The following is a 230,686-nucleotide window of genomic DNA, read 5'->3' as shown; positions in this document are numbered from 1 at the left end:
TATCAACGCGAAGAATCGCCTGCGGCAAAAGATGCGATTGCACAGATTTTGACTAACTCACGCATGTGTGCAGAAGGCAAACGACCTATTTGCCAAGATACTGGCATCGTTGTTGCTTTTGTTAAAGTGGGCATGGATGTGCAGTGGGAAAGTGATGTGGGAAATACGGCCTTAGATGTGGAGCAAATGGTCAATGAAGGGGTGCGGCGTGCCTACTTATTGCCAGAAAATAAACTCAGAGCTTCCATTGTGACAAATCCCGCTGGCAAGCGCACCAATACGGGTGACAATACGCCAGCTGTGGTGCATATTTCGCTCGTAACTGGCAATAAAATTGAAGTAAAAATTGCTGCTAAGGGCGGTGGTTCGGAAAATAAAGCAAAATTAACCATGTTGAATCCGAATGACAGTATTGAAGATTGGGTGATGCAGGTTGTGCCCCAAATGGGTGCTGGCTGGTGTCCGCCAGGTATGTTGGGTATTGGTATTGGCGGCAGTGCAGAAAAAGCTGTGCTAATGGCAAAAGAATCATTGATGGAGCCAATTGATATTCATCTCTTAAAAGAAAAAGGTGCTAGCAATCGCATTGAAGAGCTCAGGTTGGCTCTATATGAAAAAGTGAATAATTTAGGTATTGGCGCGCAAGGTTTGGGTGGTTTAACAACAGTATTAGACGTAAAGATATTAGATTATCCAACGCACGCAGCCAGTTTGCCAGTGGCAATTATTCCAAATTGTGCGGCAACAAGACATATCGAATTTGAGTTGGATGGAACTGGCGTTGCAGCATTGGTGCCGCCAGACATGGGTGCTTATCCTGACATCACATGGGCGCCAGATGCGCATGCTAAGCGGGTGGATTTGAATACAGTGACTAAGCAAGAAACCCAAACATGGGCGGCGGGACAAACACTATTGCTATCTGGAAAATTGCTGACAGGGCGCGATGCTGCTCATAAGCGCATTGCTGACATGATTGCCAAAGGTGAACAATTACCTGTCGATTTTAGTAATCGCTTTATCTATTACGTAGGGCCGGTAGATGCTGTTGGTGGTGAAGCGGTTGGTCCTGCAGGCCCCACAACGGCAACAAGAATGGACAGTTACAGTGATGTGATGTTGGATGCAGGGCTGTTAGGCTCAGTCGGCAAGGCGGAGCGAGGTGAAGCCGCATTAGCTTCTATCGCTCAGCACCAGTCTGTCTATTTAATGGCAGTTGGTGGCGCAGCTTATCTGGTGAGTAAAGCCATTAAGCATGCAAAAGTCATCGCATTTGCCGACTTAGGTATGGAGGCGATTTATGAATTTGATGTGGTTGATATGCCCGTCACCGTGGCAGTAAGTGCTAATGGCGAATCTGTGCATCAATCTGGGCCAGCGTTATGGAAACAAAAAATGGCTGCGCAGACAATCGCGATTAAGCCCATATAGGCATAATGTAATGTGCTGTAAGTCACCTTGCAAGCTGAGTAAATAGATTAATCTCGATCAAAATGGTAGTATGAATCGAGGTGAAAAAAATGACTAAATGGATATTGATGGCTGGTTTGTCGATGGGTGCATCATTAGGCTATGCAGTAGAAATCTTGGGTTATCTAACGGATGATAACGGCAAATATACCGGCCCTAGCGTAGAAGATAATATTGCAATAATGGATACCGATCATAATGGCTTTGCAGATGTGGCTGAAGTTCGTGCTTTTTTAGCGCTTAAACATGGTGCTGATTATCAAAAAGCATTGCTAGACAGGTGGGAAATTGCGGCCAATACAAAAAGTTGTGGCACATCATTTGCAAAAGAATTAGTCAAATAAAGAGACGTACATATTTTATCAAACGTTAATGTTAGGAAATGAAATAAAGCATATGATAGAAGCATACCAAATACACGTTAAAGAGCGTTCTGAAGCGCATTTACCACCACTACCATTAACGGCTGAGCAAGTCGCTGAGTTGGTTGTGTTATTAAAAAACCCACCAAAAGGTCAGGAAGATTTGTTGGTTGACTTGTTGGCCAACCGAACACCCGCTGGGGTTGATCAAGCAGCGTATGTAAAAGCTGCATTTTTGTCAGCGCTGGCCAAAGGCGAAACAAACTCACCCTTAGTCAGTGCAGAAAAGGCAGTTGAGTTGCTGGGTACCATGTTAGGCGGCTATAACGTACTGGCTTTGGTTGAATTGCTTGATACCGACTTAGCAGAGCAAGCGGTAAAGGCATTGGCTAAAACGATTTTAATGTATGACGCGTTTTATGATGTAGAAGCAAAAATGAAGGCGGGCAATCCATACGCTAAACAATTAATGGAATCTTGGGCAAATGCAGAGTGGTTTACAAACAAACCTGCTATGCCAGCAGAAATGAAAGTGGCTGTTTTTAAAGTTGATGGTGAAACCAATACCGATGATTTGAGCCCAGCACAAGAAGCATGGAGCCGCCCCGATATTCCATTGCATGCTAATGCCATGTTAATCAATAAAATGGCAGATGGTCTAGCAACAATTGCGACCTTAAAAAAGAAAGGCTACCAAGTTGCCTATGTCGGCGACGTCGTTGGTACGGGCTCTTCACGAAAATCAGCAATTAACTCTGTACAGTGGTGGACAGGACAAGATATTCCAAATATGCCTAATAAACGCACTGGTGGCGTAGTGATTGGCAATAAAATCGCTCCTATTTTCTTTAATACGGCAGAGGATTCAGGCGCATTTCCAATTGAATGTGATGTGTCAAAAATGAACACTGGTGATGTGATTACCATTAAGCCGTTTGAAGGAAAAATTTTCAATGAAGCCAATGAGATGATTGCTGAATTTAAGATGAATCCAGTGACGATTGCGGATGAAGTACGTGCTGGCGGCCGTATTCCACTGATTATTGGTCGCGGTTTAACTGCCAATGCCCGAAAAGCATTGCATTTGCCAGAAACAGATATTTTTATTCAAGCTGTGCCAGCAAAAGATACAGGTAAAGGGTTTACCTTGGCGCAAAAAATGGTGGGTCGTGCATGTGGCTTACCAGAGGGGCAAGGTGTACGAGCAGGTACGTATTGTGAGCCAAAAGCGACAACGGTTGGATCACAAGATACGACTGGCGGTATGACGCGTGATGAATTGAAAGAGCTGGCTTGTTTAGGCTTTAGCAGCGATTTAGTCATGCAAAGTTTCTGTCACACAGCCGCTTATCCTAAGCCCGTTGATATTAATCTACAACATACATTGCCAGAATTTATTTCTAGTCGTGGTGGTGTGACCTTGAAGCCCGGCGATGGCATTATTCACTCATGGTTAAACCGTATGATTTTGCCTGATACCGTTGGTACTGGTGGTGATTCTCATACCCGTTTCCCGATTGGCATTTCTTTTCCAGCAGGGTCGGGATTGGTGGCGTTTGCCGCTGCAACGGGTGCAATGCCTTTGGATATGCCAGAGTCGGTGCTGGTAAGATTTAAAGGTGAAATGCAACCTGGTATTACTTTGCGCGATTTGGTTAATGCGATTCCCTATGCGGCGATTCAAGAAGGCAGCTTAACTGTGGCAAAACAAGGTAAAAAGAACATTTTTAACGGTCGCGTATTAGAGATTCAAGGGTTGCCTGATTTAAAAGTCGAGCAAGCATTTGAGCTATCAGACGCATCAGCAGAACGTTCAGCCAATGGCTGTACTGTGCAGTTGGGTGAAGCGTCGGTGAAAGAGTTTTTAAATTCCAATATCGTCTTATTACAAAATATGATCGAAAACGGCTATCAAGATGCCCGTTCGATACAGCGCCGCATTGAAAGCATGCAAGCGTGGTTGGCAAACCCAAGTTTAATGACAGCAGATGATGATGCAGAATATGCGCATGTGATTGAAATCGATTTGGCAACGATCACAGAGCCATTGGTTGCTTGTCCAAATGATCCTGATGATGTGAAGCCATTATCAGCCGTACAGGGAGACAAAATTGATGAAGTCTTTATTGGCAGCTGCATGACCAATATTGGCCATTATCGCGCCGCGGCAAAAGTATTAGATGGTTTAGGCAATATTCCAACCCGTTTATGGATTGCACCACCCACTAGAATGGATGAGGCGCAATTACGTGATGAAGGGGTTTATTCGGTCTTTGGCAAGGCAGGCGCTCGAACAGAAGTGCCTGGTTGCTCCTTGTGCATGGGCAACCAAGCGCGCGTAGAAGATAAAGCGACTGTGTTCTCGACATCAACGCGTAACTTTGATAATCGTATGGGTAAAGATGCACGCGTTTATCTAGGCTCTGCTGAGCTTGCTGCTGTCTGTGCTAAGTTGGGTAGAATCCCAACGCATGCTGAGTATTTGCAAACAGTAGGCGACAAGCTGGCAGATGTTGATAATATCTATAAGTACCTCAACTTTAATCAGATGACAGCGTATAAAGCTGCATTAGATACCTTAAGTACTGGTAAAAAGGTGATTCCAATTACTGAGTCAGTCTCATAAAAATCCAGACTATTTTAGTAAAAGCCGCATTTGCGGCTTTTATTTTATGTAGAATAGGTTTCAATAGAATCGCTTAAAGGTAAGGCATGGAACCAGATTTCTGGCATCAAAAGTGGAAAGATAATGTGATTGGATTCCACAAAAATGTAGCCAATCCACTATTGGTTAATCATTTTGAATTATTTTCATTAGCAAAAGATAGCCGTGTATTTGTGCCTTTATGTGGAAAAACGTTGGATATTGCTTGGTTAATGGCGCATGGGTATCGTGTTGTTGGCGTCGAATTAAGCGAGATAGCGGTTAAACAATTATTTGATGAATTAGCATTAAAGCCGACAATTAGCCAACAACAATCTCTTATTCAATATCGTGCAGAAAATATTGATATTTTTGTCGGCGATATTTTTCAGTTAAGCAAAGCATTATTAGGTGAGGTTGATGCGGTTTATGATCGAGCTGCTTTAGTTGCTTTGCCACTGCCAATGCGACAACGTTATACGCAGCATATTATCGATATTACCCATGGTGCATCACAGTTGTTGATTACCTTTGAGTACGATCAAAGTCTGCAACCAGGACCGCCCTTTGCCATTAGCAATCAAGAAATCAATCAGCATTATCAAGCTCGCTATGAGATTAACTTGTTGGCAAGTGAAGTGTTGGTAGGTGGTTTAAAAGGGCAGTTTGATGCAGTTGAGCATGTTTGGTTATTAAAAAAATCACTCAATAAACGCGTATTTGATGAACAGTCTATCCATCTGCCGTCACACGGACGATGGAAAATAATGTTACCAATTTTTATTTTGCTCACCATGGGTTCCTTTTTTGCTTATCAATTCAATGTGGATGTGAAACTAGCTACCAGTGGCGTAGTATTAGCGGGGCTCTATACGGGTGTAGTCAGTTGGTTGCTCAGCATGATTGCCATGGTGCCAATTATTGGACCACTGCTGGTGAAAGTGCTGACCATGTCATTTATTTGGCTACTCAATGCGGTTGGCTATTTGGTGGCTTATATTGCCATCAAGCGTGGTTACTCCAAAGATGTGCTAACCTACCGAGGCATCACGATTGCATTAATAATTGGTCTAGTGATGGGTTATGTATTGGGCAGCTTGTAATAACAACCTAATAATTTTATTCATATTAAAGAAAGACGCCTAATGATGTTGTTATCCATAGCGATGATTGTGATTGGCTTGGCCGTGTTGGTGTGGAGTGCCGATCTGTTTGTAGATGGAGCAGCTGCTGTTGCGCTTAATCTTGGCATGTCAGCCTTGCTGGTGGGCATGGTGATTATCGGCTTTGGTACATCTGCACCAGAGATGACAGTATCTGTTTTGGCGGCGATGCAGGGTAATCCCGGACTGGCGTTGGGTAATGCGTATGGATCTAATATTACCAATATTGCACTCATTTTAGGTGTTACCGCTTTAATAAGCCCGGTGTTAATGCGCTCTCAACTCCTTAAAAGAGAATTACCCATTCTATTGGCGGTTACTTTGCTTGCTTTTTTTCATTTGCAAGATAGTCAAATTACTCGCTTGGAAGGTTTAATAGAACTGGCGGTTTTATTGCTGGTTTTTATTTGGATGGTGGTGCAAAGCCGACAAGAATCATCGCATAAAGACGAGCTAGAAGTTGAGCTAGAAGTTGAGCTTAAGCATATTAAAACCAATAAAGCTTGGACGATGCTCGTTGTGGGTTTGGTGTTGTTAGTGGTTAGCTCGCGCATGTTGGTATGGGGTGCAGTGAATATCGCACACGCGTTTGGCGTTAGCGATTTAATCATTGGCTTAACGGTTGTTGCCGTTGGTACCTCACTCCCTGAATTGGCGTCATCCATTGCTGCTGCGCGTAAAGGTGAACACGATTTGGCCGTTGGCAATATTATTGGCTCCAACTTATTTAACACGTTAGCAGTTGTTGGTTTAGCGAGCGCTATTCATCCTATGCAGATACCCACGGAGGTATTAACACGCGACTGGACCGTGATGCTGGGACTAACCATTTTGTTGTTTGCACTTGGCTATACGCGCAAAGAATCTGGTGAAAAAACCATCACCCGCTTAGGCGGTAGTCTATTAATGGCTATTTATATTGGCTATACCCTCTATCTTATTATTGGTGTGATGGCACCGTAAAATCAGCTAAAGCAGGTAGAAAAGGATATCGATCATTGCGCTAATCATCATTTTCTACCACCAAATTAGGAATATGATTAAAGGCAATGCGCATTGGTGCATCTTTGAGCGCTTCGTGTGCGCCGGTTCCTGCTTTAATACCAAACGCTTTTGCTGCATAGCTGGCAGCAATACAACATATTGTTTCCGCCATCATAGGTAATACACCAATGGGTTTGCCACGCAATTCGGGTTGCAACTGCTGTTCAACTACAGAGGCAAAGTAGGAATTGAAATCAACATATAGAGCATTTAATGACATGGCTTGTGTATGGTTTTTTTGAATCATTCAGCCAATTGATTGTCATGATTAACTGATGATATAGACTAGCGAATACGCTTTTTTTAAAGGTAAACCCAACATGAGTAACGAACAAATTGCAATTTTCGCAGGGGGCTGTTTTTGGTGTACAGAGCCTGTATTTAGCCAACTAAAAGGTGTGATTAAAGTCGAGTCTGGCTACATTGGCGGACATACCGAAAACCCAACCTATAAAACCATTTGTAACGGCGACACAGGTCATGCGGAAGGCATCAGAATGACATTTGATGCAAGTTTGGTCAGTTATGAAGCCTTGCTAGAAGTGTTCTTAGTCGCGCACGACCCAACCACGCTTAACCGGCAAGGCAACGATGTCGGCACACAATATCGTTCAGTGATTTTTTACTTAGATGAGTCCCAACGCCAAGCCGCCAATGCCATGATAAAAACATTTGAAGACAACCACGTCTATAGCGTCCCCATCGTCACAGAAGTCACTGCCGCCAGCACGTTTTACCCAGCAGAAGATTATCACCAATATTACTTCGCCAAAAACCCAAGCAATCCTTATTGCATGGCAGTTGCCGCGCCTAAAGCGGCCAAGATACGCGCAAAATATGCGCAGTTGATGAAGTAAACTCAACCTCGTCATTCCGTGCTTGACACGGAATCCAGCGACTTTCAGGATGTTAAGTCACTGGATACCGACCTTCGTCGGTATGACGATATAATGAGTTGGTCTTTAATCAGATGATTGTCGAGTAACGTTAATAATGCAACCCTGCGTCTACATCCTAGCAAGCGAACGTAACGGCACGCTCTACATTGGCGTTACCTCAGACTTAGTAAAACGCGTATGGGAGCATCAATCCGATTTTGTCGAAGGCTTTACCAAAAAATACAAAGTCCATCATTTAGTCTGGTATGAAATACATGACAATATGGAGGCTGCAATCAATCGTGAAAAGCAACTGAAAGAATGGAAACGTCAGTGGAAGATAACGCTGATTGAAAAAACCAACCCATATTGGAACGACTTATACGCCAGTATTGTTTAATTTTTTCGGTTAGATTGTCGCTTTCCTATCCTGTCTTACCGACGAAGGTCGGTAACCAGTGTCGTTGATTGATAGCTTAGTTCAAAGTCACTGGATTCCGACCTTCGTCGGAATGACGGCAAAGCCAGAATAAGAGCTTGCTTTGAAAACCATCAAAGATTAATCTACTTCAAGCTCGCTATATAAAGGCGTTGATAAATAACGCTCACCAAATGATGGAATAATCACCACAAGTAGCTTGCCTTTATTCTGTGGGCGTTTGGCTACTTCCATTGCCGCCCACACCGCCGCGCCAGATGAAATGCCAACCAGCAAACCATCTTCACTCGCCATAAGGCGTGCAATGGTCATGGCATCTTCATTTTTAACGCGCACCACTTCATCATAAATCTTGGTATTTAAAATCGGCGGAACAAATCCAGCACCAATGCCTTGAATAGCATGCGGACCTTTTTCGCCACCCGACAACACAGGGCTCGCGTCTGGCTCAACGGCAATGATTTGAATATCAGGGTTGTGGTCTTTTAATGCTTCACCCACGCCAGTAATCGTGCCACCAGTGCCAACGCCCGCTACCAATATATCCACGCGCCCATCGGTATCGCGCCAGATTTCCTGTGCCGTGGTTTTGCGGTGTATCTCAACATTGGCTAGGTTTTCAAATTGCTTCGCCATCACATAACGGGCATCGGATGCCGCCAATGCTGCCATTTTATTAATCGCGCCATTCATGCCTTCAGCGCCTGGCGTTAAGATTAAATCTGCCCCATAAGCTTTTAACAATAAACGACGCTCACGGCTCATGGTGTCTGGCATCACAACCGCACACTTGATGCCACGCGCCGCACACACCATCGCCAACCCAATCCCCGTGTTACCACTGGTTGCTTCAATTACAATCGTATCGTTTTTAATCTTGCCAGCCGCTTCTAACGCATCAATCATCGCCACCGCAATACGATCCTTCACGCTGCTTGCAGCATTAAAATACTCCAACTTGCAAGCAATCGTCGCATCAATGCCAGCCGCAACGCGGTTAAGTTTAACGAGAGGGGTATTGCCGACTAGTTCGGCGGTGTTGTTGGCGATTCTCATCATGGCTCCTTAGTGTAAATTTAAACGCTATTCATTTGTAGCATCTGAAGGATGAAAAATTAGACTGTAGTCGTACGCGGAATAGCATCTATGTGTTTTGCGTAATGCCCTGTATTTTAATCGGTAATCATGTTTGATTTTTTCAATTGTCTGATACAAGATTTAAATGCATGACTGCAATAATATAAATATCATCTTTACCAATCGAATAAAGTAAGTCGTATGGAAAGCGGCGAACTAAAATGCGATGATTGTTGGTTTTTACAGTTGCCCATACTTGCAGATATATAGTGATTCATTGGGACGCAGATTTGACTTCCTGGTTAAGTTGTTTATCCAAACCTCGTTGGTAATCTTCGTCATATAAAACCGCTTTCTATAACGCTAATGCAGCTTCTGGGTGGAAACAAAGCTTCATGCATCTGAGTGTTCATCAATTTTCTTCAAAACATCTTCTGCGGTGATGGTTTACATTTTCCCACAGCTAATTACAAATAAACGTTGTTGTGCAAACTGTTCAACATCAGCTTGCGCGGAGTTAAGCGTTTGCAACAGGCTGTCGGCAACCAATGCTCGCTCATCAGTCGGTCAGTTGGCTAGTTTTTGAATAACCTCAGATGTTTTCATCTATCAACCTATTAATGATAGTTCATCTATCATGTCACTTTCGATTACTTCTGCCAAGCATCCCGCAAAGTCACCGTCCGATTAAACACAGGCTTGCCCGCAACACTATCTTTCCTATCCGCCACAAAGTAACCATGCCTTTCAAACTGGAAAATGTCCTCTGGTTTAGCCTCTTGTAAACTGGCTTCTAATTGCGCGGTAATGGTTTGCACGGAGTCTGGATTAATATCATCCAAGAAGTCTTTATCGCCGTCACCTGGGTGAGCTTCTTTAAATAATCGGTCATATAGTCTGATTTCTGCCGCGTAAGCATGGTTGGCGCTAACCCAGTGGATATTGCCTTTGACTTTGACGCTATTGGCGCCATCGGTGCCTGATTTGGTGTCGGGTAGATAATTGCAATGCACAACGGTGACATTGCCATCTGCATCTTTTTCGCAGCTGGTGCATTCGACTACATAGCCATAACGCAGGCGCACCATATTGCCTGGAAATAATCGGAAATAGCCTTTGACGGGTTCTTCCATAAAGTCTTCGCGTTCTATCCACAGTTCTTTAGATAGTTGCACGGTGCGTTTGCCTAGCTCTTCTTTCAGTGGATGGTTTGGCGTAAAGCAGTCTTCGCTTTCGCCTTCTGGATAGTTATCAATCACCAGTTTAATCGGGTCTAACACGGCAATACGACGTTCTGCATCGAGGTTGAGCACTTCGCGCATGCAGTCTTCAAAAATCACATATTCAATCCATGAATCGGCTTTAGAAACGCCGATTCTATCGGTAAATAATTTAAACCCAGCTGGGGTGTAACCACGACGGCGTGCGCCTGCGAGTGTTGGTAAGCGTGGGTCATCCCAACCATTGACGTGTTTTTCTTCGACCAATTGAATGAGTTTGCGTTTGGATAGCACAACGTAAGTTAAATTCAGTCGCGCAAATTCATATTGTTTAGGCACAGGTTGCGCCAACATGCCGGTTTCAACCAGCTTTTTCATTAGCCAATCGTAGAAAGGGCGTTGGTCTTCAAACTCTAGCGTGCAAATTGAATGGGTAATGGTTTCTAATGCATCTTCAATCGGGTGCGCAAACGTGTACATGGGATAAATACACCATTTGTCGCCCGTATTGTGATGATGTGCGCGGCGGATGCGGTAAATGGCAGGGTCGCGCAGATTAAAGTTAGGCGATGCCATATTGATTTTGGCGCGTAACACATGGCTACCATCAGGGTGTTTGCCATCGCGCATTTCGCGGAATAAGGTTAAGTTTTCTTCTACTGTACGCGTGCGGAAGGGTGAGTCTTTACCAGGCTCGGTTAATGTACCGCGATTTTCGCGCATTTCATCGGCGGTTTGTGAATCAATATACGCATAATCATGTTGAATGAGTAACTCAGCCGCACGGTACATCTCGTCAAAATAATTTGAGGCAAAATAAAGATTGGACTCGTTATTATTGGCGCCATTATTCTCCCAGTCAAAACCTAGCCATTTGACCATTTCTGTGATGCTATCGACATATTCTTGGCTTTCTTTTTCTGGGTTGGTGTCATCAAAACGCAAATGGCAAATGCCGTTGTAATCTTGCGCCAAGCCAAAGTTTAAAAAGATACTTTTGGCATGACCAATATGCAAATAGCCGTTTGGCTCAGGTGGAAAACGGGTGCGGATTTTGGCAGTATCAACCTGACCAGTGCTTTGATGCGCGGCATCGCCAGGACTGCCAGCCCATTGTTTAGCTACGTATTTATTGGCTGCTAAATCGCGCTCGATAATGCCGCGAATAAAGTTGGAGCCTGGAGGAAGTGGTGTGTTTTCTTTTGCCATGTTGCTTTTCCGATTGAATTAAGTGTATTTTACACTAGCTGAGCATGGCTGGCGTTAGCCTATGCTAAACTTTGCATTGACGATGAATACACTGACTTTTCCTATCTTACATCAACTGGCCGACGGTCGATTTCACTCGGGCGAAGCGTTAGCCAAACAATTTGGTGTGACGCGCGCCACGATTTGGAATGCTGTGCAACATGCGCAAAGTATCGGCATTGCAGTATTTAGCGTGCGCGGAAAAGGCTATAAATTGCCGTATGCGATTGCTTTGCTCAATAAAGACAAAGTGTTGCAAGCGATAGGCATAGAGCGCGAATGGTTTCATTTAGAAGTGCTAGATGCGGTGGTTTCTACCAATACTTATTTGATGAAAGCGGCGGCAAATGGTGCGCCACATGTGACTTGTGTGGCCGCACATATTCAAACAGGAGGGCGCGGAAGGCGCGGTAGAACTTGGGTTTCGCATCTTGGGGCTAGTTTAACCTTTTCATTGTTGTGGCGCTTTGATTGTGGTGCGGCTGCGCTTTCTGGCTTAAGCTTGGCTGTTGGTGTAGCATTAATTCGCGCGTTGCATGCGCTTGATATTGATGCGGCTCAACTGAAATGGCCAAATGATGTATTGGTAGAAAATAAAAAGCTGGCGGGTATATTGATTGATTTACAAGGCGATATGGATGGGCCAAGTGCAGCGGTGATTGGTATTGGCATTAATGTTGATTTGCCTAAGCAAGTGCTAGAGCGAATTGATCAACCTGCCATTGATATTAAACGTGTTAATGTCGCTGCGATTGACCAAAGTTATTTATTAGGTATCGTATTAAAACATCTGGCGGCTGTATTACGCTATTTTGAGCAATATGGTTTTGTTGGATTGCGCGACGAATGGTTACGTTACCATGTCTATCATCAACAAACGGTACGGATGATATTGCCAGATGGACGGAACGTGCAGGGAAAAGTGACGGGCGTTGCCGAAGATGGTATTTTATTGGTTGAGACAGCATTTGGTTTACAGCGATTCTCAGCTGGCGAAATTTCGTTAAGAAGCACCCCTGAGGAACCATAGTAAAAGCAGTATCACAAAACACAAGGAACAATAAAAAATGTTGATGGTGATTGATATTGGAAATACCCGGACGAAGTGGGCCGAGGTTGCTGAGGATGGTAGCCTCTCTGCGTTTGATATGACGCCCAATATTACGATTGCAAAATCGGCATTAAAAAATCGACTCGTGCAAGCTGAAAAAGTGGTGATTGCCAATGTGGCTGGCGAAGCAATTGCACAGCAACTAATCGCATTAATGCCTGCGCATGTTACCCCTTGTTTTGCTAAGGCAACTGAAGAAGCTTGTGACGTGATTAATCGTTATCAACAACCTGATACGTTAGGGATAGATCGTTGGGCAGCTGCTATTGCGGCCTGGCATCAATACAAGCAGCCAACAATTGTAGTGTGTGCGGGCACAGCCATTACAATTGATAGTATTTCCATCAATACTTCATTAATGACAACGCTATTAAAGTCAGGTAACAACAAAAAAGGCTTGTATCTTGGCGGCAGTATTATGCCTGGATTACATTTAATACACGATGCTTTGGTTAATCACACGGCGAAACTGGCCGATGCTTCTGCTGGCACAATAACAACATTTCCAGACAATACGGTTGATGCAATGCAATCCGGCTGTATGCATGCCGTAATAGGTGCAATTTTATTAGCCTCAAAGCAATTAGAAAAGCACTGTGCTTTTTTACCTAAATTGATTATTACTGGTGGCGATGCGGTTAAAATTGCACATGCGTTAGCACCATATCAAAAAAGAGTTGGGGTGGAGGGTAACTTGGTGCTGAATGGTTTGGCTTTATTAGAGAAAGACGGTATATGAGATTATTGATTTGGTTAGTGTTATTGAATATTGCGCTGTTTGGCTACTTTAACATGGATAAAATGACCCCTAAAAAACAAGCGACTTATCAAGAATTAAATCCAGAAAAACTAAAACTGCTGATAGACACCGATTTGGCTAGCTTAGACAAAAAGACATTTGTGGCGACACCACTGACCAATTGTTATAAATGGGGCCGTTTTACAACGACCAATTTAAGTGAAGCGCAGGATGTGTTGAGTCGATTGGGGTTGACTGCTGAATTGATAGAAGAAACGCCAAAGCAAGACAAACGTTTTTGGATTTACTATCCACCATTAGCAACAGCTGAAAAAGCCAAAGAAAAAGCAGAAGAGATAAAAAAATTGGGTGTTGATGAACTGTTTATTGTGCAAGATTCCCAATGGCGTAACGCCATTTCTTTTGGACTGTTTAGCGACGAAACATTGGCTAATAATTTATTAAAAAATTTACAAGCCAAGGGTGTGCGATATGTGGTGAAATCAGTACGTAACCAAGGCAGTGCGACTAGTAGTTTGCTCGTGCGCGCCGTGAGTGCAGAAATTGCACTGGCGTTATATAAAATCCGCCCAGAGTTTGTGGGCACAGACGTTAACTCAGTTGCTTGTCAGTAACGATGCGATGCATTAAAAAAGCCAGCTTGATGCTGGCTTTTTTAATAAGTGAGTCGGACGATTTATCGCCTTTTCGGTGGCATCATATCGGTAATGGTGCCTTCTTTTAATTCTGCTGCAAAGCAAATGGTTTCTGAAAGCGTTGGGTGTGCATGAATTGTTAAGCCTAGGTCGTGTGCATCTGCCCCCATTTCAATGGCTAACACGGTTTCAGCTAGCAGTTCGCCTGCATTGGTGCCAACAATACCTGCACCAATTAAACGATGCGTTTCTTTATCGAAAATTAACTTAGTCGCACCTTCTGTGCGTGCAATCGAAATTGCACGACCACTGGCCGCCCAAGGGAAAGAGGCTTTATCAATCGCAATGCCTTTTTCTTTTGCTTCTGTTTCAGTCATGCCAACCCATCCAATTTCAGGGTCGGTATAAGCCACATTAGGAATGACGCTAGCAACAAATGCCACTTTATGGCCTGCAATCACTTCAGCGGCTACTTTCGCTTCGTGTGTTGCTTTGTGCGCTAGCATAGGTTGCCCAACAATATCGCCAATTGCAAAAATGTGCGGGACATTGGTACGCATTTGCTTATCTACAGCAATAAAACCACGTTCATCAACGGCAACACCTGCGTTTTCTGCACCAATACTTTTACCGTTTGGACGGCGGCCAATCGAAACTAAAACGCGATCATATACTTGTACGTCCTCTGGAGCATGTTCACCTTCAAAACTCACATGAATACCTTCTTTTTTGGCTTCAATTTTGGCGACTTTAGTCGATAGCATGATGCTTTCGAATCGTTTTTCCATCCGTTTGTGCAATGGACGCACAAGGTCGCGATCGCATCCCGTGATTAAGCCATCCATAAACTCAACTACACTGACTTTAGTGCCAAGCGCATCATAAACCGTACCCATTTCTAGACCAATAATGCCGCCACCAATCACCAACATACGCTTTGGAATATCGGCTAGTGCTAGCGCACCTGTGGAGTCCATGATACGGTCATCATCCGGAGCGCCTGGGAATTTGGTTGCTTGAGAGCCTGCTGCAATAATGGCATTTTCAAAGCCTATGGTTGTTACTTTACCTTCTGCATCCGTTACAGCGATTTGGTTGGCGCCTGTAAATTGACCAACACCATGCACCACAGTAACGCCACGACCTTTAGCCATTTGCGCTAAGCCACCAGTCAGTTTGCCAACCACATCGTTTGATTTCCAGTGACGCAATTTATCTAAATCAATATTGGGTTTGCCAAAACTTAAGCCGTGCGCTTCAGTTTCTTCTGCGTCAGTAATTACCTTAGCAGTATGGAGTAGCGCTTTTGATGGAATGCATCCAACATTAAGACAAACGCCACCCAAAGATGGATAGCGTTCGATTAAGACAACTTTTAAGCCTAAATCTGCTGCACGAAAAGCTGCAGTGTAACCGCCTGGCCCAGAACCTAGCACCACGAGTTGCGTGTCGATATCGTTGTTGCCAGTTGGCGTTACAGGTGACGGCGTTGCAACGGGTGTTGCAGTTTGTTCTTTTGCGGGTTCATCTACTGATGATTGGATGCTAGTTGGCTCAGCATCGTTTGCCGCCGCTTCTAGCATTAAAATTAAAGTGCCTTTAGCGACTTTATCACCCACTTTAACCTTAATTTCTTTGACTATACCGCTATGTGCTGATGGAATGTCCATCGATGCTTTGTCAGATTCAACCGTGATCAGCGAATCTTCTAATGCAATGTGATCGCCAACATTCACTAAGACTTCAATAATGTCGACCGAATCAAAATCACCAATATCTGGCACACGTACTTCAACTAACTGACTCATGCATATCCCAACTTATAAAAACAATCTGATTAGCTGAATTTTAGCATTAAAGTGGTCTATTGCATGCCATATAAACGTTGATACTGGTGCTTTTCAGATGAATTGAGTCTGAAGATACTCAACTTAAATTGTTGTTATTGTGGTTTTGTTGAGGTTTTTTTCGGCGCATTGTCTGGGTGTTGCATAATACATTGATCATTCCCAAAATTGCCACCATTTCCATCAGGTTCGTAATAAGTGTGTTTGAAAGACCATCGGTTTTTATCTAGCTTTCTAAAATCACCTACTCCTGTGCTTGAGTCGGTGTCACTTGCATTTAACAGTTTGAATGCAATAGAAAATTTGTTCCCTTTAGCTAAAATGTGGCCAGTGTAGGCTGCTTGGTTATTAAACTCTGCGCTAAATTTATAAATGCCGTACAAGTCATGACTTGTTGTTGTGTTTAATTTTAGGGTAACAAATACTTCATAGTTGCCAACGTTTAAGTTATTGCCTTTGCATAGGTATTTTCCACTATAGTCATTGCCGATAAAGGGCGGCATTGCATGCGCCAGGGAAGTTAAAGTCAACAGAAGGAAACCAGAGCAGACGACCTGTTTAAACATGATTTATTTCTAACTTAAAAAGTGATTGTATCGTGTAATTTATGCTATAAGTAGTAAAAAATTGTAACGTTAAAAGTTCGCTCTAGTAGCCTGTTTTAAAGTGATTCGTTACGTTTTTTTAGTGATGAAATCAATAATTTTACGTCTATCTCATCAACGTTCATGTTGACCTCGTTAATTGATCAGATTGATTAAATGACGATTAATAATATTTTTGGAGCAGTATGCAAATAAAAACAACAAGCTTTCTTTGGTCTTACAGCCTATTTTTTATGTTGTTATTAACTATGCTAGGTTGTTGGTTTTATCAAGAAAATCAAACAGTAGAAATGCATTCGCCTCAACATTTAGTCGACAATAAATTGCAATGCGTTTCTTATGCGCCTTATTACGGCAAAGGTCAGTCGCCTTTTATTGAAGGTATGTGGATAACGCCCGCGCAGATTGATCAAGATTTAGCATTATTGGCTCGTATTAGTCATTGCGTGAGAACTTATTCAGTTGGGCAAGGCATGGATTATGTGCCTGAGGCCGCAAGTAAATTGGGAATGAAAGTGTATCTTGGTGCTTGGGTTGGATGGACCGAAGCCGACAATATTAAAGAGATTAAATTAGCTAGCGCAAAAGCAAATGCCTATTCTGATACAGTAAAAGCATTGATTATTGGTAACGAAGTTTTTTTGCGTGGTGAACAAAATGAAAACGCAATGCGGCGCTACTTAAGATTGGCTAAATCGCTATCAAATACGCCAATTACTTATGCGGATGTATGGGAATTTTGGGTTAAACACAAAGATATTGCAAAGGATGTTGATTTTCATACGGTTCACATTTTGCCTTATTGGGAAAATAACCCTGTGGCAATCGAAGACGCAACGCAACATGCTGAAAATGTAATGCAAAATATGCAAATACACTTTACCAAACCGATATTAATCGGCGAAACAGGCTGGCCCTCAGTGGGGCGGCAACGTAATGAATCGAGACCCAGCTTGGTTAATCAGGCCCGTTATGTACGTGAGTTTTTACAAAAGGCTGAGGAGAAGCAATGGCAATACAATATTATCGAAGCGATTGATCAGCCTTGGAAGCGTGTGTTAGAGGGAACCGTGGGCGGCTATTGGGGTGTTATATCAGCAAATTTAGAACCAAAGTTTTCTTTAACGGAACCAGTAACTGAGCGAAAAGATGGGCGCGTACCTGTTTATATTGGTTTAGTTGGCGCACTGTTCTTTTTATCGATTGCGTTAACTTTGCGCGAACGACGAGTGAATGTCTTGCTTGGGTTAATAGCGCTTGGCAGTCTGACAGCACTAACTAGCTATCTAGAAGTTGAATACTTAATTGCGGCTTGCCGAGATTGGATAGAGTGGTTTTCATTGGGTGGTTTGGCACTGTTAGGGTTATTGGTTGTGCTGACACAGCCATGGTTGATTATTCAATCTAATCCTTGGGCCCTGAATGTTATGCGATTGCTGAAGTTAGTTTTTCTGTATGCAGCACTCATGACAGGTTATCTTATTTTTGTAGACGGCCGTTATCGTGACTTTCCCATAGTTATATTTGCTTTGCCAACACTCGTGCTTGCAATCAATTATTTTGCTGGCGTATATGTGAGCCATCAACGTTGGTTGAGTGTAGGCATCCCGTCAGCACTAACGGTAATCTTTGCAGCTTTGTGTGCTATTAGAGAGTTTAATAATAATACAGCGCTGATTTGGTTGGGCTTGGCGATGGTCATCGCGGTAGTGAATTGGCCCAGTCAATTAAACAAAAACAACGAAAATCAGGTTTAATTCAACTTTTATTATGCAGTTAATCAAACGTTTTTATTTCCCATTTTTATTTGCTATTGTTTTTGCTATTTTGCACTTTGGTGCATGGGCGATTGCCAATAGAGCGTTGCCGTTAATTAATGTTGCCCCCATTTTGCATGGTTTTGCATATAGCGGGTATCAAGCCAATCAAAGCCCATTAGATCGTACTTATCCGAATACGGCTGAATTAGCACACGATCTTAAGTTATTAAAAAAACTAACGAATCGTATTCGCTTATACACATCGATTGAAAATAGCGAAGTGGTTGCGCTGGCTGATAAAGAGGGGATTTCAGTTATTGGTGGTGCTTGGGTTAGCCAAGATACTGATGCTAATGAGCGTGAAATTGCTGCCTTAAAAGAAAAAATTAACCATTATGACAATATAGAAGCGGCCATTGTTGGTAATGAGGTGCTGTTAAGAAATGATTTATCAATAGAGGATTTAATCGTCTATTTAGATGATATGCGAGAAGCAACTGATCGGCCAATATCAACAGCTGAGCCATGGCATATTTGGTTGAAGAATCCTGAATTAGTTAAGCATGTTGACTACATTGCTGTGCATTTGTTGCCTTATCATTAAGGTGTGCCGATAGAGCAAGCGTCGTCCTATGCCGTTGAGCGTTATCAAGAGCTGATGAAAGCTTATCCTCGCAAAAGAATTGTGATTGCGGAAATCGGCTGGCCTAGTAGTGGACCAGCGATTGGGGCTGCGATTGCTAATGAAGTGAATCAAGCACGGTTTGTACGCGAGTTTTTAGCAAAAAATGAAGCAGAACATTATGAGTATTATTTAATGGAAGCGATTGACCAGCCTTGGAAGGTGAATATTGAAGGTTGGGCTGGTGCCTATTGGGGCATGTTTGATGCAAATCGGGTTGAAAAATACTCGTTGCAAGGTTCGGTAGCTAAAGACGGTCGTTGGGCAGAAAAGGCTATTTGGGCCACGCTGATTGCTCTGTTTCCGATCCTATTTATCGGCTGGAGATTTAGGAGTTGGGGCATTGGTGGTGTTATTTCAATGGCAATATTGCTACAAGCATGTATTACGACACTGGTCATTGCTTGGAAGTTGCCAGGAGATTATTACTATACATTACGTGATTTTATTATTCTGGGGGGGTTAATTCTGGCAATAGGGCTCACCTCGTTGGTGTTGATGACTTACGCCGTTGAATTCAGTGAAGTGATGTTTAAACGAAATTGGCGACGCATTTATCATCGCAAAACACCTTTGCCTGAAGATAGTGAATTTTTTGTATCCATTCATTTGGCCTGCTATAACGAACCAGCTGAAATGGTGATTGCAACCATAGATAGCTTAAAAAATTTGGATTACCAACATTATGAAGTGATTGTTGTTGATAATAATACGACTGATGAAGCCAAGTGGAAGCCAATAGAAAAATACATGGCTGATTTGCCAAATAATTTCCATTTTTATCACTTACCTAAATGGCCAGGATTTAAGGCTGGTGCACTTAATTTTGCCTTGAGCAAAACACATATAGATGCAGTAGCGATTGGGGTAATAGATGCGGATTATGTTGTAGCGCGTGATTGGTTAGCCACTTTGGTTCCGCATTTCGCAGAACCAAAAGTGGCCGTTGTGCAGGCGCCACAAGCGCATAGAGAGTGGGAGCATAATTTTTTCAAGCGCATGTGTAATTGGGAGTTTGAAGGTTTTTTCCGTATTGGTATGCATCATCGACATGAACGAAATGCATTAATTCAGCACGGCACGATGACGTTGATACGACATCAAGCATTGAGAGATTTAGACGGTTGGTCGGAGTGGTGTATTTGTGAAGATACCGAGTTAGGGTTACGTTTATTAGAGCAAAACTATGAGTTACGTTATGTTGATGATACTTTTGGACGAGGTCTTACGCCTGCTAGTTTTAGCGCACTAAAGTCTCAGCGCTATCGATGGGCATTTGGTGCAATGCAAATTTTAAAACGACATATACCTAGGTTACTCGGTAAATCCACATTAAGCTTTAGCCAGCGTTATCATTTCTTAACTGGCTGGTTTGGCTGGATGGGTGATGCATTGCAATTAATATTCACCATTGGTTCTATTGGATGGACATTATTAATGCTATTTTTCCCCAAAGCATTCAGCCTGCCAGTCTCCATTATGATTGTGCCGATTATTTGCTTTTTAGCAATTAAGGCTGCCTTAGGTCCTGTGCTATATCGGAAAACCATGCAATGTAAATGGATAGATATTTGGGGCGCTTCGCTGGCAAGTTTGGGATTGTCACATGCCATTGCACGAGGTGTGATGATGGGATTGGCAAAAAAAGCGGGCGTTTTTGTTGTAACGGCTAAAGGCAAAAGCACTTCTAGTAAATGGCATTTATTAAGTCCGATACGTGAAGAATTTTTGATATTGTTAGCTATGATTTTTGCTGGTTATGCAATGTTGCTAACCAGAGGCTTTGCTAACTTGGATGCCCAACTATGGGTTACATTGTTAGTATTACAATCTATGCCATATGCAAGTGCAGTTGCGTGTCAAGTCATTGCGCAAAAAGACTAGCGTTTGGTTGAGCACATTATTTTTCTCACGTTTAATTAAGTTACTGTGATGATGGCGCGCCTAGCCGATAATTTTTTGCAAAAGGTACCGTGAGCGCCGACTAGTTGATACTAGTCGCATTTATTGTCGTTCAGATCAGTCTTGGTTGTTAAACACACATTGCTTAAAAGCTACTCAGCTACATGGTTAAAAGCGATTTACTTTAGTGATGAATACGTTAAAAAAAGGCACCAAAGTGCCTTTTTTATTCGTTTATAGCAACAACCTTCTAACATCACTTAACATCATTCTTAAGTGGCTGGTGAAACGTGCGCCATCAGCTCCATCAATCACGCGGTGGTCGTATGAGAGAGACAGTGGCAAGATTAGGCGTGGCTCAAATCCTTTTGTTTCTTTGTTATAGACTGGCTGCATGCTAGATCTTGATACACCTAGAATGGCGACTTCTGGGCAATTGATGATGGGAGTAAACATAGTGCCACCAATCCCGCCTAGGCTAGAAATGGTAAAACAGCCGCCTTGCATTTCTTCTACTTTTAATTTTCGTTCACGTGCTTTAGCTGATAAATCCATTAAATCGGCAGCAATTTCGAGCACATCTTTACTTTGTACGTCTCTAACAACAGGCACCACTAAACCATCTGGCGTATCGCAGGCAAAACCTATGTTGTAATAACTTTTTAAGATTAGGTTATCGCCATCTGGAGAGAGCGATGCGTTAAAGTTTGGATAGGCTTTGAGTGCATTGACTGATGCTTTGATTAAAAACGCCAACATGGTGAGTTTTACGCCACGTTTTTCGGCATCCGCTTGCATGGATTTGCGGAAATCTTCTAAATCCGTAATGTCTGCTTCGTCAAATTGCGTCACATGTGGTGCCGTGACCCAGTTGCGATGTAAGTTAGCACCAGATAGTTTTTTGATGCGGGACAATGGTTGCGTGGTGATAGAACCAAACTTGCTAAAATCAATGACTGGCATGGCTAACGTACTTAATGCACTGCCACCAGATGCCATGCTGTCCGAACGCGGCTTTGCTAACTCGCCTTTTACATATTCTTGTACGTCATTATTTAAAATTCTATTTTTAGGGCCAGAGCCTTTGACTAATTTAAGATCTACACCTAACTCGCGTGCAAATTTACGGACAGATGGGCTAGCATGCGAGCTTACTTCTCTGTTGGTATCAACATGCGCGCCAACAGGCGCTGGTTTAGCAACTGGTTGTACTTGTTTTGGTGGTTCTGGGGCAGGGCGTGTTGGTTCTGGAATATCCGATTTTGGTATTTCCTTAACAGGTGCTGGTGCCTCTTCTTTAGCTGGAGCAACCTCTACTGTTTTTGTTTCAACTGCCGTATCACTCACCTCTAGCGTAATGATTAAGTGGCCTTCTGCAATTTTATCGCCTACTTTAACTTTAACCTCTTTTACTACGCCGGCCTCAGGTGATGGAATATCCATAGAAGCTTTATCAGATTCAACGGTGACTAAAGAATCATCGGCGGCGATTGTGTCGCCGGGTGAAACTAGCACTTCAATAATATCAACCGACTCAAAATCACCAATATCTGGCACTAAAATATCTTTTACACTCATTTATTTACTCCGAACCAACCACTTAAACAGTACTTGGGTTTGGTTTATTTGGATTAAGCTTGTATTTTTTCACTGCTTCAGCCACTTTCGCTGCAGGCAGTTTTCCTTCATCACTTAGCGCTTTTAAGGCTGCAATGACGATATAGTAGCGGTCAACTTCAAAAAAATCACGCAAGGCTTCACGACTGTCAGATCGGCCATACCCATCCGTGCCTAGTGCAACAAATCGATTAGGAACAAACCGTTGAATTTGCTCAGCAAAGCTCTTCATGTAATCCGTAGAAGCAATCACTGGGCCTTTTGCCTCTTTTAAACATTCAGCAACATAACTAACACGTTGTTTTTTGTCTGGGTTTAACATATTCCAACGATCGCAATCTAAACCTTCACGACGTAATTCGGTAAAGCTAGGCGCGCTCCACACGTCTGCGGCAACGCCCCAGTCTTTTTCTAATAAATCTGCAGCGGCAATCACTTCACGTAAAATCACACCGCTACCCATTAATTGTACTTTTTCACCTTTTGCTTTTGATTTGCTAAAGCTATACATGCCTTTAAGAATACCAGCCTCGCAGCCTTTTGGCATGGCAGGGTGGCTGTAGTTTTCATTCATCAGTGTGATGTAGTAATACACATCTTCTTGGTTTTGTACCATGCGACGCAAACCTTCTTGAATAATCACGGCTAATTCATACGAAAAGGTAGGGTCGTAAGAGATGCAATTCGGAATGGTTGCCGATAACAAATGGCTATGACCATCTTCATGTTGCAAACCTTCACCATTCAATGTGGTGCGACCCGCTGTCGCGCCAAGTAAGAAGCCTCGTGCGCGGCTATCACCTGCTGCCCATGCAAAGTCGCCGATGCGTTGGAAGCCAAACATTGAGTAGTAAATATAAAACGGAATCATCTGCGTCCCGCTTACGCTATAGGATGTTGCCGCTGCCAGCCAGCTCGAAAACGCACCAGCTTCGTTGATGCCTTCTTCAAGAATTTGTCCCGTTTTCAATTCCTTGTAATACATCACTTGGTCAGAGTCTTGTGGCTCATATAATTGACCAATGGAAGAGTAAATGCCCAGTTGACGGAACATTCCCTCCATACCAAAGGTGCGTGCTTCATCTGGCACGATAGGCACAACAAATTTGCCAATTTCTTTATCGCGTACCAAGGTTGATAGAATTCTTACAAACGCCATGGTCGTAGAGATTTCACGCTCACCAGTATCGCCGAGCATATTCTCAAATGCTGATAACTGCGGCACCGTTAATTCATTGCCTTTTTGACGACGTTTAGGAACGTGTCCGCCCATCGCAGCGTTGCGTTCAGCAATGTATTGTATCTCTGGGCTATCTGGCGCTGGTTTGTAATACGACAATTTTTCAACTTGCTCATCGGTGAGAGGTAAGTCAAAACGATCGCGGAATTTCTTCAACGACTCAATATCCATGCTCTTTTGTTGATGCGTGGTATTTTGACCTTCGCCCGCATCGCCCATGCCATAACCTTTAACGGTTTTAGCTAAAATAACAGTGGGCTGGCCTTTGTGATTGACTGCAGCATTATAGGCCGCATACACTTTGTGTGGGTCATGACCGCCGCGATTTAAACGCCAAATATCGCTGTCAGACATGGCCGCAACCATTTCTTTTAGCTCTGGGTATTTGCCAAAGAAATGTTCACGCGTATAGGCGCCACCTTTTTGTTTGAAGTTTTGATACTCACCATCCACACACTCTTCCATGCGTTTTTTGAGCAAACCATCCTTATCCATTGCCAATAATGGATCCCAATAGGAACCCCAAACAACTTTCAGTGCATTCCAGCCAGCGCCGCGGAAGTTTGATTCAAGCTCTTGAATAATTTTGCCATTGCCACGAACAGGCCCGTCAAGGCGCTGTAAGTTACAGTTAATAACGAAAATAAGATTGTCTAGATTTTCACGTGCAGCGAGTGAGATCGCACCTTGAGATTCAGGTTCGTCCATTTCACCATCACCACAGAACACCCACACTTTACGGTCGCTGGTGTCAGCAATGCCGCGATCGTGCAAATATTTTAAAAAGCGTGCTTGGTAAATACCTGCCAACGGACCAATACCCATTGATACCGTTGGAAACTGCCAGAAATCTGGCATTAGCCATGGGTGAGGATAGCTTGATAAACCATTGCCACCCGTTTCTTGGCGGAAATTGTCTAGCTGTTCTTCAGAAATTCGACCCTCTAAATAAGCACGTGCATATACGCCGGGAGAGGAGTGACCTTGGAAATAAATACAGTCACCGCCAAAATTTTCATTTGCGGCACGGAAAAAGTGATTAAAACCTACATCATATAAAGTCGCTGCAGATTGAAAGCTAGCAATATGTCCTCCAACGCCAGGTGATTTTTCGTTGGCACGAAGCACCGTCATAATTGCGTTCCAGCGAACCAGTGCGCGAATGCGGCGTTCCATTTCCGGATCGCCAGGCAGTTTTGCCTGTAAATGCGTTGGGATGGTATTCACATAAGCAGTAGTTGCGTTGTAAGGTAAGTTGCTACCTGAGCGGCGCGCTTGATCAATCATCGCTTCCAGTAGAAAGTGAGCGCGCTCTGTACCTTCGTTTTGAATGACGGATGATAAGGCATCCAACCACTCTTGCGTTTCTTGCGGGTCTGTTTCACTTAAGCGTGTTTGTGGATTCGTTGCCATGCTTTGAGATTTCTCCGTGTTGTTGTTGGTGCAATCATTTTTGAACGGTTGACGCAACGATAACGTGAATTGAGTTGTTCTTTATTAAAGCGATAGTTTCGCTTTAATACGCATTTTGGTCAAGTTAAAACAGCCGTTTGCCGGCGTGATTCGTGATGTTTTAAGGGCTGATTAGTGATAATTACTTTTTCACAATTGTCATTAAAATTGAGCTAAAAGCATCTAAATGTCAGTAAAATGCAGTAATAAGATAAAATTTTGTAATTTAATGCTGCTTTAAATGTGATCAATGAAGTCCATTTTTGTTCAAACTAAGCGTTTAAATACTAAGCTGGCTGCTGCTATAAGACACAATATTGCAAAGCTGCGCTGTGCAAAATGTTTGGGTATTTGATGGCTCACTTTTTCGCTAATGATTAACATGGTGAGTGTGGTGCTAAGGGCAAATGGTATCGCAGCAGACCATATAATGTTATTGCTATGAAGATGACTTGCAACACTACTAATAGCAATGATAGAAACGATACTGAGTGTGGTAGCAATCACCGTTTGATGACTGAAATTACTCACCTTGTGCAAGCTTGGCACAATGATAAACCCGCCTCCAACGCCCAATAGACCTGACATAAAACCTGTTATCGCCCCAGTTCCGATAAGACTTCTTGTGCAAGATGCCGTCCAAAATAATCGAGATGTCACTGGATTAAGCATACAGACAGGTGTTGGCCTAAGCGTGTGATCAGTTTCATGTTGCCTTGCTTGCCGCCACGATTGCATACCAATAAAAAAAAGTGCAGTCACTAATACAAGACTTAACAGCTGGTCAGAAGCATGCGCTGCTAATTTAACCCCAATAGGTGCTAATGCAATGCCGATAGATGCAATCAATAGGGCAGTTTTATAACGAACCGTTCCTTTTCTTAAGCCCTGAATAGCGCCAACACCTGAGGCCATCAAAACGGCTATTAATGCAATAGGCGCTGCTTGAAAAATAGAAATCGGTAAAAAGAATACCAATAAAGGAATAGCCAGCATTGTACCACCAGCGCCAGTGAGCGCTAGCATCAATCCAATCAATGAGCCTAATATTGCACTCATTATTTCTATTGAAAATACCATTATCTATTTGTTGGTATTGGCGATTTTTCGATATAGTTTGGTGAGTAAACACTTGTTTGCAAAAAAATCACTGACTTTTTGCGTAAGCCAATGTTGGCTCTCTGCATTTGGATTGTTTTTCTGCTCAGCAAATCTGTAAAGGCTAGCGGCGCGCATACCTGATTTACAAAACCCTAGCATTGGCTTGGGTGCATCAGAAACAAAACGCGCGCAGGCTTCAATAGCATCAGCTTGAATATTGTTTGGCACAACAGGAATATGTACATAGCTTAAACCAGCTTGCGCTGCTGCCTTTTGCATAATCTCACTGGAAGGCTGCGTATTGCCGCCTTCGTTATCAGGACGCGCATTGATAATAGACTTAAAGCCAAGTTTTGCAATCTCTGCCATATCTTCTGGATTGAGTTGGGGAGAGCTGCTAAATTGATCGGTGTGTTTTGTGACTGTTAAAGCCATGATATTCCTTTCATTATTGATGTAGTTTACAAATTTGCTCGGCTAGCACATCAATAATCGCGAGTGCTGGCTTGCTAGCAACGGTGTAAAAAATATTTTTTCCTTCTCGGCGTGTTTGCACCACTTGATTCTCACGTAGTACTGTCAATTGTTGTGAAAGCGTTGGTTGTTGTATCCCAGTTAATGTTTCCAGCTCACCTACTGACTTTTCGCCTTGTGAAAGCTGACATAACAACATTAGCCTATCTGGGTTCGCTAATACCTTCATTAAGCTAGTTGCGATATCCGCCGATTCTCGCAATACCGCTAAATAATCAGCTGTCATTTTTTGTGTCATCGTCGTTGCCATTCAATTTACTTATTTACATTATATATATAAATATATTATTATTCAATATAATTTTGAAATGGAGAAAGTAATGTTTAAACAACTATTTGATGAGGCGACTTCTACATTAACGTATTTAATTGCGGATGACGTAACAAAAAAGGCGGTGATTATCGACGCAGTGAGTGAGCATATTGATGACTATTTATTGTTAATTGAGCAACATGGACTCAAGCTTCAATATGCGTTAGAAACGCATGTACACGCCGACCACATTACGGCGGGTGGCGAGCTTAGACGTCGGTTAGGCGCACAAGTAGGTGTTGGTGAGCAATGTGGCGCAGTCTGCGCTGATATTCAATTAAACGATGGGGATGTGTTGTCTTTTGGGGAAGAGCAGATAACTGTTATTGCTACGCCAGGACACACTGCCGGAAGCGTTTCTTTTTTATGGAGAAATCAATTATTTACGGGTGATGCTTTATTAATCAATGGCTGTGGCCGTACTGATTTCCAGAACGGCGATGCCGGCATGCTGTTTGATAGCATAGTCAATGAGTTGTTTGTTTTGCCAAATGAAACTTTGGTTTATCCAGCACACGATTATCAAGGCCATCGCGTCAGTAATATTGCACAAGAGAAGTTAATCAATCCGCGCCTTGCAAACAAAACTAAAGCTGAGTTTATTGCAATTATGACCAAGTTAAACTTACCAAAACCTCGATTAATTGATATCGCAGTGCCTGCAAACCAATATTGCGGTCTGCCCGAAAGCTGCACTTTGCAAGGGTAATGTTATCTTTTTACATTTAGGGCTACAATCATAGCAATATCAATTGGAGTACTACATGCAAACTGCAATACAGAACTTGGACTGGCTGGCCGCTTTTCCCGACTTGGCACAGCTAGAACAACCCGCTAAAGATATTCTTCTAAGATACGCACGCATTGTAGAAGCGCCAGTTGGCACGATTGGTTATCGCGAGGGAGGCCCTTGTGGCGCCTATGTGATGCGTCTTGCAGGGCGCTCACGTGTATTTAAAGTGTCATCAAGTGGTCGCGAAATATTACTTTATCGTGTGCAAGCTGGCGAGACATGTGTGATTACAACTACTTGCCTATTGGGAAATAGTGATTATCCGGCTTCAACGATCGTGGAAGAGGCCATTAAAGATGTGATTGTGCCATCTGCAGCCTTTAATCAGCTGATGATTGATTCAAAAGTATTTCGTACATTTGTCATGACGAATTATGGCGCTTTAATTATTGATTTAATTGTGTTGTTGGATGAGGTGGCATTTCATCATTTAGATACACGTTTAGCAAAGCTATTACTAGAAGCGGGCACGGATCATGTGAAAAGAACGCATCAACAAATTGCAGATGAGTTAGGCACTGCACGTGAAGTCATTAGTCGACAGGTTAAGCGGTTTGAACAAAAACAATGGGTGGCGCTTGGCCGCGGTCAAGTAGAAATCCTCGACCGTACTGCCTTGACTAAATTGGCGCAAAGTTAATCATCCCGATTCATGCATGCGGCTGTGTTTCAGAGCTGACATATAGATATTGATAAATTGATTAACGCTGATTAGAACTAGCTTTAAGCGTCAGTATAGGCTTAACGGCATGCAATGCTGTTATGTTTCTCAAAAAGCAGATTAGGTACTTGTCAAGCCAAGCTAACTTGAGGATGAGGGCGTGCATCGATGGCGTATCTATCAATGTTTAGAATAAAATTTAAAGTATCCTGATGCTGCAATAGGTTTTTTATTATCCGTCAGATGGCATTCGGCTGCTTTATAATCCAATCACATTTAATTAGGCGAAAAAATTGCTAAGCACTATTTATCAACAACTCCGAGCACGTTTTAAAAAGCCCGAAATGAATGCCGCACAGGCTTGGCGATTATATGGTGGAGAAGCGGAACATCGATTTTGGCTATTTGCCACACCAGTGAATATGGTGTTAGGACGCGATAGCTATTTTCTAACTGACCCTGCCACCACCCCAGTCAGCCATGAGGAAAGTATGGCATTGATTGAAAGTTTAAATACACATTTTGATTGTTTAGGTGTTTGTTTTTATTTAGTTAATAACATTTGGTTTTTAGGTTTGGATAAAAATCCTGAAATCACCACAACAAATATTAATATAGTCAGCAATCAAGATATTGCACACCACTTTGCGCAGGGGAAGGGTGCGTTGGCTTGGCATCAATTACAAAATGAGATTCAAATGTTGTTATTTAGTCATCCTGTGAATCAAGTGCGTGAAGCACAAGGTTCGCCTGTTATCAATAGCTTGTGGTGTTATGGCTTGGGCGAGGTTGATTAATCACGTGCGCAAAACAATTATAAAAAGACAAATTAATGATGTGGCGTTCGCTAGGTTGGTTGAGTCAGGCATTTCGCCTTTGTTGGCCCGCCTTTATGCGGCGCGTGGTGTTAAAGAAGATGACACATTAAGTGCGTCGCTCAATCATATTATCCCACCGAATCAATTAACCAATAGTGTCGTGATGGCAAAACTATTGGCCGCTGCCATTGCCGATAAGAAAAAAATCTTAATTATTGGCGACTATGATGCTGATGGGGCAACTGCGACGGCCGTTGCTGTAAAAGGCTTGCTCAGCATGGGTGCGCAAGTTGATTTTTTAGTGCCTAATCGGTTTGAATATGGCTATGGCTTAACGCCAAAAATTGTGCAGCTTGCCGCCACAATGCAGCCCGACGTCATTGTGACAGTGGACAATGGGATTGCCAGTGTTGATGGCGTGTTAGCAGCAAATGAATTGGGTATTCAAGTCTTGATTACGGATCACCACTTGCCGGGCGATGAAACGCCACAAGCTGCCTGTATTGTAAACCCCAACCAACAAGGTTGTGATTTTCCCAGTAAACATCTGGCTGGCGTTGGGGTAATGTTTTATGTATTACTTGCTTTAAGAGCTGAATTGCGCGAGCGCGGTATGTTTATGAGCACGCCAGCGCCAAATTTAACAGAGTTATTAGATTTAGTGGCGTTAGGCACAGTAGCAGATTTGGTGAAATTAGATGCGAATAATCGTATTTTGGTGGAGCAAGGTTTACGCCGCATTCGTGCAGGTGCTTGTTGTCCAGGTATTAGTGCTTTGTTAAAAGTAGCAGGGCGTCAGCAGGCGCAAGTGACTGCGCAGGATTTGGGTTTTTATGTAGGACCGCGCTTAAATGCGGCAGGCCGCTTGGACGATATGCGTTTGGGTATTCAATGTTTATTGGCGGGTGAGGATGAGGCGTTAGTGCTTGCGCAGTCGTTACACGATTTAAATGCAGAGCGACGTAGTATTGAATCTAGTATGCAAGATGACGCGCTAGCAAGTTTGGATGCGATTAGCGTTGGCGATCAATATACCATTAGTCTGTATGAGCCAAGTTGGCATCAGGGCGTGGTCGGTATTTTAGCGTCGCGGATTAAAGAGCAATACCATCGCCCCGTGATTGCTTTTGCAGCAATCGACGATGGTTTGCTAAAAGGTTCGGGTCGCTCAATTCCAGGTTTGCATTTACGTGATGCTTTAGATATGGTCACTAAACGTCATCCTGGCCTTGTTGTGACTTTTGGTGGACATGCCATGGCTGCAGGGTTGAGTATTTACCAAGATCAGTTATTTAATTTTCAGCATGCTTTTGAAGCTGTAGTACGTGAATTGCTGATGCCGGCTGATTTGCAAGCGTTGATTGAAACTGATGGTGGTTTTGACACGTCAGAAATAACGCTAGAAAACGCACAATTATTAGCTAATCAAGTATGGGGGCAAGGTTTTGCCCCTCCGCTATTTAGTGATGTGTTTTCATTGATTAACCAGCGCATCGTTGGCGGTAAACACTTAAAAGTCTTGTTGGAAAAGCAAGGTAAGCGCTTTGACGCAATTTTTTTTGGACAAACAGAACTATTGCCCGCACAACTAGAAGTCGTTTATCAGTTGCAGGTGAACACTTATAACGGTGTTCAATCAGTACAGTTACAGTTATTGCATATAGTTTGATAGGTTGTTGAACCTTAAAATCTTAGCGCCAAAATAGCGCTTGCCTGCTATATAATGACGCTTGTATGAAAACAGCCATCAAAAAAAATGCTAAAAAATTTGTCATTGCCAACTGGAAGATGCATGGTAATCTTCAACAAAATGCAGCGTTATTAAGCAGTTATGTTCATTTGCTTAATGGTTTAAAAGAGACTCAAGTAGTGGTGTGCGTGCCTTACCCTTATTTAGCCCAGGCTCAAAGTCTTTTGCAAAATACCGATATTGCTTGGGGAGCACAAAACTTAGCCAAAAATGAAAATGGACCTTTTACAGGAGAGGTCAGTGCCAAAATGTTGCGAGATTTTGGATGTGACTATGTCATATTAGGCCATTCAGAGCGTGCGACAGCTTATTGCGAGTCTGATGAAAATATTGCACAAAAATTTATGATTGCTAAACAGCATGGCATTACGCCTGTATTGTGTGTAGGTGAAACGCTTATTGAGCGTGAAGCTGGCGTTATGGAATTGAAAGTCGGTAAGCAACTAGATGCAATTATTGATTTATACGGCGCGAATGCCTTCACTGGAGCAATTATTTCTTATGAGCCTATTTGGGCTATTGGTACAGGCTTGGCAGCTTTGCCAGAACAAGCAAAAGCAATGCATCAATTCATCTCAGATAAGTTAACAAAGATGAATGCGCTTGAAAAAAATAGTGTAAAAATTCTGTACGGAGGAAGCGTAAATCCGCAAAATGCGTTACAATTATTTAGAGTTGAAAATATAGATGGTGGGCTAATCGGCAAGTGTTCGCTTAGTGCACAAGAATTTCAAGGTATTTGTCAAGCAGCAGAAATGTCTATCAATGGATAGATGGATGTTTGGTAGAGAATTTTATAGGTAGAAAATGGAAAACATGATCACAGTCGTCCATGTGCTGGCGGCGGCAAGTTTAATTGGTTTAATTTTATTACAGCACGGCAAAGGTGCTGATATGGGAGCCGCTTTTGGTAGCGGTGCATCTGGTAGTTTATTTGGGGTCAGTGGCTCATCAAATTTTTTAAGTCGCGCAACATCATTAAGTGTGATTGTTTTTTTTGCGACTAGTTTGGCGTTGGCTTATATAGCCAGTCATAAATCAAATGCAGGTAGTGTGATTAAGGCGGTACCGGCTGTCGTGCAAACAATACCCACCGAATCTGCTGGTGCCGAAGCGGTGCCAAATGAAACATTGCCAGCGGCTGGTTCTGCTGAGGACGTGCCAAACTAATCTTGGACGGTGGTGTCGTAAACTTAACATGCCGTCGTGGTGGAATTGGTAGACACGCTATCTTGAGGGGGTAGTGACGAAAGTCGTGAGAGTTCGAGTCTCTCCGTCGGCACCAAAGTTAGTTGTTTGCAGTATAATTTTTATGTTTGAGATAATTAACGTTATTTGAGTAAAGATGGCATTAAATTGTCATAATTTAACGTTACTATATCGTTAGTAAAAAATGGACGTAGATCCATAGCAGTTTTCTGGGGAGTGAGCTGTTTTAAGGTAGAATAAAGTTGTTGTGCTAAGCGCATATGTGCTTAGTTGTTGATTGATGTAATAAAGCTCAGGACGCACTTTTGCTAGAAAACTACTTTCCAATTTTAATGTTCATACTTGTCGGGTTAGGCGTAGGTCTAGGTCCGCTTATCCTTGGTAAACTGGTTTCACCGCATAAACCAGATGCCGAAAAAAATTCACCATATGAATGTGGCTTTGAAGCCTTCGAAGATGCGCGCATGAAGTTCGATGTTCGTTATTATTTGGTTGCTATTCTGTTTATTTTATTTGATTTAGAAATCGCATTCTTATTCCCATGGGCTGTAGTTTTACAAGATATCGGACTTTTCGGCTTTCTGGCTATGATGGTATTTTTGTTCGTATTGGTGATCGGCTTTATCTATGAGTGGAAAAAAGGTGCACTAGAATGGGATTAATCATAGAGATTCATTTAAATGTTCATTTTGTATTGGGATTGATCTAAGTGGGTATCGAAGGTGTATTAGAAAAAGGATTTGTGACTACATCGCTGGATACAGTGATTAATTACACACGTACAGGTTCGATGTGGCCAATGACGTTTGGCTTAGCTTGCTGCGCAGTTGAGATGATGCACGCAGGTGCGGCACGCTATGATCTTGACCGTTTTGGCATTGTGTTTCGCCCAAGTCCGCGCCAGTCTGATGTGATGATTGTAGCAGGTACGCTAGTGAATAAAATGGCACCTGCTTTGCGAAAAGTGTATGACCAAATGGCTGAGCCGCGTTGGGTAATTTCTATGGGTAGTTGTGCTAATGGCGGTGGTTACTATCATTACTCTTATGCCGTGGTGCGCGGTTGTGACCGCATTGTCCCCGTTGATGTTTATGTGCCTGGCTGTCCGCCAACAGCAGAGGCATTGCTGTTTGGTATTATCCAATTGCAGAAAAAAATTAAACGAACGAACACAATTGCACGCTAAATATACAGAAAACTAACCAGTTAAAAATATGTCAACAAAGTTAAATGAATTATCAGCGCAACTTAAATTAGCCCTTAATGCAGGCTTGGTTAAGTTAACTGAAGATTTGAACGAAATTACCATAGAATGTAAAGCCAAGAACCTACTCGACGTCTGCATTCGTTTGCGTGATCATGGTGAGCTAAAGTTTGAGCAGTTAATCGACTTATGTGGCGTAGATTATAGTGAATTTCAAGATGGATTGTGGGATGGGCAGCGCTATGCAGTAGTGCTTCACTTGCTTTCTGTTTCGCTTAATCAGCGTGTGCGTTTGCGCGTGTTTGCGGTAGATGATGACTTTCCTGTGTTACCAACGCTCGTGGATGTATGGCCAGTGGCAAATTGGTTTGAACGTGAAGCCTTTGATCTGTTTGGTATTATGTTTGAAAATCATCCTGATTTGCGTCGCATACTGACTGACTATGGCTTTGTTGGGCATCCATTCCGTAAAGACTTTCCAATGATTGGTCATGTAGAAATGCGCTACGATCCCGAGCAACAACGCGTTGTGTATCAGCCGGTTTCTATTGAATTACGCAACAATGTACCTCGTGTGATTCGTGATGAAGGAGTACATAATGGCTGAGATACACATTAAAACAATAAGTTTTAACTTATGCCGTGCAATTACATTGGACTTAACTTCGCTACGCGAGTTAGGCTACACTGAAATTCATCCTGATTTTTTTGATGTTTGTATGCAATCTGTAAGCGAGAAGGTGTAATGGCCGAGATACATAATTACACAATGAATTTTGGGCCGCAGCATCCAGCTGCGCATGGCGTTTTGCGTTTGGTATTGGAGTTAGATGGTGAAGTGATTCAGCGCGCTGATCCACATATCGGTTTATTGCATCGCGCGACAGAAAAACTAGCTGAAAATCGTACCTATCTACAATCTGTTCCGTATATGGACAGACTTGATTATGTGTCGATGATGTCAAACGAGCATGCTTATGTCATGGCGATTGAAAAAATGCTTGGATTAGAGGTGCCGATTCGTGCGCAATATATCCGTGTTATGTTTGATGAAATTACACGTATTTTGAATCATTTATTATGGATCGGTGCGCACGGTATTGATTTAGGTGCGATGACAATGTTTATTTACGCTTTCCGCGAGCGTGAAGATTTGTTTGATATGTATGAAGCGGTATCTGGGGCACGTATGCATGCCGCTTATTATCGCCCAGGTGGTGTTTATCGTGATTTGCCAAATCGTATGCCACAACACGAAACGACCAAGTTTCGCAGTAAAGCGCAAATTAATCAGTTAAATGAAAATCGTCAAGGTTCTTTGCTTGATTTTATCGAAGACTTTACCAATCGCTTTCCTAAACATGTTGATGAGTATGAAACGTTGCTAACAGATAACCGTATTTGGAAGCAACGTACTGTTGGTATTGGCGTTGTTTCGCCAGAGCGCGCTTTGGCGTTGGGCTTTACTGGTCCGATGTTGCGTGGTTCAGGTATTGAATGGGATCTGCGCCGTAAACAGCCATATGAAGTGTATGACAAATTGGATTTTGATATTCCTGTTGGCGTGAATGGTGATAGTTACGATCGCTACTTGGTGCGGATGGAAGAGTTTCGCCAATCGAATCATATTATTAAACAATGTGTGGACTGGTTGCGCAAAAATCCTGGCCCAGTCATTACCAGCGACAATAAAATCGCGCCGCCTAATCGTGAAAACATGAAAACCAATATGGAAGACATGATTCATCACTTTAAGTTATTCACCGAAGGATTCCATGTGCCTAAGAGTGAAGCCTATGCTGCTGTTGAGCATCCAAAAGGTGAGTTTGGTATTTATATGATTTCTGACGGCGCCAACAAACCCTATCGTTTAAAAATAAGAGCGCCAGGCTTTGCTCACATTTCATCCATGGATGAAATGTGCCGTGGACATATGTTGGCAGACTTGGTGGCGATTATCGGCACACAAGATATTGTATTTGGAGAAATTGATCGTTGAAGATGCAAATGTGCGTGATGAATGTCACATTTTCAATCGATTTTGAGAAGGTTGTTTAATGTTATCAGTTGAAGCTATTGAAAAAATTGAGTATGAGCTGACGAAGTATCCAAAAGATCAACGTCAAGCTGCCGTCATGTCTGCTTTACGTATTGTGCAAATGGAACGAGGCTGGTTGTCGCAAGAAAGCATCAGTGAAGTGGCAGCATATTTAGGGATGCCAGAAATTGCAGCACTTGAAGTAGCAACTTTCTACAATATGTACGATACCGAGCCCGTCGGTAAATACAAAATTACTGTGTGCACTAATATTTCTTGCATGTTGCGCGATAGCGATACTATTGTGGAGCATTTGCAAGAAAAGCTAGGCATTGGATTTAATGAAGTAAGCGAAGATGGCCGATTCTGTCTCAAAGAAGGCGAATGTATGGGTGCTTGTGGCGGCGCGCCGTTAATCAGTATCAATAATGCAACGATGCATGAAAACCTGACAACTGCAAAAGTCGATGAGATTTTGAAGGGGCTGAAATAATGGCGACATCAACAGTAGCAAAGCCCGTCATGACTGATTTAACAGGACAAACGCTAGTTACCTTGCAAACCTTGAAGGAAAAAAATCCCGCCTCATTGGCTACTTATGAAAAGCTAGGCGGTTATCAGCAATTGAGGCGTTTGGTCACCGACAAAGTCAAAGCGGTTGAGATTATTAATGAAGTAAAAGTGTCTGGATTACGTGGACGTGGTGGCGCTGGTTTTCCTACTGGGCTCAAATGGAGTTTTATGCCGCGCTATTTTGATGGCACTAAATATTTGGTGTGCAATACGGATGAGGGCGAGCCAGGCACATTTAAAGATAGAGACATTATTCGCTATAATCCGCACCAATTAATTGAAGGTATGGCGATTGCAGCGTATACACTGGGCGCTGGTGTTGGATACAACTATATTCATGGTGAGATTTGGCGTGAGTACGAAATATTTGAAGCCGCATTAGCCGAAGCTAGGGCAGCTGGCTATATAGGACAACATTTATTTGGTACTAACTTTAGTTTTGAACTGTATGCAGTGCACGGCTATGGTGCTTATATTTGTGGTGAAGAGACGGCGCTAATTGAGTCAATCGAAGGTAAAAAAGGCCAGCCGAGATTCAAGCCTCCTTTTCCTGCAAGTTACGGCGTCTTTGGTAAACCAACCAATGTTAACAATACGGAGAGCTATGCCAGCATTCCTTGGATACTACAACATGGCGGTCAAGCATTTGCTGATTTAGGTGTTGCCGGCTCAGGTGGAAGTAAGTTGTTCTCCGTTTCTGGACATGTTGAGAAGCCTGGTAATTATGAGGTCAATATGGGCATGCCTTTTACCGAGTTGCTCCAAATGGCTGGCGGTATCTGGAGAGGGCGTAAGCTGAAAGCTGTTATTCCAGGAGGCCCGTCGACAGCAGTGATGCCAGCCGAGGCCATTTTAAGTGCAACAATGGATTACAATGGCTTAAGTAAAGCTGGTTCTAGTCTAGGCGCTGGGTCGATGATTGTAATGGATGATACGACATGCATGGTGAAAACACTAAAGCGTTTAAGCTATTTCTTTTACGAAGAAAGCTGTGGTCAATGCACGCCGTGTCGTGAAGGCACTGGTTGGGTTTATCGTGTTATTAAGCGTATCACAGAGGGTAATGGCAAAATGGAAGATTTAGATTTGCTGACAGATATTAGCAATAACATCTCTGGACGTACTATTTGTGCATTAGGTGATGCTGCCGCAACCCCAGTGTTAAGTTTTATTAAGCATTTTCGCCCAGAATTTGAATATTACATTCAGCATGGCAAAAGTATGATTGATGGACAATAGCATATGTTAAAAATAGAAATTGATGGTAAGCCAGTAGAAGTTGATCACGGTACAACAATCATAGATGCCGCTGATAAATTGGGTATTCCGATTCCACGTTTTTGTTATCACAAAAAGCTATCTGTGGCAGCAAATTGTCGAATGTGTTTGGTGGATGTGGAAAAATTTGGTAAGCCACTGCCAGCCTGTGCAACGCCCGTTGCTGAAGGTATGAAAATCTTTACCCGCAGTAAGGCAGCTGTTGAGGCGCAGAAAAGTGTGATGGAGTTTTTGCTGATTAATCATCCGCTAGATTGCCCGATTTGTGATCAAGGTGGTGAGTGTGATTTGCAAGATATTGCAGTTGGTTATGGCGCTAGCGGCTCTCGCTACACAGAAGAAAAGCGTGTTGTTTTTAATAAGAATATTGGCCCCCTTATCAGTACCGATATGACGCGTTGTATTCAATGCACACGTTGTGTGCGCTTCTTAAAAGAAGTTGGCGGTATGCAAGAGTTGGGTATGGTTGGTCGTGGAGAACATGCTGAGATTACTGCGTATGTTGATCAGAGTGTGAATTCCGAATTGTCAGGCAATATTATTGATTTGTGTCCAGTAGGTGCATTGACTAATAAGCCGTTCCGATATTCAGCCAGAAGTTGGGAGCTGACGCGTCGGCCTTCTATTGCGCCACATGATGGTTTAGGCTCACATATAGAAGTGCATGTGAAAGACAATAAAGTGATGCGGGTGTTACCACGCGAAAAAGAAAGTATTAATCAGTGCTGGTTATCTGATAGAGATCGCTTCTCATATGAAGGGCTCAATAGTCCAGATCGACTTAAAGTACCGATGATTAAACATCATGGCGAATGGCAAGAAACTGATTGGAAAACAGCTTTAGAGTTTGCAGCGGGGCAATTAAAGGATGTTATTAACGAACATGGTAGCGACGCTTTAGGCGCGCTAGTGTCCCCAAATAGCACGATGGAGGAAGGTTATTTAATTAAAGAGTTAGTGCATGGTTTGGGCTGTGGCAATGTTGATTATCGCTTACGTCAAACAGACTTTAGATTAGATGGCAAACGTGTTGGGACCCCTTGGATGGGTTGCAATATTGATGAAATCGAAAGCTTGGATCGTATTTTATTAATCGGATCAAACTTAAGAAATGAACATCCCTTATTAGCACAACGCTTCCGTAAGGCTGTTGATAATGGTGCTGAACTGTCTATTATTAGTCCATTAGATAACAATCCATTGATGGATATTGCGCATAAGATTATTGTCACACCAAATGACATTGTGAATGTGTTGGCGCAAATACTAAAAGCCATGTCTAAATTGCAAAAGCTCTCTTTATGTTTGCCACCAACTTTAAGTGCTTTGCTTGAGCAAATTCACGTTCGCCCAAATACCGAGGCAATGGCAGAAAGTTTGGCTGGTTTAGGTAAAAATGTTAACTTGATTGCACCCAAAGTGGGCATCTTTTTGGGCAATATGGCTTTAAGTGCGCCACGGTTTACTGAGATGTACAGTTTAGCAGAGGCAATTGGCGGTGTTTCAGGTGCCAAGGGTGGCATTTTGCCAGCCGCTGCCAATAGTACGGGGATGCATCTTGTAGGTGTGATGCCTTCTGCAACGGGTATGCATGCGAGAGCGATGTTAGAAGTGCCAAGAAAAGCCTATTTATTGCTGAATATTGAGCCAGAGTTGGATTGTCAGCATGCTGCTTTAGCGAGAGCGGCAATGGAAAAAGCGGAATGCGTTGTTGCATTAACCGCTTACAAATCTAAAGCATTAGATAATGCAACTGTGTTATTACCAATCGCGCCATTCACTGAGACTTCTGGTACCTTTATGAGTATGGAAGGTCGCATTCAAAGCTTTAAAGCCGTTGTTAAACCATTAGGCGAATGTCGTCCAGCTTGGAAAGTATTGCGCGTTCTTGCTAATACGCTTGGATTACAAGGATTTGACTTTGATAGTACTGAAGAAGTGAAAAATAAGATATTTAATGGTGAAAAACCCTCTGATTACGCCTGGCGTCACTTGAATAATAATATGAAAGAACTGGTAGAGATTGAGACAAAAATCAAATCACCAGGTTTGCAACGTGTAGGTGAAGTGCCGCAATATGAAGCAGACCCTATCGTACGACGCTCAGAACCATTAAGAAAAACGAAATACAACATTAAACGACTAGTGCGGATACATCCTGACGAAATGCGGTTGCATCAGCTATCAGAAGGTGATTTAGTGCTCGTGAAACAAGATAAAGGTAGCGCGATATTGCCAGTAAGAAGTGATAGTCATGTTGCGATGGGTTGTGTTCGATTGGCAGCGGCGCATGAGGACACCCTCGGTCTTGGTGATTTGATGGGTGACATTTCAATTGAAAAAATCTCTCAAGAACAAGCAAATGCGATGAGGGAAAAAGAAACGGAAGTGCAAAGCTAATGGCATGGTTCGCACAATTTTTCGGTAGCTATTGGCCCAACGTTCAGTTGGTCACTTGGACGTTAATTAAAATTGTCGCTATCGTTGGGCCGCTTATGATTGCAGTTGCTTATTTAACTTACGCGGAGCGTAAGGTGATTGGTTATATGCAAGTACGTATAGGCCCCAACCGCGTTGGTTTATTTGGCTTGCTTCAGCCAATAGCCGATGGCCTCAAGCTATTATTTAAAGAGATTATTCTTCCAACAGCTTCAAACAAAGGCTTATTCCTGTTAGGTCCAGTATTAACGATTGCTCCGGCTTTTGCCGCTTGGGCAGTCATTCCTTTTGATGGAACCAAAGTGCTTGCTAATATCGATGCGGGTCTATTATATGTTTTGGCAATGACATCGATAGCAGTGTATGGCGTCATTATTGCAGGTTGGGCATCTAATTCTAAATACGCATTTTTAGGAAGTTTACGTTCAGCGGCGCAGATTGTTTCTTATGAAATTGCCATGGGATTTTCACTCGTTGGCGTGCTGATGTGTGCCAATAGCTTAAATTTAGGCAATATTGTATTAGGGCAAGAGGGTGGTTTTTGGCATTGGTATTTCATCCCGTTGTTCCCTTTGTTTATTGTATATTTTATTAGTGCTGTCGCCGAAACCAATCGTGCTCCGTTTGACGTGGCAGAAGGTGAGTCTGAGATTGTAGCTGGCTTCCATGTTGAATATTCAGGTATGGCATTCGCTATCTTTTTCTTAGCAGAATATGCCAACATTTGGCTCGTTTGCACCTTGGCAGCATTGATGTTTATGGGTGGCTGGCTATCACCGTTACCCTACTTGCCCGATAGTATTTTATGGTTATTCGCCAAAATGGCAGCATTGGTTTTCTTCTTCTTATGGTTTAGAGCAACCTTTCCGCGCTATCGCTATGATCAAATTATGCGCTTGGGTTGGAAGGTGTTTATCCCAATTACCATCGTGTGGATTGTGTTTGTGGGAGCGATGATGCAAACAAAATTCAATTACCTATTTCACTAGATATTTTTAGTATATTGTTATTTAAATAAGGATATTTAACTAAAGCGTATGTTTAAACAAATTAAAAATACACTCGGCAGTTTAATGCTGATAGAGCTGCTAAAAGGGATGGCCGTTACTGGACGATACTTTTTTGCGCGTAAAATCACCATTCAATATCCAGAAGAGCGTACGCCACAGTCCAATCGATTCCGTGGCTTACATGCATTACGCCGATATCCTAATGGTGAAGAACGCTGTATTGCTTGTAAATTGTGTGAGGCAGTTTGCCCTGCTATGGCAATTACAATCGAGTCTGAACAGCGGGAGGACAATACGAGACGTACAACGCGTTACGATATTGATTTAACCAAATGTATTTTTTGTGGATTATGTGAAGAATCCTGTCCTGTAGATTCCATTGTAGAAACCCGTATATTTGATTATCACGGGGAGCAGCGAGGTGATTTGTTATACACCAAAGATATGTTGCTTGCAGTAGGTGATAAGCATGAAAAACAGATTGCGGCAGATCGCGCGCAAGACAAAAATTATAGATAACATTTAAGACGAATATGGTATTTACCGACTTTATATTTTATGTATTAGCCACGATTTTGCTTTTCTCAGCATCACGTGTGATTACTGCGCGCAACCCTGTGCAAGCCGCTTTGTTTCTGGTGTTATGCTTTTTTACTGCGGCTGGCATTTGGTTATTATTACAAGCCGAATTTTTGGCGATTGTGTTGGTGCTAGTTTATGTGGGAGCAGTGATGGTGCTGTTCTTATTTGTAGTGATGATGCTTGATATAAATATTGATAAGCTACGCGAGGGATTTTGGAGTTACCTGCCACTAGCAGGCGCCATTGGTGCTTTGATGGCAATTGAAATGGCGATGATATTAGGTAATAAATATTTTATGGCAGCAGAAAGTGTCAGTCATCCAGCCACCTACAGCGACACAGCTGCGATTGGTAAAGTGATGTATACCCAATACTTGTTGCCGTTTGAACTCGCATCGGTTGTATTGCTTGTTGCCATTGTGGCGGCGATTGCGCTCACGCTTAGAGAAAAGCGTGAAAGTAAATCAATTAATCCATCTGAGCAAGTGTTGGTGCGCAAACAAGATCGTTTGCGCATGATAAAAATGAAATCCGAAACAGAGCCTAAAGCGGATGCACATACAGATAAGGGAGAAACCTCATGAGCGTAGGACTTTCTCATTATTTAGTTTTGGGTGCATTATTATTTGCGATTAGCGTGATTGGTATTTTCTTGAATCGCCGAAATGTCATTATTGTCTTGATGGCAATTGAATTGATGTTGCTTGCTGTCAACCTCAACTTCATTGCATTCTCGCATTATCTGCAAGACATAGCGGGTCAAGTATTCGTGTTCTTTATTTTGACGGTAGCTGCAGCTGAATCTGCGATTGGTTTGGCTATTTTAGTTGTGCTTTTCCGTAATTTACGAACGATTGATGTTGAAGATTTGGATTCACTTAAGGGCTAATAAATAATTATGACAGAACAGCTTCTCATTTGGATTCCTTTATTGCCGTTGTTTGCTGCCGCAATTGTGGGTTTGTTCGGTAGCGCTTTACCGCGTAGCGCAGCACATTGGTTGACGATATTAGGTGTTGGTGTTGCTTTTATTCTATCCGCAATTGTGTTTAAAGCGACACTAGCAGGCTTTACTCACAACGCAGATTTATATACTTGGCTAGTATCGGGCGATATTCATTTTAGTGTCGGTTTCTTAATCGACAACTTAACAGCGATGATGATGGTTGTTGTGACTTTTGTTTCGCTGATGGTGCACATTTACACCATAGGATATATGCACGAAGATCCAGGCTATAGCCGGTTTTTTAGCTATATTTCACTGTTTACTTTTGCAATGTTAATGTTGGTGATGTCCAATAATTTCATGCAACTCTTTTTTGGATGGGAAGCTGTTGGCTTAGTGTCTTATTTATTGATTGGTTTTTGGTACACCAGACCAACAGCGATTTATGCTAATTTAAAAGCGTTTCTTGTTAACCGTGTGGGTGATTTTGGCTTCTTACTTGGCATTGGTTTAGTTCTCGCTTACACAGGCACTTTAGATTATGCCCAAGTATTTAAAGTTGCGCCTGAGCTGGCAGATGTGCAAATTAATTTGTTTAGTAACACGCCATGGTCATTAATGACCGTCACTTGTATTTTATTGTTTGTCGGCGCAATGGGTAAATCAGCACAAGTGCCTTTACATGTTTGGTTGCCAGACTCGATGGAAGGTCCAACACCAATCTCTGCACTCATTCATGCAGCAACAATGGTAACAGCCGGTATTTTTATGGTGGCACGTATGTCACCGTTATTCGAAATGTCGACTACTGCGCTCTCATTTGTGATGACTATAGGCGCTATTACCGCCTTGTTTATGGGTTTGTTGGGTATTATTCAACATGATATTAAGCGTGTGGTCGCTTACTCAACGCTATCGCAATTAGGTTATATGACGGTTGCACTCGGCGCATCCGCTTATTCAGTAGCGATATTTCATCTTATGACCCATGCTTTCTTTAAAGCGTTGCTTTTTTTAGGTGCTGGATCAGTCATTATGGGTATGCATCACGATCAAGATATTCGTCATATGGGCAATCTTAAGAAGTATTTTCCAGTCACGTGGATCACTTCTTTAATCGGCTCTTTAGCATTAATTGGCACACCTTTCTTTGCGGGATTCTACTCAAAAGATAGCATTATTGAAGCAGTGAAATTCTCTGATATTGCTGGCAGTGGGTTTGCTTACTTTGCGGTGATGGCCGGTGTATTTATTACCGCATTTTATTCATTCAGACTGTATTTCTTGGTTTTTCATGGTAAAGAAAAATGGCGTGAAGCAAAGTTAGATACCCATCACGATCATCATCATGGATTAACCCCAGATCAAGATCCGCATGAGCCTGGCTGGGTCATAAAGCTACCGCTGATTTTGCTTGCAATTCCATCTATTTTCATTGGCTATCTTGCAATAGAGACTATGCTATTTGGCGATTTCTTCAATGGTGTGATTACAATCAATGCACAAACGCACCCAGCGATGACACATCTTACGCATCACTTTCATGAGATATTGCATACGCCAGCTGGAATGGCACTGCATGGTTTTTTCACTCTACCTTTTGCATTGGCGGCACTCGGTGTGGCGTTGTCATGGTTCTTTTATATGAAGCGCCCCGATATTCCAGCAGCTATTCAGCAACGATTTAGTTTTATTCATCGCATCTTAGAAAATAAATATGGATTTGACAGCTTTAACGAGCGTTTTTTTGCAGGTGGGTCAAGACTAATCGGTAATAAATTATGGCAAATTGCTGACATGCAATGGATTGACGGCGCTATTGTCAATGGAACGGCTAAATGGATTGGTAGATTATCTGGCATTGTGCGGCATTTACAATCTGGCATGATTTACCACTACGCATTTGCCATGATTATTGGTGTATTTTTGCTTCTCACTTTTTTTACTAAGATTGTTTAATGCTAATTGATCATATTTTAAGTTTATCTATCTGGGTGCCGATTTTTGCTGGTGTGCTTGTGCTGGCATTGGGAAATGATAGTCGCCCCGTCTTGACGCGTTGGTTAGCGCTGTTTGGTGCTGTTGCAGGATTGTTGGTGACTTTACCTTTATACACGCACTTCAATTTTGTTGAAGGTGGTTTTCAGTTTCAGGAAGTGAGTTACTGGATACCGGCATTTCAAATTTATTATCATTTAGGTGTAGATGGCATTTCTGTACCGCTGATTTTGCTGACCAGCTTTACTACCGTCATTTGCATCGTCGCTTCATGGCAGGTTATCTCCAAAAATATCGCGCAATACATGGCTTGTTTTTTAATTATGAGCGGTTTAATGATAGGGGTATTTAGCGCGTTAGATAGTATTTTGTACTATGTATTTTGGGAGGCGATGCTGATACCAATGTTCCTGGTGATTGGTATTTGGGGTGGCCCTAATCGCGTTTATGCGACGATTAAGTTCTTCTTATATACACTGCTTGGTTCGTTACTCATGTTGGTTGCTTTTATTTATTTATTTCATACAACAGGTAGCTTCAATATTGCCAAATATCACGACGTTGTATTGCCATTAAATGTGCAAATCCTTATTTTTATGGCGTTCTTTATGGCGTTTGCTGTCAAAATTCCAATGTGGCCAGTGCACACGTGGTTGCCAGATGCGCACGTGGAAGCGCCAACAGCAGGTTCTGTAGTATTGGCGGCAGTAATGTTGAAATTAGGTGGCTATAGCTTTTTACGGTTTGCGATGCCCATCGCACCTGATGCCGCGCATTATTTATCAGAGTTAATGATTGCACTTTCGCTTGTTGCGATTTTGTATATTGCATTAGTGGCATTAGTGCAAAAAGACATGAAGAAATTAATTGCTTATTCATCTATTTCTCATATGGGGTTCGTGACCTTAGGCTTCTTCCTATTTAGTCAATTAGGCCTTGAAGGCGCAATGGTGCAAATGATTTCTCATGGCTTTATTTCAGCGGCGATGTTTTTATGTGTCGGTGTTTTATATGACCGCATGCATAGCAGGCAAATTGCTGATTATGGAGGCGTTGCGAATACGATGCCAATGTTTGCTGCCTTTGCTGTTTTATTTGCGATGGCCAATAGTGGCTTGCCAGGTACAAGCGGTTTTGTTGGTGAGTTTATGGTCATATTAGCCAGTGTTAAATATAATTTTTGGGTGGCTTTTATTGCAGCGACTACCCTGATTTTTGGTGCCTCGTATACCTTATGGATGGTTAAGCGAGTGTTTTACGGGAGTGTTGCAAACACTAAAGTGGCTGCATTAAAAGACCTAACGCGTCGTGAATTTACCTTATTAACAGTTTTGGCATTATTAACAATTGGCATTGGCGTTTATCCACAAGTGATTACTGAGATGACACAAGCTACCTCAATCAAATTTTTGAATCACATGGCAATTAGTAAATTACCGACGGCAGGAATGTAAGGCATGGACACAATTAATACCGATCTATTTATCTCTTTGCCTGAAATTGTCATGCTTAGCATGGCAATGGTTATTTTAATCTTAGATTTATTTCTAAATAAAAATAACCGCATGATCATCTATGGCTTGGCACAGGCGACCTTATTTGCTGCCGCTTATCTTGTTTTATCGCTGAACGCTTTTGCAATTGATGTTGCTTACAGTGGCATGTTTATCAGCGACCCTATCAGCGATGTATTAAAGTTGGCCACGCTGATTGGTGCCGCAATAATGCTTGTCTACACGCGGCATTATATGGTTGTACGCAACTTGTTCTCTGGTGAGTATTACGCATTACTCTTGTTTGCTACTGTCGGTATGATGGTGATGATTTCAGGTTATAACCTGATTACTATCTATATTGGGCTAGAGCTATTGTCGCTGTGTGTTTATGCCTTAGTTGCTCTAGATCGTGACAATGCCAGAGCGACTGAAGCGGCGATGAAATATTTTGTTCTAGGCGCATTGGCATCAGGTATGTTGCTTTATGGTATGAGCATGATCTATGGGGTGACGGGCAGCTTGGACATTGCAACTATTTCAACAAGATTGCAGCATGCATATGCGCAAAATCCTGACATTATTCATAACCCTGTACTTATTTTAGGTTTGGTTTTTATTGTGTCTGGATTGGCTTTTAAATTTGGTGCAGTGCCATTCCATATGTGGGTGCCAGATGTTTATCAGGGATCACCTACAGCAATTACAATGCTCATTGGCTCTATTCCTAAATTTGCTGGCTTTGCTATGGCATTGCGTTTATTAGTATTTGGTTTATATGGACTGGTTGGCGACTGGCAAGATATGTTATTAATCATGGCAGTCCTTTCGATTGCGATTGGTAATATAACCGCCATTGCTCAAACCAATTTAAAGCGGATGCTGGCTTACTCTACTATTTCACACATTGGTTTTTTGTTGTTAGGACTCATGAGCGGAACCTTAAATGGATTTGCTTCAAGTATGTTTTACATCTGTGCTTATGTACTCATGTCGCTGGCTGGCTTTGGTATGATTTTGTTGTTATCTAGAAGAGGGCATGAAGCTGAACAATTAGATGACCTAAAAGGACTGAATAAGCGTAGTCCATGGACTGCATTCTTGATGTTAATTACCATGTTCAGCATGGCAGGGGTGCCGCCGACTATCGGCTTCTATGCAAAATTTTCTGTATTACAAGCCGCACTGCATGAAGGCTTTGTTTGGGTTGTGGTTTTTGCAGTATTAATGGCGGCTATTGGTGCCTTTTATTACTTACGTGTTATTAAGTTAATGTATTTTGACGAGCCATTAGACACGGCTGCGATTAGTGCGCCTTTAGATATGAAAATAGTGCTTAGCTTAAATGCACTGGCCTTGTTAATCATCGGGCTGATGCCACAAGGCCTACTTGAGCTGTGTGGCGCTGCTATTGTTTCAAGTTTTCAATACTGATTAGGCTAACCATCAGTTATTACTCATACACGATTTAGTCTCAAGCCTTGCTTTGAGATGTCATCTTGATGGATGATTATTTTTCTGTCATTAATCCGCTCATCGCGTTGCTTTTATAAACGCAACCCATCTTATTTTTCTATGATCGAATAAGTAAGAGGCGAAGTTACTTGATAAGGTTAGCTTTTGAGGTGTAAATCGATCATCACTATTGGCTAATGAATCGTCATGAACAGTGACGATAAAAAAGCGCGCATTAAAATATATAGACAAAGTAATATCAAAAAGTGTCAGTGTTGCTAAAGATGTGTCGGTAAGCGCTTGTGAAAGTATGGCTTTATACAGCTTGCTCAGTGTTATGCTGTTAAGCCGCAGTGTTACAATCAATCTGCTGAATCAATGCAATATATTTAATATGGTAAGGGGTGGCTGGATGGATAGTAGCATTAATTTAACAGAACATTGTGTCAGTTCAACAACCATTGCAGCAGGTAGTATGCTAACCGTTAAACGTGATGAAGTGCGCCTGCCAAATGGGAACTTAGGCCAGCGAGAATATGTCGAACATCCAGGTGCAGTCATTGTTGTGCCAATGCTAAGCAATGGTAATATTGTGCTAGAGCGCCAATTTCGCTACCCCTTAAAACAGATTTTTGTTGAGTTGCCTGCTGGAAAAATTGATGGTGGTGAAACTGCTTTAATTGCTGGAAAGAGAGAGTTATGTGAAGAAACTGGCTATAGTGCAGAGCACTGGACGAGTTTAGGTGTGCAGCACCCTTGTATTGGCTATTCAAACGAGGCTATTCATATGTATTTTGCCACAGGATTAACCGCTGGGGAGTATAGCCGAGATGCAGATGAGGCCCTTGAGATATTTGATTTGCCTTTTGATGAGTGTATGTTGATGATACAGAGAGGTGAAATTACGGATGGCAAAACGCTAATTGCCTTACTGCTTACTGAAAAGTATTTGGCAACACAATATGTCTAATATTTTAATTATTGGCTGTGGTGATCTCGGTGGGACAGTGGCGAAACTATTGTCTAATAAAGGGCATGTAGTAACCGGGGTCCGCATTAGCAATATGCCAGTATCCGCTGAAGTCAATTTGATTCAAGCGGATGTGACTGATTTTAATTCATTAGAACGGCTAGAGCAGATCTATCCAGATATACTTATTTATTGTGTTGCTGCAAATGCGCAAACAGATGAAAGTTATCGTCTGCATTATGTAGAAGGTTTGCGTAATGTGTTAAAAACACAAGTCAAAAATAGTCATCTAAAACACGTTTTCTTTGTTTCTAGTACTCGCGTTTATGGTCAGGAAACTGATGTTTTGTTAGATGAGTTGACCATCGCCTTGCCTAGTGATTTTGGCGGTGTGCGCTTATTAGAGGGCGAGCACTTATTAAAAGGCTTGAATTGCAGTAGTACATCCATTCGTCTTTCCGGTATTTATGGGCCAAACAGGCAATATTTGGTGAATATGGCAAAAGAGCCGAAACGGTGGTCATCACAACATAAATGGACAAACCGTATACATCGAGATGATGCGGCAGGATTCATCCATTTTTTATGTGAGCAGGTATTATCTGGCAAGGCAATTGAGGACTGTTATATTGGGGTGGATGATTTACCAACATTGCAATACGATGTACTGACATGGATAGCATCAACGTTAAATGTAGAACAACCACAAATTCATTTTAATGAAAATGAAAAAATAGCAGGCAAACGACTCAGCAATCGGCGTATGAGAGAGAGTGGCTTTGTACTAAAGTATCCTAATTATCAAATTGGCTATAGCGAGATGCTTAAAAATGTTTAATGTGTTATTTGCCATTTTTATTTTGCTGGGTAGCGTGATTGCTTTTCCAGATGAACAGGATGATTTTACGATTTGGTTAGAAGCAGTTAAAGCGCAAGCGCGCTCGGAAAATATATCTGAAAGAACCGTTGAGCATACATTTAAAAAAGCAACATACTTGCCCAATGTGATTGTGCTGGATAGATCTCAACCTGAGTTTGTTTCTACTTTTTTTACTTATATAAACAAACGTATTACAGAAAGTCGGATTAATGAGGGACGTCATAAGCTTAATGAAAATAGAAGCTTACTGAATAAGCTTGAGCAAGAGTTCGGCGTGCCTAAAAATATTATTATTGCCTTCTGGGGTCTCGAGACAAATTATGGCAGTTATAAAGGCAGCTATGCATTACCGTCAGCATTAATGACGCTTGCATATGAAGGGCGTAGAGCCGATTTTTTTCGTGGACAATTAATGGATTTGATGCGAATTGCAGATGCTGGGCACAGCAGTGTTGACGACATGCGCGGATCTTGGGCTGGCGCAATGGGTCATATGCAATTCATGCCATCAACTTTCATTAGTTATGCCGTTGATGGCGACGGTGATGGGCGCAATGATATTTGGAATTCTCTACCTGATGCATTCTTCTCAGCAGCCAATTATTTATCCCGCATGGGTTGGAAGACAGGTGAGCCTGTGGCGCTAGAAGTGCAGTTGCCACCACAATTTGATTATGCTCAAGCACAGTTGAGCTTAAGAAAAGGGTCAGCTGAATGGATGAATTTAGGCATAACAAAAGTAGATGGTACACCGCTACCTATTATCGATAATGCTGCCATTCTGTTGCCGCAAGGCTGGCAAGGCCCTGCATTTCTGGTGGCTAGTAATTTTGACGTAATAATGAAATGGAATCGCTCCATCAATTATGCTTTGTCAGTGAGTCATTTGGCGGATCAGTTTATTCGAGATCAACCTATTATCAATGGATGGGCGGTTGCTGGATATGCCGGCATTAGCTTTAATCAGGCTTGGGCAATGCAAGCTAAGTTAAATACACTTGGCTTTGATAGTGGTAATCCTGATGGATTTCCCGGCACTAAAACGCAGCAAGCAATCAGAAGTTATCAGCTACAACACGGCATGCCTGCTGATGGCTATCCATCACATGCACTCTTCAACCAACTAATGAAAGAGCCAAATTAAGCGTCAAATTAATTTTACGATAGCAATTGTAAATTAAAATGGTAGTTAGTTTGCGTGAGGCTGAGCAATCAGCTAAAATCACGCGTTCTAAAGAAAGAGGCGGTTAGCTCAGTTGGTTAGAGCGCTTGGTCGACATCCAAGAGGTCAGCAGTTCGAATCTGCTACTGCCTACCAAAAAACATAAAAAGCCGTAAAATAAACGGCTTTTATTATTTATAGTTAGAGATTATATATGCCCGTCATACGATTACCAGATGGATCACAACGTCAATTTGATGCCCCAGTCAGCGTTGCTGAAGTTGCGATGGATATTGGCGCTGGCCTCGCTAAGGCGGCGCTTGCTGGTAACGTTAATGGCACGATTGTAGATATCAGCTATGTGATGAATACTGATAGTGAACTCGCTATTATCACGGATAAAAGCGAAGAAGGTTTAGATATTATTCGTCATTCAACGGCGCATTTGCTCGCCTACGCAGTAAAAGAGTTATTTCCCGAAGTGCAAGTAACGATTGGCCCAGTGATTGAAAATGGCTTTTATTATGATTTTAGCTATAAGCGTGCATTTACCCCGGAAGACTTGGAGAAAATTGAAGCCAAGATGACTGAGCTTGCTAAAAAAGATGAGCCAGTGACACGCAAGGTGATGCCCCGCGATCAAGCTGTCGCTTACTTTAAAAGCATTAACGAAGACTATAAAGCAGAAATTATTGCTAGCATTCCTGCTAATGAAGACGTTTCACTTTATACGGAAGGTAATTTTACAGATCTGTGCCGTGGCCCACATGTGCCAAACACAGGCAAATTAAAAGCCTTTAAATTGATGAAGGTCGCTGGTGCTTACTGGCGCGGCGACAGTAATAATGAAATGTTACAGCGTATTTATGGCACGGCTTGGCGCAACAAAGATGAATTAAAAGCCTATTTGTTTCAATTAGAAGAAGCAGAAAAACGTGACCATCGTAAACTAGGTAAGCAATTAGACTTTTTTCATATGCAGGATGATGCGCCAGGCATGGTGTTTTGGCATCCAAAAGGTTGGGCGTTGTGGCAGCAAATAGAGCAGTATATGCGCCAAATGTTTATTGATTATGGCTATCAAGAGGTGCGCACGCCTTCTGTACTGGATAAATCTTTATGGGAAAAATCTGGTCATTGGCAAAATTATCACGACAATATGTTTGTGACAGCTTCGGAAAATCGTGATTATGCAGTCAAGCCAATGAACTGCCCAGGTCACATTCAAATTTTTAATAATCATTTGCACAGCTATCGTGATTTACCGTTACGGTTAGCTGAGTTTGGCTCATGCCATCGTAATGAGCCATCTGGTGCTTTGCATGGCTTAATGCGGGTGCGTGGCTTTACTCAAGACGATGCACATATTTTTTGTACCGAAGCGCAAGTTGAATCGGAAGTTGCTGATTTTATTAAAATGCTTTACAAAGCTTATCAAGATTTTGGCTTCCATGAAGTATTGGTGAAATTATCAACACGACCAGAAAAACGTATTGGCTCTGATGAAGAGTGGGATAGAGCGGAGAAGTCGCTTGCTAATGCATTGAAAGCAAATCATCTGGATTTTGAATATTTACCCGGCGAAGGTGCATTTTACGGACCTAAAATTGAATTTACCCTAAAAGATAGTTTAGGAAGACTGTGGCAATGTGGCACCGTACAACTAGACCCTAACTTACCGGAGCGTTTAGGTGCGGAATATGTCTCTGAAGACAATTCCCGTAAACGTCCAGTTATGCTACATCGCGCAATAGTAGGTTCAATGGAACGATTTATGGGTATCTTGATTGAAAATCACGCAGGTGCGATGCCAGTTTGGTTATCGCCAGTGCAAGTTGCTGTGTTGAATATTTCAGATGCCCAGGCTGATTATGTAGTGCAAGTAGTTGAAAAGCTGAAGAAAAATGGTATTAGATGCGAATTTGACTTGAGAAATGAGAAGATTACCTATAAAATACGCGAACATAGCTTGCAGAAGTTGCCATATTTACTTGTGGCAGGGGATAGAGAGATGCAAGCGGGTTGTGTGGCCGTGCGAACCAGAAAAGGTGAAGACTTGGGTTCTATGCCGATTGAAGCGTTTATTGAACGTATCCAATCAGACATCAAAACCAAAGTTTAACGACCTAAATTTTATTTAGGAAAATAATCTGGCAATGCGCGGCTTTTAATTTGGTTTAATCATTAGGGGATAGCTATAGCTCAGGACAAAGGTAAAGGTACAAGAATTAACGGAGACATCACAGCGAAAGAAGTGCGCTTGGTGGGAGTGGATAACGAACCGTTAGGGATTGTAAGCTTGGCAGAAGCATTTTCTCAAGCAGAAGCAATCGACATTGACCTTGTAGAAATTGCGCCAAATGCTAACCCACCGGTTTGCCGTTTAATGGATTACGGCAAATTTAAATATGCCGAAAGTAAGCGGATGCATGAGCTAAAGCTCAAGCAAAAGCAAGTGCAGATTAAAGAAGTAAAGTTTCGTCCAGCGACTGATGTGGGTGATTACACAATTAAAGTGCGTAACATCACACGTTTTCTAGAAGATGGAGATAAGGTAAAGTGTACATTGCGCTTTAGAGGGCGTGAGATTACCCATCAAGAGTTTGGTTTAGATTTATTAAGGCGCGTTCAGGCCGACTTGGAAGACTGTGCTGTTGTTGAGCAATTTCCAAAAATGGAGGGGCGTCAAATGGTAATGGTGTTAGCACCGGTTAAAAAATTACCTGTTAAAAAAGCAGACAAGCCAAAAGTAGACAAAATTAAACCAGATACAACGGCTGATAAAGTAGAAGAATAACTAGTTATTAGATTTTCATGAGTGAAGTGGCCAAAAGGCATGCCTAAGCACTCTTAATTACTCTTAAGGAGAAAAAAATGCCAAAAATGAAAACAAAGAGCAGCGCAAAGAAGCGTTTTAAGTTCTTGGGAAACGGTAAAGTAAAACGTACTCACTCTCATCTTCGTCATATCTTGACCAAGAAAACAACGAAGCAAAAACGTAAGCTTCGTGGAACAGAAATTATTTCATCAACTGATGTCAAACGCGTTCGCGCTATGATGCCAACACGATAAGGAGAATAATATGCCTAGAGTAAAACGTGGTGTCATCGCTCGTGCAAGACACAAAAAAGTATTAAAAGCCGCTAAAGGTTATCGCGGTCGTCGTAAAAATGTATATCGCGTTGCTAATCAAGCGGTAATGAAAGCTGGTCAATATGCCTACCGTGACCGTCGTCAGAAAAAACGTCAATTCAGAACATTATGGATTGCACGTATTAACGCTGGTGCACGTGAGTTCGGTTTAACCTATAGTCGCTTCATGAATGGCTTGAAAAAATCAGCAGTTGAAGTGGATCGTAAAGTATTAGCAGATTTAGCTGTGTTTGATAAAGATGCTTTTGCAAAATTCGTAGAATTAGCAAAAACAGGTTTAGCAGCGTAGTTATTTCCATCAAAAAAAGAGGCTGCGGCCTCTTTTTTTTTCTTAAACCAATTGATTTATAATGACGATTCTTTGGTTTTAAAACAATTAGATAAATTAAGACTGACATGGCAAATTTAGACCATTTAATCACAGAGGCTCAAGCAGATTTTAACGCTTGTGAAACTACAACAGCACTAGAAAATGCCAAGGCAAAATACCTAGGTAAAACTGGTCTACTGACAGACGCATTGAAAGGTCTTGGTCAGCTATCTGCTGAAGAAAGGCCAGCAGCTGGTGCGGCTATTAATGTCGTTAAAAAAAGCGTTGAAGCCGCACTCAACGCACGACGTGATGCGATTTTAAACGCTGCACAAGCAAAGCAGCTGGCAAGTGAGTCACTTGATGTGACATTGCCAGCGCGTGCGCAATCAAAAGGTGGATTGCATCCAGTCTCGTTGACCTTGCAGCGAATTGAGCAATTATTCCACTCGGTTGGGTTTGATGTGGCAACAGGCCCTGAGATTGAAACGGATTTCTATAATTTTACTGCACTCAACATTCCCGAAAATCATCCTGCACGAGCGATGCACGATACGTTTTATGTAGATGAAGCCCATGTTTTGCGTACGCATACTTCGCCAGTACAAGTGCATTATATGGAGAATGCGCTAAAAAATAATAAAACGCCGCCACTAAAAATTATTGCACCAGGTCGTGTTTACCGCGTAGATTCGGATGCGACGCATTCGCCCATGTTCCATCAAGTGGAAGGTTTGTGGGTGGATGAGCGTGTCAGCTTTGCTAATCTGAAAGGCGTGGTACAAGATTTTTTACAAAAATTCTTTGAGCGCGATGACTTAATAGTTCGCTTTCGGCCCTCTTTTTTCCCCTTTACAGAACCATCTGCTGAGATGGACATGAGTTGGAATGGTGGTTGGTTGGAGATAGGTGGTTGTGGCATGGTGCATCCAGAAGTGTTTAGACACGTTAATCTAGACAGTGAGCAGTATCAAGGCTTTGCTTTTGGCTTAGGCGTTGAACGTCTTGCCATGTTACGTTATGGCGTTAATGACTTACGACATTTCTTCAATAATGACTTGCGCTTTTTAAGCCAATTTTCTTAATAGATCGATATCAATATGCAATTTTCTGAACATTGGTTACGTCAATTTGTTAATCCCGCAATAAATGCTGATGAGCTTGGTCATGCCTTAACGATGGCCGGTTTGGAGGTTGAAGAGCAGACGCTGGTCGCACAGCCTTTCAATCATGTAGTGATAGGTGAAATCGTTGCTGCACAAAAGCATCCTGATGCAGATCGGTTGAAATTATGCAAAGTAGACGTAGGACAAACTGAGCCTTTGCAGATTGTATGTGGGGCGTCCAATGCGCGTGTTGGGCTAAAAGCGCCATGCGCGATGATTGGTGCTAAGCTCGCTGATTTTGATATCAAAAAAGCAAAAGTGCGGGGTATTGAATCTTATGGCATGATGTGCTCTGCTAAAGAGTTAGGCTTAGCTGAAGAGGCGGATGGCTTATTAGAGTTTCCTGCATCAGCGAAGGTTGGTCAAAATGTACGCGATTACTTGGGTTTAGATGATACGTTATTCACCATAAAATTAACCCCTAATCGTGCTGATTGTTTGAGTATTTTAGGTGTGGCGCGTGATGTTGCAGCAATTACTGGCGTCCCTTTGAATTTGCCAACAATCGCTAAGGCTGACATTACTTCAAATAAAACACTAGTCGTTAATGTCATTGATTACGACGCTTGTCCCAGTTATTTTGGTCGTGTTATTGAAGGCGTTAATGCAAATGCACAAACGCCTGATTGGATGCTACGTGCCTTAGAGCGCAGTGGCTTACGCAGTGTGAGTGTCATTGTTGATATCACTAATTATGTACTGCTAGAACTTGGGCAGCCTATGCATGCGTTTGATTTGGATAAACTAAAAGGCGATATCACAGTCCGTTTTGCCCAGCAAGATGAGAAGATTAGCCTATTAAATGGTTCTGAAGTTAAATTATTTGCAGATGATTTAGTTGTTGCAGATGCCTCTGGTGCCATTGCTTTGGCTGGTGTAATGGGAGGTGAACCAACCTCTGTAACAGACCAAACGAGTAATATCTTTTTAGAATCTGCATTTTTTACACCTAATGTGATGGCTGGTAAAGCGCGTCGTTTAGGTTTAAGTACAGACTCTTCATATCGTTTTGAACGCGGCGTTGACTTCGGAAACACGCAACAAGCATTGGAGCGTGCAACCAACTTAGTGTTAACTATTTGTGGTGGTAAAGCTGGACCCGTGATTGATGTGGTTAATCGCTTGCCACGGCGCGAGTCGGTTACTTTGAGATATAAACGTGTGCGTTCTGTACTGGGTATGGATATCAGTAAAACAGAAATTGGTAAAATTTTGTCTCAGTTAGGTTTTATATATACTGAACAAGGTTATAACTTTATTGTGAAAGCGCCAACTTATCGCTTTGATATTGAACGTGAAGCAGATTTAATTGAAGAGCTTGCACGTTTGCATGGCTATGACAAAATTCCAGCCATTACGCCAGATGCGCAGTTAAGTATGTTGCCATTACCTGCTACTAAGCTAAATGAACACTGGCTAAAAGAGGCAATGCAAATGCAAGGCTATCAAGAAGTAGTGACTTATAGTTTTGTAGAAGAAAGCTGGGAGCGCGATTTATTAGCCAATGCTCATCCGATTAAACTGAAAAATCCGATTGCAAGCAATCTTAGCGTAATGCGGACAGGCTTGTGGGGAGGTTTGTTAGATGTGCTAACGTATAATTTAAATCGAAAACAAGAGCGCGCTATGCTGTTTGAAGTTGGCGGCACCTTTCACCGACACCATGAAGGCTATGATGAGGAAATCCATTTAGCAGGCTTGTGTTATGGTTCCGTCATGCCAGAGCAGTGGGGTGAGGCGATACGTGACGTTGATTTTTATGATGTAAAAGCGACTGTAGACATGTTAACGCATCATCAGGCGGACTATCGTAAAGAAACACATCCTGCATTACATCCGGGACAAACGGCAAGAATTTATATAAATGGACAGGCTGTTGGCTGGCTAGGTAAGTTGCATCCTAAATGGCAACAACATTATGACTTGCCTAAGAGCACCATCCTGTTTGAGCTAGAGACACAAAAGTTAGTGGAAATAGAAACTGTAGTCTATCAAGAAGTGTCAAAATTTATTGCCATTCGACGTGATTTAGCGATCATTGTTGATGCGCATCTGGAAGCCCAAACAGTGATTGATACAGTATATGCGGCGAATATACCATTGTTACAGAAGATACAATTGTTCGATATTTATCAAGGAAAAGGAATTCCTGAAAGTAAAAAAAGCCTTGCATTTCTTATACTTATGCAAGATACTCACAAAACAATGGTGGATTCTGAAGCAGAAGCTGCAATGGCTAAATTGCTCTCGCTATTGGAAAATAAATTCGACGCACAGTTAAGAAGTTAACTGGGAATCAATAAAACGTTAGTAAAGTAAGGCAGGGAGTATTTATGACATTAACGAAAGCTGATTTGGCTGACCTTCTATTTGAGCAAGTGGGGCTCAATAAGCGTGAAGCCAAAGACATGGTAGAAGCTTTTTTTGAAGAGTTAAGAGTTGCATTAGAAAGTGGCGATAGTGTGAAATTGTCAGGGTTTGGCAATTTTGAATTACGTAAAAAAGCAGAAAGGCCAGGTCGCAATCCAAAAACTGGTGAAGAAATTCCAATTTCAGCACGTCGCGTTGTTACTTTTCACGCAAGTCAAAAGTTAAAAAGTAAAGTGGAGGAGCATTACTCTTCATAATCATAGAGCCTCAATGACTAGTCATGCCTGAATCAGTTAAGAACATACAGTTACCTCCCATTCCAGCCAAACGCTATTTTACAATTGGTGAAGTAAGCGACTTATGCGGCGTCAAGCCACATGTATTGCGTTACTGGGAGCAAGAGTTCACGCAATTAAAGCCAGTGAAGCGGCGTGGTAACCGCCGCTATTACCAGCACCATGAAGTGTTGCTCATTCGTAAGATTAGAGAGCTTCTATACGAGCAGGGATTTACGATTAGTGGCGCACGTAATCGCTTAGGTGGTTTGGATGATCATAGTGATCAAACAGCTGCACAAACGAACCAAGAGTCAAACGATAAATCGAATGTGCAGTCTATAACACCAGATAACTTAATTATCATTAAGGATCAAATTCAAGCAGTGATTCAATTACTTCGCGTTTAATACAGTATAAAATATCTGAATTGTAATCGATAAAACATAACAGTTCGCCTAAGCACTTATTCTTTTGCTTTATAATAATCAAACACTCGGCGAGTGCATTCGGGGCGTAGCGCAGTCTGGTAGCGTACTTGTCTGGGGGACAAGGGGTCGCAGGTTCAAATCCTGCCGTTCCGACCAATTCACTTTTACAGCGAGTTAGAGATGGTTGACATGCATATAAAGACGGTAGTAACTCAAGCTTTTTTGGATCAAAAACCAGGCACTTCTGGTCTTAGAAAAAAAGTAAAAGTTTTTCAACAGACCAATTATCTCGAAAACTTTGTACAAAGTATATTTGATACATTAGTCCTGCCAAAAAATGCTATTTTGACTTTAGGTGGTGATGGTCGTTTTTACAATCGTATCGCGATTCAAACAATTATTAAAATGGCTGCTGCGAATGGCTTTAGCAAGGTTATCGTTGGACAAGGTGGCATTTTATCAACGCCAGCGGCGTCACACATTATTCGTCAATATCAAACTTTTGGCGGCATCATTCTTTCTGCTAGCCATAACCCTGCAGGTCCAAATGAGGATTTTGGGATTAAATACAATACGGCTAATGGTGGGCCAGCACCTGAACAAATTACCGAAGCGATTTTTGAAAATAGCAAGTTGATGCAAGCGTTTAAAATTGCTGAAATCCCAGAAATTGATTTAGATAGTTTGGGTAAAACGACAGTGGGTGGTTTTACTGTAGAAGTCATTAATCCTGTCACTGACTATGCGGACTTGATGGAAAGTATGTTTGATTTTGCCGTTATTAAATCATTGCTGGCTAGTGGATTCAGTGTAAAGTTTGATGCTATGCATGCGGTTACGGGGCCTTATGCAAAAGAAATCTTAGAGTATCGCTTAGGCGCCCCTGCTGCTAGTCTCATGAACGATGAGGTAAGTGAAAATTTTGGTGGTGGACATCCAGATCCTAATCTGACTTATGCTCATGATTTAGTAGAGATTGTGTATAGTGAGCAAGCCCCTGATTTTGGCGCGGCTTCTGATGGTGATGGCGATCGAAATATGATTTTGGGCAAAGGTTTCTTTGTGACCCCTTCGGATAGCTTAGCGATTATTGCCGCTAATGCCCACTTAATTCCTGCTTACCAAGGTGGTATTGCTGGTGTAGCGCGTTCTATGCCTACCAGTGGTGCGGTAGACCGTGTGGCTGAAAAAATGGGGATTGATTGCTATGAAACGCCAACAGGGTGGAAGTTTTTTGGTAATTTAATGGATGCTGGCAAAGTCACTTTGTGTGGCGAAGAAAGCTTTGGTACAGGCTCTAGTCATGTCAGAGAAAAAGATGGATTATGGGCAGTTTTATGTTGGCTTAATATTATTTCAGTCAAAAAACAAAGTGTTGAAGCTATCGTAAAAGCACATTGGGCGGAGTATGGGCGTAATGTATATTCTAGGCACGATTACGAGGCGATTCCAATCACTGATGCAAATCGTGTGATTGAGCACATTCGGGGTCAGTTTGCTGCGCTTTTAGGAAAACAGTTTGGCCGTTATCAAGTGAAAAACGGTGATGATTTTACCTACACAGATCCTGTTGATGGCTCTGTCAGTCAGCGACAAGGGCTTAGAATTTTATTTGGTGATGGATCACGTATTGTATTTAGGTTATCTGGTACAGGCACAGAAGGCGCGACGATTCGCATTTATTTAGAGGCCTTTGAGGCAGATGTGGCAAATCACCATTTAGATGCACAAGACGCGCTAGCAGAAATGATACAAATTGCGCTACAAATCTCAGATCTAAAAGCGCTGACAGGCCGAGATAAACCCACGGTGATTACTTGAATAAAAGAGCCAGATATTAATCTGGCTCTTTAATGACAACATACCTAATCAGCAACAGGTTTAATGGTCATTTCGCCTTTATATAAGCGAACGTCCATCCGACCTAAAAAGCTCATGCCTAACAAGACATCGCCTTGTAGTCCTGGCGCAATCGAAGCGGAAACATTTTTCGCTTCAATACCACCTAGTTTTACCGATTCCAGCCTTACTAAATAACTGATGCTATCGCCATTTGCTGTTGCTGTACGAATAGCTGAAATACTTTTAAGATTTAGTCTATTCGCTACTGCTTGGGAAATTGCAACGCCAGTGGCGCCAGTATCAACTAGCACATTCACTTTTTGTTCATTAATGAATGCCTCTGCACGATAATGGCCATCTAAACCACGCTTTAATATCACTTCTGTGTCAGAGCCTAGCGCGCCTATTTTGTTTGGATTTTGAATATTGTCTGCAAGAAAGTAAATCAACGCGCCAACACAAAGCCAAATAACGCTTATATAAAAACTATTTCTACTCATGCATTAAAATGGGAGCGTAACATGGGGTGCTGCCGCCAATATAACCGATCTAAAACAATCTTGTATCCGCTTTAATGCGATTGCATCGTCTGCTTCAAACCGCAATACAATAACGGGCGTTGTATTTGAAGCGCGCATTAAACCAAAACCATCAGGGTATTCAACGCGTAAACCATCTATGGTGAGCACTGTTGCATTTTCAAATATTGCTGTTTGCTGTAATTTGGCAATCAAGGCATGCGGCTCACCTTCATGCATATGAATATGCTGCTCAGGCGTACTGACGCTTTCAGGCAAAGCGTTAAGTACAGCTGAAGGATCATCAAACTGACTTAAAATTTCTAGTAAGCGTGCGCCAGCATAAAGGCCGTCATCAAAACCATACCAGCGTTCTTTAAAAAAAGTATGTCCGCTCATTTCACCCGCAAGTGCCGCGCCGGTCTCTTTCATTTTTGCTTTGATCAGTGAATGGCCTGTTTTCCACATCAAAGGTATGCCGCCACGAGCTGTAATCCAAGGCGCTAAATGACGTGTCGATTTCACATCATAAATAATTGTAGCGTTAGGCTGACGTTTTAAAACGTCTTCCGCGAACAATAATAATTGACGGTCTGGGTAAATAATATTGCCATCTTTTGTGACCACACCTAAACGATCACCATCACCATCAAAAGCTAAGCCAATTTCACTCTCAGTTTTAAGTGCATCGATTAAATCAGTTAAATTCTCCGGTACAGAGGGGTCTGGATGGTGGTTTGGAAAATGCCCATCCACTTCGCAAAACAGCTCTTGCACTTCACACCCAAGCGCTTCGTATAGTTTTTTTGCAAATGCGCCTGCAACACCGTTGCCACAATCGACAGTAATCTGCATTGAACGCGCTAACTTAATATGATGGCTAATTTTTGCAATATACGCATCATCAATATAGTAGCTACTTTCTGTGCCTTTTCCTGTTATTAAATCTTTGTTTTCAATACGTTGGCGCAAGAATTGAATGGCTTCGCCTGATAAGGTATCACCGTTAAGCACCATCTTTAATCCATTATAATCTGGTGGATTATGGCTGCCCGTGACCATGACCCCACAGTTGGTTTGAAGATGATAGGCAGCAAAATAGACCACTGGAGTAGCAACTAAGCCTAGATTAATGACATTAATACCTGCCTTGCGAATGCCGCGAGATAAGGCATCAGCTAATTCAGGACCTGATAAACGACCATCATAACCGATGCATATTGTTGTTTGTTGACGGGCAAAGGCTTCACTACCCAATGCATGCCCAATACGTTCTACAATAGCCGGCGTTAAAGTTTTACCAACAATTCCACGTATATCATAGGCTTTAAAAATTTCATTTGGTAGTGAATGTTCTTGAATTGATGATGACATTGTTAGCTAGCTTCATCTATCCAAGCTAGTTGAATCGCTTCTAAAACTTTCTCTCCGCAGTGCTCTTCGGTATCATCAAAATCGTCTAAGTCCATTACCCATTGCATTAGGTCAGTAAAGCGAATAGTTTTAGGGTCAACATCTTCATATTTATCGCATAATTCTTCAGCAATACGCTGCGTATCTGTCCATTTCATCTTTATCAATTCCAACATACTAAAATTTTATTATAACGTGGTTGCAATTGGTTTGGGAAAAGCAAAAAAATCCCAACCACGTGGGTTGGGGAAAGGGAGGAGACGAAACTTTGGAGAATTACGCTCTGATAATTGATTAGCAAAGAGCGTGCCAATATTATTTTCATTAAAAATCAATAGGTTATTTTTTTAATATATAATAAAGCGGTATTAAATTGAGGCACTGCATCAAAATAATGCATGCTTTTAGTGCATGTATTTTGTTTTTTATCTGCGCTATATTAAGTAACATCAGTATTAACTAACCAGATGACATGATAAAATATGCCATTATTTAACTTGTTATTTTGGAAGTCATTAACCCATGTTTAGCTATTCAAACAAACTTCATCTTGCTGACCCCGCCATTGCAAAACTAGTCGATGCGGAAGTAATGCGTCAAGAGCAGCATATTGAGCTGATTGCATCCGAGAATTACACCAGTCCAGCAGTAATGGAGTCTCAAGGTTCACAACTCACAAACAAGTATGCAGAGGGCTACCCTGGCAAACGTTTTTATGGTGGCTGCGAATACGTTGATCAGGTAGAACAATTGGCTATTGATCGTTTAAAAGCACTTTATGGTGCTGAATACGCTAATGTGCAACCGCACTCTGGCTCACAAGCCAATCAGGCTGTATATTTTGCTATGTTAAAGCCAGGCGACACCATTATGGGGATGAATCTCGGTCACGGCGGTCACTTAACACACGGTTCTCCGGCTAATCTTTCTGGTAAGTTGTTTAATATTGTTGCTTATGGATTAAATGAGCAAGAAGAAATTGACTATGATGAAATGGAGCGTTTAGCCGTTGCAAATAAACCAAATTTATTAATAGGCGGTGCTTCTGCTTATGCTTTGCGCTTTGATTGGGCGCGTATGGCGGAGATAGCAAAAAAAGTCGGTGCATATTTTATGGTCGATATGGCGCACTATTCTGGGCTGATTGCGGGAGGTGTTTATCCTAACCCGGTACCTTATGCTGATTTTGTTACCTCAACCACGCATAAAACATTACGTGGTCCACGCGGCGGCATTATTATGGCAAAAGCAGAGTATGAGAAAAAATTAAACTCAAGCGTTTTTCCAAGTTTGCAAGGTGGTCCTTTGATGCATGTGATGGCAGCTAAAGCAACCGCCTTCTTAGAGGCTGCAACGCCTGAATTTAAACTATATCAACAGCAGGTAGTAAAGAACGCTATTGTTATGGCTGAAACATTAACAGAACGCGGCTTGCGTATTATTTCAGGTCGTACAGAGTCTCATGTATTCTTAGTTGATTTGCGCGCTAAAGGGTTAACTGGTAAGGCGGCAGATGCTGTGCTCGGTTTGGCGCATATTACTGTCAATAAAAATGCAATACCTAATGATCCTGAGAGTCCATTTGTGACTTCTGGAATTAGAATAGGCTCGCCAGCAATTACAACGCGTGGTTTTAAAGAAGAAGAGGCTAGGTTGGTTGCTAATTTAATTGCCGATGTATTGGATAACCCGGCAGATGAAGAAGCCATTGCTGCAACTAAAGCACGAGTACATGAATTAACATCGCGTTTTCCTGTGTATGGCGCATAGACAGTATACGATGCAATGAAGTGTCCTTTTTGCAATGCGGATGACACGCAGGTTGTTGATTCACGCGTGAACGAAGAGGGTGATTCCGTTCGCCGTCGTCGTCGCTGTGTAAGTTGTGACAAGCGATTTACTACTTATGAAACGGCAGATTTAAGACTGCCACAAGTGATTAAAGGTAACGGTAATCGTGAAGATTTTAAAGATGAAAAGTTGCGAGAAGGCTTTTTTCTTGCCCTGCATAAGCGGCCTGTTTCTGCTGAACTAATAGAAGAAGCATTACAACATATAAGAAGTAAATTATTGGTGCTAGGTGAACGAGAAGTCCCTTCAAGACAAATAGGTGAATTAGTGATGGCTGAATTGCGTAAGCTGGATAAAGTGGCTTATATTCGGTTCGCTTCGGTTTATCGCAGCTTTCAAGATGCAGATGATTTTCGTGACGCCCTCAAAGAGTTGAAGTAAACCTTAGCAAAATGACTCAGTTTACGCCTGATGATCACCTCTTTATGATGCAGGCCCTGCGGTTAGCCAAACAAGGGCTAAACACAAGCATGCCTAATCCACGTGTTGGTTGTCTTATTGTTAAAGACGGCAAAGTGATTGGTGAGGGGGCGCACTTAAGAGCGGGCACACCACATGCGGAAGTGCACGCAATTCAGCAGGCCAGTGTATCTACAAATGGTGCAACCGCTTATGTGACCTTAGAGCCGTGTAGTCATCACGGACGAACGCCGCCTTGCGCGGAAGCTTTAATTAATGCTGGTGTAACGAAGGTTGTTATCGCCATGCAAGACCCAAATCCCTTGGTGTCTGGTCAAGGTGTTGCGTTGCTAAAAGCCGCTGGAATTGAGGTATTAATTGGCTTAATGCAACAACAAGCACAAGCGTTAAATCCGGGGTTTATTAAGCGTATGACGCAGCGGATGCCATACATACGCAGCAAAATTGCGACAAGCCTGGATGGTAAAACCGCTTTAAGTAATGGTGTTAGTCAATGGATTACAAGTGCAGCATCACGCACAGATGTACAGCATTGGCGTGCAAGATCATGCGCCATCATGACAGGTATCGGTACTGTCTTACAAGATAACCCCAGCTTAACTGTACGCGATTTAGAGATTGGTCGCCAACCACTCTGTGTAATTGTAGATAGTCAATTACGCATACCTATTGAAGCAAAGGTTTTGAATAACAAGCATGTGTTGATTGCCTTTGCGACTGATGTGGAAAGCAAAGCAAGTCAATTAACGGCGCTGGGCGTTGAATTGCTTTGCATCCCTAATGAGATGGGTAAAGTGTGTTTAACCAGCCTATTAAGCCATCTAGCAAGCATCGAAATAAATGAGCTATTGGTGGAAGCTGGGGAAGGTTTAAATGGTGCGCTGATGCAGTTAAAACAAATTGATGAGTTAGTTATTTATTACGCACCTAAACTCATGGGTAATGAAGGAAAAAGTTTGTTTGCATTACCCAAGTTGCAGACAATGGCAGAGGCGATTGACTTAAATATTGTTGATGTGCGCCAAGTTGGTCCTGATATTCGTGTGTTAGCCAACTGTGCTCATTAAGTATTGGTGATGAATATAAAGCTGATTAAATGGCCGAACTAACTATTATTGATACACATTGTCATTTAGATGCCGCTGAGTTTGACGATTATCGTGACCAAGTCATACAAGAGGCTACTCAATCAGGCGTAGGTATGATTGTAATACCTGCGGTGACGCCTGAACACTTTTCTAAGGTGGCTGATTTATCTCAGCAATATCCTGCGTGTTGTTATGCATTGGGCATGCATCCTATGTATATCGATTCGATTAGTCCAAGTGATATAGCAAAGCTGAACGCTTTGATTGCTAAAACCTTGCAATACGATAATAAACTAGTGGCCATAGGTGAAATAGGGCTAGATTTCTATGTCACCAAACACAATAAAGAGACGCAGGAGTATTTCTTTAGTGAACAACTTAAATTGGCAAAAGCTTACGATCTGCCGGTTATTTTGCATGTACGTCGCGCTATTGATGATGTATTAAAACACTTAAGAAGAATACAGGTGAAGGGCGGTATTGCACATGCTTTTAACGGCAGTATGCAACAAGCAGAAGTATTTATCGATTTAGGCTTTAAGCTTGGGTTTGGTGGCGCGATGACGTATCCACGTGCACTAAACATTCGAGAAATTGCCAAAAATTTACCATTAGAAACGATTGTATTAGAAACTGACTCACCTGATATGCCGCCCGTATGGCTGGACAAAAAGCAACATAATAGTCCCAAGGAGTTGTTATCAATAGCGAAAGAGTTGGCCGATTTGAGAGGCTTGTCAGTGTCGCAAATCATTGAAATAACTAGGAAAAATTCTATGGACGTTTTGCCTAAAATAGCCAACTTATGCACACGACTTGAAGCGTTACATTAAGTATGAGAAAAAAACAGCATAAAACCAATGAGATACGATAAGTTATTGATTTTATTGAATAAATAAATAGATTAAAAAATGAACTTTTATAAAAAACCCTTTTAAATTGGTAAGTTACGTTTTTATGTCACTTTAATCCACAAAGTTATCCACAGATTCTGTGGATGGAAAAACGCAAAAAATACTTATCAATAAATAGCAAGGCATTTATTTACATTTTTTAACCCCTTTTATCTTGATTAAGGTTGCCTTAAGGCTAGATTATATGTTTGTAAACAACACACATTACCGCACTATTTGGCCTAACACTCACAGTTATGCTGTGAGCATTATTGACCAAACTAAATTGCCTTTTGAATTTGAAATTGTCCTCATTGATTCGGTAGAGAAAATGATTGATGCTATCCGTACAATGCAAGTGCGCGGTGCACCATTAATTGGAGCTGCTGCTGCCTACGGAATTGCATTGGCGCTAGTCACTAAAACGACTGATGCGTATCTTAAGGTAATGGCACAACAATTAATTGCATCTAGGCCAACTGCGGTTAATTTGGCTTGGGCAGTCAATCGCATGGTAACGCAATTGATTGCCACTCCTCAGGACAAACGACTTGAGGTTGCTTGGGCGCTAGCAATGAATATTGCAGATGAAGATGTTGAACAGAATAAAATGATCGGGCAACATGGCTTGGCATTGATTCAACAACGACATCGGCAAGCACCTTTTCATATTCTTACCCACTGTAATGCTGGCTGGTTGGCGACGGTCGATTTTGGCACTGCATTATCGCCAATTTATGCTGCTCACGATGCTGGCTTGGCTATTCACGTTTGGGTGGATGAGACCCGTCCACGCAATCAAGGTGCCAGTTTGACCGCATGGGAGCTTGGGCAACATGGTGTGCCGCACACCGTGATATCCGATAATGCTGGGGGGCACTTAATGCAACAAGGACAAGTTGATATGGTCATCGTTGGAGCAGATCGCGTTGCAGTTAATGGGGATGTTTGTAATAAAATCGGCACTTACCTAAAAGCGCTTGCAGCGCATGATAACAGTATCCCATTTTATGCGGCAGTGCCTAGCCCGACGATTGACGCTTACTTGGCGCACGGTAGAGAGATTGAAATAGAAGAGCGACATCAAGATGAAGTTGCTTATGTGCAAGGCCAAGCAGCTGATGGTAGTTTGCAGACAGTTAGAGTGATGCCAGCCGTAAGTCAAGCTGCTAACCCTGCCTTTGATGTCACGCCTGCCCGCTTGGTCACTGGTATTATTACTGAAAAAGGAATTTTCACCCCTGGTAATTTGGCGCAAGGATAAACTGACCATGAGAGAACAATTGCGAAAGACGGCACAAAGGCTAGTGACATTGGGGTTAAATAAAGGCACCTCCGGTAATTGTAGTGTGCGCCATGAAAACGGCTTTATTATTACGCCAAGTGGCGTTGATATTGAAGCAATGAATGCTGACAGTATGGTTGAAATGGAGCTAGATGGGCGCTACGAAACCAATAAAAAACCTTCTTCTGAATGGTTCTTTCATCGCGATATTTATCAACAGCGTCCAGAAGTGAATGCTGTGATTCACACGCATAGCATGTTCGCTACAACCATTGCATGCTTACATAGCAATATTCCACCATTTCATTATATGATTGCTGTGGCAGGCGGCGATAGCATTCGCTGTGCACCCTATGCATTGTTTGGTACACAAGCATTATCAGATGCTGCAATGGATGCGCTAGAAGGGCGTAAAGCCTGTTTGCTAGCCCATCACGGGATGATTGCGATAGGTGCGAGTTTACAGGAGGCTTTGGCGGTGGCGGTTGAAGTGGAAAACCTCTGCGAGCAATATTGGCGTCTATTGCAATTGACACCAAGCCCGTCTTTGCTGAGTGAAGATGAAATGCAAGCGGTATTGCAGCAGTTTAAGGGCTATGGTAAGTGGAATACATAAATCCTATTTTTGTATAAATTGAAGGGCTGTTTGATTGTGGTTATAGGCCCTTTCACGTAAAATAGACTCCCGTCTGTAATCACTCTTATAAAGCCTTTTCATGACTAAATATGTATTCGTAACCGGCGGTGTTGTTTCTTCTTTAGGAAAAGGCATTGCAGCGGCAAGCTTGGGTGCTATCCTCGAGTCACGTGGCCTCAATGTGACTATGCTCAAGTTAGATCCTTATATTAATGTAGATCCAGGCACAATGTCGCCTTTTCAGCATGGTGAAGTGTTTGTGACCGATGATGGCACAGAAACTGATTTAGATTTAGGCCATTATGAGCGATTTATTAGCGCCAAAATGGGTAAAAGCAATAACTTTACCACGGGTCAAATTTATGAAAGTGTGATAAAAAAAGAACGCCGTGGCGAGTATCTAGGTAAAACGGTACAAGTGATTCCGCATATTACCGATGAAATGAAAATGCATATCCGTGCAGGCGCGCAAGGGGCTGATGTTGCCATTGTAGAAGTCGGCGGCACTGTAGGAGACATTGAGTCACTGCCATTTTTAGAAGCGATTCGCCAAATGGGTTTTGAAGAAGGCGCAAAAAATGTCTGCTATGTGCATTTGACACTATTGCCTTGGATTCCTACGGCAGGTGAGTTAAAAACCAAGCCAACACAGCACTCTGTTAAAGAGTTGCGTGAGATTGGTATTCAGCCTGATTTGTTATTATGTCGTGCAGAACATGAAATTCCTGAAGATGAACGTCGTAAGATTGCGCTGTTTACTAACGTGCCATTTGAAGCGGTCATTAGTGCAGTTGATGCCGATACGATTTATAAAATTCCGTTGCTCTTGCATGACCAAATGATGGATGAGATTGTGTGTCACAAATTGGGTATTTTGGCCAAAGCAGCTGACCTAACAGAATGGAAGAAAATCACCCATGCACTTGCTAACCCTTCGCACCATGTGGATGTTGCCTTTGTTGGGAAATATGTTGATTTAACTGAGTCATACAAATCGCTGACAGAGGCGCTTATTCACGCGGGTATTCACACTGAATCCAAAGTAAAAATCCATTTTATCGATAGTGAAGAAATTGAAAAAAATGGCACAGGCGCATTAAAAAATATGGATGCAATCTTAATTCCAGGTGGTTTTGGTAAACGGGGGACAGAAGGCAAAATTCAAACTATTCAATATGCACGTGAAAATAAGATCCCTTATCTTGGTATCTGCTTAGGTATGCAATTAGCGGTTATTGAGTATGCGCGCAATGTGGCAGGTTTAAGAGATGCCAATAGTACTGAATTTAATCCAGAGACAGCACACAAGCTAGTTGGACTGATTGATGAGTGGCAAGATGCCTCTGGTAAAATTGAAAAACGCGATGCTAACTCCGACTTAGGTGGCACCATGCGTTTGGGCGCTCAATCGTGCCCAATTGAGCCTAATACCAAAGCGGCCAGTATTTATGGCGAGCAAGTCAATGAGCGACATCGGCATCGTTATGAGGTGAACAATCATTATGTTGAACAATTAAAAGACGCTGGTTTAGTCATTTCTGCTCGTACGCCTACAGAGCAATTATGCGAGATGATCGAGTTGCCAGAATCGGCTCACCCGTGGTTTGTCGCTTGTCAATTTCACCCTGAGTTTACCTCTAACCCTCGTACTGGGCATCCATTGTTTACTGCTTATGTAAAAGCTGCATTGGCTTATAAAGGAACAAAGTAAATGAAATTATGTGGTTTTGAAGTTGGATTACACCAGCCTTTATTTTTAATTGCAGGACCCTGTGTGATTGAGTCACGTGAGTTTGCCATTGAAACTGCGGGCCAGTTAAAAGAAATGGCAATGCGCATTGGCGTGCCGTTTATTTATAAATCATCTTACGATAAAGCCAATCGTAGCTCGACTAAAACCTTTCGTGGCTTTGGTATGGATGAAGGCCTAAGAATTTTAGATGAAGTCAAAAGTCAAATTGGTGTGCCAGTATTAACTGATGTACATACGGTAGAGCAAGTGCCGCATGTGGCCGCTGTCGTTGATGTGCTGCAAACACCGGCTTTTTTATGTCGACAGACCGACTTTATAGTCGCTTGTGCGCAATCTGGCAAACCAGTCAATATTAAAAAAGGCCAATTTTTAGCACCACACGATATGTTGCAAGTAGTGAATAAAGCCAAAGAAGCCAATGGCGGAGCAGATACTATTATGGTTTGCGAGCGTGGTGCGTCTTTTGGCTATAACACCTTGGTATCTGATATGCGAGGTCTGGCTATCATGCGTGAAACACATTGTCCTGTGGTATTCGATGCGACTCACTCTGTGCAGCAGCCTGGTGGACAAGGTGACAAAAGTGGCGGTCAGCGTGAGCATGTGCCTGTATTAGCGCGTGCGGCTGTTGCCAGTGGTATTGCTGGTATCTTTATGGAAACACATCCTAATCCTGCAATGGCTTTATCTGATGGACCTAATGCATGGCCATTAGACAGAATGGAGGCGCTATTGCACGTGTTAGTCGATATTGATCATCTAGTCAAAAAAGCTGGTTTTGCAGAGATGTCATTGCAAAGTGATGAGTGAGAGACGTTCTCATATAAACAGATACTTCAATAGTTTAGAATTTCAATATATTAAGATTTAGATATTACCAAAGGAAAAAAACAATGAGCGCAATTGTAGATGTTATCGCCCGCGAAATTATGGATTCACGTGGAAACCCAACGATTGAAGCAGATGTATTACTTGAAAGTGGAGTGATTGGTCGTGCTGCAGTCCCTTCTGGTGCGTCGACGGGTACTAAGGAAGCCGTGGAATTACGGGATGGCGATAAATCACGCTATTTAGGTAAGGGTGTTTTAAACGCAGTTGAAAATGTCAATACAGAAATTACCGAAGCGATTATTGGTTTAGATGCTGAGGAGCAAGCGTTTATTGATAAAACGTTGATTGATTTAGATGGCACTGATAATAAAGATCGTTTGGGTGCAAATGCGATTTTAGCTGTTTCAATGGCTTGTGCACGTGCGGCGGCAGAGGAGAGCGGTTTACCGCTATACCGTTATTTGGGCGGATCTGGACGCATGCAATTGCCCACCCCGATGATGAATATTATTAACGGCGGTGAGCATGCGGATAACTCGGTCGATATACAAGAGTTTATGATTATTCCAGCAGGCTTACCAACTTTTCGTGAAGCATTGCGTTGTGGCGCTGAAATCTTTCACCAATTGAAAAAAACATTAAGTGCTAAAGGGTTAGCAACTACAGTGGGTGATGAAGGTGGTTTTGCGCCTGATTTGCCATCCAATGAGTCTGCTTTACAGTTAATTATGGAAGCGATTTCTGCAGCGGGTTATGAGCCAGGTAAAGATGTTTATTTGGGTCTAGATTGTGCAAGTAGTGAATTTTATAAAGATGGGAAATATGTATTAGCTTCTGAAAACACGTCGCTAACATCGGCACAATTTTGTGATTATTTAGCAACCTTATGTGATAAATACCCAATTATTAGCATTGAAGATGGTATGGACGAATTTGACTGGGATGGTTGGGATTTACTCACCAAACGTCTGGGTGATAAGGTGCAATTGGTTGGTGACGATTTATTTGTGACCAATCCAAAAATCTTGAAAGAAGGCATTCAGAAAAAGGTGGCCAATTCTGTATTGATTAAAGTCAATCAAATTGGCACATTGACAGAAACATTTGAAACCATTGAAATGGCAAAACGGGCTGGTTATACCGCCGTGATTTCACACCGCTCTGGTGAAACGGAGGATACAACCATTGCTGATATATCTGTGGCTACCAATGCTTTGCAAATTAAAACGGGTTCACTCTGTCGTTCTGAGCGTGTAGCAAAATATAACCAATTGCTACGCATTGAAGAAGAGTTAGGAGATGCCTCAAGCTATGCTGGATTGTCAGCCTTTTATCAATTATTTAAATAAGTGTAAAGCATTCCATTGCGGATACTGACGATTATTCTGGTTACGCTTATTGTCTTGCTGCAATATCCATTGTGGCTCGGCAAAGGTAGTTGGATGCGTGTATGGAAAGTGAATCAACAAGTTGAGCGGCAGAAAGAAGAAAATAGCGTAAGTCAGCACCGCAATGACGCATTAAAAGCTGAAGTCCGAGACTTAAAGCAGGGAAACGACGCAATTGAAGAGCGCGCACGTAACGAGCTAGGCATGATTAAGCCCGATGAAGTGTTTTATCAAGTAATCGACGCTTCAGTTTTTAATCACAAAATAGACCAGACAACGCAACAAGTTGAACAAAAGCAAGCAGATTAGCCAGCTTCACTTAGTCGTTGTCTACCCGGTAGGGCAACTGACCAAATGTAACAGCATGCGTGTTCCAATGAATATGACCCGTTGTCTTAGCTTCAATCCGTATTTCTATTAAAGCATCAAAGCCGCCTGCTAAATTTGGCGCAACTTTGACGAATTGCCCCACTTCATTACCATCTCCATCCACCACTTTTTCGCCTGCGTGCGGTGTTTGACTGCTTGCGATAGTAGCAAGATAGGTCCGGCGTTTAATTTTGCCTAAATAATGGGTACGCGCTACAATTTCTTGGCCGGTGTAACACCCTTTTTTAAAGTTGATACCATTTAAGCAATCAATATTTAACATTTGTGGCACAAATTGCTCTTGCGTTTGTTCAACAATATCTGGCAAGCCCGTTTGAATATCTAGCCAATCCCAGCATGGCTTGCCAATCAGCTGGCAATTTTCTTTGAGTTTGTCCCAAACGTCTTGTGCATGGTCTGCCTCAATCAGGATTTCAAATCGCTGATGGGTTTCAATACTGGGGAGCCTGATCATAGTACCAACTGATTGCTGGGCTATGATAATAGGTGCCATAGTATAGTTTTCTGCTGGTGCCGTAGAAAGCACCTGCGTTAGCAGCTTGGCAGCCTCTGGACCATTGATACCAAATCTAATTAAGCTGTTACTGGCATCTTGTATATCGACTTTTGCACGCAGAACATACATTTTTAAACGCTTCATAATAGGTATTAATAACGATTGGTTAAATTGCAAATACAACGTGTTACTGTGTGAAAAAGCGAAGAACAGCGCAAGTAGGCGGCCTTTAGGCGAGCAATAGCCAGTAAAGTGCGCATTATTGCCATCCAAAGCCTTAACATCATTGGTTACCTGACCTTGCAGAAAAGTAGTGGCATCGTCTCCAGTGAGCGCCAGTAAACCCAGATGTGATAAATCACACAAGGTGTTGGTTGTGGCAGTCGCTTGTATGGATTGTGCTGCATCTCCAAAATGCTGAACCATCCCATTTTCAAACACCGCACCTTGTGCTATTAAGTTGGATTGCCAATTTGTTTCTGTCATGCCACTATATCCTTATATGAAAATGCATTTAATTCAAGCCATTGATATTGATATCAAACCTTCTTTCTTATTATTGGGGCTGCTGGGTCTGATTGCAATATCAAGTTGTTGGATAATTACCATATTACCAATACACGCGTTATCTAAACTTTTTTTGATAAGCATGATTATGATTTCAACAACATACTATAGCTTGCGCGATGCTTTAGGACTGTTGCCATGGTCTTGGCAACGTATTGAAGTCAGTGCGATTGGTCAGTTGCGATTGACGAATCATCGGGGAGAGCAATTTACCCCGAGTATCGCGCCAACAAGTTATGTTCATTCTAAAATATTAATTATTAATAGCCGGCAAACCAATCAAACAACATTGTGGTTTGGCAATTTACCACCGCTCATTATGTTGGCTGATCATCATACAGCCTCGCATCGTCATTTGCGCGTTTGGTTGCGCTGGTGGAGACATTCTGAAGCTTAGTTAATATAGTTATCATGTGCAATTTCAGCTTCTTTTTCAGAACGCTTTTTGAGTGATCTTTTATATAAGCCTATTGTTTCTGCCATACGCTTGAGTGGGTGTTTGCTATAGTAAGCGCCTAACAATAGTAGTCCTGCTAATCCAGCTAAAAACCAACTAATATCAAAAGGTGCAATATCGCGTCGTGCAGGCTTTTGTTTACTCATGGCGTTTAATACATTACGAATACTGTCTCCACGGACATATAGTGCATCGATTTCTTGGCTAATTTCTTTAAGGTAAGCTTCATCTAGCTTAGAGATGTAGCGGTCAAATTCGCCAGAAGCAACACTGTCATTTCTAGTGCCAATATTAGACTCAGAGATTTGCGCAATACCGGGTTGTAATGCAAAGCTCTCATTTGACCAATAGCCAATCACTTGATTATCTTGACTGAGTTTTGGAATCGCTGCCCCTTCTGCACTGCCAATGCCAACTATCAGCCAATCTTTAGCGTCCTGTAGACCCTTTAGATCTTTAGTATTAAAAACGTGTAGCTTAGGTGCTTCTTCACCATCAGTAAACAATACTACCTGTGCAACAAGCTCTTTGGGAAAAGAGCGTAACGTTCTTGATATACTATAAAGATTTTCACGGATTCGGCTATTACCAGACCAAGCAGTACGCCAATCCAAATGGTCAATTGTATCTTGAATAGCATGAAAATTTTCGCACACTTCAATTGGATGATACAGCGCAGCAGTGCTCACGCCAGCAAAAAGTGATATACCAACTTTGGTGCCGCACGGTAAAGAAGATACAACCTCATGCATCAGTGTTTGCATATGCTCCATGCGTGTGATGGTTTTGCCATTTAATTTTTTGATATCAGCTGTATTCATGCTTTGTGAAATATCAGCAACTAACAAATAAGTATAAATATTGTGTTTGACTGGCAAAGTGGGACGGAACATAGCGACAATCAATAGTACCAGTGCGCTGCTTAACAAGGCCGCGTCTTTATTCTTTTTTAAATAATGTATCCAATTTTGCATGCTATCGCTTCATCCACTTTGTCTCTATCACGTTTAAGGTAATCCAACTGGAATGTTACCCATAATGATGCCAGGAGAATCAGAGTCGCTGATGCCTGGTGTCGGCACTTCTGGTAATAACGACAATACACGATCTAAATTGCGACGTGTTCCCCAGTTGCTATTATCGAGTTTGACGGCATTTTTATAAGAGACCTTGGCTTCTGTTAGCAAATACTCGGCTTCGTCGCGTGCTCGCGGATCATTGCCCGCATCAATTCTGAGCGCTTTTAAAAAAAACATATTGCCAATATTGTGAAAAACAGCCGCTCGGTTACTGGCTGAACTTGTTTGTGTTAATCCGGTAAAAAGTTTTATCGCTTCTTTGTAGTAGTCTTTTTTTGCTAACCAATAAGCTTGTGCATACTTTGCTTCGTAACTCGTTTTATCGGTTTCTGGAGCATTTCCTGTCGTAACAGCCGTATTAAATGCATGAATTTGATTAAGTCTATTTACTTGATGTGCGATACCCATGACGCAAAGCAATGCCAATATGACCAACATCCAAGTAAGTTTTTTGACAGTTAACAATTTTAGGCCGAGCGCCATGTTTTATTCTCCAAATATTTAACACCAAGTAACAAAGCAATCATTAAGGCAGCGATGAGATAGCAAACTTGGGTAAAGTTTTTTCCTGGTATTTTTTCCAAGTAAGTAATGGGTTTCTTTTCTTTTTTATTAATATCAAAAATAGCCGTTTCTAGTGATTTAGGATCATCAGCTTCATAGGCTTGAAAAGGGGTATTCAGTGTTTTAAAAAAATTATGCAGTTCAATTTGAACAGGTGGGAGCTCTACCTCTTTCCAATTTTCATATTTCGGATCAAAAATACTAATACCCCCTGGTTGCCTTAATACAATCCAGTACAAAGTAATATTGTATTGTTGCAACCAGTCTTTCAATTTTTGTTGAACCACGCCATCCATTTTACCTGCGCCATCAGAGATTAAAATAATCGCGCGCGAGCCAGAATCTGGCACATCATTAAATAAGCTGACCGCACTGGTTAAGCCTGCACCAATATTGGTTTGGAATAAAGCATTGCCTGAAGTGGCTTTAATGGCAGATAAAATGGCATCGCGATTACCAGAAAGAGGTAATACGTACATCGCTGAATTACTAAACGTAATAATGCCAATCATGTCGTTTTCGCGCGCATTCACAAACTCAGTCATTAATCTACTGGCTGCAGCCGATTTTGTTTCGCCTACATTGCCGGCTGCAACACCACCAGAAAAAGGATCATCCATGCTGGCGCTTCTATCAAGCACCAATCCAATTTGCGCCCCAATACCAATTTTTTCTACTTTTTGCTCCAGGGTATGTGGGTCGGCAATGCCTAGGATAATAAAGGCAATACTGACCGTTGCTAATAGTTTGAGTAATAGTCCAATTAAGTCAGAGAGTGAGTCATGCGGCAGCATTGCTACCCATGAATAGGTTTTGGTATGCGACCGCTCAAGCAAGATAGGCAACAAGGCTAATGGCAGTAACCACAACGCCAAAGGATTGGTAAAAGCCATTAAGTGCGAACCCCTTTTGTCATCTCTGGCACTAGGCCGCGCTCGCAGTGGCGCAAATTAAGACATAAGCTGAGTAACCAAGCTTTTGGATTGTCGTGATGCAACGTTTGCGAATGATCTTCAAAAAACACTTGATGGGAAAAACCAAAAAACTGTTCGATTTGTTGTTTAGCAGGTGCAAATGCCGGTTTCTTTGTAATAAATTCATTAATATGATTGCTAAACAGACTGGCGCCCGCGGTTTTGTTAAGGGATTCATGTAAACGAGATACAGCTTGTTTAATGCCTTCCGGTGTGTTGTCCATTTTTTTGATATCCCGATAGGCTCTGGCAAATGGTGCTCCCATTCTTGGCAACCAAGCATAGGTGCCAAGAATATAAAGCAGACTGATTAATGACAATGCCAATAGGCTAACTAATATCTTTATGCGCAAAATGACATCGGCGCTGTCCAAAGTCAATGGCGGTATTAGTGGATACATTTCTTGGTCCAACTTGATTTGACCAATGACAGATAGCGGGGAAACTCTAAAATTAAACGAAGGAATTCGGTACTCTACCGTCTCTTTGATATTTTCGGTGTTACGCAGTCTTAGTATTTCCGCACGCAATGCCGCGGGTTTTGCAACGCGATCTGTTTTAAAGACTTGATAGCTTAAGTCAAGCACATGCGTTTCACTATCTGCATTTTGTGTTGTTTTTTTGTTTATTGCTGACAACTCAATACCAGATACCTGGCCTTTATAACGATGCTCATAACCAACAATAGGTAGGGACTCGTCAATGAGTTGATATGGTTTTTTGATGGTAATAGTAATTGTTCTTTTCAGGATGTCACCGACTACATAACCAGCATCGCGCGTAGGGTCTTCAATCTTTAATTCAACATATTTATCGTCTACGCTAGGCAATTTAACTTCTGCATATAGTTGCTGTGAAATACATAAAGCGCAGATACTTACTAGTTGAATGAGCGTGATTAGAATTTTATAACGTGGTTGCATGGTTTTACTCATCATGATTTAAGCAGCGACATATTGATGGAAGTAGTCGCCTAATAAGTCGGCATCAAATTGGTTGGTTACAAAAAAGGGTTGCATATCAAAACGCAAAAATAAATCTTCGATGGCTTTACGTCGTTTTGTAAAGTTTTCTAAAATTCGATTTCTGTATTCTTTACGCAAAAATAAAGTGCGTTTTGTACCCGTTTCAGGGTCGGTTACATTGGCAATACCAAACTCAGGTAAGTCGGCATATTCTGCTGTATCCCATAACACTACAGGAATAATATGATGGCGCAACATTAATACCAGTGAGGCTTCTAAGTCGGCCATAGGCATATGAAAATCTGACACTAAAAAAATTAAAGAACGCTCACGTGGCAACATACGGACAGTGTCAATGAGTGCGGTGCTACCAACTTCACCAGGTTCATACGCTCGCAATCGTTCAGCCATCTCAATAGCAATATGCGGTCTTGCAGAAAGGGTGCTAATCCAATCTTCACGAATTTCATCATCAAACCCAATAAATCCAAATGGATCGCCATTATGGGTGACGGATTGCGCTACCGATTGGGTAATATCAGCAGCAATCGCAATTTTGCGTTGCTGGCTGCCATATTGCATAGAGCCAGAGAGGTCACATAGTACAAATACGGGTGCCGCACTTTTTTGATTAAAAATGCGCACATAAATTTGCTCCATCGGGTCGCGAATAGTTTGCCGTAAATCAATTCGTCTAGGATCAGGGTAAGAAAGTAGGGTGGCATGACCACGAAACTCCATCCCCATACCGCGCTGGTTGCTACGGTGGCTACCTGGCCGACGTGAATTAGAACGCCAGTTAATGTGATAACTAAACTCTTTGATATGATCTGGCCGCATTGTTAATCCATCGCCTTTTATGGTGCGGCAACCACATTAATAATGCCATCTAGCATTTCACGTGCAATTTCTGTGCGCCGCATCTCGTAGACTGGGCTGAAAACCACGCGGTGAGCAATGGTTTCGTGGAATACCGCATGAATATCATCTGGTAACACGGCATCTCTATTATTAAGCCAAGCATTCACGCGGGCTGCTCTTAGCAACATGCCCATACCGCGAGGGCTAGCGCCAGAAAGCACAAGGCGGTTCATATCAACGCCAGAGACTTTGACACCATAATCTAATGGTGCTTTTGTTGCCTGCCATAACGCTAGGGCATATTGACGTAAAGCTGGGCTGGCACTAACGCTGTCTTGTAATTGTGCTGCAAAAGCATTGAGCTCTTTATATTGCAGAATATTCTCTGGTACGCCAGCTACCAATTTATCAACATTATGAAAACGCGTATCAAATACCAAAGATTCCATAATGTCGTGGTCTTTAGGCACCACAATTGGAATTTCCATCATAAAGCGATCGCGCGCTGCTGAAGGAATATCAAAGGTTTCTTCTTTTTCCACTTGATTGCGGTCTGCAAATACTAGCATGTGTGGAAAATGATGCTCTTTATTAAAAGCAGTGAGGGTCCGCTCTGCCATCACACGCAATAACAATGAGTGGACTTGTGGACGAGCACGGTTGATTTCATTAAAGAAGAAAATAGATAAGTCTTCACCAGCCTCTAGAATTGGTCCAGGACTCACATGCGGTTTACCATCTTCACCCAAATAAGTGTGATACACCAAATCGTTTGGCATTAAGTCAATCGTGCCTTCAATCCGTTGATACGCACCTCCTACGCCACGCGCAATTGCACGTAATAAGGTTGTTTTGCCCACACCAACATCACCCTCAAGCAATACATGCCCGCGTGCAAAAATGGAAGTGGTAATTAATCGAATAGGGTTGCTTTGACCTACGACGACCTTATTGACTTCAGATTCTAATGCCAAAGCATGTTGGCGCCAGTCGGTTAGTTGACGATCGCTCATCGTGTTTTCCTAATATTTAAGATTGGTAAAAATGAAAACTATTTGTAACATAATGTAACAATGGTAAACGATTTCTTGGATAGTGTATACAGGTTTGTATAGTTAAAATTGCTGATGATTATTGGCCTACTGTTAATATAAATAACAGTTAGGGGTTTCATGAAAGTCATTTTCCAGCGAAAATAGCATTAATCATATTTTAATTGATAAAGAATAAACATAATGGCAAAACAAAATAGTTATACTAAAGAAGATTTACTGGCATGTGGGCGTGGAGAAATGTTTGGTGAAGGTAATGCGCAACTGCCATTGCCGCCAATGTTAATGTTTGATCGTATAGTCAGCATTACCGACGAGGGTGGAAAATACGGTAATGGGCAAATTATTGCAGAATTAGATATCAAGCCAGATCTATGGTTTTTTGATTGTCATTTTACAGGCGATCCTGTTATGCCTGGCTGTTTAGGTTTGGATGCTATGTGGCAATTAGTTGGCTTCTACTTAGGATGGAAAGGTGGTCCTGGTAGAGGTCGTGCATTAGGGGCGGGTGATGTAAAATTCTCCGGACAAGTATTACCTAGTGCCAAAATGGCAACCTATACGATTGATTTGAAACGCGTCATTATGCGTAAATTAGTCATGGGAATTGCCGATGCTACGATGAGTGTTGATGGTAGAGACATATACGTGGCAACTGATTTGCGTGTGGGTTTATTCACACGAACAGATAATTTTTAATGCGTTTTTAGTTAGCAGGGAGAAGCACGTAATGAAACGTGTTGTGATTACGGGATTAGGCATTGTTTCTAGCCTCGGCAATAATAAAGAGGAAGTAAAAAATAGCCTCTATGAAGGTCGGTCGGGCATTACTTACCAACCTGAGTATGCGGAGCGTGGTTTACGTTCGCACGTGGCTGGGTCTGTTAAGAATCTAGATATTGATGCACATATTGATCGCAAATTATTGCGGTTTATGGCAAAAGGGCACGCATATACCTGGATTGCGATGCAAGAAGCAATTGCGGATGCATCTTTGCCAGAATCGTTGGTATCTAATATTCGTACTGGATTAATTGTTGGTGCAGGCGGCACGTCGACAGAAAGCATGCTAGACAGTACAACCACTCTGGCCGAAAAAGGTATCCGTCGTGTAGGACCTTATATGGTCACAAAAACAATGAGTAGTGGTATTGCTGCTTGCTTAGCAACAGGCGCCAAAATTAAAGGGATTAACTACGGTATTAGTTCTGCATGTTCCACGAGTGCGCATTGTATTGGTGCTGGTGTTGAGCAAATTCAATTAGGCAAACAAGATATTGTATTTGCCGGTGGTGGTGAAGAAGAGCATTGGACCATGAGCTTTTTGTTTGATGCGATGGGAGCATTGTCGAGCAAATATAATGACACACCAGACAAAGCATCACGAACATATGATGCAGATCGTGATGGTTTTGTGATTTCTGGCGGTGGTGGCATCGTGGTCTTGGAGGAGTATGAGCATGCCAAGGCACGTGGTGCCAAAATCTATGCAGAAGTCGTAGGCTATGGGGCAACATCAGATGGTTATGATATGGTTGCGCCCAGTGGTGAAGGCGCGGTTCGCTGTATGAAGTTAGCGTTGCAAGGTCATGATGGGTTGCCAATTGAAAAAGTCGACTATATCAACACGCACGGCACATCAACCCCGGTTGGCGATACCAAAGAGCTAGAGGCTATTCGTGAAGTATTTGGCACCACCTCGGTAGCAATCGCCTCAACCAAGTCGCTATCTGGCCATGCGCTTGGTGCTGCGGGTGTTAATGAGGCTATTTACACTTTGATTATGATGGAAAATAATTTTATTGCAGCTTCTGCCAATATTGAAACTTTAGATCCAGCTGCTGAAGGTTTGCATATCGTGCGCAAACGAATTGATCATGTAAAAATAGAAACAGCACTTTCTAATAGTTTTGGATTTGGTGGCACCAACGCAACCTTAACCTTGTCCACCAAAAATCTATAAGTCTGAGTATCGCATATGCTTAATAAAGCATATGCGATGAAAATGCGCATTGGTTTTTATCTTGATTATGAGCGGTTGCGCAACAATGATGAATGACCGTCATCGGTTTTCAAATCAAATTGTCGCGATACTCATTTTTTCATGGGATTATCATGGTGTTATAAAGGCTGATTTTATCTGCCTAAACCATCATCCTGGGTAAAAGAAGCGCAGCGGCTACATGCCTGCCCTCGCTCATTAATATATTGTAGGTTCTGCAAGCAGCATGTGTGGTCATACATTCTACAGATACGCTTTTTTCTATCAAAGCAACTGTTAATTTTGGATGGATAAACTGGTGGGTTTTTCCCGTTCCTAATAAAACAACTTCTGGTTTCAGTTCAAGCATATTGGTAAAGTGCAAGGCAGTAAGATGAGCAAGCCCCACTACTGGCCAGTCTTGGACTATCTCTTCTGGCATGACAATTAAATGATTGGTGTAACGCTTTTTATTGACCTCAATAAAGTCATCGTCATAAGCGGTAATGAGATTCGTGTCTTCTGGCTGTGTTAAATGCAATTTCATAACTTGATATTTTAACCAATTTTAATGAGGTTTGTATTTAATTGGATGTGATATGAATCTGTTCGATAAAAGAGTGTCTGTAATCTCATTATAAATCCTTAATTAGCATCTTAGTTTAATTGCCTGCATAGGTGCTCACAAGGTAAGATAACATCTTTGTCAATAAACGTGACTATCTTAGTCATTATTAGCATTCTTACTATGCAAATATAAATATGAATATAAGTCCTAAACAGAAGCTTAAAAAATCCAATAAACTCGATAATGTTTGTTATGACATTCGCGGTCCCGTGTTAGAGCGTGCGCGCGAAATGGAAGATGAAGGACAGCGCATTATTAAATTGAATATTGGTAATCCGGGTGTATTTGGACTGGAAGTGCCAGATGAGATTCAACAGGATGTGATTCGTAATATTGTGAAATCTGGTGTATATACAGATAGCAAAGGCTTATTTGAGCCTAGAAAAGCCATTATGCATTACACACAAAGCAAGCATATTGCTGGAGTGACCGTGGATGACATTATTATTGGTAATGGAGTTTCTGAGCTTATTGTAATGGCAATGCAAGCCTTATTAAACAATGGCGACCAAGTATTGGTGCCAGCGCCCGATTATCCTTTGTGGACAGCGGCGGCGACGTTGGCAGGGGGTACAGCAAGGCATTATCGATGTGAGGAAGATAATGATTGGTTACCTAATTTGCTAGATATTGAATCAAAAATTAATGCCAATACACGTGCAATTGTGGTTATTAACCCTAATAACCCAACAGGTGCGCTCTACCCTAAAGAAACATTAATTGCCATTATTGAAATTGCACGCCATCATGGATTGGTGATTTTTGCCGATGAAATTTATGACAAGGTGCTTTACGATGGCAATGAACATATCTCGATGGCCTCCTTAGCCGATGATGTTTTGTTTGTTACTTTCAATGGCTTATCCAAAAACTACCGTGCTTGCGGTTACCGTGCAGGTTGGATGATTGTTTCAGGCGATAAATCAAACGCAGAAGAATATATAGAAGGATTAAATATGTTAGCTTCTATGCGCTTGTGTAGCAATGTACCTGGACAACTTGCTATTCAAACTGCGTTGGGCGGCTATCAAAGCATTGATGATTTAGTTGCCCCAACTGGACGCTTATGTAAGCAGCGTGATTTGGCTTATGACATGCTGGTGGCGATTCCAGGTGTGACATGTTTTAAGCCCAAAGCAGCTATGTATTTATTTCCAAAACTCGACCCTGCTATCTATCCAATTGAAGATGACCAAAAGTTTGTATTAGATTTACTAGAAGAAGAAAAAGTATTATTAGTACAAGGTTCAGGCTTTAATTGGAAAACAGCCGATCACTTCCGTGTGGTTTTTTTGCCTAATGTGGATGATTTAACAGTAGCAATTAATCGTATTGCCAGATTCTTAAAAAATTACAGAATGAAATATGGAGCAAAAGTTTGAAGCAATTAAATGTAGGCATTTTGGGCTTAGGAACAGTTGGTGGCGGCACCTATGAAGTGTTAGCACGTAATGCGGAAGAAATAGCGCGCCGTACAGGCATTCATCTTAAAGTAACCCATGTTGCCGATAGAAATATTGAACGCATTAATGAGCTGACCCAAGGCCAAGTTGGTATGACTGATGACGCTTTTGCATTGGTAGCAAATCCAGAGGTTGATGTGGTTGTTGAGTTGATTGGTGGTTACACGATTGCTAAGGAGTTAGTCTTACAAGCCATTGCCAACAAGAAACACGTCGTGACTGCCAATAAAGCCTTAATTGCGCTGCATGGCAATGAAATTTTCTTGGCAGCACAAAAAATGGGTGTCATGGTTGCTTATGAAGCTGCGGTTGCAGGTGGCATTCCTATTATCAAGGCGCTACGCGAAGGATTGGGTGCAAATCGCATTCAGTGGGTGGCTGGCATTATTAACGGCACCACTAATTTTATTTTGACGGAAATGCGCGAGAAAGGATTAGCTTATCAAGAGGTTATCGGTGAGGCGCAACGCTTAGGTTATGCCGAAGCCGATCCTACCTTCGATGTTGAGGGAATAGATGCTGCGCATAAGTTAGTCATTATGGCTGCCATTGCTTTTGGTATGCCGCTAAAATTTAATGAAGTCTATACAGAAGGCATTACACAATTAGCGCAAGCGGATATCCAATATGCAAAAGAGCTTGGTTATATCGTCAAGTTACTCGGCATTGCCAAGCGAACAGATAAAGGGGTCGAGTTGCGCGTGCATCCAACGTTAATCCCTGAAAAGCGGTTGGTAGCAAATGTAGATGGCGCAATGAATGCGGTTGTGGTGCAGGGCGATGCAGTAGGGCCAACTTTATATTATGGTGCTGGTGCTGGCGCAGAGCCAACAGCGAGTGCTGTTATTGCTGATTTGATTGATGTGGCAAGGTTGAAAGATACAACATCTACTCAACGTGTGCCCGCATTAGGTTATCAAGCAGATCAAGTACAAGATTTAGCAGTGCTACCCATTGAAGAGATTAATAGTGCTTATTATTTGCGCATGCACGCAACGGATAAGCCAGGCGTGATTGCGGCGGTAACAAAAATTTTAGCGGATCAGGGTATCTCTATTGATGCAATGATACAAAAAGAACAGCCTGCAGAGAAAACAAAAACGGATATGGTTTTCTTAACACATAGGACAATTGAGAAAAACATGAACACAGCCATTGCTGACATTGAAGCGCTGGCAACGGTCACTGGCCGTGTAATTAAATTGCGGATGGAGACATTGGGTTAAGCATGAAATATTTAAGTACACGCGGGCATTCTCCTGCATTAAGTTTTAGCCAAGTTTTGCTTGGCGGATTAGCGCCAGATGGCGGTTTGTATATGCCAGATCAATATCCACAATTTGACGATGCTGATTTAACGGCGATGCGCGACATGAATTATCGTGATTTAGCGTTTGCTATTTTGTCTAGATTAATTGCCAATGATGATATTCCAGCTGATGATTTGCGTGCCATAATCAACAAAACCTACACTGCAGAAGTGTATGGGTTTACCCGTAAAGGCCAGCAAGCAGAAGACATTACACCAACGCTCAAATTAGAAAATGATTTATATTTATTATCACTTTCAAACGGCCCAACCCTGGCTTTTAAAGATATGGCAATGCAATTGCTTGGCAATTTATTTGAATACGTGCTTACTAAAACAGGCGAAACGACCAATATTCTAGGGGCAACCTCAGGTGATACTGGTTCAGCAGCTGAGTATGCAATGCGGGGTAAAAAAGGTGTTCGTGTGTTTATGCTGTCGCCGCATAAAAAAATGAGTCGCTTTCAAACAGCGCAGATGTTTAGCTTACAAGACGATAATATCTTTAATATTGCGGTTAATGGTGTATTTGATGATTGCCAAGATATGGTTAAAGCGGTATCGAATGACGCAGCATTTAAAGCAAAATATAAAATCGGCGCAGTGAATTCTATTAACTGGGGCAGAATAGTCGCACAAGTGATCTATTACTTTAAAGGCTATTTTGCTGTGACTGAAAGCAACGACCAAAAAGTCGATTTTTCTGTGCCATCAGGTAACTTTGGCAATGTTTGTGCCGGTCATATTGCACGTATGATGGGGTTGCCAATTGATAGGCTGGTCGTGGCGACCAATGAAAATGATGTGCTAGACGAGTTTTTTAGAACTGGGGTTTATCGCCCACGTGGTTCAGCCAATACTTATCATACTTCTAGCCCCTCGATGGACATTAGCAAAGCCTCTAATTTTGAGCGTTTTATCTATGATTTATTAGACCAAAACGGTGACAAAGTACGTGATTTGTGGGCGGGTATTGATCAAGGCGGCGCTTTTAATATTCAACACCTATTAAAAAAAGTCAGTACCTTTGGTTTTGTATCAGGTAGTAGCAACCATGAGGCTAGAATGAAAGTCATCCGTGCAACTTATGCCAAATATGGTGTGGTGATTGATACGCACACAGCAGATGGGTTAAAGGTTGCCTTAGCATATAAACAACAAGGCAAGCCAATGGTTGTGCTTGAAACTGCACTGCCAGCTAAGTTTGAAGATGCTTTGGTTGAGGCCTTGGGCGAAGTGCCGCCAAGACCGGCAATCCTAAAAGGAATAGAAGACTTGCCGCAGAAATTTACAGTGATGGATGTGAGCGTAGATGCGATTAAAGCGTTTATCCAAGAAAAAGTAGCATGAAACAGTACTTAGCACTTTGCCAAAGAATCATCGATGAAGGTAAGTGGGTCGATAATAAAAGAACAGGTAAGCGCTGCTTAACCGTGATTAACGCAGATTTAACCTATGATGTTGATCAAGGCCAACTTCCACTAGTCACAACCAGAAAAAGTTATTATAAATCGGCAATTGCAGAAATGATTGGGTATATTCGTGGCTATGACAATGCCGCGGACTTTAGAAAAATTGGTACAAAAACGTGGGATGCCAATGCCAACGACAACCAAGATTGGTTGGCAAATCCATATCGTAAAGGTAAAGATGACTGCGGTTTTATTTATGGCAAAGTAGGGCGTAATTTCCCTAAACCAGACGGCGGTTCAATTGATGTCCTGAACAATATTTATAACAATTTGCGCGCGGGTATCGATAATCGTGGTGAAATTTTCACCTTCTATCACCCGGGTGTTTTTCATATGGGCTGTTTGCGTCCTTGTATGTACAGCCATCACTTTTCATTATTAGATGACACGCTCTATCTCAACAGCACACAGCGAAGCTGTGATGTACCGTTGGGCTTAAATTTTAATATGGTACAAGTCTATTTTCTGCTGGCAATTATGGCTCAGATAACAGGACACAAAGCGGGTAAAGCCTATCACAAAATAGTCAATGCCCATATTTATGAGGATCAGCTAGACTTAATGCAAAATGTTGAGCTAAAACGCGAACCTTTCCCTTCGCCACAACTCATCATCAACCCTGACATTAAAACGCTGCAGGATTTAGAAACATGGGTAACGGTTGATGATTTTGAAGTGCAAGGCTATCAATGTCATGAAGCGATTAGCTATCCATTTAGTGTATAAAATATGACACAACTTTCTATTATCGTGGCTGTTGCCAATCATAATGTGATTGGTATTAACAATACATTACCTTGGCATTTGCCTGAAGATTTAAAACGATTTAAAGCGTTAACGATGGGACATCATATCGTGATGGGACGCAAAACCTATGAGTCATTAGGGCGTTTGTTGCCAGGTAGAACATCGGTGATTGTGACACGAAACAAAGACTATCAGGTTGAGGGCGCTGTTATTGTGCATAGCATTGCGCAAGCGATAGCTGCCTGCGCTGACGATGATGAGGTGTTTCTTATTGGAGGGGCTGAGCTATATCAACAGGGTTTTATGCTTGCAGATAAGCTTTATATAACGGAGGTACATGCAGATTTTGCTGGAGATGCTTTTCTAGCGGATGTTGATCTAGCACTGTGGGAAGAAGTCAGCCGTGAATCTCACCAAGCAGAAAATGGTTTGGCCTATAGTTATGTGACTTATCAACGCAATAGCCTTGATAAGTCAGCATAATCAGTGTTTAAACACGCACACAATCGACATAATAAATGGCTTTGCCGTTGATGATTTCTTTTACTAAACCATGTACGTCTGTTTCAAAGCCCGGGAAACGCTCATTAAAAACCCGTGCGAATTTAAGATAATCAATAATCACCTTATTAAATTGCTCGCCCGGAATTAGCAATGGAATGCCTGGGGGATAAGGTGTTAATAAGACAGCCGTTGTGCGGCCTTCTAAGTTATCGATAGCGACACGATCAATATCACGATGGGCCATTTTAGCAAAAGCATCCGTTGGTTTCATCGCAGGCACCATATCTGACAAATACATATCAGTGGTCAGTCGAGCAATGTCATTGGCTTTATACACATCGTGGATTTGTGTACATAAATCACGCAAGCCTAAGCGTTCGTATAGTGGCTGTTTTTGGGCAAACTCAGGCAATACTTTCCAAATGGGCTGATTTTTGTCGTAGTCATCTTTAAATTGCTGTAGCGCGGCAACCATGGTATTCCATCGACCTTTTGTAATACCAATAGTAAACATGATAAAGAACGAATATAAACCGGTTTTTTCTACAATCACACCATGCTCGGCCAAGTATTTAGTCACGATGGCAGCCGGGATGCCAAATTTATCAGAGAATGTGCCCTGTATATCCAAGCCTGGTGTAATAATAGTCGCTTTAATTGGGTCAAGCATGTTAAAGCCTTCAGCTAAATCGCCGAAATCGTGCCAATCTTCATTGGCTTTTAACATCCATGCGTCACGCTCTTCAATGCCTTCTTCTGATAAATCGTCTGGTCCCCATACTTTAAACCACCAATCGGCACCCCATTCTTCATCTACTTTGCGCATTGCGCGGCGGAAATCGAGTGCTTCCATAATAGATTCTTCAACCAATACTTTTCCACCTGGTGCTTCCATCATGGCGGCAGCTACATCGCAACTTGCTACAATTGAATATTGCGGGCTGGTTGAGGTATGCATTAAGTAGGCTTCATTAAATACATCACGATCAAGCTTATTATTAATCGCATCTTCAACTAGAATCTGTGAGGCTTGACTTAAGCCAGCGAGGAGTTTGTGTGTGGATTGCGTTGAAAATACCATGGACTCTTTACAACGCGGTCTTTCTTCACCAATAGCATGATAATCACCATAAAAATCATGGAAGGTGGCATGTGGTAGCCAAGCTTCATCAAAGTGCAATGTATCGATTTTGCCATCAAGCATCTCTTTAATTTCTTCGACATTGTATAGCACGCCGTCATAGGTTGATTGGGTGATGGTTAATACACGTGGTTTTGCTTTTTTATCTGTTATGAATGGATTTTGTTCGATTTTCTTTTGAATATTTTCCCAAGTAAATTCACTTTTTGGTATCGGTCCAATAATGCCAAAGTGGTTACGTGTAGGCATCAAAAAGACGGGAATTGCCCCTGTCATAATAATGGCATGCAAGATGGATTTGTGGCAATTGCGGTCAACCACCACAATGTCACCAGGCGCTACGGTTGAGTTCCAAACAATTTTGTTGGAAGTTGAGGTGCCGTTAGTCACAAAGTAAAGATGGTCGCAATGGTAAATACGCGCGGCGTTTTGCTCCGATGCAGCAATTGGGCCTGTATGGTCTAACAGTTGACCGAGCTCATCAACCGCATTGCACACATCGGCACGTAGCATGTTCTCACCAAAGAACTGGTGGAACATTTGACCGACTGGTGATTTTAAAAATGCAACGCCGCCAGAGTGGCCAGGACAATGCCATGAATAAGAGCCATCAGCAGCATAATGTGTGAGTGCTTTGAAAAATGGTGGTGGCAAACCCTCAAGATAGGTTTTAGCTTCACGAATAATCAAGCGGGCAATAAATTCTGGCGTATCTTCGTACATATGCACAAAGCCATGTAACTCACGCAGTACATCATTGGGAATATGGCGGCTAGTTCGCGTTTCACCATGTAAAAAGATAGGAATATCATCATTGCGGTAGCGAATTTCTTTCACAAATGAACGTAAGGTTTCAATTGCTTCAGGTTTCTCTTCTACAATTTCCTCATCGTCAATCGACAAAATAAAGGCAGATGCGCGACTTTGCTGCTGGGCAAAAGAGGCTAAATCTCCGTAGCTGGTAACGCCTAATACTTCAGTGCCTTCATCTTCAATGGCTTTTGCTAATACGCGAATACCCAAACCGGAAGAGTTATCGGTTCGGAAATCTTCATCAATAATGACAATTGGGAATCTAAATTTCATGTGTCCAGCCTAATTTTAATTGCTAAGTTTTTGGTAATGTAACGCCAACTTGCCCTTGGTATTTCCCGCCGCGGTCTTTATAACTTGTTTCGCAAACGTCATCGGCATCTGCTTCAAAAAATAATACTTGCGCACAACCTTCATTTGCATAAATTTTAGCAGGCAACGGTGTGGTATTGCTAAACTCTAGGGTGACGTAGCCTTCCCACTCTGGTTCAAATGGCGTGACATTGACAATAATGCCGCAACGCGCATAAGTTGATTTGCCTAAGCAAACTGTTAATACATTGCGCGGAATGCGGAAGTACTCCACCGTACGAGCGAGTGCAAATGAATTAGGTGGGATAATACAAAAATCTTCTTCCACCTCAACAAACGAATTAGGATCAAAGTTTTTTGGATCCACAATGGTACTATTGATGTTGGTGAACAGCTTAAATTCTCTAGAGCAGCGAATGTCATAGCCATAACTTGATGTGCCGTATGACACCATGCGCTCGCCTGTTGGGCTAAGTTTTACTTGATTCGGTTCAAACGGCTCTATCATGCCGTGTTGCTCCGCCATTTTACGTATCCACTTGTCTGATTTAATGCTCATTGTTTTGCCTAATTAATGTGTTTAGTTTGTAAATGAAGCTTTTGCGTTATTTGATAACGCGCATTAGATAAAAAGCGGAGTTTAACTCCGCTTTTCATGAGTGACAATCATAACAATAAAAAGTAATTGCTTGATAACTTTTTAATACTTATCGCTCGTAATTTCTTGAGTCATTTAGTGCTGATCGCCACCTAATTCAATGCTATAGCGCCAGAACTGATCTTCTGATTCAAAAATGACACTTGACTCTTTAGGGTCGCGGCTACCAGCAGGGTATTGATGGACTGGGGTTTTATCAGCGGCCCAAGTTTTAACAATGGGATCAATCAGTTTCCATTGTGCTTGCACCTCATCAATATGTAAGAATAAGGAAGCATCGCCTTCCATCAAATTAAGTAACAAAGTTTCATATGAATCAACACTATCATCAGACGCTTGGCGAAGTTGACCATCCATGCTGATTGCGCGTGTTGCAATGTCTAATCCAGGTACTTTGGTTTGAATTTCAAGCTTAATACTTTCTTTTGGTTGAATACTGAGAATGAGCCAGTTTTGTTGTTGACCTTCTTTGAGTTCCATCGGTGCTTTTTTAAAGCGAATAGAAATAGCGGTGCTGCCTTCATGCATACGTTTTGCGGTACGCACGTAAAATGGCACGCCTTTCCAACGTGGATTATCGATAAATAATTTAATAGCAGCGTAAGTTTCAACGGAACTTGCTTTGCCTAGCTCATCAAGATAACCTTTTACATGCTCTGAGTGGCCGTCACGTGCTGGTACATGACCTTCTTTATATTGCGCGCGGAAAGCTTGCTTATCGAGATGAGCAGTATCAATCGGGCGAATAGACTGTAATAGTTTAATCTTTTCTGCACGTATGCTGTCAGGATTAAAATCAGCAGGTTTTTCCATGGCGACTAATGCCAACGTTTGTAATAAATGGCTTTGTGCCATATCACGCAAGGCACCAGTGCTATCGTAAAATTCTGTCCGGTCGCCAACACCAAGTGTTTCGTTGTTGGTGATTTGCACGTGGTCAATATGCGCGTTATTCCAAAGCGGTTCAAGCATATGATTGGCAAAGCGAGTCAGCATAATGTTTTGTAAAGCCGCTTTACCCAAATAATGATCAATACGGTAGATTTGCTCTTCTTTCAAGTGTTGCGTAATGGAGGCTTGCAACGCTTGTGCTTTTTCTAAGTTGGTGCCAAATGGCTTCTCTATTAGCACGCGTCGCCAGTATTTGCTGTCATCAGTTAAGCCAACCGATGCTAACTGTTCAACTACTGGTGCAAAATCAACAGGGCGAATAGAGAGGAAAAAAGCAAAGTTTTGTGGAAAAATACTTGCATCATTTAAACGCGTTGCTAATTTTTTCATCGCATCAGGATCATCAGAACCATTCTCTTGATAATAGTTACGCGCAATAAAACGTTTGAACACAGCTTCATCAAGGCCATTATAAAATTTTGCTTCTAACATTTTACGCACTTCTGCTTGCCAATCGGCATGTGACACTGGCGACCTGCCAACCGATAAAATCTTCATATCATCAGGTAATCTGCCAAGTGAATCTAGGCGATATAAGCCTGGCATGAGTTTGACGCGAGACAAGTTTCCGCTAGCACCAAAGAGCACAAGCGTGCAAGGATCAATTTTTTTAGTCATTTTTCAGCCGATAATTGTGTAAGAACAAGTATAATTATAGCAAATGCAATCGCATGACTTAATCATCTCCGATAATAAAATGTAAGGTTTTTTGTAATATGACGCTCCAATCAGCTACCCGTTGGCATGCTTTTGATTCACAAGATGCAATTAATCAAGCGGCTACCACTAGAATTTTACAAGCGGCAGACGTAGCCATCAAACAATATGGCAGCTTTTATATTGTGCTAGCCGGTGGCAGTACACCTAAAGCAGTTTATCAATTATTAAGTGAGCAACAAGCGGATTGGAAAAATTGGCATGTTTATCATAATGACGATCGTTGTTTGCCCGCTGACCATATCGAGCGTAATAGCAAAATGGCGCGTGATGCCTGGTTAAGTAAAGTCGCGATTCCTGAGCAGCAGATTCATGACATTCCGGCAGAACTTGGCAATGTGGCAGGTGCAAAAGCCTATGCAGCAACATTAAAAGATGTGCGTACCTTTGATTTGGTGATTTTAGGCTTGGGTGAAGACGGACATACGGCCAGTTTATTCCCTAACCAAGCAGTTGATAATAGCGCCGATGCCGTACCTGTATTTGATGCGCCTAAACCACCAGCAGATCGCATTACTATTAGCCAAAATCGTTTAAACCAAACACATGAAGTGATGTTTTTAGTAACAGGTGCTGGTAAACAAGAAGCCGTCGATCATTGGCGCAATGGTGTCGCCATTCCAGCTACCTTAATTACAGGGGAAAATGGTGCAGATGTATATTGTTTCGGGGTTACATTGAATTAAAACAAGTTGGTTGATAATAAAAAAGCGCCTACTCGGCGCTTTTTTATTGATGATGGTTGCTTATTTTAGATTGTTTCTCAGGTATTCTGAATGACAATATTTGGAAACTTACTGCTATGGTCTAAGCCTGCATTGGCAATTTTAATGGCTGATTGGCGTGCAATTGATTTGTAGGTGGTCGCAATCGCGCTATCTGGTTCTGCAACAACCGTTGGTTTGCCATTGTCAGCTTGTTCACGGATTTTAATATCAAGCGGCAAGCTGCCGAGCAAATCGACATGATAGTCTTTGCACATAGACGCACCACCGCCTGCACCAAAGATATGTTCTTCGTGTCCACAGTTGCTACAAATGTGTGTGCTCATATTTTCGACAATACCTAAAATAGGAATACCAACCTTCTCAAACATTTTTAAGCCTTTGCGCGCGTCGAGCAATGCAATATCTTGTGGTGTGGTTACAATAATCGCGCCCGTTACAGGTATTTTTTGCGCAAGTGTGAGTTGAATATCACCAGTGCCGGGTGGTAAATCAATGACTAAGTAATCTAAATCACGCCATTTAGTGTCGCGAAGTAATTGTTCTAAAGCACCAGTCACCATTGGCCCACGCCATACCATCGGCGTATCCGTATCGACTAAAAAGCCAATACTCATGGCTTGAATACCATAGGCTTCCATCGGTTCTATGCTTTTGCCATCGGCACTGTCTGGGCGACCGCTCAATCCTAACATTTGCGGTTGACTGGGCCCGTAAATATCAGCATCTAACAAACCAACTGTTGCGCCTTCTGCTGCCAGTGCAAGTGCTAGGTTGACGGATGTTGTTGACTTGCCGACACCGCCTTTACCTGAAGCAACAGCAATCACGTTTTTTACATTCGGCAATAAATTAACGCCTTGTTGTACTTTATGCGAAACAATGCGGCTGCCAATATTAACTGTCACCTTATCTACCCCATCTAATGCTTTTAATGCATTGGCCACCAATGTTTTGATGTCATCAAATACGCTTTTAGCGGGGTAGCCAAGAATGATGTCCAAGCTGATATGGTTATCTTGTATTTGGATATTTTTGGCAGATTTACTGCTAATAAAATCTTTTCCTGTATTTGGGTCTACACATAATTGTAGTGCCGATTGAACATGTAGTTCAGTAATTGCCATTCGATAGTCCTTGCGATAATTCTTGAGTAAATAATTAAGGTATTTTAGCGTAAATGTAAGTCTACGTCATTGCTTGAATTCTTAATTTATGTAAAAAATTGATTCAGTTTATTCGATTAATCATATAAGCAATCACGTCTTTTTTGTTTTAAGTCAATCTTGTAACATATTGATGTTATTATCATTTCTAACAAGACATTTAAGTTGATGATGTTTCTATCAACCCAAAGATATTAGTACGAGAGTTGGAGTTTAATATGCAGGATAACTTAAGTAAGAATGTGCACGCGCAAGCGATAGATGGGGTTTTAAAAGCACTTGAGGCGACTGAACATGGATTGTCTGCGTCTGAAGTGACCAAGCGATTAAACTATTTCGGCAATAATAGTCTACCTATCACTAAAAATACCCATCCTTTTTTGCGTTTTGCTTTGCAGTTTCATAATCCGCTTATTTATTTACTGCTTGCGGCTGGGGTGGTCACGTTTTTATTAGAAGATTATGCGGATGCTGGCGTGATTATTGCCGTGGTTCTGGTTAATGCCATGATTGGCTTTGTACAAGAAGGTAAAGCAGAGAAGGCATTAGAAGCGGTTCGTGGCATGCTGGCGACACGCGCCCGCGTGATTCGGGATTTCCAGCATGTTGAAATTGATGCAAAACAACTTGTACCTGGCGATATTGTCTTGTTAGAACCTGGGGATAAAGTGCCGGCTGATCTGCGTTTAATCTGGGTGAAAAACTGTCAAGTGATGGAAGCTGCTTTGACTGGGGAGTCAGTTCCTATTCAAAAGCAGACCGAGAAAACAGATTTAGAGTCACCACTTGGCGACCGACATTGTATGGTGTATTCGGGTACTTTAGTCAGTACGGGGCATGCGAGAGGGGTTGTGATTGCGACTGGCAAACAGACAGAAATTGGAAAGATTGGAACATTAGTCAGTGCTGTGCAAACGCTAACAACACCATTAACTCGGCGCCTTGATACCTTTGCAAAACAAATAACGGCATTTATTTTATTGATTGGTATGGTTACTTTTGCCTATGGATATTGGGTGATGGATATGCCTGTGCTGGCATTATTTTTAGCGATTGTTGGCTTGTCTGTTGCTGCAATTCCAGAAGGACTGCCGGCTGTTGTAACGATTGTGCTGGCGATTGGAACGCGAGTAATGGCGAGTAATAAAGCGATTATTCGCCGATTGCCAGCAGTCGAAACATTAGGCTCCGTAACTGTGATTTGTACTGATAAAACAGGCACATTGACCTGCAATGAAATGACTGCAGTGAGTGTGATGTTACCCACAAAGACACTTGCTGTCAGTGGCGTAGGTTATGCACCAGAAGGTGGTTTTTTCAATCAAGCTGAAGCAGTTGACATCTCAGAAGAGAAGTTATTACATGCCTTACTGACTTGTGCCATATTATGTAATGATGCCGAGATAAAACAGGATGAGGTTGGTTGTTGGCATATGGTTGGCGACCCTACCGAAGGTGCGCTCCAAACGCTTGCGTATAAAGCCGAACTGCATGCCAAGGATATGAATCAACGTTATCCTAGAGTAGATGAGATTCCATTTTCATCTGAGCTTCAGTTGATGGCAACATTACATCATAATCACCATGGAGGCGCATTTATATTGCTAAAAGGTGCGCCAGAGAAAGTGCTTGATCTTTGCGTTCATGATGCTGAAGGGGCAATCAATCGCGAGATGTGGAAAACTCGTATAGCAACGTCCGCAAGTCAGGGCGAACGTGTGTTGGCACTGGCACGTTGCGATGTAAGTGCTGATAAGTCAGCGCTTAATATTGAGGATATTACCCAGCGGTTTGAGTTATTAGGCATGGTTGGCATGATAGATCCTCCACGTAAAGAAGCCATTGATGCTATCGCTGATTGCCAGTCTGCAGGTTTACGCGTGATGATGATTACCGGTGATCATGCAGTCACAGCAACTGCAATTGCTAAGCAGTTAGGACTCTCAGATAGGCTCACGTTAACGGGGGCAATGATTGACGCGTTGAGTGATGCTCAATTACAGCAAAAGATCCATCATGTTGATGTGATTGCGCGTGCAAGCCCACAGCATAAATTAAGATTAGTCTCAGCATTGCGATCCCAAGGCGAGCTGGTGGCAATGACAGGTGACGGTGTCAATGATGCGCCAGCCATAAAGGCGGCTGATATTGGCGTCGCTATGGGAAACAAAGGAACCGATGCTGCGCGTGAAGCAGCCGATTTAGTATTGACAGATGATAATTTTGCTAGCATTGCACGTGCCGTCAGAGAAGGGCGTGTGGTATTAGACAATATCAAAAAATCACTGTTGTTTATGTTGCCTACCAATGGCGGGCAAGCAGGGGTTATATTACTGGCTATTTTTGCTGGAATTGCTATGCCAATTACTGCTAGTCAAATTCTTTGGGTCAATATGGTCACTGCAATTACCTTGGCATTGGCGCTGGCTTTTGAATCAGCCGAACAGGGTATTATGAAGCGCGAACCAAGGTCGCCCACAGAACCGCTGATAACGAAAGTATTAGGTACGCGTATTTTATTTGTGAGTCTATTGATGGTTGCGGTGACTTTTGCCACATTTGAATGGGAACTTGCCCGTGGCCAAACCCTTGCTTATGCAAGAACAGCAGCAATTAATATGTTAGTCGTTGGTGAGTTAGTCTATTTATTTAATGTCCGCTTTTTTACGGCATCTTCTCTTACTTGGAATGTGCTTTTTTCAAACCGAGTGGCTTTTTGGGTGAGCATTGCTTTAATCAGTTTTCAAATGATTTTTACTTATGCTAGCCCCTTACAACAACTATTTAATAGCGTCTCGCTAGATTGGTCATCATGGCAATTTATTATCATCTTAGGCTTGGCAAAATTCCTAATAGTAGAGGTAGAAAAAGCGGTATGGCGAGCACTAAAAGTGACAGTGATATAGACTAGGTGAAAAAATGCACACAAATTTAATCTGGTTTTTTTCGGTCATGGCGGCCATTATGTTATTTCTACATGGACTTGCTGCATTTTCAGAAGAAGTGACAAGATTAGGCGGAGAAAGACTTCGTGCCTTTTTAAAGCGAATCACACGTACTGACTGGCGTGGTGCGCTTGTGGGTGCGATGAGTACGGCAATAGTGCAATCCTCGTCTGCTGTGACCTCCATGGCTGTTGGGTTGGCCCACACTAGTGCATTAACCCATCGCGGCGCATTTGCCGTGATGATAGGTGCTAATGTTGGCACAACCTTAACTTCATGGCTAGTTGCCATGAAAATTGAGGGATTGGGGCCTTTATTTTTGACAGTTGGCGGTTTGTGGTCATTTTTTGGATTACGGCCTTGGCGACCTTATGGTAAGGCGATTTTTTATTTTGGATTGATTTTTTTAGCTTTAGATCTTATTGCTCAAGCGCTAGCACCAGTTGCGCAGATGCCTATTATTAATGATTTACACTATTGGCTCAATTCCGCAGTGGTGGCGCTGTTAATTGGCGCATTATTGACTGCTTTGGTACAGTCGTCATCTGTGGTGAGTGGTTTGGCAGTCCTACTAGTCTCACAAGGACTCGTCTTGCCTGAAATAGCTGTATGGATGGTAGCAGGGGCAAATGTTGGTACAACATCGACAGCATTAATGGCAAGTAGCGCATTAGATATCGTTGCCAAAAAATTAGCAATGTTGAACACGGTATTAAATATGCTGGGTGTCCTGTTATTTGCAACCTTACTTCAGCCCATCGTGAGTTACATTTTGGGCTCTAACAGTCTTATGCCGGTACAGCAAGTTGCATTAGTGCATACTGTTTTTAATATGGCCGCTGCAATCATTGCGCTTATCTTATTACCATTTTGCTGGCAAAAAATTCAATATTGGTTAGAAAATAGCGTAGTTATCAATGAAGATGCAGCAGCAGATTCATTAGAGTAGTGAGCTGGTAAGTGATTGATTTTCTTGATGCGTAATAACCAATATATCTTGTGTACAGGTGTTAATAATCTCGTTAGTAACACTGCCGAGCACAAGCGCTTCAGTTAAACTTTTCCCATGCTTACCAAGTACCAATAAATCACATTCATAATCGTCTGCAAAAAATAGTATCTTTTCAACAGCACTGCCTTGTGCAACCACAATCGATGATTGTAGTGGGTCTAAGTGAGCGGCATCAGCGATAGATTCTAATTGTTTAAGTGCGTTTTCACGAATCTCGGTTCGGTATGACATGAGTTGATTGTCATCAAGTTCCGCATAATGATTGAGTATGCCTTCAAAGGTAATATCATAAAAATGGGCCAACACAAGTTCTGCATCAGGGGCGATGTTTTTAACTATTGAAATGATAGTATTGATATCCTGAGAAAAATCCACAGCAATAAAAACACGTTGATAAGTAGTAGGACTAGTATTTTTAATGACAAGGGTAGGGCGGACACTATAACGCAATATTTTTAGAGCCGTTGATCCTAAAAAAATCTTCTCTAGTTTGTTGTGGTTATAGGCACCAATTAACAGTAAATCAGCACCGATTTCATTGGCGAAATTACCAATCGACTCGCTTACTTTACCTGTTACCGTGATTGCATTTGCCTTAACGCCCTCGTCGAGTAAGGTGTTCGTTATATCCAACAATTCTGCGTTAAGCTTAGCAATTGCAATTTGTTCTGTATTGTCAGCCTCGGTATTTATCATAAACTGTAAAAAACTCAGTTGATTATCTTCTACTACATGCAAAACAGTAAGCGCTGTGTTTGCATCTTGTGCGAAGTATTTTGCTTTTTGTAACAACTTTTCTGAAGGTTGAGATAAATCTATTGCACATAAGATTTGCTTAAAAGAACTCATTTTTTTAACCTTTTTTCTGCGCCAATTTCTGTTGTAAGTGTTGTAACCGCAAATTCAACGGCATTCATAATTGGATAAAGCACAATAGTAGCCCCTAGTTTATTCAGCATAGGCATATCAATTTCTTCTCTTGCTACAATAGCGATTTTACCGTGGTAGTGGTTTTCTTTGAGTGCATGTATCAGTGACTGATTGGTGGTCATGTCTGGCAAGGTGCTGACAATCCATTGGGTATTTTTGATGGGTAAGCTATCAATAAAATCTGATTCTGTGCCATCGCCATATCTGATGTTCAAGCCTTTACATTGCTGCTTTTTATAATTTTCTGGATCAAAATCGATGGTGAGTACATCAAGCCCAGCTTTCTGCAAGCCGCTAGCCAGCGCGCTTCCATAGCGACCTGCGCCAAACACCATGACATCAGGATCGCTATTTGTTGTGTTGTTATTCTCGTGCGTGAGCTCATTATATGCAATCTTGCGTTCAAAGATGGATAGCCAGTTTGATAGGCGATCATATAGAGGATGGGAGTACAGTATCATATAGCTAGACAATGCAATTGTAACGAGACCCACAATTGTAGTTAGTCCAAGCACATCAACACCTACGTGTCCCAAAGAGATACCCATCGCAACAAAAACAATTGAAAACTCACTAATTTGTGCGACAGTTAATCCCGCTAAAAAACCTGTTCGTTTACGATAGCCCATATAACCCATAATCCCCATTACGATTAATGGGTTGCCGATAAGAACAAATAGAGAAAGTACAATAGCAGGTGCAACTTCTGCTCCTAGCGTAGAAAAATCGAGTTTTGAGCCTAAATCAATAAAAAAGAACAGCAGCAGAAAGTCCCTGATGCCAGTCAAGCGGGCACTAATCGCATCTCGGTAAATACTGGATGCTAAGGAAAAGCCCGCCAAAAAAGCCCCAGCTTCTTTCGAAAACCCAGACCATTCACCTAATGCGGCAAAGCTTGTTCCCCATGCAATAGCAAAAATAAGTAAAAGCTCTTGTGAGCGTGCCATTCTAGCGACAATCTTGGGTAGGAAATAGCGCATCAGGACAAACATGGCAACCACAACAATTGCTAATCTGAAAGCAAGTGAAATCAGCACCTGTGCTAATTCAGCGTCAGCACCTGTTTTTAAGGTGCTCATCAACATCATTGCAATCACAACAGCTAAATCTTGCACAATCAGAAAGCCAATCGCTATTCGGCCATGTAATGCATCAATTTCTCGCTTATCTGTTAATAATTTAACAATAATAATTGTGCTAGAGAAAGTAAGCGCCACTGCCACATAGATGGCATCCATAGGACTTTTCCCCATAGCATAGGTGATAATAAAGCCAAAAATGATGGTAAAAGTCAGTTGACCTAAACCTGTAGCAAGGGCAACAGGGCCAATGTGACGAATGTGTTGCAAATCTAGCTTGAGACCGACAACAAATAAAAGAACTGCCACACCTACTTGTGCTAGCAAATCGATTTGATCGTGTGCACCAACCAACCCTAAAACGGCAGGACCAACGACAATGCCGACCACAATGTAAGCGATTAAAACTGGCTGTTTTAGCCACAGCGCTATCATGCCTGCAAACGCAGAAATAATGAGTAAGAGTGAAAATTCTGTGAAAATTTGATGCAATATAAACTCTCTTAGCGAACGACCAACTCATTTAATCATACCAAGACTGAGCTTGTTAAACAAACTATCTAAGCAATAAAATAACAATCACGAAAATTGATCGTAAACTGCCCGTAAACTGCATATAGTCAAGTAAGCCATTAAAGTGATTAAAGCAGTTTTTATTAACCTAGCTTGGTGATAGCTACCGAAAAAACTGCTCTAATATGATGCGGCTATTATGGTGCGGGTATCTTAAGCGTGGAAATGCTTGTAAAAAATATCAAAGCAACGCGCCCAGCTCCATTTTTGTCTAGCGGTCTGTTTGATAATTTGATGGTCTAATTGTGCACAATTGATAATTGCTTGACGCAAATCGTCATTAATATAACCCGTCACGCCATGTTCAATCACATCAATGGGTCCTGGAACAGGATAGCCAGCCACTGGCAAGCCATTGCACATGGCTTCTATCATCACAATACCGAAGGTGTCTGTGCGAGAAGGGAAGGCGAAAATGTCGTGTTCAGTATAAATATCCGCTAGCTCTTTACCGAATTTATAGCCTAAATAATGCACTTTTTGGTATTTTCTTTTGAGTGTTTCAACGTGTGGGCCATCGCCCACAATCGAAATCTCGAATTCATTTTCATGCGCACACAATGCATCCAAATTCTTTTCTTTACTCACACGACCTACATTTAAAACACGTAGTTTGCTATGGTGCTGTTGATGCGGCTTTTCACTTTTTAATTGATCAGAAACGCCGCGTGTCCAAACAGTTAAGTGCTTAAATCCACGCGCTGCTAAATTGTTACGCATTGTTTCTGTAGTGACAAATGTAGTTTTCGCAGGCGCATGAAAACGTCGTAAATAGGCGTAAGTCCAACTGAGTGGAATACGCAGATAAATATTTAAATACTCAGGAAACTGCGTGTGATAGGACGAAGTGAATGGTTTTTTATTGCGCATACACCACACTCTAGCCACTGCTCCCAAAATGCCTTCCGTTGCAATATGAATCTGTGGCGGATTAATACGATTAAGTAGGCGCCACAATCGACAAGGCTGTATCGCTAGTTGAATTTCAGGATAAAACGGCATGGGGATCCATTTAAATAAACTGGGATGAATCACTTTGAAGCGTAAGTTGCGTGAGCGAGCCACGCTTTTGATGTTTTTATAAGTGGTAGAAACGCCATTGGTTTGTTCAAACGTGTCAGTGACAATCATCATAATTGATTTTTTATTACACCCCGATATAAAATTAATGTGACTATCTTGTCGTGATTTCTTTTAAGAAATATGACAAATGGATAAAGCTTTAATGACAAGCTAATATACAGATTAAACGTAGGTTAAGTGACAAGCTTTTGTTAAAATAGCACTTTTAGCAAAATCGGTTCATTTACCATGTCACGCAAAATTCTTGTTACTTCAGCACTTCCTTATGCAAATGGCAGTATTCATCTTGGACATTTAGTCGAATATATTCAGACTGATATCTGGGTGAGATTTCAAAAAATGCAGGGGCATACAGTGCATTACGTGTGTGCTGATGATACGCACGGCACGCCGATTATGCTGCGTGCGGAAAAAGAAGGCATCACGCCTGAAGCCTTAATTGAAGGTGTACATAAAGAGCATAGCGCAGATTTTGATGACTTTTTAGTTGGTTTTGATAATTATTATTCGACTAACTCAGACGAAAATAAAACACTTTCTCAAGCTATTTATAAAGCACTCAAAGCCAATGGAAAAATCGCAACTAAAACCATTGAGCAGTTTTACGATCCCGTTAAAAACATGTTTTTACCTGACCGCTTTATTAAAGGTGAGTGCCCTAAGTGCCATGCAAAAGATCAATATGGTGATTCTTGCGAAGTGTGTGGCGCAACCTATAACCCGACTGAGTTGATTGGCGCCTACTCGGCGGTATCTGGTGCAGCGCCAGTACGCAAAGAAACCGAGCATCACTTTTTTAAATTATCAGATTGTGAAGCTTTTTTAAAAGAATGGACGCGTTCTGGCACATTGCAAGGTGAAGCGGCTAACAAAATGGGTGAGTGGTTTCAAAATGGTTTAAACGATTGGGATATTTCGCGTGATGCACCGTATTTTGGCTTTGAGATTCCGGATGCGCCAGGTAAATATTTTTATGTTTGGCTAGATGCGCCGATTGGTTATATGGCCAGCTTTAAAAATCTATGTGCCAAAAATGGTTTGGATTTTGATGAATATTGGAAAGCAGATAGTGACACTGAGCTTTATCATTTTATTGGCAAAGATATTCTGTATTTTCACGCCTTATTCTGGCCAGCTACGCTTAAATACAGTGGTTATCGCACACCAACGCAGATTTTTGCACATGGTTTTTTAACTGTTAATGGTGAAAAAATGTCTAAATCACGTGGTACGTTTATTACGGCACGTAGCTATTTAGACCATGTGAAAAATCCTGAATATTTGCGTTATTACTATGCAGCTAAACTCAATTCAACCATGGAAGATATCGATTTGAATCTTGAAGACTTTGTTGCGCGAGTCAATAGCGATTTAGTCGGTAAATATATTAATATTGCTAGCCGAACGGCGGGATTTATTAATAAGCGATTTAACGGAAAGTTGCATCCATCAACGGATAATGCAGTTGTTATTGAGCTTAAATCAGCGGCTGATGATATTGCCAAAGCCTACACCGCGCGCGATTATAGTAAAGCCTTACGAGAGGTTATGCGTTTAAGTGATTTGGCCAATGGCTTTGTGGCAGAGCGCGCTCCTTGGGTCATGGCAAAGCAAGAAGATAAAGATGCGGAGTTGCAACAAGTTTGTTCTGATGCATTAGAAATGTTCCGTTTATTAACGCTTTACCTTAAACCAGTCTTGCCTAAGCTGGCAACCGAAATTGAGGTATTTTTAAATATAAAACCAATGCAATGGCACAGCGTAGCATCGAGCTTAACTGTTGAGCACACCATTAACGATTACAACCATTTAATTACACGAATAGAACCTAAGGCGATAGCAGCAATGGTGGATAGCAATAAAGAAAACTTACAAAGTAATGAAGCGCCTGTTAAAGCCGTTGCCAACCAAACGGAAGTGGTCAAAGAACAGTTGGCTGGTGAATATATTAGCATTGATGATTTTACCAAGGTTGATTTACGCATTGCCAACATTGTTAATGCTGAACATGTAGAGGGCGCAGAAAAGCTATTAAAACTGACATTGGATATTGGCGAAGAAAATACACGTCAAGTATTTGCTGGAATCAAAGCAGCTTATGACCCTGAAACGTTAAAAGGGCGTTTGACTGTGATGGTGGCAAACTTAGCACCACGTAAAATGAAATTTGGTATGAGTGAAGGCATGGTCTTAGCGGCAAGTGATGAACGCGGCGGACCTTATATATTGAGTCCAGATAGTGGGGCACAAGCTGGGATGCGGGTAAAATAAGTTGCTTGCCCTAATAACAAAACCCCGCCAAGACGGGGTTTTGTTATTTATTTTACTATTCAGATTTTTCTTTTTTCGTATTCGACGCTTGTTTTGCTAGACCTGATGTTTTTCCAGTAACGGTAGCGTCTTTGCCAATCTTTTTCACCATTTTAGGACCAATACCTTTGATATTGGTTAAATCATTCACTGATTTAAAATTGCCATTTTCTTTTCGGTATTTGATAATGGCAGCCGCCTTATTGGCGCCGATACCATTTAAGGTTTCCAGTTCTGCCTTAGAGGCAGTGTTGATATTGACAGCAGCAAAGGCATTAACACTTAAGCTAAGTGCGATTAATAAACTAATTAACGGTTTTTTCATATTATTATTTCCTTTTATTATTGTTTTGGCCTTACAAAATGCAAAGCCACTAAAAGTCTAACGCTTAGTTGATTGAGCGGTCAATACAAAATAATGATTTAGATGGATTGCAATATGGATTGCAATGCCGCTGCAGGCTGTTCTGCTTGTGTAATTGGACGACCAATCACCAAGTAATTTGCACCTTGTGCAAGCGCCTCCTGTGGTGTGACAATGCGAGATTGGTCATCTTTATTTGCGTTTGCTGGACGGATGCCTGGCGTGACCAATAAAAAGTCTTGATGAACATGTTGCCTTAATAGGCTGGCTTCTTGTGCAGAGCAAACAACGCCATCTAGCCCTGCGGTTTGTGTCAGCTGAGCGAGAGCCAACACTTGCTGCGCAATTGGTTGCTGGATATTGATTTCTGTTAATGTTGTTTGATCCATGCTGGTCAAAACAGTCACGGCAATTAAATAGGGATGATGATTGGATTGATTAACGCCTTCCAATGCCGCTTTCATCATGGCGCTACCACCGCTGGCGTGCACGTTCAGCATCCATACGCCCAAGTCACTGGCGGCTTTGCATGCTTTTGCTACCGTATTGGGAATGTCGTGGAATTTAAGATCTAAGAATACTTTAAAATCTTTGGCAACCAGTTGCGCTAAAAAGGCAGGTCCAGCTGCGGTAAATAATTCTTTGCCTACTTTTAATTTACAAAGCTTAGCATCTAGTTGATTGACTAGCGCTAATGCGTCTTTTTCATTGGCATAATCGAGAGCAACTATTATTTTAGAATCGTTCATATTTACTTTTACTGGTTAATTAACTAATTTTTAATCGTCATGGCGCGAGTAATCGCTTCGGTCGGCTCGGAAGGTAAAGACTCCCAGGCGTTACAAGCAGGGCACTGCCAATGATATTGCTTGGCTCTAAATCCACATTGATTACAGTGATAAGCAGCGCGATGACCGATAGCATTGCGGACAGTTTGTTGCATCAGTTGAATATCTTGATAATTGTTAGTTTGAGTAGCGTGTTCAGACATCGCTCGCGCTTGTAATAACTGATCTAATGTCTGCAAACTAGGCTGTCTAATGAGCTCATTTCTGGCTAATGTTGCTGCGCTGTCAGCGCCTTCTTCTGCTACCGTTGCCTCATATAAGGCATGCATGATTGAAGGTAGCTTGTAGTTTTCTAAATATGTTTTAAGTAGGGTAATGCCTTCTTTTAGCTTACCAAGCGCAGCAAAGCTTTGCAGTAGCTTATTGGCGACTAAGCCTAAGTATTCAGGATCTTGAAATTCAATGTGTTTCCAATGTGAGATAGCGGCAGCGTGATTGCCAGACTGTACTTCTAATTCACCTAATAGCACATTAGCACGGATACATTTTTTATTGGCATCTAATGCATTAGCCAGATGTATACGCATTTGTTCTGGTTGTTGATCGATCATGGCATTCATCGCCAATTCACAATGATACTGGGCAATTTCTATTCGAAATGGTACGCCAGATAACCGTTCTAATTCTGTTGCTGTTTCAACAGCTTGTAGCCACTCACGTTCGCGCACATAGATCTCTAGAAGCGAGTACAAAGCAGATTGACGATAGCGTTTATTGGTTAAGTTTTTAAATAGCTCTTCTGCTCGGTCATATAAACCTGCTTTTAAATAATCTAATGCTAATTCAGCTTTTACCGCATCTCTTTGATTTTTTGTTAGCTCTTTTTTATCTAATAAATTTAAATGCATATTAATAGCGCGATCAGTTTCACCTGTGCGTCTAAATAAGCTACCAAGGGCAAAGTGTAACTCTAATGAATCACTATTTGCATGAATGGCTTCAGAAAAGGCATCAACAGCTTTGCTATGTTGGTCACCAATTAAAAAATTAAGTCCTTTAAAGTATGCCGCAGGTAACGTGGTCGATTCAGCAACGATTTGTTTAATATCAACACGTGCTGCTATCCAGCCCAGTATGAAAAATAGGGGAAGAATTAATAGCCACCAATATTCAAATTCAATTGTCATATCATGCTCGTTATAAGATTATGATCATTTTACCTAAGCGTTACGCTAGGGGCTAATGATAAAGAAAAAAACAATAAAAAAAACGGCACATCATCGATGTGCCGTTTTTATCAAAGCCAATAAACAAGACTAGCTAGCCAAATCTACGCGATCACGTAATTCTTTACCAGCTTTAAAATGCGGTACATGCTTGGCAGGCACTTGCACTTTGCTACCAGTTTTAGGATTGCGACCTAAACGAGGAGGACGATAGTTAAGACTAAAACTACCGAAGCCTCTAATTTCAATGCGCTCGCCTGTTGATAAATTATCAGTCATTGCATCTAAAATGGCTTTAACAGATAACTCAGCATCTTTCACAACAAGCTGCGGAAAACGTTCCGCTAGCAGGTTAATTAGTTCAGATTTTGTCATGGCTATATGGTCTTTTCTAATTGACTAATGATTACTTCTTATCTTCCATCTTCGCTTTTAATAGCGCGCCAAGATTGGTGTTGCCTGATGCCGCAGCCGCTTCTTCAGCTGTTGGCTTCGCTGCCTTTGCTTTTGCTTTTGGCTTAGCAGCAGCGTCATCAGAACTTACTGATGCTGTTTCGCCACTTGGATCTTCAGTTAGCTGTTTAACGCCTAAAGAAATACGCTCTTTTTCAACATCAATCGCTAAGATAACAGCTTGTAGCTCATCGCCTTTTTTGAAGTTACGAATCGCCTCTTCACCAGATTGTGTCCATGACAAATCAGATAAGTGAACAAGACCATCAATGTTGCCTGGCAAGCCAATAAACACGCCAAAATCAGTAATTGATTTGATTTGACCTGCAACGTTGTCACCTTTAGCGTGTGTTGCTGCAAAGTCATCCCAAGGATTAGGCTTACATTGTTTCATGCCCAATGACAAACGACGACGATCTTCATCAATCTCAAGAATCATCACTTCAACTTCATCACCTAATTGTGCAATTTTGCCTGGGTGGATATTTTTATTGGTCCAATCCATTTCTGACACGTGAACAAGACCTTCAATACCTGGCTCTACTTCAACAAACGCACCGTAATCTGTTAAGTTTGATACCTTACCGAATAGACGAGTGCCCACTGGATAACGACGGCCTAATGAAACCCATGGGTCATCACCAAGTTGTTTGATACCTAATGAAACACGGTTTTTCTCTTGATCAAATTTCAATACTTTTGCTTCAACTTCATCACCAACTGTTAATACTTCTGATGGGTGTTTAACACGACGCCATGCTAAATCAGTAATGTGTAGTAAACCATCAATACCACCTAAATCAACGAACGCACCATAATCAGTAATATTTTTTACAATGCCTTTAACTGTAGAGCCTTCAGCCAATGTTTCCATTAATGCTTCGCGATCAGCACTTGCAGTTACTTCCATTACCGCACGACGTGAAACAACGATGTTGTTACGTTTGCGATCAAGTTTAATGACTTTGAAATCCCACTCTTTGTTTTCGAATGGTGTTGTGTCTTTTACAGGACGAACATCTACTAATGAGCCTGGTAAGAATGCCATGATGCCATTAACTGAAACGCGTAAACCACCTTTAACACGGCTGCTTACATAGCCTTTAACAACGCGGCCTTCGTTCATTGCATCTTCTAAATCTAGCCATGCTTCCATTTTTTTCGCTTTATCGCGAGAAAGAATAGTTGAACCAAATCCATCTTCTAGCTTCTCAATAGCGACTTTAACAAAGTCACCAACTTCGACTTCTAATTCGCCTTGTGGGTTTTTAAATTCGTTTGCATCAATCACGCTTTCAGATTTAAGACCTGCGTTAACAATAACGTGGTCGTTGTCAATCGAGACAACTTCAGCAGTGATTACTTCGCCTGAGCGCATTTCTTGGCGCGATAAACTTTCTTCAAATAGGGCGGCGAATGATTCTGGGTTTGAAGAGGTTGTTGAGTCAGTAGTAGACATTAAAAAAGAGTATCCAGTTTAGTCCCACCTAGCAGTGGGGAAGTTTAAAATTAACGTTAGGTTTTTAGTGATCGTAAGTATCGAGTTAAAAACGTAACACGAACCGCATATTTTACACAAAAAATATCGTGTGTTCAATGACTTAATCAAGATTTATTGCTCAGAATGGTATTTTTGTAAGCTTGTTTGATATTCTTGTAGTACAAAGTCGACAGCTTCGTCAATATTACGGTTATCTGTGTCAAGTAATACAGCTTGTTTGGTTTGGATTAAAGGCGCGGAACTGCGCGTTCTGTCGCGTTCATCTCTTTCTTGTAAGTCTTGTAAAATAGTATCGTAATCTGCAATAGTATTTTGTTGTAAACATTGTTTGTAGCGGCGATTTGCGCGCACCTGCACATGGGCTGTTAAAAATATTTTGAGTTGAGCATCTTTAAATACAACGCTTGCCATATCTCTGCCGTCTGCTACCAATCCAGGCGCCTGTCTAAAACCCTGCTGTAGTTCGAGCAATGCGTGTCGCACTTCTGGATGTACGGCTACGCGAGACGCACCGTCACTGATGGCAGGGCTACGTATAGCGTCAAAAACGTTTTCGTCATTAAGTAATACAGCACCATTTTTAAATGCGATTTGTAGATTTGGGATCATGTTGCCCAGTGCAGCGCCATCGCTCCATGAAATCTGTATGTTGTATGCGGCTAATGCAACAATGCGGTATAGCGCGCCTGAATCTAAATAATGAAAGCCAAGTTTGGCGGCAACACGTTCAGCGACAGATCCTTTTCCAGATGCTGATGGGCCATCGATAGCAATAACAGGAATCATAAATTGAAAACCATGGTTAAGTTGTATATCAAGAAAATTCAATAAATAAAATTAATCAAAAAGGTAAAAACAATCAATTGGATTGTTGTTTTTAAAGCAACCATAATAAGCATAACAACCCATTATTCAGGAGCGCAATATGATTAAAACAATGACGTTTGCTATTTTACACTTTAGTGTTGCATTTACGGTTGCCTATTTGCTCACAGGCAGCGCTTTAATCGGCGGGCTTGTTGCGCTTGTCGAGCCTGCTATTAACACCATTGTATTTTATTTTCATGAAAAAGCATGGATGCATCATCACCTACAAAAACATGAGGCGGATGAACACGAATGGGCTTATCCATAAACCTAAAGCGCAATAGACTGGAATACTTCAAAATAGCGAGGGAATGTTTTAGCAACGCATGTTGGATCGTTAATGGTAATTGGTATATTGCCCAAACTCACTAATGAAAAACACATTGCCATACGGTGATCGTCATAGGTATCAATTTCAGCGTTTGGCGTTAATTGTTTAGGAGGTGTGATGGTAATGTAGTCTTCACCTTCAACAACCGATGCACCAACTTTGCGTAGTTCTGTTGCCATTGCCGTTAATCGATCGGTTTCTTTTACACGCCAACTAGCAATGTTGCGTAATGTCGTTGTGCCGTCAGCAAACAGTGCCAATATTGCTAATGTCATCGCCGCATCTGGCATGTGGTTGCAGTCTAAATCAATCGCTTTTAGTTTTAATGTGTTTGGCTTGCTGGTGGTAATCTGGTTTTCACCATAGTGAATGGTGCCGCCCATCAGCGCTAATGCTTCAGCAAATTTCACATCACCTTGAATACTGTTTGCATCAATGCCTTTTACCTGCACACTGCCAGCAATCGCGCCAGCAGCTAAAAAGTAAGATGCACTGGAAGCATCACCTTCGACATAAATAATATCAGGGCTGGTGTATTGGCTATTGGCTGGAATGGTAAAGCTTTGCCAGCCATCGCGTTGCACTTGCACGCCAAACTTAGCCATTAAGTTGAGTGTAATTTCAATGTATGGTTTGGAAATGAGTTCGCCCACTACTGCAATCGTTGCTTGCTGACCAGTCAGTGGCAAAGCCATCAGCAAGGCCGTTAAAAACTGACTAGAAACATCACCACGGATTTGAATCGGCTTACTGACATCTAAGCTTGCAGGTGAAATTTGCAGTGGCGGAAATCCTGCATTTGCTAAGCATTGCACTTGTGCCCCTGCAGATTGTAGCGCATTGACTAAATCGCCAATTGGACGCTCGTGCATACGTGGCACACCATGCAAATGATATTGACCATTTGAAAAAGCCAAGGCAGCGGTCAGCGGTCTAAATGCTGTTCCCGCATTGCCTAAAAATAAATCAGCTTGTTTATTAGGGAAATGTCCATTACAACCTTGCACAAAAAGACTGTCGCCTGTTTGACTCAGGTGAATACCCAATATTTGCAGTGCTTCTAACATGCGATCGGTATCATCAGAAGCTAGCAAGCCCTTAATTTCTGTGTTGCCTCTCGCCAGGGCCGCCAGCAATAATGTACGATTAGAAATGCTTTTTGAGCCCGGCAATTGCATCTCGCCATGTACTTTAGAAGCGGCTTTTAAATGTAGTTGTTCCATCAATTTACAATTCTAATCTATCCATTGAAATCTATGATTGTTTATCTTTTGCCCATTGCTTGCGCGCATCACTTGCGCGTTGAAATGCGGCTTGTAACGCCTTAGCATCGTCATTTGCTAGGTTTTGTTTTAAGGTTGAAAGGGCTTGTTCATAACGCGTAATTTCACTTAATAATGCGGCTTTATTGGCAAAGCTAATATCACGCCACATTTCCGGATTGCTACCTGCGATGCGCGTGAAATCCCTAAATCCACTTGCGGCAAACTGAAATAGCTCATCGGCATTATCGCGTGAAGCAATATCTTCTACCAAAGCAAACGCCAATAAATGTGGCAAGTGACTCACCGTTGCAAAAATACCGTCATGTTTTTCTGCTGGCATCTCTATCACATTAGCGCCGCAAGTTTGCCACAATTGTCGTACTTGGTTGATTTGCTCAGTACTGTTTTCTGCCGTAGGCGTTAACACGACGTGTTTACCAATATACAAATCAGCCATCGCCGCAGTAGGGCCTGATTTTTCAGCGCCAGCAATAGGGTGCCCACCAACAAATTGACTAGCTTGTTCGCCTAACACTTCTTTTGCAATGGCCAATATATCGGTTTTGGTACTGCCAGCATCGGTAATAATCGTTTGTTTACTGAGGTGCGGCTGAATACTTTGCAAAATGCTTTTGGTTTGTGCAACAGGTGCAGCAATTAACACCATATCTGCATTCATTAAAGCCATTGCAATATCTGTTGTTGCTGCATCAATAATTTGTAGCGCTAACGCTTGATCTAAACTCGCTTGATTACGTCCAACACCCACGCATAGCGGTGCATGCGCTTGCTTTTTTAAAGCCAACGCAACCGAGCCGCCGATTAGCCCAACACCAAAAATAACGAGTTTTTTCAACATGTAGTAGTGTTTATAGAGAAGTAAATAAAGGCTGAATTGTATCATCACCGTATTGCTTGTGTCGGCAGGCGTGTTGTCGTTTTGCGTAAAGCCATCAAAAGTGCATCACTTATTTGTAGTTTTAGTAAGTCTAAGACGGATTCGCGCACAGTTCTTTGTATGAAAACACACTACTAGCAGTATGCTCAAGCAGGTAAATATAATTTCAATTGACTCGGTACTAATACCAATAAATAGGCACGGCATTTGTGCCAAAAGGCGGAAAGCAGAAGCAGCGCCGAGCCGATGCTGAATGCGGTGACGGCAAAGCCTATGCCGACATGACCCATATCGTTGAGTAGCGTGCTAAAAACATAAACCACATAACCAAGTGCAGAGACCATCAGTGCGCGTCGGTCGATGAATAAAGAGATAACGGCAATACCAATGTAAAGAATGAGTACTATGCTGGCTTGCATTATATTGATATTGCCATCCAGCACGCCGATAAGATCGAAAACAGGATGAACAATGATGGGTGCCGCCAGTAAGTGTAACCAAAATGCGATATCTGATTTTCGTGTTTGACGTTTGGTATCTTGTTTATCCCAATACATGGCAAAGGCGAATACACCTAGACCCAGCATGATCGCAATTGGCGTGAATAAATTGGCAGAAAGATGAATGCTTGCTAAGGATGCTAGTAGGGTTGCAACTAATGCTGCGGTGCCTGCGGCGATAGTAATCGGTACTTTAAAACGTATCCAATGTAACCATGCGGCTAGGGTTGCAACAATTGAGGGAGTGATAAAGGTGGCTGCGCCTTCAGCACCAACAGGCATCATTATGTTAGTTGATGCCGCAAATAAATACCCAACAAAAGCCAGTAATAACACAATGGCGGGTAATGCCATACGACGTTTCAATACAAAAAATTCAGCCAATCCCCAAGCGGCAATTGCTGCTAGTAAGCTGCCATAAAGTGCGTCACCTATCCAACTAAGGGAGGTAAGCAATAGCAGGCTAGCGATGACGACAAAAATATCGTTAAAGCCTGAAATTAAGCGAAAATGCTCTTCATCCGCAACATCGCTAGCGGCCATTACATGCGCTTTTAATGCGTTGGCGGTGGCTTCGTCTAAAATGCCAGCTGCAATAGCAGATTGAATATGATCTTCTGAAATCATGCATCATCCTTGTAAGTGTTGGTGACAATTGCATCGGTTAGCCATTCGCCGTTGATATATTTTTCTTGTGGGTTAAACTTTTCTTTGTAGGCCATTTTTTGGCTTTCGGCAATCCAATAACCCAAGTATAGATAAGGTAAATTGAGACTTTTAGTCCATTCAATTAGCCACATAATGGCATAAGTGCCATAACTGGCTTTTGGCTCAGCAGCATCATAAAAAGTATAGACGGCAGAATGTCCATCGTTAAGGGTGTCTATCACGCTGACAATTTTGACTTGGTTGGACGCGTCTCTAAACTCAACCATGAAGCTATCAACATTGCTTTGGCAGAGAAACTGTTTATATTGATCTGCTTCGCTGGTTGTCGTGCTTTGGTTGATATCATCCTCATTGGTATGTCTTAAGGCCTGGTATGCGGTATATAACGCAAAATGCGCTTGATGAAAGCCCAATGGGATGATGTTTGCAGTTAATTCGTGATGTTGTTTATAGGCGCGCTTTTGGCTTCGCGTTGGAGCAAACGCATCAAGCACAATACGCACTGGTACGCACTTATTACAATGTTCGCAATGTGGGCGATAAGCAAATTTGCCGCTACGTCTAAAGCCTTGGGTAATCAGTTCGCTATAAATATCCGCGTTCACTAAGTGGTGCGGTGCGGCAATTAAACTTTGGGCAAGATTTTTTGCGATGTAACCACAAGCATAGGGCGTTGTGACATAAAACTGCAATTTTTGTGCTGGTAGTTCTTTAGGTGAGCTCATGTTGATAAGTGTACCAACTTTGATAAGGTTTGACTAAATACTTCACGTGGAATTTCACGCCCGCCAAAACTGGTCAATAAAGGTGTTTTCATTTGGCAATCAATCATACCAACTTGTTTGGTTTTGAGGTAATTCACAAGATTAACAAAAGCAATTTTTGACGCATCTGTTTGCGTATGAAACATACTTTCACCATAAAACATGCTACCAATGATGACGCCATAACAACCACCAACTAATTGATTGTTTAGCCAACTTTCGCTAGAAATGGCATGCCCTAAATGATGTAACGCACAATAAGAATCAACCATGTCTTGATTGATCCAAGTGCCCGCTTGATCAGGGCGCTTCACCACACTGCAAGCAGTGATTACTTCACGAAAAGCTGTATTGATAGTGAGATGATAAGGTTGCTTTTTGATGGTTTTTTTAAGGGAGTTTGCCACTTTAAGCTCTGCTGGAAATAACACCATACGCGGATTAGGACTCCACCACATGATTGGCTCATTACCATTAAACCAAGGAAAGATACCAAGTGAATAAGCTTGTAAAAGACGCTTGCTAGTTAAATCGCCGCCAATGGCAATAAGGCCATTGGGTTCACTAAGTGCTTGTTCCAAAGGAGGGAAAGGCGTATTTTGCTTTAGGGCAAGTACGTAGCCAGTATCTAGTTGATAAAATTCATCTGTCATAGATTAATGATCGTTTATATTGTATTAACTTAATAATTAGTATTTAAAAGGATGATTGACCTTTATCCAATCAGCCATTTGATGGGCAGGCATTGGTTTTGCAATGCCATAACCTTGGGCATATGCACATTCTAAAGTACGTAATTGATGTAATTGTGCATGGTTTTCCGCGCCTTCAGCGACAACTTTTCGATTGAATTGACGGCTGAGTGTGACAATGCTTGTTACAACAGCTAAGTCTTCAGTGTCATTGAGCATGCCACTTGTGAATGAGCGGTCAATTTTGATGATATCGATTGGGAGCTTTCGTAATGAAATAAGCGATGAGTAGCCCACCCCAAAATCATCAATAGAAAAGGTGACGCCGAGATTTTTACAAGCTTTAATTGTTTGTGCAACATTTTCAAAATCGTTGATAGCAGCACTTTCTGTAATCTCGATATTTAGTTTGTTGCCAAGCATATCAGGATACTGCTGTAATGCTTTTTCTAAAAAAGGGTAGAAATTCTGTTGGATAATATGATGCGCTGCAATATTAATGGCGATACTAATAGTTAAGCCGTCATTTCGCCATTGTTCCAATTGGGCTAGTGCGTTCAATATCACCCACTCACCAATATCAATAATCAGTTGCGTATGTTCTATAGCAGGTAAAAAATCGTTTGGATTGAGAAAGCCACGATTGGGATGTTGCCAGCGTATTAAGGCTTCCGCTCCCATAACAGCACCTGTTTTTAAGTTAACTTGCGGTTGATAATAAATGAGAAACTCGTTATTTTTTAATCCCTTTGTTACATCTTGTGTTAAACGTTGCTGATGTTGAGATGCTTCGACAAGATTCAAGTCAAATAAATGATGCTGTTTGCCACCATTGGTTTTGGCATGATACATAGCATGATCAGCATGGCGTAATAATATATCTGGCGGATTGTTATCGTTAGGATAGACAGTAAAACCAATACTCGCTGAAATATAAAAGGTATGGTCGTCTATATGAAATGGTAACTCGATGGCATGCAGGATACGATCTAATGCTTTTGAATATTCAGCTGCTGTAGGTAAGTCATTGAGTAATATAGCAAACTCATCGCCACCTAGCCTAGCAACAGTGTCGTGATTTCGGCAATTATCACGCAGGCGGTCTGCTAGTAAAACCAGCAACTGATCACCAATCGCGTGGCCATGTTGATCGTTAATAGGTTTGAAATTATCTAAATCGATATAACAGATAGCAATCGCACCGTTATCGGTTTCAACCAATGCTAATGATTGCTGTAGTTTGTCCGAAAATAAAACACGGTTGGGTAATTGTGTGAGCGCATGATGATATGCAAGACGTTTTAAGGTGTTTTGCTGTTCTTTAGCAAGTGTATTATCAGTAAATAATCCAATATAATGCATCAGTGTACCTTGCGCATCTCTAACGGGAAACATGTCTAACCAAGCGGCGTACGCTTTGCCATTTTTTTGTTGACACCAGACTTCGCCTTGTTTGCCTTCATTAAACTTAAATGCATCGAATAAGTCAGAAAAAAAGGCATCTAGTTGAAAACTAAACCCAAGTTGATGCGGTTGTTTGTTCATGGCCTCCTCACGAGAGTAGCCCGAAATTTCAGTAAATGCTGGATTGGTCTCAATAATATTCCCTTGTACATCAGTAATAAAAATACCATCATGCGCATGTTGAAAAACGCTGGATGAAATATTAAGCCGATCGGCATTTTCTTTAATTTCACTCACCATATGACGTAAACGGCTTCGCATTTCAAGAATGTTAGCGATGAGTGTATGTGGTTCAGCCATGGTGTTATCTTCATCAAAATTGCCTTGCCGAATGCTATTCAAAAGCCTGCTCGCCGTTTCTGGCTCGCCACCAAGTGGCGCCAATACAAAGCGATGAATGCCGCGCTGCGCAACAACGATGAGTGCCACCCCAAAAATGCCACTTAATACTAGCAATGGATACAGCGATGCAATGCTATTGATATAAGCATCTTTTATTGGGAACGCAATATAAGCATGAAAATTCCATTCAGGAATATCGCGATGTGCAACAAACCATTTTTGATCGGTCTCTTTGAGTACAGATGCTGCTTGTTTTATATCAGTATGCTTAGATAAAAATCGGATGTTATCGTTATAGTCTGTTACTGCTGCAAAACCATTTTTTAAAAACCCCCACTCTTTGATGGCTTGATCAAGTGCGCCAACATTTACCTTATACCCAACGTACCATGCCCCTATAACTTGGTTGTTAATATCCATGATAGGCTCATAGCCAGAAATATAAGGCTCGCCTAGAATATCAACAACGCCATAAAAGGCTTGTCCCTTTATTAAGTGCTTGATTGCTATGCCATTTGGATCTAATCGCGTCCCAACAACGCGCCTATTATTTTGTTTGATGTTTGTTGCAATGCGAATAAAGGCATTGTCTTTTTTGACAAATAGAGTAGCAGTGCCATTGACAACATTTGTCACACTATCTACAAGGTCAGTTTGGTTTGTTTGTGATTGGCTGCCTAATTGTAGTTTTGGAATCAGCTCTTTCTGTAAAATAGTAACACCATGAATGCTGGGCAAACCTAATCGATTGCTTTTTTGTTTCAGCAAGGCCATCGAGGAGTAAACACGCTCACTCACCAAGCTTTTAGCCATCATTAATACATGCTCTAGCTTCTGTGTTTCATAAATAGCATCTTTTTCTGTTGCTTCAAAATGCAGTGAGAATAAGTAAAAGGCAGAAGTGAAAACTGCAATCGTACCGATCACGAGTAGAGGTTGCAGTAAGTGCTTGAACAGGGCTATTTTTTTCATAACTTCATTATTATTCACTGCTAATAACGTACACTACCAAAACTTTTTTGCTTATGATAGCCATATGCGTATAAAGCAACGCATTTGCGCTTATTGTTGATAATAAATGAGATATTACGCAAAAATAGGCTTGCGTCTAACATCGTTGCCGTTTAGATAATCGCATATAGTCATCAAAATCTTCAGATAAAAGGATGTTAAATCAAACAATTACCGCGTAAAATGCCGAGCTATGGAACATTACACTAGCATGCTCGCCAAACCCATCCAAAGTTATCGCCCTTACTGGGCGAAACGTTTTGGTGTGGCAACGATATTACCAACCTCGCGACAGGAAATGGATGACCTTGGCTGGGATAGTTGCGATATTATTTTGGTGACTGGTGACGCCTATATTGATCACCCCAGTTTTGGTATGGCATTGGTTGGCCGTTTGTTAGAAGCACAGGGGTTTCGAGTTGGTATTATCGCGCAACCAGAATGGCAAGATGCCAGCGCTTTTAAAGCGTTGGGCGCACCAAATCTATATTTTGGCATTACCGCAGGCAATATGGATAGCATGGTCAATCGTTATACCGCAGACCGTAAAATTCGCTCAGATGATGCTTATACACCAGATGCGGCACCCAATAAACGTCCAGACAGAGCGGTACTAGTTTATAGTCAGCGTTGCAGAGAGGCGTATCCTAAAATACCGTTGGTTATTGGCAGCATTGAAGCCAGTTTGCGTCGCATTGCGCATTATGATTATTGGTCGGATAAAGTGCGCCGTTCAATTTTAGTCGATTCTAAAGCCGATATCTTACTGTATGGCAATGCAGAACGTGCTTTGGTTGAGCTCTCGCACCGAATTGCCAAAGGTGAGCCGGTGAGTGAAATACAAGATATTCGTGGTACTGCTTTTATCCGCAAACATTTGCCAGAAGGTTGGGATGAAATTGAATCGACCCAGTTAGATAGACCCGGCAAGATTGATAACCCAGTTGACCCATATGAAATGAAAATGGGCAAAGCCGATGCGAGTTGTGCCACCGGTGATGCTCAATCAGATGCGGTGCTGCCAGAAGGCACTAAGCCGATTGCAATTGTACCTAGTTTGCGCACCAGAAAGCCCAAAGCAGATAGAACTAAACAAGTGGTACGCTTGCCTTCTTACGAGGCCGTTTCGCAAGACCCTGTGTTGTATGCGCACGCATCACGGGTGCTACATCTAGAAGCTAATCCAGGTAACGCGCGGGCGCTGGTGCAAAAACATGGCGATAGAGAAGTATGGTTGAATCCACCACCCATTCCGCTAACTACCAAAGAAATGGACTTTGTTTACGATTTGCCGTATGCACGTAAACCGCATCCTATCTACAAAGGTGCAAAAATTCCTGCATGGGAAATGATTCGTTTCAGCGTCAATATTATGCGCGGTTGTTTTGGCGGCTGTACCTTTTGTAGTATTACCGAGCATGAAGGCCGCATTATTCAAAGCCGTAGTGAAGCATCTATCTTGAAAGAGGTGGAAGAAATTCGTGATAAAGTCGAAGGCTTTACTGGCGTTATTTCCGACCTTGGCGGACCAACGGCCAATATGTATCGCATTGCTTGTAAATCAGAAACGATAGAAAGCGCATGTCGTAAATTATCTTGCGTATATCCCGACGTTTGCGAAAACCTAAATACCGATCATAGCGCCTTGATTCAGCTATATCGTAAAGCGCGCAATATTAAAGGTGTTAAGAAAATATTAATTGGCTCTGGTTTGCGCTACGACCTTGCAGTGAAATCACCAGAATATGTGAAGGAATTAGTGCAGCACCATGTTGGCGGCTATTTAAAAATAGCACCTGAGCATTCCGAAGAAAACGTACTGAGTAAAATGATGAAGCCAGGCATGGGCGCATACGATGAGTTTAAAGCCATGTTCGAAAAGTTTAGTGCTGAAGCAGGTAAAAAACAGTACTTAATTCCTTATTTTATCGCGGCACATCCTGGAACGACAGATGAAGACATGTTGAATTTAGCGCTATGGCTAAAGCGCAATGACTTCAGGTTAGATCAAGTGCAAAACTTCACGCCAACACCAATGGCAATGGCAACCGCCATGTATCACAGCGGCAAAAATCCATTACGTAAAGTGACTGCAGATTCTGAAGGTGTGCCTATTCCTAAAGCTGGCGGTGTACGCAAGTTACATAAAGCGTTTATTCGTTATCATGATCCCGCAAACTGGCCAATATTGCGCGAGGCACTAAAGAAAATGGGACGTGCAGATTTAATTGGGCCTGGTAAAAAACAATTAGTACCCGCTTTTCAGCCTGCGGTAATCGGTACTATTAGGCAATCTGATGGCAGTCGTTTTCAGCCAAAAGCAACAGTGAATGCAAGACGCAAACCAGGTAGCATGCCCGCAGCTTTTCATGAGATGAAAAATGCGGCAAGGCCAGCAACTAAAAAGAAAACACACCATTAATATAGCGTACAAAAGGATGCATGTGACTTACTTTAAACGACTGCTGCTTGTCATGAACGGTTTACTGCTAGTCAGCACATCTATGCTGGTGACAGCCACAGAAAAGGGTTTGTTTTGGCAGATGACATCGCCAAGTGGGCAAGTGAGTTATTTGTTTGGCACCATTCATACCGATGATAATCGGGTGACAGATTTCTCGGCCTCTATTATGAAGGCACTGAAACAAGTGGATGTATTTGTGATGGAAACGCAACCTAATAGTAATCCTAGCAATTTTATGATGAAAGATGGTTCGCTAAAGGATGCGATAACAGAAGCTGAGCTGGATAAAGTGAAAACTTTAGCAGAATTTCATGTCATGCATCTGGATCAAGCATTACGCATGAAACCTTGGTTGTTGGCGGTGGTGTTTAGTCAATCAAAACCACAAACACCTTATGCACAGGATAATTTATTAATGCGTAATGCTGAAGATTTTGGTAAGCCAGTCCAAGGCTTAGAAACGAGTGAAGAGCATTTTGGTGTTGTTGATAGTTTTAATTTCGCGGATCAGATGGTGATGTTGCGTGCCGCATTGGCAATGTCAGAAGCACAAAAAGAAAAAGACTTTGAGCGATTAATTGCCGTTTATTTACAAGGTGACAGTGATGAACTGCTTAATTTGGATGCAGAGATAACTGGTTCAAGTTTGCCTGAGGCATTATGGCAACGACTGCGATTCAAATTGCTCGATGAACGCAATGTCTTAATGGCAAAGCGAGCAATTGATTTAGCACAACAACAGTCGATTTTTGTTGCTGTTGGTGCCGCACATTTAGCGGGTGATAATGGCTTGATTCAGGCGTTTAAACAATCTGGCTTTATACTCAAGCCACTCAATTAACCGTCGCATTAATATAGCATTAATGCAAAATCACTCTGCTTTTTTCTTAATCACATGTTGCCCTGCGTCATAGTTTGGGATATCGGGATTTTGATTTACATAAATCAGTTTATCCGTGGCAAAACCTAAGGCTTTTGCCTGACTAACCAATTCTTGCTTGATGGGGTAGCTTAGCTCTGGTGTGCGTGACAATATCCAAAGGTAATCTTTATTTGGGCCGCAAATCATCACATAGTTGTAATACACTTTATCAAGCGCGATGATGTTATATGCGCCATAAAAGGGACCAAAAAAAGAAACTTTTAATTTCCCTAAATAGGTGTTTTCTGCATTTGCCTTTTCAATAAAATACGCTTTACCGATGGCCTTATTCCACTCTTTTTCTTCGCGGTTATAGCCTTTATTAATCACTTTAATACTACCATCAGCATTTTGCTCATACTGTGCAGTGACATTATCCAAACCCCGTTCAAAGCTATGATCTAAGCGCGCAATTTCATACCATGTGCCTAAATACTGTTCTGCATTGACACCATCAACAATCTCAACGTTTTCTGGTACACCCATGCAACTAGCAAGTAAGAGAAAGGCTAGCAAGGCTATTTTTTTCATGGTTTATATCCTAAACAAAACATCATTTACAGTTCTTTGATAAAAATTGATCTAATTGGGCAGCAAACGCTTTTTTATCAGCAGCATTAAATGCATTGGGTCCGTTAGTTTGAACACCGCTTGCACGTAACTCTTCCATAAAATTACGCATCCCTAATCGTTCTTGAATATTCTCTGATGAGTAAAACTCGCCGCGTGGATTCAACGCATGCCCGCCTTTTGCAATCACTTGTGCCGCCAATGGAATATCAGCAGTAATGACCAAATCGCCGGTATTTAGTTCTTGCACGATTTTATTATCCGCAACATCAAATCCTTGTGCAACTTGGATAGCTTGTAGATAAGGGGAGGGTGGTAAACGTAATAGCTTATTGGCCACAAAGCGGGTTTCCACCTTCGCTCGGTCAGCCGCACGATAAAGCATTTCTTTAATTACCACTGGGCAAGCATCGGCGTCCACCCACATCCTTAACATTTATCTGCCTCGGTTACCGCCGCCATGGCTTGTATTGCTGTTCCTACCATGATTGTTTCTGGCGCGATTACCAGCGCCGGTACCGCTATTATTTCTGCCACCAGGACGATAGTTGGTTTTTAAATCCGCCGCATAAATAGGGGGTTGCGGCTGTGCTTGGTGTCTTGCGGCTTCAGATAAATTTTCATTAGATGGATGATTAGGCTTTCTGTTAGCTTGCTCACCTCTTGGTGGTTTTGCCTCTTGTCCAAATGCACGTTGTTGTCCTTGACCATTACTTTGACCTCTTGCATTGACTTGACCTTGTGGGCGCTTGGCTTGACTTTGTTTTTTCTTCTGGTTTTGGCCGCCATTGGGTTGTTGTCCGCGGAATAATCTTGGTGGTTCCGGTTCAATCACTGTTGGTGCTTCAAAGCCTTCAACTTGAACACGAGGAATCTCACGATTAATGAGTTTTTCAATATCTTTTAGATATTTTAATTCTTCGCGATCAACCAAAGAAATCGCAGCGCCAGAAGCACCTGCACGGCCAGTACGACCGATTCGATGCACATAATCTTCAGCCACGTTCGGTAATTCAAAATTCACGACTTGTGGCAACTGATCAATATCCAAGCCACGAGCAGCAATATCGGTTGCCACTAATACGCGTGTGTTGCCTGCCTTAAATTCGGCTAACGCTCTGGTACGAGCGCCTTGGCTTTTATTGCCATGAATAGCAAGTGCACTAATATCACTTTTGACTAATTTTTCAGCCAATCGATTGGCGCCGTGCTTGGTGCGCGTGAAAATTAACACTTGTTGCCAGTTGTTTTGTTTAATCAAATGCGCAACTAAATCACGTTTGTGCGCTTGTGGCACCATATGTACTGTTTGCGCTACCATCTCTGAGGCGGTGTTGCGTTTTGCTACTTCAACAAAACCAGGATTATTCAATAGGCTATCGGCTAGCCGTTTAATTTCATCAGCAAAAGTGGCAGAAAACAATAAGTTTTGACGCTGTTTGGGTAATCTTGCCAAAATCTTTTTAATGTCATGGATAAACCCCATATCTAACATACGGTCAGCTTCATCTAGCACAAGAATTTCGATACCAGATAAATCCACCTTTCCTTGGTTAGCTAAATCCAACAAACGGCCTGGCGTAGCGACTAAAATATCAATCAATCGTTCCAGACGATTAATTTGTGGATTAATACTCACCCCGCCAAACACTACCATCGACTTTAAAGTCAAATATTTGCCATAAGTAGCGACTGACTCACCAATTTGGGCGGCCAATTCACGCGTGGGCGTTAGAATTAAGCAGCGAGGCTTGCCTTTTGCTGGTTTTGGAGCGGGTTTTTGCGAAAGTAAATGCAAAATAGGTAAGGTAAACCCTGCCGTTTTGCCCGTGCCAGTTTGTGCGCCAGCGAGTAAATCGCCACCTTGTAAAACGAGAGGAATTGCTTTAATTTGAATCGGTGTTGGTATGGTGTAACCAGCATCTTCAATGGCTTTTAATAGCGGTTGTGCTAAGCCTAAATTATTAAAATCACCTGCAATAATAGGTTGATTTGTGTCAGTGTTTATCACTTCATTGTTCATTGTTTGTTTTCCTACGGCGGCCAATTGCACGATAGCAATACCAATCGAGGCAGACGAATATAAGGATTGTCTAGTATGGCGATTGAGAATAATCAGCCATCTTTATTATGCCGCTACGCTGATTGGTAATGCGTAGGGTTGGGGCTATTATACAAGCTTTTTAAGTTTCGCTTTAACTATCTGAATAAAATGATTATCTTGCTTGCAAAACAAAATAAGCAACCACCACATAGCGTAGCAATTTCCCAGTGCTGACTAAGATTAAAAACCACAATAAACGAATGCGTAATACACCTGCGACCACAGTCAATGGGTCGCCAATCATTGGCACCCATGCAAATAATAGTGACCATAGGCCATATTTTTTAATACGCTGTTCTGCAATGCTATATGCATGGTCTGATCGATTAAGCCATCGTTTAATTGCCCCTAAACTTGCCCAATAACCGAGCGCATAATTAACTAGAGAACCCAATACATTGCCAATCGTTGCCACAAGAATCAATGTGTTAGCTGATGCGCCATTGAGTAATAGTGCACTAAATACTAGCTCGGAACTTAACGGTAAGATAGTAGCGGCAAGAAATGCCGCGATAAAAAGACCAATATAACCAAACTCAACAAAGTATTCCATGCTGATAATCCATTACTTGTTTTGCTCTTTGCTATTCATCATCCATGCAAATAATGAGTTGCGCATGACTTCTTCTGCCGACATTTCCACAGGCGTTATCCATTCTCTAGGCACAAACACAGTATAACCACCAATGTTATAACCCATGGGCAAAAACACCGCGACGCGGTCTTTCGGGCTAAATCCCACTGGAAAAGCTTCGGCATCTTGCATGGTGATTAAGCCAATCATTTCCAAATCAGAATGGGGTGATTTTAAAATCACCGCTTGTTGCGATGGCGCTTGTTGTACTGGATTAAAGTAGTCTGCAAAGTTTTTTAGCGAGAGATAAATGCTTTTTACTACGGGAATATTGGCAAAAGGAAACTCAACCATTGATAACAGCTTGATAATAATACTGTGTGAAATTAAGTATCCCAGTATCACAATGCTGCCAATGCCAATGGTTAGCCCCATGCCAGGAATATAAGCATCTCCAACAATAGGCGTTATCCATGATTTAAAAAATTGCTCAGACCATGTCCAAAATACATAGACAAAATAAATAGTTAAGCCAATAGGCAAAACAGTAATTAACCCACGGAAAAAGTATTGGTATAGTCGTTTCATTTTGTTTAATTCATTTTAATTAATGGTCAGATTGGTGTGCGTTCAGCTTATTAGCAGGTCTCGTATTGAATGCGATGCTCAGTTAAACGGATATTCACACATTCTTGACTTGCTGGAATACGAATGATTGGCTGATCAGTCAGCATATTAACATACACCACAATTGCGATAGCATCAGCACTATCGTGTGGTAGTTTAACCGCCTTCAATGTGGTGAGTGGCGCCATCTCAATCGATACCATACCAAAACTGTATTGCCTTAATAGGGCGTCTTTTTGGCTAAACCAAGCAGCGCTCGACTTTGGCATTTCTCCAATCACTTTGGTATCGTTAATCAATACAACATCAATCGCAGTGGCGGCGCCTTGATTTGTGTTGGCTAGGGTCGTGAAAGATAAGCGCTGTAAATGATTATTAGCAACCAACTGCATCGAGCGCAAAGCGCAACTCGACAGTGAAATAGAAGCAAGCGTAATCAATAATAGCGTTGAAAAACGAGACATGACGCAATCCTCAAGGGGACATACTTAAACAATATTAAACCATTAAATAACTTGGTTTTTACAATAATAATATTTTCAAGCCAATTAAAATCAGCACAACACCGCCTAATAGTTCTGCTCTGCTTTCAAGTTTGGTGCCACTTTTTGCGCCAACCAACACACCTGCGTAGCTAAAGAGTGTGGTTGTGATGGCGATGATAAAGCAAGAGAGTAATGGATGTAGTGCTAATACATTAAGGGCAACGCCTGCTGCTAAGGCATCGATACTGGTTGCGATAGCAAGCATAAGCATGACTTGATGCGTGATATTTTTTATGTCATCTGCTTTACCAGCAAAAAATGATTCATGCACCATTTTTCCACCAATCATGAGCAATATAAAAAAGGCAATTCCATCGGTATAGGCTTCGGCCCAGCCCAGAATACGCTTGCCAGCCAAGTAGCCAATCAAAGGCATTATGCCTTGGAATAGACCAAAATAGAGGGCTGCCATTAAAGCTAATTGTTTACGATTAACGGCATGTTTGGCTCCTAAGCCAATCGAAACCGCAAATGCATCCATGCTTAATGCCAGCGCTAAAAAAAAGACGGCTATCATTCAATATACCTAATCAATTTGGCGCCAATCAAGCGAACCATAATGCGCATGCTTGTTATACGCGCTACGATGCCTGACTGAATCGCTTTTTAAGTGAACAGATGACTATTTTACTTTTATTTATGTCAACAATAGACAACACTGTAAATAATCATCTTCTAAATCTAATTAAGACTTATTCTCAAAAAGACTTGACTTACATTTTCTTTAGGAGACCGCTTACTGCTAGATAATGTCTCTGCACAAATTCCCGTGGCAAATGTCACTGCCATTTTAGGACAAAACGGGGCAGGCAAATCCACCTTACTTAAATGTTTAACAGGCGCCATGCAGTTTCAGGTAGGCAGTATCAGTATTAACAATCAATCCATACACGCTTACTCGTTAGCGGCATTATCCAAAACAAGAGCAGTATTATCTCAATCTACTGCCATCGATTTCCCTTTTACGGCTTTTGATATCGTCAAAATGGGGCGTCATCCTTATAGTAACAACACATCTAGTGGTCTAGATGATGAAATAGCCATGCGCGCATTACAATCACTGGATTGTTTGGCACTAACACATAGGGTGTTTCCAACACTATCTGGCGGAGAGCAACAGCGCGTCCAACTGGCAAGAGTCATTGCGCAATTATGGGATACCAAGAATACCTACCTCTTTTTAGATGAGCCCACATCTGCCTTAGACTTAAAACATCAGCACCAAGTATTAAGCTTGATGTGTAAATTAGCTATTTGCAACAATATTGGTGTGTGTATGGTAATCCATGACCTTAATTTAGCCTTGCGCTACGCCGACCAAGTATTACTCATGAAAGCAGGCAAACTAGCAGCTGCAGGTAAGACACAAGAAGTGCTGACATCCAACAATATCGAGCGCGTATTTGATATATCGCTAGATGCTATTTTGTTTAATAAAAGGCTATTTCACTAATGGATAGTCAAGAGCAAAACACTGAAAACCAAATAGAGCATGAAACAAGAGACTAAACCAGGTATGACAGCTGACAACTGCCATTGATCAGTCAGGTAGGGCGGTTAACTAGCGTAGTCAGGCGTTACAATTTTTGACATGGAAACTAACGCGTGGACAGCATCTGCTCACCCTACAAAGCCTACTTCACACCCCTTTTCTGTCACTGCGAGCGCGGCGTGGCAGTCTGGCATTTAAGTATGGTCATGGATTGCTAGCCAGCCTGTCATCGCGAGCATAGCGTGGCGATCCAGTAGTTTGAGTAAAACTGAGCTTATTCGATAGGTTAAGTGAAGTGGGCGTTGCTGTTAAGGGCAAGCATGTCTTGTTCACTTAACCATCGCCATTCACCCACTTTTAAGTCGTCAGGTAATTGAAGTTTGCCAATTTGAATGCGCTTTAAGCCTTCTACACGGTTGCTAATGGCGGCCACCATGCGTTTAACTTGGTGGTATTTACCTTCTGCTAAGGTCATATGAATGACATTGTCTGAAAGGCGCGTGCATTCTAGCGCAGCGATAGGGTTATCTTCGTCTACCAGTTGTACGCCATTTAAAATATGGGTGATTTGTTCATCGCTGATAGGGTGTTTGCACGTCACTTCATACACTTTAGGGACTTTATGTTTTGGCGAGCTCATTTTGTGGATAAACTGTCCATCGTCTGAAATGAGGATTAAGCCAGTTGTATCTTCATCTAATCGCCCGATACATTGCACACCGCGTTCGACTAATGGGTGTGGTAATAAGCTATAAATGGTCGGGTGGTGTTGGGTTTTGTGCGAGCATTCGTAATTGCTTGGCTTGTGCATCATTAAGTAAGATTGTTGTTTGTAATCCCATGCTTCACCCTGCACGGTAAACTGCAAATGATCTAATGCAAACACAGCATTAGGGTCGTCACAGAGCTCACCATTAACGGTTACTTCTTCATTAATAATCATGATGCGACAAAGCTTGCGTGAACCAAAACCTTGGTTATGCAAAATGCGTTCTATGTTATTTGTTTTTGCTGCTTTAGCCACGTTGTATTCTCATATTTATCCATGTAATAGTGTATAAACATAGGGCAAAATTATGGCGCTCAGCACGCCATTTAAACCCATTGCCATACTGGCAAAAATGCCTGCTTGTTCATTAACACTAAAGGCGCGGGTAATGCCTAAACCATGCGCACCAACGCCAATAGCAGTGCCTCTTATCCACCAAGGCCTAATCTTAAAAATATCTAAAATGTACGGCGCTAAAATAGCCCCCAAAATGCCAGTAATCACCGTGAATACGGCGGTGAGTGTTGGGGAGACTTGAATGCGTTCTGCAATACCCATGGCGATAGGTGCAGTAACGGATTTGGTATACATGCTACCAATAATGCTTTCATCGGCTTGCATATATTTGGCAATTAACACTGCGCTGGCAATGGACGCCATGCTACCAGCAATTAAAGCGACTAAGATGGGTATCATTTTGCCTTTCATCTGTGCAAAGCCGCGATAAATGGGAACAGCAAGCGCTACTGTTGCCGTGCCAAGTAAAAAGTGTACAAATTGTGCGCCTTCAAAATATTGCTGATAGGCATCTTGATAAGAGTTGCCGAAGCCAAACTGAGAGATAATGACAGAGATGAGGATGATGGAGATGGCGGCTGGGTTTAGTATTGGATTACGATTAGATTTTACGTAGAGCGTATAACCCAGTTGATAGGTTGCTAATGTTAATACCAGTGCAAATAAGGGATCGCCAGAAAGATACACCCAAATTTCTGAAATAGGCAGCCTATCGGTCATTGTTCACCCCCGTTGCTGTGCTGTTTGTCTGTTTTGTGGCTTTGTCTTGTCTTTGTCGTTTACGGTTGGCAATTTGTTGCCGTCTATCCTCATCAAGCTCTTTCATTTCTTGTTTATAGGCTTTGGTGTTGGCATAAGCTGGTTCTTTGATGCTAAATAATTTAAGCACAAGCGCGGTTACTGCGATGGCTAAAATAACACTCACAATTAATGCAACGCTCACAGCAAACGCATGTGTTTTTAATGCGGGAATAAAAAGAATAACGCCGACAGAAGCGGGCACAAACAATAAAGCAAGATGTTGCCGAAACCCATCAGCAACCATGCTCAGGGATGGGTTTACTTCACCTTTAATGGATAAAAACGCAACTAATAATATTAGCCCAATGACGGGGCCAGGCATATTGGGCAGTAAAAATTTTGAAACCAGTTCGCCTATTCCCTGCCATAAAAAAATTTGTACTAGACCTTCAATCATATTCATCCATTATCTTAATAACACGGCAACTTTTTCAAAAACAATAGCGATATTGTAAAGCTATTGCGGCTGCATAAACGCAAGAAATGTGCTAAATAATCAATTTCAGTGCATCCATCAGTTAGAATGTTGCAGATTGATGATTACAATAATTTTATCTTATGTCTTTTAAACACATCACTTCTCACGATAATGTTATTTTTAAGCAGCTAAAAAAGTTGGCAGATAATAAGCGTGAGCGCATTAAAGAAGGTAAAACGCTGCTCGATGGTGTGCATTTGATTGCAGGCTATTTGCAAGCGTTTGGCGAGCCTGAGATGTTGATTATTCCAGAAGGTCAAAGTGCGCAAGAAGCAACCAATTTAATACAACAATTGGCCGATGTGAACACCATCATGTTGCCAACCTTGTTGTTTGCAGCGCTCACGCCAGTGGTCAATAGTACAGGTATTTTGGCACTGGTTACAACGCCAAAAGTGCCACTGCCAGAAACAGTAAGTTTTGCCTTAATGCTAGAAGATATTCAAGACCCTGGCAATTTGGGCAGCATGTTAAGAAGTGCCTTGGGCGCGGGGGTGCATGCTGTGTACTTATCAAAAGGCTGTACCGACGCTTGGTCACCAAAATGCCTGCGCGGCGGTCAAAGCGCGCAGTTTTATTTGCCGATTGTTGAAGGTGTAGACATGAAACAAGCTCTAATAGATTTTAGTGGAAACACCTATGCAACAACTTTAGCTGGCGACAGCATTTATCAGCAAGATTTAACGCTGCCAACGGCTTTTGTGATTGGGAATGAAGGCGCCGGGTTAAGCCGCGATGTACTCAATACCGCAACACATCAGATAAGCATCCCTATGCACGCAAAACTTGAATCATTAAATGCGGCTGCAGCGGCTGCAATTTGCTTATTTGAGCGCAAGCGACAGATCGATCAGCACACGTAATCACCCACGCTAGAAAAGAGGTCTAGCTGCCCACTCAACTTCACCATCACCGCAAACCTAGTCTGCTAGTCCATTCTCTTATTCGTCACTGCCAGCCTAGCCTACCAACTTATCCCCTTATTCGTCACTGCGAGCGTAGCGCGGCAGTCCAAACAATCGTTCTATTTTACGCATACTGGATTGCTTCACTGCGTGAGCAATGACGAGTTCGTAATGACAGGTTCGCAATCACGAGTTCGCAATGACTGGTTCGTAATAAAAGCTTCGCGATAATGCGTGTGACGCTATGGAAGGGCGGTTTGCGGTAGTCAGATGTCAGTTGATATCAGCAATAAAACATTAAGTGATGATTAATGGATTGCTTTACTGGCTTTAATCACATCGCCTTCGGTAAATAAGGTTGCGGCATCTACTGCATCAAACAAATATTGTTTATTGCAAAAATCGCAATGGATCTCAATTTTCTCTTGTTCAGATAGAATAGATTCTATTTCTTCTCTACCTAACATTTGTAGCATTTTGCCAACGTTTTCGCGGGTGCAATGGCAAAAAAATCGCGTTGGTTTTGCTTCAAATAAACGCACATCTTCCTCATAAAATAAGTTTGTTAGAATGCGCTCGGCGGATTCGGTTTCTAGCTCTTGCGGTGTAACTGTATCGGCTAGCATCGTTATACGCTGCCATGCATCGGGATCAATTCCTTCTTGCTCTGGTAATTTTTGCACTAACAAGCCAGTGGCAATATCACCATTACAGCTTAACCATAATCTAGTATCTATCTGTTGTGAACGACGCATATAGCCTTCTAGCATTTCGGCAATCGTGTTGCCCTCGATTGGCACAATGCCTTGATAAGGCTCGCTATGTTTTGTGTCTAGTGTAATGATGCAGTGACCTTGTTTTATCAGATCTAAAAAATCTGCATCATCTGCAATATCACCTGACCACTTTGCCGTGGCCCGCATGGTCAAATCTGAGCTACATTCAACCACCAATAGTTTCAACTTTCCTTTGGTCTGAATTTGCAAAATCATAGCGCCATCCATTTTTAATGTAGCCGTCAGTAGTGCGCTTGCGGCCATTAATTCACCCAATGCTTTTTTAATTACCAGTGGTAGGTGCTGATGCGCCAGCGCAGCTGTATAAGTAGCGTCTAAATGAACAAGATTGCCACGAATAGGCGTGTTGTCAAAAAGAAAGTGATGGAGTTGGTCTTTTGGTGTTTGCATGTGCGTATTTTAACACCATCAATTACATTTAAGTTTGATGTAATTAATTGTTGTAATGATAATGATTATCATCTAGAATAGCATTTACAAAATTAATGCAATAATAGAATTTCTTTTAATTAGACTATCTGGGATGGATATGAATAATAAAATGTATGTAAAACCTTTAGTGTTATTTGTGATGTTAGCTACGCATCAAATGGCAGTTGCTGATGACGCAAAAAAAATTGTTTTGCCAACAATCGACATTATCGGGGAGGCAGTGGATGCGCTTGCTAAAGTGCCAGGCTCTGTTACTGTCATTAAAAAAGAAAAATTAGAAGTTATGCAGCCGCTATCAACGCAGGATGCACTAAAATCTGTTCCTGGCGTAGTAGTGCGAGAGGAGGAGGGATATGGGTTTATCCCTAATATAGGGTTACGCGGACTAAATCCAAATCGAAGTCAAAAACTATTGGTCTTAGAAGATGGCGTACCAATTGCTCCAGGCTTATTTTTAGCGAATGAGTCTTACTACAACCCACGTATTGAACGGATGCAAAGTATCGAAGTACTTAAAGGAGCAGCAGGCTTGCGTTATGGTCCAACCACGATCGGCGGGGTCATTAATTACAAAACTAAAGCGCCAGAAGATGGCGTTAAATTGACTAGTCGTATTGGTAGCAACAACTTTAGATTATTTGGTGTTGACGCTGGTGGTGCTTCGCCATCAGGAGAAGCTGTTGGTGGTATTAGTGCCATTACTTCTCGTGGTGATGGCTTTAGAAATAATGGTTTTGATTTAACCGATATTGTTGCAAAAGGTGGCTTGCAAATTGGTGAAAACCAGTGGCTAAGTGCTAAGTTTACCTATTATGACAATGAAATTAATACTTCATATGTTGGTTTAAGACCAAATGAGTTTAAGAATAATCCAACAAAAAATCCTGCACCAAATGATTACTTTATTACCGATCGCAAATCATTTGATATCAATCACGAATTAGAATTTAATGATAATGTAAAATTAAATACCTTAGTTTATTGGAGTAATTTAACGCGCGACTTTTGGCGTCGTGACGTTGCAACTAGAACAGCAGATGGCACCACTTTTGTTGCTTGTGGAGTAGGTAGCTTCTGCATGTCTGGCCGTAACCGTGAATTTGAAATGTTTGGTTTAGATTCCCGTTTATTCATCAATCATGACACATTTGGTATCGAAAATGAATCCGAGATTGGCATACGTGTGCATCGTGATACGCTAAGCAATAAAACCGTTCGGTCGAGAACCAATCCAGAAGCAAGGTCAGGTGAATTAACTGGTGACGAAACGCAGACAGCTGAGGGTGTTGCTTTGTATGCTCAAAACAGATTTGTATTAACTGATAAAGTAGCAATTACACCAGGTCTACGTGTTGAATCTTATGATCAAAAACGTAAAAATGAGCTAACCAACGTATCTGGAACTGCTAAAAATACAGAGCTTTTACCGGGCGTCGGCGCCACATGGCAGGTCATTCCTGAAGCACAAGTCTTTGCAGGCGCTTTCAAAGGTTTCTCACCTGCAATGGTAGCAAGTGCCATCTCTGGGGCAGGTGTTGATCAACAATTAGATGCAGAACGTTCTACTAATTATGAGCTTGGTATTCGTGGTAACACTGGTGGTTTAACTTATGAAGCAACTGTTTTTCATATGGATTTTGATAACCAGATAGTTAATCAGGCATTGTCTGCAGGTGTGACATTAGCCAATGGAGGTAAAACCCTTAATCAAGGATTGGAATTAGGTCTAGGCTATGCGTTTGATAGTGGCTGGAGCATTGATGGTAATGCTACTTATATTCCAGTTGCAGAGTTTACCAATAATAACCTTGGTCCAGATGGTAATCGCATACCATACTCACCAAAATTTACCAGTAATATTAATTTGAATTACAAGCTTGGTAAATTGAGAGCAAGTATCGGTGCGTATCACGTGTCAGAACAATTTGTTGATGCCGCTAATACGCGATTGCAAAGTGTGGATGGTCGTTTAGGTGAAATTCCAAGTTATACAACCTTTAATTTGAATGCTTTTTATGATGTAGATACACACTGGTCTTTGTTTGGCGCTGTGCGTAATCTTACTGATAGAAAGTATATTGCAAGTCGTAACCCAGACGGTATTTTCCCTGGGATAGAGCGTAATGTGGAAGTTGGTGCCTCTTATAAATTCTAGCTAATGAAAGCATTAATCATTGTTTAGATTAGAAGCTGTCCAATGTGCAATTGCCCAACGCCACATCTCTTTAGGTGTGGCGTTTTTTATGGTTGTTGGGGGCGCTAGCCCAATAAAACAAAACGCATCATAGAGTTGCTGTTGTATGTTGGTTAATGACAGTGCAGTAGCCAGTGTTTGTTTGCTGAGTTTTTCACCTTGTGCATTTGTTACCACTGGAATATGGACATAATGCGGCGTGTCAAACCCAAGCAATTGCTGTAAAAAAATTTGTCGCGTTGTTGAGTTGAGCAAATCGCTGCCGCGCACAACATGGGTGATGCCTTGCTCTGCATCATCCACCACAACGGCTAGTTGATAGGTGAATATGCCATCTGCCCGTTTTAATACAAAATCACCAATATCGGATTGTAAGTTTTGTGTAATATTGCCCTGAATAGCATCATAAAAACACATCGGTTTATCTTCGGTTTTAACCCGCCATGCAATAGGGTGGTTTTGCTTGATTGCGTGATGCAAACATGTGCCTGGGTAAACAATGCCTTCAATACCCATTACTGTGGATGAATCTGCAATTTCTTTACGTGTGCAGGTGCATGGATAAAGCAATTGCTGATGGTTGAGGCGATTAAAAGCTTCTAAATATGCTTTATTGCGCTGACTTTGATACATGATGTCGCCATCCCACTTCAAGCCAAACGCTGCTAAGGTATTGATAATGCTGTCGGTTGCGCCAGGCTGCACACGCGGTGTATCAATGTCTTCTATTCTTAATAGCCATTTACCTTTATGCGCTTTCGCATCGCAATAGCTGGCCACTGCAGCAACCAGCGATCCAAAATGCAAAGGACCTGTGGGGGAGGGAGCGAAACGACCAATATATAGCATTGCTAATTTATTAGTGAATGGGCTGTAAATAAGGCGGAATATCCCAATGTTGTAGTTGCTTACCAAGCAGCTGTAAATTGCAAGACAGGCGAGTTAAGCCATCCGCGCTCACTTCAAACTCATACAATCGCACCAGTTGTACATGACCGCGACTATTGCGAGCAAAGCTGATTTTTTTGCAAGAAACCGTCTCATCTAGAAGCTGTAAATGCCAGCGGCTGGCTAGCTCTCTTCCAACATAAATGGCGATTTCTCGCTTGGCAATCGTGTCAGACCAAAACCAACCAATCAGCAAAAGAATCATTAATAATGCAATTTCAAACATAATGTATTTTTCTATCAATCATCATTGAAAGTGTATATGAAATTGCTTAAAAACAAAGCGTTTGCATAAGAAAGTTATTCGGTTTGATTGGGTGATCAATCTATTACTGCATGATGGGCAGTTTTAGTATAATAAAAAAACATAAAATCTTTAAAACAGTGGATTTTTTAGTAGCTACTCTTACTTCTCTTATCGAATTGATGGCACTAAACAATCAGAATAATCCTACAGGGGGAGTAAATGGAACAATTAATAGCTGCAAACGACACCTTGTTTGTGTTATTGGGCGCCATTATGGTGTTGGCTATGCATTCAGGTTTTGCCTTTTTAGAGCTGGGCACAGTCCGTCATAAAAACCAAGTGAATGCTTTAGTTAAAATCATGGTCGATTTTTCTATATCGACCATTGCTTATTTTTTTATTGGTTACAGCATTGCTTATGGGGTCAATTTTTTGAGTGGTGCAGAAGACTTGGCCGCCAAAAGTGGTTATGCCCTAGTCAAATTCTTTTTTCTATTAACCTTTGCGGCGGCTATTCCTGCCATTGTTTCTGGCGGTATTGCCGAGCGTGCAAAATTTAACCCACAAATTGCGGCAACTTTTCTATTGGTGGGTTTTGTTTACCCCTTTTTTGAAGGCATTGCTTGGAATGGGCATTACGGTATCCAAGACTTTTTAACACAACAATTTGGCTTTGCCTTTCATGATTTTGCAGGTTCAGTGGTTGTACATGCCATGGGTGGATGGATAGGCTTAATAGCAGTGATCTTATTAGGCGCGCGTGCCGGGCGTTATGGTAAAGATGGTCAACTCTATGCGCATCCGCCATCCAGCATCCCATTTTTGGCTTTAGGCGCATGGATACTCACGGTGGGTTGGTTTGGTTTTAATGTCATGTCGGCGCAATCAATCCAAGGCATTTCTGGCTTGGTGGCCGTTAACTCCTTAATGGCGCTGGTTGGCGGCACATTAGCTGCGGTAGTGCTAGGTAAAAATGACCCAGGTTTTGTACATAATGGCCCGCTAGCAGGCTTGGTGGCCGTCTGTGCTGGCTCTGACGTGATGCATCCATTAGGCGCGTTAGCAACAGGCATTGTTGCAGGTGCCATATTTGTATGGGCGTTTACCCTGACACAAAACCGCTTAAAAATTGACGATGTGTTGGGTGTATGGCCGTTGCATGGCTTATGCGGTGCTTGGGGTGGCTTGGCAGCAGGTATCTTTGGTAGTCAAGCATTAGGCGGTATGGGTGGCGTCAGCTTTATATCGCAATTGATCGGCACCAGTCTCGCCATTTTAATTGCCATCACAGGCAGCTTTATTATTTATCGTGTGCTGAAAAAGTGGGTGGGCATCCGTTTAAATGCAGAAGAAGAATTTGATGGCGCTGATTTGAGTATTCATAAAATTAGCTCGACTACGGTAGATTGATGGTAGATTGATTAATCATTTTTTTAATGCAAGATGAATGCAATCTTTATATTGTTGCATTCATGAAATGAGTCAACGATCACTTGATAAGCTATAAAACAATTAAGGGGCTAAAAGCCCCTTAATTGTTTATTACTTAGTATCTTTGTAAGTAAAGTGACGATTAGAAATCGTATCTTACACCACCAAATACCTGTCTTGGACGGCCAGCGACTTTACCATCAACACGACTAATTAAGAACTCTTTGTCAGCTAAGTTGTATGCACTTAAGAAGTAGCTTGTAGAAGATCCCACTGGTTTATAGTTCACAGTAGCGTTTAGCAAAGTATAAGAAGGTATAGTACCTTGTTGCCCATCTAAAGTTTCAACGCGCGTATTGGCAGCATCCACGAACTGTTGACTTACATAATCCACACCAATACGAGCGTCTAAGCCAACTGGATGTTGATAACCAAAACTTAATGAGGCTAGATCACGCGGGGCATAAGGTAAACGATTGCCACTAGTTGTTTGATCTGTGTTTTTATTGAATTTGGCTGTAAACAAGTTTGTATATGATCCTTGAAGGTAAAAATTATGTACAGTATTGTAAATTTTACCGAAATCAATTCGAGCTGCCAGCTCAATACCTGTATGTTTTGATTCGCCAGCGTTTACAAATCGGCCAGCTGTCTCTTGAATAACAAGCTCGTCAAAGTCAATATTAAACAAAGTTGCTTCAAAAGCTACGCCATTAAAGTAGTTTGAGCGTATACCTAATTCCATATTGGTACTTTCCTCAGCATCTACTTCGCCAATTGCATCAGGTCCTGTTAAAGTGTCAAAATCGATATCTCTAGAAGGGCGTGGAGGTGCAAATCCACGATGAATACCAGCAAATACGGTAGTATTTGCAATGCCGTTCCATGTGGCACCTAATCCTGGCAACCATATGGTTTGGTTATTTGTTTTTCTAAATCCTTGTGGGTCACCTTCAGCCTGTAAGACATTAATTGTTCTTTTAACATCCTCAACACGTAGACCTGGTGTAACAGTCCAGTCATTTAAATAAAAAGTATTTTGCGCATAGTATGACTTTGCTTCAATATCAATACGAATATCTTCTCTAAAAGAACCATTTGCTTTTGCCCAGTTTAGACTTTTTGCGCGTGGATCTCCGTCACGAAATTGTCTGCGTTTATTACCTTCTTCATGATATCTAAACCCTACAACAGCGTCACTTTGAATACCAAACAAATTGTGACTAAAGTCTAGACGTGGTTCGATGCCAAAGTAATCATAACTACGCGGACGGTGACGACCACCACACTGATCTGCATTTGCTTCGGTAGCGACACCTAAGCCAGTACAGCGATCCATTACTGAACGACCGCCTAAACCACCCGGATCATTTATTTGTCTAAATGATGATCGTAATGCATCTACATAATAAGCATTTGTTGTTAGCTTGGTAGTATCACTGAAATCAAATACATGTTGAAGCTGCAAAGATGTTCGTCTGTATTTAAAGTTATCGTTGTTCCCTGTGGGTGCCTGAAATTTATCTTCAGCATACTCTACTGCGCCTAAGCCTGTTTCAGAGACATTAGAGTCTTCTTCATAATATCCAATTTTAGCCATTAAAGTTTGACGTTCAGAAATGTTGAGCTGTCCTTTAATCATTACATCTTGCATATCAAAGTCATGGTTATCACGAATGCCATCACCTTTTTTCTGAGTTGCGTCAATCATTACGCCACCACGTTCCCCACCCATGCCGATATTGGCATGTAAGCCAGTGAAGTCGTTATTGCCTGCCATAGCCGATACACTGCCGGCAATACCATCAGTAGGTACTGGCTTGGTGACGAAGTTGATCATACCACCCACGGTTTGAGGTCCGTATAAAATTTGACCTGAACCTTTTACCACCTCAATACGCTGCACTCTTTCAAGTGGAGTTGTAAAATGCGCTGAAGGATCACCATAGGGACCTAATTGCAACGGCATACCATCTTCTAATAATAATGTTCGAGAGGTTCTACGAGGATTTAAGCCGCGTATACCAATATTTACACCCAAACCAAATGAGTTTTCACCCACAAAATGAATGCCAGGTGTTGCATTTAATGCCTCCTGAATTGAAAATGGACGACGCTCATCTAATTCTTTTTCGTCAATCACACTAAACGAACCTGGTACTGATTCTAAACGATCAGGCAAAATGCCTTGAACGACGACGGCTTCAATTGTTTCGCCTTGTGCTTCCTCAGCAATGGCATGATAAGCATTGCTGCTTAATGCAAGCGCAATGGCGCTAGCTATTACTTTTTTTGATGGTTTCCCCATGTTTCATTTCCCTTTATTACTTTAATAATTATGGAACCCTCTTTAATGCAAGCTTTGTGCCAGTTAATGTATTGTTTAATAAGCTACTGTTTTATTTGATAAAACTAAAAATAGCTGGATCAGCTAATGATACATGTTTGGTTAAAATAAACCATTTTTATGAAATAATGGTTTATTACAACCAATTTGTAACCAATTTGTAACAAGTTAATACATTATGTTGATATTTTGGTGGCGCTTGAGTGGGTATTGATTAAAATAGCTCGATATCACCGCTGTTGGTGTGGGGTGCTGCTAGTAGCCCTAGTGCAACGAGTTGCTCATGTTGATAAACAGCGTTTCTGCCATGTTTTTTTGCATGATATAGGGCAGTATCTGCGCGATCGATCATTTGGGAGGAGAGGTCAAAGGGGTGGATTTTTGTAAAGCCACAACTAATCGTGACTTTACCTACTTGCGGAAACTGAAAATCAGCAATGCTTGTTCTGAATCGATCTATTATATGCAGCATGGTGTCATCATGCGGGCATTGAAATATGCCAACAAACTCTTCGCCACCAAATCTAAATAATAGGTCTTTATCTCTAAAGTTTTTTTCCATTTGTTGTGAAAACAGTAATAAGACTTCATCTCCAATGAGGTGTCCGTACATATCATTGATGCGTTTGAAGTGGTCTAGATCAAAAATAGCTAAATAGGTAAAGTTGCTGTTATCTTGATTGGGGCTAGTGCTTTGTATATCTGAGGTGATGATATTAATTTTAGAATCAAAGGTTTTTCTGTTGAGTAGGCCAGTTAATGTATCGCGCTCATTATCATGCATCAATGATAGAAAATTATGATAGATGGATAGTATTTTTACGGTTAAGTCATCGTGTGGCGGCTCTATCGTTTCTTCTACTTTAATGACTGCGATGGGGTTCTGTTTTGAGCACAATAAGGGAAACAGCGTCAGCTTTTTATTCTCGTCCAACAGAATACTAGCCACTTTGGCTGTTTCTAGGCAATGAAACAATCTATCTACAATGTCGATTGGCGTTGCTCCACAATCGCTGAAATGTTGCTTGCTGTTTATATGATTGTGTTTTGCTCTGATGATATCGCCAGCGCTGTATACGACTGTGTTGCTGATGTTAGCAATTGCGCGTAATGTTTTCTCCAATGCTGATTCTAGCGCGTAAGATTCCCTTTCACTGGTAAGTGAAATGAGTTTGTCTAGAATGATTGGTAGTTGCGCTTGCGGCATTTTTTCTGTTTTTGACTACTTATTTAGTTTTCTCAGATCATCATTATCATGGCTTTTGTATTGCAATAAATGGAAGATTAGCAGGCGTTATCCTATTCAGTTTACAATTACAAATTTACTTTAGCGCAACATGTTAAACTGATTGTATGCATTTATTTCATGTCATTATTCCGGCGGCTGGTGTTGGTACGCGTATGCTGAACGTATTGCCTAAGCAATATTTGCCGCTTGCGGGTAAGCCGATTATTGCTCACATTATTCAAACTTTTCTTAATCATCCAAGCATTGCGGCAATTCACCTTGCACTGAGTCCTGAAGATAAAATTTGGCAAAGCTTATCGATCGAGCCAGCGCCACGGCTGCATATCCATTACACAGGTGGAGAGAGTCGGGCAGAGACGGTGTTAAATACCTTAAATGCGATACAGATTGATGCTGATGATTGGGTGTTGGTGCATGATGCTGCACGACCCGGATTGAGTCATGATGCGCTGAATCGTTTGTTAAGCACGCTAGCAACAGATCAAGTGGGTGGTTTATTGGCATTGCCTGTTGCGGATACGATTAAAAAATCGAACGAAATGAATATGGTGAATCAAACCATTTCTAGACAAAATTTATGGCAGGCGCAAACGCCACAAATGTTTCGATATGCAAGGCTTAAACAAGCATTGAGTGAATATGATGGTTTGCCAACAGACGAAGCAGAGGCGATAGAGGCATTGGGATTAAGCCCTCAATTGATACACGGCGAATGGCGAAATCTGAAAGTGACGTATCCTGAAGATTTGGCGCTATTAGAGATGATTGTAGAGCAATCTGAGAGAAAGGTTTAAATGCGAGTTGGACATGGTTTTGATGTGCACAGGCTAGTAGAAGGGCGTGCTTGTATTATTGGCGGTGTTACCATCGCGCATGATAAGGGCTTGGATGGGCATTCTGATGCAGATGTGTTGTTGCATGCGATTTGTGATGCGTTGTTGGGTGCGGCAGCACTGGGCGACATTGGTAAACACTTTCCACCAACCGATAGTCGATATAAAGGGATAGATTCACGTACATTGCTACAAGAGGTGATTGGTTTGCTTGCAGCGCAATCATATGTGGTGAGTAATATTGATGCGACTGTGATTTGCGAAGCACCAAAGCTTAGCCCATATACAGCGCAAATGTGCGCGAATATTGCGAAAGATTGCGGCATTGCGATCGATCAAGTGAATATTAAAGCCACAACGACTGAAAAGCTTGGCTTTACGGGTCGCGGCGAAGGTATTGCTGCAGAAGCGGTTTGTCTGATTGTAAAGCGTTAGATTTTTATGTTCTCTTGGTTCGAACAACGCGTTAATCCTTTTCCCAAAGATGCTATTCAGCCGCCACCTAGGCGTTTTTGGACGTTTGTTTGGAGCTGCACAGCAGGCATGCGTCCTTATCTGATTGTAATGACAATATTGACCGCTCTGCTTGGCGTATTTGAAGCATTGCTGTTTGCAATGATGGGTAAAGTGGTTGATTGGCTAGGCGATACGCCACCCGCTTTATTTTGGCAGCTCGAAAAGCAGACGCTCTTCATTTTAGCGATCATTTTGCTTGCCAGTACCCTTTTGCTTGGTTTGCAAACCTTGCTTAAACATCAATCACTAGCTGGTAATTTTCCGATGCGTATGCGCTGGAATTTTCATCGTTTAATGCTGCATCAAAGCATGAGTTTTTATCAAGATGAGTTTGCTGGGCGTGTATCAGCAAAAGTGATGCAAACCGCGCTGGCGGTGCGTGATGTTTGGTTTATCGTTTCTGAAATTATGGTGTTTGTGAGTATCTACTTTGCCACCATGGTTGCTATTGTTGGCAACTTTAATCCACTGATTATGATTCCTTTTTTAAGCTGGCTAATGCTATATGCAAGTGCTCTATATTACTTTGTGCCTAAGTTAAGCAAAGTCTCTCAGCAACAAGCCGATGCGCGCTCTTTGATGACAGGGCGCATTACCGATGCCTATACCAATATCAGCACGGTTAAATTATTTTCGCATGCAGGCCGAGAAGCCGATTATGCCCAGAGTGCCATGACTGAGTTTTTGGGCACGGTGCATCAACAAATGCGGTTGGTTAGTAGCATCGAAACCATTAATCATTTACTAAACATGTTACTGATTATTAGCAGTGGCGGCTTTGGTTTATGGCTATGGACAAAAGGCCAAATGAGTGTGGGTGGTATTGCGGCCATAGCGGCGATGTGTTTGCGCTTAAATGGGATATCCCATTGGGTGATGTGGGAGTTAACTTCGTTGTATGAACAAATCGGCACTGTGCAAGATGGCATCAATACACTGGCCATGCGCCATAGTATTGTGGATAGAGCCGATGCTGAGCCATTACGAGTGACGCAAGGACATGTGCAGTTTCATCACGTTCATTTTGCTTATCCTGAACAAAAGCAGGTGTTAGAGCGCTTTCAGTTAGACATCAAGCCAGGTGAAAAAGTGGGTTTGGTAGGTCGTTCTGGTGCGGGAAAATCGACAGCAGTTAATTTGTTGCTTAGATTTTACGAAGTGCAGCAAGGTGAAATTTTGATTGATGGTCAAAACGTGCAAGCGGTGACGCAAAACAGTCTTCGTGAAAAAATTGGTATGGTGACGCAAGATACGGCTTTATTGCACCGTAGCGTGCGCGATAATATTTTATATGGGCGCCCCGATGCTACTGAGGCGGCAATGATTGCCGCCGCAAAACGTGCCGAAGCGCACGATTTTATTTTACAACTGCGTGACGCCAAAGGCCGTCAAGGCTATGACGCGCATGTGGGTGAACGTGGCGTCAAACTATCAGGTGGTCAGCGTCAACGGATTGCCATCGCGCGCGTGATGCTGAAAGATGCGCCGATTTTGTTATTAGACGAGGCGACCAGTGCTTTGGATAGCGAAGTGGAAGCAGTGATTCAAGAGAGCTTGTATGATTTAATGCAAGGTAAAACGGTGGTTGCAATTGCCCATCGTTTATCTACCATTGCCGCAATGGATAGGCTGATTGTGTTGGATGAAGGCAGAATTGTAGAAGAGGGAACACATCAAGCATTACTCGCTAAAAAAGGCTTATATGCTAGTTTTTGGGCGCACCAAAGTGGCGGGTTTTTAGGGGAGTAGCTTGCGACTTGCTTGGCTGCTAGCAAGTGCATTTTTAGCTGGTTGCATCTCTAGACTGGATCTCTTGTTGTGCTATGCATTACCGCGACCAATTCAACTTATTGATATAATCCAACTGCTTTAATAGACTATACAGAACGTTCGTTACAATCTGCTTTAGAATGAACGTTCGGTATAATCGGTAGCTGGCTTTTATCAATGAGTGGTGAAACGAGAGAAATGAATGGTACAAACAATTATTAATGACGATGCATTAACGCAGGCTATATTTGAAACCTTTAGAAAGTACGGCTATGAAGGTACTTCAATTGTCTTATTGTCGGCACAGACGGGACTGAAAAAATCAAGTCTTTATCATCGATTTCCTGCAGGAAAAGAAGAGATGGCAAAAACGGCTGTGCGTTATATGCAAACGCAAATTCAGCAAAAAATGATAGTGCCACTACTCAGTAAAAACGTTTTACCAGAAACACGATTCGCGACATTGATAGAAAACTTGCAACAGTATTTTGCTGATGGCGCTAAAAATTGCTTGCTCGGTGTGTTAAGTATTGGTGAGGACAAGCCAGAGATACAACAGCAGCTGAATGTGATTTATGATGCTTTTTTATATGCGTTGGAAAAGTTGGCGCAGGAAGTAGGTATGGATAGCACAGAAGCCAAGTTGTGGTCAGAGCGGTTTTTAATCTTGCTAGAAGGCGCATTGGTGATACAACGATTAACAAAAAACAAGACAATGTTTATCCAACAAATGCAATTTGAACAACAACAATTTAATCAACGATTAGCCGCATCAGCCTCTGAGAAAACGAGATGATGCATTTGCTTAACACCCATCTGCCTATTCCACGCTTCATTAACCAAGTTTGGGCTGTTGATCACAGTCGGATTGATGTTCGCGCAGGATTGGGCTTATTAGGTTTGTAGCACTTCTATGCTAAGCCTTCAAAAGTACAATCACCGCGCCACTTCCACCATCTTGTTGTCTTGCTTGCGCGTAAGCGATGACTTCATCTTTTTGCATCAGCCAGCCACGCAGTTTATTTTTTAATACTGGTTCTTTATTACGAGAGCCCAATCCTTTGCCGTGCACTATGCGCACGCAACGGATACCACGTTTTTTACAGTCGGAGATAAACTCGGATACATAAGCGCGCGCTTCATCACTAATAAGCCCATGTAAATCAATATGCTTTTGAATCACCCAATGTCCTCGCCTAAGCTTACTTAAAATAATGGGGGAGTGGCCGTCACGAATATACAGTAATTCTTCGCCTGTTTCTAATTCATGCGACGGAATGTAATGATCGCTCAGTGAATCGACAAGCGCTTGGCGTTCGTCACGTTGAAATTGCCTTGGAATTGGTTTTGGTTTTTTAACAGGGTGAATGACGCGATTGACTTTAATCGGACGCGCATCGGCAACTGCTTGTTTAAACAGGCTTAGTTCATCATCTGTGTTATCTTCCAAACTCATAAGCTTTATGATAGGACAAAACCTGTCTAGTTCAAAATTAACCTAGTTTATTGTCTGCGATATGATAAGTCGGATCTTCTAATACATTGACTTCTACCATGCCTTTGGCATTTTCTAAAATCTCTAAACAGTCGGGGCTGAGATGTTTGAGGTGTAATATTTTGCCTGCAGCGACATATTTCGCGGCTAATGCATCAATGGCTTCTAATGCCGAGTGGTCAACCACTTTTGCATTCTTAAAATCTATCACCACATTTTTTGGGTCTTCTTTTGGGGTAAATAAGCCCTGAAAAGCAGATATAGAAGCAAAGAATAAGGTGCCATTTAAAACATAAGTTTTAGTGCCAGTCTCATCAATAGTTGCAGTGACACGAATCTCCTTGGCATGCTCCCATGCAAAGGCGAGTGCTGAGAAAATAACCCCCACAATAACGGCAATGGCTAGATCAGCAAAAACAGTAATAACAGCCACTAAAAGACCTACAAAAATATCGGGTTTAGGCACTTTGCCAAATAAGCGAAAGCTACCCCATTCAAACGTTTTTTCTGACACCACAAACATCACACCGATGAGCGCAGCTAGCGGAATCATTTCTATCCATTCAGAAGCAAATAGAATAAAAGACAGCAAAAATAGTGCTGTGGCGATGCCAGATAAGCGCTTAAGTGCACCGTTGTTGATGTTAATCATACTTTGACCAATCATGGCGCAACCACCCATACCGCCAAATAAACCAGTCACAATATTGGCAAAGCCTTGCGCGAGCGATTCGCGATTTGGTTTGCCGCGTGTTTCGGTCATGTCGTCTATCAAATTGAGCGTTAATAAAGTTTCAATTAAACCAACAGCTGCCAAAATAAGCGAATAAGGCAAAATAATATACAGCGTATCTAAATGCCAAGGTACTTCAGGCAGGTGAAAACTAGGCAAGCCACCAGCAATTGAGCCCAAATCCCCAACAGTTTTAGTGTCGACACCCAGCGCAATGACACTCATTGAAACAACCAAAATCGCAGCCAGCGTTGAAGGAATCGCTTTAGTTAATTTGGGCAGTAAGTAGATAATGGCCATCGTAATTGCGATTAGAACAGCCATCACACCAAGCGCGTCATTGTCCATCCATTCTGTCGTGCCATCAGGTAAGGTGGTTTTAAAATGACCAAACTGTGCAATAAAGATCACCATGGCCAAACCGTTTACAAAGCCGAGCATCACCGGGTGTGGCACCATGCGGATAAATTTACCGAGCTTTGCTATACCAAACAGCATTTGAAATAAGCCCATTAATACAATGGTAGCAAACAAATATTCCACGCCATGTTGCACAACCAATGCCACCATGACAACGGCTAGTGCACCTGTTGCGCCAGAAATCATACCAGGACGCCCACCCATTACAGCGGTAATTAAACAAATGATAAAAGCAGCATACAGCCCTGTTAATGGCGAAACGTGCGCAATGAGCGCAAAGGCAATGGCTTCTGGCACCATGGCCAAAGCAACTGTTAACCCACTGAGTAAATTGGTTTTAATCTCATGATTGCTATAGTTAAACATACTATCCCTAATGATGTTGTCTGATTAATTGATTGGATTTGTCGACAAGATGTTTTTTGTAACAGCGAACAAGTCGTGCTTAGATGTGAAGTTGCGCATTATCGCATATTCGGTTTTTTACGCAAAATCAGCAGGCACAAAAAAGCCTCTAACTACACTGGCTGGAGGCTGAGTAGTGAGGATTACTTACTCTTGGTTAGTCAAATATCGCTCAGCGTCTAAAGCAGCCATACAGCCGGTTCCTGCACTGGTTACTGCTTGACGATAAATATGATCTTGCACATCACCAGCAGCAAACACGCCTGGAACGCTTGTTGCCGTGAAATTACCATTGCGGCCAGCTTGTGTCACGATATAGCCGCCTTCCATTTCTAGTTGACCTTCAAAAATGTCGGTATTTGGTTTGTGACCAATCGCAATAAATACCCCTTTAAGCGCAATTTCTTTGGTCGTTTCATCTTTACTGCTTTTTAAGCGCATACCGGTAACACCCATGTTATCGCCTAATACTTCATCGAGTGTTTGAAAAGTTTCTAATGCAATTTTGCCTTCTTTAACACGTTCCATCAGCTTATCAACTAAAATCGCTTCTGCTTTAAACGTATCACGACGGTGTACCAATGTTACTTTATTGGCAATGTTAGCCAGATAAAGCGCTTCTTCGACCGCTGTATTGCCACCACCAATCACAGCAACATCTTGGCCTTTATAAAAGAAGCCATCGCAGGTTGCACACGCTGAAACGCCTTTACCCGAGAAAGCCTCTTCACTTGGAATGCCTAAATATTTAGCAGAGGCACCAGTTGCAATAATCAGCGCATCACAAGTATATTCTCCCGAATCACCTACTAAGCGAATCGGTTTTTCTTTTAGATGTGTCGTATGAATATGATCAAAAATCATTTCTGTATTAAAGCGTGCAGCATGTTTTTCAAATCGTGCCATGAGTTCTGGTCCCATTACGCCATCTGCGTCGGCAGGCCAGTTGTCGACTTCGGTTGTCGTCATTAATTGGCCCCCTTGTGCAATACCTGTAATGAGTACTGGATTGAGGTTAGCACGGGCAGCATAAACTGCGGCAGAATAGCCAGCTGGGCCTGAGCCTAGGATGAGTAACTTAGCGTGTTTGGTCGACATTCGTTCACTTTCTTTATTGGGGATATGGATTGCTGTAATGACATTATAGTGACGCAAGTCATCAATTTAAAGAGCGAATGGCAACTATTGTGGCAATTGACCGTTTCAATATTCGCTACATTGATGACTGGCACTAAAAAACGGTTGATAAGACGATTACTTCTCTAACATGCTTCGTAGCATCCATGCGGTTTTTTAGTTTCGGCCATTCGCGTTGCTCATTTAACCTAAAGGTTAGCCTACACTGAAAGACTGCTAGGTTAATGTGATTGCTATGTTACTTCTCTAACATGCTTCGTAGCATCCATGCCGTTTTTTCATGTATTTGCAGGCGTTGCGTCACTAAATCGGCAGTTGCTTCATCATCTGCTTGATTGGCGGCAGGAAAGACACTTCTTGCGGTGCGACACACGGCTTCATGTGCTTCAACCAGCTCTTTAATCATGTCAGATGCTTTTGGTATGCCTTCAGATTCTGCAATAGAGCTTAGTTTTGCAAATTGACTATACGTGCCTGGGGCATATTCATCGAGGGCGCGGATACGCTCTGCGATGTCATCAACCGCCACAGAAAGTTCTGTATATTGTGTTTCAAACATTAAATGTAATGTGTTAAACATTGGCCCTGTGACATTCCAGTGAAAGTAATGCGTTTTTAGATAAAGCGTGTAGGTGTCGGCCAATAATTTTGAAAGGCCTTCTGCTATTTTCTTTCTATCACTTGGGTTGATGCCAATATCCATTGCGTGCTCCTTATTGATGTTTACTTTGTCTCTATTAGTCGTTCACTATTTAGTGTACTCTAACTAATATGACAAAGGAATAATAGATTCGTTTTGCTATAATGTGGAAATCAATAGTCATTATTTATATAGGGTATTAACAGATTGTTTTTCAAAAAGAATATTTCCGCTACACAACATAAAGCAGAAGTGCTGAAAAGTGATAAGCAACTTCACCATATTCGACTAGTGCGTGAGGCATGGTGGTGGGTTTTGGTGTTAATTGGACTCTATTTGGCTGTTATTCTTGGGTCATATCATGTCCAAGATCCATCGTGGTTTTATATGTCTAGTACCCATGACACTATTCAAAATGCCGGCGGTAAGGTTGGTGCTGTTCTATCTGATATTTTATTAAATCTATTCGGACTTTCGGCTTGGTGGTTCGTTGTGCTAGCCTTTTTTACCATTTTATTGATGTACCAACAGATTGAAGAAAAAGACAGAGAGCGGCCATTTTTATTGCTGAATATGGTTGGCTTTGGATTGTTGTTGATTGCCTCTAGCACATTGGAGGCAGGTCATATTATTAGCTTACCCGCAGATTTGCCAGATGCAGCAGGCGGTATTATTGGGCAATCGGTAGATAGCGTTTTGCGTTCGATGTTTGGCTATGCAGGCTCTACAATGGTATTGCTGTTATTGTTTGCCATTGGATTTAGCCTATTTACAGGGTGGTCTTGGATTATGATGACAGAGAGATTAGGCGCTGGGCTTATTTTTTCTTATGACTGGGCGCGTGCTCAATATCATGATTGGCAAGATCGTAGAGTAGGAAAAGTGGTTGAGCAAAAGCGCGCTGAATTTGTTAATAATGAACGAAAGCGCGCAGAAGACAAACCACCTATTGAAATTAAATCAGCCAAAACGGAAGTTGTAAAAAGTGAACGCATGTTCAAAGAAAAGCAAGTGTCTTTATTTGATTCCGAAGCGTTGCCACCTTTACACTTGTTAGATAAAGCAAACAACATAGTGGAGCTGCCATCTGATGAAACCTTAGCGTTTACTTCACGATTGATTGAGCGCAAGCTTGCCGATTTTGGTATCGAAGTCAATGTGCTGTCTGCACAACCTGGACCGGTGATTACGCGTTATGAGCTCGACCCAGCACCAGGCGTCAAAGGTAGCCAAATCACTAATTTAGCAAAAGATTTGGCACGCGCATTATCGGTACTCAGTGTGCGCGTGGTTGAGACCATTCCGGGTAAAAGTTATATGGGTTTAGAAATTCCTAATCCTAAGCGACAAATTGTCTTTTTAACTGAAATATTAGGTAGCAAAGTGTATGCCGATATGCACTCTCCATTGGCAATTGCGCTGGGAAAAGATATTGCTGGATTGCCTGTGGTGGCGGACTTAGCCAAAATGCCGCATGTCTTGGTGGCAGGTACAACGGGCTCTGGTAAATCGGTAGCGATTAATGCGTTAATTTTAAGTCTGGTATATAAAGCAGAACCCGCACAGGTACGCATGATTTTAATCGACCCAAAAATGCTGGAGCTTTCCGTTTATGAGGGTATTCCACATTTATTGGCACCGGTCGTAACCGATATGCGCCAAGCGGCTAATGCATTGAATTGGTGTGTCGCCGAAATGGAACGTCGTTATAAATTAATGTCGATGGTTGGTGTGCGTAATCTGGCTGGCTTTAATCAAAAGATTAAAGAGGCTACCAAGGCTGGAGCAAAAATTCCGCATCCCTTTAGCTTAACGCCAGATGATCCTGAGCCATTAGAAGAGTTGCCAACGATAGTAGTGGTGATTGACGAATTAGCCGATTTGATGATGGTGGTTGGCAAAAAAGTAGAGGAGTTGATTGCCCGTTTGGCACAAAAAGCCCGTGCTTGTGGTATTCATTTGGTACTCGCTACGCAGCGTCCATCGGTTGATGTTATAACCGGCTTGATTAAAGCCAATGTGCCAACCCGTATTTCTTTTCAAGTATCTAGCAAAATTGATTCTCGCACTATCTTAGACCAAATGGGCGCTGAGGCGTTATTGGGTCAAGGTGATATGTTGTATATGCCACCAGGCTCGGGTTATCCCCAACGTATTCATGGCGCGTTTGTGAGTGATAAAGAGGTACATGCTGTGGTGAATCATCTGAAAACCTTGGGTGAGCCAAACTATATTGAAGGTATCCTAACCAACGAGACTGAGGGCGGTGGCGAGGCTGGCGAATACAGCGATGGTGCTGGCGAAAAAGATGAACTTTATGACGAAGCTGTGTCGATTGTACTCAAAAGCCGTCGCGCATCCATCTCTTCCGTTCAGCGACAATTGCGGATTGGTTACAACCGTGCTGCAAGATTAATTGAAGACATGGAACGCGCTGGCTTGGTTTCAGAAATGCAAACCAACGGTAGTCGTGAAGTGCTTGTTAAAACCGGTGAATAGCGACAATTTTGACGTTTAATATACCAGCAAGCAATAAAAGACAAGAAAGTAAATAATGCGTAAATTTGTGGTAATTTGGTTGGGCCTGCTATTTTCAAACGGCGTATTGGCCGATGGTGTTTCTGCACTGAAAGATTTTTATCGTACAACAAACGCGATGCGTGCAAGCTTTCATCAAGAAGTAAAAGATGGGCAAGGTACACTGGTGCAAGTGGTTGAAGGCAAGATGCAACTGGATAGACCAAATAAGTTTCGTTGGGATTACGATAAGCCGTATGAGCAACAAATTATCAGTGATGGTAAAGAGGTTTTTTTGTTAGACACAGAACTCGAGCAGGTCACCATTCGCACACTAAACCAAGCACTTGGCATGAGTCCAGCGGCATTGCTAGCTGGTGGTGACGGTGTCGAGAAAAGCTTTGTATTAAAAAATGTTACAAGACCAGAACGCGAGGCTGGTATTGACTGGGTACGAGCCATGCCTAAAGTTGAGGACGGCGGTTTTGAGCGCATCTACATCGGTTTTAAAGGCAATGAATTACGTTATATGGAAATGGTCGATAGCTTTAATCATCTGACTTTTATTGCCTTTGATAATATTGAACGCAACCCCAAGCTAGCAACGGAAACCTTTTTATTTAAAATACCCAAAGGTGTTGATGTGGTTGGCGAGTAAACCGTATTTTGCATGAGCAGTCGGTGCTAGCTGTTACAATATTCTTTTTATATCTATAGGTTAACCAGTGGATAGCTTATTTGAAGCAACTGCACCAGATGCGCCACTCGCTGAGTTGCTGCGTCCAAAAACGCTAGCAGAAGTTGTTGGCCAGTCGCATCTACTAGGGCCAAGCAAGCCACTGCGTCTGGCTTTTGAATCTGGCAGGTTGCCTTCCATGATCTTGTGGGGGCCGCCAGGCGTAGGTAAAACCACATTGGCAAGATTAATCGCCAATACCGCTGACGCCGAGTTTATTCCGATATCGGCTGTGCTTTCTGGTATCAAAGACATTCGCGAAGCCGTTGAGCGCGCGGAACATACCTTACAACAATCTAGCCGCAAAACGATTTTATTTGTTGATGAAGTGCATCGTTTTAATAAAGGCCAACAAGATGCTTTTTTACCTTTTGTTGAAAGTGGCTTAATTACCTTTATCGGCGCTACAACCGAAAACCCATCTTTTGAAGTGAACAGCGCGTTATTAAGCCGTGCACAAGTATTCGTGCTCAATGCGTTGTCGGAACCAGAGCTTGCAGAGTTGCTAGAACGGGCGAGAGGGTTAGTCGCCAAAGATGTGAGTATTGATAAAGCGGTGCAAGAGCAAGTATTGGCTTATGCAGATGGCGACGCCAGGCGTTTGCTTAACTTTGCAGAAAGTTTATTTAATGCAGCAATTGGTGCAAATATAACTGAGATAGATGAGGCGTTTTTACAGACGACAATGTCGAGTAAGTTACGACGGTTTGATAAAGGTGGCGAGGCATTTTACGACCAAATTTCTGCATTGCACAAATCAGTTAGAGGCTCAAATCCAGACGCTGCGTTATATTGGTTTTTACGCATGATCGATGGCGGTGCTGATCCACTTTATTTGGGACGACGTATTGTACGCATGGCAATCGAAGATATTGGCATTGCCGACCCACGTGCGCAGACAATGGCGTTAGAAGCATGTCAAATTTATGAGCGTTTAGGCTCGCCAGAAGGCGAATTAGCCTTATCCAATGCAGTGATATATTTGGCAGTTGCGGCAAAAAGTAACGCAGCATACAACGCTTATAATCAAGCCAAAGCTTTTGTGGGACAAGATAAATCGCGGCCAGTGCCTTTGCATTTACGCAATGCACCTACCAAACTCATGAAGGCATTAGATTACGGCAAAGAATACCGCTACGCCCACAATGAGCCTGAAGCTTATGCGGCAGGTGAGCATTATTTCCCAGAAGATTTAGATGCTATTGCGTTTTATCAACCCACGCCACGAGGTTTGGAAGGTAAAATAAGCGAAAAATTAAAGCACTTAAGAGAATTAGACAGTAAAGCTTTAGGTAAAAAGACGAAATAGCTCATCATTCTGCAACGACACGGAATCCAGCGGCTTTAACGACGCTGGATACCGACTTTCGTCGGTATGACATTAGAAATTAAAAGGATTTAAATGTTAGATATACAAGCACTAAGAACCGATTTAGAAGGCGTTGTAGCCAAACTCAATAGCCGTAAATTTAAGTTAGACACAGCGAAATTTACTGCGCTAGAAGCTGAGCGAAAAGCCGTGCAAACACGCACACAAGAGTTGCAAGCCAAGCGTAATCATGCATCCAAACAAATTGGTATTGCCAAATCTAAAGGTGATGATATCAGTACGATTATGGCAGAGGTGGCAGGACTTGGTGAGCAGCTTAAAGCGGATGAAACACGGCTAGCAGAGATTCAAACAGAATTGCAGAACCTATTATTGAATGTGCCCAATACACCGCATGAAAGCGTGCCAGTTGGTGTGTCTGAAGAAGATAATGTGGAAGTGCGTAAAGTGGGTACCCCACGTTCATTTGATTTTGACATTAAAGACCATACCGATGTTGGCACGCCACTTGGTTTAGATTTCGACACAGGTGCGAAACTCTCAGGTGCGCGGTTTACCTTAATGCGAGGTCAAATTGCAAAACTGCACCGTGCGTTGGCGCAGTTTATGTTAGATACGCAAGAACAACATGGTTATGAAGAGTGTTATACGCCGTATATGGTTAACGCTGAAACGCTAACTGGTACCGGGCAATTACCGAAGTTTGAAGAAGATTTATTCTCTCTCAATCATAACGATAGCAAACTATATTTAATTCCAACCTCCGAAGTGACATTAACAAACACCGTGCGCGATGAAATCATTGCTTTAGATGATTTGCCAATCAAGCTCACTGCACATACGCCTTGCTTCCGTTCTGAGGCGGGTTCTTATGGTAAAGATACCAAAGGCATGATTCGTCAGCATCAGTTTGATAAAGTGGAAATGGTGCAAATTGTGCATCCTGACAAAAGCTACGAAGCATTAGAAGAGATGGTGGGGCATGCGGAGAATATTCTTAAAGCCTTAGAATTGCCATATCGTGTTGTTTCGCTCTGCACTGGCGATATGGGGTTTGGCGCAGCAAAAACGTATGATTTAGAAGTGTGGTTACCTGCACAAGATACTTATCGTGAGATTTCTTCTGTGTCTAATTGTGAAGCCTTTCAAGCCCGTCGTTTAAAAGCGCGTTTTAAAAATGCAGAAGGTAAAACAGAGTTTGTTCACACGCTCAATGGTTCAGGATTGGCGGTAGGGCGCACATTGGTTGCTGTATTAGAGAATTATCAAAACGCCGATGGCAGCGTAACTATTCCAACTGTTCTACAAGCATATATGGGTGGCAAGCAGGTCATAGCAGCTTAGTTGCTGGCGATTTTATATGGGTCGTTTTCAAATGGCTCATGAGCAGGCTCAAATCGACCCAGAATGTTGTAATAACTGCGAATGGATTCGACATAAATAACGGGTTGTGCACAGCGGCAATAGCCGTATTTTGCGTTAGCGTAGTGTTGTGGGTCGTTTAATTTAAGTAAAGCTTTTTTTACATCTACCCAAGAATCGGGGCTCAAGCCCAGTCGCTGCGCTAGTACCCGGGCATCTTCAACATGCGCATAGCCGATGTTATAAGCCGCAAGTGCCATATAAGTGCGGTCTGGTTCTGGTATGCGTTCTGGCAGGGTATTCATCATTAAATTCAGGTATTTAGCGCCTGCTGGAATGCTCTCTTGTGGATCTAAGCGATTCATCACGCCCATTTGGTCAGAAGTTGCTTCTGTCAACATCATTAATCCGCGTACATTGGTTGGCGACGTGTTAAATGTATCCCAATGCGATTCTTGATAACTCAAGGCGGCAAGCATACGCCAATCAATGCCAGTAATTTCTTGTGCATCTTTAAATAGCTTTTTGTATAGCGGTAAAATACCTCGAGTACGCTTCAGAAAAGTATCTACATCCAATGGCTTCAAGCGCTTGCTGTTGCCATGATAGCGATCAATAAGGTTACGCAATGTGCCATCACTTTTTATTTTAGTAAAAAAAGCGTTGGCTTCTAACAGCAAGTCTGGCTTGCGTCCTTTGGCAAAACCCCAAGCAATTTTTTCTGGCATGCCAAAGGTAAAGGCAACGTGAAGCTGCGGGTAAAAGTTTTGAAGCACAGAGACTAAATGATCATCAGCGATGGTGTATTCGAGGGTCCCTTCAGCAACATCTTCAAGAATATTCTCGGAATGCGAAGCTTTACGGGTTGACCATCTCAGTTCGGGATGCTGCTTTTGGTATGCCATTAATCTTTCCGCAAAGCTAGTCGATGCTGGTACGACAATCTGTTTGCCTACTAAATCACTGATGTTTTTTGCAGGTTTAGATATGATTTGATTATTGTAGATGACTTGCTGTTGAACATTTTGGTAGGGAATCGAAAAGTCAATCACCTGATTACGTGATTCAGTTAACGTTAAATCAGCGGCAGCAATGTCGGCACGATTGTTCACCAGCGCATCAACGACTTCTTGAATACTATCAACTACAATAAATTCTATTTGCTTTTTATCACCAAGAAAGGCTGAAAATGCCATGGCTAGATCATATTCAAGGCCAGAAAACTCTTTATCGCTATTGATATAGTAAGTATTTGGACTATTGATAGTAACAAAAGTAATGACGTTTTCATCCCTTTTTTCTATCTTGCCAGCCTTGGTTGCGCGATCAGTTGATGTGCTATCGGCGCCACATGCAATTAGCCATAACAAAGTAAAGCCATAAACGATAATTTTTTGTCTGAAGCTAGAGGAAGCAAAGTGTCTAAGCATGGACATCAAATATTAACTGAACAGAATTACTGCCACTTTTCTTCAATATTGCCATCTTGTGCAATAAAAACAGCTGATGCCAGTTGATAAAATATTCCGTGTTCAATCACACCGGGAATGTTGTTTAGCAATTGATTTAAGTCTCCTTCAGCCAGTTTCTGATCAAATGCCATGTCAAGAATTAAGCTGCCATATGAGCTAATAGATAAGCCATCTTTTGCCACATTAGGTCGCAAATCACCAACGCCACCAAGGTGTTCAAGACTTTTTTTAACTGCTTGCCAAGCAAATGGCATGACTTCAATTGGGATGGCAAAATTGGTTCCAATACGCGTCACCAATTTACTTTTATCGGCAACCACAAAAAATTGTTTTGCCGCCTTAGCCAATAGCTTTTCCATGACCAAATCATAGCCACGGCCTTTTAGCAGCGTTAAGTTGGGAGTGATTTCATCTGCGCCATCAACATACAAGTCTATTTCACTTACCTGTTGTAAACCAAGAACAGTAAGTCCTAAACTTTGTGCTTTAATCATACTGATGGTTGAGCTAGACACAGTGGTGAGCTTTAGGTGCTCTTCTTGTTGCCGTCTAGCCAGCTCTTCAATAAAAAAATTGGCAGTAGAGCCAGTACCCAAACCGACCAGCATATCATCCTGCACATAGTTTGCTGCATGAATAGCAACGCGTTGTTTATCGTTCATTGCATAAAGCTTTCCATGATGTTGTGACTATCAATAAATAGATGACGTGACTTTAGGTTTTATTATTCAATTAAGGTTCAAATTGAAATTGACCTTAAAATACACGTGGTGTTAGAGGTATAATAGGCAAAATTCAACGCTAAACCAAGTCATTTTCAATCTCATTTATGCAGTTAATCCTTCCATCTGTCGGTCAATCAAGCCGTTTTTCTTATATAGCCAATGGCTTAGATAGCTTATCGCTCGCATCACTTGCTTGTCGTTTAAAAACAACAAAACAGCCGCTGGTGATTATCACTTCAAGTGCATTTGAAGCGCAACGACTAATGGAGGAAATGCCTTACTTTGCGCCTGATCTCGGTTTGCATTTATTGCCAGATTGGGAAACGCTGCCCTATGATGTCTTTTCGCCGCATCCAGATTTGATTTCTGAACGTTTGGCTACCCTGTATCAAATTAGTCAAAATAGCTGTGATGTGGTCATTGTACCAATTGCAACGGCGTTGCTGCGCATGCCACCAGTTGCGTATTTGGCTCGACATACGTTTATGTTAAAAAAAGGCCAGATGCTCGATATTGATGCGTTGCGAGAGCAGTGTGCACAAGCAGGCTATCACCATGTGTCTCAAGTGATTAGCCCTGGTGAGTTTAGTGTGCGTGGTGGCTTGGTAGATTTATTTCCAATGGGTAGTGTGTTGCCGTATCGGATTGATTTATTTGATGATGAAATTGAGACCATTCGTACGTTTGATGTTGATACTCAGCGTAGTTTATATCCAGTACCAGAAATCAGATTGCTACCAGCACGTGAGTTTCCTTTAGATAAAGCGGGAATAGAGCTATTTAGAAGTCAATTTCGAGAGCAGTTTGAAGGCGATCCGCAACGCGCAAAAATATACAAAGACGTTAGTAAAGGTAATGCCACGGGAGGCATTGAGTGGTATTTACCTTTGTTTTTTACCGAAACAGCAACAATATTTGATTACTTACCCAAGCAGTCAGTGCTTTGCGCGCACGGCGATTTAGATAAAGCCGCACAAACGTTTTGGTATGAAGCTAATTCACGTCATAAACTATTGGCTTATGACGTTGAACGACCAGTCTTGTCGCCTGCGGTTTTATTAATGCAAGTAGATAATTTCTTCAAACAAGCCCATCAATTCCCTCTGATTAATGTCAAACTTGATGCAAAAAAATCGTTACCTGCTGTTGATGTGGATAGGCGTGCTGATCAGCCATTGCATAAATTACAAGCATTTATCAAAAAAGCAAAAAGCCGTATTTTGATTGTTGCGGAAAGTTTGGGTCGTCGCGAAACCATCTCGCAGCTATTCACTGAACATGGTTTGGTCATTCCGGTCTGTGAAACATGGGCTGAATTTGAAGCCAGTGATGCTGAAGTTATGTTGGGCGTTTCAAGTTTGCACACGGGTTTTGTGAGTGACGTTGCTGTGATTACAGAGGCGGAATTGTATGCCTCAACTGTGCGTCAGCAACGCCGCCGCAGTAAAGAAAAGGCGCGTAATACCGAAGGTATGCTCAAAGATCTATCTGAGCTGCGCATGAATGATCCTGTGGTGCATGAACAGCATGGTGTTGGGCGTTATAAAGGCTTACAAAATCTTGATTTTGGTGAAGGTGAGACTGAGTTCTTGCTTTTAGAATATTACGGCGATGATAAACTCTATGTGCCAGTGTCGCAGTTATTTCTGATCTCGCGCTATTCCGGAGGGCCGCCAGAAAGTGCGCCTTTGCACCGTTTGGGTAGTGGTCAGTGGGAAAAGGCCAAGAAAAAAGCATTAAAACAAATCCGCGACACTGCGGCCGAGTTACTTAATTTATATGCACAACGTGCCGCGCGTAAAGGACATGTTTTTAAACTGAGCCTTAAAGATTACGATGCGTTTTGTGAAGGCTTCCCTTTTGAAGAAACACCAGACCAATTATCGGCTATTGAAGCGGTCATTGGCGATATGCAATCAGGCAGACCAATGGATCGATTGGTGTGTGGCGATGTTGGCTTTGGCAAAACCGAAGTGGCCTTACGCGCAGCTTTTGTCGCGGTGATGGGCGGACGACAAGTTTCAGTATTAGTGCCAACCACATTATTGGTAGAGCAACATTATCAGAACTTCTGTGATCGTTTTGCCGATTGGCCCATTAAAATTGCCGAGATTTCACGTTTTAGAACAAAAAAAGAACAAGCGGAAGCTTTAAAAGGTTTGGCCGATGGCACGATAGATATTGTGATTGGTACCCATCGATTAATTCAAAAAGATGTGAAATTTAAAAACCTTGGTTTGGCGATTTTGGATGAAGAACATCGCTTTGGCGTACGCCAAAAAGAGCAAATGAAAGCCTTGCGCGCTGAAGTGGATGTATTAACCCTGACTGCAACGCCGATTCCACGCACGCTTAGCATGGCGATGGAGGGCTTGCGCGAATTCTCGGTAATTTCGACGCCACCGCAAAAGCGCTTATCCATTAAAACCTTCCATACTGATTATTCTGACGGCATTATTCGCGAGGCAGTCATGCGAGAGTTTAAACGTGGCGGGCAGGTGTATTTTTTACATAATGAAGTTGACACCATTTTTGTGCAAAAAGAAAAACTAGAAAAAATCTTGCCAGAAGCGCGTATTGCGATTGCTCACGGACAGCTGCGTGAGCGCGAGCTAGAATATGTGATGCGCGATTTTTATCAGCAACGGTCTAATTTGTTGCTGTGTACCACAATTATCGAAACGGGTATTGATGTACCATCCGCCAACACGATTATCATGAATAAAGCCGATATGTTTGGTTTGGCGCAATTGCATCAATTAAGAGGACGTGTAGGGCGCAGTCACCACCAAGCGTATGCTTATTTATTAACCGATCCGCACCGTAAAATCACGCCACAAGCACAAAAACGCTTAGATGCGATTCAATTACTAGAAGACTTGGGCGCTGGCTTTCATCTTGCCATGCATGATTTAGAAATTCGTGGCGCTGGCGAGCTGCTAGGTGATAGCCAAAGTGGCGAAATGCAGGAGATTGGATTTAGCCTTTATTCGGATATGCTCAACCACGCGGTGAAACAATTAAAAGCAGGTAATGAGCCTGATTTAGATGCGCCATTGGGTGTCACAACCGAAATTAATTTACATACACCAGCATTATTGCCGTCCAATTATTGCCCAGATATTCATGAACGCTTAGTCATTTATAAGCGCCTAGCCAATTGCGACGATGATGAAGCCTTAGATGAAATGCAAGAAGAGTTAATAGACCGCTTCGGTTTATTGCCCGAGCCTGGAGAAGCCCTCATGGCTTGCCATCGCTTACGTATTGCGGCAAAACCGTTGGGTATTGTCAAAATTGATGCCTCGGATGCGGCCATTCAATTGCAATTTAATCCCAAAGCCGATATTGATCCTATGAAATTGATTCATTTGTTACAGCGCGATAAACGCTGCCGCATGAACGGGCCCGAAAAATTAAGAATATCTGTCCAGCTTGGCAATATCAACCATCGCGTTGAATTGATAAAAGAGATCTTAAAGGCGTTCGAGCGCTAATAGACTGTTTGCTTCTCTTGCTATCGCTAGCCAGCGCTTAATGCTAGACTTTTAAGAGATCGATTTTTAAACCAACCCAAGGAGTAATGCATCATGAATGAAGATATTCGACTGATTGAATTGACGATTGGACACTATATTAAAGGTGCAAAGTCTGGTAAAGGTGATGACATGAAGCCAGCATTTCATGAGGATGCAACCATTTTTGGCTATATTGGACCTGATTTATTTGCTGGTCCTATTCAAAAGCTTTTTGATTGGAATGATGAAAATGGCCCTGCAGCAGGTATCGTCACAAAGATTGCGAATATTGATGTTGAAGGAACAATTGCAACAGTGAGATTAGAATCAGATAACTGGACTGGTCATCGCTTTACTGATTTTTTTACACTGTTAAAAGTTGCAGGTGAATGGAAAATAATGAATAAGGTTTTTCATTTGCACGGGTAATGCTTGCTTTCAATAATGGACTGAAGCGAGTGTTTAAAGCTTGATCATGACAATGATGGCGACAATCATGGCTACTGTTGCCCAGCCGATACGGTCAATATGTTGTTTCAAACTTTTTTCCATGCTTGGACCGCCCCATTTCATTAAACCAGCGACCATAAAAAATCGAGCGCCACGACCAATAAAAGAAGCGATAATAAATGGCAGCAAAGGCATGCTTAATGCACCTGCGGCAATGGTGAATACTTTATAAGGTATGGGAGAAAAGCCAGCAATAAAAATAGCCCACACGCCCCATTCTTTAAACCAAGCTTCTGCTTGTTGAAAGGCTTGCCAATAATGTTCATTAGCTTGTAGGTAAGGTGAAATGAAGTCAAATGCGCTTGCGCCGATTAAATAGCCAAGTAAGCCGCCCAATAATGAAGTAATGGTGGTTAATAATGCAAGATGCCAGGCTTTTGATGGATTGGCTAAACACATGGGTGCTAGCATAACATCGGGTGGAATAGGGAAAAAAGATGATTCAGCAAAACTGAGTAGCCCTAAATACCAAGGTGCATTGGCTTGTTTAGACCACAACATGACGCGGTTATATAAATTGGAAAATAGTTTCATTTAAATGTAGGTATTTATGGGTGATGATGCGTGATTGCAAGATTCTACACCAGATGCTAGTGTGAGTAAGTAGTCATGGCTTAGATGTTTTTAAGATGCGTCAAATTTTGTAGGGAGTATTGTGTTGGACGAAATAATAAACAGTATGGAGATATTTGGTTTGTATGAGCAATGGATATTGACCATAGTAGCGGTATCTATTGCAACAATCGTCATTGATTTTGTCGCCGTTTATGTCTTTAAACAGCTGATACGGGCAGCTAAAACAACAAACAGTTATTGGGATGATGCCCTAGTCGTTTCAGCCTCTAAGCCAGTGTTGGTTGCGATTTGGGTGTTGGGAATTGCGATTGTTCTCAACATTGCCGGTAAGCAAACACATCATGATTTATTCTTATTTGTTCCAATATTGCGTGATGCGATGATGGCCATTTGTTTTGCTTGGTTTTTCTGGCGGTTAATTCAAGAGTCGTGTTCGCGTTGCTTGGAGCAGCAGCGCGATAGTGGCGAACAGGTCGATTACACCACAGTTGATGCTTTATCTAAGCTTGGTCGCCTTATTGTGTTAGTCGGTTTGATTTTAACCTTGATGCATACCTTTGGCTTTAGTGTTTCTGGTTTGTTAGCAGCGGGCGGTATTGGCGGCATTGCAATTGGTTTTGCAGCGAAAGATATTTTGGCTAACTTTTTTGGAGGCTTAACGATTTATACCGATCGACCTTTTGTTGTTGGCGATTGGATACGTTCACCCGATAAAGATATTGAAGGTACGGTAGAAAAAATAAGCTGGCGTTATACCCAAATCCGGCGCTTTAATAGAAACCCGCTTTATGTCCCCAACGCTATTTTTACTAATATTGCGGTAGAAAACCCATCACGTATGAGTAATAGGCGCATTAAAGAAACGATTGGCATACGCTACGCTGATATTGGCGTAATGGCAGCAATTGTTGCCGATGTAAAAGCAATGTTGATGACGCATGAGGCTATCGATACGACGAAAACCTTGATTGTTAATTTCAATACGTTTAATGCTTCCTCAATAGACTTCTTTATTTATACGTTTACACGCACAGTGATTTGGGATGAGTTTCATGCTGTTAAACAAGATGTTTTGCTGAAGATTGCCGATATTATTGCCAAGCATGGTGCTGAAATTGCTTTTCCAACACAAACCTTGCATATTGCTGACAACGATAGGTAACTAACTAGCGTTTTATAATAGGACTAACTGGCCTAGACTAACAAAGAAAATCGCTTTTTGAATGGGTAATCCTTGTGATTCAAACAACGTGGCATATGCATCCAGTTGTGCTTGGTACTGTACGGCAATGGCTTTAAGTGTCGATGCTGTGCTATCTTTAGCCAGCTCCACTGATTTGTAATCAATCACCCAGCGCACACCTTCTTCGATAAACGTACGATCAATAATTTTTTTGGCAGTAACTTGGTCGTCACTAGATTCAATGGCTAATTCGCTAGCCGCGCTTGCTCTGTCGCGTAATATCCATTGCCCTTGCTCGCTAGCAAGTGTTGTTGTTAATAGGTGCTGCACACGCGTTACGGCTTGTTCAATTGTGATCGCATCATAGGCCTTTTGTTTGAACCAACGACGCATTGCGCCAGCTAAGCCAGCAATTGTTGGCGCTGACCAGTTTTCTACACCATTGTCAGCAATTAGCTGTAAATATAAATGCGTTAAAATGCCAACATTTGCATCTAACGTGTTGTTATCATCTTCTAAAATAAGATTATTTGGATTGATTGACGTGCTGGTTTGTGTGAATAGTTTGGCTATGGTTGGCGTTTGCAAGCGTATCAATTGCGGCTTGAAATGTTCTAATGTGATGGTGCCAGCATGCTTGATTGCGTAGTTACTTATATTGGCAGTAGGCTTAATCGCTTGCGCTTCATTAAATTGACTGTGCACAATTGGCCACAAGGTAGCCAAAAAAGTATTTTTTGGCGCAGTGATTTGCCCTTTAGCATCAACTTTAGCGGCACCGATTAAATGTAAACTGTGCTTAGCTCTGGTTGCGGCTACATATAGCACCCGTGTATTTTCATGCGCCGCGCGTTCTTTTTCTAACATTTTTAAATAGTCATAGGGCGTAGCATGATTTGTTGTTTGCGATAGATTACCTTTGGGGATATAAGGCGCCACCACCAAATCAACAGGTTGATTATCATCATGTGGTCGCTCGGATGACACTTCTTCCCATAGTAGCAATGGTTGTTCATTGCCGCCAGTTTTACGATCAAGACTCGGCAAAATCACCGTGTCGAATTCCAAGCCTTTGGATTTATGAATGGTCATCAATTGCAAGCTGTCATCGGCTTTAGCATCAGGCGCAGCATAGAGTTTTTCTACTTCGATGGCGAGTTGCTGTGGTGAAAATTGCCCCGTATTTTCTAATGTTTGAATACGCGCAAAAAAGGCTTGCACATCGCGCACATCACCCGCATCCCATAAACAATCTGCACCACCTAACATGAGCCATACGCCATGTAGCCAGCGACTAATAGACAGGCGACCTTGATGTTGTAGCGCTTGTAATAGCACATCTCGAACATGCAATAAACGCTGCTGACCATCTGCACTGAGTTTGTTAACACAGGTTTCATTCTGTATCAGTTCTAATATAGTGCTGTTTTTATCATTGCCAACGAGGGCATGCAGATCAGCAAGGGTCAAACCACACCAAGGCGCTCTTAAAATTGCTAGCCAATGCACCCGGTCTGCTCGTTGATGCAGTGCATAAATAAGGGAGAGTAGGTCTTGCACGATTTGACGATTGGCGAGTTCTTCAATTTCAACAGCTTGAAAGCTGAGCGTAGGATGATTGCGCCGTATTGTAGTCACTAATGCGGCTAAATGCCTACGCGCGCGAACCAAGACGGCAATTTTTGCTGAAGGTTGCTGTGCTCTCGTTTGTTGGATAATCTCGATCATGATATCTGCTTCTAGCTGACGAATATCGGTTGCTAACAGTGCTTCTTCGTCATCATCCGTGTTGTCAACAGAAGGGATGGTTGGTTTTTCATCCAATAGGGCGTGCACGGTAACACCAGCTAATGCCTCGTTGGCTTTGGTTGCGACAAACGGACGGTATTGAATAGCGCCTCTGCTAATGCTGTCTTGAGCAGGAAAAATAGGATTGAAAGCATGATTGATCCAATCAACGATAGGGGGCGTTGAACGATTATTACGCCATAATTTCAAAGACTTCAGCTTAATATTGCCAATACCTTGTTGCGCCACACGTAAAAATAAACCGACATTGGCTTTACGAAACCGATAGATAGACTGCATTGGATCGCCTACACAAAACAAGGTGCGACCATCATCTGGTTGCCAGCCGCGCGTTAATGCTTGGATTAACTGAATTTGGGAAGGGCTGGTATCTTGAAATTCATCAACTAATAAATGTTGAATACGGTAATCTAGTGTTAATGCTAAATCAGTTGCATTGCCCCCAATGTCTTCTAGCGCGAGCAATGCGCGTTGTGAGATTTCCACAAAGTCGACTTCTCCATACCTTTGAAACACCAACCATAATTCACCCACGGCAATATGGAGCAACTGCGCTAGCGTGGCAATCATTTGCCACGTGTTTTCATCTTGCTGAGGGTTAGGCAAGGTGTGTAAACGCGCGATTGCTGCTTGTGCACCTTTTGTTTGAAGCAGCGATTTAATGATTTCGTCTAAAGCCTCTTTATAGGGTTCTGCTTTAGTCGTTGGCGGTAAACCCATGTTTTTATCAAAGCGTTTGCGAAATGTGCCGCTGGCGGTAAGTAATACGTGTGCTATTGCTTGCCATTGGGCTAAATGTTGAGCGTCTGCTGGTATGCAGGTATCCCAATCCAATAATTGGCTAATCGGATGTGTCGACTCCAGATTGCTTGCGGCGAATCGTGCAATAGGCATCAACGCTTGTTGATGCTGTGGTGTCATCATGACAGCTGCCGCTTGAATATCTTCACTGATCATGTTGGATAATGCTGCTTCGGCATCTTCCGCAGTATGTTGGCTTTGTGTATAAGGTAACCATTGATCGCGCTTGGCTAACATGTCAGACAACAGTTGGGTTAATTTGTATGTGTCGTTATCAAAATAGTCCAGCGCGCGATGGATAATAGCGCCATAGTCTTCATGCGCGAGGTGCTCAATGACGTTAATGGCGGCTTCTTCATAATAGGTTCTTGCATCATCGCGCACACCAGGTTGAGTTCCGAAGCGGCTTAATAATGGCATTTGTCTTGCAAGATTGGCGCTCAGCGAATCGATTGTGTAAATACGTAATCTTGAAGGCGTGTTCACTAAATTCCACTGTAGCTCAGCCGAGCGATCGAGTACGGCTTTACCTAAGTGAAAAGTCTTTTGTTTATGTGGTTGAGCGGGTAATTCATCAGATGCTGCCATTGCCAAGCTATCCATAATCCGCGATTTCATCTCAGAGGCAGCTTTATTGGTAAAAGTAATAGCAACGACCTCTTCTGGCGCCTCTATCGTGGTCAATAGCTTTAAAAAGCGTTGCGTCAGTAACTCAGTTTTACCCGCGCCTGCTGGCGCTTCAACGATAAATGAATCATGTGCCAACGCTTGCTCTCGGCTTACGCTATCCTCATTTAACAACGCTTCTGGCAAAATAGTTGCTTTGCTCATTTCGACTTGTCTTTAAAAGTGGCGCTGCTAGACGCCTGCTGTTGATGTTCAAACTGCAATTGACGTTCAGGTAAACGCAGGAGTGCTTTTATATCACAAAAGGCCAGTTGCTTTTCACTATCAAAAGTGACCGCGGCATCGCCATTTTTTAAGCTAACTGCTGTGCTGGTGATGCGATTCTGCCAGTGTTGAATAATGCTTTGCCAATTGGGAAAATCAGCTTCATCAAATATTTTTCTGCCACGCGTGTCATTAAAAATAGTTGCGCCTTGTATCAAATCGTTTGTCGCCGCAATACCTGCAAAAGCGTTGTCTGCGTTACGCACTTTGGCATAACAGACTGCGCCAATATCACTTTGTGAATCTTGCAAAATAAAAGCGGCATAAATTGGTAATTGTGGCTCGGTGATACGTGATTGCGCCCAGTTTTTATAATCGAGCTGGCTCCCAGTTTTATAGTCAATCACAACTAAGCGACCATCATCTAATTGGTCAATGCGGTCAATAATGAGTCTAATGCGGATGCCTTCAATTTCAATGTTGTGTTCCTGTTCGCAAGCAAGCACCGTAAAGCCTTGTGGGCGTAACATTTCAACTTCAATTAACCATGCAAAAACCAGCTTACTTAAACGCGCCGCTTCTAAATTTAAAAAGGCTTCAGAAAATAGTTGATTGCGTTCTGTGTTAAATGTCGTTAATACCTGCTGTGCAATCACTAACAATGTTGCTTTTAATTGCTCTGGAATCGTATCTTGCCACTCAGCTTGGCTACGACCATTCCAAAACTTGGCCAATACCGCATGCACTAAATTGCCGCGCTCCATTGCATCTAGCCCATTCGCAGGTTCACCTAGCTTTCTAGCATTAAGGCGATATTGATAAAATGCCCAAGCAGGGCAAATTGCTTGTGCTTTTAGCAAACCCGTGCCCCCTCCAACGTGCTCACCAGCATGTATTGGAGGTGCTTGATGGTCATCTAGCCATTGCCAATCACGTGTCGATTGTTGCGCTAACGATTCAGCTAACGTATGAGTTAACGTTGGCGCTTCGCTTAATTGAGGAATGCCGTGCATTAATGGACTCACGCGCAATTCACGTTCACCCTCTTTTTTTGCACTTGAAAAAGTCACTTGTGCCGCACTTTTTATCAGGCGTTGATGAATTGCTAGGGCAAATGCCGCTTGCACATCGCTACTGGCATTGGGCGTTTTTGCTGCTCGTTGAATATGCGCTGGTAGCAAAGCATTATGCCGCGCCATGGGCGGCCAAATATGATCATTCATGCCCATCACCCAAATTGCATCTAATGGTTCAGCGACTGCTTCTAACATACCCATGACTTGTATGCTGGCTTGTGATTTACGTTCTGGTTGAAATATCTGTGCTTTGCATAATTGTCTTAAGCGTTTAATTGCCTCGCTGGCACTCACTTTGCCAGCGAATGGCGCTAAGCTGCCTAATTGCTGTAAAACCTTGTGAAACGCTTTAACTGCTTGGAATTCATGGCTTGATAGGCTGCGCGCCCCTTGCCAATGGCTTAAGTAAAGTGCGGTTTTGAATATGGTTGCCCATTCATCTATGCTAGCAAAGCGATTGTTCTCTTGAGCAACGCCGAGCAGCGCTTTGCTGTCTGCTAACAGTTTAGGCAATATTAAAGCATGCTCGCCGTCACATGCATGTTGCAAATAGCGGATAAAACCATCATTGCTCAGGCTTAATGGCATTTCTTGTCGCATGCGAGCATCTAGCTTGGCGCGAGCATCAGCTTCTTCAATGTGGTTAGACCAATACACACTGTTGATGAGTGGTGAGATATCAGTTTGTAGCAACGCTTGCTTATGCCAAGCAAAGTGCAGTAAATCCAAAGCGGTAGAGATGATTGGTACACGAGATAGAGGTACACCTAATGTGAAATCATAGCAACGCATGATTTCGGCTTGTGCAGGGGCAGCGGTAGACGGATGGAATACATCATCTAATAAATTGGATAGTGCAGGGCGCAAGGCCTCTAGCTCAGGCACAACAATCGCCAATTTAGCTGTTGGATGTTGCGTGAGATGAGCGTGTGCCCAAGCCACAGCGGCACGACACTCTGCGTCTTGATCATTGAGCATAACATGCGTTAATGCTTGTGGCTCAGCGAGGGTGAGCGGATAAGTGCTGACGGTTACACCGCGCTTTTCTAATGCCGCTATTAATCGGCGTGTATGCGGGTGTATACGATCAAAGCCTGCGAGTTGAATATGGGTTGGTAATTGGCCAGCATCTTTTTCTAGACACGTGATTTGCCAATCCTGATAGCGTACTGCTTCTAATACGTTATTGGCTTTACAACGCCGCTGAAAGTCGTCACGCCATTGCATCAATTGCTGTGTTTCTTCAGTTAGATTGGCTAAGTCTATGGTTAAACGCCATTCTGTTAACAAACGATTCGCTTCCATTGCCGCACTTGCTAATCCCGAGGTGTCAAACAAACTAGCAGCTGCGTTGGTTTTTAGCGATTGCTGTATACTTTGCTCCCACAATACACCTTCTTGTGTCGCGTTCAGTCCACTGGTTGGTACAGAGTCGGCATCGATTTCATTCAGTAAAATCGCTGTTTCAATCACACGATTGAGCCAATCAGCAAGCGTAGTAATCTGTGGCGCTAACCACTGTGTTTCACCACTTGCCATTTGCGCCCGTTGTTGAGCAGCTTGCAAGCTACGCGCAAGTCGGGAAGTGACGCAAAGAATAAAATGAGAAGCGCTTGATGACATGGCATTATTCTAAACGACACTGCAATAATCTCTATGCTTTTCCTTATAAAACGTGCACACCACTGAGCGTTATGTACGATAATAGACTCTCAAAATAATTGGTTTGGGGAATCTGTTATGCTGGCAAGTATTAAAAAATGCTTTAAATGGTTAGGCATTATTCTTATCCCACTCATGCTGTTTATTATTTACACTTTTTTTACTTTGCATTGGGTTTATTCATCTGGTGAACGGGTTGGTTTTGTGCAGAAAATCTCGCAAAAGGGATTTATTTGTAAAACGTATGAAGGTGAGCAGGTGTTGATGACGGTGCCTGGCACACAAGCAGAGAAGTTCTTTTTTACCGCAAAAAATGCGGCGGTATATACCAAAATTAATGAAAGTAATAGGCAGCGTGTACGGTTATTTTATAAGCAACATAAATGGATTCCGAGTAGCTGTTTTGGTGATACAGAGTATTTTGTTTACGCGGTGGAAGTGTTAGAAAATCAAGAAGACTATGGCGCAAACTGACGAAAAAAACTACATTACGCCAGAAGGATTTTCAGCGTTGCAAGCCGAATTTCATCAGCTTTATAAAGTGGAGCGACCTGAAGTTGTGCGCACGGTAGCTTGGGCAGCAAGTAATGGCGATCGCAGTGAAAATGGCGATTATATTTATGGTAAGCGTCGTTTACGTCAAATTGACAGCCGTTGCCGTCATTTAATGAAGCGCATGGATTTTGCTGTGATTGTAGACAGTAAAGAACAGCAACACCTTGAAAAGGTTTTTTTTGGCGCTTGGGTGACCGTTTTTAACTTAGCGGATGATAGCGAGCATAGGTATCGTATTGTGGGCAAAGATGAGATAGACCCGAAGAAGGGTTATATTTCGTGGGTCTCGCCTTTGGCTAAAGCGCTGCACGGTAAAAATATAGGCGATATTGTGCGGGTGCAAACACCAAAAGGTGAGGGTGAGTTTGAAATAATTGAAGTGAGATATTAACCTGTTGATATGCGCCTTAGGCGTGAATCATTATGCAGTGATGAAAACATGTTAATACTTCATTGATCACGCCTGTTCCTGAATCAATAGGCCGTTTGTTACTGCTTTGTTTCTGGCGCAAGTGTTAATACCAGCTGAATGAGTCAGTCGATTTGAGGTGTACGCAAATGAGATGTATTGACGGCTGCACTTGAGACAAAGCCGATGATTGAGATGGTCACTACGCGCATGTTATTTTTCTTGCAATGCTTCGATAAATGTTTCAATTTCCCATTCGCAGCCGCCACAACCAGTGTTGACCCCAGTTTTTCTTGAGATTGCATTAAAATCCAAACCTTCAGTTACTAAATCAAAAATTTTTCCACGTGTAGTCCCTGTACATTCACACATGATTTCTGCAGCTAAATCTTCACTCGTGTTTGTCATTGTTTAATCGATTCACCAAGCCCATTTTTCGTTTCAGTATCGCCAGTGCAGCTTATTGAGATTCTGTTTTGTATTAACCATCGTGTTTTTTCATACACTAACTCAATTAGCGACTGCATCAATAGCATAGACAAATTGATGAGGGAGAGCAAGTTGGTTATCACCATCTCTGATGTCATAGTATTAAGGTATAAAAAAGCATTGAACTAATGCTTGACGCGGGCTATCCTATCAATAATGAAAAAGTTGATGTGTACCGTGTTGGTTATTTGGTTACCTATTTTTATGGTGACAGCCAATGCAATGCGTATGCAAATGGCAACTAACACAATGCATGATCAAACACAGATGCAAGCCACTATGCCTTGTCATGCTGAATCTGATCAAGCCACTGTTCAATCACATCGCTGTATGAGTTGTCCTTTGTGTGCGGTTGCAACTTCTGTTATTAACATTGGCTTTATTCCACTCATTAATATCCCTACCTTTCAATCACTTAAGTTGTCATTTGTTGATGATGCACTTCAGTCGATTGATCACTCACCTCTGTACAGGCCGCCAATACGACATTAATCACTAGGACAAATCCGTCCACGTTTTTTAATCGAGTTATTGGAGGTTTAATATGTTTAAGCAACTACAGGTTGCGGTTTTATTGGCCTTTTTAGCCACACACGTACAATCAGCTGCCCTCATGGGTTTTGAAGATAGCTATATGCTGATGACCGAGATGGGTGAATATAATCAAGAAATAATGATTAATTATGCCCCTAGCATACGTCATGCTGTTGGCGTTGAGGTGATGCGTATGTCGCCCAGAAATAAGCACGCGACAACCATCACAGGTATTAATTACACAGGGCTTATTCAGCGTTGGAATTTGCCGGCCGCGCAAGCCAATGTTTGGTTTATGGGGAGTGTGGGCGAGGCAAGGGGATTGCATCATGGGTTTAGTTATAGCCCGAGTGTGCAATTTGATTATGAAACAACACGGCTTTATTTTTTAGCTAAGATGCGTATGCTGCGTGCGCCTGGTATGAACAACGACATGGCGGCATTACAAGGTGGGTTTTCATTTTACGAAACAGATTTTGATGAAACGCAGCCTTGGTTTGTATTAGAGGCCAAAACAACGCGCGACTTTCATCCAGGCTTTCAGCTAACACCAGCATTGCGCCTGATTAACAAAAATTACTTCCTAGAACTGGGTGTCACCAATCCTTTTGATAAAAGTGAACGTGCACCTCGACTTAATCTAATGGTTACTTATTAACCTACTTAAAGGATATCGTATGAAAAACACACTTATTATTTTATTGTATATTTTCACCTCACCAGTCGTTTTTGCAGCTAGTAGTATTCAAGCTGAAGTGAACGGTATGGTGTGTGCATTTTGTGCCAAAGGCATTGAGAAAAAGTTAAACGCAATGCCAGAGGGGCAGGGTGCTTTTGTTGATTTGAAACGACGTATTGTTGTATTGGAGCTGAAGCCACAGCAAGATGTTTCGCTGGATACTTTTACTCAAGTGATTAAAGATGCTGGCTATGCAGTGAATAAAGTAGAAAAAGTAGCGCAGTCTATTGATGAGATTAAAGCAGCGTTCAACGCCAATAGCCCTACTCAAGAAAGGTAAGCCATGAAAGTAAATAAACAGGCAAACCCAGATCTGGGTCTTATCACAATCGTTAAGCGTGCAAATATACTCTCGCTATTCACTAGCGGCTCAACCTTAATTTGTTGTGCTTTACCTGCTACATTTGTTGCCATTGGGTCGGCCGCTACATTAACCAGTTTGTTCACGATATTTCCACAGCTTATTTGGGTGAGTGAGCATAAAATGCCAGTGTTTGGCTTGGCTGCTTTGATGTTAGTGTTGGCAGGCTATTTGCAATGGAAAGCGCGTAATTCGCCTTGTCCAGTCGATCCATTATTAGCGGCAAGTTGCATAAAGGCGCGCAAGAATGCACTACTTATTTATTGGCTTTCTGTTGCCATATTGATGCTTGGTGCTTTTTTTGCATTCATCGCACCATTGCTGATGTAATATGCGTTGGGCTTGATGCAATAAAGTGGTTTAATGGCGATTGATTGCTTTAAACCACTTCTTCGCATGATTGATACACGTTTAACATTTGTATTGTGATTCACATTCAAAAAAAATGGGATATTTTCTGTAAAATCGTTGATAACTTCGGCGATATTGGTGTTTGCTGGCGATTAGCTAAACAGCTACATCAAGCGCATGATGTTCACATTAAATTGTTCGTTGATGATTTGTCAGCCGCCGCCAACATATTGACTGATATTGTTGATAGGCCAGAACAGCCATTTCAAGGCATTACAGTTATACGATGGGATGCTAACACCGCTTTTGATGTTGCCGCTGATGTCGTGATTGAGACATTTGCTTGTGGTTTGCCTGCCGCTTATTTATCGTTGATGAGTAAGCAAACCGTTTGGGTTAATGTCGATTATTTATCAGCAGAATCTTGGGTAACAGCCTTTCATGGCTTGCATGGCAAACACCGTGAAACAGCATTCACACGTCATTTTTATTTTCCTGGCTTTAGCGACAAAACAGGTGGGTTGTTACGTGAGAAAGACTTGCTTGCTAATCGCGATGCGTTTCAAGCATCAGCGTCTTTACAAGAAGCCTTTTGGCGCTCGTTAACGATTGCTAAGCATGCAACCGATTTAACCATTTCATTGTTTCATTATCGGCAAGCACCGGTTGATGCTTTATTACAATCATTAGCAGGTGGTCAACAGTCTGTGATTGTCTTGATGCCACTTAATCAGCACATGCCGACATCGGTATTAGGCTATACAGCGTTGGCAGTTGGCGATTGTATAACGCTAGGAGCATTGACTTTGCATGTGCTGCCATTTCTAACGCAAGATGATTATGATCGATTATTGTGGGTATGCGATATTAATTTCGTTCGAGGCGAAGATAGTTGGGTAAGAGCGATTTTTGCAGGTAAGCCATTTATCTGGCAACCTTATTGGCAAGAAGATAATGCACACCTTTTAAAGCTTAATGCCTTTTTATCAAGTTTCTATCGCTATTCAACATTACAGCAAACACTCGTACAGCTACATGAAGCATGGTCGACGGAAAGATTCCATGCTGAGGCTTGGCAACACTATTTGAACAATCTTTCAGCACTTACGCGATACACGCAACAACAATCACAAGCGATAACTCAGCAAGAAGATTTGGCAAGCAAGTTAGTTGCTTTTTGTGCGTATTTGGCAAACTAGCGTATAATATTCGCTTTTAAATAATTCCCTTATTTTGGTGTTGAATATATGAAAACAGCTCAAGAACTTCGTGTTGGTAATGTTGTAATGGTTGATGGACAGCCATTGGTTTTAGTGAAATCTGAATATAATAAATCTGGCCGCAGTGGTGCGGTAGTCAAAGCTAAGTTTAAAAACTTGCTAACAGAAGCACCAAGCGAGAACGTCTATAACGCCGGTGACAAATTTGATATCGTTGTGCTAGAAAAAAGAGAAGTGACTTATTCTTATTTTGCAGATCCTAGCTATGTGTTTATGGATGCTGACTATAACCAATATGACGTAGATGCAGAATTTATGGAAGATGTGTTGCCATTTTTAGAAGATGGTATGACATGCGATGTACGTTTTTATGAAGGCAAAGCGATACAAGTTGAGTTGCCAACAACGGTCGTGCGAGAAGTGGTTTACACTGAACCTGCAGTTAAAGGTGACACTTCGGGTAAGGTAATGAAGCCGGCAAAATTAGCAACGGGATATGAAATATCAGTGCCGCTTTTTGTGGCGCAAGGTGATAATATTGAGATTGATACACGCACAAGCGAATATAGAAATCGTGTCTTAAAATAATAGCAATTGCTAAGCAAAAGGGTGCGCGAAGCACCCTTTTTTAATGTCAATAATCTGTAGAGCAATTAAGTTAAGCAATTTTTTTATTGATTTCTTCCTCAGCAGCAATCCAAAAATCAATAGCACTGCCCTGAAAATTGTGATGTTCAGCAATATAATAAGCGGCTACTTCAATCATTTTGTAACGCTCTTCGGCGCTTATTTTGCGTGTTTTAGGCGCACTGGTTTTTTTACTGTCGTTTTTGCTGCAGTCGCTTTGTTTACGGCTGGTTTTTTAGTGGTGGTTTTTTTGACAGGGGGTTTTGATGCGGGGTTTTTAGCAGGACTAACAGCCATAATATTGCTCCTTTTGTGAAGTAAAAGCAGATAAATAAGCCGAGGCTTATGGCCCCGTTAGCAATATCATATTAAACGGTACCACCTACTGTCAAGCCGTCAATTTTAAGGGTTGGCTGACCAACACCAACAGGGACACTTTGACCTTCTTTTCCACAAGTGCCAACGCCACTATCGAGTGCTATATCGTTACCAATCATGCTGACCCGTGTAAGCACGTCTGGCCCATTACCAATTAAAGTTGCCCCTTTAACGGGATGGGTAATTTTACCGTCTTCTATCATGTAAGCTTCAGCTGCGCTGAAGACAAACTTGCCACTGGTAATATCAACTTGACCACCACCAAAGTTGGCAGCATATAAACCCTTTTTCACGGATTGAATAATTTCCTCTGGTGCTTTGTCGCCATTGAGCATATAAGTGTTTGTCATGCGTGGCATAGGGATGTGTGCATAACTCTCTCGACGACCATTGCCGGTTGTGGCTTGTTTCATTAAACGCGCGTTTAACGTATCTTGTATATAGTTGCGTAAGATGCCATCTTCAATAAGCACATTGCGCTGGGTTGGATTGCCTTCATCATCAACGCTTAGCGAGCCGCGACGGTCGTTGATTGTGCCATCATCAACAATGGTAATGCCTTTCGATGCCACTTGTTGGCCTATCATGCCAGAAAATGCTGAGCTACCTTTACGATTAAAGTCACCTTCTAAACCATGACCAATCGCTTCATGTAAGAGTATGCCGGGCCAGCCTGAAGCTAGTACAACTGTCATGCTGCCGGCTGGGGCAGGGCGTGCGTCTAAATTAACTAATGCTTGATGCACTGCCTTTTTTGCATAATCTTGTAATACGGCATCTGTGAAATAGTGGTAGTCGAAACGGCCGCCACCACCTGCAGTACCTTGTTCGCGCCGCCCATTTTGTTCAGCAATCACTTGAATTGAAACGCGTACTAGCGGACGTACATCAGCTGCCATTACACCGTCACTTCGCGCAACCATGATAACTTCATATTCACCACCGATAGACGCCATGACTTGCGTGATACGGGGGTCAGCTTGCTTGGCAAATTGTTCTAAGCGTTCTAGTAATTTTACTTTGGCATCTGCAGAAAGTGAGGCAATTGGATCGTTGGGTAAATAGAGTGGTGTTGCTGCCGGTGTGATAATGCGGCTAGCTGTTTGCTCAGCGCCGATAGCAGCGATGGCTTTGGTTGCATTAGCTGCCTGTTGTAAGGCAGGTAAGTTGATTTCATCCGAGTAGGCAAAGGCTGTTTTCTCACCACTAATGGCACGAACACCAACACCTTGATCAATTGAGAATGCGCCAGATTTGACTTGACCTTCTTCTAAGCCCCAAGATTCACTTCTGCTGTATTGAAAATATAAATCAGCATAGTCGACTTGATGCGACATTATATTGCTCAATATACCTTGTATTGATTGTGTATCGAGGCCTGCAGGCACTAATAATGCCTCATTCGCTATGTGTAAATGGTTGGTTTGTTGCATTAAATTGCCTTGATGGTCTTGTGTTTAAGGGCTGGTAAGCTTTTACGAAGGCTGGCTTCGTAATGCGTATTAACGCCCGCTATCACAATACCAGAACCGCGGGGTAGTCTATCTAAGATGACGCCCCAGGGATCGACTATCATACTATTACCATGGGTTTCTCTACCAGACAGGTGATAACCGCCTTGCGCTGGTGCAATCACATAACATAAATTCTCTATCGCACGTGCCCGGATGAGTGTTTCCCAGTGCGCCTTGCCTGTCGTCTCGGTAAATGCAGACGGAACAACAATCATATCGACTTCTCCCATTGCGCGATATAGCTCTGGGAAGCGCAAATCATAACAAGTTGATAGTCCGATTTTGCCATAAGGCGTTTCAACCACAACGACTTGATTGCCAGCTTCGATGGTGTTTTCTTCGTGATAGCGTTCGGTGGCTAAATCTAAACCAAATAAATGGATTTTGTCGTAGCGTGCAATTTGCTTACCTTTATCGTTATAGACTAAACAACTATTACGTACTTTGTTAGGCAGATTGCTGATAAGAGGCACGGTGCCGCCGATGAGGAATATCTTGTGTTTTTTGGCCATTTTAGATAAGAAATGTTGAATAGGGCCATCGCCTTCTTTTTCTTTTATCTTCACTTTATCAGTGTCATGTATACCCATGATGCAAAAATATTCTGGTAGTACAACTATCTTTGCACCGGCTTTGGCCGCCAGCGTAATTAAACGTTCAGCTTCTGTTAGATTAGAGGATACACTGGGGCTGGATGCCATTTGTATGCCAGCTACTTTAACGATGCTACTTGCGTATTTTGTCGATTTTTTTGATGTCATTGTTATTGCGAATTCAATGGTGAGTTAGTGGGTTGTTTATCTGGTTGCATTTTTTCGGCACCTACTTCTACAGGGTTATCCCAAGTGCCAACAATAGTATATTCGCTTTGTGCGATTTTGTTTAGCGGGTCTTTTAATAACTTCTGCGCAACAAAGGCGGCTGCACCAACGATTGGACCTCCAGCAAGCGCGGCCAATGAAAAGCTGTCGCTGATGTGCGGAATAACTTTTATGTGTAGATATTGCGTTTCTTTATTTAAATCAATATCGCCTTTAATTTTGGTTTCTGCCGCTGGGCCAGTCATAAAGAAATCATTACTATGCATAATGCCATCAGTAATATTGGCGTTACCACTGATTTCATCAAATGCAAAACCTTCGCTAAATAAATCTCTAAAATCCAATGTTAGGCGCCGAGGTAGGCTTTGCAGTGTCAGTAGACCAAAGAGTCGGCCGACGCCTGGTTTAACTTTAACAATTTGTCCTTTTGATGCACCTAGTTGCAATTCACCGTTTAATCCTTTTGACTGAAATTGATGAGGGCTGCCTGGCCAGTTTAGCTGACCAGCGATAAGTGCCACTCCACCTTTAATGACATCGGGTTGACCAAAACGCTTTAAGGTATTGCCCACATCATTTGCGGTTAATGAAAAGACTAAGTTAGTATTTGGGCTACTGGTCCAGTTAAACCAGCGACCTTCTGCCATTAAGACATGATCAGGGTTGCTGATTTTAAGTTGTTGAATGACCCAGTCATCATTAGCCTGATAGGCATTAAGCGCAAATCGACCAAGCTCTTTTTTGCCAAGCTTAAAATCATCTACTTGAATATCTAAAGCAGGATAGTGATTATCTAACTTTTTAATTTCTGTTTGTTTAGTATCAGTCTGGTCTATATCGTTGCTAGCGGGTATATAAAGTTTGTTGAGTCGTGCAATTAATGCCCCTGTTGCTTGTGTTTTGGTTGGGCTTCTCCATTCAATCTCCCCATTAATCTCTTGGCTGTTGACCGTCATCTGTAAATGCCGATCACTTGGGCTGCTACTTACGTTTAATCCGTAAAAACTGCGATTAAAAATATTGAGTTGTTGAATAGATAATGCTGCGCTATTGAAGGGGACATGAGATAGATTGCTGCTATTATCTTGATTGCTTGGTAACGCCAGCCATTCATCCGCATCGAAGTAATCCAACTGACCACGCAATGCTAAACCCGGCTTTGTTGGTGCCTTGGCAGGCATATTAATCGCAATGTCGCCGCCATCAAATTGTAAGCCATCATTTTTTTGTTTGCGCACAAGAATGGCAGAAACAGCCTGCTTATAGTCAATGTTGATGCTATCTTCTTCTGCGCGAAATTGCTGTTTTTGGATTGTTAAGCTCGCTTCCTCACTGCTATGCTTGCCTAGTGGCGAGGGTAGATTGATTGCCAAGCCTTTTAGGTTAGATCGAATGGTTAGGTTGATTAAAGGTTGCTTAATTGCAATATCGGTTGACCAGCCGGCACTGCCATTGAATGCTTTAGTCAAGGTATTGTCATTCAATTGTTGGATGCCTCTGGCTGTCATCAAGCCTTTAGCATGTATGTTGATGGTCTTATTTTCTGCTGTGGTGACATCAAATTGGGCGGGGCCACCTAATATATTAGCATTGACTGCTCGTGCATGAATACCTGAGCCATCAAAGCGTAATGTGCCATTAATCATAGAAATTTCAGGTAAACCTAGTCTCTCATTTGCATACATCGCCCCATTGTTAATTAAATATTCACCTTTGTATTGCGTATCAACAATGTTGTTCAACGGTATCTCAATATTCATATCAAGCTTTGCTTTTCCTGATGTTTTTAAATCGTCAGTAAAACCTAACGTGACTTGTTTGATCGGACTGTTATTAATTAATGCAATCCCTGCCGCGACAGGGCCTTCACTTATCGCATCAATGCGCAACGCTTGTGCCATGGTTCCATTGGTATTGAGCGCTGGAATGATTGCCTTAGCTTTGATAATGTTCAGATCCAGTATATTGCCTGTATCGGCAGTGAGCTCCATGCTGTTGCCTTCAAAGCGCATATCGAGGCCTAGCTTTTCTAGCCTTGGCCAATCTTTGCCATATTGTAATGTTGCGTCATTGATTCTTGCTGTTACCTTGAAAGCACCAAGCGATGGGTTGGGTTTATTTTGTTTATCTACATATGGAAAATCATCTAATTTTCCTTTAACCTTCAATTGAATATCATTTGCCTTACCACTTAAAATTGCAGTGTCTAACCAGTTTAAGCTTTTCTCTCCCAAGCTAAGTGGGTAATAGAAAGATGCAAACTGCGCATCGCCACGTTCAAATTGCGCATTGAGATCAAGATAACCACCTTTGATTTTATTCATTAGGTAGTTCCCATTGATCGTGCCAGCCATGTGGTCGTTAGCTATGGCAACGTTACTGGCGAAAATGTTGACTATTTCATTGTGATTGTTCCAGTAAATTTTTCCGCTGAGGGTATTGATTGGAATTGGCCACCGCAAAATATCTTTTAAATGCAAAACCGCATTGGTGGATGATAAGAGCAGTGTGCCCTTGTTTTCATTGGTTTTTATTTCACCTGACAGATTGCTAAAACCCGGTATTTTTTGATAAGGCTGAACACTTAAGGATGTGAATTCACTCTCGATTGCAAAATGGCTTGGGCGTTTGGGGTTGCCTTCAAAGCGCATACTGAGCTTGCTCAGTTTGCCTTGTGGATTTAGCGTGTTGATAGGTTGCTGTATATGTTCAGGTAATTTGACGATCTTTTGTATCTTGCCTAAATAGCTTAAATCAAATTCATCAAGTGATAATGCGGCGTTTAACCAAGGCTGTTGATGTTTAATCGACTGTGAGAAAAATCCAGAGCCATTTTTAATGTGAAAGCCATCATCGGTATCAAGTTTAATTTGCTGTCCAGACAGGGTAGTTGTATTTTTTGTTTCCTCCCAGCTTAATACGCCAGATAGTGCGCTTGCAATGAGCCATTCTGTCGAGGTATTTAATTTCGCTGATAGTTGATTGAGCTGGACATTTGCTGTGAGCTTATTGATTGCCTGATCGGCAAATGTAAGCGTGACATCAGCCTTGCCTAAGCCACTCTGTAAATCAATCGGATAGTCGAACCATGCTTTCCATGCTGTTAAATCAATTGATTTTGCGCTGAGACTGACTTCCCCGTGCCAAGTGTCTATTTTTGTAATATCTCTACCAAAAAAGTGTCCATTTAAAAGAATGGGATATTGGGTTCCTGTTGAGGGAAGGGCGTGCATGCTAAATAAATGTTGCCCAAAAATTTTACGCCAAGCAGGATTGTGTAGATTAAAGTCCACTGCATTTAGGGAGAGTGCAGGTGCTTGCCGCAACTCATCGTGCCAAACAATCGCAGCATTGTTGATATCAATACTCGCTTGGCTTAATAGCCAGTTAGCAAAGTCAGGCTTTCCTTCGCCCGCTATTGCAATACCCGCGATATAAATCGCACCGGTTTTGGTTCGCTTTACCGATAGGGTTGGATTGCTCACCGAGATATGTGATAAATGCGGGCTTAGCATTGGCAGACTAAGCCATGAAAAAGTACCGTTTACATTTTCAAGGTGTAATGCTGGCTGATTATCCGAGTCATAAATATTGATTTCGCGGATTAATATCTTTGGTGACAAACCATCCCATCCTGTCACAATATTCCCTACCGTGGTGCGCAAGCCAATTTTTTTCGTAATCATGGCTGCAACATCATTTTTATAATCATTAATGTTGGGAAATATGACCAATCGAATCGTGGCGGCAGTCATCACGACGATCGTCAGCACCGCGAGGCTAAAATAAATAATCCAGCGTGGGGTTTTTTTTATACTAAGCATGGCATGGATTGATGGTTGGGTACTTTGTAATACATTGTATCTGGCGAAAAAATGGTTCCATTATTTTACTTGAATATAGACACGCAATTGTTGAATAAGTGCCTACTTTATATTCTTTTCCAAGTTATTTATTGGAAACTCTTGCAAGGTAAATCTCAACATTGCTTTAGAATAACGCCTTTTATAACATGAAATCGATATTCACGTTTTGATTCAATTTAAAAATATCACTATCGCACGTGGCATTAAGGTACTCATTCAAGCGGCTTCATTGCAATTGCACCCAGGACACAAAGTCGGTTTAACGGGCGCAAACGGCGCAGGAAAATCCAGCTTATTTGCTATGCTACGTGGCGAACTAGAGGCTGATAAAGGCGACTTGGATATACCGTCAAGCTGGGTCATTGGTCATGTCGCGCAAGAAACACCGGCTTTAAGTATTTCTGCGCTACAGTTTGTTTTGGAAGGTGATGAAGAATTACATCGCATAGAAAATGCGTTGCTAGAAGCAGAAGCAAATGAGCAGGGTGAGCGCATTGCTGAGTTACACGGGCGTTTATCTGAAATAGACGGCTATGCAGCTAAAGCGCGTGCGGCCAGCCTACTTAATGGTCTGGGATTTAGTCAAACCGATTTACAAAATAGCGTTTCCTCATTTTCAGGCGGCTGGCGTGTGCGTTTGAATTTGGCGCGTGCTTTAATGTGTCGCTCTGATTTATTGTTATTAGATGAACCAACCAATCACTTGGATTTAGAGGCAGTTATTTGGCTAGAAAATTGGTTAAAAAACTACAATGGCACTTTACTATTGATTTCGCATGATAGAGATTTTTTAGATGCCATTGTTAATCATATTGCCCATATTGAATTCCAAACACTGGTTTTGTATAAAGGTGCTTATAGCGATTTTGAGCGCCAACGCGCAGAAAAGATGGCATTGCAACAAGCCATGTATGAAAAGCAACAGCACAAAGTAGCGCACTTGCACAAATATATTGACCGTTTTAAGGCGCAAGCGACTAAAGCAAGGCAGGCACAGAGCCGAATAAAAGCGTTAGAACGTATGGAAATGACAAGTGCCGCTCACGTAGACTCACAATTCAGCTTTAATTTTAGACCGCCATCCAGTGCGCCAGAGCCTTTATTGGCGATTAGCGATATTGATGTTGGCTATGCCAATAAACCCATTTTAAACAATGTGTCACTGACCGTCAGGCCAAAAGAGCGGATTGGCTTACTGGGGCCGAATGGAGCAGGTAAATCGACATTAATTAAATTACTTGCTGGTGAGTTGAGTGCCAATTCAGGTAAACGGGTGTTGGGTAAAGATTTAAATATTGGTTATTTTGCACAGCATCAATTAGAGCAGTTACGTGCGGAAGAATCACCATTGCAACACATGCAACGCTTGGACAAAAACGCAACTGAACAAGAGCTACTTAATTATTTGGGTGGCTTTGATTTTCGTGGCGATATGGCTAGAGCGCCTTGTGAAAAATTTTCAGGCGGCGAAAAATCACGTCTGGCATTAGCGTTGTTAATTTGGACGCGGCCTAGTTTGTTATTGTTAGATGAGCCAACTAATCACTTAGATTTAGAAATGCGCCATGCGCTAACGCTGGCATTACAAGCGTTTGAGGGGGGTGTGGTGTTAATTTCCCATGATCGTTCGTTATTGCGTACCACCTGTGATCAATTCTTATTGGTCGCCAATGGCAAAGCAACCATATTCGATGGTGATTTAGAGGATTATGCCGCTTGGATAGCAGAGCAACGTAGCCAAGCATCAGTGGCTGCTGTTCAGGAGATGGCTTCATCTGACAAGAAAAATGATTACGCGCAGAATAAACGAGAGCGTCAGACCAGAATAGCAGAACGCAGACCGCTGATTAAAGAATCTGAACAAATAGAAAAAGATATTGCCAAATGGCAATCAGAAAAATCGGCTTGCGATGCACGTTTAAATGATGCCGCTTTGTATGAAAATACAGATAAAACAGAATTGCAGGCTTTGCTAAAACTGCAATCTGCGTTAACGTCTAATATTACACAAGCAGAAGAGCGCTGGCTTCATGTGCAAGAGCAGCTAGAAATGCTACCTGAAATGCATACCTAAAAGCACATGATTATTTTAAAAGAAAGATTGAAAGCGAACAGATGGAAAATCTTACCTATTCACAACGATTAACATTATTGCATGGCATTTGTTTGGCTGAAACGCATGCCGATGGCGCCACACCAAGCACCGATTTGGCTGATTACGACGCGCTAGATGCTGCTTATTACTTAGCCAGTTATCTGAGTTTTAATGCCATTACTGCGGCTGGACGTAACCCAAAAGAAGAGTTAACTGAAAATTTCGATATGCTCAGTGTGTATCAAGCTTATGCTTTATTAACCTTTGCTTTTTTAACTACGCCATTGTCTGGCGAGGAGATTAAGCCAGATTATCAAGCTGCACAGGTCACCATTGCAAAAACCTTGTTTTCTGGTATTCCTGATGAGCAAATAATTGATATTATCAACTCAGGTTTGCATAAAGTGAAACTCATTAGCGATGCCGATGTTGAACATTGGCGCGAGTTTCGCGAAAATTTAGATAAATTAACCATTAGCTTTGTTGTGGCCGGCACTGATGATGAAAGTCCACATCGCAAAGAGGAAGTATTGCCTTTGTTTGGGCAATTGTTGAGTCAGCTATGTGAGGCGTTTGAACAAGCATAGCCTTAGCATATGTCTTACGTTTTGTTGTCAGTAAGAATGTCGCCCGATAAATAATACCATCTATCACTGTATTCAAACTTGCTGATTTCATGTAACTTTTCGGCGCGATTGCCGCCGATTTTATAGCGCGCAACAAACTCCACAATCGCAGTGGTTTTACTTGTTTCTTCAACACGTTTAATGCTTAAGCCCAACCATTTTGTTGCAATATCATCATTTAAATGCAATGCGCTTGGCCTATTGTCTGGGTGCCAAGTATCTAATACATATTGCGTTAAACCCAATACATAAGCACTATAGCGAGCGCGCATTAGGCTTTCCGCATACGTCGCTGGAACACCTTGATGACAAGGTTTGCAGCACGATGCGTAAGGCTTTCCGCTTTCGCAGGGGCAAGAATCTTGTTGCATTTAAGCGATTTCACGTGTTTCAGCAAACTGAATTTCCGGATAGCGCTCTTGTGCCATTTGTAAGTTGACGCGGTTAGGCGCCAGATAAACATAATCATCTGCGCCATCTAAGCCAACATTAAAACCATATTTATCGGCAATCGCTTTTAAATCATCATCAGAGCCATGTAACCAGCGAACGGTGTAACAATCAAAAGGCTCAAAAATCATATCCACACCATATTCATGCTCTAATCTATGTTTAACCACATCAAACTGCAACATGCCCACTGCGCCCAATACCAAATCATTGGTTAACAAGGGGCGGAATAATTGAGCGGCACCTTCTTCGGCTAGCTGCTTAAGCCCAATTTGCAATTGCTTCATTTTCATGGGGTTTTGTATGCGAGCGCGGCGGAAAAATTCAGGGGCAAAAGAAGGAATGCCGATAAATTTTAAGCTTTCATTTGTAGTAAATGTATCACCCAATTTAATCGTGCCATGATTGGGTATGCCAATAATGTCACCAGAATAGGCTTCATCCATGATGGTACGGTCTTGCGCCATAAAAGTAATGGCATTATTCACATTTAGTATTTTGCCTGATGCGACTTGTTTGACTTTCATTCCACGTTCAAACCGACCAGAACATAAACGTAAAAACGCAATTCTATCGCGGTGTTTTGGATCCATATTGGCTTGAATTTTGAATACAAAGCCAGAAAATTTATCTTCATCGGCAGTCACTTCTCTCGTGGCTGTCATGCGTGGCTGTGGTGCGGGCGATAAGTCTACTACCGCATCCAATAACGATTGCACACCAAAATTATTTACCGCAGAGCCAAAAAAGACAGGTGTTTGCTTGCCGCTTAAATAACGTGCTTTATCAAATGCGTGTGACGCACCGCGCACTAATTCAATATCTACCCTTAAATTGTCTGCCTGAGTACCGATTAATACATCCAAACGTGGATTATCGAGTCCTTGAATGACTTCTGAAGTGCCTTTTTCTGCGCGTGGGTCAAAAAAGAAAATCGTATCATTGACTAAGCTATAAACGCCGCGGAAGGTTTTTCCCATACCAATTGGCCAAGTCATTGGCGCACATTCCATACCTAATGTCGTTTCGATTTCGTCAAGTAATTCAATGGGCTCGCGACTTTCACGATCTAATTTATTGATAAAAGTAATGATGGGGGTGTCCCGCATGCGGCATACGTTCAGTAATTTAATCGTTTGTGCTTCTACGCCATTGACCGAATCAATCACCATCACAGCTGAATCAACCGCTGTTAGTGTGCGATAGGTGTCCTCTGAAAAATCGTCATGACCTGGGGTATCCAGCAAGTTAATCATGTGTTCGCGATAAGGAAATTGCATAACAGAAGAGGTGACAGAAATGCCACGTTGCTTTTCTAATTCCATCCAGTCAGAGGTGGCGTGCCGCGCCGCTTTGCGTCCACGCACTTCACCAGCTACTTGAATAGCGCCACCAAACCACAATAGTTTTTCTGTCAATGTGGTTTTACCAGCGTCTGGGTGAGAGATAATAGCAAACGTACGACGGCGGTTAATTTCTTTTTTAAGGCTACTCATGTTAGATGTGTTGCTAATTGACAAAGGCGTTATTGTAACCGATTACTAGATTAATAATATTGGACGTGCTATATCTATCATTATGCGCATATTAATTATTGAAGACGATGACGATGTGGCCGCTTTTATTGCAAAAGGGCTAAAAGAAGCACGCCATTTTGCGGAAGTAGCGTCCAATGGAAAAGAGGGGTTATTGCTCGCTACAACAGCAGATTATGACGCACTGATTGTGGATCGTATGTTGCCCGGCTTAGATGGTTTATCTGTGATTAAAGCGCTACGCGCATTGGATAATCCAGTACCTATTTTAATTTTAAGCGCGCTTGGTGATGTGGAAGATCGAGTCAATGGCTTGCGATCAGGCGGTGATGATTACCTTATTAAACCATTTGCATTTAGTGAGTTATTAGCGCGCATCGAAATTTTAGGACGTCGACAACATCAACAAGCGCAGCCAGCCATATTGCGCGCAGGTGATTTAGAAGTCGATTTAATGACGCGCAAAGTGACGCGAAATAGGTTATGCATTGAGTTGCAATCAAGAGAGTTTACTTTGCTTGAATATTTGCTAAAACACAAAAATCAAGTTGTGACACGCACGATGTTGTTGGAGAACGTATGGGACTATCATTTTGATCCACAAACCAATGTGATTGATGTGCACATTAGTCGTTTGCGTAGCAAAATTGATAAAGGCTTTGATGTGTCGATTATCCAAACAGTGCGCGGTGCTGGTTATATTATAGAAACCAATGACGAATAACCTAAAAGTAGCCAAGGGCCATAGTTATGCCAATAGTTCTAGCTTTAAAATGGCATTGCTTTTTACCGTATTGTGCGGATTGTCTCTGTTTATTTTAGGTTACTTTGGCTATTTTTTTGCGCGCGGTCATTTCATTCATGGCACAGAAGCGGTAATCGACACTGAAATAAGATACCTTGCCGCTGAGCCCCCCGTCGACAGTCTCATGCTTGAAAAAAAAATAGAAGACCGATTATTGATACCTTTTAGTGCCAACGGTAAACCGCCAGCTTTATTGTCGGGCAATATTGAGCGTTTAAAAGAAGGCATGATTGTTTTTGAGCATCCCGATTCACATCAAATATATGCTGGCAAAATTCATACCTATGACAACAATCAGAAACTGCTGGTTGCTATTGATATTACCGCAACCAAGCGCGCGTTTCTTTTTATGCAATGGCTGAGCATGATTAGTATTGCGTTAATTATATTGGTGGTACTAGCCAGCTATATGATTAGTGTATTTGTAGCAAGAGGCACTAATAGAATTGCCACCACTGCACAACATATCATGACTACTGGTGATTTATCTCAACGCTTAGAAGTGAGTTCGCATTGGGATGATTTAGGCAAAATGTCGACCACACTCAACTTAATGTTGGATAGAATTGAGTCGCTGATGATAGGCCTCAGACAAATGTCAGACAATATAGCGCATGATTTACGCACGCCTCTCACGCGTTTGCGAAATCATATCGAGGCTAGCAGTCAGGCGGGCGACGATAGCAAAAATGAAATGTTGTTAGATGAAGCAGACAAACTATTGACTACCTTTAATGCCTTATTACGTATTTCACGTATCGAAACAGAAAAAAAACGAGAGCACTTTACACCATTAGCATTGCGATTATTAATAGAAGATGTGATAGCTTTTTATGAGCCATTGGCTGAAATGAAGCACATTACTTTTCATCAGCAATTGGCCGATATCTCGCTTGTGGGTGACAAAGATTTGTTATTTCAAGCCTATGCCAACATTATAGATAATGCGATTAAATATACCCCTGAGCACGGCATGATTACCATTACCATGCAAACGGAAGGAGAATTTGCTGTGGTATCAGTTGAAGATACGGGCGGTGGTATTGCTAATAGTGATGTAGACAAAGTATTTCAACGTTTTTACCGCGGCGATATCAGTCGCTCATCAGCAGGTACTGGTTTGGGTTTAAGTTTGGTGAAGGCTGTTTTTGATTTACACAATGGACAACTGTTATTAAAAAATACCGACAAAGGTTTGCGATTTATTACAAAATTGTAATGTTCTTTCCATGCCTTGGTAACTTGAGTATAGGCATAGTAGCGTGATGAAAATTGCAATTATTGGCACGGGCATATCAGGTTTAGGGGCAGCTTATTTGCTGCATCAAGAACATGACATTGTTGTGTATGAAAAAAACGCCTACATTGGTGGGCACAGTCGAACAATCGATATTCCTGTAGAGCATGGCACTTTACCCGTTGATACGGGTTTTATTGTATTTAATGATTGGAATTATCCAAATTTATTGGGTTTATTTAATCAAATAAACGTGCCCTATCAAAAGAGCGATATGTCATTTGGCGTGAGTATCAATCAAGGCTGGCTAGAATATAGTTCTGGGGGTTTGTTTGCCCAACGTAAAAACATATTGCGTCCGCAATATTGGCGCATGCTGCTCGATGTCTTTAAATTTAATAAACAAGCGCTAGCCTATATCAATCAAGATCCATCTATTAGCCTTGGTGACTGCTTGGACAGATTAAAGATGGGCGCGTGGTTTAAACAGTATTATATTTTAGCCATGGGCGCGGCCATTTGGAGTTGTCCGGTCGATACCATTATGAAGTTTCCGGCACAGACTTTTTTGCGGTTTTTTAAAAATCACGGCTTACTTAGCATTAATGATAGGCCGCAATGGTATACCGTTACGGGTGGCAGTCGTGAATATAAACAGCGGTTAGTTGCGTCGTTTCAAGAGCATATTTTGTTAAATAATGGTGCAACCAAAGTAACGCAAAAAGGCAAACAAATTGAAGTCATTGATTCACACGGCGCAGCGCGCTTATTCGACCATGTTATTTTTGCTTGTCATGCAGATGAAGCGTTGCAAATGATCAATGCGCCAACGCCAGACGAAACAGCGGTTCTGTCGTGCTTTCAGTATCAACACAATGCCATTATTGTGCATTCTGATGCTAGTTTTATGCCGCAGCATAAACAATGTTGGGCTAGCTGGGTTTATCTATCAGAGCCACAAAATAACACCACAGGCGTTTCACTTAGTTATTGGATGAACAATCTGCAAAGTTTAGATACAACAATACCCGTCATTATTACCCTCAATCCTGCCCGTCGCCCAAAAGAGGCGTTGATTATGGATGAGCATTCTTTTTCGCATCCCATTTTTGATTACAATGCCATTGTTGCCCAAGACAAGATTGCCGATATTCAAGGCAAGCGCCAGCTGTGGTTTTGTGGAGCCTACCAACGCTATGGTTTTCATGAAGATGGATTATTAAGTGCTGTTAACGTGGTTAAAAGCTTAGGAGGGTCGATTCCGTGGGAATAACCAGCGCAAAAGTATTGATGGGCAAAGTGATGCATACTCGCTTAGTACCAAAAAAACATGCTTTTCAGTATGGCATTTATTACATGGCTTTACCGCTTTCACAGCTCAATGAGATGCCCCTTGCTTATAATCGATTTGCCGCATTGAGTTTTTTTGATAAAGATCATGGGCCTTGTGACGGCAGCTCATTAGAAAATTGGGCGCGTAATTTATTAGCGCAACACGACATTCAAGCGGATGGTGAAATTACCTTGGTTTGTATGCCACGGGTGCTGGGTTATGTGTTTAATCCTGTCAGTTTTTGGTTGTGTCAGGATAAAAGTGGGCAAATTCGTGCGGTGCTGTGCGAAGTGCATAACACCTTTGGTGAGCGCCATACCTATCTTTGTGCGCACCAAGATAGTCGCCCAGTCACTGAGTTAAGCCTGTTGTTTGCAGAGAAATTATTTCATGTCTCACCATTTTTTGAGCGTGAAGGTCATTATGAATTTCGGTTTGATGTGCACGACGATGTCTTTAATGTTGTGATTAATTTGCACCATGAAGAAGGATACAAACAGCTGGTTACTGCCCTATCAGGTAAATTGCAAGCATTAACAAAATCTAGTTTACGCTATGTATTTTGGCATTATCCATTGGTCACATTAAAAGCCATTATCATGATTCATTGGCATGCAGTGCAGCTCATGTTTAAAGGTGTTAAATATGTGCCAAAACCTCCGCAAAAACCACAAAAAATTAGCACAACGCTGTAAAGATTACTTAACATTTAAATAATATGTTTTTTGGATAACGATGATAAATAAAACTGCCTCTGAACAACTACTCAAGCGTCTCGAACAGCTTTCGTGGGGAACTTTAACGCTAACAACGCCCGATGGCAAAGTACGTACCTTTACTGGTCAAGAATGTGTAGACCATCATGCTCATTTGGTTGTGCATGATTGGAGTGTCATCACACATTTAATCCGCAAAGGTGATATTGGTTTTGCCGATGATTATCGCTCTGGAAAATGGGATACGGATGATATTAATAAGCTCGTTCAACTCGGGCTGAATAATCAGATGGCAATGCAAGATATGGTGGCTGGCAACAAACTCTACAATATGCTTTCTTCTTTATTTTATTTGTTTAGATTAAACACAATTAAGGGTAGCAAAAAAAACATCCATGCCCATTACGATCTAGGCAATGCCTTTTATCAGCTATGGCTAGACCCCAGCATGACATACTCGTCGGCATTATTTAAAACAGAGCAAGATTCGCTCACACAAGCGCAACATCATAAATATGACCGTATGTTAGATTGTATGCAAACACAATCAGGTCGCTTATTAGAAGTTGGCTGTGGTTGGGGCGGTTTGGCAGAGCGTGCTATTAACAGGGGTGATTATGAAATTAAAGGCATCACATTATCCGAGGAACAACATAATTTTGCGCAAGCGCGACTTGGTAACAATGTGCACATTGCATTAGAAGACTATCGTCATCAAACTGGTATATATGACCGTATATTGTCAATTGAAATGTTCGAGGCTGTGGGTGAGCGCTTTTGGCCAGTTTATTTCCAAAAATTAAAATCGTTATTGGCTAAAAACGGCAAGGCAGTTGTGCAAACCATTACTATCAACGAGAAAGATTTTCCAGCTTATCGACGTGGTGGTGATTTTATCCGCAGTTTTATCTTTCCTGGTGGTATGTTACCGAGCGTTTCTCGCTTTAAACAAGAGGCAGAAAAAGCTGGTTTAAAAACGCATACACCCTTTATGTTTGGACAAGATTATGCGCGCACACTAGAAACGTGGCTTACAAATTTTGACCAACAAAAACAAGCGATTACAGCGTTGGGCTTTGATGATGGTTTTATCCGATTATGGCGATTTTATCTGGCAACTTGCGCCGCTGGGTTTAGGGTCAATAAAACCGATGTGATGCAAATGGAGATGAGTCATGCGTAACATTTTCCTATTCATTACACTGCTGTTAATTAGTCTACAAGCCAATGCAACCACGTTAATAGAAACAGAAATTCCTAATGCACAAATGGTGGCCTCAGGCCGGTTAACCGTATTTTTATTTGATGTCTATGATGCAAGCCTGTACACCGCTAACGGCAAACGTCAAGTAGTGCCGCCGTATGCCTTAAAATTAGCTTACTTGCGCGATATTAAAGGCGAGAAAATTGCCGATCAATCAACAGAAGAAATTCGTCATCAAGCCCAAGTTGATGAGGTGACACTAGCCGATTGGCACTCTCAAATGCGCAATATTTTTCCTAATGTGAAAAAGGGAGACCATATTACAGGCATTTATAAAAGTCCTACCGAGTGCGCGTTTTATAAAAATGATAGTCATATCGGACAAATCAATAATAAACAATTTTGTGCTGCTTTCTTTAATATCTGGTTCGGTGAAAAAACCAGTCAACCAGCCTTACGTAATCAATTAATTGGGCAAAAATAATGGCGCAAGCGCCTAGCCGTTGGAGCTTGTTTCAATATGCAATCTTGGCTTTACCCGTTGCATTTGCAGGCTTACCGCTATACGTGCATGCGCCAGATTTTTACAGCCGCCACTTGGGCTTAGGATTAGGGTTAATTGGTATCATTTTACTGGTTGTGCGATTGTTTGATGCAATCCAAGATCCGATTATTGGTTTTATATCTGACCGTTATCCAGCACATAGAAGCCATATTTTATTGGGTGGTGTTGTTGCACTTAGTATTGGTTTATGTGCCTTGTTTTTTGGACCACAATGGACGGTTGCCACCCCCGTTTGGTTTGCTGCTAGCATGTTGTTAGCCACGACTGGTTTTAGTATTGTTGTGATTAATCTCAATATGATTGGTGGATTTTGGTCGGCGGACAAACACCAACGTACGCGCATCGCTGGCTGGCGCGAGTCTTTTACGCTCTTTGGCCTGCTGGTTGCCTCAATCTTGCCGACCATTTTTTTGATGATAACAGATGCCTCAGAAGCGTTTAGATGGTTATTTGTTGTTTATTTTATTGCGATGGTCATTGCATGGACATTATTTCTACAATTTTTAAACAATGTTGATTTACGTCATATCAACCAAATAAGCAATGTCATCAAGAATCCGTTTTTTCAGATTTTGTATGATAAACAGCGCTTGTTCTTTTTGACTTATTTGCTGACACAGATTGCGGCATCGCTACCAGCGGTATTGATTCTGTTTTTTGTTCGCGATTATTTAAATGCAGAAAGTTACACTGGTTTATTTCTGTTTTTATATTTTGTTTCTGGCGCTGCGCTGATGCAACTGTGGTTTGTTTTATCAAAACGGCTTGATAAATATCGTGCATGGTTAGTATCGATGTTGCTCTCTATTAGTGTATTTGTTTGGGTTATTTTGTTAGCCCCGGGCGATATTGTTTCTTATGCGGTTATTTGTGTGCTCTCTGGCTTTGCATTGGGCGCAGATTTGGCGCTACCTGCCTCTATTATCGCAGACCGTATCAATGCCAGAAAAGCAGAAAGCCGTGCCACACAATATTATGGCGTGATGGCGTTTATTCCAAAATTAGCGTTGGCAATTGCCAGTGGCTGCGCTTTTTTAGTACTGGATAGCGTTGGCTTTATGGTTGCTGCAAACAATACACAAACAGCCATGCAATCACTATTAATGTTATATGGTCTAGCGCCATGCATCATTAAGTTGTTCGCAGCGGTTTGTTTATGGATATTAATTAAAACACAGGATGAAAATGATGAAACTGTACAAAACAAAACTATTAAAAGGAGTAATAATCATGGGGCTTATGACGTTTCTTAACGGCTGCGCAACGCCATCCATGCAAGCTTATAAAGATACCAAGCCTGTATTGGATTTACAAACGTACTTTACTGGCCCCATTAAGGCTTGGGGTCTCATTCAAAACAGAAGTGGAGAAGTCACGCGACGTTTTGATGTCACCATGAATGGCACATGGAATGGTGATGTTGGCACGCTTGAAGAGCATTTTCAATATTATGATGGCGAAACACAGAAGCGCGTTTGGACAATTACCAAAACAGCGGAAAATCGCTATGAGGGAACGGCTGGTGACATTTTAGATAAAGCGAGCGGTCATTCCAGTGGAAGCGCGATGCGCTGGGCATATAAAATGGATTTGCCAGTTGGTGACACCACTTATCGCATCACTTTTGATGATTGGATGTTTTTAATGAATGATGGCGTATTGATTAATCGGTCTTATTTGAAAAAATTTGGCATCACGGTCGCTGAGTTAACATTGTTTATGCAAAAACAAGATTAAACATGCTTTTTTATGCTGACAATAAAGAGTTAATGCAATCAGTTCAAGGTCAATATATATGGATTATTGGCGCCAGTAGTGGCATTGGGGCGGCCACTGCCAAAGCATTAAGTGAGCGTGGTGCCAACCTTATTTTGTCAGCACGTCGAGAGTCGCAATTAAAAGAGGTGAGGGCGCAACTAAAAGGCGCAAATCATCAAGTGTTGGCTTTTGATGTAAGTGACCATCAACAAACAGTTGCGGCGTTTCAATCCGTTAAGCGTTTAGATAGAGTCATCTTTTTAGCAGCCGTCTATGATCCTTCAGCTGCGGGTAGGGCGGATATTCGCTTTATCCATAAAAGTCTACAGGTGAATTTGGGTGGTGTTTATAACATGCTGGCTGTTGTGACGCCGTTTTTTGAAACGCAAGGTCATGGTCAAATTAATTTGTGCGGTTCTGTGGCAGGCTACTTTGGCTTGCCAAATGCCCAACCCTATTCATCTACAAAAGCTGCGATTATCAACTTGGCAGAAACTTTATATGTTGAATATCAGCCAAAAAATATTGATATAAAATTGATTAGTCCGGGCTTTGTGCGTACCGAAATGACAGACATGAATAGCTTTGACATGCCCATGATGATAGAAGTAGATGAAGCCGCGCAACACATTGTGGCGGGCATCACTGCATCAAATTTTGAAATTCACTTCCCCAAGAAATTTACTTTAATCATGAAGCTATTGCGTTCACTGCCGTATTGTTTATCGTTTAAATTCAGTAAAAAGCTACGTTAATCCACTTAACGGCGAAAGCCGTATTCCAATACAAAAAAAGCAGGGTTAAGTGGTGCCAATGGTGCTCTTAATTTAGCTAACTCAGATTCAGGGCCATGAATTTCTAAACGTGTTAAGGCCGAAATTTTCAGCGCTTCTGCCAGCGTTGGGCCTACATTTTCCAAATGTGCTAATACGGCCTCTGCATTTTTATAACCTTCACGACAATGCGCCTCATCACCATAAAAACTAAATCCATAATATAAACAATCAGCTTCGGTATTGGTTTTTTCAACAAACTGTTCACAGATTGTTTTAAATGCAGCCATATTGTTCGCAGGCACTTTAAAATAAGGAACGATGGTGCAGCAGGTATCGATTGTTGACATGAATGGTTTCCTTTTTTAATTTAAATGGCGTTCATCACTATAACGCCTGCTGTCGATCATGTCTAAAACAGTTTTTCGTGTGATCATTCACCATGCCAACCGCCTGCATAAAGGCATAGCAAGTCGTCGAGCCAATAAACTGAAACCCATGATTTTTAAGCGTTTTACTCATCCAATCAGATAGCACAGAAGTGGCGGGAATATCGCTGTGTTGTTGCCATTGATTATTGATGGGTTTGCCATCCACAAATGACCAAATAAACGCATCAAAACTGCCATATTCTGACTGCACGGCAAGTATGCGTTGCGCATTAATCACCGTTGCATTGACTTTCAGTTTATTCCGAATAATGGCTGGATTTTGTAGCAATGATTCTACTTTCTCAGCCGAATATAACGCGACTGTTTGAATATCAAAATCATCAAACGCTTGTCGATAACCCTCGCGCTTGTTGAGTATTGTTGCCCAGCTTAAGCCAGCTTGCGCACCTTCTAAGGTGAGTGCTTCAAATAACAAACGATCATCATGAACGGGCACTCCCCATTCGGCATCATGGTATTGTATTAATAAAGCAGAGCCATGCGCCCATTCACATCGGCTCATCGTCGTTTGGTTCATAAGCATCACGCAACATAGCATTAATATCATTCATATCAGCATCTGCAGGCAAGCTGTTTGGCATGGCGTTCTTAGCTTGTGTTGGCGTTTTTGTCTCGCTGACAAACATCCTTGGGGCATCGCCATCTATCCACTTGGCAAAAGGCACCGCATCAATACCCTCAGGTACATACCAGTGTTTGCCATCAGGGTTCCAGCGTGCACCCAATGATTTTGCTTCATCTTTTTCTTTAAATGGTACTTTTAATGCGATATTGTTTGTTGCTGTCATGGGTTTTCCAACGGTTAGTAGTGATATACGATAAGCCTTATTTTCTCACAACATGAATAAACGATTGCTTTACTCAACAAGAGATTCATAACATTCTGGCGTAAAGCGTGGATTACAAATGGCTAGGAAAATTAAATCGTTGGCGCCAATATTACTAATTCTCTGACGCACCATAGGCGGAATAATAATCACATCACCAGCGCCCACCGCCTTAGCCGGCGCATCACCAATCTCCACAACACCAACACCCTCTAAAATGCAATATCGCTCAGTCACACCATCCAGCCGATGCCAGGTAGTTGTCACGCCAGGCTCAAGCCGCGCTTTTGCAATAGACACATCTGGATCAGCTGGCGTATTAGAAAGCTCGGTGATATAGCAACCCTCAGCGATAAATAAATACTCTTGTGGCGCAATATTGTTCGACATCGTAGATTCATTTCTAATCATTAAATAAAAACCTATTTTACCTTTTAATCACCATTCAGAAGCATGCTTAAACTAGCTTAGATTGCTTCGTCACCTTGTTCCTCGCAAAGACAGTTGTTGATTATTCGCTTTTCAGGCAAGCGCTTCATCAAAGTATAGTGACCCTACAATATTAGCCAACCCGTTATCGCGAGCGCAGCGTGGTGATCCAGTTAGATAGGGTGAGTAACTAATTATCCACGCGTTGCAACTATTGAGATTAAACCCAACACATACGGCGTCCCGCAAGCGGGTACGCCTTACGGGGTTTAACGCGTGGGCAGAATCACCCTACACAGGCTTTTGATGAATAACGCCGCAATTCACCGGAGGCGAAAACCATAGCGAGGAACGAGCGGCACTTTTTGCCGTCCGTGTGAACTTGCCTTGTTAGCCATTGCACAATGCAACCAACATGGGTGAGTGAAGCAGTTCGTAACCCATTTGCCTCAGAGAAACTAAATGAGCCCCTTCTATCTCTGTCTCGTCACGCTGACCTTGGCTTTCATATATAAACGTTCCGACTGCTCCTGCGGCGGCTAAGGCGACATATTCTGCCGTTAACTTTTTATCCACATGAGCTCCCCCATCTTTGTTTGCCGCAGCTAGGACAATGTTTTTTCTTGTTATTCTATGCTTGGCATCAAGAACCATAACAACCTGATTCCACCACTTACTAAAGGGAATGAATTCGTTTATAGGGCCTTCACCTAACTGTGGAAAGTACTCACTTTCTCCCCCTCCAACGCGCATCATTCCCATACCCACAAAAGAAACTGTTTGCGCCGAAGGTTCAAATGTTGTTGATAGAAAATTTATTGTTGTGGCATTTAAGTGTTCTAGAAGCGATGTGGATTCACGTGTTTGATGAATTAGGACTCGAATAACTGTTGCTATGCGAACCGCCTCATCTGTGAAGCCAGCATCATATGATTGGCATGAGCGATCAAGAAAACCTAATTGTTTCTTAAGATGCTCTTTAAAGTCTACGGTGCTATACAATATATTTCCTTGATGGTTAACGTAAAATAAACACCAAACCCGTCTCTAAAATTTTAGGAGGTAAGGTGTCTAATTTATCGAAATATTTTATAGTCATCATATAATGAATCAGTTATTAATTTTGCATACACTTATATCACGGGGATTTGAAATAAAATACACCTGTTAACTGATTACCTCTTTCAACTGTTCCAAAATCGCAGGATTCTCTAACGTAGAAATATCAGAAGTAATTTCTTCCCCTTTGGCCAAGCTTCTTAACAAGCGGCGCATGATTTTGCCGCTGCGGGTTTTGGGTAGGTTGTCACCAAAGCGAATTTCACTTGGTTTGGCGATTGGGCCGATTTCTTTGCCAACCCAGTTGCGCAGTTCATTCACAATGGCTTTGGCTTTTTCACCTGTTTCGCGTTCGCCTTTTAGCACTACATAGGCCACGATAGATTCACCTTTAATATCATCAGGTTTGCCAACAACGGCCGCTTCTGCGACTAAATCGTGCGCCACCAAAGCAGATTCAATTTCCATGGTGCCAAGGCGGTGACCTGATACATTCAGTACGTCATCAATGCGACCCATAATGGTGAAGTTGCCAGTTGCTTTATCGCGAATGGCGCCATCGCCGGCTAAATACAGTTTGCCGCCGAGTTCCGCTGGGAAATAACTGGTTTTAAAGCGTTCTGGATCGTTATAAATGGTGCGTATCATGGAAGGCCAAGGCTTTTTGATGACCAATAAGCCGCCTTCACCCCAGGGTAAGTGGTGGCCTGTTTCGTCTACTACATCAATATCAATGCCAGGGAAGGGCAGTGTGCATGAGCCTGGTACTAATGCGGTGGCGCCTGGTAATGGTGTGATGACATGGCCGCCTGTTTCCGTTTGCCAAAAGGTATCAACGATAGGACATTTGCTACCGCCTACTTCGTTGTAATACCACATCCATGCTTCTGGATTGATTGGTTCGCCAACTGTACCTAATAGTCTTAAGCTGGATAAATCAAATTGTTTTGGATGGGTGTCTGGATTGGTTTCGCCAGCTTTAATTAGAGAGCGAATCGCCGTTGGAGCAGTATAAAAAATAGACACTTTGTGTTTTTCTATCATTTGCCAAAAGCGGCCAGCGTTTGGATAAGTAGGAATACCTTCAAACACAATTTGCGTTGCGCCTAAAGCTAATGGACCATAAGTAACATAGGTATGGCCTGTAATCCAGCCTACATCTGCCGTACACCAATATACATCGTCTGCTTTTAAGTCAAATGTCCAGCGTGTGGTGTTCATGGCATGTAATAAATAACCTGCCGAACTATGTTGAACGCCTTTTGGTTGGCCTGTGGAGCCTGACGTATACAGAATAAATAATGGGTGTTCTGCATTTACCATGACCGGTGCGCATTCATCACTTTGATCTGCAATTAAATCATCCCACCATTGATCAATTGCATTCCAAGTAATATCCATTCCTGTTTTTTTAAATACGATAACGTTTTTGACGGTATCACAACCACCCATGGCAATGCCTTCATCGACCGCTGATTTAAGGGGTAATGTTTTGCCGCCTCGGTATTGACCATCGGCGGTAATCACCGCAGAGGCGCCTGCATCAATAATGCGCTCATTTAAACTTTTGGCGGAAAAGCCACCAAATACCACAGAATGGATGAGACCCAAACGTGCGCACGCTTGCATGGCTACAACGGCTTCTATACCCATCGGCAAGTAAATAATAACGCGGTCGCCAACGGTCAGATTCAGCGTTTTTAAGCCATTGGCAAATTGACACACTTGGTGATAAAGCTGTTGATAGGTAACGGTTTTAACATCGCCATTATCGGCTTCAAAAATAATGGCGGTTTTGTTTGGAATAGTGGCTAAATGTTTATCTAGGCAGTTGGCAGAAACGTTGAGTTCGCCATCTTCAAACCATTTATAAAAGGGTGCATTTTCTTCATTGAGTGTTTTGGTAAATGGTTTGTGCCAAACCAATAACTCGCGTGCTAGCTTTGCCCAAAAGCCTTCATAATCATTTTCTGCTTCTTTGCATAGCGCTTGATAGGCTTGCATACTGCCGACAGCAGCCTGTTGTTTAAACGCTTCTGTAGGCTCAAAGATGCGATTTTCGTGCATTACTGACTCAATGGACATGCTAAACTCCCCTAAACTAAATGATGTATTTATATTTTTTTAATTAATTATTATCTAAGATATTACCCCAAAAACAGTATGTCAATACCACTAACATCAGCCAATGGCGCCACAATTAGCACTTTGCAGAAAACTTATTTAGAGCAGATTGAGCGCTGCAGTCCATTTTTAACAAGGCTTTTATCTAAAGACCATGCATTGCTAGTAGATTTGCTAGAGAATCATGACGTTTCTTATCAAATAGCGGAAATGCAAGATTTTGTTGATCGCCATGAAATAAAGGATGAAAAAAGCTTAAAAAAAACCTTAAGATTTTTAAGAAAGCGGGTGTTGGCACGCATTATTTTGCGTGATTTAAATGGATTGGCCGATTTTCATGAGGTTGTTACAACCATCAGCAATTTTGCTGACTTTGCGATTCAGCTAACGGTTACACATTTACACCAATGGCTCAGCGCAATCTATGGTCAACCAATTGGCAGCGATGGTAGCTTGCAGACCTTGGTTGTGATTGGCATGGGTAAGTTGGGCGGTGCAGAGTTAAATGTGTCTTCCGATATTGATTTGATTTTTGCTTATGCACAAGAGGGTAAAACAAATGGTGAAAATAGCATTAGTAATCATGATTTTTTTGTCAAATTAGGCAAACAGTTTATTGCGGTATTGGATGATGCAACAGAAGATGGTTTTGTGTTTCGCGTGGATATGCGTTTACGTCCTTTTGGCAATGAAGGTGTGTTGGTTTCTAACTTAGATGCCTTAGAAAACTATTATCAAAACAATGGGCGTGAGTGGGAGCGTTATGCGTGGATTAAAGGCCGTGAAATAACGGGTGGCGAGACGGTTACCACTTTGCTTAAACCATTTATTTATCGTAAATATTTAGACTATGGCGCGCTTGCCAGTATGCGTGATTTAAAAGTGCAAATTCAACGTGAAGTTAATGTGCGTAGTGCCCAAGTGACTGGTGGCAAAGATAATATTAAGCTGGGTCGAGGCGGTATCCGTGAAATTGAATTTATCGCGCAAGTGTTCCAATTGATTCGCGGTGGGCAAGAGACAAGTTTGCAAATTCGACCGACCTTGCAAGTGTTGGCTTTATTAAAAGATAAGCAACTATTACCACCCGAAATAGTGGATGCTTTGTGTCATGCTTACGTTTTTTTACGCAATTTAGAACATCGTTTGATGTATGTGGAAGACGCTCAAACGCAAGATTTGCCTAAACAAGCAGAAGCACAGCTACGCATAGCCAACGCAATGGGTTTTGTAAGCTGGGATGCTTTTTTGGTGGTGTTAAATCAACACCGTGACGCTGTGCAGATTCAGTTTGATCAAACCTTTAGTATGGTCAGTGCTGAGCCAACTGGCGAGGCAGATAAAGCCGTTATGATGGCGCAGAAAGTATGGGAAGCACAATTAAGCGAGGATGAGAGTATTGCCGCTTTAGCGCAGTTAGGTTTTACAAAACCGCAAGATCTATTTAAGCAAATTCAGCATTTACATCAAGGCCATAAATACAAACAACTGCCCGAATTGAGTCGGCAACGGGTTAACCAATTGTTGCCAATATTAATCACAACCGCTAGCCAAGATGTAAATGCGGATATAGCGTTAATGCGTAGTATCGATTTAATTGATGCTGTTTGTCGCCGCGCCAGTTATTTGGCGCTAATGGCCGAGTTTCCTGGCGCGTTGGCGCTGGTGGTGCGTTTGTGCGGCGCGAGTGCCTGGTGTGCGCAATATTTGATTCAGCATCCCATTGTCTTAGATGAGCTTTTAGACGAGGCGACGTTGTATGCAGCACCCGATTTTACTGCTTTGCGAACTGAATTAATGCATTTGATGGCGGCTTCTGACGGCGATACTGAGCAGCAAATGGATGCCATGCGTCGCTTTCAGCATGCGACTGTTTTTCGGTTTGCCGCGCAGGATATTGCAGGACAGTTGTCATTAGAAACCTTATCAGATTATTTGAGTGCTTTAGCCGACCTGATTGTTGACGTAACTATTCCGACTATTTGGAAATCGTTTAAATATAAACACATTGATATACCGAAGTTTGCGGTGATTGGTTACGGCAAGTTGGGCGGCAAAGAGTTGGGTTATGCCTCTGATTTAGATGTCATTTTTTTATATGATGACGCTGCGCCAGATGTAGGCGGTATTTATGCACGTTTTGCACAGCGCATTAATAATTGGTTTAATAGTTTAACGGCTGCGGGTATCTTATATGAAATTGATTTGCAATTAAGACCCGATGGCAACAGTGGTTTATTGGTCAGTTCTATCCATGCTTTTGAAGCGTATCAACAAAAACGCGCATGGGTTTGGGAACATCAGGCGCTCACTAGAGCACGTTTTGTTGCCGGCGACCCGCAGATTGGCCAAGCATTTTCCCATATTCGTCAAGCCATTATTCAACAAACACGCGACCCGAATAAATTAAGTGCCGATGTGGTAGCCATGCGAGAAAAAATGCGGTTGGCACAACATCATAATGCCGATTTATTCGACTTGAAACAGAGTGTAGGCGGCATTATTGATGTTGAGTTTATTGTGCAATATTTAGTGCTGGCGCATGCTGCAGAGCATGCGGTGTTAACACAAAACTTAGGCAATATTGCTTTACTCAATCAACTTGCAGAACTGGGAATTATTGACGCTGGTTTAGCGCAAAAAGTGAGCGATGCTTATCGCGATTATCGCCGTTTGCAACATGCTTCTCGTCTACAAGGTGATATGCAAGCCAAAGTACAATATCAACACGTGCAAGCGCACGCTGAAGCAGTGAAAATGCTTTGGAACAGTGTATTTACTCTAAACGCTCCATCTTAATGCTGCAGTATGTACAGGGCTGTCCCAGTGTTGTTTGATTTCATCATCTAGCACGCAAACGGTAATGGATGCCCCGGCCATATCGATGGCCGTTGTGTAATTGCCAACTAATGAACGCTCAATTTTAAGCCCATGATCATTGAGTCGTTTTTCGGCTGTGTTATACAGTAAATAGAGCTCCATTAATGGCGTTGCACCTAGACCATTGATTAACAGTAAAATTTCAGCACCTTTTTTATAACTTATTTTTCTCGATTGCAAATCCGCCAAAATGGCATCAATCATATCGTTAATTATCGCATCTGCCTCACGCATGGTTTCGCGTCTGCGACCTGGCTCACCATGAATACCAACGCCCATTTCTATTTCTGATTCATTGATTGCAAACGTAGGTTTACCAGCCGCTGGTAAGGTGCAGCTTGTTAAGGCAACGCCGATACTGGCTGTTTGTGCATTAATTTTATCGCCAAATGCTTTGCAGGTTTGTAAATCTGCGCCCGTTTCCGCTAGGCTTCCCACACATTTTTCGACGATAACGGTTCCAGCCACACCGCGCCTTCCCTCGGTATAGGTGCTATTAATCACGGCGCAATCATCGCTCGTCAGTACGGTTGCGTTTTCGAAGGGAAGCATTTCTGCCGCCATTTCAAAGTTCATCACATCACCCGCATAATTTTTGACAATAAACAACACGCCCTTATCGGCATGCACCGCCTCGGCGGCTGCGATCATTTGATCGGGGGTCGGTGAAGTAAATACTTGGCCGGGGCAAGCGGCGTCTAGCATGCCTTTACCAATAAAGCCGGCATGTAATGGTTCGTGACCTGCGCCACCGCCGGAAATAATGGCCACCTTATTATTTGCTTTCGTTTTGCGTGTTAGATAATTGGGCGCCAAGTGTAGTGATACCAAATCAGTATGGGCTTTTGCAAAACCAGATAAGCTCTCAGCAAGCATGTTATCGACTTGATTGACAAATTTTTTCATATTAATAATATACTTTAATCAATTTAATTAATGATTTGTTTTTAATACTAAATTACACACTTCATTTATCATGACTTGGCAACTTTTTGCCCCTGCATCTAGGTGCCCAATGGTGCGTTCGCCCAAGCCAGCAGCGCGACCTCTTGTTGCGACTAAATCGCGTGTTGAAGCTAAACCTTTGTCTGCTGCGGCTTGAATATCAATACAAATTTCCTGGGTGCTTTTGTGCTCAATTGTGCTAAAAATAAACGTATGTGCAACAGGCACCAGTACATCCAACATGGTTTTTTCGCCTACTTTACCTTTGCCGCGTTTGATTAATTCCTGCACACCGCCTGCAAAAGCCACGGCAATGTCTAATGTCGTATTGCCGCCATTGTGTTTGATTACTTTTGCCATGCCCATATATAAGCTAGCAAATAATGGGCCCGCTGCCCCACCAACAGTACTGAGCAGTTTCATGGCAATTTTATTCAACGCTTCATCTGGCGCGAGCGATGCCAATTCATCCTGCATATTGGCAATTGTTTCGGCGCCGCGCAGGACATTAATATAGTGGTCACCATCCCCAATCGCTTGATCAAGCGTCTCTATATCGGACTTTTGTGAAATAATGGCGTTGTAGATAGAGGAGGCGGCCGAACAGATAAAATCAGTTTGTAAACTCATGAAATACACTATGTTTCTAATGATAGTTGGTTGCTAAACTCTACACATGTTAGATTTTCATTACAACATTTTTGATTGCATTTTTTACAAGAAACAATGAGCCTACGACTTCGCTTAAACTTAATTATTACATTGCTCATGCTACTGTTTATGTTGGCGGTAGGCTTTATTCTCATTAAAGCGGCCAAATCAGCTACCCAAGAAAGTGTAGAAGCTGCTACCCATGTCACAACCCAGTTGCTTGATGCCGTTATTTTAAGCGCGAGTAGTAATCTAGATCTTGGATACTCTAATGGTGTGATGAAACGCTTTTTAGAGCAACTCGGGCGTGTTAGAAGTAACGAGATTTATTTGTATGACCACAATGGTCAAATTATCTATCAATCGCCAAGGCCAGAATATCGTTCGGATATCATACCCCCAGATTGGTTTAATCATTTATTAGACCCCAAAGCAGAGCCAGTGATGCGATTTATTCGCTTGGGTAAACTAGGCAAGTTAGAAGTGAGACCCAACCCGAGTGGTACTATTCGTGAATCTTGGGCAAAATTACAAAAGATATTTTGGATTTGGTTAGGCTTTTTTATCGCGCTCAATGCGGGTGTTTATTGGATGCTGGGCAGTTTGCTTAAACCATTACAGCCCATTCTAAAAACCATTAACCAATTGGAAAAGGGCGATTTAACAGCACGTTTACCTAATTTTAAATCGCCTGAATTTGAGAAGATTGGGCATAGCTTAAACAGAATGGCAGAATCGCTGGCTGTTGAGCATGAGTTGAAAGAAAGTCGTCAAGTGACCCATCTGATTCAAAAGCGTATTGAAGAAGAGCGTCGGAGTTTGGCCAGAGAGTTGCACGATGAACTTGGGCAATATGTGACCGCAATTAAAACATTTGCGGTGGCGATTGCCAGCAAAACGAAAGAAAAAGCACCCGAAGTTGAGGCAAGCGCGCAAACGATTGTTGGCGCAGCAAACCATATTTATGATGGTATGCACAATATTATTAAACAGTTAAGACCAGGTTCCTTAGATAATTTGGGGTTACCAGAGACGTTAAAAGATTTAGTGAATACCTTGCAAGAACAACACAAACATTTGGATGTGCGTTTGCATTTAACGGGCAAGCTCGACGCGCTAGGTGAAACTTTAAATATCAATTTGTATAGAATGGTACAAGAATCAATTAACAACGCGATTAAACATGCACAAGCTACTATCTTAGAGATTGATTTAATGTTAACTGATGAAAATGCGCTAGAATTAATCATTAAAGATAACGGTAAAGGCATGGATATTCATGCAGTAGATCAAACCAATCATTTTGGTTTATTAGGCATCAGAGAGCGTGTTCAGGGTCTGCAAGGCAGTTTTAGAGTAGATGCTGAACTCGGCAATGGCACAGCAATTCATATAAAAATACCAAACGCGGTAAAAATAGGGACACAATAATGAGTCAGATAAGTGTAATGTTGGTGGACGACCATGCGGTAGTTCGCATGGGCTTCAAAATGTTGTTAGAGACTTCTGATGATATTAAAGTCATTGCTGAAGCTGAAAATGGTGAAGAGGCCATTAAGTTTTACATGGAGCATAAACCCAATGTGATTGTTATGGATATTACCATGCCAGGCATGGGCGGCATGGAGGCCATTGAACGCATTTTGGCTAAAGAGCCATCTGCAAAGATATTGGTGCTTTCAGCGCACGAAGACTCTGTGCATCCAAAGCGTGTTCTCAATGCAGGTGCTATGGGTTATGTGACTAAGCGTAGCGCAGCCGAGGAGTTAATTAAAGCGATTCGCTCAGTGGCATCAGGCAAAAAATATATCGAGGCGACTGTGGCACAACAAATGGCCATTCAGCAATTATCCGGCGCACAAAACCCTGTTGATGTTCTGAGCGAACGTGAGTTTGAAGTGTTTATGTCGTTGGCTAAAGGCAAGACAACCAATGAAATTGCAGAGAATTTATTTTTAAGTCCACGTACGGTAGGCACACATTTATACAATATTAAACAGAAGTTGAATGCAAGCAATTCGGCAGAAATTGCCTTAATAGCCATGCGCAGTGGCTTAATAGACCCTTAATCTTCCCATAGCTGATTCTTACAAATTAATTACTTATAACGATTTTGCGCTATAAGTACTGAGCACGCCGCCAACAATAATCAGTCCAATTGCCAGACATTCTGTTATTGATAAATGTTCACCCCAAAATAGTATGCCAAATAAGCTTGAAAACACCACAGTTGTATAACTCAGATTTGCAACTGATAGTGTTTTTCCTGTGCGATAGGCGCGAGTTAATGCAAGTTGCGCTACGGTTGCTGAAACAGCCAATCCCAATAACACAGGTAAATCTTGCCATGTAATGCTAGAAATGCGATCAAATAGCATCCAAATACCTGCCCCTATTGTTGAAGTAAGCGTGAAGTAAAAAACTGTGCGCCAGTCTGGCTCATATAAGTTGCCCAGTTGTTTGACATGCAGATAAGCTAATCCAGCACCAATACCAGAGCATAGGCCAACGATGCTAGCAAACAAGTCTTCTCTTGCCAAGCTGGGCTTGAACAATAGTGCGATACCAATAAAACTGATTAATATGGCTAGATAGAGTGTTTTTTTGGGTTGTTCATGCAGCATAAATGGCATGAATACAGCAAGAAATAGTGGCGATGTGTAATTAAGCGTAATGGCGGTTGCTAACGGTAAGTGGCTGATGGCATAAAAAAACATGAGTAGTGCGATAAAGCCAATCAACGCACGGGCTAGTTGTTTGTTTAGGTGTGGTGTTTTGACCGGTAAATGCTTGATGCGGATAAACGTGAATATCATCAGAAAACCAAACAACGAACGATAAAATACCAGCTCTGCACTTGAGAATTTAACTGACCCAGCTTTAACTAAAGCCCCCATGATGGCAAAGCCGAGAGCGGCAAGGAGCATCCATAAGCTACCAAAAGGTGTCGATTGTGATGGTTTATTGTTGGTCATGTTGAATATTTGATAATGTCAGTGAGATGTATTGAAATACTAACGTTAAAAGTGACTGAGACATCCAGTATTTTAACAGCGACTACTTTCTGATGTAGAAAGCGTTTTGAATCTTAAATTTCGCTTGTTAATCACATAGATTATCGCTTGAAATCTTGCATAAAATGCACTTTTGCTTTACTCTTCCAGCTACTGAAATACTAATCTTTTTAGCATTCATGATGAAAAAAACATTACCAATTAAAGTTTCTCAATCCGATGTTGCAACAACAGCCGCGCTTTTGGCTCGTAAAAAGATGTTCGTATTGGCGATATCTACATTTTTAATATTAGTTGTCGCCAGTGAAGGTATTCGATTAGTATTGGTGAATGGGTAGTTAAGGTGAAGCTGTAACGGCGGCCTTAGCCGCCGTTTTTGTTTTATAGGACACGATTGAAAACGTGTTGATATTTTGGTATGCAATGCCTCAAGCTTTGCTGCTTTAGCGTTATTGGAATTTTATGTCGCAACATTTAATGAATACATATGGCAGATTAACTGTGACTTTCACAAAAGGACAGGGCGTTTGGTTATGGGACGATCAAGGCGAGCAATATCTTGATGCACTTTCTGGTATTGCAGTAACCGGTTTAGGTCACTCACATCCAGATTTTGTTAAAGCCATTAATGCGCAGGCGTCAACATTGATTCATGTTTCAAACGTTTATCACATTGCCGAGCAAGCTCAGTTAGCGGATAAAATTGCGGCTATTTCAGGGATGGATAAAGTCTTTTTTTGCAATTCAGGCTGTGAAGCAAATGAAGCACAGATTAAATTAGCCCGTTTGTACGCACACAACAAAGGTATCGCAAATCCCGAAATTATCGTGATGGAAAAGTCGTTTCATGGACGGACCTTAGCAACATTGTCGGCAACAGGTAATCGTAAGGCGCAAGCTGGATTTGAGCCATTAGTCAGTGGTTTTGTGCGTGTGCCATTTGATGATGTGGATGCAGTAAAGCAGGTTGCTGCGCGTAAAAATAATGTTGTGGCTATCTTAGTTGAGCCTGTCCAAGGCGAGGGCGGCATTCATATTCCTAGTGATATGCAAGCCTATTTCCAAAGTTTACGTCAAATTTGTGATGATAATGACTGGCTGTTAATGATAGACGAGGTACAAAGCGGTATCGGGCGAACTGGTACGTGGTTTGCCTTTCAGCATACAGGCGTGATACCTGATGTGATGTCGCTGGCTAAAGGCTTGGGTTCTGGTGTGCCAATTGGTGCGTGTGTTGCAAAAGGAAAAGCAGCCGAAGTGTTTACACCAGGCAAGCACGGATCTACGTTTGGTGGCAATCCATTTGCAACTAAAGCAGGGCTGGCCACATTGGAGATTATTGAGCGTCAGCAATTACGTGAAAACGCGCAGGCCATGGGTGACTTTATTCATGAGCAATTTGCCGCAGCATTTAAAGATAATCCTGCTATTGTGAATATTAGACATGCTGGCTTAATGATTGGTATTGAATTGGATAGGCCATGTGCTGAGTTGGTGAAACTAGCGTTGGCAAACAAGTTGTTGATTAATGTAACAGCAGATAAAGTGATTCGCTTATTGCCACCATTAATCATCAGCCAAGAAGAGGCGCAAATACTGGTTAATCGCCTAGTGCATGTGGTCGAACAATTTTTAAAAACAGCGTAAGCGAAGAATAGTTAACCGTTATGAGTATTAAACACTTTTTGCAATTTAATGACCTGGCAGGCGATGAAATTGAATATATTTTCGAGCGTGCTGCTTGGATTAAATCACAATTCAAAAGCTATCAAAAATACTGGCCGTTAGAAGACCGTACTTTGGTCATGATTTTTGAAAAAGCCAGTACACGCACACGTTTATCATTTGAAGCAGGCATGCATCAATTAGGCGGCGCGGCAATTTATCTCAATACGCGCGACTCACAATTAGGTCGTGGAGAGCCAGTGGAAGATGCTGCGCAAGTCATTTCTCGCATGAGTGATTTGGTCATGATTCGTACCTTTGAACAAAGTATTATCGAGCGTTTTGCTGCCAATTCGCGTGTGCCCGTGATTAATGGGCTGACCAACGAATACCATCCTTGCCAGATTTTGGCCGATATTTTTACCTATATTGAGCATAGAGGTTCGATTAAAGGCAAAACGGTTGCTTGGATTGGTGATTCTAACAATATGTGCAACACATGGTTACAAGCTGCGGAAGTGCTTGATTTTAATATGCATGTTTCTACCCCGCCTGAATATGAGGTTGAACCAGAGCGCGCTAATTTATATGGCACAGACCATTTTGAAGAGTTTAAAGATCCAATGGATGCGGCAAAAGGCGCAGATTTAGTGACCACTGATGTGTGGACGAGTATGGGTTTTGAAGCTGAAAACGAAGAGCGTCGTAAAGACTTTGCCGACTGGCAAGTGGATGCTGAGATGATGAAAGTAGCTAAGCCAGATGCATTATTTATGCACTGCTTACCTGCGCATCGTGGCGAAGAAGTGAGTGCTGATGTGATTGATGGCCCTAACTCAGTGGTGTGGGAAGAGGCAGAGAACCGGCTGCATGTACAAAAAGCCTTGATGGAATATTTATTGTTAGGAAAAGTAAAATAATGAGTAATGTTAAAAAAGGTGATATTAAAAAAGTAGTGTTGGCTTATTCCGGCGGTTTAGATACCTCTGTGATTTTGAAATGGTTACAAGATACTTATCAAGCAGAAGTGGTGACATTTACCGCAGATTTGGGTCAAGGCGAAGAGTTAGAGCCAGCGCGGGCTAAAGCAACAGCTGCAGGTGTGAAAGATATTTATATTGATGATTTGCGCGAAGAGTTTGTGCGTGATTTTGTGTTCCCAATGTTTAGAGCAAACACTATTTACGAAGGTGAATATTTATTAGGCACTTCGATTGCGCGCCCATTAATTTCTAAACGATTAATTGAAATTGCCAAAGAAACCAATGCAGATGCCGTCTCACATGGTGCAACGGGCAAAGGCAACGACCAAGTGCGGTTTGAATTAGGTGCTTATGCATTAAATCCTGAAATTAAAATCATTGCGCCATGGCGTGAATGGGATTTGCTCAGTCGCGAAAAATTAATGCAATACGCCGAGCAACATGGGATTGCTGTTGATATGAAGCATAAACAAGGCGGTAGCCCATATTCAATGGATGCAAACTTGTTGCATATTTCATACGAAGGTCGTCATTTGGAAGACCCCGCGGCGGAAGCGGAAGAGGCTATGTGGCGCTGGAGTGTTAGTCCTGAGCAAGCCCCCAATGCGCCTGAATATTTAGATATAGAATATAAACATGGTGATATCGTTGCGTTAAATGGTCAACCCATGAAAGCGCATGAAATTTTGGCTGAATTAAACCGCATTGGCGGTAAACACGGTATTGGCCGTTTAGATTTGGTTGAGAATCGGTATGTCGGTATGAAGGCGCGTGGTTGTTATGAAACGCCTGGCGGCACCATTATGCTGAAAGCGCATCGCGGTATCGAAAGTATTACTTTAGACCGAGAAGTGGCGCATTTAAAAGATGATTTAATGCCTCGCTATGCCAGCCTGATTTATAACGGATACTGGTGGAGTCCTGAGCGTATTGCGCTACAAACATTGATTAATCATACACAAGCACACGTGAATGGCTGGGTGCGAGTTAAATTGTACAAAGGCAATGTGTCGGTAGTTGGTCGTGATAGTAAAACAGATTCATTATTTGACCCAAATATTGCTACTTTTGAAGATGATGCTGGTGCTTATAACCATCAAGATGCAGAAGGCTTTATTAAGCTGAACGCATTGCGGATGCGTATTGCAGCTAAGCTACGTCCCATTAATAAATAAGTCCCATTAACAAATCAATAATGCAAACAAACAGAGTCATTGCTTACGATTCAACCCTGCGCGATGGTGCGCAAGCGCAGGGTGTTTCATTTACCGTTGAAGATAAATTAAAAGTTGTTAAAAGGCTTGATGATTTAGGTGTGGGTTATATCGAAGCAGGTAATCCTGGATCTAACCCTAAAGATTTAGATTTTTTTGCACGTGTGGCTACTTTAAAACTCAAACATGCCAAAATCATTGCATTTGGAAGCACACGCAAAATTGGCATTCATGCGGCTGACGATCGAAATGTAAAGTCTTTGTTGAGTGCAAACACACAAGCGGTCGCTATTTTTGGTAAAAGTTGGGATTATCAAGTCACCGACATTCTACGCACTTCACTAGAAGAAAATCTCGCGATGATAAGCGATACGATTAGCTATTTAAAAACACAAGGTAAAGAAGTTGTGTTTGACGCCGAGCATTTTTTTGATGGTTATAAAGCAAATCCAGATTATGCTATGCAAACGTTAAAAGCAGCCGCAGATGCTGGTGCGGATGTCTTGTGTTTGTGTGATACCAATGGAGGCACTTTCCCAGAAGAAGTGTTTCAATTGACCCAGTTGGTGGTTGAACAGTTTGATATCCAGGTGGGTATTCATTGTCACAACGATTGTGAAATGGCAGTTGCCAATTCAATTGCTGCTGTTCGAGCAGGCGCTTCGCAAGTGCAAGGCACCATCAATGGCATAGGTGAGCGTTGCGGCAACGCCAATTTAAGTTCCATCATTCCGAATGTGCAACTTAAGCTAGGTATGCAATGTATTCCCGAATCACAAATGCAGCACTTAACCAGTGTTTCTAAATTTATTAATGAAGCAGCAGGCGTGCCATTTAATGAAAAAGCGCCCTATGTTGGTGGCGATGCTTTTTCACACAAAGGCGGCATGCACATTGATGCTGTTAATAAAAATCCTATCTCTTATGAGCATATTGCGCCTATGCAAGTCGGTAATGAACGGCATACTGTGGTGTCAGAAGTAGCTGGCAGAAGTGCGTTACTCGCCAAGCTACAATCGATTGATCCTGCGCTCACTAAAGAATCGGCAGATACTAAGCGTGTGCTTGATCATTTAAAAGAGTTGGAGCATGAAGGCTATCAATTTGAGAACGCAGAAGATTCTTTTGATGTCCGTATACGCAAATTATTAGGTAAAAGCCAAACTTACTTTACACTTCAACGCTATCACATCAGTATTAAAGAGCCTTCGCAAAATGGGATTAGTTCAAAGGCTGAAGTTGCATTTTTGGTGAATGGTGATGTTGTTAATGCTTCAGCGGAGGGGGATGGCCCAGTTGATGCGTTAGATAAAGCCATGCGAAATGCTTTGCGTGATACTTATCCATCGATCAAAGAAATGAAGTTAACGGATTATAAAGTGCGTGTGTTAGATTCTAATTTAGCAACAGCAGCAAAGGTTCGGGTCATGATTGAATCATCAGACGCCAACGGCAGCTGGAACACCATTGGTGTGTCAACTGATATTACGGAGGCATCTTGGATTGCACTGCAAGATGCGATTGAATTTAAATTGATACATGATTCTGCTTAGTGTCTAAATAGTCATGTTTTGACTGCTTGCGCTGGCTGGCTGGTGACAACATGACCAATTTTAATTGCTCTTGATCAACAGGGCGCATGGTGACTTGTTGGTAGGCTAAAAAGCCTAAGTTGGGATGATTAAACTCTCGTAATCCACCTTGACGCTCCAATACATCGTGCTGCTTCCAGAATTGATCAAAATCGGCGCTGGCTTTTGATAACTCGGTGACTAAGCTTTGTAATTCCGGCTCTTCTAAACGGCTTCTACAATCCGCTCTAAATTCTGCCACCAAGCGTTTACTTCTGGTTTCCCAGTTAACAACAACATCTTTAGCATTTGGATGCGTGAATACTAGCCTCAATAAATTGGGTGCAACATTATCAATGTCAGGTGATAACCAATCTCCAAATAAAGTCAGTGCTTCTGGGTTCCAAGCTAATATATTCCAAGTGCGGCCTAAAATATAAGCAGGCACTTTAATATCTTTTAGTAAGGTGGTTAATGTGTTTGAGGCTAAATCTTCTTCTTGAATATGTCCTTGCGGATCGCGCCTGCCAGCCAAATCAAATAAATATGCACGTTCCGTACGTGTTAATTTCAATGCTTGTGCCAATCGTATTAAGGCATCGGCAGACATATTGATGTAACGCCCTTGTTCTATCCATGTATACCAAGTGGCACTCATGTTAGCCAGTTGAGCAACTTCTTCTCGTCTTAATCCTACGGTACGACGCCTTACACCTGAAGGGAACCCAAATGCTTCAGGTGTGCCGCGCTTACGTATTGCTTGTAAAAACTCACCTAATTCAGCGCGTCTTTTGTCAATCTGTTTATCATGCATTAATCAACGTCCTATCAACAGGCTATTAATATTTATACCAGTATAAACTATATTCTTGTTAGGGTATTGAAAAGTCTTTATCATAGCGTCAACATTAAAATAAAAATCGATTTGTAATTTTTAAGGAGCTGTTATGGCGGGAAAAACGCTTTACGATAAATTATGGGATTCGCACGTGGTGCATGAAGATGCAGACGGCACTTGTTTAATTTATATTGATCGGCATTTGGTGCATGAAGTGACCAGCCCACAAGCCTTTGAAGGGTTGCGTTTGGCTAACCGCAAACCATGGCGTAGCGACACCATTGTGGCAAACCCAGACCACAACACACCAACCAAAGATTGGGCCAAAGGCATTGAAGACCCGATTTCACGTTTGCAAGTGGAAACCTTGGACAACAACATTAAAGAAACAGGTGCGTTGGTGTACTTTCCGTTTAAGCATGCCAACCAAGGTATTATTCATGTGATTGGACCAGAAAACGGTACGACCTTGCCCGGCATGACAGTGGTGTGTGGTGATAGCCACACTTCTACACACGGTGCATTTGGCGCGTTAGCGCACGGCATTGGCACTTCAGAAGTTGAGCACGTATTAGCCACGCAAACGCTAATCGCCAAAAAATCAAAACGCATGTTGGTGCGTGTAGATGGCGCATTGGGTGTGGGTGTAACGGCAAAAGACGTGGCATTGGCCGTGATTGGCAAAATTGGTACAGCTGGCGGTAATGGTTTTGCGATTGAATTTGGTGGCGAAGTGATTCGCAATCTTTCGATGGAAGGACGTATGACGATTTGCAATATGGCGATTGAAGCAGGTGCGCGCGCTGGCATTATTGCACCAGACTCTAAAACAGCTGATTACTTAAAAGGTCGCCAATATGCGCCAAAAGCCGCCGATTGGGAAAAAGCAGTGGTGTATTGGAACACACTAGCCACCGATGCGGATGCTACGTTTGATAGTGTGGTGGAATTAAATGGCGCTGATATAGCACCACAAGTCACTTGGGGTACCTCGCCCGAGCAAGTATTGCCAGTGGGTGGCCGCGTGCCAGACCCTGCGCAAGAAAAAGACGCCACTAAGCGTACCAGCATTGAAAACGCATTGAAATACATGGGCTTAACAGCGAATACGCCGATTGAAGACATCAAACTGGATAAAATTTTTATTGGCTCTTGCACCAATAGCCGCATTGAAGATTTACGTGCTGCCGCAGTCGTTGCTAAAGGTAAAAAAGTAGCCGGTTCAATTCAACTTGCGATGGTGGTGCCAGGTTCTGGTCAGGTAAAGCGCATGGCGGAAGAAGAAGGCTTGGACAAGATTTTTATCGAAGCTGGTTTTGAATGGCGCGAGCCAGGTTGCAGTATGTGTTTAGCCATGAACGCTGATAGACTTAGCCCAGGTGAGCGCTGCGCATCAACCTCTAACCGTAACTTTGAAGGTCGCCAAGGTCAAGGCGGGCGTACGCACTTGGTGAGCCCAGCCATGGCGGTTGCCGCGGCAGTTGCAGGTCATTTTGTTGACGTGCGCAGTTTGTAAAAAGGAATCAAAAAATGAAAGCATTTACCCAATTAAAAGGCTTAGCCTGCCCGATAGACCGCGCCAATATTGATACGGACGCGATTATTCCAAAACAGTTTCTAAAGAGTATTAAGCGCTCTGGCTTTGGCCCATATTTGTTCGATGAGTGGCGTTACCTAGACCACGGCGAACCTGGCATGGATTGTAGCAATCGTCCATTAAACAAAGATTTTGTGTTAAACCAGCCACGCTACCAAGGTGCGCAAATTATGTTAGCGCGTGAAAACTTTGGTTGTGGCTCTTCGCGTGAACATGCGCCTTGGGCGATTGAAGATTATGGCTTCCGCGTGATTATTGCGCCTAGCTATGCGGATATTTTCTTTAATAATTGCTACAAAAATGGCATGTTGCCAATTGTGGCGAGTCACGCTATGGTGGATAAGTTGTTTAACGAATGTGCTGCTACTGAAGGCTACAGCCTCAATGTGGATTTACCATCACAAACCGTGACTTTACCTTCTGGCGAGACGTTTACATTTGACATTCACCCAACCTCAAAACATAACTTGTTGAATGGTTTGGATGAAATTGGCTTGACCCTATTGCATGCTGAAAAGATTAAATCTTTCGAAGAGAAACATAAACAAAGCCAACCTTGGTTGTTTGCTTAAACACATACCGTCATTGCGTGCTAGACACGGAATCCAGTGGCGTTAAATAGCAAAAAAATGGATTCTCGCTTTCGTGGGAACGACGACCAAAAGAGTTTAAATAATTAGGATAAATAGATGACAATGAAAATTGCAGTATTGCCAGGTGATGGTATTGGCCCAGAAATCGTTAAACAAGCGTTGCGCGTATTGGATGTTTTGAAAAATGAAGGTTTAGAAATGGAATTCACAGAAGCGCCACTCGGTGGTCAAGCTTATGATGAATATGGACATCCATACCCAGAGTTCACACAAAAAATCTGCCGTGCGGCGGATGCGGTATTATTAGGTGCTGTGGGCGGCCCACAATATGACAATCTTGACCGCCCGCTGCGCCCAGAGCGCGGCTTATTGGCGATTCGTAAAGACTTAGGTTTATTTGCTAACTTGCGACCAGCAGTGTTATATCCAGAGTTGGCTAATGCGTCTACCTTAAAACCTGAAGTCGTTGCAGGTTTGGATATTATGATTGTACGTGAGCTCACAGGTGATGTTTATTTTGGTCAACCACGAGGCATGCGTGTGAACGAAGAAGGTGAGCGAGAAGGCTTTAACACCATGATTTATAAAGAGTCAGAAGTGCGCCGCATTGCACATGTGGCTTTTGGTATCGCGATGAAACGGGGTAAAAAACTGTGTTCTGTAGACAAAGCAAACGTGCTTGAAACGACAGAGTTTTGGAAAGAAATTGTGATTGATGTCGCGAAAGAGTACCCCGAAGTTGAGTTAACGCATATGTATGTGGATAACGCCGCCATGCAGTTAATTCGTAACCCCAAACAGTTTGATGTGATGGTGACTGGCAATATTTTTGGTGATATTTTATCTGATGAAGCATCCATGCTGACAGGCTCTATCGGTATGCTGGCCTCTGCTTCGCTTAATGCAAGTAAGCAAGGGTTATATGAACCTTCGCACGGCTCTGCCCCAGATATTGCAGGTAAAAATCTAGCTAATCCAATCGCAACGATTCTTTCAGTTGCCATGATGCTACGTTATAGCTTTGATCATGAAGCGGCTGCTGTGCGTATTGAAAATGCAGTGAAAAAAGTATTGGCGGCAGGTTATCGTACGGGTGATATATACGAAGAAGGCATGAAAAAAGTCAGCTGTTCTGAAATGGGCGATCAAATCGTCGCAGCAATGTAGAGCTGTAGTTGATTTTAAAAGCAATAAGCAGGACATTGCCGTTACTGGTGGTTGCTTTTCTGCGATAATAATAGTTAAACAAATTTAGGAGATTTGAAATGGCTCAGTTTGATAACGTAAGTGTAAAAAAGAAAGCGAATATTTACTTTGATGGTAAATGTGTGAGTCATACTGTGCTATTTCCGAATGGCACACGTAATACCTTGGGCGTGATTTTTCCAAGCACATTGACCTTTAAGACCGAGTCTCCTGAGTTGATGGAAATTAATTCTGGTGTGTGTAAAGTGCGTTTGGCTGGTCAAGCGGATTGGAAAAAGTATCAAGCTGGCGATAAGTTTGCGATTGGCGGCAACACCAGTTTTGATATAGAGACAGTTGAAACTTTGGATTACGTCTGCCACTATGAATGACATTAATGACTGATTGCTTATGTGGCAAATAAGTGCTCAGTCAACGCATAATAGAAATTACTGAAAGGAGCTACATGCCTTCATTTGATATTACATCAGAGGTTGATAAAGTGGCATTAAGCAATGCTATTGATACCGCTGCAAAACAAATTACGAATCGATATGACTTTAAGGGCACATCGGCCAAAATTGAATTTAATGATAAAGATGCTGTGATTACTTTGTTTGGTGATAATGAGTTCCAGCTAAATCAGATTAAAGACATACTGTTACCAGCGATGGAAAAGAAAGAGCCTGACTCATCAAAGCGCTTGGAGCATAAAGATGTGCAAACAATTTCTGGCAGCAAGTCAAAGCAAGAGTTGGTTGTGAAAGATGGGATTGACAGTGACTTATCTAAAAGAATTGTCAAAGCCATTAAAGATAGCGGTATGAAAGTGCAGGCCAGTATTCAAGGTGATGCAGTCCGTGTAAATGGTGCTAAGCGTGATATTTTGCAAGAGGCCATTGCATTGGTAAAAAAAAGTATTACAGATTTCCCGCTTAAATTTGGTAATTTTAGAGATTAACGGAGGCATGATGATGGTTCGTTTATTGGTTCTGATTGGTTTAATGGGGCTGTTGTCGGCTTGCAATACTGTTCATGGGTTAGGTAAAGACTTAGAAAAAGCTGGTGAAGCGGTTCAAAAATCAACAAAATAAATTGATTAAAACGACATTGACTCAAAATTAGGTTAAAAGAATTGGATAAAGTATGTTGAAAGTAGGATTTGTTGGTTGGCGTGGCATGGTGGGCTCTGTGCTGATGCAGCGTATGATCCAAGAAAATGATTTTGCGGATATAGAACCACAATTTTTTACCACTTCTCAGATAGGTGCTGATGCGCCCGATGTAGGCAAGCACTCGCCTGCCTTGAAAGATGCAAACAATATTGCAGAATTAAAAGTCATGGATGTGATTGTGTCTTGCCAGGGCGGTGATTACACCACTGATATTTATCCAAAGCTTAGAGCTGATGGCTGGGATGGGCATTGGGTAGATGCGGCGTCGACATTACGTATGGAAAAAGAGGCTGTGATTGTGCTTGATCCAGTTAATATGCATGTTATCAAAGAGGCATTACATACAGGTGGTAAAAATTGGATTGGTGGAAACTGTACTGTTTCACTTATGTTGATGTCATTGCATGGTCTTTTCAAAGCCGATTTGATTGAGTGGGCAACTTCTATGACTTACCAAGCCGCTTCTGGTGCTGGCGCGCAAAATATGCGTGAGTTAATTGCGCAAATGGGGGCTGTTCATGCTTCTGTTCAAGGCTTATTGGCCAATCCAGCATCAGCTATACTAGAGATTGATAAACGGGTGGCAGAAACAATTCAATCAGAGCGTATGCCAACGGATCACTTTGGTGTTCCGCTAGCAGGTAGTTTAATTCCTTGGATTGACAAGGAAGTGGCAAATGGACAAAGTAAAGAAGAGTGGAAAGGTGGCGTTGAAACCAATAAAATCATTGGTCGCCTTAATAATCCAATCCCAATTGACGGCCTATGTGTGCGTATTGGTGCAATGCGCTGTCACTCCCAAGCGTTTACGCTTAAGTTGAAGCAAAATGTGCCGTTAAATGAAATAGAGCAAATGTTGAGCGAAGCCAATGATTGGACAGAAGTGATTCCAAATCATCGAGATACAACTGTAGAATCACTATCGCCAGCCGCTGTTACCGGACAACTGAAAACGCCAGTTGGACGCTTACGCAAACTGGCAATGGGGGAGACGTATTTGTCAGCGTTTAGTGTTGGTGATCAGCTGTTATGGGGTGCGGCAGAGCCATTAAGGCGTATGTTGCGTATATTGGTGCATGACCAATAAAATGTATTTGTGTAAAAAGAGACAGTATTCATTAACAACCCAAGCGATATAAAACGTAACGGTAACGCGCTTGCATCTCTCACTAATTGGTGTTAGCTTGTTTTTGTTTATAAATGGCGATAATCTTAACGATTTAAGCATCTGAATTTTAAGGTGAAATAGTGTATTTCTCAGCAATAAAGAAAATAGCAATTATTTTGTTTTTAATAGGACTGCCTTTCTCCGCACTAGCGGTAGGGCTTGGTTCTGTTAATGTCACGTCCTCACTTGGAGAGCCCTTGCAGGCAAGTGTTGAACTCTTGTCGGTTACATCTACTGAGCTTGCAACTTTAAAAACAAAGCTAGACACAAAAGCCGCGTACGCTGAACAAGGATTAACAAGATTACCGCTACATGATGAGGTTAAACTGCGTATCAACACAGATGCTGGTCGCAATACCTTGGTACTGACGTCTGCTAGCCCTGTTTTAGAACCCTTTTTAGATTTGCTTGTAGTGGCAGAGTGGAGTAATGGTCGTGTTACTAGGCAATATACTTTACTATTAGATCCGCCAATTGATGAGTCCAGCCCAAGTCAAATACAGGCACCAACCACCAAGCGTGTGGATAAAGACACTGTTGAAATGCCTGACCTTAATGACAGTGCTGAAGAGCCAACATTTGCGCCAGCGATTCAAGAGCATTTAACGAAAAGGGGTGATACGCTCTACAAGGTTGCACGTAGTATGCAACAGCCAGGGGTGAGTTTAGCGCAGGTGCTGGTTACACTTTTTGAAGCAAATCCTGATGCATTTGATGGTAAAAATATGAATCGACTCAAAGTCGGTAAAATTTTACAAGCACCTTCCCAAGAGGCGCTCAGTAAAATAACAACTCAATATGCTCATCAAGAAATAAAGCTACAAACAACAGATTGGAATAATTATCGTAACAAACTGGCTGAAGTTGTTTTGCAAAAAGCACCAGAGCTTAATGCTGAAACTGGGCCATCAACTAGTGGCAAAATAAAATCGGCTACTGAAGAGCTGTCTGGTGTTAAGAGTGCCACCAAAGATGTTGTGAAATTATCGACTGCCGATATCAATCAATTAGAAGCAAATGCCAACGCTAAAATAACCGCGCTTCAAGAAGAAATTACTGCACGTGAAAAAGGACTTAAAGAAGCGGAGGAGAGAACTGCTGCATTAGAAAAACAAATTGAAGACATGCAAAAATTGTTGGCGCTTAAAAACAATGCAATGTTAAACGCGCAAGAACAAGCGACAGAACAAGCGGGTGATAACCAGCCGACAGTCGATACGTCTGAAAAGTCAGCGCCAGTGATGGCTCCAAGTGCTAAGCTGTCTAATGAAAAGCAACCAAACTTCTTTTCTAACATGCTTGAAAGTGGTTTAGATAAGCTAACAAATTTCAATCAAGCGCTCATAGCCGCCTTGCTAGCGTTAGTGATTCTCTTGGTTGCTCTCTGGTTGTACTTTAGAAACAAGCGAAGTAAAAAACTTGATGACTTTGAGCAGGGAATCATGACATCCGGTAGTTTAAAAGCCAGTACCATTATTGGTGATACAGCGACAGGCACACTAACCACAGGCGATACTTCATTTTTAACTGATTTCTCCCATAGTGCTAGCAATGGTTTAATTGATACAAATGACGTTGATCCAATTGCTGAAGCAGAAGTCTATATGGCGTATGGTCGCGATGCACAAGCTGAAGAAATTCTAAAAGATGCAATATCAAAAGAACCGCAACGCTATGAATTACATCTGAAATTATTAGAAATGTATGCGGCTAATAAAAATACCATTTCATTTGAAACCACTGCGAGTGAATTGTATGTAAGCTTAGGTGGTGATAATCCAATATGGTCAAAAGTGATAGAGATGGGGGCTAAATTAGAGCCAAATAATCCGCTTTATCAAAAAACAAATGATACGGTTGATGAGATATCTGAAGCTGATTTTCCTGTATCTAATAGTGTTAAAACCAACACTGACACATCAGATTTTATTGAAAAAGCACCGCAAATAGATTTGCCATCTGAAGATCCACTGGATTTTTCAGATTTCTCTGACTCCCCATTGGCGGCAGAAGTTGATTTAGATTTTTCAGTATCAGACAATGTTAGTACGGATAATCCTGCGGTTGCAAGAGTCGATAGTGATATAACCGAATTGGCATCGCGCCAAAATAAAGATCTTGAAAATTTCGATGAACAGGAGCAGGCGCTTTCATTTGACTTAAATGCCTCAGACACCGGCGATCAAGAAATAAAAAAAGTGATTAGTAGTATACCTAGTTTAGATTTTCCAACGATAGAAACAGAAAGTACACGCAACCAAGATATTGAAACCATGAGTCTAAAAGATGCCGGACAGAAAGATAGAGATATTGCTGCAGGCGCGAGCTTTAATGAAGCTGACTTAGGCGCTGATGCAAAAACATTACAACTGCAAGAAGATAATGATAACAGCGAAGTAGGGTTTGACCTCGGTGTGGATAAGGATAATCAAAACGAAGTTAACACTGCTCACACTAATAATGTATTGGATGTATCGGACATTTCCTTAGATATGGATGATGAGCTATCTTTTGTTGATAACGTTTCACAGCAGGTTGAAGAAGAGATGATTGATGAAGACGTGATGACGCCAGCGCAAGAGGAAGTTGAGACAAAACTTGAATTGGTCGCGGCTTATATTGATATGGAAGATAAAGATGGAGCCAGAGAATTATTAGAAGAAGTGTTAAAAGAAGGCAGCATTAGCCAGCGTAAACGCGCCGATCAAATGTTGGCCTCACTGGCTTAATCTTTGTTGATTCTGAAAGCCGGGCTTTTGCTCGGCTTTTTATATGAATGGTCACGTAATATGAGATTGGCTCATCGTAGGAGCATGATTTGTATCAAGTAACTACTAAAACACAGTTAATTACTTTTTTTATTTTCGCGTTACTGATCAATTATTGGCAGCTGACGACTTTATTGCTACTGTTGCCAATTTTATTTGTCTTATTGATATATGTTAATAATCGACATTACTTTCGTCTAAGCTTTCGTTTGAAATGGTTTTACTTGGTGATGTTTAGTATTTTTGCATTTAATACACCCGGTGAACATGTCATTATTTCGACTATTGTTTTTAAGCCAACTTATGAAGGGTTGTTGATGGGGTTAGAACAAGTGCTCAGAATTGCAAGTTTACTTGCATTGCTATCACTCATACTGATGCAGAATAGTAAACAGCAATTAATATCTGGCATTTACTTTTTAATACAGCCATTGACTTACTGCGGCGTTGATGTGCAACGTTTTGCTGCAAGACTTTGGTTAACATTGCACTATGTAGAATTGCAACAACCAAAGGCGGATCGACTATCGTTAACAAACAGTATTTCACAGTATTTAACCCAAGAGGCAACTGAGGTGCCGGACATGGATTTGGCGATAGCATTAGAAAATCCACCGCAGGCTACGATGGACTATGTTGTCATTGTGCTGATGGCTTTATTATTCATGGTAACCCTCTATTTAGGTTGATACATGCGAATTGTATTGGGTATAGAGTACGATGGGTCAAACTACTGTGGATGGCAAAGCCAGCCTAATAGATGTGGCGTACAAGATGTCTTGGAAGCTGCAATTTGCGCCATTGCACAGCATCCAATACGCTTGCATGCCGCTGGCAGAACAGATGCTGGTGTCCATGCGCTGATGCAAGTTGTACACTTTGATACGACAGCTAATCGACCTGAGAACGCATGGCTGCGCGGTGTTAATGCATTACTACCTAATGCGGTGCGAGTGATTTGGTCTAAAACTGTTATGGATGATTTTCACGCAAGATTTTCAGCACAGCGACGCAGTTATCAGTATTTATTAGTTAATCATTCAGTTGCCCCGGCTATTTTAGCCACCAAAGCAGGTTGGTATCATCTGCCACTCAATTTAAAAACAATGCAAGAAGCTGCTCACTATTTAATTGGAGAGCATGACTTTAGCGCCTTTAGAGCAAGCGAATGTCAAGCCAATACAGCAGTAAGAACGATATACCAAGCAAGTGTAGAACAATTTGATGAAAAATTTATTTTTAAGTTTGCGGCTAATGCATTTTTACAACACCAAGTTCGTAATATGCTGGGTGCATTGATTTATGTGGGTAATGGAAAAAACCCGCCGTCATTCATTCGCGATTTACTTTTGCAACAAGATAGAACGATTTCCCCACCAACATTTTCAGCGAATGGCTTGTATTTAACTGGAGTTAGCTACGATGAACGGTGGCAATTGCCAAGCAATGAACGCGTCATTACAGTTATTTAGCCTGCATGATTGCGATGAAATTGTGACAATATGACCGCTTTAAGATAGTCTTACATCTTTATCAATCAACTATGTGGCAAGATTTATGCGAACACGAACCAAAATTTGTGGTATTACTCGGGTAGAAGATGCATTATGTGCAGTTCGACATGGCGCAGACGCCATTGGTTTGGTGTTTTATGCGCCCAGTCCACGTTGTGTAAGTGTTGCTCAGGCGGCCTTGATTAGTGCAGCATTGCCGCCTTTTGTTAGTGTTGTTGCTTTATTCGTTAATGCTAGTCAACAAGAGATCAATGCGGTGTTGTCAAATGTACGGATAGACTTATTGCAATTTCATGGAGACGAGCTCGAGCCCGCGTGCACACAATACGGATTACCTTATTTAAAGGCAATTCGCGTTAAACCTGACACAAATTTGATACAATATGCACATGACTATGCAAATGCTAAAGCGCTGCTCTTAGATGCATATTCTGATGTTGCGGTTGGCGGTACTGGTTTGGTATTTGATTGGAATTTAATTCCCAAACAATTGCCTAAACCCATTATTCTAGCTGGTGGCTTAACGCCAGAGAATGTAAAGCAAGCGATACATCATGTGCGGCCGTTTGCCGTTGATGTGAGTGGTGGTGTTGAGCAAAGTAAAGGTATTAAAGATACACAAAAGATAGCCGCGTTTATGGCGGCAATTAATGCTTGAAACGATTGAACGCAATTTATGAAAATGATTAATTTGGTGTCATTCACGTACACCAAAAGCAAAGGGTAAGTTATGCAGTTATACGATATGCCAGACGAAAGAGGTCATTTTGGTCAATTTGGAGGTTCTTTTGTTGCAGAAACATTGGTTGAAGCACTAGATGAACTACGTCTCATGTATGAAAAGTATCGGCATGATCCTGCCTTTTTGGCCGAATATGCCTATGACTTAAAACATTTCGTTGGAAGGCCTAGTCCGATTTACCATGCACAACGATGGTCTGATAAAGTTGGTGGTGCCCAAATCTATTTAAAACGCGAAGATCTCAATCATACCGGTGCACATAAAGTGAATAACACCATCGGCCAAGCTTTATTGGCAAAGCGCATGGGCAAACCCAGAGTGATTGCAGAAACGGGCGCAGGCCAGCATGGAGTTGCAACGGCTACAATTGCAGCGCGACTAGGGCTTAAATGTGTGGTGTACATGGGTAGTGAGGACGTTAAACGCCAAGCCCCCAATGTGTTTAGAATGAAGTTGCTTGGTGCAACAGTGGTGCCTGTGGAAAGTGGATCCAAAACGTTAAAAGATGCTTTAAATGAAGCCATGCGTGATTGGGTTACTAATATTTCAGATACGTTTTATATTATTGGTACTGTTGCTGGTCCGCATCCTTATCCTATGATGGTCCGTGATTTTCAAGCAGTGATTGGCATTGAAGCAAAACAACAAATGCAAGATATGGTAGGCCGTCAACCGGATGCGGTTGTTGCTTGTGTTGGTGGCGGTTCAAATGCGATGGGCATTTTTTATCCCTATATTGATGTGCCAAATGTACGTTTAATTGGTGTTGAGGCGGCTGGAGATGGCCTAGAAACTGGGCGGCATGCGGCGCCCTTAAGTACCAATAGTGATGTTGGGGTGTTGCACGGAAATAGAACTTACTTAATGCAAGATCAAGACGGCAACATTGTTGAAACACATTCAATTTCTGCTGGTTTAGATTATCCAGGTGTTGGCCCTGAGCATGCTTGGTTAAAAGATATTAAGCGTGCGGAATATGTTGGTATAACCGATGATGAGGCGATGACTGCATTTCATAGTTTGTGTCGCACAGAGGGCATAATACCTGCATTGGAATCGAGCCATGCATTGGCCCATGCCGAAAAAATGGCTAAAACAATGCGTAAAGATGAGATTATCTTAATCAATCTGTCTGGCCGAGGCGATAAAGACATCAATACAGTAGCTCAGCTTGCAAATATCACTCTATAAATCTATATCAGAATCAATTTATGTCAAGAATACAATCTACGTTTGCTGCATTAAAAGCAAACAATAAAAAAGCACTTATTCCTTACATCACAGCAGGTGATCCGCATCCAAAATTCACGGTTGAATTGATGCATACGATGGTTGCATCAGGTGCAGATATTATAGAGCTAGGGGTGCCATTTTCTGACCCAATGGCAGATGGCCCCGTTATTCAGCGAGCAAGTGAGAGGGCGCTCGCACACAAAATTGGTTTGCGTACAGTGTTAGCATTGGTAAAAGAATTTCGCCTGACAGATGACCGTACCCCTGTTGTATTGATGGGTTATGCTAATCCAATTGAGGCAATGGGCACTGCGATTTTTGCAGCAAGTGCTAAAGAGTCTGGTGTTGATGGTGTATTAACAGTGGATTATCCGCCTGAAGAGTGTGACGGCTTTATTACTGAACTTAATCAGCATGGTATTGATAGTATTTTTTTACTGTCACCTACAACAGAAGAAAAACGCATTGATTTAGTAGTAAAGCAAGCCACAGGCTTTTTATACTATGTTTCGTTAAAAGGTGTGACTGGTGCAGCTAATTTGGATGTTGAAGAAGTAAAAGCACGTGTTGCCAATATTCGAAAACAAACCAACTTGCCTGTTGGCGTTGGCTTTGGCGTTAAAGATGCAGCAACAGCAAAATCTGTAGCTGCCTTTGCTGATGCTGTTGTCGTTGGAAGTCGCACAGTATTAACGATAGAGCAATCAACGGAAGAAAACTTGTTTGCAAACATTCGTGCATTAATAGAAGAATTGCGCGTAGCAATCGATTAGATCAATATTGGGGTGAGCAATGAGTTGGTTAGATAAAATTCCACAAAAGATTCAACATGTAGTGGGTAAAGTACAAAAGCGCAGCATGCCCGAGGGTTTATGGAGCAAGTGCGATGCATGCCAGTCCGTATTATATAAAACGGATTTGGAAGGCAATGCAGAAGTCTGTCCACAATGTGACCATCATAATCGCATTTCAGCGAGAGCTAGAATTGGCTTCTTGTTAGATAAAGGAGGTCAAACAGAAATTGGTGCAAATGTAGCACCTATCGATTCCTTAAAATTTCAAGATAGTAAAAAATATACTGAGCGCATGAAAGAGGCACAAAAAACAGTTAAAGAAATGGATGCTTTAATTGTGATGCAAGGTGCAATTCTAGAAATGCCAGTTGTTGTTGCTGCTTTTGAATTTAAATTTATGGGTGGCTCAATGGGATCGGTAGTCGGAGAGCGTTTTGTGCGGGGTGTTAATGCTGCAATTGAAAACAAAAGCCCATTTATTTGTATAGCAGCCAGTGGCGGTGCGCGTATGCAAGAAGGCTTATTGTCATTAATGCAAATGGCAAAAACAAGTGCAGCGTTAACAAAGCTCTCTGAAGCTCGATTGCCCTTTATTTCAATTTTGACTGATCCTACAATGGGCGGGGTATCAGCCAGCTTTGCTATGTTGGGTGATATTATCATTGCCGAACCGAATGCCCTGATTGGGTTTGCTGGACCACGTGTGATTGAGCAGACAGTACGCGAAACGCTGCCAGATGGTTTTCAGCGTGCCGAATTTTTACTTGAGCATGGAGCAATTGATCTAATTATTGATCGACGCGAAATGCGAGAGAAATTACATAATTTGTTATCTAATTTAATGCACGCTGTTTAAACGTTCATATTTGTTTGGCGATTACTTGTGAATGATTTACTTGCCCAGCCACAATCACTTGCGAAGTGGTTGACGTATATAGAAGCACTACACCCCAAATCTATCGCGATGGGTTTAGATCGCGTCAGTGAAGTGGCTTGTCGGTTAGGTTTGTCACCACAATTTCCCATTATTAGTATTGCTGGCACCAATGGGAAAGGTTCCACTTGCGCCATGCTAGAGCAAATCTATCTTGCTGCTGGGTATCGTGTCGGTGCTTATACTTCCCCTCATTTAAAGCGTTATAACGAGCGTGTTCGAGTTAATCATCAAGAGGCTTCTGATGAGGAATTATGTGTCGCTTTTTCTGCCGTTGAACGTGCGCGCGGTGATGTAGTGCTGACTTACTTTGAAATGGGGACATTAGCTGCAATGTGGCATTTTGAACAATCTCATTTGGATGTTGCTGTTCTAGAGGTTGGTATGGGTGGCCGCTTGGATGCAGTGAATGTATTTGAACCAAGTTGCGCTATTATTACCTGTGTCGATTTAGATCATTTAGAGTATTTAGGCGATACGCGGGAAAAAATAGGTGCGGAAAAAGCAGGCGTTTATCGTCCGCATAAGGTAGCAATTTGCGGAGATGTGAATCCTCCTCAGACAGTCATTCATCACGCTAATACCATTGGTGCAGATCTACATTTGATTAATCGTGACTTTTTTGTGCAATCATCGCCAAATGGCTGGCAATATCAAACGTCAGACCTTACTTTATCCATGTCGCCATTAGCATTACAAGGCGATTTTCAGCTCAATAATGCAGCATGTGCCATTTGTGCAGTAGAACAATTAAACCAACAGCTCCCAGTAAAAATGGAGGCGATTGATGAAACGCTAAAAACAGTTACCTTACTTGGGCGATTTTATCAAGTTAGTCAAAATCCTGACATTATTTTAGATGTCGCCCACAATCCGCAAGCAGCGTTATCTTTGGCGAATAACCTTAAAAATAATAGCCATCAAGGACGAACATTAGGCGTTTTTGCCATGCTTGCAGATAAGGATATTGAACAAGTGGTTAATGCACTTTTACCTTATATCTCTATTTGGTATTTGGCCGATAATCATCATGCGCGAGGTGCAACGGCAGATGATTTAATCCAGTATTTGCAGCCAAAAGCAAAAAATGGCCTAACAAAAGTCTTTCACCGCGTTGCGGAAGCTTTAGAAGCTGCCTGTAAAGAGGCTGATAAAAATGATAGAATAATCGTATTTGGTTCGTTCTACACGGTAGCCGATGCCATCGATGCTTTAAATGTTCAAGGGGTGTAAATGCAGGGCGATCAATCTGATCTAGAGTTGATTTTTAAAAAACGCGCACGACGCCGTTTAGTGGGTGCAATTGCCTTAGTGTTGCTCATGATTACATTGTTGCCTGTTTTGTTAAAAGATCGTGCCTTATCCAACACATCGCAAGAAATTGCGATCGTTATTTCAAATGAGACACTTCCAGATAATGCGCCTACTGAAATTAATGATAATACGCCCACAGACATTGTGATTGCGCCAGAAAAGCCTGATGCGATTGAGCCGCCTGAAAAAATGGCTAAGCTAGACAGTCAAGTGACGGCTAATCAACCTAAAGAAACAACAAAAATAGTTGATGAGCCAATAACAGACATCAAAGTAATGCCAGTCATCGATGCTACAAAAGTCCCTTCACAAAATGTATCGAATCAATTTTATGTACAAATAGGTGTTTTTTCTGACCCAGAAAATGTTAAAAAACTACAATTGAAATTAGATGAGCTAGGCTATCAATCAGTTATTGAAAAACTAACGACTGAAACAGGCGAAAAAACACGATTACGTACAACCACATTTGTTGGTAAGAATGATGCAATTATCGCGCTTGAGAATATTAAAGATGCTGGGCTTACCGGCATGGTCGTTAGTCAAAAATAAGGAAACTATCGTTTGACCAGTTTCGACTATATTGTTATAGCCATTATTGTTTTATCCGTAGTGGTTAGCATGATGCGAGGTGCTGTTAAAGAGATGCTGGCGATTGTAGGATGGTTTGTTGCTTTTTATGTTTCTAAAGCATACTCAGTGATGCTGGCCGATTTTCTTCCTGAGGGGATTCCGACAGAAGCATTAAAAACACTCATCGCTTTTTTGATTATATTAATCGCAGTATTGTTTCTAACTGGTCTACTAGCGATGGCAATTTCTAGCATGGTGAGTAAAATAGGCTTGGGTTGGTTAAATCGATTTTTTGGTGTGCTTTTTGGGTTTGCAAAAGGATTGTTAATCGCTTGTCTATTGGTTTTTTTAGCGGGATTAACCAATTTACCAAAAGAACAAATGTGGACTGATGCGCTATTAAGTGATCCACTTGAAATATTAGTAAAATCAGTATTGCCGTGGTTGCCTGAAGGTGTCAGCAAGCATGTTAAATATGATTAATTTTGTGATTAAATAGCTTAGTTTTTTAAGGATGATGCCATCATATGTGTGGAATTATAGGAGTTGTAGGTAAAAATCCAGTCAATCAACTGTTGTACGACGGTTTATTGGTATTACAGCATCGAGGTCAAGATGCTGCTGGCATCGTTACTTGTGATGGGAATACTTTTTTTATGCATAAAAGTAATGGTTTAGTTAAAGATGTATTTCAAACCAGACACATGCGAAGCTTGATTGGTAACGCAGGGATCGCACATGTGCGGTACCCAACAGCAGGATCTTCCAGCGCTGCCGAAGCACAGCCGTTTTATGTTAACTCTCCATTTGGCATTGTGCTAGGACATAACGGCAATCTCACCAACTCTGAACAACTGAAATCAGAAATCTTTAAGCAGGATTTGCGGCATATCAATACAACGTCAGATTCTGAAGTATTGCTGAATGTGTTAGCGCATGAAATTGAAAAGACTTCTAAAAGTGCAGTGCTCAATAACGATATGGTTTTTGATGCTGTTACCAATGTTCACCGTCGTTGCAAAGGCGCTTATGCGGTTGTGGCCATGATTGCTGATTTTGGATTGCTTGCCTTCCGCGATACACATGGTATTCGTCCATTAGTCATTGGGAAAATGGATACAGAAAAAGGATCAGAATATATTGTTGCTTCTGAAAGTGTTGCACTTGATGTGCTTGGATTTACCTTGATGCGAGATGTTGAGCCTGGCGAGGCAATATTCATTGATATGGATGGTAATTTATTTAGTAAGCAATGTGCTGAAAACCCACAACTAACACCCTGTATTTTTGAGTATGTTTACTTAGCCAGACCTGACTCTCTCATTGATGGTGTTTCGGTCTATCAAACACGCCTCGATATGGGCGCCAGTCTAGCAGAAAAAATAAAACGAGAATGGGGACATTTAGATATTGATGTGGTCATTCCAATTCCCGATACCAGCCGCCCAAGTGCGCTGCAAGTGGGGATTGCATTAGGGTTGGAGTACCGAGAAGGATTTATTAAAAATCGTTATATTGGACGCACCTTTATTATGCCTGGTCAGGCATTACGTAAAAAGTCAGTGCGGCAAAAATTAAACCCAATTAAAGTCGAATTTGAGGGTAAAAATGTACTGCTGATTGATGACTCAATTGTGAGAGGTACAACGTCAAAACAAATTGTACAAATGGCACGTGATGCAGGTGCTCGAAAAGTATATTTTGCTTCTGCTGCGCCACCAGTTCGCTTTCCCAATGTATATGGCATTGATATGCCAAGTCGCGATGAATTGTTAGCAACAGATCGTACAGATCAACAAATCTGTGAAGAGATTGGTGCCGATGCTTTGATTTATCAAGATTTAAAAGCCTTAGAAGATAATATACTTGCATTGAATCCGAAAATTAAAGACTTTGATTCTAGTTGTTTTGATGGGCACTATGTAACAGGTGATATTGATGCGGTTTATTTAAACCGTATTGAAACCTTGCGCGGTGATTTAACTCAAACAGTGAGACCACCCAACTCAACCACACAAATGGATTTGAATTTGGTTGGTACTGAAGAGGAAGAACTGGCAGGGCACGGAGCTTGACATTCGTCAGATTTGGGCGTTAAATAAAAGTGCGCTGATTTGAGTGGCCAACATTAAACAAAGCCTAACTCAGCTTGCGAGCGCAATATAAATTCTGCTAAAGCGAGACAAAAAACCCGCTTTAGCCAACACGCTAATGCGGGTTTTTTAGTGCCTAGCTGCGACTTGATGATTAACAGTTATGACGATTAAACGATGATAAAGAGAAGTAGATGAATAAAAAATACCATCCAGATACAATCAGTGTTCGAGCTGGCAACGCACCAACTGCCTTGGGTGAAAATTCTGAGGCTATATTTTTGAACTCTAGTTTTAGGTTTGAAAGTGCCGCCCAAGCTGCAGCTCGATTTAGTGGAGAGGAGCAAGGCAATATTTACTCCCGTTTTACCAATCCAACAGTGACGGCATTTCAAGATAAGCTTGCTGCAATGGAGGGGGCAGAGCAATGTGTGGCCACCGCTAGTGGCATGTCTGCAATTTTGGCGTGCGTGATGGGCTTGTGCTCAACAGGCGATCATGTGGTTGCATCACAAAGTATTTTCGGCACATCGGTACAATTATTCACTAATATATTAAAACGTTGGGGGCTGGAGGTGACGTTAGTGTCATTAACTGATTCAGCAGCATGGCAAGCGGCCATTACGCCAAAAACTAAATTATTTTTTGTTGAGACACCGTCAAATCCATTAACTGAGGTCTGTGATATTCAAGCGCTAGCAAATATTGCGCACCAAGCGGGCGTGTATTTAGTAGTAGATAATTGTTTTTGTACACCTGCAATCCAGCGACCATTGGCATTGGGTGCTGATATTATTATTCATTCAGCAACCAAATATATTGATGGGCAAGGGCGTTGTTTGGGTGGTGCTGTACTTGGCTCAACGGTATTAATGGAGCCTGTTTATGCATATTTACGTACAGCAGGCGTAACCATGAGCGCATTTAACGCCTGGGTCTTTTTGAAGGGGTTGGAAACTTTACCTATCCGAATGGAGGCACATGCACGTAAGGCGATGAACTTGGCGGCTTGGTTAGAAGCTCAGCCGCAAGTTGCTCGCGTATTTTACCCTGGGCTTCAATCACATCCTCAACACGAGCTTGCAATGCACCAGCAAACCAATGGCGGCGGTATAGTGAGTTTTGAAGTGAAGCCTAAAAAGGGGCAAACTGAACAGCAAGCAGCTTGGGCGGTGATTGACGCAACAGAGATGATATCGATTACCGCGAATCTAGGCGATGCTAAAAGTACCATTACACATCCCGCAACAACAACACACAGTCGCATTACCCGCGAAGCAAGAGAAGCCTCTGGGATTAAAGACAGTTTAATTCGGATTGCAGTAGGATTGGAGCATGAAGATGATTTAATGGCCGATCTTGGATTATTAACTTCTTAATTTGTACAACCATAACAAAACGGGGCTTTAAGCCCCGTTTTGTTAAGTGAATAATTACTGAAAAGACTGCCTTCATAACGTAAACATGCTAAAATTTGATGATTAAACATCTTATAAAAATGCACTTATAAAAAGTTGCTATCTTATATCAAAAACGGAATAAAACATGGATCAATTCGCAAAAGAAACCCTGCCGATTAGCTTAGAAGACGAAATGCGTCGTTCTTACTTGGATTATGCGATGAGCGTGATTGTGGGAAGAGCGTTACCAGATGTGCGCGATGGACTCAAGCCTGTACATAGACGTGTATTGTATGCGATGCATGAGTTAGGCAACGACTACAATAAGCCATATAAAAAATCAGCGCGTATTGTTGGTGATGTGATTGGTAAATACCATCCGCATGGTGATACGGCGGTCTATGACACTATTGTGCGTATGGCGCAGGACTTTTCATTACGCTATATGTTAGTCGATGGGCAAGGTAACTTTGGTTCGGTTGATGGCGATAACGCGGCTGCAATGCGATACACAGAAATTCGTATGGCAAAAATTGCACATGAGCTACTTGCAGATATCGAAAAAGAAACCGTAGACTTTGGCCCAAACTATGATGGCTCTGAAAATGAACCACTTATTATGCCTGCGCGTATT

212 protein-coding genes, 3 tRNA genes and 3 pseudogenes (2 of these 218 cut by a window edge) are annotated in these 230,686 nt (G+C 42.0%); 136 read left to right on the top strand and 82 right to left on the bottom strand.

What is annotated here, in order from left to right; translation table 11 throughout:
* From KFB94_01700 to KFB94_01675, 6 genes and pseudogenes are all read left to right on the top strand, one after another.
* Positions 1 to 1,431 carry the 3' portion of a fumarate hydratase gene (locus KFB94_01700; GenBank protein QVL45858.1) on the top strand. The gene continues 105 nt to the left of window position 1, outside the view, so 1,431 of the gene's 1,536 nt are visible here — the last part of the coding sequence; its start codon lies off the left edge, out of view; it ends in the stop codon at positions 1,429 to 1,431.
* Between the two features lie 89 nt (positions 1,432 to 1,520).
* Positions 1,521 to 1,814 (top strand): hypothetical protein, encoded by a 294-nt coding sequence (locus KFB94_01695; protein QVL45857.1) that lies wholly within the window; start codon positions 1,521 to 1,523, stop codon positions 1,812 to 1,814.
* A 52-nt stretch (positions 1,815 to 1,866) separates the two neighbouring features.
* Positions 1,867 to 4,458 carry a bifunctional aconitate hydratase 2/2-methylisocitrate dehydratase gene (gene acnB / locus KFB94_01690; GenBank protein QVL45856.1) on the top strand — a complete coding sequence of 864 codons (2,592 nt, stop codon included), beginning with the start codon at positions 1,867 to 1,869 and terminating at the stop codon, positions 4,456 to 4,458.
* Positions 4,459 to 4,544: 86 nt separating this feature from the next.
* Positions 4,545 to 5,174, top strand: a pseudogene (gene tmpT, locus KFB94_01685) (thiopurine S-methyltransferase).
* A 36-nt stretch (positions 5,175 to 5,210) separates the two neighbouring features.
* Positions 5,211 to 5,579, top strand: coding sequence for a hypothetical protein (locus KFB94_01680; GenBank protein QVL46523.1), 369 nt, complete (start codon positions 5,211 to 5,213; stop codon positions 5,577 to 5,579).
* Between the two features lie 42 nt (positions 5,580 to 5,621).
* Entirely contained in the window at positions 5,622 to 6,602 is a 981-nt protein-coding gene (locus KFB94_01675) for a calcium/sodium antiporter (protein QVL45855.1), read from the top strand.
* A gap of 124 nt (positions 6,603 to 6,726) precedes the next feature.
* Here KFB94_01675 and KFB94_01670 read toward each other — a convergent pair.
* Positions 6,727 to 6,903: pseudogene (locus KFB94_01670) on the bottom strand (DNA polymerase).
* Between the two features lie 100 nt (positions 6,904 to 7,003).
* Between KFB94_01670 and msrA the strand changes: the two are divergent.
* Both msrA and KFB94_01660 read left to right on the top strand, forming a co-directional pair.
* Complete coding sequence (gene msrA / locus KFB94_01665; GenBank protein ID QVL45854.1) at positions 7,004 to 7,540, top strand: peptide-methionine (S)-S-oxide reductase MsrA; 537 nt, start codon at positions 7,004 to 7,006, stop codon at positions 7,538 to 7,540.
* Between the two features lie 136 nt (positions 7,541 to 7,676).
* Positions 7,677 to 7,961 (top strand): GIY-YIG nuclease family protein, encoded by a 285-nt coding sequence (locus tag KFB94_01660; GenBank protein ID QVL45853.1) that lies wholly within the window; start codon positions 7,677 to 7,679, stop codon positions 7,959 to 7,961.
* A 159-nt stretch (positions 7,962 to 8,120) separates the two neighbouring features.
* Here KFB94_01660 and cysK read toward each other — a convergent pair whose 3' ends face one another.
* Positions 8,121 to 9,056, bottom strand: a complete 936-nt coding sequence (gene cysK / locus KFB94_01655; GenBank protein ID QVL46522.1) for a cysteine synthase A — start codon at positions 9,054 to 9,056, stop codon at positions 8,121 to 8,123.
* Between the two features lie 671 nt (positions 9,057 to 9,727).
* Positions 9,728 to 11,506 (bottom strand): glutamine--tRNA ligase/YqeY domain fusion protein, encoded by a 1,779-nt coding sequence (locus KFB94_01650; protein ID QVL45852.1) that lies wholly within the window; start codon positions 11,504 to 11,506, stop codon positions 9,728 to 9,730.
* Between the two features lie 82 nt (positions 11,507 to 11,588).
* Here KFB94_01650 and KFB94_01645 point away from each other — a divergent pair, with 82 nt between their 5' ends.
* The 3 genes from KFB94_01645 to KFB94_01635 are packed head-to-tail and all read left to right on the top strand — an operon-like array spanning position 11,589 to position 14,030.
* Complete coding sequence (locus KFB94_01645) at positions 11,589 to 12,575, top strand: biotin--[acetyl-CoA-carboxylase] ligase (protein ID QVL46521.1); 987 nt, start codon at positions 11,589 to 11,591, stop codon at positions 12,573 to 12,575.
* A gap of 37 nt (positions 12,576 to 12,612) precedes the next feature.
* Positions 12,613 to 13,395, top strand: coding sequence for a type III pantothenate kinase (locus KFB94_01640; protein QVL45851.1), 783 nt, complete (start codon positions 12,613 to 12,615; stop codon positions 13,393 to 13,395).
* Complete coding sequence (locus tag KFB94_01635) at positions 13,392 to 14,030, top strand: sporulation protein (GenBank protein QVL45850.1); 639 nt, start codon at positions 13,392 to 13,394, stop codon at positions 14,028 to 14,030. Before KFB94_01640 ends, KFB94_01635 begins: the two co-directional genes overlap by 4 nt.
* A gap of 62 nt (positions 14,031 to 14,092) precedes the next feature.
* On the opposite strand, the gene lpdA is transcribed toward KFB94_01635, so the two are convergent.
* Both lpdA and KFB94_01625 read right to left on the bottom strand, forming a co-directional pair.
* Entirely contained in the window at positions 14,093 to 15,859 is a 1,767-nt protein-coding gene (lpdA, locus tag KFB94_01630) for a dihydrolipoyl dehydrogenase (protein ID QVL45849.1), read from the bottom strand.
* Positions 15,860 to 15,993: 134 nt separating this feature from the next.
* The gene (locus tag KFB94_01625; protein ID QVL45848.1) at positions 15,994 to 16,464 is read right to left on the bottom strand and encodes a hypothetical protein; all 471 of its coding nucleotides are present in this window, start codon (positions 16,462 to 16,464) and stop codon (positions 15,994 to 15,996) included.
* 224 nt (positions 16,465 to 16,688) lie between these two features.
* Here KFB94_01625 and KFB94_01620 point away from each other — a divergent pair, with 224 nt between their 5' ends.
* Positions 16,689 to 18,260 (top strand): beta (1-6) glucan synthase, encoded by a 1,572-nt coding sequence (locus tag KFB94_01620; GenBank protein ID QVL45847.1) that lies wholly within the window; start codon positions 16,689 to 16,691, stop codon positions 18,258 to 18,260.
* Between the two features lie 13 nt (positions 18,261 to 18,273).
* Positions 18,274 to 20,829, top strand: a pseudogene (locus KFB94_01615) (glycosyltransferase).
* Between the two features lie 252 nt (positions 20,830 to 21,081).
* Here the strand turns inward: KFB94_01615 and aceF are convergent.
* The 5 genes from aceF to KFB94_01590 form a co-directional block, all read right to left on the bottom strand.
* Positions 21,082 to 22,425 (bottom strand): dihydrolipoyllysine-residue acetyltransferase, encoded by a 1,344-nt coding sequence (gene aceF, locus KFB94_01610; GenBank protein QVL45846.1) that lies wholly within the window; start codon positions 22,423 to 22,425, stop codon positions 21,082 to 21,084.
* Positions 22,426 to 22,447: 22 nt separating this feature from the next.
* Positions 22,448 to 25,117: a pyruvate dehydrogenase (acetyl-transferring), homodimeric type gene (aceE, locus tag KFB94_01605; GenBank protein QVL45845.1), complete on the bottom strand. Its 2,670-nt coding sequence runs from the start codon at positions 25,115 to 25,117 to the stop codon at positions 22,448 to 22,450.
* Between the two features lie 306 nt (positions 25,118 to 25,423).
* Positions 25,424 to 26,215, bottom strand: a complete 792-nt coding sequence (locus KFB94_01600; protein ID QVL45844.1) for a sulfite exporter TauE/SafE family protein — start codon at positions 26,213 to 26,215, stop codon at positions 25,424 to 25,426.
* Positions 26,216 to 26,239: 24 nt separating this feature from the next.
* The gene (locus KFB94_01595; protein QVL45843.1) at positions 26,240 to 26,692 is read right to left on the bottom strand and encodes a TIGR01244 family phosphatase; all 453 of its coding nucleotides are present in this window, start codon (positions 26,690 to 26,692) and stop codon (positions 26,240 to 26,242) included.
* A gap of 13 nt (positions 26,693 to 26,705) precedes the next feature.
* The gene (locus tag KFB94_01590) at positions 26,706 to 27,017 is read right to left on the bottom strand and encodes a winged helix-turn-helix transcriptional regulator (GenBank protein ID QVL46520.1); all 312 of its coding nucleotides are present in this window, start codon (positions 27,015 to 27,017) and stop codon (positions 26,706 to 26,708) included.
* 94 nt (positions 27,018 to 27,111) lie between these two features.
* Between KFB94_01590 and KFB94_01585 the strand changes: the two genes are divergently transcribed.
* The 36 genes from KFB94_01585 (at position 27,112) to KFB94_01410 (ending at position 59,889) form a co-directional block, all read left to right on the top strand.
* Positions 27,112 to 27,813 carry an MBL fold metallo-hydrolase gene (locus tag KFB94_01585; GenBank protein ID QVL45842.1) on the top strand — a complete coding sequence of 234 codons (702 nt, stop codon included), beginning with the start codon at positions 27,112 to 27,114 and terminating at the stop codon, positions 27,811 to 27,813.
* Positions 27,814 to 27,868: 55 nt separating this feature from the next.
* On the top strand, positions 27,869 to 28,537 hold the full coding sequence (locus KFB94_01580) for a Crp/Fnr family transcriptional regulator (GenBank protein ID QVL45841.1): 669 nt from the start codon (positions 27,869 to 27,871) through the stop codon (positions 28,535 to 28,537).
* Positions 28,538 to 28,902: 365 nt separating this feature from the next.
* Complete coding sequence (locus KFB94_01575; protein ID QVL45840.1) at positions 28,903 to 29,355, top strand: hypothetical protein; 453 nt, start codon at positions 28,903 to 28,905, stop codon at positions 29,353 to 29,355.
* On the top strand, positions 29,333 to 31,045 hold the full coding sequence (gene recJ, locus KFB94_01570) for a single-stranded-DNA-specific exonuclease RecJ (protein QVL45839.1): 1,713 nt from the start codon (positions 29,333 to 29,335) through the stop codon (positions 31,043 to 31,045). Before KFB94_01575 ends, recJ begins: the two co-directional genes overlap by 23 nt.
* Positions 31,046 to 31,110: 65 nt before the next feature.
* The gene (tpiA, locus tag KFB94_01565; protein ID QVL45838.1) at positions 31,111 to 31,899 is read left to right on the top strand and encodes a triose-phosphate isomerase; all 789 of its coding nucleotides are present in this window, start codon (positions 31,111 to 31,113) and stop codon (positions 31,897 to 31,899) included.
* A 34-nt stretch (positions 31,900 to 31,933) separates the two neighbouring features.
* Positions 31,934 to 32,296 carry a preprotein translocase subunit SecG gene (secG, locus tag KFB94_01560; protein ID QVL45837.1) on the top strand — a complete coding sequence of 121 codons (363 nt, stop codon included), beginning with the start codon at positions 31,934 to 31,936 and terminating at the stop codon, positions 32,294 to 32,296.
* A 30-nt stretch (positions 32,297 to 32,326) separates the two neighbouring features.
* Positions 32,327 to 32,411, top strand: a tRNA-Leu gene (locus tag KFB94_01555).
* A 256-nt stretch (positions 32,412 to 32,667) separates the two neighbouring features.
* Positions 32,668 to 32,997, top strand: coding sequence for an NADH-quinone oxidoreductase subunit A (locus KFB94_01550; GenBank protein QVL45836.1), 330 nt, complete (start codon positions 32,668 to 32,670; stop codon positions 32,995 to 32,997).
* A 47-nt stretch (positions 32,998 to 33,044) separates the two neighbouring features.
* Complete coding sequence (locus KFB94_01545; protein QVL45835.1) at positions 33,045 to 33,521, top strand: NADH-quinone oxidoreductase subunit B; 477 nt, start codon at positions 33,045 to 33,047, stop codon at positions 33,519 to 33,521.
* Between the two features lie 28 nt (positions 33,522 to 33,549).
* Positions 33,550 to 34,146 (top strand): NADH-quinone oxidoreductase subunit C, encoded by a 597-nt coding sequence (locus KFB94_01540; protein ID QVL45834.1) that lies wholly within the window; start codon positions 33,550 to 33,552, stop codon positions 34,144 to 34,146.
* Positions 34,139 to 34,285, top strand: a complete 147-nt coding sequence (locus KFB94_01535) for a hypothetical protein (protein QVL45833.1) — start codon at positions 34,139 to 34,141, stop codon at positions 34,283 to 34,285. Before KFB94_01540 ends, KFB94_01535 begins: the two co-directional genes overlap by 8 nt.
* A complete protein-coding gene (locus KFB94_01530; protein QVL45832.1) occupies positions 34,285 to 35,538 on the top strand; it encodes an NADH-quinone oxidoreductase subunit D in 1,254 nt (417 codons plus the stop codon). The genes KFB94_01535 and KFB94_01530 overlap by 1 nt, the downstream gene beginning before the upstream one ends.
* 58 nt (positions 35,539 to 35,596) lie before the next feature.
* Positions 35,597 to 36,070: an NADH-quinone oxidoreductase subunit NuoE gene (gene nuoE, locus KFB94_01525; protein ID QVL45831.1), complete on the top strand. Its 474-nt coding sequence runs from the start codon at positions 35,597 to 35,599 to the stop codon at positions 36,068 to 36,070.
* Positions 36,070 to 37,389, top strand: coding sequence for an NADH-quinone oxidoreductase subunit NuoF (gene nuoF / locus KFB94_01520; protein ID QVL45830.1), 1,320 nt, complete (start codon positions 36,070 to 36,072; stop codon positions 37,387 to 37,389). The genes nuoE and nuoF overlap by 1 nt, the downstream gene beginning before the upstream one ends.
* Before the next feature lie 3 nt (positions 37,390 to 37,392).
* Positions 37,393 to 39,828, top strand: a complete 2,436-nt coding sequence (locus KFB94_01515) for an NADH-quinone oxidoreductase subunit G (protein ID QVL45829.1) — start codon at positions 37,393 to 37,395, stop codon at positions 39,826 to 39,828.
* Positions 39,828 to 40,856 (top strand): NADH-quinone oxidoreductase subunit NuoH, encoded by a 1,029-nt coding sequence (gene nuoH, locus KFB94_01510; protein QVL45828.1) that lies wholly within the window; start codon positions 39,828 to 39,830, stop codon positions 40,854 to 40,856. The genes KFB94_01515 and nuoH overlap by 1 nt, the downstream gene beginning before the upstream one ends.
* A gap of 48 nt (positions 40,857 to 40,904) precedes the next feature.
* Positions 40,905 to 41,396: an NADH-quinone oxidoreductase subunit NuoI gene (nuoI, locus tag KFB94_01505; protein ID QVL45827.1), complete on the top strand. Its 492-nt coding sequence runs from the start codon at positions 40,905 to 40,907 to the stop codon at positions 41,394 to 41,396.
* A 14-nt stretch (positions 41,397 to 41,410) separates the two neighbouring features.
* Complete coding sequence (locus tag KFB94_01500; GenBank protein ID QVL45826.1) at positions 41,411 to 42,043, top strand: NADH-quinone oxidoreductase subunit J; 633 nt, start codon at positions 41,411 to 41,413, stop codon at positions 42,041 to 42,043.
* Positions 42,040 to 42,348, top strand: a complete 309-nt coding sequence (gene nuoK, locus KFB94_01495) for an NADH-quinone oxidoreductase subunit NuoK (GenBank protein ID QVL45825.1) — start codon at positions 42,040 to 42,042, stop codon at positions 42,346 to 42,348. The genes KFB94_01500 and nuoK overlap by 4 nt, the downstream gene beginning before the upstream one ends.
* 6 nt (positions 42,349 to 42,354) lie before the next feature.
* On the top strand, positions 42,355 to 44,364 hold the full coding sequence (gene nuoL / locus KFB94_01490) for an NADH-quinone oxidoreductase subunit L (protein QVL46519.1): 2,010 nt from the start codon (positions 42,355 to 42,357) through the stop codon (positions 44,362 to 44,364).
* A complete protein-coding gene (locus KFB94_01485; GenBank protein ID QVL45824.1) occupies positions 44,364 to 45,857 on the top strand; it encodes an NADH-quinone oxidoreductase subunit M in 1,494 nt (497 codons plus the stop codon). The genes nuoL and KFB94_01485 overlap by 1 nt, the downstream gene beginning before the upstream one ends.
* Before the next feature lie 3 nt (positions 45,858 to 45,860).
* Positions 45,861 to 47,330: an NADH-quinone oxidoreductase subunit NuoN gene (gene nuoN, locus KFB94_01480; GenBank protein ID QVL45823.1), complete on the top strand. Its 1,470-nt coding sequence runs from the start codon at positions 45,861 to 45,863 to the stop codon at positions 47,328 to 47,330.
* 433 nt (positions 47,331 to 47,763) lie between these two features.
* Positions 47,764 to 48,321, top strand: a complete 558-nt coding sequence (locus KFB94_01475) for an NUDIX hydrolase (GenBank protein QVL46518.1) — start codon at positions 47,764 to 47,766, stop codon at positions 48,319 to 48,321.
* On the top strand, positions 48,314 to 49,159 hold the full coding sequence (locus tag KFB94_01470) for an NAD-dependent epimerase/dehydratase family protein (GenBank protein QVL45822.1): 846 nt from the start codon (positions 48,314 to 48,316) through the stop codon (positions 49,157 to 49,159). The genes KFB94_01475 and KFB94_01470 overlap by 8 nt, the downstream gene beginning before the upstream one ends.
* Positions 49,152 to 50,345: a lytic murein transglycosylase gene (locus tag KFB94_01465; GenBank protein ID QVL45821.1), complete on the top strand. Its 1,194-nt coding sequence runs from the start codon at positions 49,152 to 49,154 to the stop codon at positions 50,343 to 50,345. The genes KFB94_01470 and KFB94_01465 overlap by 8 nt, the downstream gene beginning before the upstream one ends.
* Positions 50,346 to 50,442: 97 nt before the next feature.
* Positions 50,443 to 50,519 (top strand) — tRNA-Val (locus tag KFB94_01460).
* A gap of 58 nt (positions 50,520 to 50,577) precedes the next feature.
* Positions 50,578 to 52,485, top strand: a complete 1,908-nt coding sequence (thrS, locus tag KFB94_01455) for a threonine--tRNA ligase (protein QVL45820.1) — start codon at positions 50,578 to 50,580, stop codon at positions 52,483 to 52,485.
* Positions 52,486 to 52,560: 75 nt separating this feature from the next.
* Entirely contained in the window at positions 52,561 to 53,160 is a 600-nt protein-coding gene (gene infC, locus KFB94_01450) for a translation initiation factor IF-3 (protein QVL46517.1), read from the top strand.
* Positions 53,161 to 53,237: 77 nt separating this feature from the next.
* Positions 53,238 to 53,435 carry a 50S ribosomal protein L35 gene (gene rpmI / locus KFB94_01445; protein ID QVL45819.1) on the top strand — a complete coding sequence of 66 codons (198 nt, stop codon included), beginning with the start codon at positions 53,238 to 53,240 and terminating at the stop codon, positions 53,433 to 53,435.
* Between the two features lie 10 nt (positions 53,436 to 53,445).
* Complete coding sequence (gene rplT, locus KFB94_01440) at positions 53,446 to 53,805, top strand: 50S ribosomal protein L20 (GenBank protein ID QVL45818.1); 360 nt, start codon at positions 53,446 to 53,448, stop codon at positions 53,803 to 53,805.
* Positions 53,806 to 53,912: 107 nt separating this feature from the next.
* A complete protein-coding gene (gene pheS / locus KFB94_01435; protein ID QVL45817.1) occupies positions 53,913 to 54,911 on the top strand; it encodes a phenylalanine--tRNA ligase subunit alpha in 999 nt (332 codons plus the stop codon).
* Between the two features lie 15 nt (positions 54,912 to 54,926).
* Positions 54,927 to 57,281 carry a phenylalanine--tRNA ligase subunit beta gene (locus KFB94_01430; protein QVL45816.1) on the top strand — a complete coding sequence of 785 codons (2,355 nt, stop codon included), beginning with the start codon at positions 54,927 to 54,929 and terminating at the stop codon, positions 57,279 to 57,281.
* 44 nt (positions 57,282 to 57,325) lie between these two features.
* Positions 57,326 to 57,619: an integration host factor subunit alpha gene (locus KFB94_01425; GenBank protein QVL45815.1), complete on the top strand. Its 294-nt coding sequence runs from the start codon at positions 57,326 to 57,328 to the stop codon at positions 57,617 to 57,619.
* Between the two features lie 23 nt (positions 57,620 to 57,642).
* Positions 57,643 to 58,047: a MerR family transcriptional regulator gene (locus tag KFB94_01420; GenBank protein QVL45814.1), complete on the top strand. Its 405-nt coding sequence runs from the start codon at positions 57,643 to 57,645 to the stop codon at positions 58,045 to 58,047.
* A 100-nt stretch (positions 58,048 to 58,147) separates the two neighbouring features.
* Positions 58,148 to 58,224: transfer RNA gene (locus KFB94_01415), tRNA-Pro, on the top strand.
* A gap of 33 nt (positions 58,225 to 58,257) precedes the next feature.
* The gene (locus KFB94_01410) at positions 58,258 to 59,889 is read left to right on the top strand and encodes an alpha-D-glucose phosphate-specific phosphoglucomutase (GenBank protein QVL45813.1); all 1,632 of its coding nucleotides are present in this window, start codon (positions 58,258 to 58,260) and stop codon (positions 59,887 to 59,889) included.
* Positions 59,890 to 59,933: 44 nt separating this feature from the next.
* Here the strand turns inward: KFB94_01410 and KFB94_01405 are convergent, their stop codons facing one another.
* Genes KFB94_01405 through iscX form a run of 3 tightly spaced genes read right to left on the bottom strand, consistent with a single transcriptional unit; the run spans position 59,934 to position 61,999 of the window.
* Positions 59,934 to 60,410, bottom strand: coding sequence for a retroviral-like aspartic protease family protein (locus KFB94_01405; protein ID QVL45812.1), 477 nt, complete (start codon positions 60,408 to 60,410; stop codon positions 59,934 to 59,936).
* Between the two features lie 3 nt (positions 60,411 to 60,413).
* Complete coding sequence (locus KFB94_01400; GenBank protein QVL45811.1) at positions 60,414 to 61,802, bottom strand: phosphomannomutase/phosphoglucomutase; 1,389 nt, start codon at positions 61,800 to 61,802, stop codon at positions 60,414 to 60,416.
* 2 nt (positions 61,803 to 61,804) lie between these two features.
* A complete protein-coding gene (gene iscX / locus KFB94_01395) occupies positions 61,805 to 61,999 on the bottom strand; it encodes a Fe-S cluster assembly protein IscX (protein ID QVL46516.1) in 195 nt (64 codons plus the stop codon).
* A gap of 364 nt (positions 62,000 to 62,363) precedes the next feature.
* On the opposite strand from iscX, the gene KFB94_01390 reads away from it, so the two are divergent.
* The 10 genes from KFB94_01390 (at position 62,364) to ftsB (ending at position 72,296) form a co-directional block, all read left to right on the top strand.
* Entirely contained in the window at positions 62,364 to 63,611 is a 1,248-nt protein-coding gene (locus KFB94_01390; GenBank protein ID QVL45810.1) for a serine hydroxymethyltransferase, read from the top strand.
* Positions 63,612 to 63,626: 15 nt separating this feature from the next.
* A complete protein-coding gene (nrdR, locus tag KFB94_01385; GenBank protein QVL45809.1) occupies positions 63,627 to 64,073 on the top strand; it encodes a transcriptional regulator NrdR in 447 nt (148 codons plus the stop codon).
* 11 nt (positions 64,074 to 64,084) lie between these two features.
* Complete coding sequence (gene ribD, locus KFB94_01380; protein QVL45808.1) at positions 64,085 to 65,179, top strand: bifunctional diaminohydroxyphosphoribosylaminopyrimidine deaminase/5-amino-6-(5-phosphoribosylamino)uracil reductase RibD; 1,095 nt, start codon at positions 64,085 to 64,087, stop codon at positions 65,177 to 65,179.
* A 29-nt stretch (positions 65,180 to 65,208) separates the two neighbouring features.
* Entirely contained in the window at positions 65,209 to 66,033 is an 825-nt protein-coding gene (locus KFB94_01375) for a TatD family hydrolase (GenBank protein ID QVL45807.1), read from the top strand.
* A gap of 265 nt (positions 66,034 to 66,298) precedes the next feature.
* Positions 66,299 to 67,357 (top strand): S-methyl-5-thioribose-1-phosphate isomerase, encoded by a 1,059-nt coding sequence (mtnA, locus tag KFB94_01370; GenBank protein ID QVL45806.1) that lies wholly within the window; start codon positions 66,299 to 66,301, stop codon positions 67,355 to 67,357.
* 7 nt (positions 67,358 to 67,364) lie between these two features.
* Positions 67,365 to 67,994, top strand: coding sequence for a class II aldolase/adducin family protein (locus tag KFB94_01365; protein QVL45805.1), 630 nt, complete (start codon positions 67,365 to 67,367; stop codon positions 67,992 to 67,994).
* Between the two features lie 100 nt (positions 67,995 to 68,094).
* Positions 68,095 to 69,726, top strand: a complete 1,632-nt coding sequence (locus KFB94_01360; protein QVL45804.1) for a CTP synthase — start codon at positions 68,095 to 68,097, stop codon at positions 69,724 to 69,726.
* Positions 69,727 to 70,578, top strand: coding sequence for a 3-deoxy-8-phosphooctulonate synthase (gene kdsA, locus KFB94_01355; protein QVL45803.1), 852 nt, complete (start codon positions 69,727 to 69,729; stop codon positions 70,576 to 70,578).
* Positions 70,579 to 70,661: 83 nt separating this feature from the next.
* Positions 70,662 to 71,948 (top strand): phosphopyruvate hydratase, encoded by a 1,287-nt coding sequence (gene eno / locus KFB94_01350; protein ID QVL45802.1) that lies wholly within the window; start codon positions 70,662 to 70,664, stop codon positions 71,946 to 71,948.
* Positions 71,949 to 71,963: 15 nt separating this feature from the next.
* The gene (gene ftsB / locus KFB94_01345; GenBank protein ID QVL45801.1) at positions 71,964 to 72,296 is read left to right on the top strand and encodes a cell division protein FtsB; all 333 of its coding nucleotides are present in this window, start codon (positions 71,964 to 71,966) and stop codon (positions 72,294 to 72,296) included.
* A 10-nt stretch (positions 72,297 to 72,306) separates the two neighbouring features.
* Here ftsB and KFB94_01340 read toward each other — a convergent pair whose 3' ends face one another.
* Positions 72,307 to 73,359: a folate-binding protein YgfZ gene (locus tag KFB94_01340; protein QVL45800.1), complete on the bottom strand. Its 1,053-nt coding sequence runs from the start codon at positions 73,357 to 73,359 to the stop codon at positions 72,307 to 72,309.
* A gap of 169 nt (positions 73,360 to 73,528) precedes the next feature.
* Between KFB94_01340 and KFB94_01335 the strand changes: the two genes are divergently transcribed.
* Positions 73,529 to 73,837 carry a hypothetical protein gene (locus KFB94_01335; GenBank protein QVL45799.1) on the top strand — a complete coding sequence of 103 codons (309 nt, stop codon included), beginning with the start codon at positions 73,529 to 73,531 and terminating at the stop codon, positions 73,835 to 73,837.
* On the opposite strand, the gene KFB94_01330 is transcribed toward KFB94_01335, so the two are convergent.
* From KFB94_01330 to KFB94_01305, 6 genes are read right to left on the bottom strand one after another with little or no spacing between them, the layout of a single operon-like run.
* Positions 73,834 to 74,871 carry a VWA domain-containing protein gene (locus KFB94_01330; protein QVL45798.1) on the bottom strand — a complete coding sequence of 346 codons (1,038 nt, stop codon included), beginning with the start codon at positions 74,869 to 74,871 and terminating at the stop codon, positions 73,834 to 73,836. The genes KFB94_01335 and KFB94_01330 overlap by 4 nt on opposite strands.
* A gap of 33 nt (positions 74,872 to 74,904) precedes the next feature.
* The gene (locus tag KFB94_01325) at positions 74,905 to 75,459 is read right to left on the bottom strand and encodes a hypothetical protein (protein ID QVL45797.1); all 555 of its coding nucleotides are present in this window, start codon (positions 75,457 to 75,459) and stop codon (positions 74,905 to 74,907) included.
* A complete protein-coding gene (locus KFB94_01320) occupies positions 75,444 to 76,433 on the bottom strand; it encodes a VWA domain-containing protein (protein ID QVL45796.1) in 990 nt (329 codons plus the stop codon). The genes KFB94_01325 and KFB94_01320 overlap by 16 nt, the downstream gene beginning before the upstream one ends.
* The gene (locus KFB94_01315; GenBank protein ID QVL46515.1) at positions 76,433 to 77,449 is read right to left on the bottom strand and encodes a hypothetical protein; all 1,017 of its coding nucleotides are present in this window, start codon (positions 77,447 to 77,449) and stop codon (positions 76,433 to 76,435) included. The genes KFB94_01320 and KFB94_01315 overlap by 1 nt, the downstream gene beginning before the upstream one ends.
* A 6-nt stretch (positions 77,450 to 77,455) precedes the next feature.
* The gene (locus KFB94_01310; GenBank protein QVL45795.1) at positions 77,456 to 78,319 is read right to left on the bottom strand and encodes a DUF58 domain-containing protein; all 864 of its coding nucleotides are present in this window, start codon (positions 78,317 to 78,319) and stop codon (positions 77,456 to 77,458) included.
* Between the two features lie 17 nt (positions 78,320 to 78,336).
* The gene (locus KFB94_01305; protein ID QVL45794.1) at positions 78,337 to 79,353 is read right to left on the bottom strand and encodes a MoxR family ATPase; all 1,017 of its coding nucleotides are present in this window, start codon (positions 79,351 to 79,353) and stop codon (positions 78,337 to 78,339) included.
* A 222-nt stretch (positions 79,354 to 79,575) separates the two neighbouring features.
* Here KFB94_01305 and fabA point away from each other — a divergent pair, with 222 nt between their 5' ends.
* Both fabA and fabB read left to right on the top strand, forming a co-directional pair.
* Positions 79,576 to 80,091: a 3-hydroxyacyl-[acyl-carrier-protein] dehydratase FabA gene (gene fabA, locus KFB94_01300; GenBank protein ID QVL45793.1), complete on the top strand. Its 516-nt coding sequence runs from the start codon at positions 79,576 to 79,578 to the stop codon at positions 80,089 to 80,091.
* A gap of 31 nt (positions 80,092 to 80,122) precedes the next feature.
* Positions 80,123 to 81,355 (top strand): beta-ketoacyl-ACP synthase I, encoded by a 1,233-nt coding sequence (gene fabB, locus KFB94_01295; protein QVL45792.1) that lies wholly within the window; start codon positions 80,123 to 80,125, stop codon positions 81,353 to 81,355.
* A 181-nt stretch (positions 81,356 to 81,536) separates the two neighbouring features.
* Here the strand turns inward: fabB and KFB94_01290 are convergent, their stop codons facing one another.
* Positions 81,537 to 81,920 (bottom strand): Mth938-like domain-containing protein, encoded by a 384-nt coding sequence (locus KFB94_01290; protein QVL45791.1) that lies wholly within the window; start codon positions 81,918 to 81,920, stop codon positions 81,537 to 81,539.
* Between the two features lie 221 nt (positions 81,921 to 82,141).
* Here KFB94_01290 and KFB94_01285 point away from each other — a divergent pair, with 221 nt between their 5' ends.
* From KFB94_01285 to KFB94_01265, 5 genes are read left to right on the top strand one after another with little or no spacing between them, the layout of a single operon-like run.
* Positions 82,142 to 83,383 carry a pyridoxal phosphate-dependent aminotransferase gene (locus KFB94_01285; protein QVL46514.1) on the top strand — a complete coding sequence of 414 codons (1,242 nt, stop codon included), beginning with the start codon at positions 82,142 to 82,144 and terminating at the stop codon, positions 83,381 to 83,383.
* Complete coding sequence (locus KFB94_01280) at positions 83,380 to 84,690, top strand: homoserine dehydrogenase (GenBank protein QVL45790.1); 1,311 nt, start codon at positions 83,380 to 83,382, stop codon at positions 84,688 to 84,690. Before KFB94_01285 ends, KFB94_01280 begins: the two co-directional genes overlap by 4 nt.
* A gap of 2 nt (positions 84,691 to 84,692) precedes the next feature.
* Positions 84,693 to 86,123 carry a threonine synthase gene (locus KFB94_01275; GenBank protein ID QVL45789.1) on the top strand — a complete coding sequence of 477 codons (1,431 nt, stop codon included), beginning with the start codon at positions 84,693 to 84,695 and terminating at the stop codon, positions 86,121 to 86,123.
* Positions 86,120 to 86,971, top strand: coding sequence for a thymidylate synthase (locus tag KFB94_01270; protein ID QVL45788.1), 852 nt, complete (start codon positions 86,120 to 86,122; stop codon positions 86,969 to 86,971). The genes KFB94_01275 and KFB94_01270 overlap by 4 nt, the downstream gene beginning before the upstream one ends.
* Positions 86,972 to 86,974: 3 nt before the next feature.
* Positions 86,975 to 87,475, top strand: a complete 501-nt coding sequence (locus KFB94_01265; protein QVL45787.1) for a dihydrofolate reductase — start codon at positions 86,975 to 86,977, stop codon at positions 87,473 to 87,475.
* Positions 87,476 to 87,482: 7 nt separating this feature from the next.
* Here the strand turns inward: KFB94_01265 and KFB94_01260 are convergent, their stop codons facing one another.
* From KFB94_01260 to KFB94_01250, 3 genes are all read right to left on the bottom strand, one after another.
* Positions 87,483 to 89,723 (bottom strand): arginine/lysine/ornithine decarboxylase, encoded by a 2,241-nt coding sequence (locus KFB94_01260; GenBank protein ID QVL45786.1) that lies wholly within the window; start codon positions 89,721 to 89,723, stop codon positions 87,483 to 87,485.
* Positions 89,724 to 89,745: 22 nt separating this feature from the next.
* Entirely contained in the window at positions 89,746 to 90,321 is a 576-nt protein-coding gene (locus KFB94_01255; protein ID QVL45785.1) for a dCTP deaminase, read from the bottom strand.
* A gap of 174 nt (positions 90,322 to 90,495) precedes the next feature.
* Positions 90,496 to 91,989, bottom strand: a complete 1,494-nt coding sequence (locus tag KFB94_01250) for a glucose-6-phosphate dehydrogenase (protein QVL45784.1) — start codon at positions 91,987 to 91,989, stop codon at positions 90,496 to 90,498.
* A 98-nt stretch (positions 91,990 to 92,087) separates the two neighbouring features.
* On the opposite strand from KFB94_01250, the gene pgl reads away from it, so the two are divergent.
* Complete coding sequence (gene pgl / locus KFB94_01245) at positions 92,088 to 92,774, top strand: 6-phosphogluconolactonase (GenBank protein ID QVL45783.1); 687 nt, start codon at positions 92,088 to 92,090, stop codon at positions 92,772 to 92,774.
* 77 nt (positions 92,775 to 92,851) lie between these two features.
* On the opposite strand, the gene apbC is transcribed toward pgl, so the two are convergent.
* Positions 92,852 to 93,940, bottom strand: a complete 1,089-nt coding sequence (gene apbC / locus KFB94_01240; protein ID QVL45782.1) for an iron-sulfur cluster carrier protein ApbC — start codon at positions 93,938 to 93,940, stop codon at positions 92,852 to 92,854.
* A 257-nt stretch (positions 93,941 to 94,197) separates the two neighbouring features.
* Here apbC and KFB94_01235 point away from each other — a divergent pair, with 257 nt between their 5' ends.
* Positions 94,198 to 96,885: an HAD-IC family P-type ATPase gene (locus KFB94_01235; protein QVL45781.1), complete on the top strand. Its 2,688-nt coding sequence runs from the start codon at positions 94,198 to 94,200 to the stop codon at positions 96,883 to 96,885.
* 13 nt (positions 96,886 to 96,898) lie between these two features.
* Positions 96,899 to 97,873 (top strand): Na/Pi cotransporter family protein, encoded by a 975-nt coding sequence (locus KFB94_01230; protein QVL45780.1) that lies wholly within the window; start codon positions 96,899 to 96,901, stop codon positions 97,871 to 97,873.
* On the opposite strand, the gene KFB94_01225 is transcribed toward KFB94_01230, so the two are convergent.
* The 3 genes from KFB94_01225 to KFB94_01215 all read right to left on the bottom strand — a co-directional run bounded on the left by KFB94_01225 (position 97,865) and on the right by KFB94_01215 (position 101,652).
* Positions 97,865 to 98,785, bottom strand: coding sequence for a universal stress protein (locus KFB94_01225; GenBank protein ID QVL45779.1), 921 nt, complete (start codon positions 98,783 to 98,785; stop codon positions 97,865 to 97,867). The genes KFB94_01230 and KFB94_01225 overlap by 9 nt on opposite strands.
* Complete coding sequence (locus tag KFB94_01220; GenBank protein ID QVL45778.1) at positions 98,782 to 100,437, bottom strand: cation:proton antiporter; 1,656 nt, start codon at positions 100,435 to 100,437, stop codon at positions 98,782 to 98,784. Before KFB94_01220 ends, KFB94_01225 begins: the two co-directional genes overlap by 4 nt.
* 234 nt (positions 100,438 to 100,671) lie before the next feature.
* Entirely contained in the window at positions 100,672 to 101,652 is a 981-nt protein-coding gene (locus tag KFB94_01215; protein QVL45777.1) for a glycosyltransferase family 1 protein, read from the bottom strand.
* A 177-nt stretch (positions 101,653 to 101,829) separates the two neighbouring features.
* On the opposite strand from KFB94_01215, the gene metG reads away from it, so the two are divergent.
* Positions 101,830 to 103,872 (top strand): methionine--tRNA ligase, encoded by a 2,043-nt coding sequence (gene metG, locus KFB94_01210; protein ID QVL45776.1) that lies wholly within the window; start codon positions 101,830 to 101,832, stop codon positions 103,870 to 103,872.
* Between the two features lie 55 nt (positions 103,873 to 103,927).
* On the opposite strand, the gene KFB94_01205 is transcribed toward metG, so the two are convergent.
* The 6 genes from KFB94_01205 to KFB94_01180 all read right to left on the bottom strand — a co-directional run bounded on the left by KFB94_01205 (position 103,928) and on the right by KFB94_01180 (position 109,029).
* Complete coding sequence (locus KFB94_01205; GenBank protein ID QVL45775.1) at positions 103,928 to 104,236, bottom strand: helix-hairpin-helix domain-containing protein; 309 nt, start codon at positions 104,234 to 104,236, stop codon at positions 103,928 to 103,930.
* A 98-nt stretch (positions 104,237 to 104,334) separates the two neighbouring features.
* Positions 104,335 to 105,024: an orotidine-5'-phosphate decarboxylase gene (gene pyrF, locus KFB94_01200; protein ID QVL45774.1), complete on the bottom strand. Its 690-nt coding sequence runs from the start codon at positions 105,022 to 105,024 to the stop codon at positions 104,335 to 104,337.
* A gap of 23 nt (positions 105,025 to 105,047) precedes the next feature.
* A complete protein-coding gene (gene lapB / locus KFB94_01195; GenBank protein QVL45773.1) occupies positions 105,048 to 106,250 on the bottom strand; it encodes a lipopolysaccharide assembly protein LapB in 1,203 nt (400 codons plus the stop codon).
* A gap of 129 nt (positions 106,251 to 106,379) precedes the next feature.
* A complete protein-coding gene (locus KFB94_01190) occupies positions 106,380 to 106,664 on the bottom strand; it encodes an integration host factor subunit beta (GenBank protein QVL45772.1) in 285 nt (94 codons plus the stop codon).
* A gap of 31 nt (positions 106,665 to 106,695) precedes the next feature.
* Positions 106,696 to 108,201 (bottom strand): 30S ribosomal protein S1, encoded by a 1,506-nt coding sequence (rpsA, locus tag KFB94_01185; GenBank protein ID QVL45771.1) that lies wholly within the window; start codon positions 108,199 to 108,201, stop codon positions 106,696 to 106,698.
* Between the two features lie 153 nt (positions 108,202 to 108,354).
* Positions 108,355 to 109,029 (bottom strand): (d)CMP kinase, encoded by a 675-nt coding sequence (locus tag KFB94_01180; GenBank protein QVL45770.1) that lies wholly within the window; start codon positions 109,027 to 109,029, stop codon positions 108,355 to 108,357.
* 139 nt (positions 109,030 to 109,168) lie between these two features.
* On the opposite strand from KFB94_01180, the gene KFB94_01175 reads away from it, so the two are divergent.
* Positions 109,169 to 109,378, top strand: coding sequence for a DUF2061 domain-containing protein (locus tag KFB94_01175; GenBank protein ID QVL45769.1), 210 nt, complete (start codon positions 109,169 to 109,171; stop codon positions 109,376 to 109,378).
* A 2-nt stretch (positions 109,379 to 109,380) separates the two neighbouring features.
* Here KFB94_01175 and aroA read toward each other — a convergent pair whose 3' ends face one another.
* The 6 genes from aroA to KFB94_01145 form a co-directional block, all read right to left on the bottom strand.
* Positions 109,381 to 110,664, bottom strand: a complete 1,284-nt coding sequence (gene aroA / locus KFB94_01170) for a 3-phosphoshikimate 1-carboxyvinyltransferase (protein QVL45768.1) — start codon at positions 110,662 to 110,664, stop codon at positions 109,381 to 109,383.
* 31 nt (positions 110,665 to 110,695) lie between these two features.
* Positions 110,696 to 111,562 carry a prephenate dehydrogenase/arogenate dehydrogenase family protein gene (locus tag KFB94_01165; protein ID QVL46513.1) on the bottom strand — a complete coding sequence of 289 codons (867 nt, stop codon included), beginning with the start codon at positions 111,560 to 111,562 and terminating at the stop codon, positions 110,696 to 110,698.
* 188 nt (positions 111,563 to 111,750) lie between these two features.
* Positions 111,751 to 112,731: a hypothetical protein gene (locus KFB94_01160; protein QVL45767.1), complete on the bottom strand. Its 981-nt coding sequence runs from the start codon at positions 112,729 to 112,731 to the stop codon at positions 111,751 to 111,753.
* The gene (locus KFB94_01155) at positions 112,728 to 113,498 is read right to left on the bottom strand and encodes an arginyltransferase (protein ID QVL45766.1); all 771 of its coding nucleotides are present in this window, start codon (positions 113,496 to 113,498) and stop codon (positions 112,728 to 112,730) included. The genes KFB94_01160 and KFB94_01155 overlap by 4 nt, the downstream gene beginning before the upstream one ends.
* Positions 113,495 to 114,190, bottom strand: coding sequence for a leucyl/phenylalanyl-tRNA--protein transferase (gene aat, locus KFB94_01150; GenBank protein ID QVL45765.1), 696 nt, complete (start codon positions 114,188 to 114,190; stop codon positions 113,495 to 113,497). The genes KFB94_01155 and aat overlap by 4 nt, the downstream gene beginning before the upstream one ends.
* Positions 114,191 to 114,226: 36 nt before the next feature.
* Complete coding sequence (locus KFB94_01145) at positions 114,227 to 117,007, bottom strand: EAL domain-containing protein (GenBank protein ID QVL45764.1); 2,781 nt, start codon at positions 117,005 to 117,007, stop codon at positions 114,227 to 114,229.
* Positions 117,008 to 117,239: 232 nt separating this feature from the next.
* Between KFB94_01145 and KFB94_01140 the strand changes: the two genes are divergently transcribed.
* Together KFB94_01140 and KFB94_01135 are read left to right on the top strand one after the other, a co-directional pair.
* Positions 117,240 to 119,468 carry a YgiQ family radical SAM protein gene (locus KFB94_01140; GenBank protein ID QVL45763.1) on the top strand — a complete coding sequence of 743 codons (2,229 nt, stop codon included), beginning with the start codon at positions 117,240 to 117,242 and terminating at the stop codon, positions 119,466 to 119,468.
* Positions 119,469 to 119,484: 16 nt separating this feature from the next.
* On the top strand, positions 119,485 to 120,351 hold the full coding sequence (locus KFB94_01135; GenBank protein ID QVL46512.1) for a TraB/GumN family protein: 867 nt from the start codon (positions 119,485 to 119,487) through the stop codon (positions 120,349 to 120,351).
* A 30-nt stretch (positions 120,352 to 120,381) separates the two neighbouring features.
* On the opposite strand, the gene KFB94_01130 is transcribed toward KFB94_01135, so the two are convergent.
* From KFB94_01130 to KFB94_01100, 7 genes are all read right to left on the bottom strand, one after another.
* On the bottom strand, positions 120,382 to 120,963 hold the full coding sequence (locus KFB94_01130) for a lipocalin family protein (GenBank protein QVL45762.1): 582 nt from the start codon (positions 120,961 to 120,963) through the stop codon (positions 120,382 to 120,384).
* A 22-nt stretch (positions 120,964 to 120,985) separates the two neighbouring features.
* The gene (locus KFB94_01125; protein ID QVL45761.1) at positions 120,986 to 121,438 is read right to left on the bottom strand and encodes a YaiI/YqxD family protein; all 453 of its coding nucleotides are present in this window, start codon (positions 121,436 to 121,438) and stop codon (positions 120,986 to 120,988) included.
* Entirely contained in the window at positions 121,439 to 123,025 is a 1,587-nt protein-coding gene (locus KFB94_01120; GenBank protein ID QVL45760.1) for a DEAD/DEAH box helicase, read from the bottom strand.
* A 193-nt stretch (positions 123,026 to 123,218) separates the two neighbouring features.
* Positions 123,219 to 123,659 (bottom strand): DedA family protein, encoded by a 441-nt coding sequence (locus KFB94_01115; GenBank protein ID QVL45759.1) that lies wholly within the window; start codon positions 123,657 to 123,659, stop codon positions 123,219 to 123,221.
* A 12-nt stretch (positions 123,660 to 123,671) separates the two neighbouring features.
* Positions 123,672 to 124,268, bottom strand: coding sequence for a DUF502 domain-containing protein (locus KFB94_01110; GenBank protein ID QVL45758.1), 597 nt, complete (start codon positions 124,266 to 124,268; stop codon positions 123,672 to 123,674).
* 50 nt (positions 124,269 to 124,318) lie between these two features.
* Positions 124,319 to 124,771, bottom strand: a complete 453-nt coding sequence (locus KFB94_01105) for a hypothetical protein (protein ID QVL45757.1) — start codon at positions 124,769 to 124,771, stop codon at positions 124,319 to 124,321.
* Between the two features lie 58 nt (positions 124,772 to 124,829).
* Positions 124,830 to 125,369, bottom strand: coding sequence for a manganese efflux pump (locus KFB94_01100; GenBank protein ID QVL45756.1), 540 nt, complete (start codon positions 125,367 to 125,369; stop codon positions 124,830 to 124,832).
* A gap of 222 nt (positions 125,370 to 125,591) precedes the next feature.
* Here KFB94_01100 and KFB94_01095 point away from each other — a divergent pair, with 222 nt between their 5' ends.
* A complete protein-coding gene (locus tag KFB94_01095) occupies positions 125,592 to 126,305 on the top strand; it encodes a heme ABC transporter ATP-binding protein (GenBank protein ID QVL46511.1) in 714 nt (237 codons plus the stop codon).
* A 325-nt stretch (positions 126,306 to 126,630) separates the two neighbouring features.
* On the opposite strand, the gene KFB94_01090 is transcribed toward KFB94_01095, so the two are convergent.
* The 3 genes from KFB94_01090 to KFB94_01080 are packed head-to-tail and all read right to left on the bottom strand — an operon-like array spanning position 126,631 to position 128,608.
* A complete protein-coding gene (locus tag KFB94_01090) occupies positions 126,631 to 127,368 on the bottom strand; it encodes a pseudouridine synthase (protein ID QVL45755.1) in 738 nt (245 codons plus the stop codon).
* Positions 127,369 to 127,383: 15 nt separating this feature from the next.
* Positions 127,384 to 128,130, bottom strand: coding sequence for an LrgB family protein (locus KFB94_01085; protein QVL45754.1), 747 nt, complete (start codon positions 128,128 to 128,130; stop codon positions 127,384 to 127,386).
* On the bottom strand, positions 128,120 to 128,608 hold the full coding sequence (locus KFB94_01080) for a CidA/LrgA family protein (GenBank protein ID QVL45753.1): 489 nt from the start codon (positions 128,606 to 128,608) through the stop codon (positions 128,120 to 128,122). The genes KFB94_01085 and KFB94_01080 overlap by 11 nt, the downstream gene beginning before the upstream one ends.
* Positions 128,609 to 128,769: 161 nt before the next feature.
* On the opposite strand from KFB94_01080, the gene KFB94_01075 reads away from it, so the two are divergent.
* Entirely contained in the window at positions 128,770 to 129,552 is a 783-nt protein-coding gene (locus KFB94_01075; GenBank protein QVL45752.1) for an RNA methyltransferase, read from the top strand.
* Between the two features lie 350 nt (positions 129,553 to 129,902).
* Here KFB94_01075 and hslO read toward each other — a convergent pair whose 3' ends face one another.
* The gene (hslO, locus tag KFB94_01070; GenBank protein ID QVL45751.1) at positions 129,903 to 130,781 is read right to left on the bottom strand and encodes an Hsp33 family molecular chaperone HslO; all 879 of its coding nucleotides are present in this window, start codon (positions 130,779 to 130,781) and stop codon (positions 129,903 to 129,905) included.
* A 139-nt stretch (positions 130,782 to 130,920) separates the two neighbouring features.
* Here hslO and KFB94_01065 point away from each other — a divergent pair, with 139 nt between their 5' ends.
* Positions 130,921 to 132,978 carry a TonB-dependent siderophore receptor gene (locus KFB94_01065; GenBank protein ID QVL45750.1) on the top strand — a complete coding sequence of 686 codons (2,058 nt, stop codon included), beginning with the start codon at positions 130,921 to 130,923 and terminating at the stop codon, positions 132,976 to 132,978.
* A 12-nt stretch (positions 132,979 to 132,990) separates the two neighbouring features.
* Here KFB94_01065 and gluQRS read toward each other — a convergent pair whose 3' ends face one another.
* Together gluQRS and KFB94_01055 are read right to left on the bottom strand one after the other, a co-directional pair.
* Positions 132,991 to 133,866: a tRNA glutamyl-Q(34) synthetase GluQRS gene (gene gluQRS / locus KFB94_01060; GenBank protein ID QVL45749.1), complete on the bottom strand. Its 876-nt coding sequence runs from the start codon at positions 133,864 to 133,866 to the stop codon at positions 132,991 to 132,993.
* A 10-nt stretch (positions 133,867 to 133,876) separates the two neighbouring features.
* Complete coding sequence (locus KFB94_01055; protein ID QVL45748.1) at positions 133,877 to 134,191, bottom strand: DUF3301 domain-containing protein; 315 nt, start codon at positions 134,189 to 134,191, stop codon at positions 133,877 to 133,879.
* A 240-nt stretch (positions 134,192 to 134,431) separates the two neighbouring features.
* On the opposite strand from KFB94_01055, the gene KFB94_01050 reads away from it, so the two are divergent.
* Positions 134,432 to 135,622: an ammonium transporter gene (locus tag KFB94_01050; protein ID QVL45747.1), complete on the top strand. Its 1,191-nt coding sequence runs from the start codon at positions 134,432 to 134,434 to the stop codon at positions 135,620 to 135,622.
* Positions 135,623 to 135,785: 163 nt separating this feature from the next.
* Here KFB94_01050 and KFB94_01045 read toward each other — a convergent pair whose 3' ends face one another.
* Positions 135,786 to 137,951 carry a TonB-dependent receptor gene (locus KFB94_01045; protein ID QVL45746.1) on the bottom strand — a complete coding sequence of 722 codons (2,166 nt, stop codon included), beginning with the start codon at positions 137,949 to 137,951 and terminating at the stop codon, positions 135,786 to 135,788.
* 253 nt (positions 137,952 to 138,204) lie between these two features.
* Positions 138,205 to 139,197: a GGDEF domain-containing protein gene (locus KFB94_01040; GenBank protein ID QVL45745.1), complete on the bottom strand. Its 993-nt coding sequence runs from the start codon at positions 139,195 to 139,197 to the stop codon at positions 138,205 to 138,207.
* 146 nt (positions 139,198 to 139,343) lie between these two features.
* Here KFB94_01040 and KFB94_01035 point away from each other — a divergent pair, with 146 nt between their 5' ends.
* The 4 genes from KFB94_01035 (at position 139,344) to KFB94_01020 (ending at position 143,154) form a co-directional block, all read left to right on the top strand.
* Positions 139,344 to 140,033: a 2-C-methyl-D-erythritol 4-phosphate cytidylyltransferase gene (locus tag KFB94_01035; protein QVL45744.1), complete on the top strand. Its 690-nt coding sequence runs from the start codon at positions 139,344 to 139,346 to the stop codon at positions 140,031 to 140,033.
* Entirely contained in the window at positions 140,034 to 140,507 is a 474-nt protein-coding gene (locus KFB94_01030) for a 2-C-methyl-D-erythritol 2,4-cyclodiphosphate synthase (GenBank protein ID QVL45743.1), read from the top strand.
* 6 nt (positions 140,508 to 140,513) lie between these two features.
* Complete coding sequence (locus tag KFB94_01025) at positions 140,514 to 142,337, top strand: ABC transporter ATP-binding protein (GenBank protein QVL45742.1); 1,824 nt, start codon at positions 140,514 to 140,516, stop codon at positions 142,335 to 142,337.
* 223 nt (positions 142,338 to 142,560) lie between these two features.
* Positions 142,561 to 143,154: a TetR/AcrR family transcriptional regulator gene (locus KFB94_01020; GenBank protein QVL45741.1), complete on the top strand. Its 594-nt coding sequence runs from the start codon at positions 142,561 to 142,563 to the stop codon at positions 143,152 to 143,154.
* A gap of 120 nt (positions 143,155 to 143,274) precedes the next feature.
* Here KFB94_01020 and KFB94_01015 read toward each other — a convergent pair whose 3' ends face one another.
* The 4 genes from KFB94_01015 to KFB94_01000 all read right to left on the bottom strand — a co-directional run bounded on the left by KFB94_01015 (position 143,275) and on the right by KFB94_01000 (position 147,251).
* Positions 143,275 to 143,814, bottom strand: a complete 540-nt coding sequence (locus KFB94_01015) for a Smr/MutS family protein (protein ID QVL45740.1) — start codon at positions 143,812 to 143,814, stop codon at positions 143,275 to 143,277.
* Between the two features lie 37 nt (positions 143,815 to 143,851).
* Complete coding sequence (locus KFB94_01010) at positions 143,852 to 145,372, bottom strand: SulP family inorganic anion transporter (GenBank protein ID QVL45739.1); 1,521 nt, start codon at positions 145,370 to 145,372, stop codon at positions 143,852 to 143,854.
* Between the two features lie 186 nt (positions 145,373 to 145,558).
* Complete coding sequence (gene trxB, locus KFB94_01005) at positions 145,559 to 146,509, bottom strand: thioredoxin-disulfide reductase (protein ID QVL45738.1); 951 nt, start codon at positions 146,507 to 146,509, stop codon at positions 145,559 to 145,561.
* A 277-nt stretch (positions 146,510 to 146,786) separates the two neighbouring features.
* Positions 146,787 to 147,251, bottom strand: a complete 465-nt coding sequence (locus tag KFB94_01000; protein ID QVL45737.1) for a DNA starvation/stationary phase protection protein — start codon at positions 147,249 to 147,251, stop codon at positions 146,787 to 146,789.
* 144 nt (positions 147,252 to 147,395) lie between these two features.
* Between KFB94_01000 and KFB94_00995 the strand changes: the two genes are divergently transcribed.
* From KFB94_00995 to serS, 4 genes are all read left to right on the top strand, one after another.
* Positions 147,396 to 149,687: a DNA translocase FtsK 4TM domain-containing protein gene (locus tag KFB94_00995; GenBank protein ID QVL45736.1), complete on the top strand. Its 2,292-nt coding sequence runs from the start codon at positions 147,396 to 147,398 to the stop codon at positions 149,685 to 149,687.
* 55 nt (positions 149,688 to 149,742) lie between these two features.
* Complete coding sequence (gene lolA / locus KFB94_00990) at positions 149,743 to 150,363, top strand: outer membrane lipoprotein chaperone LolA (GenBank protein ID QVL45735.1); 621 nt, start codon at positions 149,743 to 149,745, stop codon at positions 150,361 to 150,363.
* 67 nt (positions 150,364 to 150,430) lie between these two features.
* Positions 150,431 to 151,750 carry a replication-associated recombination protein A gene (locus KFB94_00985; GenBank protein ID QVL45734.1) on the top strand — a complete coding sequence of 440 codons (1,320 nt, stop codon included), beginning with the start codon at positions 150,431 to 150,433 and terminating at the stop codon, positions 151,748 to 151,750.
* Between the two features lie 93 nt (positions 151,751 to 151,843).
* Complete coding sequence (serS, locus tag KFB94_00980) at positions 151,844 to 153,115, top strand: serine--tRNA ligase (GenBank protein ID QVL45733.1); 1,272 nt, start codon at positions 151,844 to 151,846, stop codon at positions 153,113 to 153,115.
* Here the strand turns inward: serS and mltF are convergent.
* Together mltF and rpiA are read right to left on the bottom strand one after the other, a co-directional pair.
* A complete protein-coding gene (mltF, locus tag KFB94_00975) occupies positions 153,112 to 154,563 on the bottom strand; it encodes a membrane-bound lytic murein transglycosylase MltF (GenBank protein ID QVL45732.1) in 1,452 nt (483 codons plus the stop codon). The two genes, serS and mltF, sit on opposite strands and share 4 nt — an antisense overlap.
* Positions 154,564 to 154,589: 26 nt before the next feature.
* The gene (gene rpiA / locus KFB94_00970; protein QVL45731.1) at positions 154,590 to 155,267 is read right to left on the bottom strand and encodes a ribose-5-phosphate isomerase RpiA; all 678 of its coding nucleotides are present in this window, start codon (positions 155,265 to 155,267) and stop codon (positions 154,590 to 154,592) included.
* A gap of 167 nt (positions 155,268 to 155,434) precedes the next feature.
* On the opposite strand from rpiA, the gene mfd reads away from it, so the two are divergent.
* Together mfd and KFB94_00960 are read left to right on the top strand one after the other, a co-directional pair.
* Entirely contained in the window at positions 155,435 to 158,827 is a 3,393-nt protein-coding gene (gene mfd / locus KFB94_00965; protein QVL45730.1) for a transcription-repair coupling factor, read from the top strand.
* A 93-nt stretch (positions 158,828 to 158,920) separates the two neighbouring features.
* Entirely contained in the window at positions 158,921 to 159,277 is a 357-nt protein-coding gene (locus tag KFB94_00960; GenBank protein QVL45729.1) for a nuclear transport factor 2 family protein, read from the top strand.
* Positions 159,278 to 159,310: 33 nt separating this feature from the next.
* Here KFB94_00960 and KFB94_00955 read toward each other — a convergent pair whose 3' ends face one another.
* The gene (locus tag KFB94_00955; GenBank protein ID QVL45728.1) at positions 159,311 to 159,892 is read right to left on the bottom strand and encodes a DedA family protein; all 582 of its coding nucleotides are present in this window, start codon (positions 159,890 to 159,892) and stop codon (positions 159,311 to 159,313) included.
* A gap of 145 nt (positions 159,893 to 160,037) precedes the next feature.
* Between KFB94_00955 and KFB94_00950 the strand changes: the two genes are divergently transcribed.
* Complete coding sequence (locus KFB94_00950) at positions 160,038 to 161,096, top strand: mechanosensitive ion channel family protein (protein ID QVL46510.1); 1,059 nt, start codon at positions 160,038 to 160,040, stop codon at positions 161,094 to 161,096.
* 12 nt (positions 161,097 to 161,108) lie between these two features.
* Here the strand turns inward: KFB94_00950 and KFB94_00945 are convergent, their stop codons facing one another.
* Together KFB94_00945 and KFB94_00940 are read right to left on the bottom strand one after the other, a co-directional pair.
* On the bottom strand, positions 161,109 to 164,558 hold the full coding sequence (locus KFB94_00945; GenBank protein QVL45727.1) for a UvrD-helicase domain-containing protein: 3,450 nt from the start codon (positions 164,556 to 164,558) through the stop codon (positions 161,109 to 161,111).
* Complete coding sequence (locus KFB94_00940; GenBank protein QVL45726.1) at positions 164,555 to 167,317, bottom strand: PD-(D/E)XK nuclease family protein; 2,763 nt, start codon at positions 167,315 to 167,317, stop codon at positions 164,555 to 164,557. The genes KFB94_00945 and KFB94_00940 overlap by 4 nt, the downstream gene beginning before the upstream one ends.
* Before the next feature lie 117 nt (positions 167,318 to 167,434).
* Here KFB94_00940 and KFB94_00935 point away from each other — a divergent pair, with 117 nt between their 5' ends.
* Positions 167,435 to 167,830: a hypothetical protein gene (locus KFB94_00935; GenBank protein ID QVL45725.1), complete on the top strand. Its 396-nt coding sequence runs from the start codon at positions 167,435 to 167,437 to the stop codon at positions 167,828 to 167,830.
* On the top strand, positions 167,817 to 168,302 hold the full coding sequence (gene greB, locus KFB94_00930; GenBank protein QVL45724.1) for a transcription elongation factor GreB: 486 nt from the start codon (positions 167,817 to 167,819) through the stop codon (positions 168,300 to 168,302). The genes KFB94_00935 and greB overlap by 14 nt, the downstream gene beginning before the upstream one ends.
* A gap of 231 nt (positions 168,303 to 168,533) precedes the next feature.
* On the opposite strand, the gene KFB94_00925 is transcribed toward greB, so the two are convergent.
* Positions 168,534 to 168,728: a (2Fe-2S)-binding protein gene (locus KFB94_00925; GenBank protein QVL45723.1), complete on the bottom strand. Its 195-nt coding sequence runs from the start codon at positions 168,726 to 168,728 to the stop codon at positions 168,534 to 168,536.
* 237 nt (positions 168,729 to 168,965) lie between these two features.
* Here KFB94_00925 and KFB94_00920 point away from each other — a divergent pair, with 237 nt between their 5' ends.
* The 6 genes from KFB94_00920 to efp all read left to right on the top strand — a co-directional run bounded on the left by KFB94_00920 (position 168,966) and on the right by efp (position 172,602).
* Positions 168,966 to 169,301, top strand: a complete 336-nt coding sequence (locus KFB94_00920; protein QVL45722.1) for a hypothetical protein — start codon at positions 168,966 to 168,968, stop codon at positions 169,299 to 169,301.
* Positions 169,302 to 169,353: 52 nt separating this feature from the next.
* Positions 169,354 to 170,001 (top strand): hypothetical protein, encoded by a 648-nt coding sequence (locus KFB94_00915; GenBank protein ID QVL45721.1) that lies wholly within the window; start codon positions 169,354 to 169,356, stop codon positions 169,999 to 170,001.
* A gap of 19 nt (positions 170,002 to 170,020) precedes the next feature.
* Positions 170,021 to 170,362, top strand: a complete 342-nt coding sequence (locus tag KFB94_00910) for a heavy-metal-associated domain-containing protein (GenBank protein QVL45720.1) — start codon at positions 170,021 to 170,023, stop codon at positions 170,360 to 170,362.
* A gap of 3 nt (positions 170,363 to 170,365) precedes the next feature.
* Positions 170,366 to 170,773, top strand: a complete 408-nt coding sequence (locus KFB94_00905) for a hypothetical protein (protein ID QVL45719.1) — start codon at positions 170,366 to 170,368, stop codon at positions 170,771 to 170,773.
* Positions 170,774 to 170,871: 98 nt separating this feature from the next.
* Positions 170,872 to 171,993 carry an elongation factor P maturation arginine rhamnosyltransferase EarP gene (gene earP, locus KFB94_00900; protein ID QVL46509.1) on the top strand — a complete coding sequence of 374 codons (1,122 nt, stop codon included), beginning with the start codon at positions 170,872 to 170,874 and terminating at the stop codon, positions 171,991 to 171,993.
* Between the two features lie 48 nt (positions 171,994 to 172,041).
* Positions 172,042 to 172,602 carry an elongation factor P gene (efp, locus tag KFB94_00895; GenBank protein ID QVL45718.1) on the top strand — a complete coding sequence of 187 codons (561 nt, stop codon included), beginning with the start codon at positions 172,042 to 172,044 and terminating at the stop codon, positions 172,600 to 172,602.
* A gap of 70 nt (positions 172,603 to 172,672) precedes the next feature.
* Here efp and KFB94_00890 read toward each other — a convergent pair whose 3' ends face one another.
* The 5 genes from KFB94_00890 to KFB94_00870 all read right to left on the bottom strand — a co-directional run bounded on the left by KFB94_00890 (position 172,673) and on the right by KFB94_00870 (position 179,178).
* Positions 172,673 to 172,780, bottom strand: a complete 108-nt coding sequence (locus tag KFB94_00890) for a DUF2934 domain-containing protein (GenBank protein ID QVL45717.1) — start codon at positions 172,778 to 172,780, stop codon at positions 172,673 to 172,675.
* A gap of 20 nt (positions 172,781 to 172,800) precedes the next feature.
* On the bottom strand, positions 172,801 to 172,938 hold the full coding sequence (locus tag KFB94_00885; GenBank protein ID QVL45716.1) for a hypothetical protein: 138 nt from the start codon (positions 172,936 to 172,938) through the stop codon (positions 172,801 to 172,803).
* 71 nt (positions 172,939 to 173,009) lie between these two features.
* Positions 173,010 to 174,452: a metalloprotease TldD gene (tldD, locus tag KFB94_00880; GenBank protein QVL45715.1), complete on the bottom strand. Its 1,443-nt coding sequence runs from the start codon at positions 174,450 to 174,452 to the stop codon at positions 173,010 to 173,012.
* Positions 174,452 to 175,294 (bottom strand): carbon-nitrogen hydrolase family protein, encoded by an 843-nt coding sequence (locus tag KFB94_00875; protein ID QVL45714.1) that lies wholly within the window; start codon positions 175,292 to 175,294, stop codon positions 174,452 to 174,454. The genes tldD and KFB94_00875 overlap by 1 nt, the downstream gene beginning before the upstream one ends.
* A 2-nt stretch (positions 175,295 to 175,296) precedes the next feature.
* Entirely contained in the window at positions 175,297 to 179,178 is a 3,882-nt protein-coding gene (locus KFB94_00870; GenBank protein ID QVL45713.1) for a TIGR02099 family protein, read from the bottom strand.
* A gap of 208 nt (positions 179,179 to 179,386) precedes the next feature.
* Here KFB94_00870 and KFB94_00865 point away from each other — a divergent pair, with 208 nt between their 5' ends.
* Positions 179,387 to 181,294, top strand: coding sequence for an ATP-binding cassette domain-containing protein (locus KFB94_00865; protein QVL45712.1), 1,908 nt, complete (start codon positions 179,387 to 179,389; stop codon positions 181,292 to 181,294).
* Between the two features lie 41 nt (positions 181,295 to 181,335).
* Positions 181,336 to 181,902 (top strand): hypothetical protein, encoded by a 567-nt coding sequence (locus KFB94_00860; GenBank protein ID QVL45711.1) that lies wholly within the window; start codon positions 181,336 to 181,338, stop codon positions 181,900 to 181,902.
* Between the two features lie 14 nt (positions 181,903 to 181,916).
* Here KFB94_00860 and KFB94_00855 read toward each other — a convergent pair whose 3' ends face one another.
* Together KFB94_00855 and KFB94_00850 are read right to left on the bottom strand one after the other, a co-directional pair.
* Positions 181,917 to 182,312, bottom strand: coding sequence for a hypothetical protein (locus tag KFB94_00855; GenBank protein QVL45710.1), 396 nt, complete (start codon positions 182,310 to 182,312; stop codon positions 181,917 to 181,919).
* The gene (locus KFB94_00850; GenBank protein ID QVL45709.1) at positions 182,313 to 183,887 is read right to left on the bottom strand and encodes a peptide chain release factor 3; all 1,575 of its coding nucleotides are present in this window, start codon (positions 183,885 to 183,887) and stop codon (positions 182,313 to 182,315) included. It abuts the gene before it with no gap.
* Between the two features lie 82 nt (positions 183,888 to 183,969).
* Between KFB94_00850 and KFB94_00845 the strand changes: the two genes are divergently transcribed.
* From KFB94_00845 to KFB94_00805, 9 genes are read left to right on the top strand one after another with little or no spacing between them, the layout of a single operon-like run.
* Positions 183,970 to 184,650: a response regulator transcription factor gene (locus KFB94_00845; GenBank protein QVL45708.1), complete on the top strand. Its 681-nt coding sequence runs from the start codon at positions 183,970 to 183,972 to the stop codon at positions 184,648 to 184,650.
* The gene (locus KFB94_00840) at positions 184,640 to 185,950 is read left to right on the top strand and encodes a HAMP domain-containing histidine kinase (protein QVL45707.1); all 1,311 of its coding nucleotides are present in this window, start codon (positions 184,640 to 184,642) and stop codon (positions 185,948 to 185,950) included. The genes KFB94_00845 and KFB94_00840 overlap by 11 nt, the downstream gene beginning before the upstream one ends.
* A gap of 43 nt (positions 185,951 to 185,993) precedes the next feature.
* A complete protein-coding gene (locus KFB94_00835) occupies positions 185,994 to 187,241 on the top strand; it encodes an NAD(P)-binding protein (protein QVL45706.1) in 1,248 nt (415 codons plus the stop codon).
* The gene (locus tag KFB94_00830) at positions 187,232 to 187,996 is read left to right on the top strand and encodes a DUF1365 domain-containing protein (GenBank protein QVL45705.1); all 765 of its coding nucleotides are present in this window, start codon (positions 187,232 to 187,234) and stop codon (positions 187,994 to 187,996) included. The genes KFB94_00835 and KFB94_00830 overlap by 10 nt, the downstream gene beginning before the upstream one ends.
* Positions 187,997 to 188,036: 40 nt before the next feature.
* Entirely contained in the window at positions 188,037 to 189,200 is a 1,164-nt protein-coding gene (locus KFB94_00825) for a class I SAM-dependent methyltransferase (protein ID QVL45704.1), read from the top strand.
* The gene (locus KFB94_00820; protein QVL45703.1) at positions 189,193 to 189,705 is read left to right on the top strand and encodes a chalcone isomerase family protein; all 513 of its coding nucleotides are present in this window, start codon (positions 189,193 to 189,195) and stop codon (positions 189,703 to 189,705) included. Before KFB94_00825 ends, KFB94_00820 begins: the two co-directional genes overlap by 8 nt.
* Positions 189,705 to 191,039: an MFS transporter gene (locus tag KFB94_00815; GenBank protein ID QVL45702.1), complete on the top strand. Its 1,335-nt coding sequence runs from the start codon at positions 189,705 to 189,707 to the stop codon at positions 191,037 to 191,039. The genes KFB94_00820 and KFB94_00815 overlap by 1 nt, the downstream gene beginning before the upstream one ends.
* Positions 191,017 to 191,523, top strand: coding sequence for a DUF3833 domain-containing protein (locus tag KFB94_00810; protein ID QVL45701.1), 507 nt, complete (start codon positions 191,017 to 191,019; stop codon positions 191,521 to 191,523). Before KFB94_00815 ends, KFB94_00810 begins: the two co-directional genes overlap by 23 nt.
* A 32-nt stretch (positions 191,524 to 191,555) precedes the next feature.
* Entirely contained in the window at positions 191,556 to 192,299 is a 744-nt protein-coding gene (locus KFB94_00805) for an SDR family NAD(P)-dependent oxidoreductase (protein QVL45700.1), read from the top strand.
* A 5-nt stretch (positions 192,300 to 192,304) separates the two neighbouring features.
* On the opposite strand, the gene KFB94_00800 is transcribed toward KFB94_00805, so the two are convergent.
* The 6 genes from KFB94_00800 to acs form a co-directional block, all read right to left on the bottom strand.
* Entirely contained in the window at positions 192,305 to 192,667 is a 363-nt protein-coding gene (locus tag KFB94_00800) for a hypothetical protein (GenBank protein QVL45699.1), read from the bottom strand.
* A gap of 37 nt (positions 192,668 to 192,704) precedes the next feature.
* Complete coding sequence (locus KFB94_00795) at positions 192,705 to 193,292, bottom strand: DNA-3-methyladenine glycosylase I (protein ID QVL45698.1); 588 nt, start codon at positions 193,290 to 193,292, stop codon at positions 192,705 to 192,707.
* Positions 193,258 to 193,557 carry a hypothetical protein gene (locus KFB94_00790; GenBank protein QVL45697.1) on the bottom strand — a complete coding sequence of 100 codons (300 nt, stop codon included), beginning with the start codon at positions 193,555 to 193,557 and terminating at the stop codon, positions 193,258 to 193,260. Before KFB94_00790 ends, KFB94_00795 begins: the two co-directional genes overlap by 35 nt.
* A 69-nt stretch (positions 193,558 to 193,626) precedes the next feature.
* Positions 193,627 to 193,986 carry a cupin domain-containing protein gene (locus tag KFB94_00785; GenBank protein ID QVL45696.1) on the bottom strand — a complete coding sequence of 120 codons (360 nt, stop codon included), beginning with the start codon at positions 193,984 to 193,986 and terminating at the stop codon, positions 193,627 to 193,629.
* Positions 193,987 to 194,415: 429 nt separating this feature from the next.
* Positions 194,416 to 195,027 (bottom strand): hypothetical protein, encoded by a 612-nt coding sequence (locus KFB94_00780; GenBank protein QVL45695.1) that lies wholly within the window; start codon positions 195,025 to 195,027, stop codon positions 194,416 to 194,418.
* 165 nt (positions 195,028 to 195,192) lie between these two features.
* Positions 195,193 to 197,169 carry an acetate--CoA ligase gene (gene acs / locus KFB94_00775; GenBank protein QVL45694.1) on the bottom strand — a complete coding sequence of 659 codons (1,977 nt, stop codon included), beginning with the start codon at positions 197,167 to 197,169 and terminating at the stop codon, positions 195,193 to 195,195.
* 78 nt (positions 197,170 to 197,247) lie between these two features.
* On the opposite strand from acs, the gene glnE reads away from it, so the two are divergent.
* Entirely contained in the window at positions 197,248 to 200,007 is a 2,760-nt protein-coding gene (glnE, locus tag KFB94_00770) for a bifunctional [glutamate--ammonia ligase]-adenylyl-L-tyrosine phosphorylase/[glutamate--ammonia-ligase] adenylyltransferase (protein ID QVL45693.1), read from the top strand.
* On the opposite strand, the gene dhaK is transcribed toward glnE, so the two are convergent.
* Positions 199,990 to 200,994 carry a dihydroxyacetone kinase subunit DhaK gene (gene dhaK, locus KFB94_00765; GenBank protein ID QVL45692.1) on the bottom strand — a complete coding sequence of 335 codons (1,005 nt, stop codon included), beginning with the start codon at positions 200,992 to 200,994 and terminating at the stop codon, positions 199,990 to 199,992. The genes glnE and dhaK overlap by 18 nt on opposite strands.
* Positions 200,995 to 201,021: 27 nt before the next feature.
* A complete protein-coding gene (dhaL, locus tag KFB94_00760) occupies positions 201,022 to 201,663 on the bottom strand; it encodes a dihydroxyacetone kinase subunit L (GenBank protein QVL45691.1) in 642 nt (213 codons plus the stop codon).
* A 96-nt stretch (positions 201,664 to 201,759) separates the two neighbouring features.
* On the opposite strand from dhaL, the gene KFB94_00755 reads away from it, so the two are divergent.
* Together KFB94_00755 and KFB94_00750 are read left to right on the top strand one after the other, a co-directional pair.
* Positions 201,760 to 203,115 carry a HAMP domain-containing protein gene (locus KFB94_00755; GenBank protein ID QVL45690.1) on the top strand — a complete coding sequence of 452 codons (1,356 nt, stop codon included), beginning with the start codon at positions 201,760 to 201,762 and terminating at the stop codon, positions 203,113 to 203,115.
* Entirely contained in the window at positions 203,115 to 203,753 is a 639-nt protein-coding gene (locus KFB94_00750) for a response regulator transcription factor (GenBank protein ID QVL45689.1), read from the top strand. The genes KFB94_00755 and KFB94_00750 overlap by 1 nt, the downstream gene beginning before the upstream one ends.
* A gap of 33 nt (positions 203,754 to 203,786) precedes the next feature.
* Here the strand turns inward: KFB94_00750 and KFB94_00745 are convergent, their stop codons facing one another.
* Positions 203,787 to 204,611, bottom strand: coding sequence for an EamA family transporter (locus tag KFB94_00745; protein ID QVL46508.1), 825 nt, complete (start codon positions 204,609 to 204,611; stop codon positions 203,787 to 203,789).
* Positions 204,612 to 204,877: 266 nt separating this feature from the next.
* Between KFB94_00745 and KFB94_00740 the strand changes: the two genes are divergently transcribed.
* The 5 genes from KFB94_00740 (at position 204,878) to cimA (ending at position 210,113) form a co-directional block, all read left to right on the top strand.
* Positions 204,878 to 205,036 (top strand): hypothetical protein, encoded by a 159-nt coding sequence (locus KFB94_00740; GenBank protein ID QVL45688.1) that lies wholly within the window; start codon positions 204,878 to 204,880, stop codon positions 205,034 to 205,036.
* Between the two features lie 124 nt (positions 205,037 to 205,160).
* Complete coding sequence (locus tag KFB94_00735; protein ID QVL45687.1) at positions 205,161 to 206,345, top strand: aspartate aminotransferase family protein; 1,185 nt, start codon at positions 205,161 to 205,163, stop codon at positions 206,343 to 206,345.
* A 20-nt stretch (positions 206,346 to 206,365) separates the two neighbouring features.
* Entirely contained in the window at positions 206,366 to 207,283 is a 918-nt protein-coding gene (gene argF, locus KFB94_00730; protein ID QVL45686.1) for an ornithine carbamoyltransferase, read from the top strand.
* On the top strand, positions 207,283 to 208,521 hold the full coding sequence (locus KFB94_00725; protein QVL45685.1) for an argininosuccinate synthase: 1,239 nt from the start codon (positions 207,283 to 207,285) through the stop codon (positions 208,519 to 208,521). The genes argF and KFB94_00725 overlap by 1 nt, the downstream gene beginning before the upstream one ends.
* A gap of 20 nt (positions 208,522 to 208,541) precedes the next feature.
* A complete protein-coding gene (gene cimA, locus KFB94_00720) occupies positions 208,542 to 210,113 on the top strand; it encodes a citramalate synthase (GenBank protein QVL45684.1) in 1,572 nt (523 codons plus the stop codon).
* Here the strand turns inward: cimA and KFB94_00715 are convergent.
* Positions 210,088 to 210,930, bottom strand: coding sequence for a helix-turn-helix domain-containing protein (locus tag KFB94_00715; protein ID QVL46507.1), 843 nt, complete (start codon positions 210,928 to 210,930; stop codon positions 210,088 to 210,090). The genes cimA and KFB94_00715 overlap by 26 nt on opposite strands.
* Positions 210,931 to 211,078: 148 nt before the next feature.
* Here KFB94_00715 and leuC point away from each other — a divergent pair, with 148 nt between their 5' ends.
* From leuC to gyrA, 20 genes are all read left to right on the top strand, one after another.
* Positions 211,079 to 212,485 (top strand): 3-isopropylmalate dehydratase large subunit, encoded by a 1,407-nt coding sequence (gene leuC / locus KFB94_00710; protein ID QVL45683.1) that lies wholly within the window; start codon positions 211,079 to 211,081, stop codon positions 212,483 to 212,485.
* A gap of 14 nt (positions 212,486 to 212,499) precedes the next feature.
* Positions 212,500 to 213,138 (top strand): 3-isopropylmalate dehydratase small subunit, encoded by a 639-nt coding sequence (gene leuD / locus KFB94_00705; GenBank protein QVL45682.1) that lies wholly within the window; start codon positions 212,500 to 212,502, stop codon positions 213,136 to 213,138.
* A gap of 123 nt (positions 213,139 to 213,261) precedes the next feature.
* Entirely contained in the window at positions 213,262 to 214,326 is a 1,065-nt protein-coding gene (gene leuB, locus KFB94_00700; protein QVL46506.1) for a 3-isopropylmalate dehydrogenase, read from the top strand.
* Positions 214,327 to 214,424: 98 nt separating this feature from the next.
* On the top strand, positions 214,425 to 214,736 hold the full coding sequence (locus tag KFB94_00695) for a pyrimidine/purine nucleoside phosphorylase (GenBank protein QVL45681.1): 312 nt from the start codon (positions 214,425 to 214,427) through the stop codon (positions 214,734 to 214,736).
* A 74-nt stretch (positions 214,737 to 214,810) separates the two neighbouring features.
* A complete protein-coding gene (locus KFB94_00690) occupies positions 214,811 to 215,305 on the top strand; it encodes a YajQ family cyclic di-GMP-binding protein (GenBank protein QVL45680.1) in 495 nt (164 codons plus the stop codon).
* A 13-nt stretch (positions 215,306 to 215,318) separates the two neighbouring features.
* Positions 215,319 to 215,438 carry an entericidin A/B family lipoprotein gene (locus KFB94_00685; GenBank protein QVL46505.1) on the top strand — a complete coding sequence of 40 codons (120 nt, stop codon included), beginning with the start codon at positions 215,319 to 215,321 and terminating at the stop codon, positions 215,436 to 215,438.
* 52 nt (positions 215,439 to 215,490) lie between these two features.
* On the top strand, positions 215,491 to 216,606 hold the full coding sequence (gene asd / locus KFB94_00680; GenBank protein QVL45679.1) for an aspartate-semialdehyde dehydrogenase: 1,116 nt from the start codon (positions 215,491 to 215,493) through the stop codon (positions 216,604 to 216,606).
* Between the two features lie 161 nt (positions 216,607 to 216,767).
* A complete protein-coding gene (locus KFB94_00675; protein ID QVL45678.1) occupies positions 216,768 to 219,416 on the top strand; it encodes a hypothetical protein in 2,649 nt (882 codons plus the stop codon).
* A gap of 89 nt (positions 219,417 to 219,505) precedes the next feature.
* Positions 219,506 to 220,144, top strand: a complete 639-nt coding sequence (locus KFB94_00670) for a hypothetical protein (GenBank protein QVL45677.1) — start codon at positions 219,506 to 219,508, stop codon at positions 220,142 to 220,144.
* A gap of 3 nt (positions 220,145 to 220,147) precedes the next feature.
* On the top strand, positions 220,148 to 220,927 hold the full coding sequence (truA, locus tag KFB94_00665; GenBank protein QVL45676.1) for a tRNA pseudouridine(38-40) synthase TruA: 780 nt from the start codon (positions 220,148 to 220,150) through the stop codon (positions 220,925 to 220,927).
* Between the two features lie 85 nt (positions 220,928 to 221,012).
* Entirely contained in the window at positions 221,013 to 221,627 is a 615-nt protein-coding gene (locus KFB94_00660; protein ID QVL45675.1) for a phosphoribosylanthranilate isomerase, read from the top strand.
* Between the two features lie 72 nt (positions 221,628 to 221,699).
* Positions 221,700 to 222,902: a tryptophan synthase subunit beta gene (trpB, locus tag KFB94_00655; GenBank protein ID QVL45674.1), complete on the top strand. Its 1,203-nt coding sequence runs from the start codon at positions 221,700 to 221,702 to the stop codon at positions 222,900 to 222,902.
* 20 nt (positions 222,903 to 222,922) lie between these two features.
* On the top strand, positions 222,923 to 223,717 hold the full coding sequence (trpA, locus tag KFB94_00650) for a tryptophan synthase subunit alpha (GenBank protein QVL45673.1): 795 nt from the start codon (positions 222,923 to 222,925) through the stop codon (positions 223,715 to 223,717).
* A gap of 19 nt (positions 223,718 to 223,736) precedes the next feature.
* The gene (locus KFB94_00645) at positions 223,737 to 224,594 is read left to right on the top strand and encodes an acetyl-CoA carboxylase carboxyltransferase subunit beta (GenBank protein ID QVL45672.1); all 858 of its coding nucleotides are present in this window, start codon (positions 223,737 to 223,739) and stop codon (positions 224,592 to 224,594) included.
* Between the two features lie 27 nt (positions 224,595 to 224,621).
* On the top strand, positions 224,622 to 225,905 hold the full coding sequence (folC, locus tag KFB94_00640; protein QVL45671.1) for a bifunctional tetrahydrofolate synthase/dihydrofolate synthase: 1,284 nt from the start codon (positions 224,622 to 224,624) through the stop codon (positions 225,903 to 225,905).
* Entirely contained in the window at positions 225,906 to 226,538 is a 633-nt protein-coding gene (locus KFB94_00635; protein ID QVL45670.1) for an SPOR domain-containing protein, read from the top strand.
* A 12-nt stretch (positions 226,539 to 226,550) separates the two neighbouring features.
* Entirely contained in the window at positions 226,551 to 227,042 is a 492-nt protein-coding gene (locus KFB94_00630; protein QVL45669.1) for a CvpA family protein, read from the top strand.
* A 44-nt stretch (positions 227,043 to 227,086) separates the two neighbouring features.
* Positions 227,087 to 228,634: an amidophosphoribosyltransferase gene (gene purF / locus KFB94_00625; protein QVL45668.1), complete on the top strand. Its 1,548-nt coding sequence runs from the start codon at positions 227,087 to 227,089 to the stop codon at positions 228,632 to 228,634.
* 212 nt (positions 228,635 to 228,846) lie between these two features.
* Positions 228,847 to 230,031: an O-succinylhomoserine sulfhydrylase gene (locus KFB94_00620; GenBank protein QVL45667.1), complete on the top strand. Its 1,185-nt coding sequence runs from the start codon at positions 228,847 to 228,849 to the stop codon at positions 230,029 to 230,031.
* Between the two features lie 166 nt (positions 230,032 to 230,197).
* Positions 230,198 to 230,686, top strand: the 5' portion of a protein-coding gene (gyrA, locus tag KFB94_00615) for a DNA gyrase subunit A (GenBank protein QVL45666.1). Its footprint extends 2,061 nt past the window's final position; 489 of the gene's 2,550 nt are visible here — the first part of the coding sequence; its start codon is at positions 230,198 to 230,200; its stop codon lies beyond the right edge, outside the window.

Source organism: Methylophilaceae bacterium (genome assembly GCA_018398995.1).
Lineage (GTDB): Bacteria > Pseudomonadota > Gammaproteobacteria > Burkholderiales > Methylophilaceae.
The sequence above is the reverse complement of the archived record's forward strand: the minus strand, read 5'-3'. Positions and strand labels throughout refer to the sequence as shown.

Coding starts and splice junctions, on each gene's coding strand:
- KFB94_01695 (QVL45857.1), top strand. CDS start 1,521: ATGACTAAATGGATATTGATGGCTGGTTTGTCGATGGGTGCATCATTA.
- acnB (QVL45856.1), top strand. CDS start 1,867: ATGATAGAAGCATACCAAATACACGTTAAAGAGCGTTCTGAAGCGCAT.
- KFB94_01675 (QVL45855.1), top strand. CDS start 5,622: ATGATGTTGTTATCCATAGCGATGATTGTGATTGGCTTGGCCGTGTTG.
- msrA (QVL45854.1), top strand. CDS start 7,004: ATGAGTAACGAACAAATTGCAATTTTCGCAGGGGGCTGTTTTTGGTGT.
- KFB94_01660 (QVL45853.1), top strand. CDS start 7,677: ATGCAACCCTGCGTCTACATCCTAGCAAGCGAACGTAACGGCACGCTC.
- cysK (QVL46522.1), bottom strand. CDS start 9,056: ATGAGAATCGCCAACAACACCGCCGAACTAGTCGGCAATACCCCTCTC.
- KFB94_01650 (QVL45852.1), bottom strand. CDS start 11,506: ATGGCAAAAGAAAACACACCACTTCCTCCAGGCTCCAACTTTATTCGC.
- KFB94_01645 (QVL46521.1), top strand. CDS start 11,589: ATGAATACACTGACTTTTCCTATCTTACATCAACTGGCCGACGGTCGA.
- KFB94_01640 (QVL45851.1), top strand. CDS start 12,613: ATGTTGATGGTGATTGATATTGGAAATACCCGGACGAAGTGGGCCGAG.
- KFB94_01635 (QVL45850.1), top strand. CDS start 13,392: ATGAGATTATTGATTTGGTTAGTGTTATTGAATATTGCGCTGTTTGGC.
- lpdA (QVL45849.1), bottom strand. CDS start 15,859: ATGAGTCAGTTAGTTGAAGTACGTGTGCCAGATATTGGTGATTTTGAT.
- KFB94_01625 (QVL45848.1), bottom strand. CDS start 16,464: ATGTTTAAACAGGTCGTCTGCTCTGGTTTCCTTCTGTTGACTTTAACT.
- KFB94_01620 (QVL45847.1), top strand. CDS start 16,689: ATGCAAATAAAAACAACAAGCTTTCTTTGGTCTTACAGCCTATTTTTT.
- aceF (QVL45846.1), bottom strand. CDS start 22,425: ATGAGTGTAAAAGATATTTTAGTGCCAGATATTGGTGATTTTGAGTCG.
- aceE (QVL45845.1), bottom strand. CDS start 25,117: ATGGCAACGAATCCACAAACACGCTTAAGTGAAACAGACCCGCAAGAA.
- KFB94_01600 (QVL45844.1), bottom strand. CDS start 26,215: ATGAGTGCAATATTAGGCTCATTGATTGGATTGATGCTAGCGCTCACT.
- KFB94_01595 (QVL45843.1), bottom strand. CDS start 26,692: ATGGCTTTAACAGTCACAAAACACACCGATCAATTTAGCAGCTCTCCC.
- KFB94_01590 (QVL46520.1), bottom strand. CDS start 27,017: ATGACAGCTGATTATTTAGCGGTATTGCGAGAATCGGCGGATATCGCA.
- KFB94_01585 (QVL45842.1), top strand. CDS start 27,112: ATGTTTAAACAACTATTTGATGAGGCGACTTCTACATTAACGTATTTA.
- KFB94_01580 (QVL45841.1), top strand. CDS start 27,869: ATGCAAACTGCAATACAGAACTTGGACTGGCTGGCCGCTTTTCCCGAC.
- KFB94_01575 (QVL45840.1), top strand. CDS start 28,903: ATGAATGCCGCACAGGCTTGGCGATTATATGGTGGAGAAGCGGAACAT.
- recJ (QVL45839.1), top strand. CDS start 29,333: ATGGCTTGGGCGAGGTTGATTAATCACGTGCGCAAAACAATTATAAAA.
- tpiA (QVL45838.1), top strand. CDS start 31,111: ATGAAAACAGCCATCAAAAAAAATGCTAAAAAATTTGTCATTGCCAAC.
- secG (QVL45837.1), top strand. CDS start 31,934: ATGGAAAACATGATCACAGTCGTCCATGTGCTGGCGGCGGCAAGTTTA.
- KFB94_01550 (QVL45836.1), top strand. CDS start 32,668: ATGTTCATACTTGTCGGGTTAGGCGTAGGTCTAGGTCCGCTTATCCTT.
- KFB94_01540 (QVL45834.1), top strand. CDS start 33,550: ATGTCAACAAAGTTAAATGAATTATCAGCGCAACTTAAATTAGCCCTT.
- KFB94_01535 (QVL45833.1), top strand. CDS start 34,139: ATGGCTGAGATACACATTAAAACAATAAGTTTTAACTTATGCCGTGCA.
- KFB94_01530 (QVL45832.1), top strand. CDS start 34,285: ATGGCCGAGATACATAATTACACAATGAATTTTGGGCCGCAGCATCCA.
- nuoE (QVL45831.1), top strand. CDS start 35,597: ATGTTATCAGTTGAAGCTATTGAAAAAATTGAGTATGAGCTGACGAAG.
- nuoF (QVL45830.1), top strand. CDS start 36,070: ATGGCGACATCAACAGTAGCAAAGCCCGTCATGACTGATTTAACAGGA.
- KFB94_01515 (QVL45829.1), top strand. CDS start 37,393: ATGTTAAAAATAGAAATTGATGGTAAGCCAGTAGAAGTTGATCACGGT.
- nuoH (QVL45828.1), top strand. CDS start 39,828: ATGGCATGGTTCGCACAATTTTTCGGTAGCTATTGGCCCAACGTTCAG.
- nuoI (QVL45827.1), top strand. CDS start 40,905: ATGTTTAAACAAATTAAAAATACACTCGGCAGTTTAATGCTGATAGAG.
- KFB94_01500 (QVL45826.1), top strand. CDS start 41,411: ATGGTATTTACCGACTTTATATTTTATGTATTAGCCACGATTTTGCTT.
- nuoK (QVL45825.1), top strand. CDS start 42,040: ATGAGCGTAGGACTTTCTCATTATTTAGTTTTGGGTGCATTATTATTT.
- KFB94_01485 (QVL45824.1), top strand. CDS start 44,364: ATGCTAATTGATCATATTTTAAGTTTATCTATCTGGGTGCCGATTTTT.
- nuoN (QVL45823.1), top strand. CDS start 45,861: ATGGACACAATTAATACCGATCTATTTATCTCTTTGCCTGAAATTGTC.
- KFB94_01475 (QVL46518.1), top strand. CDS start 47,764: ATGGATAGTAGCATTAATTTAACAGAACATTGTGTCAGTTCAACAACC.
- KFB94_01470 (QVL45822.1), top strand. CDS start 48,314: ATGTCTAATATTTTAATTATTGGCTGTGGTGATCTCGGTGGGACAGTG.
- KFB94_01465 (QVL45821.1), top strand. CDS start 49,152: ATGTTTAATGTGTTATTTGCCATTTTTATTTTGCTGGGTAGCGTGATT.
- thrS (QVL45820.1), top strand. CDS start 50,578: ATGCCCGTCATACGATTACCAGATGGATCACAACGTCAATTTGATGCC.
- rpmI (QVL45819.1), top strand. CDS start 53,238: ATGCCAAAAATGAAAACAAAGAGCAGCGCAAAGAAGCGTTTTAAGTTC.
- rplT (QVL45818.1), top strand. CDS start 53,446: ATGCCTAGAGTAAAACGTGGTGTCATCGCTCGTGCAAGACACAAAAAA.
- pheS (QVL45817.1), top strand. CDS start 53,913: ATGGCAAATTTAGACCATTTAATCACAGAGGCTCAAGCAGATTTTAAC.
- KFB94_01430 (QVL45816.1), top strand. CDS start 54,927: ATGCAATTTTCTGAACATTGGTTACGTCAATTTGTTAATCCCGCAATA.
- KFB94_01425 (QVL45815.1), top strand. CDS start 57,326: ATGACATTAACGAAAGCTGATTTGGCTGACCTTCTATTTGAGCAAGTG.
- KFB94_01420 (QVL45814.1), top strand. CDS start 57,643: ATGCCTGAATCAGTTAAGAACATACAGTTACCTCCCATTCCAGCCAAA.
- KFB94_01410 (QVL45813.1), top strand. CDS start 58,258: ATGCATATAAAGACGGTAGTAACTCAAGCTTTTTTGGATCAAAAACCA.
- KFB94_01405 (QVL45812.1), bottom strand. CDS start 60,410: ATGAGTAGAAATAGTTTTTATATAAGCGTTATTTGGCTTTGTGTTGGC.
- KFB94_01400 (QVL45811.1), bottom strand. CDS start 61,802: ATGTCATCATCAATTCAAGAACATTCACTACCAAATGAAATTTTTAAA.
- iscX (QVL46516.1), bottom strand. CDS start 61,999: ATGAAATGGACAGATACGCAGCGTATTGCTGAAGAATTATGCGATAAA.
- KFB94_01390 (QVL45810.1), top strand. CDS start 62,364: ATGTTTAGCTATTCAAACAAACTTCATCTTGCTGACCCCGCCATTGCA.
- nrdR (QVL45809.1), top strand. CDS start 63,627: ATGAAGTGTCCTTTTTGCAATGCGGATGACACGCAGGTTGTTGATTCA.
- ribD (QVL45808.1), top strand. CDS start 64,085: ATGACTCAGTTTACGCCTGATGATCACCTCTTTATGATGCAGGCCCTG.
- KFB94_01375 (QVL45807.1), top strand. CDS start 65,209: ATGGCCGAACTAACTATTATTGATACACATTGTCATTTAGATGCCGCT.
- mtnA (QVL45806.1), top strand. CDS start 66,299: ATGTTTGTAAACAACACACATTACCGCACTATTTGGCCTAACACTCAC.
- KFB94_01365 (QVL45805.1), top strand. CDS start 67,365: ATGAGAGAACAATTGCGAAAGACGGCACAAAGGCTAGTGACATTGGGG.
- KFB94_01360 (QVL45804.1), top strand. CDS start 68,095: ATGACTAAATATGTATTCGTAACCGGCGGTGTTGTTTCTTCTTTAGGA.
- kdsA (QVL45803.1), top strand. CDS start 69,727: ATGAAATTATGTGGTTTTGAAGTTGGATTACACCAGCCTTTATTTTTA.
- eno (QVL45802.1), top strand. CDS start 70,662: ATGAGCGCAATTGTAGATGTTATCGCCCGCGAAATTATGGATTCACGT.
- KFB94_01340 (QVL45800.1), bottom strand. CDS start 73,359: ATGACAGAAACAAATTGGCAATCCAACTTAATAGCACAAGGTGCGGTG.
- KFB94_01335 (QVL45799.1), top strand. CDS start 73,529: ATGATTTCAACAACATACTATAGCTTGCGCGATGCTTTAGGACTGTTG.
- KFB94_01330 (QVL45798.1), bottom strand. CDS start 74,871: ATGCAAAATTGGATACATTATTTAAAAAAGAATAAAGACGCGGCCTTG.
- KFB94_01325 (QVL45797.1), bottom strand. CDS start 75,459: ATGGCGCTCGGCCTAAAATTGTTAACTGTCAAAAAACTTACTTGGATG.
- KFB94_01320 (QVL45796.1), bottom strand. CDS start 76,433: ATGGCTTTTACCAATCCTTTGGCGTTGTGGTTACTGCCATTAGCCTTG.
- KFB94_01315 (QVL46515.1), bottom strand. CDS start 77,449: ATGAGTAAAACCATGCAACCACGTTATAAAATTCTAATCACGCTCATT.
- KFB94_01310 (QVL45795.1), bottom strand. CDS start 78,319: ATGCGGCCAGATCATATCAAAGAGTTTAGTTATCACATTAACTGGCGT.
- KFB94_01305 (QVL45794.1), bottom strand. CDS start 79,353: ATGAGCGATCGTCAACTAACCGACTGGCGCCAACATGCTTTGGCATTA.
- fabA (QVL45793.1), top strand. CDS start 79,576: ATGGCAAAACAAAATAGTTATACTAAAGAAGATTTACTGGCATGTGGG.
- fabB (QVL45792.1), top strand. CDS start 80,123: ATGAAACGTGTTGTGATTACGGGATTAGGCATTGTTTCTAGCCTCGGC.
- KFB94_01290 (QVL45791.1), bottom strand. CDS start 81,920: ATGAAATTGCATTTAACACAGCCAGAAGACACGAATCTCATTACCGCT.
- KFB94_01275 (QVL45789.1), top strand. CDS start 84,693: ATGAAATATTTAAGTACACGCGGGCATTCTCCTGCATTAAGTTTTAGC.
- KFB94_01270 (QVL45788.1), top strand. CDS start 86,120: ATGAAACAGTACTTAGCACTTTGCCAAAGAATCATCGATGAAGGTAAG.
- KFB94_01265 (QVL45787.1), top strand. CDS start 86,975: ATGACACAACTTTCTATTATCGTGGCTGTTGCCAATCATAATGTGATT.
- KFB94_01260 (QVL45786.1), bottom strand. CDS start 89,723: ATGAAATTTAGATTCCCAATTGTCATTATTGATGAAGATTTCCGAACC.
- KFB94_01255 (QVL45785.1), bottom strand. CDS start 90,321: ATGAGCATTAAATCAGACAAGTGGATACGTAAAATGGCGGAGCAACAC.
- KFB94_01250 (QVL45784.1), bottom strand. CDS start 91,989: ATGACTAAAAAAATTGATCCTTGCACGCTTGTGCTCTTTGGTGCTAGC.
- pgl (QVL45783.1), top strand. CDS start 92,088: ATGACGCTCCAATCAGCTACCCGTTGGCATGCTTTTGATTCACAAGAT.
- apbC (QVL45782.1), bottom strand. CDS start 93,940: ATGGCAATTACTGAACTACATGTTCAATCGGCACTACAATTATGTGTA.
- KFB94_01235 (QVL45781.1), top strand. CDS start 94,198: ATGCAGGATAACTTAAGTAAGAATGTGCACGCGCAAGCGATAGATGGG.
- KFB94_01230 (QVL45780.1), top strand. CDS start 96,899: ATGCACACAAATTTAATCTGGTTTTTTTCGGTCATGGCGGCCATTATG.
- KFB94_01225 (QVL45779.1), bottom strand. CDS start 98,785: ATGAGTTCTTTTAAGCAAATCTTATGTGCAATAGATTTATCTCAACCT.
- KFB94_01215 (QVL45777.1), bottom strand. CDS start 101,652: ATGATGATTGTCACTGACACGTTTGAACAAACCAATGGCGTTTCTACC.
- metG (QVL45776.1), top strand. CDS start 101,830: ATGTCACGCAAAATTCTTGTTACTTCAGCACTTCCTTATGCAAATGGC.
- KFB94_01205 (QVL45775.1), bottom strand. CDS start 104,236: ATGAAAAAACCGTTAATTAGTTTATTAATCGCACTTAGCTTAAGTGTT.
- pyrF (QVL45774.1), bottom strand. CDS start 105,024: ATGAACGATTCTAAAATAATAGTTGCTCTCGATTATGCCAATGAAAAA.
- lapB (QVL45773.1), bottom strand. CDS start 106,250: ATGACAATTGAATTTGAATATTGGTGGCTATTAATTCTTCCCCTATTT.
- KFB94_01190 (QVL45772.1), bottom strand. CDS start 106,664: ATGACAAAATCTGAACTAATTAACCTGCTAGCGGAACGTTTTCCGCAG.
- rpsA (QVL45771.1), bottom strand. CDS start 108,201: ATGTCTACTACTGACTCAACAACCTCTTCAAACCCAGAATCATTCGCC.
- KFB94_01180 (QVL45770.1), bottom strand. CDS start 109,029: ATGATTCCTGTTATTGCTATCGATGGCCCATCAGCATCTGGAAAAGGA.
- KFB94_01175 (QVL45769.1), top strand. CDS start 109,169: ATGATTAAAACAATGACGTTTGCTATTTTACACTTTAGTGTTGCATTT.
- aroA (QVL45768.1), bottom strand. CDS start 110,664: ATGGAACAACTACATTTAAAAGCCGCTTCTAAAGTACATGGCGAGATG.
- KFB94_01160 (QVL45767.1), bottom strand. CDS start 112,731: ATGATTTCAGAAGATCATATTCAATCTGCTATTGCAGCTGGCATTTTA.
- KFB94_01155 (QVL45766.1), bottom strand. CDS start 113,498: ATGAGCTCACCTAAAGAACTACCAGCACAAAAATTGCAGTTTTATGTC.
- aat (QVL45765.1), bottom strand. CDS start 114,190: ATGACAGATGAATTTTATCAACTAGATACTGGCTACGTACTTGCCCTA.
- KFB94_01145 (QVL45764.1), bottom strand. CDS start 117,007: ATGAAAAAAATAGCCCTGTTCAAGCACTTACTGCAACCTCTACTCGTG.
- KFB94_01140 (QVL45763.1), top strand. CDS start 117,240: ATGGAACATTACACTAGCATGCTCGCCAAACCCATCCAAAGTTATCGC.
- KFB94_01135 (QVL46512.1), top strand. CDS start 119,485: ATGCATGTGACTTACTTTAAACGACTGCTGCTTGTCATGAACGGTTTA.
- KFB94_01130 (QVL45762.1), bottom strand. CDS start 120,963: ATGAAAAAAATAGCCTTGCTAGCCTTTCTCTTACTTGCTAGTTGCATG.
- KFB94_01125 (QVL45761.1), bottom strand. CDS start 121,438: ATGTTAAGGATGTGGGTGGACGCCGATGCTTGCCCAGTGGTAATTAAA.
- KFB94_01120 (QVL45760.1), bottom strand. CDS start 123,025: ATGAACAATGAAGTGATAAACACTGACACAAATCAACCTATTATTGCA.
- KFB94_01115 (QVL45759.1), bottom strand. CDS start 123,659: ATGGAATACTTTGTTGAGTTTGGTTATATTGGTCTTTTTATCGCGGCA.
- KFB94_01110 (QVL45758.1), bottom strand. CDS start 124,268: ATGAAACGACTATACCAATACTTTTTCCGTGGGTTAATTACTGTTTTG.
- KFB94_01105 (QVL45757.1), bottom strand. CDS start 124,771: ATGTCTCGTTTTTCAACGCTATTATTGATTACGCTTGCTTCTATTTCA.
- KFB94_01100 (QVL45756.1), bottom strand. CDS start 125,369: ATGATAGCCGTCTTTTTTTTAGCGCTGGCATTAAGCATGGATGCATTT.
- KFB94_01085 (QVL45754.1), bottom strand. CDS start 128,130: ATGACCGATAGGCTGCCTATTTCAGAAATTTGGGTGTATCTTTCTGGC.
- KFB94_01080 (QVL45753.1), bottom strand. CDS start 128,608: ATGATTGAAGGTCTAGTACAAATTTTTTTATGGCAGGGAATAGGCGAA.
- KFB94_01075 (QVL45752.1), top strand. CDS start 128,770: ATGTCTTTTAAACACATCACTTCTCACGATAATGTTATTTTTAAGCAG.
- hslO (QVL45751.1), bottom strand. CDS start 130,781: ATGCAAACACCAAAAGACCAACTCCATCACTTTCTTTTTGACAACACG.
- KFB94_01065 (QVL45750.1), top strand. CDS start 130,921: ATGAATAATAAAATGTATGTAAAACCTTTAGTGTTATTTGTGATGTTA.
- gluQRS (QVL45749.1), bottom strand. CDS start 133,866: ATGCTATATATTGGTCGTTTCGCTCCCTCCCCCACAGGTCCTTTGCAT.
- KFB94_01055 (QVL45748.1), bottom strand. CDS start 134,191: ATGTTTGAAATTGCATTATTAATGATTCTTTTGCTGATTGGTTGGTTT.
- KFB94_01050 (QVL45747.1), top strand. CDS start 134,432: ATGGAACAATTAATAGCTGCAAACGACACCTTGTTTGTGTTATTGGGC.
- KFB94_01045 (QVL45746.1), bottom strand. CDS start 137,951: ATGGGGAAACCATCAAAAAAAGTAATAGCTAGCGCCATTGCGCTTGCA.
- KFB94_01040 (QVL45745.1), bottom strand. CDS start 139,197: ATGCCGCAAGCGCAACTACCAATCATTCTAGACAAACTCATTTCACTT.
- KFB94_01035 (QVL45744.1), top strand. CDS start 139,344: ATGCATTTATTTCATGTCATTATTCCGGCGGCTGGTGTTGGTACGCGT.
- KFB94_01030 (QVL45743.1), top strand. CDS start 140,034: ATGCGAGTTGGACATGGTTTTGATGTGCACAGGCTAGTAGAAGGGCGT.
- KFB94_01025 (QVL45742.1), top strand. CDS start 140,514: ATGTTCTCTTGGTTCGAACAACGCGTTAATCCTTTTCCCAAAGATGCT.
- KFB94_01020 (QVL45741.1), top strand. CDS start 142,561: ATGGTACAAACAATTATTAATGACGATGCATTAACGCAGGCTATATTT.
- KFB94_01015 (QVL45740.1), bottom strand. CDS start 143,814: ATGAGTTTGGAAGATAACACAGATGATGAACTAAGCCTGTTTAAACAA.
- KFB94_01010 (QVL45739.1), bottom strand. CDS start 145,372: ATGTTTAACTATAGCAATCATGAGATTAAAACCAATTTACTCAGTGGG.
- trxB (QVL45738.1), bottom strand. CDS start 146,509: ATGTCGACCAAACACGCTAAGTTACTCATCCTAGGCTCAGGCCCAGCT.
- KFB94_01000 (QVL45737.1), bottom strand. CDS start 147,251: ATGGATATTGGCATCAACCCAAGTGATAGAAAGAAAATAGCAGAAGGC.
- lolA (QVL45735.1), top strand. CDS start 149,743: ATGCGTAAATTTGTGGTAATTTGGTTGGGCCTGCTATTTTCAAACGGC.
- serS (QVL45733.1), top strand. CDS start 151,844: ATGTTAGATATACAAGCACTAAGAACCGATTTAGAAGGCGTTGTAGCC.
- mltF (QVL45732.1), bottom strand. CDS start 154,563: ATGCTTAGACACTTTGCTTCCTCTAGCTTCAGACAAAAAATTATCGTT.
- rpiA (QVL45731.1), bottom strand. CDS start 155,267: ATGAACGATAAACAACGCGTTGCTATTCATGCAGCAAACTATGTGCAG.
- mfd (QVL45730.1), top strand. CDS start 155,435: ATGCAGTTAATCCTTCCATCTGTCGGTCAATCAAGCCGTTTTTCTTAT.
- KFB94_00960 (QVL45729.1), top strand. CDS start 158,921: ATGAATGAAGATATTCGACTGATTGAATTGACGATTGGACACTATATT.
- KFB94_00955 (QVL45728.1), bottom strand. CDS start 159,892: ATGAAACTATTTTCCAATTTATATAACCGCGTCATGTTGTGGTCTAAA.
- KFB94_00950 (QVL46510.1), top strand. CDS start 160,038: ATGGAGATATTTGGTTTGTATGAGCAATGGATATTGACCATAGTAGCG.
- KFB94_00945 (QVL45727.1), bottom strand. CDS start 164,558: ATGAGCAAAGCAACTATTTTGCCAGAAGCGTTGTTAAATGAGGATAGC.
- KFB94_00940 (QVL45726.1), bottom strand. CDS start 167,317: ATGTCATCAAGCGCTTCTCATTTTATTCTTTGCGTCACTTCCCGACTT.
- KFB94_00935 (QVL45725.1), top strand. CDS start 167,435: ATGCTGGCAAGTATTAAAAAATGCTTTAAATGGTTAGGCATTATTCTT.
- greB (QVL45724.1), top strand. CDS start 167,817: ATGGCGCAAACTGACGAAAAAAACTACATTACGCCAGAAGGATTTTCA.
- KFB94_00925 (QVL45723.1), bottom strand. CDS start 168,728: ATGACAAACACGAGTGAAGATTTAGCTGCAGAAATCATGTGTGAATGT.
- KFB94_00920 (QVL45722.1), top strand. CDS start 168,966: ATGAAAAAGTTGATGTGTACCGTGTTGGTTATTTGGTTACCTATTTTT.
- KFB94_00915 (QVL45721.1), top strand. CDS start 169,354: ATGTTTAAGCAACTACAGGTTGCGGTTTTATTGGCCTTTTTAGCCACA.
- KFB94_00910 (QVL45720.1), top strand. CDS start 170,021: ATGAAAAACACACTTATTATTTTATTGTATATTTTCACCTCACCAGTC.
- KFB94_00905 (QVL45719.1), top strand. CDS start 170,366: ATGAAAGTAAATAAACAGGCAAACCCAGATCTGGGTCTTATCACAATC.
- efp (QVL45718.1), top strand. CDS start 172,042: ATGAAAACAGCTCAAGAACTTCGTGTTGGTAATGTTGTAATGGTTGAT.
- KFB94_00890 (QVL45717.1), bottom strand. CDS start 172,780: ATGATTGAAGTAGCCGCTTATTATATTGCTGAACATCACAATTTTCAG.
- KFB94_00885 (QVL45716.1), bottom strand. CDS start 172,938: ATGGCTGTTAGTCCTGCTAAAAACCCCGCATCAAAACCCCCTGTCAAA.
- tldD (QVL45715.1), bottom strand. CDS start 174,452: ATGCAACAAACCAACCATTTACACATAGCGAATGAGGCATTATTAGTG.
- KFB94_00875 (QVL45714.1), bottom strand. CDS start 175,294: ATGACATCAAAAAAATCGACAAAATACGCAAGTAGCATCGTTAAAGTA.
- KFB94_00870 (QVL45713.1), bottom strand. CDS start 179,178: ATGCTTAGTATAAAAAAAACCCCACGCTGGATTATTTATTTTAGCCTC.
- KFB94_00860 (QVL45711.1), top strand. CDS start 181,336: ATGGAAAATCTTACCTATTCACAACGATTAACATTATTGCATGGCATT.
- KFB94_00855 (QVL45710.1), bottom strand. CDS start 182,312: ATGCAACAAGATTCTTGCCCCTGCGAAAGCGGAAAGCCTTACGCATCG.
- KFB94_00850 (QVL45709.1), bottom strand. CDS start 183,887: ATGAGTAGCCTTAAAAAAGAAATTAACCGCCGTCGTACGTTTGCTATT.
- KFB94_00845 (QVL45708.1), top strand. CDS start 183,970: ATGCGCATATTAATTATTGAAGACGATGACGATGTGGCCGCTTTTATT.
- KFB94_00840 (QVL45707.1), top strand. CDS start 184,640: ATGACGAATAACCTAAAAGTAGCCAAGGGCCATAGTTATGCCAATAGT.
- KFB94_00825 (QVL45704.1), top strand. CDS start 188,037: ATGATAAATAAAACTGCCTCTGAACAACTACTCAAGCGTCTCGAACAG.
- KFB94_00820 (QVL45703.1), top strand. CDS start 189,193: ATGCGTAACATTTTCCTATTCATTACACTGCTGTTAATTAGTCTACAA.
- KFB94_00815 (QVL45702.1), top strand. CDS start 189,705: ATGGCGCAAGCGCCTAGCCGTTGGAGCTTGTTTCAATATGCAATCTTG.
- KFB94_00810 (QVL45701.1), top strand. CDS start 191,017: ATGGGGCTTATGACGTTTCTTAACGGCTGCGCAACGCCATCCATGCAA.
- KFB94_00805 (QVL45700.1), top strand. CDS start 191,556: ATGCAATCAGTTCAAGGTCAATATATATGGATTATTGGCGCCAGTAGT.
- KFB94_00800 (QVL45699.1), bottom strand. CDS start 192,667: ATGTCAACAATCGATACCTGCTGCACCATCGTTCCTTATTTTAAAGTG.
- KFB94_00795 (QVL45698.1), bottom strand. CDS start 193,292: ATGCTTATGAACCAAACGACGATGAGCCGATGTGAATGGGCGCATGGC.
- KFB94_00790 (QVL45697.1), bottom strand. CDS start 193,557: ATGACAGCAACAAACAATATCGCATTAAAAGTACCATTTAAAGAAAAA.
- KFB94_00785 (QVL45696.1), bottom strand. CDS start 193,986: ATGTCGAACAATATTGCGCCACAAGAGTATTTATTTATCGCTGAGGGT.
- acs (QVL45694.1), bottom strand. CDS start 197,169: ATGTCCATTGAGTCAGTAATGCACGAAAATCGCATCTTTGAGCCTACA.
- glnE (QVL45693.1), top strand. CDS start 197,248: ATGTCAATACCACTAACATCAGCCAATGGCGCCACAATTAGCACTTTG.
- dhaK (QVL45692.1), bottom strand. CDS start 200,994: ATGAAAAAATTTGTCAATCAAGTCGATAACATGCTTGCTGAGAGCTTA.
- dhaL (QVL45691.1), bottom strand. CDS start 201,663: ATGAGTTTACAAACTGATTTTATCTGTTCGGCCGCCTCCTCTATCTAC.
- KFB94_00755 (QVL45690.1), top strand. CDS start 201,760: ATGAGCCTACGACTTCGCTTAAACTTAATTATTACATTGCTCATGCTA.
- KFB94_00750 (QVL45689.1), top strand. CDS start 203,115: ATGAGTCAGATAAGTGTAATGTTGGTGGACGACCATGCGGTAGTTCGC.
- KFB94_00745 (QVL46508.1), bottom strand. CDS start 204,611: ATGCTCCTTGCCGCTCTCGGCTTTGCCATCATGGGGGCTTTAGTTAAA.
- KFB94_00740 (QVL45688.1), top strand. CDS start 204,878: ATGATGAAAAAAACATTACCAATTAAAGTTTCTCAATCCGATGTTGCA.
- KFB94_00735 (QVL45687.1), top strand. CDS start 205,161: ATGTCGCAACATTTAATGAATACATATGGCAGATTAACTGTGACTTTC.
- argF (QVL45686.1), top strand. CDS start 206,366: ATGAGTATTAAACACTTTTTGCAATTTAATGACCTGGCAGGCGATGAA.
- KFB94_00725 (QVL45685.1), top strand. CDS start 207,283: ATGAGTAATGTTAAAAAAGGTGATATTAAAAAAGTAGTGTTGGCTTAT.
- cimA (QVL45684.1), top strand. CDS start 208,542: ATGCAAACAAACAGAGTCATTGCTTACGATTCAACCCTGCGCGATGGT.
- leuC (QVL45683.1), top strand. CDS start 211,079: ATGGCGGGAAAAACGCTTTACGATAAATTATGGGATTCGCACGTGGTG.
- leuD (QVL45682.1), top strand. CDS start 212,500: ATGAAAGCATTTACCCAATTAAAAGGCTTAGCCTGCCCGATAGACCGC.
- leuB (QVL46506.1), top strand. CDS start 213,262: ATGAAAATTGCAGTATTGCCAGGTGATGGTATTGGCCCAGAAATCGTT.
- KFB94_00695 (QVL45681.1), top strand. CDS start 214,425: ATGGCTCAGTTTGATAACGTAAGTGTAAAAAAGAAAGCGAATATTTAC.
- KFB94_00690 (QVL45680.1), top strand. CDS start 214,811: ATGCCTTCATTTGATATTACATCAGAGGTTGATAAAGTGGCATTAAGC.
- KFB94_00685 (QVL46505.1), top strand. CDS start 215,319: ATGGTTCGTTTATTGGTTCTGATTGGTTTAATGGGGCTGTTGTCGGCT.
- asd (QVL45679.1), top strand. CDS start 215,491: ATGTTGAAAGTAGGATTTGTTGGTTGGCGTGGCATGGTGGGCTCTGTG.
- truA (QVL45676.1), top strand. CDS start 220,148: ATGCGAATTGTATTGGGTATAGAGTACGATGGGTCAAACTACTGTGGA.
- KFB94_00660 (QVL45675.1), top strand. CDS start 221,013: ATGCGAACACGAACCAAAATTTGTGGTATTACTCGGGTAGAAGATGCA.
- trpB (QVL45674.1), top strand. CDS start 221,700: ATGCAGTTATACGATATGCCAGACGAAAGAGGTCATTTTGGTCAATTT.
- trpA (QVL45673.1), top strand. CDS start 222,923: ATGTCAAGAATACAATCTACGTTTGCTGCATTAAAAGCAAACAATAAA.
- KFB94_00645 (QVL45672.1), top strand. CDS start 223,737: ATGAGTTGGTTAGATAAAATTCCACAAAAGATTCAACATGTAGTGGGT.
- KFB94_00635 (QVL45670.1), top strand. CDS start 225,906: ATGCAGGGCGATCAATCTGATCTAGAGTTGATTTTTAAAAAACGCGCA.
- purF (QVL45668.1), top strand. CDS start 227,087: ATGTGTGGAATTATAGGAGTTGTAGGTAAAAATCCAGTCAATCAACTG.
- KFB94_00620 (QVL45667.1), top strand. CDS start 228,847: ATGAATAAAAAATACCATCCAGATACAATCAGTGTTCGAGCTGGCAAC.